The organism is Bradyrhizobium sp. WBOS07 (assembly GCF_024585165.1).
In the GTDB taxonomy this organism is placed as follows: domain Bacteria; phylum Pseudomonadota; class Alphaproteobacteria; order Rhizobiales; family Xanthobacteraceae; genus Bradyrhizobium; species Bradyrhizobium japonicum_B.
This window is the reverse complement of sequence record NZ_CP029008.1, coordinates 1,636,862-1,864,202: the sequence shown is the minus strand read 5'-3', so window position 1 is coordinate 1,864,202 and position 227,341 is coordinate 1,636,862. Positions and strand designations below refer to the sequence as shown.

Annotated in this window: 214 protein-coding genes, 1 tRNA gene and 4 pseudogenes (2 of these 219 cut by a window edge); 102 read left to right on the top strand and 117 right to left on the bottom strand. The window is 64.4% G+C overall.

The features are described from left to right. The 4 genes from DCM79_RS08710 to DCM79_RS08695 all read right to left on the bottom strand — a co-directional run. Window positions 1-123, bottom strand: the 5' end (the start) of a protein-coding gene (locus tag DCM79_RS08710; protein WP_006018718.1) for an AlpA family transcriptional regulator. It extends 159 nt beyond the left edge of the window; the window shows 123 of its 282 coding nt (coding positions 1-123); its start codon is at window positions 121-123; the stop codon falls past the left edge of the window. A gap of 134 nt (window positions 124-257) precedes the next feature. Next, window positions 258-698, bottom strand: coding sequence for a DUF2285 domain-containing protein (locus DCM79_RS08705; protein ID WP_024337242.1), 441 nt, complete (start codon window positions 696-698; stop codon window positions 258-260). 136 nt (window positions 699-834) lie between these two features. Further along, complete coding sequence (locus DCM79_RS08700; RefSeq protein ID WP_006018716.1) at window positions 835-1,029, bottom strand: transcriptional regulator domain-containing protein; 195 nt, start codon at window positions 1,027-1,029, stop codon at window positions 835-837. Between the two features lie 165 nt (window positions 1,030-1,194). Next, window positions 1,195-1,467, bottom strand: coding sequence for a hypothetical protein (locus DCM79_RS08695; RefSeq protein ID WP_006018715.1), 273 nt, complete (start codon window positions 1,465-1,467; stop codon window positions 1,195-1,197). A 146-nt stretch (window positions 1,468-1,613) separates the two neighbouring features. Between DCM79_RS08695 and DCM79_RS08690 the strand changes: the two genes are divergently transcribed. Next, a complete protein-coding gene (locus DCM79_RS08690; RefSeq protein WP_024337241.1) occupies window positions 1,614-1,862 on the top strand; it encodes a helix-turn-helix domain-containing protein in 249 nt (82 codons plus the stop codon). A gap of 101 nt (window positions 1,863-1,963) precedes the next feature. Here the strand turns inward: DCM79_RS08690 and DCM79_RS08685 are convergent, their stop codons facing one another. The 8 genes from DCM79_RS08685 to DCM79_RS08650 all read right to left on the bottom strand — a co-directional run bounded on the left by DCM79_RS08685 (window position 1,964) and on the right by DCM79_RS08650 (window position 13,456). Further along, the gene (locus DCM79_RS08685; RefSeq protein WP_006018714.1) at window positions 1,964-2,284 is read right to left on the bottom strand and encodes a DUF736 domain-containing protein; all 321 of its coding nucleotides are present in this window, start codon (window positions 2,282-2,284) and stop codon (window positions 1,964-1,966) included. 188 nt (window positions 2,285-2,472) lie between these two features. Beyond that, complete coding sequence (locus DCM79_RS08680) at window positions 2,473-2,769, bottom strand: hypothetical protein (RefSeq protein ID WP_080654815.1); 297 nt, start codon at window positions 2,767-2,769, stop codon at window positions 2,473-2,475. 92 nt (window positions 2,770-2,861) lie between these two features. After that, the gene (locus tag DCM79_RS08675) at window positions 2,862-3,311 is read right to left on the bottom strand and encodes a hypothetical protein (RefSeq protein WP_006018713.1); all 450 of its coding nucleotides are present in this window, start codon (window positions 3,309-3,311) and stop codon (window positions 2,862-2,864) included. A gap of 140 nt (window positions 3,312-3,451) precedes the next feature. Then, window positions 3,452-4,375, bottom strand: a complete 924-nt coding sequence (locus tag DCM79_RS08670) for a DUF2493 domain-containing protein (RefSeq protein WP_006018712.1) — start codon at window positions 4,373-4,375, stop codon at window positions 3,452-3,454. A 339-nt stretch (window positions 4,376-4,714) separates the two neighbouring features. After that, the gene (locus DCM79_RS08665) at window positions 4,715-5,776 is read right to left on the bottom strand and encodes a toprim domain-containing protein (RefSeq protein WP_006018711.1); all 1,062 of its coding nucleotides are present in this window, start codon (window positions 5,774-5,776) and stop codon (window positions 4,715-4,717) included. Continuing rightward, the gene (locus tag DCM79_RS08660) at window positions 5,776-10,095 is read right to left on the bottom strand and encodes a bifunctional class I SAM-dependent methyltransferase/DEAD/DEAH box helicase (protein ID WP_006018710.1); all 4,320 of its coding nucleotides are present in this window, start codon (window positions 10,093-10,095) and stop codon (window positions 5,776-5,778) included. Before DCM79_RS08660 ends, DCM79_RS08665 begins: the two co-directional genes overlap by 1 nt. Window positions 10,096-10,281: 186 nt before the next feature. Next, window positions 10,282-12,396: a ParB/RepB/Spo0J family partition protein gene (locus DCM79_RS08655; RefSeq protein ID WP_006018709.1), complete on the bottom strand. Its 2,115-nt coding sequence runs from the start codon at window positions 12,394-12,396 to the stop codon at window positions 10,282-10,284. Window positions 12,397-12,493: 97 nt separating this feature from the next. Continuing rightward, entirely contained in the window at window positions 12,494-13,456 is a 963-nt protein-coding gene (locus DCM79_RS08650) for an ArdC family protein (protein WP_024337240.1), read from the bottom strand. A gap of 571 nt (window positions 13,457-14,027) precedes the next feature. On the opposite strand from DCM79_RS08650, the gene DCM79_RS08645 reads away from it, so the two are divergent. After that, window positions 14,028-14,306, top strand: a complete 279-nt coding sequence (locus DCM79_RS08645) for a hypothetical protein (protein ID WP_006022624.1) — start codon at window positions 14,028-14,030, stop codon at window positions 14,304-14,306. Window positions 14,307-14,331: 25 nt separating this feature from the next. On the opposite strand, the gene DCM79_RS08640 is transcribed toward DCM79_RS08645, so the two are convergent. After that, window positions 14,332-14,520: a DUF3606 domain-containing protein gene (locus tag DCM79_RS08640; protein WP_006022625.1), complete on the bottom strand. Its 189-nt coding sequence runs from the start codon at window positions 14,518-14,520 to the stop codon at window positions 14,332-14,334. A gap of 104 nt (window positions 14,521-14,624) precedes the next feature. Between DCM79_RS08640 and ligD (DCM79_RS08635) the strand changes: the two genes are divergently transcribed. Both ligD (DCM79_RS08635) and DCM79_RS08630 read left to right on the top strand, forming a co-directional pair. Continuing rightward, entirely contained in the window at window positions 14,625-15,545 is a 921-nt protein-coding gene (gene ligD / locus DCM79_RS08635) for a non-homologous end-joining DNA ligase (RefSeq protein ID WP_006022626.1), read from the top strand. Window positions 15,546-15,898: 353 nt separating this feature from the next. Then, window positions 15,899-16,102, top strand: a complete 204-nt coding sequence (locus DCM79_RS08630; protein WP_006022628.1) for a hypothetical protein — start codon at window positions 15,899-15,901, stop codon at window positions 16,100-16,102. A 95-nt stretch (window positions 16,103-16,197) separates the two neighbouring features. Here the strand turns inward: DCM79_RS08630 and DCM79_RS08625 are convergent, their stop codons facing one another. Further along, a complete protein-coding gene (locus tag DCM79_RS08625; protein ID WP_006022629.1) occupies window positions 16,198-16,800 on the bottom strand; it encodes a hypothetical protein in 603 nt (200 codons plus the stop codon). Window positions 16,801-16,938: 138 nt separating this feature from the next. Between DCM79_RS08625 and ligD (DCM79_RS08620) the strand changes: the two genes are divergently transcribed. Continuing rightward, entirely contained in the window at window positions 16,939-17,886 is a 948-nt protein-coding gene (gene ligD / locus DCM79_RS08620; protein ID WP_006022630.1) for a non-homologous end-joining DNA ligase, read from the top strand. Between the two features lie 52 nt (window positions 17,887-17,938). On the opposite strand, the gene DCM79_RS08615 is transcribed toward ligD (DCM79_RS08620), so the two are convergent. The 3 genes from DCM79_RS08615 to DCM79_RS08605 form a co-directional block, all read right to left on the bottom strand. Next, window positions 17,939-18,403, bottom strand: coding sequence for a metallophosphoesterase family protein (locus tag DCM79_RS08615; protein WP_006022631.1), 465 nt, complete (start codon window positions 18,401-18,403; stop codon window positions 17,939-17,941). After that, window positions 18,400-18,906 (bottom strand): NUDIX domain-containing protein, encoded by a 507-nt coding sequence (locus DCM79_RS08610; RefSeq protein ID WP_028145790.1) that lies wholly within the window; start codon window positions 18,904-18,906, stop codon window positions 18,400-18,402. Before DCM79_RS08610 ends, DCM79_RS08615 begins: the two co-directional genes overlap by 4 nt. Window positions 18,907-19,190: 284 nt before the next feature. Then, the gene (locus DCM79_RS08605) at window positions 19,191-20,123 is read right to left on the bottom strand and encodes a Ku protein (protein ID WP_006022633.1); all 933 of its coding nucleotides are present in this window, start codon (window positions 20,121-20,123) and stop codon (window positions 19,191-19,193) included. Between the two features lie 145 nt (window positions 20,124-20,268). Between DCM79_RS08605 and DCM79_RS08600 the strand changes: the two genes are divergently transcribed. The 6 genes and pseudogenes from DCM79_RS08600 to DCM79_RS08575 all read left to right on the top strand — a co-directional run bounded on the left by DCM79_RS08600 (window position 20,269) and on the right by DCM79_RS08575 (window position 28,367). Continuing rightward, window positions 20,269-20,664, top strand: a complete 396-nt coding sequence (locus DCM79_RS08600; RefSeq protein ID WP_024337238.1) for a hypothetical protein — start codon at window positions 20,269-20,271, stop codon at window positions 20,662-20,664. Window positions 20,665-20,710: 46 nt separating this feature from the next. Then, window positions 20,711-21,160, top strand: coding sequence for a hypothetical protein (locus tag DCM79_RS08595; protein ID WP_006022635.1), 450 nt, complete (start codon window positions 20,711-20,713; stop codon window positions 21,158-21,160). Between the two features lie 3 nt (window positions 21,161-21,163). Further along, window positions 21,164-21,889, top strand: coding sequence for an SOS response-associated peptidase (locus tag DCM79_RS08590; RefSeq protein WP_006022636.1), 726 nt, complete (start codon window positions 21,164-21,166; stop codon window positions 21,887-21,889). Further along, window positions 21,886-22,953: pseudogene (gene dinB, locus DCM79_RS08585) on the top strand (DNA polymerase IV). The gene DCM79_RS08590 and the pseudogene dinB overlap by 4 nt, the downstream one beginning before the upstream one ends. A 234-nt stretch (window positions 22,954-23,187) precedes the next feature. Next, window positions 23,188-26,631, top strand: coding sequence for a DEAD/DEAH box helicase (locus DCM79_RS08580; RefSeq protein ID WP_006022639.1), 3,444 nt, complete (start codon window positions 23,188-23,190; stop codon window positions 26,629-26,631). After that, the gene (locus DCM79_RS08575) at window positions 26,628-28,367 is read left to right on the top strand and encodes a phospholipase D-like domain-containing protein (RefSeq protein ID WP_006022640.1); all 1,740 of its coding nucleotides are present in this window, start codon (window positions 26,628-26,630) and stop codon (window positions 28,365-28,367) included. The genes DCM79_RS08580 and DCM79_RS08575 overlap by 4 nt, the downstream gene beginning before the upstream one ends. Before the next feature lie 311 nt (window positions 28,368-28,678). Here the strand turns inward: DCM79_RS08575 and DCM79_RS08570 are convergent, their stop codons facing one another. From DCM79_RS08570 to DCM79_RS08530, 9 genes are all read right to left on the bottom strand, one after another. Next, window positions 28,679-31,993: an exodeoxyribonuclease V subunit beta gene (locus DCM79_RS08570; protein WP_006022641.1), complete on the bottom strand. Its 3,315-nt coding sequence runs from the start codon at window positions 31,991-31,993 to the stop codon at window positions 28,679-28,681. After that, window positions 31,990-34,446 (bottom strand): PD-(D/E)XK nuclease family protein, encoded by a 2,457-nt coding sequence (locus DCM79_RS08565; protein ID WP_244432725.1) that lies wholly within the window; start codon window positions 34,444-34,446, stop codon window positions 31,990-31,992. Before DCM79_RS08565 ends, DCM79_RS08570 begins: the two co-directional genes overlap by 4 nt. 194 nt (window positions 34,447-34,640) lie before the next feature. Further along, on the bottom strand, window positions 34,641-36,671 hold the full coding sequence (locus tag DCM79_RS08560; protein ID WP_006022643.1) for an ATP-binding protein: 2,031 nt from the start codon (window positions 36,669-36,671) through the stop codon (window positions 34,641-34,643). Next, the gene (locus tag DCM79_RS08555; RefSeq protein ID WP_006022644.1) at window positions 36,661-37,965 is read right to left on the bottom strand and encodes an SIR2 family protein; all 1,305 of its coding nucleotides are present in this window, start codon (window positions 37,963-37,965) and stop codon (window positions 36,661-36,663) included. Before DCM79_RS08555 ends, DCM79_RS08560 begins: the two co-directional genes overlap by 11 nt. Window positions 37,966-37,983: 18 nt before the next feature. Next, window positions 37,984-39,000 (bottom strand): nucleotidyl transferase AbiEii/AbiGii toxin family protein, encoded by a 1,017-nt coding sequence (locus tag DCM79_RS08550; RefSeq protein WP_006022645.1) that lies wholly within the window; start codon window positions 38,998-39,000, stop codon window positions 37,984-37,986. Then, complete coding sequence (locus DCM79_RS08545) at window positions 38,993-39,586, bottom strand: AbiEi antitoxin N-terminal domain-containing protein (RefSeq protein WP_006022646.1); 594 nt, start codon at window positions 39,584-39,586, stop codon at window positions 38,993-38,995. Before DCM79_RS08545 ends, DCM79_RS08550 begins: the two co-directional genes overlap by 8 nt. An 81-nt stretch (window positions 39,587-39,667) precedes the next feature. Further along, window positions 39,668-40,999 carry a hypothetical protein gene (locus DCM79_RS08540; protein WP_006022647.1) on the bottom strand — a complete coding sequence of 444 codons (1,332 nt, stop codon included), beginning with the start codon at window positions 40,997-40,999 and terminating at the stop codon, window positions 39,668-39,670. Beyond that, the gene (locus DCM79_RS08535) at window positions 40,999-42,111 is read right to left on the bottom strand and encodes a toll/interleukin-1 receptor domain-containing protein (RefSeq protein ID WP_006022648.1); all 1,113 of its coding nucleotides are present in this window, start codon (window positions 42,109-42,111) and stop codon (window positions 40,999-41,001) included. Before DCM79_RS08535 ends, DCM79_RS08540 begins: the two co-directional genes overlap by 1 nt. Then, a complete protein-coding gene (locus DCM79_RS08530; protein WP_006022649.1) occupies window positions 42,108-42,743 on the bottom strand; it encodes a hypothetical protein in 636 nt (211 codons plus the stop codon). Before DCM79_RS08530 ends, DCM79_RS08535 begins: the two co-directional genes overlap by 4 nt. Before the next feature lie 93 nt (window positions 42,744-42,836). On the opposite strand from DCM79_RS08530, the gene DCM79_RS08525 reads away from it, so the two are divergent. The 12 genes and pseudogenes from DCM79_RS08525 (at window position 42,837) to DCM79_RS08465 (ending at window position 54,420) form a co-directional block, all read left to right on the top strand. Then, window positions 42,837-43,391 carry a hypothetical protein gene (locus DCM79_RS08525; RefSeq protein ID WP_006022650.1) on the top strand — a complete coding sequence of 185 codons (555 nt, stop codon included), beginning with the start codon at window positions 42,837-42,839 and terminating at the stop codon, window positions 43,389-43,391. Between the two features lie 108 nt (window positions 43,392-43,499). After that, window positions 43,500-44,327, top strand: a complete 828-nt coding sequence (locus DCM79_RS08520) for a hypothetical protein (protein ID WP_249131581.1) — start codon at window positions 43,500-43,502, stop codon at window positions 44,325-44,327. A 51-nt stretch (window positions 44,328-44,378) separates the two neighbouring features. Next, complete coding sequence (locus tag DCM79_RS08515) at window positions 44,379-45,773, top strand: hypothetical protein (protein WP_006022652.1); 1,395 nt, start codon at window positions 44,379-44,381, stop codon at window positions 45,771-45,773. Window positions 45,774-45,822: 49 nt separating this feature from the next. Beyond that, window positions 45,823-46,503 (top strand): phage exclusion protein Lit family protein, encoded by a 681-nt coding sequence (locus DCM79_RS08510; RefSeq protein ID WP_158267765.1) that lies wholly within the window; start codon window positions 45,823-45,825, stop codon window positions 46,501-46,503. After that, entirely contained in the window at window positions 46,494-46,751 is a 258-nt protein-coding gene (locus DCM79_RS08505; RefSeq protein ID WP_006022654.1) for a hypothetical protein, read from the top strand. Before DCM79_RS08510 ends, DCM79_RS08505 begins: the two co-directional genes overlap by 10 nt. 18 nt (window positions 46,752-46,769) lie before the next feature. Continuing rightward, the gene (locus DCM79_RS08500) at window positions 46,770-47,273 is read left to right on the top strand and encodes a GIY-YIG nuclease family protein (protein WP_006022655.1); all 504 of its coding nucleotides are present in this window, start codon (window positions 46,770-46,772) and stop codon (window positions 47,271-47,273) included. A 316-nt stretch (window positions 47,274-47,589) separates the two neighbouring features. Further along, window positions 47,590-47,860, top strand: a pseudogene (locus tag DCM79_RS31835) (ArdC-like ssDNA-binding domain-containing protein). A gap of 56 nt (window positions 47,861-47,916) precedes the next feature. Next, complete coding sequence (locus DCM79_RS08485; RefSeq protein WP_006022656.1) at window positions 47,917-49,707, top strand: SIR2 family protein; 1,791 nt, start codon at window positions 47,917-47,919, stop codon at window positions 49,705-49,707. Between the two features lie 39 nt (window positions 49,708-49,746). Then, the gene (locus DCM79_RS08480; RefSeq protein WP_006022657.1) at window positions 49,747-51,612 is read left to right on the top strand and encodes a hypothetical protein; all 1,866 of its coding nucleotides are present in this window, start codon (window positions 49,747-49,749) and stop codon (window positions 51,610-51,612) included. 39 nt (window positions 51,613-51,651) lie between these two features. Next, entirely contained in the window at window positions 51,652-52,926 is a 1,275-nt protein-coding gene (locus DCM79_RS08475; protein ID WP_006022658.1) for a DUF4238 domain-containing protein, read from the top strand. A 253-nt stretch (window positions 52,927-53,179) separates the two neighbouring features. Next, complete coding sequence (locus DCM79_RS08470; protein ID WP_237863170.1) at window positions 53,180-53,545, top strand: hypothetical protein; 366 nt, start codon at window positions 53,180-53,182, stop codon at window positions 53,543-53,545. Window positions 53,546-53,586: 41 nt separating this feature from the next. Further along, window positions 53,587-54,420: a DUF2971 domain-containing protein gene (locus tag DCM79_RS08465; RefSeq protein WP_006022660.1), complete on the top strand. Its 834-nt coding sequence runs from the start codon at window positions 53,587-53,589 to the stop codon at window positions 54,418-54,420. Window positions 54,421-54,470: 50 nt separating this feature from the next. On the opposite strand, the gene DCM79_RS08460 is transcribed toward DCM79_RS08465, so the two are convergent. Together DCM79_RS08460 and DCM79_RS08455 are read right to left on the bottom strand one after the other, a co-directional pair. Next, a complete protein-coding gene (locus DCM79_RS08460) occupies window positions 54,471-55,073 on the bottom strand; it encodes a hypothetical protein (protein WP_006022661.1) in 603 nt (200 codons plus the stop codon). A gap of 1,254 nt (window positions 55,074-56,327) precedes the next feature. Next, window positions 56,328-56,705 carry a VOC family protein gene (locus DCM79_RS08455; protein ID WP_257179501.1) on the bottom strand — a complete coding sequence of 126 codons (378 nt, stop codon included), beginning with the start codon at window positions 56,703-56,705 and terminating at the stop codon, window positions 56,328-56,330. A 112-nt stretch (window positions 56,706-56,817) separates the two neighbouring features. Here DCM79_RS08455 and DCM79_RS08450 point away from each other — a divergent pair, with 112 nt between their 5' ends. From DCM79_RS08450 to DCM79_RS08435, 4 genes are all read left to right on the top strand, one after another. Then, window positions 56,818-57,684 carry an alpha/beta fold hydrolase gene (locus DCM79_RS08450; protein WP_257179500.1) on the top strand — a complete coding sequence of 289 codons (867 nt, stop codon included), beginning with the start codon at window positions 56,818-56,820 and terminating at the stop codon, window positions 57,682-57,684. A 163-nt stretch (window positions 57,685-57,847) separates the two neighbouring features. Continuing rightward, window positions 57,848-58,081, top strand: coding sequence for a hypothetical protein (locus DCM79_RS08445; RefSeq protein ID WP_257179499.1), 234 nt, complete (start codon window positions 57,848-57,850; stop codon window positions 58,079-58,081). 159 nt (window positions 58,082-58,240) lie between these two features. After that, on the top strand, window positions 58,241-58,924 hold the full coding sequence (locus tag DCM79_RS08440; protein ID WP_257179498.1) for a response regulator transcription factor: 684 nt from the start codon (window positions 58,241-58,243) through the stop codon (window positions 58,922-58,924). After that, window positions 58,921-60,870, top strand: coding sequence for a sensor histidine kinase (locus DCM79_RS08435; RefSeq protein ID WP_257179497.1), 1,950 nt, complete (start codon window positions 58,921-58,923; stop codon window positions 60,868-60,870). The genes DCM79_RS08440 and DCM79_RS08435 overlap by 4 nt, the downstream gene beginning before the upstream one ends. 130 nt (window positions 60,871-61,000) lie before the next feature. Here DCM79_RS08435 and DCM79_RS08430 read toward each other — a convergent pair whose 3' ends face one another. Then, window positions 61,001-61,291, bottom strand: coding sequence for a hypothetical protein (locus DCM79_RS08430; protein WP_028134086.1), 291 nt, complete (start codon window positions 61,289-61,291; stop codon window positions 61,001-61,003). A gap of 237 nt (window positions 61,292-61,528) precedes the next feature. Here DCM79_RS08430 and DCM79_RS08425 point away from each other — a divergent pair, with 237 nt between their 5' ends. Continuing rightward, window positions 61,529-61,753 (top strand): hypothetical protein, encoded by a 225-nt coding sequence (locus tag DCM79_RS08425; RefSeq protein WP_028134085.1) that lies wholly within the window; start codon window positions 61,529-61,531, stop codon window positions 61,751-61,753. Between the two features lie 246 nt (window positions 61,754-61,999). On the opposite strand, the gene DCM79_RS08420 is transcribed toward DCM79_RS08425, so the two are convergent. Further along, window positions 62,000-62,422 (bottom strand): GFA family protein, encoded by a 423-nt coding sequence (locus tag DCM79_RS08420; protein WP_257179496.1) that lies wholly within the window; start codon window positions 62,420-62,422, stop codon window positions 62,000-62,002. 212 nt (window positions 62,423-62,634) lie between these two features. Continuing rightward, on the bottom strand, window positions 62,635-63,423 hold the full coding sequence (gene mddA / locus DCM79_RS08415) for a methanethiol S-methyltransferase (RefSeq protein WP_257179495.1): 789 nt from the start codon (window positions 63,421-63,423) through the stop codon (window positions 62,635-62,637). 133 nt (window positions 63,424-63,556) lie between these two features. Here mddA and DCM79_RS08410 point away from each other — a divergent pair, with 133 nt between their 5' ends. Then, on the top strand, window positions 63,557-65,101 hold the full coding sequence (locus DCM79_RS08410; RefSeq protein ID WP_257179494.1) for a winged helix-turn-helix domain-containing tetratricopeptide repeat protein: 1,545 nt from the start codon (window positions 63,557-63,559) through the stop codon (window positions 65,099-65,101). A gap of 16 nt (window positions 65,102-65,117) precedes the next feature. On the opposite strand, the gene irr is transcribed toward DCM79_RS08410, so the two are convergent. Further along, window positions 65,118-65,603 (bottom strand): Fur family transcriptional regulator Irr, encoded by a 486-nt coding sequence (irr, locus tag DCM79_RS08405; protein ID WP_257179493.1) that lies wholly within the window; start codon window positions 65,601-65,603, stop codon window positions 65,118-65,120. Between the two features lie 179 nt (window positions 65,604-65,782). On the opposite strand from irr, the gene DCM79_RS08400 reads away from it, so the two are divergent. The 7 genes and pseudogenes from DCM79_RS08400 to DCM79_RS31785 all read left to right on the top strand — a co-directional run bounded on the left by DCM79_RS08400 (window position 65,783) and on the right by DCM79_RS31785 (window position 72,383). Further along, window positions 65,783-66,094 (top strand): hypothetical protein, encoded by a 312-nt coding sequence (locus DCM79_RS08400; RefSeq protein WP_257179492.1) that lies wholly within the window; start codon window positions 65,783-65,785, stop codon window positions 66,092-66,094. Window positions 66,095-66,376: 282 nt separating this feature from the next. Continuing rightward, a complete protein-coding gene (locus DCM79_RS08395) occupies window positions 66,377-67,927 on the top strand; it encodes an ABC transporter substrate-binding protein (protein ID WP_257179491.1) in 1,551 nt (516 codons plus the stop codon). Between the two features lie 279 nt (window positions 67,928-68,206). Beyond that, on the top strand, window positions 68,207-69,178 hold the full coding sequence (locus DCM79_RS08390) for an ABC transporter permease (protein ID WP_257179490.1): 972 nt from the start codon (window positions 68,207-68,209) through the stop codon (window positions 69,176-69,178). Further along, a complete protein-coding gene (locus DCM79_RS08385) occupies window positions 69,175-70,014 on the top strand; it encodes an ABC transporter permease (RefSeq protein ID WP_257179489.1) in 840 nt (279 codons plus the stop codon). Before DCM79_RS08390 ends, DCM79_RS08385 begins: the two co-directional genes overlap by 4 nt. 2 nt (window positions 70,015-70,016) lie before the next feature. Then, the gene (locus DCM79_RS08380) at window positions 70,017-71,636 is read left to right on the top strand and encodes an ABC transporter ATP-binding protein (protein ID WP_257180720.1); all 1,620 of its coding nucleotides are present in this window, start codon (window positions 70,017-70,019) and stop codon (window positions 71,634-71,636) included. Window positions 71,637-72,003: 367 nt separating this feature from the next. Beyond that, window positions 72,004-72,177 carry a hypothetical protein gene (locus tag DCM79_RS08375; protein WP_257179488.1) on the top strand — a complete coding sequence of 58 codons (174 nt, stop codon included), beginning with the start codon at window positions 72,004-72,006 and terminating at the stop codon, window positions 72,175-72,177. After that, window positions 72,174-72,383: pseudogene (locus DCM79_RS31785) on the top strand (hypothetical protein). The gene DCM79_RS08375 and the pseudogene DCM79_RS31785 overlap by 4 nt, the downstream one beginning before the upstream one ends. A gap of 24 nt (window positions 72,384-72,407) precedes the next feature. On the opposite strand, the gene DCM79_RS08370 reads toward DCM79_RS31785, so the two are convergent. After that, window positions 72,408-72,689, bottom strand: a complete 282-nt coding sequence (locus DCM79_RS08370) for a hypothetical protein (RefSeq protein WP_257179487.1) — start codon at window positions 72,687-72,689, stop codon at window positions 72,408-72,410. A gap of 182 nt (window positions 72,690-72,871) precedes the next feature. On the opposite strand from DCM79_RS08370, the gene DCM79_RS08365 reads away from it, so the two are divergent. The 4 genes from DCM79_RS08365 to DCM79_RS08350 all read left to right on the top strand — a co-directional run bounded on the left by DCM79_RS08365 (window position 72,872) and on the right by DCM79_RS08350 (window position 77,720). Next, window positions 72,872-73,192 (top strand): hypothetical protein, encoded by a 321-nt coding sequence (locus DCM79_RS08365; protein ID WP_028134074.1) that lies wholly within the window; start codon window positions 72,872-72,874, stop codon window positions 73,190-73,192. 225 nt (window positions 73,193-73,417) lie between these two features. Then, complete coding sequence (locus DCM79_RS08360) at window positions 73,418-74,143, top strand: outer membrane protein (RefSeq protein ID WP_257179486.1); 726 nt, start codon at window positions 73,418-73,420, stop codon at window positions 74,141-74,143. A gap of 167 nt (window positions 74,144-74,310) precedes the next feature. Continuing rightward, the gene (locus DCM79_RS08355; RefSeq protein ID WP_257179485.1) at window positions 74,311-76,464 is read left to right on the top strand and encodes a methyl-accepting chemotaxis protein; all 2,154 of its coding nucleotides are present in this window, start codon (window positions 74,311-74,313) and stop codon (window positions 76,462-76,464) included. 194 nt (window positions 76,465-76,658) lie between these two features. Continuing rightward, window positions 76,659-77,720 carry an MBL fold metallo-hydrolase gene (locus tag DCM79_RS08350; RefSeq protein WP_257179484.1) on the top strand — a complete coding sequence of 354 codons (1,062 nt, stop codon included), beginning with the start codon at window positions 76,659-76,661 and terminating at the stop codon, window positions 77,718-77,720. A gap of 111 nt (window positions 77,721-77,831) precedes the next feature. On the opposite strand, the gene aroQ is transcribed toward DCM79_RS08350, so the two are convergent. Beyond that, window positions 77,832-78,263 carry a type II 3-dehydroquinate dehydratase gene (gene aroQ / locus DCM79_RS08345; protein WP_257179483.1) on the bottom strand — a complete coding sequence of 144 codons (432 nt, stop codon included), beginning with the start codon at window positions 78,261-78,263 and terminating at the stop codon, window positions 77,832-77,834. 340 nt (window positions 78,264-78,603) lie between these two features. On the opposite strand from aroQ, the gene hemA reads away from it, so the two are divergent. Next, the gene (hemA, locus tag DCM79_RS08340) at window positions 78,604-79,833 is read left to right on the top strand and encodes a 5-aminolevulinate synthase (protein WP_257179482.1); all 1,230 of its coding nucleotides are present in this window, start codon (window positions 78,604-78,606) and stop codon (window positions 79,831-79,833) included. A gap of 342 nt (window positions 79,834-80,175) precedes the next feature. Next, the gene (locus DCM79_RS08335) at window positions 80,176-83,685 is read left to right on the top strand and encodes a hybrid sensor histidine kinase/response regulator (protein WP_257180719.1); all 3,510 of its coding nucleotides are present in this window, start codon (window positions 80,176-80,178) and stop codon (window positions 83,683-83,685) included. Window positions 83,686-84,783: 1,098 nt separating this feature from the next. Here DCM79_RS08335 and DCM79_RS08330 read toward each other — a convergent pair. From DCM79_RS08330 to DCM79_RS08320, 3 genes are all read right to left on the bottom strand, one after another. After that, entirely contained in the window at window positions 84,784-85,338 is a 555-nt protein-coding gene (locus DCM79_RS08330) for a cytochrome P460 family protein (RefSeq protein ID WP_257179481.1), read from the bottom strand. Window positions 85,339-85,410: 72 nt separating this feature from the next. Next, complete coding sequence (locus tag DCM79_RS08325; protein WP_257179480.1) at window positions 85,411-86,439, bottom strand: alpha/beta fold hydrolase; 1,029 nt, start codon at window positions 86,437-86,439, stop codon at window positions 85,411-85,413. Window positions 86,440-86,474: 35 nt separating this feature from the next. Then, window positions 86,475-86,891: an organic hydroperoxide resistance protein gene (locus DCM79_RS08320; protein ID WP_257179479.1), complete on the bottom strand. Its 417-nt coding sequence runs from the start codon at window positions 86,889-86,891 to the stop codon at window positions 86,475-86,477. 198 nt (window positions 86,892-87,089) lie between these two features. Between DCM79_RS08320 and DCM79_RS08315 the strand changes: the two genes are divergently transcribed. Then, complete coding sequence (locus tag DCM79_RS08315; protein ID WP_257179478.1) at window positions 87,090-89,930, top strand: winged helix-turn-helix domain-containing protein; 2,841 nt, start codon at window positions 87,090-87,092, stop codon at window positions 89,928-89,930. A gap of 7 nt (window positions 89,931-89,937) precedes the next feature. On the opposite strand, the gene DCM79_RS08310 is transcribed toward DCM79_RS08315, so the two are convergent. Continuing rightward, the gene (locus DCM79_RS08310; protein ID WP_257179477.1) at window positions 89,938-90,609 is read right to left on the bottom strand and encodes a response regulator transcription factor; all 672 of its coding nucleotides are present in this window, start codon (window positions 90,607-90,609) and stop codon (window positions 89,938-89,940) included. Window positions 90,610-90,952: 343 nt separating this feature from the next. On the opposite strand from DCM79_RS08310, the gene DCM79_RS08305 reads away from it, so the two are divergent. Beyond that, on the top strand, window positions 90,953-92,578 hold the full coding sequence (locus tag DCM79_RS08305; RefSeq protein WP_257179476.1) for an MFS transporter: 1,626 nt from the start codon (window positions 90,953-90,955) through the stop codon (window positions 92,576-92,578). Window positions 92,579-92,699: 121 nt separating this feature from the next. Here the strand turns inward: DCM79_RS08305 and DCM79_RS08300 are convergent, their stop codons facing one another. From DCM79_RS08300 to DCM79_RS08290, 3 genes are all read right to left on the bottom strand, one after another. Further along, on the bottom strand, window positions 92,700-93,173 hold the full coding sequence (locus DCM79_RS08300; protein ID WP_257179475.1) for a secondary thiamine-phosphate synthase enzyme YjbQ: 474 nt from the start codon (window positions 93,171-93,173) through the stop codon (window positions 92,700-92,702). 154 nt (window positions 93,174-93,327) lie between these two features. Then, entirely contained in the window at window positions 93,328-93,876 is a 549-nt protein-coding gene (locus tag DCM79_RS08295; RefSeq protein ID WP_373568111.1) for a hypothetical protein, read from the bottom strand. Then, the gene (locus tag DCM79_RS08290) at window positions 93,873-94,328 is read right to left on the bottom strand and encodes a hypothetical protein (protein ID WP_257180942.1); all 456 of its coding nucleotides are present in this window, start codon (window positions 94,326-94,328) and stop codon (window positions 93,873-93,875) included. The genes DCM79_RS08295 and DCM79_RS08290 overlap by 4 nt, the downstream gene beginning before the upstream one ends. On the opposite strand from DCM79_RS08290, the gene DCM79_RS08285 reads away from it, so the two are divergent. The 5 genes from DCM79_RS08285 to DCM79_RS08265 all read left to right on the top strand — a co-directional run bounded on the left by DCM79_RS08285 (window position 94,236) and on the right by DCM79_RS08265 (window position 96,873). Continuing rightward, entirely contained in the window at window positions 94,236-94,610 is a 375-nt protein-coding gene (locus DCM79_RS08285; protein WP_257179473.1) for an AtpZ/AtpI family protein, read from the top strand. The two genes, DCM79_RS08290 and DCM79_RS08285, sit on opposite strands and share 93 nt — an antisense overlap. A gap of 109 nt (window positions 94,611-94,719) precedes the next feature. Further along, window positions 94,720-95,469, top strand: a complete 750-nt coding sequence (locus DCM79_RS08280) for a F0F1 ATP synthase subunit A (protein WP_257179472.1) — start codon at window positions 94,720-94,722, stop codon at window positions 95,467-95,469. A 53-nt stretch (window positions 95,470-95,522) separates the two neighbouring features. Beyond that, window positions 95,523-95,753, top strand: a complete 231-nt coding sequence (locus tag DCM79_RS08275) for a F0F1 ATP synthase subunit C (protein WP_007599451.1) — start codon at window positions 95,523-95,525, stop codon at window positions 95,751-95,753. A 65-nt stretch (window positions 95,754-95,818) separates the two neighbouring features. Continuing rightward, entirely contained in the window at window positions 95,819-96,382 is a 564-nt protein-coding gene (locus tag DCM79_RS08270; RefSeq protein WP_257179471.1) for a F0F1 ATP synthase subunit B', read from the top strand. 5 nt (window positions 96,383-96,387) lie between these two features. Continuing rightward, on the top strand, window positions 96,388-96,873 hold the full coding sequence (locus DCM79_RS08265; protein WP_028134056.1) for an ATP F0F1 synthase subunit B: 486 nt from the start codon (window positions 96,388-96,390) through the stop codon (window positions 96,871-96,873). A gap of 209 nt (window positions 96,874-97,082) precedes the next feature. On the opposite strand, the gene DCM79_RS08260 is transcribed toward DCM79_RS08265, so the two are convergent. The 6 genes from DCM79_RS08260 to DCM79_RS08235 all read right to left on the bottom strand — a co-directional run bounded on the left by DCM79_RS08260 (window position 97,083) and on the right by DCM79_RS08235 (window position 102,447). Beyond that, window positions 97,083-97,727 (bottom strand): hypothetical protein, encoded by a 645-nt coding sequence (locus tag DCM79_RS08260; protein WP_257179470.1) that lies wholly within the window; start codon window positions 97,725-97,727, stop codon window positions 97,083-97,085. 122 nt (window positions 97,728-97,849) lie between these two features. Next, on the bottom strand, window positions 97,850-98,437 hold the full coding sequence (locus tag DCM79_RS08255) for a GNAT family N-acetyltransferase (RefSeq protein ID WP_011084002.1): 588 nt from the start codon (window positions 98,435-98,437) through the stop codon (window positions 97,850-97,852). Between the two features lie 37 nt (window positions 98,438-98,474). Then, the gene (locus tag DCM79_RS08250; protein WP_257179469.1) at window positions 98,475-99,764 is read right to left on the bottom strand and encodes a pitrilysin family protein; all 1,290 of its coding nucleotides are present in this window, start codon (window positions 99,762-99,764) and stop codon (window positions 98,475-98,477) included. Beyond that, window positions 99,761-101,179 (bottom strand): threonine synthase, encoded by a 1,419-nt coding sequence (gene thrC / locus DCM79_RS08245; RefSeq protein WP_257179468.1) that lies wholly within the window; start codon window positions 101,177-101,179, stop codon window positions 99,761-99,763. The genes DCM79_RS08250 and thrC overlap by 4 nt, the downstream gene beginning before the upstream one ends. A 237-nt stretch (window positions 101,180-101,416) precedes the next feature. Continuing rightward, window positions 101,417-101,662, bottom strand: a complete 246-nt coding sequence (locus DCM79_RS08240) for a hypothetical protein (RefSeq protein WP_257179467.1) — start codon at window positions 101,660-101,662, stop codon at window positions 101,417-101,419. Window positions 101,663-101,802: 140 nt separating this feature from the next. Next, window positions 101,803-102,447, bottom strand: a complete 645-nt coding sequence (locus DCM79_RS08235; RefSeq protein WP_257179466.1) for a response regulator transcription factor — start codon at window positions 102,445-102,447, stop codon at window positions 101,803-101,805. An 86-nt stretch (window positions 102,448-102,533) separates the two neighbouring features. Between DCM79_RS08235 and DCM79_RS08230 the strand changes: the two genes are divergently transcribed. Beyond that, window positions 102,534-103,874: a histidine kinase gene (locus tag DCM79_RS08230; RefSeq protein WP_257179465.1), complete on the top strand. Its 1,341-nt coding sequence runs from the start codon at window positions 102,534-102,536 to the stop codon at window positions 103,872-103,874. A gap of 58 nt (window positions 103,875-103,932) precedes the next feature. On the opposite strand, the gene DCM79_RS08225 is transcribed toward DCM79_RS08230, so the two are convergent. The 9 genes from DCM79_RS08225 to coxB form a co-directional block, all read right to left on the bottom strand. Beyond that, window positions 103,933-104,298 (bottom strand): nuclear transport factor 2 family protein, encoded by a 366-nt coding sequence (locus tag DCM79_RS08225; RefSeq protein WP_257179464.1) that lies wholly within the window; start codon window positions 104,296-104,298, stop codon window positions 103,933-103,935. A 112-nt stretch (window positions 104,299-104,410) separates the two neighbouring features. Beyond that, entirely contained in the window at window positions 104,411-105,163 is a 753-nt protein-coding gene (locus tag DCM79_RS08220; RefSeq protein ID WP_257179463.1) for an SURF1 family protein, read from the bottom strand. Then, window positions 105,160-105,561: a DUF983 domain-containing protein gene (locus DCM79_RS08215; protein WP_257179462.1), complete on the bottom strand. Its 402-nt coding sequence runs from the start codon at window positions 105,559-105,561 to the stop codon at window positions 105,160-105,162. The genes DCM79_RS08220 and DCM79_RS08215 overlap by 4 nt, the downstream gene beginning before the upstream one ends. A gap of 98 nt (window positions 105,562-105,659) precedes the next feature. Beyond that, window positions 105,660-106,553 carry a cytochrome c oxidase subunit 3 gene (locus DCM79_RS08210; RefSeq protein ID WP_028134047.1) on the bottom strand — a complete coding sequence of 298 codons (894 nt, stop codon included), beginning with the start codon at window positions 106,551-106,553 and terminating at the stop codon, window positions 105,660-105,662. 79 nt (window positions 106,554-106,632) lie between these two features. Then, window positions 106,633-107,298, bottom strand: a complete 666-nt coding sequence (locus tag DCM79_RS08205; protein ID WP_028134046.1) for a cytochrome c oxidase assembly protein — start codon at window positions 107,296-107,298, stop codon at window positions 106,633-106,635. A gap of 3 nt (window positions 107,299-107,301) precedes the next feature. Further along, window positions 107,302-107,478 (bottom strand): hypothetical protein, encoded by a 177-nt coding sequence (locus DCM79_RS08200; protein ID WP_063197888.1) that lies wholly within the window; start codon window positions 107,476-107,478, stop codon window positions 107,302-107,304. Then, entirely contained in the window at window positions 107,475-108,419 is a 945-nt protein-coding gene (locus DCM79_RS08195; protein ID WP_257179461.1) for a heme o synthase, read from the bottom strand. The genes DCM79_RS08200 and DCM79_RS08195 overlap by 4 nt, the downstream gene beginning before the upstream one ends. Before the next feature lie 60 nt (window positions 108,420-108,479). Continuing rightward, a complete protein-coding gene (ctaD, locus tag DCM79_RS08190) occupies window positions 108,480-110,099 on the bottom strand; it encodes a cytochrome c oxidase subunit I (protein ID WP_028134043.1) in 1,620 nt (539 codons plus the stop codon). An 87-nt stretch (window positions 110,100-110,186) separates the two neighbouring features. Further along, on the bottom strand, window positions 110,187-111,041 hold the full coding sequence (gene coxB, locus DCM79_RS08185; protein ID WP_257179460.1) for a cytochrome c oxidase subunit II: 855 nt from the start codon (window positions 111,039-111,041) through the stop codon (window positions 110,187-110,189). Between the two features lie 461 nt (window positions 111,042-111,502). Between coxB and DCM79_RS08180 the strand changes: the two genes are divergently transcribed. Beyond that, on the top strand, window positions 111,503-112,048 hold the full coding sequence (locus DCM79_RS08180; protein ID WP_257179459.1) for an invasion associated locus B family protein: 546 nt from the start codon (window positions 111,503-111,505) through the stop codon (window positions 112,046-112,048). Between the two features lie 12 nt (window positions 112,049-112,060). On the opposite strand, the gene DCM79_RS08175 is transcribed toward DCM79_RS08180, so the two are convergent. Both DCM79_RS08175 and DCM79_RS08170 read right to left on the bottom strand, forming a co-directional pair. Beyond that, on the bottom strand, window positions 112,061-112,393 hold the full coding sequence (locus DCM79_RS08175; protein WP_257179458.1) for a DUF5615 family PIN-like protein: 333 nt from the start codon (window positions 112,391-112,393) through the stop codon (window positions 112,061-112,063). After that, a complete protein-coding gene (locus DCM79_RS08170) occupies window positions 112,390-112,614 on the bottom strand; it encodes a DUF433 domain-containing protein (protein WP_200513696.1) in 225 nt (74 codons plus the stop codon). The genes DCM79_RS08175 and DCM79_RS08170 overlap by 4 nt, the downstream gene beginning before the upstream one ends. A 151-nt stretch (window positions 112,615-112,765) precedes the next feature. On the opposite strand from DCM79_RS08170, the gene tldD reads away from it, so the two are divergent. From tldD to DCM79_RS08155, 3 genes are read left to right on the top strand one after another with little or no spacing between them, the layout of a single operon-like run. Next, window positions 112,766-114,193, top strand: a complete 1,428-nt coding sequence (tldD, locus tag DCM79_RS08165) for a metalloprotease TldD (RefSeq protein WP_257179457.1) — start codon at window positions 112,766-112,768, stop codon at window positions 114,191-114,193. Continuing rightward, window positions 114,190-114,969 (top strand): signal peptidase I, encoded by a 780-nt coding sequence (gene lepB, locus DCM79_RS08160; RefSeq protein WP_257179456.1) that lies wholly within the window; start codon window positions 114,190-114,192, stop codon window positions 114,967-114,969. The genes tldD and lepB overlap by 4 nt, the downstream gene beginning before the upstream one ends. A gap of 16 nt (window positions 114,970-114,985) precedes the next feature. Continuing rightward, window positions 114,986-115,552, top strand: coding sequence for a nucleotidyltransferase family protein (locus tag DCM79_RS08155; protein ID WP_257179455.1), 567 nt, complete (start codon window positions 114,986-114,988; stop codon window positions 115,550-115,552). A 106-nt stretch (window positions 115,553-115,658) separates the two neighbouring features. Here the strand turns inward: DCM79_RS08155 and DCM79_RS08150 are convergent, their stop codons facing one another. The 3 genes from DCM79_RS08150 to DCM79_RS08140 all read right to left on the bottom strand — a co-directional run bounded on the left by DCM79_RS08150 (window position 115,659) and on the right by DCM79_RS08140 (window position 118,304). After that, window positions 115,659-116,225, bottom strand: a complete 567-nt coding sequence (locus DCM79_RS08150; protein ID WP_257179454.1) for a PAN domain-containing protein — start codon at window positions 116,223-116,225, stop codon at window positions 115,659-115,661. A 111-nt stretch (window positions 116,226-116,336) separates the two neighbouring features. After that, window positions 116,337-117,707, bottom strand: a complete 1,371-nt coding sequence (locus tag DCM79_RS08145) for a glutamate--cysteine ligase (RefSeq protein WP_257179453.1) — start codon at window positions 117,705-117,707, stop codon at window positions 116,337-116,339. A 99-nt stretch (window positions 117,708-117,806) separates the two neighbouring features. Then, complete coding sequence (locus DCM79_RS08140) at window positions 117,807-118,304, bottom strand: MarR family winged helix-turn-helix transcriptional regulator (protein ID WP_257179452.1); 498 nt, start codon at window positions 118,302-118,304, stop codon at window positions 117,807-117,809. 126 nt (window positions 118,305-118,430) lie between these two features. On the opposite strand from DCM79_RS08140, the gene gstA reads away from it, so the two are divergent. Beyond that, window positions 118,431-119,045: a glutathione transferase GstA gene (gene gstA / locus DCM79_RS08135; RefSeq protein WP_257179451.1), complete on the top strand. Its 615-nt coding sequence runs from the start codon at window positions 118,431-118,433 to the stop codon at window positions 119,043-119,045. Window positions 119,046-119,286: 241 nt separating this feature from the next. Then, window positions 119,287-119,595, top strand: a complete 309-nt coding sequence (locus DCM79_RS08130; RefSeq protein ID WP_257179450.1) for a hypothetical protein — start codon at window positions 119,287-119,289, stop codon at window positions 119,593-119,595. A 407-nt stretch (window positions 119,596-120,002) separates the two neighbouring features. Here DCM79_RS08130 and DCM79_RS08125 read toward each other — a convergent pair whose 3' ends face one another. The 4 genes from DCM79_RS08125 to DCM79_RS08110 all read right to left on the bottom strand — a co-directional run bounded on the left by DCM79_RS08125 (window position 120,003) and on the right by DCM79_RS08110 (window position 125,911). Beyond that, on the bottom strand, window positions 120,003-122,216 hold the full coding sequence (locus DCM79_RS08125; protein WP_257179449.1) for an FAD-dependent oxidoreductase: 2,214 nt from the start codon (window positions 122,214-122,216) through the stop codon (window positions 120,003-120,005). A gap of 140 nt (window positions 122,217-122,356) precedes the next feature. Further along, window positions 122,357-123,565, bottom strand: a complete 1,209-nt coding sequence (locus tag DCM79_RS08120) for an acetyl-CoA C-acetyltransferase (RefSeq protein WP_257179448.1) — start codon at window positions 123,563-123,565, stop codon at window positions 122,357-122,359. Window positions 123,566-123,620: 55 nt separating this feature from the next. Continuing rightward, window positions 123,621-125,411 (bottom strand): acyl-CoA dehydrogenase C-terminal domain-containing protein, encoded by a 1,791-nt coding sequence (locus DCM79_RS08115; RefSeq protein ID WP_028134030.1) that lies wholly within the window; start codon window positions 125,409-125,411, stop codon window positions 123,621-123,623. A 101-nt stretch (window positions 125,412-125,512) separates the two neighbouring features. Then, window positions 125,513-125,911: a nuclear transport factor 2 family protein gene (locus tag DCM79_RS08110; protein WP_257179447.1), complete on the bottom strand. Its 399-nt coding sequence runs from the start codon at window positions 125,909-125,911 to the stop codon at window positions 125,513-125,515. Window positions 125,912-126,110: 199 nt separating this feature from the next. Here DCM79_RS08110 and DCM79_RS08105 point away from each other — a divergent pair, with 199 nt between their 5' ends. Continuing rightward, window positions 126,111-126,701, top strand: a complete 591-nt coding sequence (locus tag DCM79_RS08105) for a PadR family transcriptional regulator (RefSeq protein WP_257179446.1) — start codon at window positions 126,111-126,113, stop codon at window positions 126,699-126,701. Window positions 126,702-127,066: 365 nt separating this feature from the next. After that, window positions 127,067-130,501: a tetratricopeptide repeat protein gene (locus DCM79_RS08100; protein ID WP_257179445.1), complete on the top strand. Its 3,435-nt coding sequence runs from the start codon at window positions 127,067-127,069 to the stop codon at window positions 130,499-130,501. On the opposite strand, the gene DCM79_RS08095 is transcribed toward DCM79_RS08100, so the two are convergent. From DCM79_RS08095 to DCM79_RS08070, 6 genes are all read right to left on the bottom strand, one after another. Next, complete coding sequence (locus DCM79_RS08095; protein ID WP_257179444.1) at window positions 130,395-131,819, bottom strand: Ig-like domain-containing protein; 1,425 nt, start codon at window positions 131,817-131,819, stop codon at window positions 130,395-130,397. The genes DCM79_RS08100 and DCM79_RS08095 overlap by 107 nt on opposite strands. 540 nt (window positions 131,820-132,359) lie before the next feature. Next, a tRNA-Arg gene (locus tag DCM79_RS08090) sits at window positions 132,360-132,436 on the bottom strand. A 106-nt stretch (window positions 132,437-132,542) separates the two neighbouring features. Next, the gene (locus DCM79_RS08085; protein ID WP_257179443.1) at window positions 132,543-133,499 is read right to left on the bottom strand and encodes a tripartite tricarboxylate transporter substrate-binding protein; all 957 of its coding nucleotides are present in this window, start codon (window positions 133,497-133,499) and stop codon (window positions 132,543-132,545) included. A gap of 124 nt (window positions 133,500-133,623) precedes the next feature. Beyond that, a complete protein-coding gene (locus DCM79_RS08080) occupies window positions 133,624-133,995 on the bottom strand; it encodes a dimethylsulfonioproprionate lyase family protein (protein WP_257179442.1) in 372 nt (123 codons plus the stop codon). Between the two features lie 27 nt (window positions 133,996-134,022). Continuing rightward, a complete protein-coding gene (locus DCM79_RS08075; protein WP_257179441.1) occupies window positions 134,023-134,661 on the bottom strand; it encodes an RraA family protein in 639 nt (212 codons plus the stop codon). A 19-nt stretch (window positions 134,662-134,680) separates the two neighbouring features. Beyond that, window positions 134,681-136,198 (bottom strand): AMP-binding protein, encoded by a 1,518-nt coding sequence (locus DCM79_RS08070; protein ID WP_257179440.1) that lies wholly within the window; start codon window positions 136,196-136,198, stop codon window positions 134,681-134,683. 244 nt (window positions 136,199-136,442) lie between these two features. Between DCM79_RS08070 and DCM79_RS08065 the strand changes: the two genes are divergently transcribed. After that, window positions 136,443-137,063 carry a hypothetical protein gene (locus tag DCM79_RS08065; RefSeq protein ID WP_257179439.1) on the top strand — a complete coding sequence of 207 codons (621 nt, stop codon included), beginning with the start codon at window positions 136,443-136,445 and terminating at the stop codon, window positions 137,061-137,063. Window positions 137,064-137,177: 114 nt separating this feature from the next. Here the strand turns inward: DCM79_RS08065 and DCM79_RS08060 are convergent, their stop codons facing one another. Together DCM79_RS08060 and DCM79_RS08055 are read right to left on the bottom strand one after the other, a co-directional pair. Beyond that, window positions 137,178-137,393 (bottom strand): hypothetical protein, encoded by a 216-nt coding sequence (locus DCM79_RS08060; RefSeq protein ID WP_257179438.1) that lies wholly within the window; start codon window positions 137,391-137,393, stop codon window positions 137,178-137,180. A gap of 17 nt (window positions 137,394-137,410) precedes the next feature. Further along, window positions 137,411-138,418, bottom strand: coding sequence for a 2-dehydropantoate 2-reductase (locus tag DCM79_RS08055; protein WP_257179437.1), 1,008 nt, complete (start codon window positions 138,416-138,418; stop codon window positions 137,411-137,413). Window positions 138,419-138,579: 161 nt separating this feature from the next. Between DCM79_RS08055 and DCM79_RS08050 the strand changes: the two genes are divergently transcribed. Both DCM79_RS08050 and DCM79_RS08045 read left to right on the top strand, forming a co-directional pair. Next, window positions 138,580-139,146 carry a YidB family protein gene (locus DCM79_RS08050; protein ID WP_257179436.1) on the top strand — a complete coding sequence of 189 codons (567 nt, stop codon included), beginning with the start codon at window positions 138,580-138,582 and terminating at the stop codon, window positions 139,144-139,146. 42 nt (window positions 139,147-139,188) lie between these two features. Next, on the top strand, window positions 139,189-139,461 hold the full coding sequence (locus DCM79_RS08045; protein WP_257179435.1) for a GlsB/YeaQ/YmgE family stress response membrane protein: 273 nt from the start codon (window positions 139,189-139,191) through the stop codon (window positions 139,459-139,461). Between the two features lie 191 nt (window positions 139,462-139,652). On the opposite strand, the gene DCM79_RS08040 is transcribed toward DCM79_RS08045, so the two are convergent. Beyond that, window positions 139,653-140,438: an SDR family NAD(P)-dependent oxidoreductase gene (locus DCM79_RS08040; RefSeq protein WP_257179434.1), complete on the bottom strand. Its 786-nt coding sequence runs from the start codon at window positions 140,436-140,438 to the stop codon at window positions 139,653-139,655. A 250-nt stretch (window positions 140,439-140,688) separates the two neighbouring features. On the opposite strand from DCM79_RS08040, the gene DCM79_RS08035 reads away from it, so the two are divergent. From DCM79_RS08035 to DCM79_RS08025, 3 genes are read left to right on the top strand one after another with little or no spacing between them, the layout of a single operon-like run. After that, entirely contained in the window at window positions 140,689-141,753 is a 1,065-nt protein-coding gene (locus DCM79_RS08035; protein ID WP_257179432.1) for an acyl-CoA dehydrogenase family protein, read from the top strand. Window positions 141,754-141,769: 16 nt separating this feature from the next. Then, window positions 141,770-142,930 carry an acyl-CoA dehydrogenase family protein gene (locus DCM79_RS08030; RefSeq protein ID WP_028138986.1) on the top strand — a complete coding sequence of 387 codons (1,161 nt, stop codon included), beginning with the start codon at window positions 141,770-141,772 and terminating at the stop codon, window positions 142,928-142,930. 39 nt (window positions 142,931-142,969) lie between these two features. Beyond that, window positions 142,970-143,782 carry an enoyl-CoA hydratase/isomerase family protein gene (locus DCM79_RS08025; protein ID WP_257179431.1) on the top strand — a complete coding sequence of 271 codons (813 nt, stop codon included), beginning with the start codon at window positions 142,970-142,972 and terminating at the stop codon, window positions 143,780-143,782. A 202-nt stretch (window positions 143,783-143,984) separates the two neighbouring features. Here the strand turns inward: DCM79_RS08025 and DCM79_RS08020 are convergent, their stop codons facing one another. The 3 genes from DCM79_RS08020 to DCM79_RS08010 all read right to left on the bottom strand — a co-directional run bounded on the left by DCM79_RS08020 (window position 143,985) and on the right by DCM79_RS08010 (window position 146,911). After that, the gene (locus DCM79_RS08020; RefSeq protein WP_257180718.1) at window positions 143,985-144,734 is read right to left on the bottom strand and encodes a hypothetical protein; all 750 of its coding nucleotides are present in this window, start codon (window positions 144,732-144,734) and stop codon (window positions 143,985-143,987) included. 2 nt (window positions 144,735-144,736) lie between these two features. Beyond that, entirely contained in the window at window positions 144,737-145,525 is a 789-nt protein-coding gene (locus DCM79_RS08015; RefSeq protein ID WP_126260972.1) for an enoyl-CoA hydratase, read from the bottom strand. A 180-nt stretch (window positions 145,526-145,705) separates the two neighbouring features. Next, window positions 145,706-146,911: an ABC transporter substrate-binding protein gene (locus DCM79_RS08010; protein WP_257179430.1), complete on the bottom strand. Its 1,206-nt coding sequence runs from the start codon at window positions 146,909-146,911 to the stop codon at window positions 145,706-145,708. Window positions 146,912-147,186: 275 nt separating this feature from the next. Here DCM79_RS08010 and DCM79_RS08005 point away from each other — a divergent pair, with 275 nt between their 5' ends. Then, a complete protein-coding gene (locus tag DCM79_RS08005) occupies window positions 147,187-148,038 on the top strand; it encodes a thermonuclease family protein (protein WP_257179429.1) in 852 nt (283 codons plus the stop codon). A gap of 134 nt (window positions 148,039-148,172) precedes the next feature. After that, the gene (locus DCM79_RS08000; RefSeq protein ID WP_257179427.1) at window positions 148,173-149,564 is read left to right on the top strand and encodes a M48 family metalloprotease; all 1,392 of its coding nucleotides are present in this window, start codon (window positions 148,173-148,175) and stop codon (window positions 149,562-149,564) included. Between the two features lie 137 nt (window positions 149,565-149,701). Here DCM79_RS08000 and DCM79_RS07995 read toward each other — a convergent pair whose 3' ends face one another. Further along, complete coding sequence (locus DCM79_RS07995) at window positions 149,702-151,030, bottom strand: MFS transporter (RefSeq protein ID WP_257179426.1); 1,329 nt, start codon at window positions 151,028-151,030, stop codon at window positions 149,702-149,704. Window positions 151,031-151,210: 180 nt separating this feature from the next. Between DCM79_RS07995 and cyoA the strand changes: the two genes are divergently transcribed. The 7 genes from cyoA to DCM79_RS07960 are packed head-to-tail and all read left to right on the top strand — an operon-like array spanning window position 151,211 to window position 158,159. After that, window positions 151,211-152,371: a ubiquinol oxidase subunit II gene (gene cyoA / locus DCM79_RS07990; protein ID WP_257179425.1), complete on the top strand. Its 1,161-nt coding sequence runs from the start codon at window positions 151,211-151,213 to the stop codon at window positions 152,369-152,371. Window positions 152,372-152,396: 25 nt separating this feature from the next. Beyond that, entirely contained in the window at window positions 152,397-154,394 is a 1,998-nt protein-coding gene (cyoB, locus tag DCM79_RS07985) for a cytochrome o ubiquinol oxidase subunit I (protein ID WP_257179423.1), read from the top strand. Further along, on the top strand, window positions 154,395-155,024 hold the full coding sequence (gene cyoC / locus DCM79_RS07980; RefSeq protein WP_257179422.1) for a cytochrome o ubiquinol oxidase subunit III: 630 nt from the start codon (window positions 154,395-154,397) through the stop codon (window positions 155,022-155,024). Next, the gene (gene cyoD / locus DCM79_RS07975; protein ID WP_257179421.1) at window positions 155,021-155,401 is read left to right on the top strand and encodes a cytochrome o ubiquinol oxidase subunit IV; all 381 of its coding nucleotides are present in this window, start codon (window positions 155,021-155,023) and stop codon (window positions 155,399-155,401) included. The genes cyoC and cyoD overlap by 4 nt, the downstream gene beginning before the upstream one ends. Continuing rightward, window positions 155,398-156,261: an SURF1 family protein gene (locus DCM79_RS07970; protein ID WP_373568122.1), complete on the top strand. Its 864-nt coding sequence runs from the start codon at window positions 155,398-155,400 to the stop codon at window positions 156,259-156,261. The genes cyoD and DCM79_RS07970 overlap by 4 nt, the downstream gene beginning before the upstream one ends. Beyond that, window positions 156,233-157,636 (top strand): ATP-binding protein, encoded by a 1,404-nt coding sequence (locus DCM79_RS07965; protein ID WP_257179419.1) that lies wholly within the window; start codon window positions 156,233-156,235, stop codon window positions 157,634-157,636. The genes DCM79_RS07970 and DCM79_RS07965 overlap by 29 nt, the downstream gene beginning before the upstream one ends. After that, window positions 157,626-158,159 carry a response regulator transcription factor gene (locus tag DCM79_RS07960; RefSeq protein ID WP_257179418.1) on the top strand — a complete coding sequence of 178 codons (534 nt, stop codon included), beginning with the start codon at window positions 157,626-157,628 and terminating at the stop codon, window positions 158,157-158,159. The genes DCM79_RS07965 and DCM79_RS07960 overlap by 11 nt, the downstream gene beginning before the upstream one ends. Before the next feature lie 217 nt (window positions 158,160-158,376). On the opposite strand, the gene DCM79_RS07955 is transcribed toward DCM79_RS07960, so the two are convergent. The 4 genes and pseudogenes from DCM79_RS07955 to DCM79_RS07940 all read right to left on the bottom strand — a co-directional run bounded on the left by DCM79_RS07955 (window position 158,377) and on the right by DCM79_RS07940 (window position 163,816). Beyond that, a complete protein-coding gene (locus DCM79_RS07955; protein WP_257179417.1) occupies window positions 158,377-159,204 on the bottom strand; it encodes a CarD family transcriptional regulator in 828 nt (275 codons plus the stop codon). A gap of 343 nt (window positions 159,205-159,547) precedes the next feature. Continuing rightward, window positions 159,548-159,886 (bottom strand): ferredoxin FdxA, encoded by a 339-nt coding sequence (gene fdxA / locus DCM79_RS07950; RefSeq protein ID WP_018643465.1) that lies wholly within the window; start codon window positions 159,884-159,886, stop codon window positions 159,548-159,550. Between the two features lie 132 nt (window positions 159,887-160,018). After that, a pseudogene (locus DCM79_RS07945) lies at window positions 160,019-160,282 on the bottom strand (RNA-binding S4 domain-containing protein); the annotation flags it as partial. A 72-nt stretch (window positions 160,283-160,354) separates the two neighbouring features. Continuing rightward, window positions 160,355-163,816, bottom strand: a complete 3,462-nt coding sequence (locus DCM79_RS07940) for a helicase-related protein (RefSeq protein ID WP_257179414.1) — start codon at window positions 163,814-163,816, stop codon at window positions 160,355-160,357. Between the two features lie 64 nt (window positions 163,817-163,880). On the opposite strand from DCM79_RS07940, the gene DCM79_RS07935 reads away from it, so the two are divergent. Then, the gene (locus DCM79_RS07935) at window positions 163,881-164,135 is read left to right on the top strand and encodes a hypothetical protein (RefSeq protein WP_257179412.1); all 255 of its coding nucleotides are present in this window, start codon (window positions 163,881-163,883) and stop codon (window positions 164,133-164,135) included. Between the two features lie 410 nt (window positions 164,136-164,545). Here DCM79_RS07935 and DCM79_RS07930 read toward each other — a convergent pair whose 3' ends face one another. The 4 genes from DCM79_RS07930 to DCM79_RS07915 all read right to left on the bottom strand — a co-directional run bounded on the left by DCM79_RS07930 (window position 164,546) and on the right by DCM79_RS07915 (window position 169,480). Next, window positions 164,546-165,409, bottom strand: coding sequence for a DUF3108 domain-containing protein (locus DCM79_RS07930; RefSeq protein WP_257179411.1), 864 nt, complete (start codon window positions 165,407-165,409; stop codon window positions 164,546-164,548). Between the two features lie 621 nt (window positions 165,410-166,030). Continuing rightward, a complete protein-coding gene (locus DCM79_RS07925) occupies window positions 166,031-167,050 on the bottom strand; it encodes an Hsp33 family molecular chaperone (protein WP_257179410.1) in 1,020 nt (339 codons plus the stop codon). 286 nt (window positions 167,051-167,336) lie between these two features. Beyond that, on the bottom strand, window positions 167,337-168,272 hold the full coding sequence (argF, locus tag DCM79_RS07920) for an ornithine carbamoyltransferase (protein WP_257179409.1): 936 nt from the start codon (window positions 168,270-168,272) through the stop codon (window positions 167,337-167,339). Next, entirely contained in the window at window positions 168,272-169,480 is a 1,209-nt protein-coding gene (locus DCM79_RS07915) for an aspartate aminotransferase family protein (protein ID WP_257179408.1), read from the bottom strand. Before DCM79_RS07915 ends, argF begins: the two co-directional genes overlap by 1 nt. Window positions 169,481-169,949: 469 nt before the next feature. Between DCM79_RS07915 and DCM79_RS07910 the strand changes: the two genes are divergently transcribed. Further along, complete coding sequence (locus DCM79_RS07910; RefSeq protein WP_257179407.1) at window positions 169,950-170,459, top strand: GcrA family cell cycle regulator; 510 nt, start codon at window positions 169,950-169,952, stop codon at window positions 170,457-170,459. A gap of 270 nt (window positions 170,460-170,729) precedes the next feature. On the opposite strand, the gene phoB is transcribed toward DCM79_RS07910, so the two are convergent. The 14 genes from phoB to DCM79_RS07840 all read right to left on the bottom strand — a co-directional run bounded on the left by phoB (window position 170,730) and on the right by DCM79_RS07840 (window position 182,992). Next, window positions 170,730-171,437, bottom strand: coding sequence for a phosphate regulon transcriptional regulator PhoB (gene phoB / locus DCM79_RS07905; protein ID WP_008143479.1), 708 nt, complete (start codon window positions 171,435-171,437; stop codon window positions 170,730-170,732). A gap of 23 nt (window positions 171,438-171,460) precedes the next feature. Beyond that, complete coding sequence (phoU, locus tag DCM79_RS07900) at window positions 171,461-172,177, bottom strand: phosphate signaling complex protein PhoU (RefSeq protein ID WP_028138971.1); 717 nt, start codon at window positions 172,175-172,177, stop codon at window positions 171,461-171,463. An 11-nt stretch (window positions 172,178-172,188) separates the two neighbouring features. Next, window positions 172,189-173,010: a phosphate ABC transporter ATP-binding protein PstB gene (pstB, locus tag DCM79_RS07895; protein WP_028138972.1), complete on the bottom strand. Its 822-nt coding sequence runs from the start codon at window positions 173,008-173,010 to the stop codon at window positions 172,189-172,191. Continuing rightward, window positions 173,007-173,852: a phosphate ABC transporter permease PstA gene (pstA, locus tag DCM79_RS07890; RefSeq protein WP_257179406.1), complete on the bottom strand. Its 846-nt coding sequence runs from the start codon at window positions 173,850-173,852 to the stop codon at window positions 173,007-173,009. The genes pstB and pstA overlap by 4 nt, the downstream gene beginning before the upstream one ends. Before the next feature lie 4 nt (window positions 173,853-173,856). Further along, window positions 173,857-174,846 (bottom strand): phosphate ABC transporter permease subunit PstC, encoded by a 990-nt coding sequence (gene pstC, locus DCM79_RS07885; protein WP_028138973.1) that lies wholly within the window; start codon window positions 174,844-174,846, stop codon window positions 173,857-173,859. Window positions 174,847-175,039: 193 nt separating this feature from the next. Further along, window positions 175,040-176,053: a phosphate ABC transporter substrate-binding protein PstS gene (gene pstS / locus DCM79_RS07880; protein WP_257179405.1), complete on the bottom strand. Its 1,014-nt coding sequence runs from the start codon at window positions 176,051-176,053 to the stop codon at window positions 175,040-175,042. Window positions 176,054-176,197: 144 nt separating this feature from the next. Next, window positions 176,198-177,496 (bottom strand): ATP-binding protein, encoded by a 1,299-nt coding sequence (locus DCM79_RS07875; protein WP_257179404.1) that lies wholly within the window; start codon window positions 177,494-177,496, stop codon window positions 176,198-176,200. 44 nt (window positions 177,497-177,540) lie between these two features. Next, window positions 177,541-178,596, bottom strand: coding sequence for a lysylphosphatidylglycerol synthase domain-containing protein (locus DCM79_RS07870; protein ID WP_257179403.1), 1,056 nt, complete (start codon window positions 178,594-178,596; stop codon window positions 177,541-177,543). A 421-nt stretch (window positions 178,597-179,017) separates the two neighbouring features. Continuing rightward, a complete protein-coding gene (locus tag DCM79_RS07865; protein ID WP_257179402.1) occupies window positions 179,018-179,449 on the bottom strand; it encodes a GNAT family N-acetyltransferase in 432 nt (143 codons plus the stop codon). 21 nt (window positions 179,450-179,470) lie between these two features. Beyond that, window positions 179,471-179,698 carry an Rdx family protein gene (locus DCM79_RS07860; RefSeq protein ID WP_257179401.1) on the bottom strand — a complete coding sequence of 76 codons (228 nt, stop codon included), beginning with the start codon at window positions 179,696-179,698 and terminating at the stop codon, window positions 179,471-179,473. 11 nt (window positions 179,699-179,709) lie between these two features. Continuing rightward, a complete protein-coding gene (locus tag DCM79_RS07855; RefSeq protein WP_257179400.1) occupies window positions 179,710-180,615 on the bottom strand; it encodes a haloalkane dehalogenase in 906 nt (301 codons plus the stop codon). Next, window positions 180,612-181,202 (bottom strand): TetR/AcrR family transcriptional regulator, encoded by a 591-nt coding sequence (locus tag DCM79_RS07850; RefSeq protein WP_257179399.1) that lies wholly within the window; start codon window positions 181,200-181,202, stop codon window positions 180,612-180,614. Before DCM79_RS07850 ends, DCM79_RS07855 begins: the two co-directional genes overlap by 4 nt. Window positions 181,203-181,298: 96 nt before the next feature. After that, window positions 181,299-181,595, bottom strand: coding sequence for a hypothetical protein (locus tag DCM79_RS07845; protein ID WP_257179398.1), 297 nt, complete (start codon window positions 181,593-181,595; stop codon window positions 181,299-181,301). 2 nt (window positions 181,596-181,597) lie between these two features. Then, a complete protein-coding gene (locus DCM79_RS07840) occupies window positions 181,598-182,992 on the bottom strand; it encodes an OmpA family protein (RefSeq protein ID WP_257179397.1) in 1,395 nt (464 codons plus the stop codon). 164 nt (window positions 182,993-183,156) lie between these two features. On the opposite strand from DCM79_RS07840, the gene DCM79_RS07835 reads away from it, so the two are divergent. Both DCM79_RS07835 and DCM79_RS07830 read left to right on the top strand, forming a co-directional pair. Further along, on the top strand, window positions 183,157-184,215 hold the full coding sequence (locus DCM79_RS07835) for a polysaccharide deacetylase family protein (RefSeq protein WP_257179396.1): 1,059 nt from the start codon (window positions 183,157-183,159) through the stop codon (window positions 184,213-184,215). A 253-nt stretch (window positions 184,216-184,468) separates the two neighbouring features. Continuing rightward, window positions 184,469-185,269, top strand: a complete 801-nt coding sequence (locus DCM79_RS07830) for an SDR family oxidoreductase (RefSeq protein WP_257179395.1) — start codon at window positions 184,469-184,471, stop codon at window positions 185,267-185,269. 194 nt (window positions 185,270-185,463) lie between these two features. Here DCM79_RS07830 and boxB read toward each other — a convergent pair whose 3' ends face one another. The 4 genes from boxB to DCM79_RS07810 all read right to left on the bottom strand — a co-directional run bounded on the left by boxB (window position 185,464) and on the right by DCM79_RS07810 (window position 191,365). Continuing rightward, entirely contained in the window at window positions 185,464-186,915 is a 1,452-nt protein-coding gene (gene boxB / locus DCM79_RS07825; protein WP_257179394.1) for a benzoyl-CoA 2,3-epoxidase subunit BoxB, read from the bottom strand. A 151-nt stretch (window positions 186,916-187,066) separates the two neighbouring features. After that, window positions 187,067-188,755 (bottom strand): 2,3-epoxybenzoyl-CoA dihydrolase, encoded by a 1,689-nt coding sequence (gene boxC, locus DCM79_RS07820; protein ID WP_257179393.1) that lies wholly within the window; start codon window positions 188,753-188,755, stop codon window positions 187,067-187,069. A 133-nt stretch (window positions 188,756-188,888) separates the two neighbouring features. After that, complete coding sequence (locus DCM79_RS07815) at window positions 188,889-189,707, bottom strand: alpha/beta fold hydrolase (RefSeq protein ID WP_257179392.1); 819 nt, start codon at window positions 189,705-189,707, stop codon at window positions 188,889-188,891. A 116-nt stretch (window positions 189,708-189,823) separates the two neighbouring features. Next, window positions 189,824-191,365 carry a benzoate-CoA ligase family protein gene (locus tag DCM79_RS07810; RefSeq protein WP_257179391.1) on the bottom strand — a complete coding sequence of 514 codons (1,542 nt, stop codon included), beginning with the start codon at window positions 191,363-191,365 and terminating at the stop codon, window positions 189,824-189,826. Between the two features lie 121 nt (window positions 191,366-191,486). Here DCM79_RS07810 and DCM79_RS07805 point away from each other — a divergent pair, with 121 nt between their 5' ends. The 6 genes from DCM79_RS07805 to DCM79_RS07780 all read left to right on the top strand — a co-directional run bounded on the left by DCM79_RS07805 (window position 191,487) and on the right by DCM79_RS07780 (window position 195,197). Beyond that, on the top strand, window positions 191,487-192,395 hold the full coding sequence (locus DCM79_RS07805) for a helix-turn-helix transcriptional regulator (protein ID WP_257179390.1): 909 nt from the start codon (window positions 191,487-191,489) through the stop codon (window positions 192,393-192,395). Between the two features lie 247 nt (window positions 192,396-192,642). Further along, window positions 192,643-193,038: a group II truncated hemoglobin gene (locus DCM79_RS07800; RefSeq protein WP_257179388.1), complete on the top strand. Its 396-nt coding sequence runs from the start codon at window positions 192,643-192,645 to the stop codon at window positions 193,036-193,038. A 94-nt stretch (window positions 193,039-193,132) separates the two neighbouring features. Then, window positions 193,133-193,813 (top strand): transglutaminase family protein, encoded by a 681-nt coding sequence (locus DCM79_RS07795; protein ID WP_257179387.1) that lies wholly within the window; start codon window positions 193,133-193,135, stop codon window positions 193,811-193,813. Window positions 193,814-193,817: 4 nt separating this feature from the next. Next, window positions 193,818-194,258 (top strand): hypothetical protein, encoded by a 441-nt coding sequence (locus DCM79_RS07790; RefSeq protein WP_257179385.1) that lies wholly within the window; start codon window positions 193,818-193,820, stop codon window positions 194,256-194,258. A gap of 6 nt (window positions 194,259-194,264) precedes the next feature. Then, window positions 194,265-194,645: an AraC family transcriptional regulator gene (locus DCM79_RS07785; RefSeq protein ID WP_257179384.1), complete on the top strand. Its 381-nt coding sequence runs from the start codon at window positions 194,265-194,267 to the stop codon at window positions 194,643-194,645. Window positions 194,646-194,762: 117 nt separating this feature from the next. Beyond that, window positions 194,763-195,197 carry a VOC family protein gene (locus tag DCM79_RS07780; RefSeq protein WP_257179383.1) on the top strand — a complete coding sequence of 145 codons (435 nt, stop codon included), beginning with the start codon at window positions 194,763-194,765 and terminating at the stop codon, window positions 195,195-195,197. Window positions 195,198-195,237: 40 nt separating this feature from the next. Here DCM79_RS07780 and DCM79_RS07775 read toward each other — a convergent pair whose 3' ends face one another. Next, window positions 195,238-196,023, bottom strand: coding sequence for an IclR family transcriptional regulator C-terminal domain-containing protein (locus DCM79_RS07775; protein ID WP_257179382.1), 786 nt, complete (start codon window positions 196,021-196,023; stop codon window positions 195,238-195,240). 112 nt (window positions 196,024-196,135) lie between these two features. Here DCM79_RS07775 and DCM79_RS07770 point away from each other — a divergent pair, with 112 nt between their 5' ends. After that, a complete protein-coding gene (locus DCM79_RS07770) occupies window positions 196,136-197,494 on the top strand; it encodes an aromatic ring-hydroxylating dioxygenase subunit alpha (RefSeq protein WP_257179381.1) in 1,359 nt (452 codons plus the stop codon). A 127-nt stretch (window positions 197,495-197,621) separates the two neighbouring features. Then, entirely contained in the window at window positions 197,622-199,058 is a 1,437-nt protein-coding gene (locus tag DCM79_RS07765; protein WP_257179380.1) for a glutamine synthetase family protein, read from the top strand. Between the two features lie 119 nt (window positions 199,059-199,177). Here the strand turns inward: DCM79_RS07765 and DCM79_RS07760 are convergent, their stop codons facing one another. From DCM79_RS07760 to DCM79_RS07730, 7 genes are all read right to left on the bottom strand, one after another. Continuing rightward, window positions 199,178-199,891 carry an ABC transporter ATP-binding protein gene (locus DCM79_RS07760; protein WP_257179379.1) on the bottom strand — a complete coding sequence of 238 codons (714 nt, stop codon included), beginning with the start codon at window positions 199,889-199,891 and terminating at the stop codon, window positions 199,178-199,180. Then, a complete protein-coding gene (locus DCM79_RS07755; RefSeq protein ID WP_257179378.1) occupies window positions 199,884-200,651 on the bottom strand; it encodes an ABC transporter ATP-binding protein in 768 nt (255 codons plus the stop codon). The genes DCM79_RS07760 and DCM79_RS07755 overlap by 8 nt, the downstream gene beginning before the upstream one ends. Then, the gene (locus tag DCM79_RS07750) at window positions 200,644-201,588 is read right to left on the bottom strand and encodes a branched-chain amino acid ABC transporter permease (RefSeq protein ID WP_028133932.1); all 945 of its coding nucleotides are present in this window, start codon (window positions 201,586-201,588) and stop codon (window positions 200,644-200,646) included. Before DCM79_RS07750 ends, DCM79_RS07755 begins: the two co-directional genes overlap by 8 nt. A 13-nt stretch (window positions 201,589-201,601) precedes the next feature. Next, window positions 201,602-202,519, bottom strand: coding sequence for a branched-chain amino acid ABC transporter permease (locus DCM79_RS07745; protein WP_028133931.1), 918 nt, complete (start codon window positions 202,517-202,519; stop codon window positions 201,602-201,604). A 519-nt stretch (window positions 202,520-203,038) separates the two neighbouring features. Next, window positions 203,039-203,257, bottom strand: a complete 219-nt coding sequence (locus DCM79_RS07740; protein WP_257179377.1) for a hypothetical protein — start codon at window positions 203,255-203,257, stop codon at window positions 203,039-203,041. Between the two features lies 1 nt (window position 203,258). Continuing rightward, entirely contained in the window at window positions 203,259-203,918 is a 660-nt protein-coding gene (locus DCM79_RS07735) for an acyl-homoserine-lactone synthase (protein WP_257179376.1), read from the bottom strand. A gap of 85 nt (window positions 203,919-204,003) precedes the next feature. Then, window positions 204,004-204,741, bottom strand: coding sequence for a LuxR family transcriptional regulator (locus tag DCM79_RS07730; protein WP_028133928.1), 738 nt, complete (start codon window positions 204,739-204,741; stop codon window positions 204,004-204,006). A gap of 168 nt (window positions 204,742-204,909) precedes the next feature. On the opposite strand from DCM79_RS07730, the gene DCM79_RS07725 reads away from it, so the two are divergent. The 13 genes from DCM79_RS07725 (at window position 204,910) to DCM79_RS07665 (ending at window position 217,930) form a co-directional block, all read left to right on the top strand. After that, window positions 204,910-205,086, top strand: a complete 177-nt coding sequence (locus tag DCM79_RS07725; protein ID WP_257179375.1) for a hypothetical protein — start codon at window positions 204,910-204,912, stop codon at window positions 205,084-205,086. Between the two features lie 275 nt (window positions 205,087-205,361). Further along, window positions 205,362-205,610, top strand: coding sequence for a hypothetical protein (locus DCM79_RS07720; RefSeq protein ID WP_257179374.1), 249 nt, complete (start codon window positions 205,362-205,364; stop codon window positions 205,608-205,610). A 132-nt stretch (window positions 205,611-205,742) separates the two neighbouring features. Continuing rightward, the gene (kaiC, locus tag DCM79_RS07715) at window positions 205,743-207,440 is read left to right on the top strand and encodes a circadian clock protein KaiC (RefSeq protein WP_257179373.1); all 1,698 of its coding nucleotides are present in this window, start codon (window positions 205,743-205,745) and stop codon (window positions 207,438-207,440) included. A gap of 2 nt (window positions 207,441-207,442) precedes the next feature. Next, window positions 207,443-207,730: a circadian clock KaiB family protein gene (locus tag DCM79_RS07710; RefSeq protein ID WP_257179372.1), complete on the top strand. Its 288-nt coding sequence runs from the start codon at window positions 207,443-207,445 to the stop codon at window positions 207,728-207,730. Beyond that, a complete protein-coding gene (locus DCM79_RS07705; protein ID WP_257180716.1) occupies window positions 207,730-209,214 on the top strand; it encodes a sensor histidine kinase in 1,485 nt (494 codons plus the stop codon). Before DCM79_RS07710 ends, DCM79_RS07705 begins: the two co-directional genes overlap by 1 nt. 69 nt (window positions 209,215-209,283) lie before the next feature. Then, the gene (locus DCM79_RS07700) at window positions 209,284-210,222 is read left to right on the top strand and encodes a LysR family transcriptional regulator (protein WP_257179370.1); all 939 of its coding nucleotides are present in this window, start codon (window positions 209,284-209,286) and stop codon (window positions 210,220-210,222) included. Between the two features lie 148 nt (window positions 210,223-210,370). Beyond that, window positions 210,371-211,246: a shikimate dehydrogenase gene (locus DCM79_RS07695; RefSeq protein WP_257179369.1), complete on the top strand. Its 876-nt coding sequence runs from the start codon at window positions 210,371-210,373 to the stop codon at window positions 211,244-211,246. A gap of 56 nt (window positions 211,247-211,302) precedes the next feature. Next, a complete protein-coding gene (locus DCM79_RS07690) occupies window positions 211,303-212,433 on the top strand; it encodes an ABC transporter substrate-binding protein (protein ID WP_257179368.1) in 1,131 nt (376 codons plus the stop codon). Window positions 212,434-212,701: 268 nt separating this feature from the next. Beyond that, window positions 212,702-213,577: a branched-chain amino acid ABC transporter permease gene (locus DCM79_RS07685; RefSeq protein WP_257179367.1), complete on the top strand. Its 876-nt coding sequence runs from the start codon at window positions 212,702-212,704 to the stop codon at window positions 213,575-213,577. Further along, window positions 213,574-214,572 (top strand): branched-chain amino acid ABC transporter permease, encoded by a 999-nt coding sequence (locus DCM79_RS07680; protein ID WP_257179366.1) that lies wholly within the window; start codon window positions 213,574-213,576, stop codon window positions 214,570-214,572. Before DCM79_RS07685 ends, DCM79_RS07680 begins: the two co-directional genes overlap by 4 nt. Further along, window positions 214,569-215,312, top strand: a complete 744-nt coding sequence (locus DCM79_RS07675) for an ABC transporter ATP-binding protein (protein ID WP_028133917.1) — start codon at window positions 214,569-214,571, stop codon at window positions 215,310-215,312. Before DCM79_RS07680 ends, DCM79_RS07675 begins: the two co-directional genes overlap by 4 nt. 12 nt (window positions 215,313-215,324) lie before the next feature. Continuing rightward, window positions 215,325-216,062 (top strand): ABC transporter ATP-binding protein, encoded by a 738-nt coding sequence (locus DCM79_RS07670; RefSeq protein ID WP_257179365.1) that lies wholly within the window; start codon window positions 215,325-215,327, stop codon window positions 216,060-216,062. Beyond that, on the top strand, window positions 216,059-217,930 hold the full coding sequence (locus DCM79_RS07665; RefSeq protein WP_257179364.1) for a bifunctional sugar phosphate isomerase/epimerase/4-hydroxyphenylpyruvate dioxygenase family protein: 1,872 nt from the start codon (window positions 216,059-216,061) through the stop codon (window positions 217,928-217,930). Before DCM79_RS07670 ends, DCM79_RS07665 begins: the two co-directional genes overlap by 4 nt. Window positions 217,931-218,104: 174 nt before the next feature. Here DCM79_RS07665 and DCM79_RS07660 read toward each other — a convergent pair whose 3' ends face one another. After that, window positions 218,105-219,277 carry an ABC transporter substrate-binding protein gene (locus DCM79_RS07660; protein WP_257179363.1) on the bottom strand — a complete coding sequence of 391 codons (1,173 nt, stop codon included), beginning with the start codon at window positions 219,275-219,277 and terminating at the stop codon, window positions 218,105-218,107. A gap of 218 nt (window positions 219,278-219,495) precedes the next feature. On the opposite strand from DCM79_RS07660, the gene DCM79_RS07655 reads away from it, so the two are divergent. The 3 genes from DCM79_RS07655 to DCM79_RS07645 all read left to right on the top strand — a co-directional run bounded on the left by DCM79_RS07655 (window position 219,496) and on the right by DCM79_RS07645 (window position 223,357). Then, complete coding sequence (locus tag DCM79_RS07655) at window positions 219,496-220,413, top strand: IS1595 family transposase (RefSeq protein ID WP_257179362.1); 918 nt, start codon at window positions 219,496-219,498, stop codon at window positions 220,411-220,413. After that, complete coding sequence (locus tag DCM79_RS07650) at window positions 220,406-220,645, top strand: hypothetical protein (RefSeq protein ID WP_257179361.1); 240 nt, start codon at window positions 220,406-220,408, stop codon at window positions 220,643-220,645. Before DCM79_RS07655 ends, DCM79_RS07650 begins: the two co-directional genes overlap by 8 nt. A gap of 1,449 nt (window positions 220,646-222,094) precedes the next feature. Further along, entirely contained in the window at window positions 222,095-223,357 is a 1,263-nt protein-coding gene (locus DCM79_RS07645; RefSeq protein ID WP_257179360.1) for an NAD(P)/FAD-dependent oxidoreductase, read from the top strand. 168 nt (window positions 223,358-223,525) lie between these two features. On the opposite strand, the gene DCM79_RS07640 is transcribed toward DCM79_RS07645, so the two are convergent. From DCM79_RS07640 to DCM79_RS07630, 3 genes are all read right to left on the bottom strand, one after another. After that, window positions 223,526-224,737, bottom strand: a complete 1,212-nt coding sequence (locus DCM79_RS07640; protein ID WP_257179359.1) for an ABC transporter substrate-binding protein — start codon at window positions 224,735-224,737, stop codon at window positions 223,526-223,528. A 75-nt stretch (window positions 224,738-224,812) separates the two neighbouring features. Beyond that, the gene (locus DCM79_RS07635) at window positions 224,813-225,136 is read right to left on the bottom strand and encodes a (2Fe-2S)-binding protein (protein ID WP_257179358.1); all 324 of its coding nucleotides are present in this window, start codon (window positions 225,134-225,136) and stop codon (window positions 224,813-224,815) included. An 11-nt stretch (window positions 225,137-225,147) separates the two neighbouring features. Continuing rightward, a complete protein-coding gene (locus DCM79_RS07630) occupies window positions 225,148-226,368 on the bottom strand; it encodes a cytochrome P450 (protein ID WP_257179357.1) in 1,221 nt (406 codons plus the stop codon). An 83-nt stretch (window positions 226,369-226,451) separates the two neighbouring features. Between DCM79_RS07630 and DCM79_RS07625 the strand changes: the two genes are divergently transcribed. Beyond that, window positions 226,452-226,958: a MarR family winged helix-turn-helix transcriptional regulator gene (locus DCM79_RS07625; RefSeq protein WP_257179356.1), complete on the top strand. Its 507-nt coding sequence runs from the start codon at window positions 226,452-226,454 to the stop codon at window positions 226,956-226,958. Window positions 226,959-227,340: 382 nt separating this feature from the next. Here DCM79_RS07625 and DCM79_RS07620 read toward each other — a convergent pair whose 3' ends face one another. Then, window position 227,341, bottom strand: partial view of a feruloyl-CoA synthase gene (locus DCM79_RS07620; RefSeq protein ID WP_257179355.1) — a 1-nt sliver only. Its footprint extends 1,853 nt past the window's final position; only 1 of the gene's 1,854 nt is visible here; its start codon lies beyond the right edge, outside the window; its stop codon straddles the right edge of the window (only 1 of its three bases is visible, at window position 227,341).

The window sequence follows — 227,341 nt, the reverse complement described above, 5'->3', positions numbered from 1 at the left end:
ATACGTCGGTCCAGTACCGTACGTGCGGTGCTTCTCGAGCGTGCGACCGGACAGGCCAAGATAGCGCGCGGCCTCAGGTGTACGCAGGAATCGCGGTGGTAGACCGGCCATCGGATCGGGCATTTGAGGACTCCAGGAGGACATCGCACTACGCCTGGCTAGGCCGGCGTGTGTGCGGTCATCATGGAGAAGCAAGATCTCGGAGGGGGATGCCGAATATGGAGGGGGCCGCTTTCGATACCCCCCAACCGGAAGGGCTATTCGTCCCTGCGCCCGGACCGCAGAAGTTTGCGGTAACCACCGCGCATCAACGCAAGGCCGCCTTGCACCAAGCGGATTGTTCGATTGCGCAGATCATGGGTCTTCCAGGCACGGTCGGGGATTCGCTTTTTGCCGAAGAGCGCTTCGGCGATAACGCGATAGCTTCCGCCGGCGCTGCGAGCATCAAGCGCACGGATCGCGGCGCTCAAGCGTTCGCGCCGCTGTTTAGATAGTTGGTGAAAGGCAGGACCTGGTGCGCGTCCATTCATCGCGCGCCACAGCCGGCGGGCTGCATACGCACGCGCGCCGAAATCGCCGTCAAATGGCAGTTCGGCTGCATATGACGCGCCAAGCACCGGTGGATCCTTGGACCAGACACGGTGATCCACTGCACCGATGCGCAGCACGGCGTGCCAGCCGTCGGCGGCGCGGCGCATCTGGCCTGCTGCAAGGTCAAGCAGCGGTTGAGGCGCTGAACTGCGATCGGCGGCCGAGGCAACCTTGACCGGAACGACCGCCGCTAGAACCTCAGGCGCCCAAAAGATCGTCTGCTCATCGAACGACCGCCGCGGGTCATGGGCGAAAGCAGAGGCCCCACCTCCTCCTGAATTCGTCAGTCACTTCGCCGTTCGGGCTGTTGGCAATCATCACCTCGTACTCACGCCGGTAACCGGCGTTGCGGCGGAGACATTCCCAGGCGATGTCGGTGATTTCGGCGTCTTGTAGGCTCTTGTAGGATTCCGGCGACCGCCAGTCGAATTCAGGCATTGCTTCCGCCCCATTGCACGCTGCTAACAACGATTGCGCCGCAATAGGTATGAACGAGGCGGTTGTAGGAAGCCCCTAGTTTGGCACCACGTGGTGCACCGGAATGACCACCGATCAGCAAAAGAAAATAGTTCTGCCTGCAAGTCGCCGGCCGGCGGTTTTCTTCTATTTTGAGCCGGTGCCGCGCAAGAGGCGTCCCTGCTCGGTCACCCATTTGGCGCGCGCGAGATGACTCTGATATGCGCTTCGCGCACGGTCCGGCTCCCGCACCGGATCGATATGCAGCACCACTCGAGCGACTTCCATCCAGTCAGCCCCTTGGCTTTCGGCCTGCAGAAGGCGCATGTAGGTCACGACATGCTGCTCATCGTAGGCAGTGAGAATTTGATCTGCAGGCGCAGCGTCGGCGACGCCTGGGTCGAGCGGCGGCTTCCTCATAAGACTCCACGCCTTAGTTTAGACAATTTCTAACACGCGGGCAGGAAGGAGCAGAAGCGCCAAAATTGTCGCGGAAGCCGTCCGGATCGCGTTTTGTCGAAAATACTCCGTGGTGAAATACTCTTCAAGGACATGCCCTCTCGCGTATGGATATACGCGAGATACTTGCAATCAATTTGCGGAAGCTCCGGCAGGCCCGTGGTTTGTCACAGGAGGAATTGGCTCATCGTGCTGAAATTGACCGCACTTATATCAGCGCACTCGAGCGAAGCGTTTATGCGGCGGGTATCGACGTTGTCGATCGGCTCGCTCGCAGCCTGGGTGTCGAGGCCGCCGACCTGCTCACTCGCCCGCCCACAAGCACCAAGAAAAGGACTCGGGGGCAGGCCGAGTGATTGAGCCGACCCGCTCGATCCGGCGGCCGGTTCGCGCTCACTGACGCCTGGAAGGATGGGAAGCCCCGCCCGGCAGACCGGACGGGGCTTGATGAAGTGGCCTACTCGCCGGTCTTGCGCGGCCGCGACCAGAGCAGGGTGTAGCCTTCACCGCCTTCGTCGTCGAACAGGTTCGCGTAGATCGGCGCGTTGAAGGAAGGATCGTCGAGCTTGAGCGAGAGGTAGTCGCGGCCTTCCTCGGAACGCTTCGACCAGGCTGCGCCGATCTCCGCCCGGCCCACATAGATGCGGTGGCTGGGGGCGTTGTCATTGGAGCGGTTGGTCTCGGCGACGATGCGGACGCCCTTGGCCTTCAGGCTCAGGGTGACGATCTCGCCCTGGAATTCGTTACCGACCTTCTTGAAAGAACCGATGTTAGCCATGTCACTTCTCCTGTTGTGTTTCGAGCCCGCGACCACCGCGGCCTCGATGGCGATCTAGGGCCGAGGACGATCGGCGACGCACCCGCTCGGGCCGGAGCGCAGCGGAGGACGTCGTTGTGGCGACTTTCTTGCCTCGCGAGGAATGGGCGAAGCCCAGGGGAAGAAAGTCGCATCAACGGCGTTGCGGCTCAGACGATCGAGGCGAAGCCGGTCTTCGGCCAGATCAAGCCATCAACGAGGCCACGTGCGTCCGCGTGCTGAACCACGATATCTGGAGAAGCGTGGCTATCTCGGTTTTGATGAACAAGAGGCGTGAACGATTCAGCGGGGAAAGAGAAACAATCTCCTGCAAAAGGCGGTATCGTCTCCCAAGAACGGATCGAGATAAGATCGTTCTGCCGCGGCTGCGTGGGCCAGACCGAATGTCGGCAGCTTGATCGATGAATTCCGAGCAGGACGAGATCTCCGCGCTCAAGTTCGATCATCCCGTTCACCGCGCCGATCTACGCGAAACGAAGCTATTCGACATGGCAGCGGTAAGCGATCGCCCCTGGGGCCATGCGGCCGTAAGAATTGGCTAGGACGGTTTCTCCACCACCACATCGGGCTCGAACGGGCGGGTCTTCGCCAAAACCACCAAGCGCGTCATCGCCGTGCCGCCAACGCAAACCGCGCCCAAGGAAGCGAAGACTTCACGCCAAGCCAGCGAGGGCACCCCGATATTGGACACGGCGAACACCACATGATAGCCGGCGACGGCGGCGGGAACAGCGAATGCTGTTGCGATCGCGATGCGCAAGGCCGAGGACCGAGTAACAGCAAAGGCGACCTGGCCGAGGACCAGCGTCAGCGCACCGCCGGCCGTCGCGATAAGCATGGCGCCAATGAGGCCGGCGTCGCTGTGAAACGTCATCATCCCGATAATGAGTGCGACAAAAAACGGCAGGGCATACACGGCAAGCGCAATGATCGCCCAGCAGAACAGACCGATGCCGAGTGTGTTGAGAACAAGCCCAATAGCGAGCATGGTGGTGGCTCCATGTGCATAGATCTACCAGTCGCGCCTTCCACCACCACCACGGCGCAACTCTGGATATGAGACTGAAACGAGGCGGAGTTGCGGCGGGAGCAATTTCGCCTCAAAGACTTCAGTTGAGCAGACGGCGCTCATGCGCCGCCGAACATCCAGACCGGGATGCCGAGCCGTTTCGCCTTGTCGGCGAGGTTGTCCTGGATGCCCGTGCCCGGGAAGTGCATGACGCCGATCGGCAGGAGTTCGAGCATGGCATCGTTGCGCTTGAACGGTGCTGCCTTGGCGTGCCTCGTCCAGTCGGGCTTGAAGGCGATCTGGGCCACTTTGCGGTTGCTCGCCCATTTCGAGGCGATCAGTTCGGCCCCCCTCGGGGAGCCGCCATGCAGCAGGACCATGTCGGGATGCTTGGCATGAACCTTGTCGAGACGATCCCAGATGAGGTGGTGGTCGTTGAAGTCGAGCCCTCCGGTGAGCGCGATCTTTGGCCCTGAGGGCAGCAGGATCTCGGTCTCGGCGCGGCGCTTGGCTGCGATGAAGTCGCGGGAGTCGATCATCGCCGCGGTCAGGGTGCGGTGGTTCACCAGCGATCCCGATCGGGGGCGCCATAATGTGCCGGTGTGAGTCTCGAAGCGTTCGATGGCTTGGTCACGGAAGAGCTCCAGGCAGTTGCGTCGCTCGATCAACGTGGTGCCTTCCGCCGTGATGCGTTCGAGTTCGACGGATCGAACTTCGGAACCGTCCTGCTCGCGCTGACTCTTCCGTTGCGCCTGTTCGTTGTCGTCGAGTTGGCGACCGATGCGGTCGACGGCTCGGTGGAACAGGTTGACGGTCGACCAGAGCAGATCGTCGAGGTCCGGCTCGAGCCGCGTGTCGCTCAACGTCGCGACCAGGGCATCGAAGATATCGACGACGGCACCGGTAATGATCCTGCCGTCGGGAAGCGGCCGTGGATCGGGCTGGTCGTCGAAGGGGCGGTAACCGAAGAGCTGCAATTCGGCAAGAACGTGTTCGGTCGGAGATGCGTCGTGCGGTGGTTCGATGTCATCGTGGTCGGTCATGGAGGCGATCCTTTGCCGGATCGGCCGCGACCATCGCGGCCTTCGTGGCGATCACTCAGACGGCAGGCGGAACGGGCCAGAACCCGGAGCAGAGCGGAGGGCCGAAGCGCAGCGGAGGATGGCGGAGGCCGGGCTATTTTGCTTCGCGATGCAAAGCGCGCTCGCCAGATGGCTAATGTGTCTTCTCGTCGCCGGCGCGCGGCGGAAAATAGCCGGACGCAGCCATTGCCGGTCCGAGCCGCTTGCCGTCCGATCGCCCTCTAGAAGGCCGTGGTCGCGTGCTCTCCCGGCAGTGGCCGCACCGCGACCGACCTGTCGATGCCCATCGAATTGCCGGGGCTATTCCGCGGTTGCCAACGACGAATGCAGCAAACGGACGACGTCCTCTGGTACGAGCTGAAGCCGCAACGATGCGCGGAGGGCTTCGAGGCCAAAGATGTGCAGATCTTCGTTGAAATCGCCCACCCGAGGCGACAGCGGAATCGCTTCAACGCCGGCCTCTACCGCGCGCTGCGTGAGAATCGCCTGTACGGTATCTCCGGCAGCATCGTCATCGCGGGCGATATAGAGCCGACGCAGGCCAGATGGCAGCATCATCGCTGCGAGATGATTAGCCGAAAGCGCGGCCGCCATGGGCAGGGCCGGCAGTGCGTAACGCAGTGACAGCATGGTCTCGATTCCCTCGCCGGCAGCGAGCACATCATCGACCACGCCGAAGCGAACGGCGTTGCCGAGCAGGTCACCCATGGCGCGTCGTGGTGTGTCGATCGGAGCCTTGCCGAGCCGCACGCGATCAAAACCGTGTGGATCTAGCCAGGTGCGGTGCACGCCGGTGATCCGTCCATCGAGGTCGGTGACACAGGCTATCATCGCCGGCCAGGTTTCGGTCGACGAATGCTCATCCGGTCGATAGTAGCAACGAGGATGGAAGCGCAAGCTGCCACCATGGTTGATGCAACTAATTCCGCGACGCTGCAAGTACGCCTCGGCTAATGTCCCTTCAATCGGGTTGGATATCGCAAAGAGCCGACGAGCGGCTTCCTGCGATCCGGCCGGCGCGACTGGACGAACGGGCCTCGGGAGTGATTGCTCCTCGGAACGAGGCAGCTTCAGAAAGCGCCTCGCCTCCTCGGCGACCTCGCGAAAGTCTCGCAAGGCCAGACTTTCGCGGATGATGTCGAGGAGATCACCATGTTCTCCGGTCGCGGCGTCGGTCCATTTCCCAGCGGGTCCCTTCGGTGATTCGTGCAGCCGCACGAACAACGAGCGGCCCGGCGTATTGTAGACGTCGCCGACCAGCCAGTACCGCCCCGCCCGCCTGCCATTAGAGAGATAGTGTCGGCACACCGCCTCAGCCTCGCACGAGAGGCGGCGTGCCAGTTCGGAAGCATCGCCGGCCATCACGCGGCCTCCCGCTCACTGACGCCCGTAACCGGATAGGTGTCGAGCACCCTGGACAGGACCTCGATGCCGCTCGCGTCCGTGGGTACGAACATGCGCAGCTTCCAGGAGATGATCTCCCCAAAGAGGCCGTAAGCACGGAGGCGATCGCGTATCGTGTCGTTGAATCCGGACAGCTCGATGCGATAGGCGCCCATCACCCGGACGCGGCGAAGTTGGAGTTCCTCCGCGAGGTCGAGGACGGTGCGTCCCTCCATCAGCGCGGCAAAGGCAGCGTCCGGCGTCAGCGCGGGCGCGTCCCTCGAAAGGACGTTTGCGACCCATGTGGCCGAAAACTTGCGTCCGATGATGCGTTCGCCCGCATCGGTCTGGAGCCGATAGACGCGGGTTGATTCGTTCGGCAGCCGCTTCCAGATAGGGAGCAGCAAGCCCGCCACAACGTGGATCGTGCTTTCCGTGAACTGGGGCACCTCGGCAAGCTCCGCCACCCAGGCCGCAGCGAAGCGCCCACGGTCCGCTTCGATCCAGTGGCTCTCCGCCATCATGCTCAAGGGGACCGTGTGCTGATCCATCGGCCGGATCAGACGGACGCGCCGCTCGATCTCGCCGTCATCGAGCATGACGCTCGCCGCGGGGACCTGCACGGCGGCTCGTCCCGAGCGCTCATTGACCAGCAGGACGGCCTGACGATCGGAAAGACGAGCAAGAGCGTCATCCAGACTCACCGGATGATTGCGCTGGCGCTGTGTGACAGTGAGCAGCCGGGTCTCGGCGCCGGTCCCCCGCTGGTCATAGATCGTCCGCCGGTCGGTGACGACAAGGCTCTCGGCACGGAGTGTTTCCAACCCGACGTCGTAGGTGCCGGATGCAACCGCGCCTTCGATCCGAGCGGTCAAGAGCTGCTCGAAGGCGGTGAACAGCACATTCTGGAGGTCGATGGTGAGCGCCAATAACCTGTTCAGAAAGGTCGTGATCGGCGGCAGGTCATTCCTGAGCCCATTGGCATCCATGAGCTTCAGACCGGTTGCATCCTCGAACCTCCCAAGCGAGCAACCGTCGACCTTGCCTCGCGCGAGCAGCGTGTAGAGCTGACGCAACGCATCACGTCCATACTGGCTTTCGAGATTGTCCTCGGGCCGGAACAGGCCCTGTCCTCCGGTCTGACGTTGGCCGCGCGTAATGGCTCCCAACGTATCGAGCCGGCGGGCAATGGTGCTGAGAAAGCGCTTCTCGGCCTTCACGTCTGTCGCAATCGGACGAAACAGCGGCGGCTGCGCCTGGTTGGTCCGGTTGGTGCGGCCAAGGCCTTGGATCGCGGCGTCGGCCTTCCAGCCGGGCTCGAGCAGGTAATGGACGCGCAACCGGCGATTCCGCGCCGACAGTTCGGCATGGTAACTCCGCCCCGTGCCGCCGGCGTCGGAGAACACGAGGATGCGCTTGACGTCATCCATGAAGGCCGAGGTCTCGGCGAGATTGGCCGAGCCTGCGCGGTTTTCGACCACCAGCCGGTCGCCCTTGCGGATGACGCGGCGCGAGCGGCCCGTCACCTCGGCGACCAGTTCGGTGCCGAAGCGCTGGATGACCTGATCCAGTGCCCCAGGTACCGGCGGCAGCGAGGCAAGCTTCTCGATGAGGCGGTCACGGCGTGCGACGGCTTCCCGGCTCTCGACCGGCTGGCCGTCGCGATAGACAGGCCGGGAGCAGAGGTTACCTTCCGAGTCGGTGAAGGGTTCGTAGAGCTGGACCGGGAAGGAGTGGGCGAGGTAGTCGAGGACATACTCGCGCGGGGTGATGTCGACCTGGACGTCGCCCCATTCTTCAGTTGGAATCTCCGCGAGCCGGCGCTCCATCAGCGCTTCGCCCGTCGACACGATCTGGATGACCGCGGCGTGCCCAGCCTCAAGATCGTTCTCGATCGCACGGATCAGTGACGGGGTCTTCATCGAGGTCAGGAGGTGACCGAAGAAGCGCTGCTTCGCGCTTTCGAAGGCGGAGCGTGCCGCAGATTTGGCCTGCCCGTTCAGCGTTCCCGTTGCGCCGGTGATGTTGGCGGCCCGCATCGCCGCGTCCAGGTTATTATGGATGACGCTGAACGCACCGGCATAGGCGTCGTAAATGCGGACCTGCTCCGGCGTCAGTTGGTGCTCAACAAGCTCGTACTCGACGCCCTCGTAAGAGAGCGAGCGGGCTGCGTAGAGGCCGAGCGCCTTGAGGTCGCGCGCCAGCACCTCCATGGCCGCGACCCCACCCTCCTCGATCGCTTCGACGAACTCGGCACGGGTGGCGAACGGAAAGTCGGCGCCGCCCCAAAGGCCGAGGCGTTGGGCATAAGCGAGATTGTGGACCGTGGTTGCGCCCGTCGCCGACACATAGACCACGCGGGCATTCGGCAGCGCGTGCTGGAGCCTCAAGCCCGCGCGCCCCTGCTGAGAGGCCGCTTGGTCACCACGCTCGCCCTTGCCCCCGATCGCATTCTGCATGGCGTGGCTCTCGTCGAAGACGATCACTCCGTCGAAGTCCGAGCCCAACCATTCGACGATCTGCCTGACGCGCGAAAGCTTCTCGCCACGCTCGTCGGTCCGTAGCGTGGCGTAGGTGGTAAATAGGACGCCTTCCGCAAGCCGGATCCGGGTGCCCTGGCGAAACCGGGACAAGGGCGTAACGAGCAGGCGCTCCATCCCGAGCGCGGACCAATCGCGCTGCGCGTCCTCGATCAGCTTGTCGGATTTGCTGACCCAGACGGCACGTCGGCGGCCCTTGAGCCAGTTGTCGAGCAGAATCCCGGCGACCTGCCGGCCCTTGCCCGCGCCGGTGCCATCGCCCAAGAACCAGCCGCGGCGAAAGCGGACGGCATTCTCTGCGTCATCGCGCGCGGCGGCGATAACATCAAAGGTCGCATCGACCGTCCAGGAGCCCACGAGAAACTCAGAATGCGCCTCGCCGGCATAGATGACGCTCTCAAGTTGGGCGTCCGACAGAACTCCATCTGCCACCAGACTCGAAGGCAGGTGCGGACGATAGGATGGTTTCGGTGACGCAACGGACGCCATCGCCGCGGACTGCACGAGCTTGGTCGGGTGTGCGCACGATCCGGGAATACGGATCGATTGCAATCCGTATTCCTCGTAAAGGGCATCGGTGAGCCGGGTGCCTTCCGGCGGCGACCATTCGACCGTTTCGTATGTAAGTTCGACGCCTTCTGGCGCGGCGTCTCTCGAAGAAGACGATGAGCGTGGTGCAACGGCGCCCAGCGATCGCGACATAGCCGGCCGCTCGATAGCGACGATCTCCGGTGATATGGCGACGGGCAGCCTTGGAGGCACATGCTGGTTCACCCAGTCGAGCAAGGTAGCGACGTCGGCCGCCATGCCTGGCGAAGCCGGAAAAGCCGTCGGATCGGCAGCGGGCAGCTTGTCGATCACAAGCAGCCGTGTGTCGATTTGTGTTCCGTGCTTCGCGTAGATGGCGCCGTCGATCGCCGCAGAAAACGCTACCTGCCCGCGTTCCTGGAGCCGCACAAAGGCTTCTCGCCATGCCGGGTTATCCGGTGCGAAGCTGGCGCCAGTGATGGCGACAAGGCGTCCACCGTCGCCAAGACGCGCGAGCGCTGAAGCGATGTGACGGAGAGCCGCATCCGTCATCCGTCGGTCTACGTTCGTCAATGCCGAGAACGGCGGGTTCATCAGAACGACGCTCGGCACGACACTCGCGTCGAGGTGGTCGTCGATCTGTGCAGCATCGAACCGCGAGACCTTAACGCCTGCGAAGAGATGATCGAGCAGCGCCGCGCGGGCCTCGGCCAACTCGTTCAAGACCAGAACGCCGCCGGCGAGCTCGGCAAAGACGGCGAGCAAACCGGTCCCAGCAGAAGGCTCAAGAACGCGATCGGCCGGCGTAATGCCAGCCGCGGCGCATGCGGCCAGCCCAAGCGGGATCGGCGTCGAGAATTGCTGAAGCGCCTGGCTGTCCTCGGAACGCCGCGTGTGGGTCGGCAGACAGCTAGCGATCTTCGTGAGCATCGGCAGCATTGCTGCCGTCGACCCAGCCTTGGCACGCATCGCGGGGCCGAACTTGCGAAGGAACAGAACGGCTGCCGCCTCGCAGACGTCATAGGCGGTCTTCCAATTCCAAACGCCGGCCGTGTCCGAGGCGCCAAAGGCAGACTCCATGGCGCTACGCAGAACAGCGGCATCGATGCGACGGCCGCGTTCGAGCTCGGTCAGGACCTGTCGCGCGGCCCTGACAGCGGCAGAGGTGAGATTTGCAGCGGCACGCATGGAGAGCGGCGTGGCGATGCCGCCGGCAAGAGATTCGGTCATGGCAGGAATTCTTTCGGAGAGCAGGAATGGGTCGAACCATCAGGCGCTCTCCTTTGCCCCCGACGGCTCAAACCCTTCCCGGCCCGACTCTCACTCTCCGCCGTTCCCAATAAGAATGGGGACCAGCGCTACACACCGGTCCCCAAGCAACCGCGGGACGGCCAAAGCCGCCCCGCTCTGTGATGATCACTCAGCCGCGTCGAGATGTTGCGGATCTTCGTCGGCGGCGGTCTCCTGATCCTCCTCGTCGGCGAGGAATTCGGGCAGCCGGCCCGCCTCGCTCTCCTGCTCTGACGCCGCATCGGGATCGAGGAGACGCAACGGCTCCGGCAACCAACCCGAGCCATCCAGAAGTCGTTCAGCCTCCTTGGCCATGTCGGCCTTCTTCAGATGGTCGATCAGTTGCGCCGACGACTCGCCCTTGGCCTGCCGCACGGCATCCAGAATACGCGGCTTGGTAACCCGGCCGAGATAGTTGTCGACGGTCGGTCGCCAGCCGGCCTGCACCATGTCGAGCCCGACCGCGCGCGCCAGCACATCGGCCTGGTCGAGACGCGTGCGAACGCCATGGGCGGAGACGCGACCCTGATTGTAGCGATTGGCTGGCTCATGGACGGCGTTGACCGCAAACGACGCACAGTGGGCGAACAGCGACGCCTGTGCACCACCATCGAGAGCCGTCAGCGCATCCCAGAGATCGTTCTCGCTCTTTGGCAACCGTGCCTTCCAGACCTCATGTCGCGCCTCGACTGCTTTGGCCGAGACGCTTTCCCTCAGCCCCGGAGCTTGGGCGGGAAAGTTCGGCGTGCGAAGGCTGATCTCAAGACAGCTCCCGGACGATGCGAACCGGTAAAAGGCCGTCAGCACGAAGTTATGCAGAACTGCCTGGAACGCGACCGCTGGATTTCCCGCCAACGCATCACGCAATGTCAGTGTACGATGCGCCGTCAACTCGATGATGAGACGATCCGGCAAAGGTTTGGTCGCGTCCTCATCATCCTCCTCGGCATCAGCAGCGCCGCCTGCGACCGCGATGACCGTGCGCTGGACGGAAGGGCCCACTTCAAGACCTTCGGTCGACGACGCATCGGCGCCCTGCCCGACATCAGGATCAGTTGCCGGCACCTCGTCCTCCGGCCGGACGTAACCCCGGTCCACGGCGAGGCGTCCTTCGGAGTCGATGCTGATGAAGACACCAGCTCGGGCGATCTCCGCCGGTTCGTAAAGCATCGGCCGGTCTTCGAATGCAGCCAGGGCCGACTCGATTTCGCCGAGACGCTGATCGACCTCGTCGGGCAACTCGTCGGCATCCCGGTAGTCGACTTCCAGCTTGGCTTGCTCGGCGTTCAGCGCATCGATGGTGGCCTGCTCCTCAGGCGAGAGATCGACGGGCTTGCCTTCGATTTGTCGTAGGCCTTGAGTGTGACCGTAGGGGAAATCTACGGCGACCGAGATCCACTTCCAGCCTTCGGCAGCAATCGTCTCAGCTTCGGCCTTGAGCTTCTCGGTTACGAGGCGGTCGAGCAAGACGACGTCCTGAAGCCAGCCGCCGTCGTCGTGCTCGAACAGATCCCGCAGAACGCCGCCACCCGCGCTCTGATAGGCATCGAGGCCCACAAATTGGGCCCGGGGATCGGAACCGCGCACGGTGTTCTCCGTGAGCAGCCGGCGGATCTGGTATGGCTCGTCATAACCGGAGCGGCTGACATTCTCCCAGACTTGCTCCTGGCGGGCGTGATCGGCCGTGACCGAGAACGCCATGAGCTGCTCGAGGGTCATGCCGTCTTCGGCATAGACCTCATGCAGCTTTGGCGAGACCGACGCCAGGCGCAGGCGCTGCTTGACGATTGCAGGGTTCACGAAATGACGCGCGGCAATGTCTTCCTCGCTCATGCCGAGATCGCGGAGTGTCTGGAAGGCCCTAAACTGATCAAGCGGATGCAGGCCGACCCGCTCATCGTTCTCCGCCACCGAATCGTCCTCGGCGATGCCCCCTTCACGCACAACGCACGGCACCGCCTGCGTCTTTGACATCCGCTTCTGTTTTACCAGGAGCTCGAGAGCGCGATAGCGCCTGCCGCCCGCTGGCACCTCGAACATGCCGGTCTCGTTGCCATCTGCATCGACGACGGCCCGGACACTCAGACCTTGCAGAAGCGTACGCTGCGCGATGCTCTCGGCTAGCTGCTCGATCGAGACACCGGCCTTGACGCGGCGAACGTTCGACTGGCCGAGCACGAGCTTGTTGAAGGGAATGTCCCGAGAAGGGGACAGCGTGATCTTTTGTACGGCTTTCGTCATTTTGGCTCTCCACGACGGGTGGCCGTGAGACTCTCTCTCGGCTTCCAACCCGTCGCGAACAGCCTCCCCTCCTCTCACTCTCGCGCGAGGCCAGGCATCACGCCGTCTCGTGATCGGCGACAGCCGAATCCAGCGATGCGGGCTCAATGGACCCGGGAACGAAACCGAGCAAATAGTCCGCGGCCTTGCTCGCCTGCGAGGCGGCCCGCACGATGGCGCGATTGTCTTCACGCAGGACTTCGAGCCAGGAGCCGATATAGTCGGCATGGCGCACGGTGGGGACGATCCCTAGCGACGCGCAGCTGAACGCGGAACTCAATTCGGCGACCAGCTCTTCGAAGGCATATTTCTTGGTACCGTAGGATCCGCTCTGGTCGCGATTGAGACGCGACGGGTGCCCAGTCGCATGACCGAGTTCATGCAAGGCCGTACGGTGCCAGTTGATGGGTTCGAAATAGGCCTGCGGCGGCGGGACCTGAACATAGTCTTCGGCTGTTGCATAGAATGCGCGATCTCCACCGATCCGAAATGGAATTCCGCTGGCCGTGATCAGGGCATCGACCGTCGGTTCGATGAGGCCGGCCGGCGGCGGCGGCGCAGCGGTGGCAATGTCGTCGGGCAGTTGCTCGCACTGATCGGTGTTGAAAACGGTAAATCGCTTGAGGAACGGGATCGCCTGCGCGTCTTCGCCGGTCTCGGCGGCGCGGCGCTTTTCATCATTCGGCACGAAACGATCCGCGTAGACGACGGTAGTCCCGCGCTCTCCCTTGCGAACGTGGCCGCCAAGAGAGAGTGCCTGGCGGAAAGTGAGCCAACTTTGACCGGTAAATCCGCGTTCGATCACGACTCCCCAGAGGATGAGGATGTTCACACCACTGTATTGCCGGTTGGTCGACGCATTTTTCGGCATGGCCAGCGGCGCTTTCGCCGCGGCAGTACCCCAGGGCTGAACCCAGGGGACGCGTCCGGCCTCAAGCTCGGCGATGATCTTGTCGGTGATTTCGTTGTAGAGGTTCGCCCGGTCCTGGCCGGCGCGCGCGCAAGCATTAGGGTTTGACATCGCGGGTCTCCGCGACGGGCACCGCGAGCCTCTCTCGCAGATTGTAACCCGTCACGGAAAACCAGCCTGCACTCTTACTCTCAGCTTCTTGCCTTAGGCCGCAGGCCTGATCCGGCGTGCGCCAGGGGCGCATCGCCCCAAGAGAAATGGCACCCGCAGGAGCGTGAGCATAGCGACGCCGAAGGCGGCACGCGGGACCGAGTGCAGCGACGAGACCGGTTAAAAGGGCACCCGGGAACGGGGCAGTGATAACGATCGCCGCAGGCGAGCCCCTTTTCCGAGTGCCCCCGGCGAGGAGCACCAAAGCTCTGGCGCGAGGGATCGAAGCCGCAGGCCGAGACGCGGCGCGGCTCGGTTCACGAGAGCCCGGTGCGGCCCTGGCCGCACGCGCACAACCACTAAAAGACTTGAGCGAAAGTGATGCTGGCAATCCTGCGAGAACAGCCTGGCAATTTCACAGTGGTCTCAGAACGGGCGAAAACCTTGTCCTCTGCTGACTGAGAATCCCAGCCTTGTGTTAGCAGCCGGAACAAACGGCGGACCACTAGATTCGTGTATTCGGAGTTATTCAATGCTGATGACCAGTGAGCGAAGGCCGGCGATACGGACACTGCAGGGTTGGGCGATCCACGTGCTCCAGGAAGCGGGCGCCATCCGCGAATGCGAAGAGCATGGTTGGATGCAGGACCGCGCCGATCCGCATGCACGAGAGCGAGCCTTCGATATTGCCCGTCGAGACCCGCCAGCAGACGTCTCCCGTCAAGCCGCGGAGGCCGCGCTTCACGACGTGCTCGACTCGATTGGCGATACCTGCCCAGAATGCCCCCCTGACGAGGAGGACCCGCGCTAAGCACCGACGCCGACCCGTCTGCTACTCAGCGGCCTAGCCGTTTCTCCACCCGCTTGCGCGCGTTGCCGACCTTTTTGACGGCCTTTTTCACCGCCGGCGCCGACTTTCCGGTCTTCTTCGCCTCGTACTGCACTTCGTAGTCCTGCCCGCCTGCCACCCGCGCCCGGTCCTGCTTTCGTCCGCGCGCCGTTTTGCTCTTCTTCGCTGCCGCCATCGGTGCCTCCTGTTGGGACATCGAAGCAACGCGACAGGGATTCGCAGGTTCCGGAACGATTCGAACTGTGCCAATTTGAATCGGCTGTAGCGTGGAGTTCTTCAGTGGCGTTTCAGCGTAACAAGCCGGCGGCTATCGGCGTCAAGGCGCCTTTCCCCGCCTTCATCGAACCGGCCCTGGCATCCTCGACAGAGAAAGTGCCGTCGGGAGAGCGCTGGATCCACGAAATCAAGTTCGACGGCTACCGTGTTCAGGTCCATCTGGCCAACGAGACGGCGAAGATCTCCACCCGGCGCGGCCACGATTGGACGCACCGCTTCAAGAAGGTCGCTCATGACGCCTGGCGGATCAAGGCGAACTCTGCGGTGGTGGACGGCGAGATCGTGGTGCCAGCTGCCGATGGCACGACCGACTTCTCGGTCCTGCAGAACGAGCTCAAGGGTAAGTCGAGGAGCATCGTGCTCGTGGCGTTCGATCTGCTCTATCTGAACGGCCGAGATATCCGGAAGCTACCGCTTTTTCAGCGCAAGGCCGAACTCAAGAAGATCCTGACCGGCACCGACATCCAGTTCAGCGAAAGCTTCGCGATAGACGGCCGCGAGATGTTTGCGCACGCCTGCAAGCTTGGCCTCGAAGGTGTCGTCTCGAAGGTCCGGGACGGCGCCTATCCGGCCGGACGCACGAATGACTGGGTCAAGAAGACCTGCGTGCAGCGTGAGACCCTGACTATTGCGGGTTTCGCGCTCGATGGAACGAAGTGGGACGGCATCTACGTCGGCCGGCGTAAGGGCGACGATCTAATATACGCCGGGAAGGTGGACCATGGATTCGACAAGGCATCAGCCGCCGACCTTCAGAAGCGTCTGAAGCCGCTGATCCGCAAGACGCAGCCTTATGCAAAGCGGATTGCGCACAAAGGAATCTGGGTCGAGCCCAAGCTGCTGGCCGAGATAGAGTACCGTGCAAAATCAGCGGAGGGAAAAGTCCGTCATCCCTTCTTCAGGGGGCTTCGGGAGGATCTGTAATGGATGCCTTTGACCGCTTCTGGGAGTGGGCGGAAAAGCCGCTCGATAGTCCGCTGACGATCCCTGCGGAGCTCCATCGAGCGGTTATGGAGCTGTCTCCGGAGGACAGGCGGGACCGCGCAAAGGTCAATGAGGCCGCAGGGCGGGCGGTTTCCGACCGATAGTTACCAGCGAGCGCCCAGTCTGAGCGCGCCCGCTCGAGACCCACCATTCAAGATTGACCTGCTTGAATTGGACAGTGTCCGAATTCGCGAAACGGAGTATGATCTGGTCATCACCGGCAAAGGCACTCTGCCCGCGGGCACCGGTGACTGAGAGACCAATCGCGCTCCCGCCTGCAGCAGGAGCCACCAATGTCTCATTATTCCGAACGTGTCATCCTTGCCCGTCACCATGTTGCCAAAGGACGTCAGATCGTCGAAAGGCAGCAACGGATGGTCCGCAAGGGTGGCGCAAACATCGCAGAAGCTCTGAAGCTCCTGGCTCTCTTTGAAGCAACGCAAAATATCTTCGAGGATGATCTGGAGCGCATCTTGCGGGAAGAGCGCAACTGCTAAGGCTCGCGACTTGGCAGTTTAGAGTCTGGCAATTTCCGGTCTCGGCGGCAAATCAGGCGTCAACGCTAAGACACGAGATGGTCGCACTTTGAGACCTAGCCTCGCGCGCGTCGTAACGCGACTTCCAACCGGGCCTTCTCCTTTTCCCAACGCGCTTCCTCGTCCCGCGCGCTTTCCTCAAGAACTTCGAGCTGTTGTTGAATGTCAGCGGCCTTTTCTTCGTGCTTGCGACGGGCCGCGTCCAAGGCACTTTGCGCCTTGTCGACGGCGTGCTGCCGTCGCTCACGCTCCTTCTGCCGGACGGCCTCCTCCTTGGCACGTTCGCGCTCCCGTTGCATCTGCTCCTTCTCTAAAGCAAGTGCAGCCTTCCGGTCGGCCGCATCGTCGTGGGCCCGCTTAGAAGGCTTCCGCGGTTGACGGCGGCCTGTCTTCTTTGAGCTGCCGCTGGCAAGGTCGGTAGGTAGCTCGGCATGCTCCCTGAATGGCCCGTTGGAGCCGACGGGTCTCTTCAGAACGATGCCCGGCGCAGCCATAGTCGCCTCGATGACGTCCGGATCGTCGCTTTCCTTCGCCGCGCCCTGGTGGAAGAGATTGCTGTCAGCGCCCCAGGCTTCGAGGGCCGCTTTCATGGAGGGAGCGGCGATCGCCAGATCGAAGAAGCCCAGCGAGGTCTGATAGGTCTTCAGTTTTCTGGCCATCGGTCTGATCCGCCCTCGTCGATCGTCAACGTCTCGCACGCCACCATGCCTGCGGAACACGACGCGGCCCCGAAGCGTTCCCCAATCCTTGAAGGACGTCCATGCATTTCGCAACGCGCTCTTAAGGATTGGCCTTGAATGAGCCGGATGTCGACCCTGCCCAAGCGCCTGCAGCCGATGCTTGCTACGCTTACCGAGGCGCCGTTCGACGACCCCAGCTGGGTTTTCGAGGACAAGTACGACGGCTTCCGGATGATCGCGGAAATCCGGCGGGGCAAAGTTGCGCTCTACAGCCGCAACGGCAAGATAATCAGCCGCAGCTATATTGAGGTCGCCAAAGCGCTGGAGGGCGTGAAGGGCGACGCCGTGATCGATGGTGAGCTTGTCGCGATCGGTAAGGATGGCGTCTCACATTTCCAGTTGCTTCAAAACGCGCTGCGCCATGAGGCGAAGCTGCTGTACTGCGCCTTCGATCTCATGTTTGAGAACGCAGCGGACTTGCGCAACCACCCCCTCCTCGAGCGGAAGAAGCGGTTGAAGGCAATACTGCCGCGCGACAAGTTGATCGCCTTCAGCCATCACCGCAAAGCGAACGGCATGAAATTCTTCGCCGAGGCCGAGCGGAAGGGTCTGGAAGGCGTCATGGCGAAGCGCGCCGACAGCGCGTATGCGTCCGGAAGCCGGACGGCGGATTGGCTGAAGATCAAGACAGCAAAGCGGCAGGAAGTGGTGATCGCGGGCTTCACGGCGCCGAGGCGTACAAGACCATACTTCGGCGCCCTGGTCCTCGCCGTGCGGGAAGACGACACATGGCGCTATATCGGACATGTTGGCACTGGCTTCAGCCACAAGGTCCTGGAAGACCTCCACGCCAAGCTCGTGAAGCTGACGATCCCGAAATCACCCTTCCCTGCCAAAGTGAAGGACGAGGCCGCCACGACCTGGGTCAAGCCCTCGTTGGTCGCCGAGGTCAAATTTGCGCAGTGGACGAGCAAGGGCGAACTGCGCCAGCCCGTCTACCTCGGGCTCAGGTCCGACAAGCGGGCGAAGGATGTCGTGCGTGAGCGAGAACGTCCGCGCAAGTAGCTTCCCTTCGGCGAAAGCCGGCAAAAAGGATTGATGCACTCTCCGCCGACACTCACTCGCCTCCAAGGTCGTGGATTTCCGGTCGCATGCCGTCAGGCGTGAGTTCGAGCGTCGCAAACGTGATCGGCAGCTTGAAACGCCGAGGTCCCGCGCTGCCGGGATTCAGGTAGAGAATGCCACCGACCGTGTCGATCTTCGGTACGTGGGAATGCCCGGAGACGATGACGTCGAAGCCGGCGCCGAGATCGGTCTTCAGCGTCTTCAGGTCGTGCAGAACGTAGATCGACTTACCTGCCAGACGGACGAGTTTCGTGTCGGGGTAGTCGCGAGCCCACTTGCCACTGTCCACGTTTCCACGAACGGCCGTGACGGGTGCGATCCGGCGAAGCGCGTCGACGATCTCGGGGCGTCCCATGTCGCCGGCATGAATGATGTGATCGACGCCCGTCAGGCCTCGCTCCGCCTCGGACCTCAACAGGCCGTGCGTGTCCGAAATGACTCCAATCCTGAACATCATTTCCCGACGCTCTCAGCCGAGATCGCCAAAAGACGATCGAGAAACTCTACCTGAGCGGACAGCATCTTGGTCCGCGCTAACTCGATATCAAACCATTCCGCGCGGTCGACTTCGGGAAAGCTCTGCCGTCGACCGCTTCGAGGCGGCCATTCGACATCGAAGGTATTGCTGGTCAGTGCTGCCGGATCAAAGTGTCCCTCGCCGCCGAATGCGATGACGCGCTTGCCTCCTCGCTGTCGGACCTCCCCCAGCGCCTGGAGTGGACCAATCGAAGCGCTCGGGCCGAGTTCTTCGGCAAATTCTCGTTGAGCAACGTTCTCCGGAACATCATTGGCATCGATTTCGCCCTTTGGAATGGACCAGGCGCCATCATCCTTCTCACGCCAGAACGGACCGCCGGGATGAACGAGCAGAACCTCGAGCCCCCGAGCTCCTCCCTTGCGGTATGCGAGAATGCCCGCGCTCAAGGTCGATCTCCTGGAAGTCTTTTTCACCGCAGCCATATGGCTCCTACTTTGCAGAGCAATCGAGAGCCGGCGAGCCGTCGTCCCGCCATACGGGACCGCGTTCGCCAAGCGCCTGCTTAGCTTCGTCCGCGGTCCTATGCACCGTTACTTCGGCCTCGCGCTCGGCCGCCTTCCTGGCGCACGCACCTACCCGCCGGGTCGCCATTAGACGGCGACGAGATGATCTCGCGTGACCTCGTTGAGACGGATTTGCCATTCGCCAGAGCCTGCCACGGACGACGAAGGAGTGCCGTCCGGCGTCACCGGATGCTTCACGACACCTAAGCCGACTTCCGCTGCGGCTTGGCCGCCGGCTTTTTCGCCGCGGCCTCCTTCGCCGGCTTCTTGCCTGCGATCGGCATCAGCATTTCCTTCTGCCCGGCCGCCGCCTTGCGCGGCTTTTTTCCTGATTTCTTGGGTGCCTCTGTCGCTGAGGCGCCCTCTCTTCCGATGCTCTTTCGCAGCGCGTCGATCAGGTCCACCACGTTCTCGCCGCGGGGACGCGCTTTCGCGGTGATGGGTTTGCCGGCGCGCTTCTGATTGATCAGTTCGATGAGGGCGGTTTCGTATTGGTCTTCGAACTTGTCCGGCTCGAAATGGCCCGCCTTCTGATTGACGATGTGCTTGGCGAGATCAAGCATGTCCTTGGTGACTTTGACATCCTGAATGTCGTCGAAATACTCATCAGCTGAACGGACTTCGTAAGGATAGCGCAGTAGCGTTCCCATCAGGCCCTTGTCCAACGGCTCCAGCGCGATGATGTGCTCGCGATTGGTCAGCACCACACGGCCGATCGCGACCTTGTTCATCTCGCGGATGGTTTCCCGAATAACGGCGAAAGCATCGTGCCCGACTTTACCGTCGGGACGCAGATAGTAGGGGCGAATGAGATATCGCGGATCGATCTCGCTGCGGTCGACGAACTCGTCGATTTCGATCGTTCGCGTTGATTCCAGTGCGACGTTCTCTAGCTCCTCCTTCGTCACCTCGATGAAGGTGTCCGTGTCGACCTTGTAGCCTTTGACGATGTCCTCGTTGTCGACCTCCTCGCCGGTATCGGCATCCACCTTAGCGTACTTGATCCGATGGCCGGTCTTTCGATTCAGCTGGTTGAACGAGACCTTTTCGGATTCCGACGTGGCCGGATAGAGCGCAACCGGACAGGTGACGAGGGAAAGACGCAGGAAGCCTTTCCAGTTGGCGCGGGGGGCCATCGCGGGGAACTCCATTACTGATGCCGGATTAAAGACGAACGACCGGGCTTGGTTCCGACATCGCGACCCGCCCCACAGCGGGATTTTTCTCATCGGCCTGCCTGGCCGGACTCGACATTTGTTCTTGTTATGTTCTAATTCGGGCATGACCGACCGACCCGCGAGCTGGCGCATGCCGACCCCGAAACAGATGGAAAAATTGGCCGCTGAAGCCGACCGCAGACGAGCGCCGCCCGCTGCGGGTCCAGATGCCCCCCTCCCGGCCGAATATTGGGAATCGGTCCTGAAAGACGCACGCGCCGGCACGACCGGGGCTCAGATGCGGCAGCGACGTCTTTCCGAGATTCAGCGTCACGTGCTGCGCGTCTCCTGCCGCCGCTGCGAGCGGACCGTGGAAATCCAGACCGCTGATGCCGTTCGACTGTATGGCGCCAACGCGCTCTGGAAGGACGTCGCGCAGCGGCTGCTCGACAATACCTGCCGGCAGCGCACCGGCAGGCATGAAGAAGACGGGTGCTGGCCAGCGTTCGAGACGCCGTAGCCGCTCTGGATTTGCCGATCCGATCTCTTTGCGCCTGGATGTCTGGATGGCCCCGAAGTATCACCCTACGCCCTTGTCGGGCGGCGATCGCAAGGCTCTGGCGAAAGAGCTCGGCAAGGCACGCGCGATGGCCAGCATGCTGGCGACCCAATCGGCGGAGATGCGGGCCAAAGGCGGGGCGATGATCCAGCAAGCCGACAGGCTGCTTTGCGAAAGCTGGAACGAGCGGATGTGGAGTGACGGCGAACCGATCGATCCGTCGCCGACCATCGATCAGGCCGTAAATGGAGGCTTCCCCTGGCTGGAGATCAGGTGCGCGCGCTGCAAGACGCCGAGCGATGTCGACCTGGCCGCGATGAAGCACCCGCCGACCACCTTCGTGCACGATCTCGCCAGCCGGCTGCGCTGTCGCAAATGTGCCAAGGCCGGCCGGCGTCCATCCGCGACTCTGCTACAGTTGACCTGGCAGCCGCGCCACCCTCGAGCCGAATCCTGACCGATGTGCAATCTTTATTCGATCACGACCAATCAAGCCGCGATCAACGCGCTGTTCCGCGTTGTCAACCGATACGTTGGAAATCTGGCGCCGATGCCGGGGGATTTTCCCGACTACAAGGCACCGATCGTGCGCAACGGAGTGGAGGGCCGCGAGCTCGCTACGGCGCGATGGGGAATGCCGTCGTCATCAAAGGCGCTGATGGACGCCACGAAGAAGCGAGCCGAGAAGCTGCAGGCCAAGGGCAAGGCAGTGGATTTCAAGGAATTGCTGCGAATGGAGCCGGACGGCGGCACGACCAACATCCGCAATGTGAAGAGCAAGCACTGGACGCGATGGCTGGGGACTGAAAATCGCTGCGTGGTGCCGTTCAACTCGTTCAGCGAGTTCAACAAGGCCGAGGGCGGTGATATCTGGTTCGCGCTCGATGAGACACGTCCCCTCGCCTGCTTCGCCGGTATCTGGACCAACTGGACGTCCGTCCGGAAGGTCAAGGAAGGCGAGACGACCAACGACCTCTACGCGTTCCTCACGACGGAGCCCAACGCCGAGGTCGGCGCCATCCACCCCAAGGCGATGCCGGTGATCCTGACAACGCCAGATGAAGTCGAGACCTGGATGACGGCCCCTGCGGACGAAGTACTGAAATTGCAAAGGCCGCTTCCGGACGGAAGCCTCCGGGTCGTCGCTCGCGGCGTCAAGGAAGACCCAATAGGGCCGACGACGTGACGGACGAGACCGACTACCAAACGGGGCCAGCACCGCATCAGCGCAAGATCATTCTGTCGATATAGACATCTTCTACGCATCAGTGGAGCAGCGGGACAATCCGGACTTGCGTGGCAAGCCAGTCGCTGTGGGCGGGATCGAAAGAGCGCGGTGTCGTAGCTGCAGCGAGCTATGAGGCGCGAAAGTTTGGAGTTAGGTCGGCATTGCCGTCAGTGACAGCCAAACGGCAATGCAAAGAGCTAATTTTCGTAAAGCCGCCGCGCTTCGAAGTCTACAAGGAGGTCTCTCGACACGTCCGGACAATCTTCGCGGAGCATTCTGACGTCATTGAGCCCCTGTCGTTAGATGAGGCCTACCTAGATGTCACCGAGAACATCCAAGGCCTCCCAATCGCGACAGAGATCGCGACCTTGATTAGAGTCAAGATCCTGAGCGAGACAGGCCTGACCGCGTCTGCCGGCATCTCTTACAATAAGTTCCTGGCAAAACTTGCGTCCGACCAACGGAAGCCCAACGGACAGTTCGTGATCACGCCAAAGATGAGGCCGAGCTTCGTTCAGGATCTCCCAGTCGGCAAATTCCATTGAATCGGACCGGCGACCAGTGCGAAGATGCATGGCCTTGGCATCTTCACCGGCATGAATATGCGCAATCAGTCGCTCGAGTTCATGAACGCCAATTTTGGGAAAGCTGGGGCGTATTATTACTGGATCTCGCGGGGGATTGACGAGCGTCCTGTCCGTGCCAACCGAATCCGAAGGTCCGTCGGCGCCGAAAGCACGTTTCGCGGGACTTGGCAGACCACGAAGCGCTGACCATCGAACTGCGCCCACTGGTCGACAAGGTCCGGCAACACTGCGAGGCGACGGGCGCGCGAGGCCAAACGGCGATCCTTTTCAGATTTCGAGCTGATCACTCGCAGCACGTCCGTACGCATGAACGACACCGCGGACGATCTCTCTAGCCTGGCTCTTGAACTATTAGCGCAACTTATGCCGCCAAAGAGGCCGATCCGGTTAATCGGTATCTCTGTTTCGGGGGTTTGTTGGGTCAGGGCTCGATGATGATCAATTGCCACTCATGCTGGCTTGATTTGGCGGGTCCAACCGCATCTCGTTGCTGCTTGCAATAGGTGCCATCCACTCCCCCAATTTACACAGAGCATGCTTGGGAAAACGCGCAAAATATCGCTTTGCAGTCGATAACTCTGACCCAAAGCATATACTGCGCTATCATATACGAATCACCGCATTTGTACTGTTTCAAGGATGGATTACGGCGCTATGGCGCGAGCTACCATGCAAGGCAAAGCGACGCTCGACGCACGATTCAAGTTTGCTGATACCGCGTTTTCGAGCGGCACCGAAGGTTGGAATTCTCAACTTCGTTTTGCCACCGGCATCGCCGACGGCGAGGACTATCTTCTTCGTCTGTTCAAGAAGACCGGAACCCCGCTGGACGAGGACCTGAAGCGGCTCATCACGCACGGCCTCAGGCGTGTCCGGCGTGTTCTGTCGTCACGCCGTGCGCGCCAGTTATTGGTCGAGGTTCTTGAGATCGTCGAGGACCAGGAAGAGATCGGTATCTTAATGGTTGATCCTGGCAGTCCGATCTGCGGGTCATTGCACAGGGTTCGAGCGCGAGAAGGCCGGCTGCTTACGACGACCGGCCGCAAGATGTTTTGGCGCAATATCTTGCGCGTAGCTGAAGGACTTGCACTTTGTCATGATGCGGGCATCGTGCACGGCGCTGTCAGCGAACATACGATCTTTTCGCATAGCGATGAAAAAGAGGATTTCCGACTCGGCGGCTACGAAGCGTGCGTACACATTGCCGACGGCGATGTGGGCGGCGCGGGACATCTGCTGCGGCCCTCCGGCACCGTCTCGTTTCGCCGGGACTGGAGTGATCTTGGGCAGGCAGCGTCGCGGATCCTCGGCCTGACCGAGGACGGCGGCGGTCCTTCCCTGCTGTCGATCGAGCGACGCATGCTTAATCGTCTTGCCGATCCGCCACGCTACCAGCTTTTCGACGGAAGTATCGTGCTAAACGAGATCGCCGAGGTCGTGGCCGATCTTGACCGGTCGGGGTCAAGCGGCGAAGGCGAGCTAATTCTCTACCCTTCCACCCAGGTTACCCAAAGCGACCTTGCATCGCTTACATCGGGCACCATCCCGGCTGACGATAGGGATGCGGTCCTCCGTTTTGTCGAAGAGGATCTCAGCGGACCAACGGTACGCACTGTTGTCGTAGATGAGGCCTTCGTGCGTATCGTCACCGACCTTGCCGCGTATGGCGTGAAAGTCATCGATGACTATGTCGGCATGATCGAGAACGCCAACAAGAGGCGGCCTGACGACTACATCTATGATGCCGTCGAGGTTCGCCACCGGATTCATCTTGCGCGAACTCGGAGAAGCGCCGAAGAGCGAGTACGCAGGCTTGGCCCTGGCGCCAAACCGTGGATTGACGCGAGTGTCACAACAGGAGTGAGCCGATCAGTCGAAGAGATTCCCACTTGGTACGCCCTCATTCTTCTCGAAGCCTTTACTTGGCTGCGGGAGCAATTCCGAATCTATCCCGTCGAAGTGCTTCACCCGCCGTCCGGCGGGGATTCAGATTTGGCCTGGATCGCCTCCCGCGAAGATCCCGACCGGGACATGCGACGCAAGCTGATGGGACTGCGCCCGGCATACGACGCCTTGGCGCGCGAATTGAAGTACGACGACGGCAAACCAAATTGGACTCTTTCACGCAGCGACGCGCTCGCCGGCGATCGGGAGCGATTTCCGGAACTCAGTTATGAGGGAACGGGCGGTGTCGTCGACGGCCGCCTACCGTTCACGTTCGCGACAAGCGAAGCTGTTGTACCGGGGCAGCTTCTTTTTCTTCGTCCTCGAAGAGATGGTGGATTTGAACGCGCAATTCGCCGCCGCCTTCAAAATATTGTGGCGGCCCGGACGAATATTGAACTCTTGAGAGCGATTGACGATCCGGCGCAGGTCGCGCTGGACGAAGTATTACGTGATATTGCGACCCCGAATGCGGTGCCGCCGGACGAGATGGACGGTTCGAAAAAGGTGGCATGGGACGCAATCGTATCAGGCAAGTCCATCAATGTCGTTGTTGGCCCTCCTGGCGTCGGCAAGACGTTCCTAATTTCGAATCTTGTCAAAAGCATTCTGGACAAAACACCGGACGCAAGGCTTCTAGTGTCGGCGCAAAACCACGAGACCTTGATTCAAATGGAGGACGAACTCAAGGCGACACTGGCGAGCGGCACGAAGATCGTCGTTCGTGTCGAGCGGACACGATCGACCGATGAAGTCAGCTCCTTGCGTGCGAGCTCCGTTGATCTTCTTAGGTCCGTTTCGACGGTCGACCACGCCGCTGAAAGCATGATGGTCAACCAACGCTATCAAATCAAGCAGGCGCTCCGGCCCGTTGATGCGTCGGAAGCGACGGTTGCGGAACGCGTATTTCGCGATACCGACAATCTGCTGCTGCGCTCTTCCGATGTCACGCTTGCCACGACATCGTCGCACATCATCGAGGAGATGATTGCCGATGGCGATCAATTCGACTGGGTCATCGTCGAAGAAGCGGCCCGCGCCAACGGTGCGGAACTGATCGGCGCGCTATTGCTGGGCAACAGAAGAATCATGGTTGGCGATCACAACCAACTCTCTCCATTCGATGCCGCCCAGCGGCAACAATTCTACGATCCCGAGCGCGCAGTTGATCTGCTGCGGGACGCGAAGGAGCGGCTTGAAACCATCTCCGATCTACCGCCGGAAGTTACTGAGGCGCTTGATACAGTTAAGTCGAGCGAACATCTGATGAGGGAGGCTCTCGCAACAGCGGCGCGTCTTGAAGAACCGTTTCGATCAATAGCTGAGCGCGAAATTGAGCGCGAAAAGGACACGGGGCGTCCGAGCACGATCGTCAACACGCTGCTGGAACAGAGCCGCATGCACCCCGCCATCGGCGATCTCGTCTCGAATACTTTTTATGACAGAAAGCTCGCTCCCTCCGACCGCGTCAAGCGTCGCACGCTAACGGTCACGTCCACGGTCGCGTACCTCACCTCTCCAATCGTTCTTCTCGATTTTCCGCCCCTCAGCATGTCAAAACGGCGACATTTCGAACACAAAGTGGAGCGATCATTCCGCAACGAGCTTGAGGCGCAGGCCTTGATAGCGGCCTTGAAAGGGTTGCGGCCGATAGTTGGCGCGGACGGCCGCCGACCGACCCTCGTGATCATCTCGCCCTACGCGGCGCAGGTGAGATGGTTCAAGCGCTTACTGCGCGGCCAAGTCAGGAAAGACAAGACCTTGTTCGGCTTCGCGAGCCCGCGCAGTAATGGTGAGTTCGTCTTTACCAGCGATAGCTTCCAAGGTGGCGAAGCCGATGTCGTGGCCGCCAGCCTTACGCGCAACAATGTCATGGTGGGATCGCGCGCGCTCGGATTCGTCAAAAGCCCACAGCGCATGAATGTGCTGCTCAGCCGCGCCAAGCAAAAGCTGATTCTTGCCACAAGCCAGCGCTTCATTCGCGAAGTGGTCGAAGGAATCGATCCGGATGCAAAAAAGGACGATCTTGAATTCCTACGAAAGATGCTGAAGGAGCTCGCGACCCTCGCCGGGACCGATTACGAGCTCGTCAGGAAGGATGCTCCTAGCATTAAGGTGAAAGGCGCATCCATCGTCGCGATCGACGAGAACGGGAGGCTTCCGGCGTGAAAATCTACCTTCCCGCTTGGCACTATCGCGCGCGCGCCATCGTTCAACGCACATGGGGATGGAGTCCAATCGAAGAAATGATCCTGCTCGCGCTCGATCGCACCCCAGAAACGATCGAAGAGGTGGCAACGTCGCTCGGGATTCCAAGCCAGGTCGCGGGCTCGACCATCGCGCGGTTGATGCAGTTCGGCCTGGTCGAGCTTCGCCTGGCTCCTGTCCCTCAATTGGCGACAAGCGGCGTCGGTCAAGACTTCATCCGGTTGGGTGGCGCCTTGCCGGAGCGAACTGAAGATCGGGAGATTCACATCAGTCTAGTGCTGGAGAAGGTCGGACACTCGGTCTTTCGCAACCGCGACGTCGAGACCGCTCCACTCTATCGGATGACCCATACAGATCACAAGGTCAACTTTCCTCCGGGCCCAGATGAGACCGATGACACAATGGCGGTCCGCGTAACGCAGCTCGTCGCCGGCATGCTCCGTCCCGGCGAATGGCTGCGCGGCGTTCAAACGATCAACTCCGTTCTCGAAAGAAAATATCTCGCGATCGAACTGAACGACGTCAAGAACGGATTGCTCCCTGAGGGGGCCAGCCAGGACTTGATCGGCGCTCTTCAAGCAACAATCAGGACTGGTATTCTGCCGGAAGCTAGCGATCCGCAGCCAAGCCGGTCAGTGACCGTCGATACGATGATTGGCACCGATCAATTGATCGTCGGCGGCGAACAGCATCTCGAATGCTTCGAACGCATCGTGGGTCAGGCCGAGGAAGACGTTTTCGTACTTTCGACTTTTGTGACGCCTCACGGCGAAAAATACACGGAGCAACATGAACGCATTCGAAAAGCTCTTGAACAGGCTGCGCAGCGTGGCGTGCGCTGCCACTTGTTCTACGGTACTGCGCTAGACACCGACAGAAAGAACGCGATCGCGATGCAGGAGCTCAATATGCGGCTCTCGTCGGTCCGTCGCGCGCGTGGCTTTGTGTTCACGCAGCGCGATTCTGTTCGAAGCCATGTGAAATGCCTTGCCGCGGATGACGGCCACGGCGGCGCTGTCGTCGTGCTCGGCTCCTCCAATTGGCTGTCGTCGCCCTTTTCTGCCTTGGAGGTGTCTGTCGAGCTGACAGAGAACCGCGCGGCCGCGGCGGGCCTGGATCTTTTGCGTTCTATCGTGTCACCTCTTTCAAGCGCCAGCCGTTCGATTGAGACGCTCCAATTCATAGCATCGGATTTAAGGCGCTCGCGGAGCGCCTTAACATCTAGCGCCGATGCTGGAGGGAGTATTCCAGTTCGGATGAGCATTCTCCAGGCTGACGATCATGAGCGATTGATTCGGAGGGTTGCTCACGAAGCCGAAGAGCGATTTGTCTGCTGTACCAACAAGGTCGGAGCTCCCATGGTGCCGGCGATCTTTAACCCCGCCGAAATCGCAGGACGCCGACTCGACGACGTCCGTGTTTACTACTCGCGCCAGACCGGGCCGATCAAACGGCGGCACGTCAAGGCCCACCGCGAACGGCTACATGGTGTAGTCGATCTGATCGCCGTGGAGGATCCGCAAGTCCATGCAAAGTTTCTTTTGTGGGACAGAGATCACGTCGTGGTGAGCACGATGAATTGGGGCTCTCAGTCGGGTTCACCGGATAATCCTCTCGACGAGATCGGCCTCCATTTGGAAGGGCCTGGCATAGCCGAGTTCCTCCTAATGAAGTTCGAGAGTCAACTCGACGATTAGTATCTGACACGTATTTTGGGCTGCGTCCAAATTGTCAACGCGCTGCGCGCCAATTGCGCTGAAATTGCTGAGTTCTTTGTTCAAGGTGGAAAGAGAACCTTTCGCCATCTATCATCAGGCGCAGCCAAAACGCCTGATAAATACAAAGCAGACCGAGCTCGCCGATTTTCCTACAGACTACGACGAAGATCGGTATGACCCCCAAAAATCTGCCGTCGTGAAAGCCACGCCGTCATAACGCAACCCGTTTGCAGTGCTTAGCCGGGTGGGCAGCCCCGATCGGGAGCGTCCAAAAGACCGCCTCACGAATTTTACCGTGGCGTTCTAGTCGTGACCCACCGAATGACGCCATCCGTCATGTAAACCACGGCGCCCCGAGGTGCTCCTGTGGCACGAAGATAGTCGCTCAGCTGAGCGGCATGATCGCGCCTATCCTGCTCGCTGGGCGCGACATCGCTCTTCCAATCCAGGACAACGGCAGGCTGACCATCTTGAACAGCGATGGCATCTATCCGCCCAGCCAGCGCAGTCGCCGCGGGTGAAGCCGAGAGCATCGCATAAATTGGCCACTCCGGAGCGAGGCTTGGCCTGAGTGCGGCGATTTCGGGCAGTGCAAGGGTGCGCGCGACGGTCACCGCTATTTCCTCTGGGTCCGGAAGCTTCGCTCCGTTGTCAGCATCAATTATAAGCTGCGTCATCAGCACTCGCGCACGTGCAGCGACGACCGGCATCTCCTCGGCCAGTTCGCCGGTAAGCATCTCCTCCATCAGCTTGTGGAGAATAAGGCCCCGCACGCGGCCGGCGCCGACCGGCAATTCGGTTTCTGGGGCTTCGCCAGGCTCCATCGCGATCGCCTCACCTCTTGGCGCTCGATCAGGATCGTGATCGCTTGGCCGCAGCCACTGGAGCGGCATCGCCGCGGCGGCGATCGCGGCACGCTCTGCCCCGAACAGCTCCGGCGTCTGCGTATTCGGAGGCGCGACGTCGGTCACGCGGGCGACCGGCGTCAAGTGCGACAGGACAAGCTGCGGCAAGTCCCGATGCGCAAGATCAACGATCCGTGCCCAGGACCGCTGCTCAGCCTGAGGCAATTCCGGAACGATCAGAAGTTCGCGGGCGCGCGTGCAGGCGACATACCAGAGGCGCTCCCGCTCGCGGGCCAAGCTATCGTCTTCAGACTCGAGTGCGCGAAGCAGTTCCGGCGGAACCACGTCGCCAATCAGCCAATGCAGTGTTTCGTCGTCGGCGCGGTAGACGAATGCCTCGCGCGAGCGCAGCAAGGTGCCGGTGTTGATCGGAATTACCACCGGCCATTCGAGACCCTTAGCGCTGTGGATCGTGATGATTTCGATCGCATCGCCTTCCGCATCAACTCGTCCCTCATTGTGGGGCACGCCGTCGCGCCATTCCCGGGCGAGATCCCGAACGAACTTCCTGAGGCCTCGCACACCGTAAGGCCGCGCACGTTCCAGGAACGCTTCGAGATTGGCGGCCGCGCGCGCACTACGATCACCCTCGCGCGCGGCGAGGGTTGCACGGACCGCGAGGCGTTCGATCGCTTCGGCCAAGAGCAGCGCAGGCGTGGTCGCCCGCACGCGTTTTCTGAGGTCTTGTAGGATCGCGAGCGTGCGACGTGCCAGAGGATGGGCGACATGATCGACATCGGTCAGCACCGAGAAGCGCTGGGGCGCTTCGGCGCGATCGAGATGCGGCGGAAGACCCACGGTGATGTCGAGTAGCTCCTCCTCAGTAAGCCCGACCAGTGGGCCACGCAGCAGCGCGCCGAAGGCCAATGTGTCGCCAGCGTCGGCGAGTACGCGAGCTAGCGCGAGCAGGTCCTGCACTTCTTGCCGGCGGAACAAACTCTTGCCGGCCTGCGAGGCGATCGGCAGCCCGCGCTGCTCGAGCGCGCGCTCATAACGCCAAAGCTCGGCGCCAGTTGGCGCAAGCAGGGCGATGCCGCCGGCAGTGAGCGGTACGATTGCGCCGTCCTCGTCGCGGATAGGGAGATTGCCGATAAGGCGGGTGCAGAGATCGGCAACGGCTTCGGCCTCCGCGTCGCGGATTTGAGCGGGCCGAGAATCAGGCGGCACATCCACTGTGATTCGCGCCGCGCAGGGCAGATCATGATCGGGGTCGCCGAGCGTCGACGTGAGCGGCACGTAACCGGGCTGGCCTTCTCCCGACAACGGGCGCGCGAAGCAGCGGTTGATGTGCCTAAGGATGTCGGGACGCGAACGAAAATTGGCGGTGACCTGAACGATATTTTCCGGCAATTGCCGCTCAACAGCGGCGCGCGCCTGCGAGTATGAGCCGATATCGGCGCCTCGGAAGCGATAGATTGCCTGCTTCGGGTCACCGACCATGAATAAAGCCCCGGCACGCAGCACGCTGTCCTGCCAGCGTCCGGCGCGATCCTTCCCCGCGATCCCGAAGAGGATCTCTGTCTGAACAGGGTCGGTGTCCTGAAATTCGTCGACGAAGATGTGGCGATAGCGTTCTCCAAGCGCGCGGCGCACGTCGTCATGCTGGCGCACCAGCGCACGCGCCTTCTCGAGCAAGTCGTCGAAGTCCAAGACTGCAGCGGCCCGTTTGAAGGCGGCGTAGTCATCGAGTACTTCGTCGAGCTCGGCCGCAAGCTGGGCGACAAGCGCGGTCGCGAACCGACCAAGAACGGTCCGGTAGCAGCGATTGACCCGCTCAAAGCATGCGGTCGCCTCTTCATTGAGGAGCGCGCCTCGCTCTTTGCCCGCGACACGCTCCCAAGCTGATTTCCGTCTCGGCGTGAGAAGATCGAAACTGTGTCGGCGCATGCACGCGAGCTGTGGCGGATGGGCGAGACGCCAGAGCGTGGCAAAATCCGGTGGAGGGTCGAAACTACCGGCGTAGAAGTTGGCGAGCGTCTCAAGCTCTCCGACCAATTCTAGGGTCTTGGGCTCGACCGGCTGCGACGAAATCCAGCGTCGGAAGTCCGCGACGGCGTCGACCAGGTCGATGTCGGGCCGACCGCCGAGCTCGGCGGGCAGAGCGCGTGCGCCGCGATATCTGAGACGGAAGCGTGCGAGTTCCTGAAGAGTATCGACGATGCGACGCGGATCATCGCGCGAGAGTGTCGCGATGGCATCGCCTGGCCGCTCGGGCGCATTCAATCGCCGTTTCAGCCACTGCTCGAAGACGGAATCGAAGGCCGCCGCCGCCTGAACGGCGTCAAGAATGCGCGCGCCCGGATCAATGTCGGCCTCAACCGCATAGCTGGAGATGATCGTCTGGCAAAATGCGTGAATGGTGGCGGTTGTCAGTTCGTCGAGCTTCGCCGCTGCACCGGAAAGTGCGCGTCGTTGGTCCACGTTTAGTCCGTTGGGCAGAGCAAGCCGCAAAGGTTGAGGCACACGTCCCGCAAGCAGCTCCTCGACATAGCGTTGCACGCGCGTCGCCAGCCCGCTCGCGGCAAGCTCTGTGAAAGTGATCGCGGCGATCGCGCCGGGCTCGGTGCCACGCGCGAGCAGCATGGTCAGGCGTCCGGCCATTAGCGCCGTTTTGCCGGTGCCGGCGGCGGCCTCGACGAGCAACGTGGCGTCGAGATCAGTCAGGATGCGAAGCCGTGCGGGATCGTCGGCGAGTGTCATCGGCAGCCCCACACTCGTGCAAACCCTCCGAAAGCGCGCATGAACGCGCCGTTCTTGAGCTGAAGATAGGCTGCTGGCGACGACGGCAGGGCTATGCGGAAGTCATTGTGCTCTTCCTGAGCGTCGGGGCCAGGCAGGGCATGGCCACCGCGCAGGAGGGTGATGGCCGCCGTGACATGCCCGCCGAGTTCGGCGATCGCCTGGTCGACGTCCGGTAGGCGATAGGGCCTCGGCTCTTTGTTGCCGAGAAAGACGAGGCGCGCGATCACGCGCGGATTGTCGGGGAGCAACTGACTGGCCGCGACCGAATAGATGACGCGCTGAAGCTCCGCACCGCGGCCAAGCACGATCTCCTCCGCTCGGCGCGGTTCTACGCCGGTCTTATAGTCCGACACGCGCACGCCGCGACGGTCGCCGGTGAGATCGAGCCGATCGATATTGCCTCGGATGCGCACCTGGGTACCGGGAATCGTAACAAGGGAATCGGGGCGCCAGGGTAGATCGTGTGCCATCGCACCATCGCCAGCTTGACTGAAAGCAAGCTCCGTCCAGCTTCGCGTACCGGGTTGGAACGTCTCGTCAAGCGTCAGTGCCTTGAGGGCGAGCTGAGCTGCGGCAGCGAGCGTGTGTTTCCAGAGCAACGCGGGCGGCGCCGATCGCTTGAGTGGCCAATGCGTGCGGACCGTCTCCGTCGAGGTCGCGAGCGCAGCTTCGATTTCCTCCCGGGACGCACGCGCATAGCCCGGCACAGGTTCGAGCGCATCAACCGTGCGCTTCAGCAACTCATGGACCAGCTCACCATAAGAGCGTGCGTCCAGCGTGAGGGGCTGATCGTCTTCTGGGACCGCGCGCCAGCCCAGCGCGTAGCGCCAGACGAAGGCGAGCGGATCGCGCAACATCAGCCGCAAGGAGGTGGCGGACTGGACATCACCGATTGCGCGGACGATTTGGGGATGGTCTGCGCGAACCTGGCCATCGTGGGCGGTGACGATCGGGCGCCGCCAGTTGCGCCAGCAGAGATTGGCTGCGGTGAGCGCCGGCGATGTCGCCGCTTCGTCCGGCCGTGCAAGAAGACGATCGGCCTCGCTGAATGCATGCTGCGGAATGCGCGCCCGCTTCAGGATCTGCAAAGATGCGCTCTGCGGGATCAGCGGGCTGGCGGACAACTGCCCACCTTGAGCGTTACGCCGGCTTCGCGAGAGAACGCAGCCGCGCGCCGCCTGACTGGTGATGACGGCAAAGGCGCGTCGATCTTGCTCGGCGACGGGATCAGGGTCAAGCACAGAGCGCGGCAGGATGTGGGCCGGTATCAGTGGGTCCTCGGCCGTGCGGCGCGGCCAAGAGCGCGATGTCATGCCGAGCAGGCGCACCCAGGGACGCGGCGCACCTGCAAGGTGGCTCGCCGGGCACCAGACAGCGCTCGCGCCTGGATCGCGTCCATCGGGCAGCCGCAAGTCCTCTAGTGAGAATTCGAGCCCTTCGGCCGGCGCGCGTCGAAGCGCCTCGGTCCAGAGCGCACGGGCCGCTGTGCCCAATAGCATCGCGCCGGCCTGCGCAGCCGCCTCGGGGCCACTCGCAAGCAGCCGCAGAATGGGCATCACGACCGGTCTTGGATCGCCTGCGTCGGCGCGGCGGCCGGTCGCCTCGTCAAGCGCGCGCTGCCACTGATCAATCTCGAACAGCGCCGCACCAGGCTGGAGGCCGAGCGACCAGTCCGCAGGCAAGTCGGCCAAGGCACGGCTTCGACCCGCGGCATGGCCGAACAGTCGCCGGAGGCGATCCTGGCCAAGCCCGTTGAGCAGGACGTCGGCAAGTGCGGCGCACGCTTGTCCCTCGCGCGATGCGAGGACCGGCACGCCGTGCGAGAAATGGAGTGGGAGATCCGCGTCCGCGACGAGAACCAGGAAGTGCTCGTCCCAGTCCTCGGTGGCCGTGGCACAGATCGCGATCTCATCGGGTCGCGCGCGGCCAGAGGCAATGAGTTCACGCATCCAACGTAGCGCTTCGACTGCTTCGGCGCGCGGGTTCGCGCAGGAAACTAAGGATATGTCCGCAGCCATCTCGCGGTCGCTGGTAATTAACTGGCCCGGAAACCAGTTCGCATCGGAGGTTCCAGGATTGCGCCAAGCGAGTGGGACCGTCTTCGCGAGCGTCGCAAGAAGCGGACGCCAGACCGATGCAATCTCACTGAGCTGATCGATATCGATTGACCCGAGCGCTGCAGCCGCATGGGCCGCGTGCGCAATTGCGGCATCGCGCAAGTCGCGCGGTGTCAGAACCCCTGCTGGGAGGTTGGCGCGAACGCGGCGCTCGACCTCCGCAAGCTCGGCAAGCCGAGCATTGTGGCTAGCGAGCCCCTCAAGATCGAGGTCGGCTTGCCAAACCTTTGCGAGCGTGCGGGCGATTGACCGTGTCGTGCCCGGAAGCTGACGGATACCTTCGAGCTCCGTCAAGCCGCCGGCGGCGAGTGCAGCGCGAATGGCTGGGTCGAGGTCCTGGGATCGCGCCGGTCGGTTAAAGCCTCCGGCGAGACGTGCAGCAAGCAGTGGAAGTGTGAAAATCTGCAGCCCAGAATCCGCTCGCTGTGCGGCAGCGATCCGCGCTGTACGGAATGCAAGCGGCCCTTCGACAACTATCGATCGTCGACTCATTTCCCCTCAGCCGCGACGCTATCATCGCCATGTTCGAAAGTTGCCGGCGTAATGCGAACCTGAGCCGCTCGCCCCTCCTCATGGAACCACAAATCTCTAATTCTCGCGTCATCGCTTGCAGGCAAAGGATTTGCGTCGCGCACGCGAAAGGTCGTGGGAAGGTTCACGGAGGTGCCGAAGACCAGCGCATGCTGCTTCGGAAGCGACGGGAGCCGCTTCAGGACCGCCTCGGAGATGAACGGGGTCATCTGCCGTATATGAGCAAGGTCGTCGGGATTCTGGATTCGATGGATGACGAAATTCGAGCACTGCGAAAGAATGGTCTTCGAGAGTTCACTGGGCCTCTGCGAAGCGGCGAGAATGAACAGCCCGTACTTTCGCCCTTCCTTGGCAATCCGCTCGTAAACTCTGCTGGCGTCTATGGCATAGCGGGATGGCTTCTCCGCGATGTATCGATGCGCTTCCTCAAGAAGCAGATGGATCGGAAACCGATTGCGTGGATCTGCTTGTCGGAGCAGCCGAAAGGCCATTCTAGCGAGCACTGACGCTACGAGCTCGACAACCTCATCCTCCACCGCATTCATGTCGATGATGACGATCTGGTTGCGTTTGACCCAACCCGCTCCGTCGCGTGCCAAACCGAGGAGCTGCTCAAGGAAGTTTTCGAGCGACGGCCCAGCTTGGCTTCCTTGAAGGTCGTAGCGCAGGAACGCATATTCAGGTCGCTCCTCGAGCGACTTAAAACGCGTCAGCATCTGCGAGCAGTAATCTCGGATCTGACGGTTACCGTGAGCCTCCTCGTATAGGATCGCCAGATCGAGCGCCTCTCCCAACGCGGAAAACTCAAAGGGAAGGTTGGCATATGCCGGGAATTTCAAACCTTCGATGATAAATCCGCCGCCATTGGCGTTTCCCAACAAATAGGTTGTTAAACCGGCAGGGTTGGCCATCTGGCCGAAGCCGATTTTGATGAATGGCGCGATCTTTTGATTGTTGATCTCCGGCGTGTTGAATCTTTGCAGCAGACCGACCATGCGATCGTGTTTTGACGGACTGCCTGTGTCGTCACGAAGAATTTGGCTCAGGCAGGTTGCCAGAATGTGGTTCTTGATCCCCTTCAGCTCCGCCGCGCTGCCCGCTGAGAACAATGTTGCCAGCCCGAGCGCCATGCGCAGTATCGGTAGTTGGGTGCGCTCGCTGGCCTGCAGAAGCAGCTCCCACTCTGACTGCTCCAGAAACCAATGGGGCAGACGAAAACGCTCCGTGCGTGCGGTGCCGTCCAGAATGACATGGTCCACGCCGATCTGCTTGCGCTTTGCGAGCGGCGACAGCGCCTTCGCATATTCTCCATTGACGTCGAATACGACGAACGTGGCACCGCGAGCATGGTGTTCTTCCGCCTTTTCGAACAAGGATTGGAGGACCGATGCGACCGTGCAGGACTTCCCGCTCCCTGTGTTTCCCAGGACGGCAGTGTGTCCGCCGAAGAAATCATCGATCCTGACCTTAACGTCGTAACCCTCGAATATGACGGACCGGCCGATCGTCAATGCGCGATAGCGGGTGGCATCAGGTGGCGTGGGTGGAACATTGTCGATCGGGGGTGTAGGCTCCGAAGGATGATCGGTTTCGAAGACTCGATCCAGTTCAGCGTCCAGCGCATACAGTGCGTCGCCGTAGAGTGACGGGAACACGGAGACGCCGAAGCGAAACCTTTCGCGCCGATCTTGAGGCAGCATCCCGACGGGAACGACATCGAGGTACTTCGCCGAAGAAGCCTTATCCAGCTCCCCTTCACTGCGACTAACATGACCAACGTCGCGCTCACGCAGGCCGACGACCTCGACAACCACGTACTCGGTTTGCACCGCGACCATCAGGAACGATCCGAGCCTGGCGACATAGTGAACGTCGTCGAATCCGACGACGGTGAAGTTGTCGGTGCCCGCATGCATCTCGATCACGAAACGGTCGGCCGCGACCGAGACCACCTTGCCGATTGCGCGCTTCCGATCGTCACGACTCATCGTCATCCTCCCCCTTCTGGGGAGCCGCGGCCTCCTTCTTCGGGGCCATCGCCTCGATCACCTTCCGAACGGCGTCATCAATGCGCTCGCTCGGGCGTTGCGGCATGAACTCTTCGATAATGGTGTCGAAGTAATGGGCTTTGCGTCCGGCGCTGCGTCCGGCACCCCCAATGATCCAAATTCGTGGATCATTTAGCGCGCGAAGCTTCGCAATCTCCCCGTCCAAATCTGGATCTACAAAGATCACGAGCCGGAACGTGGGAATCGTCAGGGCCTGATAGATGATATTGTTGATGTGCTCGTCGCCGAAGGCATACCCCATCGTAAATAGCACGCTCTGTTCGCGAACAATGCGTGACTGGAATTCCCGAAACAGATCGGCATAGGGAGACCCAAGGCTCGAATTCTGCTTGGCAGGCGTCGGATAGATCATCACCTTGCCCGGTTCTTTGGAGACGGCCGTTTCTCGGATCGGGAAAAGTCCGTGATCGTCCTCTGTCCAACTAATGGACCCATGAATCTTACACAGATAGACAAAGCCATCGACCGCAGACCACTTGCGGCTGGTGACATCGAGCTGTTCAGCGAGGGCGTACCGAAACGTCGCTGGATTGAACCGCCGTTCGACAACGCCGGAGAAGCCGTTCGTGTATGGCAGGCCGAGCCTATCCATTGCGGTCTCGTTGAAGAGATCGTAGTTCGTGGTGAACACCCAAGGACGCGGAAGAGATCGGTCGCGCAGCACAAGCTTGCGATAGAAGGATTCATAAAGGCCAACGACGGTATGGTCGCCATTCGCGAAGGCGCCGTTCGTGCATTTGGCCCAAAGAAATGTTTGAACCTTCTTGATGATCGATTCGACAGTCTTGAGTCTTGTGGCGGCATCACTCAGCGAACTGCGCACTAAGACGAAGCGCAGGCTGAAAAGAAGCTCCATCAGCCGCTCTAGGTTGCGCGCATACTCCGCGGCACCGAGGTCGATTCCAAACTGCTTCAACAGAGCATCACGTTCGTCGGCTGTCGGGAACGATTGATCCCCTTCCTTCGGTGCCGCCGTGAATTCCTTCGCGAGGGGCGCCATCGTTGGGATGCCGACCTCCTTGTCATTAGCCCACGACGAAGAACAGCCAGCTCCCAGGAGGAACGCCACATTTTTGGCATTCAGTGACTCAGCCAACGCCTTTCTGACAATATCCGCCCCATCAGGCCAATCATAATCAGCCTTCTCACCCTCGACGCCGCGAATAAACTTGAATGTGAGCTTCGATGGCTCCGTCTTGTCTGCATCCGCCACCGCATTCCCCCCAAATCTCTATTTCGCCGCCTCGTTTGCCCGGCGCGCGACATCTGCACTCCGCGCCATGAGGACCTCGAAGGTTTCAGCATCTTCCAACAGCAGACCGTCCTCGACCATGCGACCATAATCTTCTTCCAGCGCCTTCGCGGCATCACCGCCAGGCACGAGCTGCAAACCGCCATTCACGGCAGCCGCATAATCGATCGGACTTCGATCGGCCGCCCTCTCAACGAAGAACATGCCCTTGTGGCGCGCGACCGCGTTCGCCAGCTCCCTATCGGCGAAAGCCGCATCCGCCAGGCCGGCGTCATCCAGACGCGCTATGTCATGCCAGTGGCGTGCGAAGCGATCACCGCGCAGCCGCTGCTGGAGGCAGAAGACGTGGACAGCCGTCGCCTTCTCCCAGAAGGTCCGCTCGGCGTGCATCACGCGCGGCCGCGCTGTTGGGAACGTTACGCCTTCAACCAGGCCGGATGCATCGCATTTGATGTCGCGGAGGCTCGCCGGCTCGCCCGTTGATCGCGCCCCGAACTCCAGCATCACACTCGGTGCGACGTAGCCCGAGCCAGCGGTGGTCGCCTCGTAGTCGACAAACAGCTTCTCGCCTTCCACGCGGACGGCAGCCGCCAACGTCGCGGCAGCCAACGCGTCCGCGACGACCGGCTGCGCGGTGCCCGCCACCCAATCCGGCAAGCGCTTGCGCACCTCGCTCGACCAGCGCTTCTCCTCGCTACGTGTTTTCGGCAACGCCTCGCCGTTGCCGTCCACCAGGTCGGGCGCGATCGCCCGGATGTCGTAGGTCAGGTCGACGTCCTCGGAAAACCGCCGGATGACCCCATAGGCCTTCGACAGTGACGTGCCGCCCTTGAACACCAGATGCTCGCCGAGCGCCGACCCGTAGAGCGTGGCGAGCGCCCAAACCACCCACACATCCTTCTCGAGAAGGTGCGCCGGTCGTCCCGACTGATCGGCCGCGACGCTTAGCGCCTCGCGGCGGTCAGCGACCGGAAGGTGGAGAAAGGCGTCAGCCATGCGCCGCCTTTCCTACGCTGCGCGCGAGCCAGGTCGGAAGCTGCGGCGCTGCCGCGACCAGTTCGCTGAAAGTGGACGGCGAGAGCTTCCGCTTCAACGTTTTCAAGGCGGCTTCCGCTTTCTCCGGCCCAAGCCAGGCCAACGCCCGCACCGCCTCGCCAGCCGGCTTATGAGCCAGGGCGAGTTGCCAGCGCGGAGCATGACGAAGTTCGACAACCTGTTTGCCGAGATTCATCGTTCGGCTGCGGCCGGAGGTTAGATAGACCGACCGAACCGGCACCTGGGTCGTCAGGCCGAGAGTGTTGGCCGCCGCCGCCCCGCTCGGGACGATGACTTCGCCGCGCTGGTTGGCGAGCGCCTCGACCGCTTGCTGGACGGAGGGGGCCCTCGTTCCGAACCGGCTCGTGATGGGACGGAGATAGACGCCGCGACCGGCCCGGATCAGTTGGCCCCGCTCAGTCAGACGCGACAAAGCCTGATCCACCGCGGCGCGATTACCGAGGTGAAGCAAGCTCTTAGCCGCCACGGGCGTACCTTCCGGCAACCCTTCGGCATGCGCGAGAATCTGTTCGGTTAACCGTTGCATGGCCGTTCTCCTGTCAGAAATATACGCGGTTTTCTGACAGTTTTCAAGCCAGCGGACTTGCTGGGGAGCCGTCTATTTCGGCTAGATCAAGGGCGAACCCCTGTCGAGTAGACCATCCAGGAAATCCTCCCGCGAGCTGATCGGCCCCGCGAGCGTCGCAAGGATCAACGCCTCGACGATCTGGCGGGCCAACGACCGCGCCATCACCCGCTCTTTCGTCGAGATGGCGGTCATGGCTCGGCCGTGCAGGAATGCGCTTCGCACGTTGAAGAGCTGCTCATACTGATCGGCGAAGCGTCGATCGCCCAGCAGGCCGGCCACCCGTCCCCGAATTCTATTCGTGGCGCGCATCCCTTTGTGGCGGTCAGGCGCGATGCGAAAATTCTTCTGATAGTCCGCGCGCAAGCCGAGCGCCGCCTCGATCGTCGTGATGTGCGCAAGGAATTCATCCACGCCCTCGGCCAGGAACGCGCGGACGAGGAAGTGAGGGATCGGCGTCTCAAACAAAACCGATTGCTTCGCCTGCTCGACGGTCGTCCATCGGCTCTGGTCCCACACCGTCAGCTCGGTCTTTGCATCCTCTTCTAGGTGCAGCTCGACCGGGCGCTCTTCCTCGTATGTCCCGCCATAGCCATCGTCGTAGACCCGGTCCTCCCAGCTCAACGTGTCGGGGGACGGCGGCGAACTGGGACGAACGAAGATGTCGCTGTCGATCGTGTAGACCCATGGCACACGGAAGCCCCGCCAATCGACTTCCTGCATGGTCGACCAGCTCTCCCAGGGGGCCAGCAGGAGGAAGAACAGCGCTTCTTCCAAGGCAGTCGGGAACCGCCCTTGATGCGGTTCGACCCGCCCCAGATCTAGGCTCAGGTCCATGAACAGGACCGGGACCGCGCGTTCCTCCGGCTCCTGCTCGAGCACCACGACCTCCTCAACGATCAGCCAGTGGAATTCGGCGAAGCGCTCGGCATCGAAGTCCTGACGCGGATAAAGCCGCCTCAGCCGGCGCGCATCGATCACGCCGCGCAGCTCGTCGGCGCTCAACCGGCACACCCTGGCCGGACCGAATGCGTGCGGCGGCAGGTCGGCGGCAAGATCGAGCGGCGCAAGGTGAATGCGCCTGGCCCGGGTAGCGCGCAGCGCCGCGTCCAATCCCTTCGCCGCTTCCTCCACAGGCATGGCAAGATGGGCCGTGTCCTTCTGCAGGTGACATGGAAGGCCCAACGCCCGCAATGCCGTCGAGAGCGCGAAGTTCGGCCCCTTCTTGCCGGCGTTTGGGTAGTCGTCGCGGCAGATCTCACGCAGCCGCATGAAGGCCGGGTGCGCAAGAATATTGTCGGGCCCGGGCGGTCGTATGCGCCACAGGTCCGTCATCGCCATCAGCATCGCCATTCTCGGACCCGTCTCGCTCATCAGGAGATCCGGAGCCGCCGCAAAAGCTTGCCGAGGACCGCCTCGTACTCCTCGGGCTTGGAGAAATCGGCGTAGAGCTTGCCTTTCAAGAACTCTGGCAGCTCACATTCCTCGTAGAGCAGCGGCAGCACGACCACCTCGCCGCTCGCGATCTCGCGGTTCATCGCCACGTCGAGCTCCTTCTTCACCCAAGGAGCGCCGATCGACTTTTTCGACAGGACGACGGCGATGTAGCGGCTGAGCTTCATCCCCTCTTCGATCTTGGCGATCAGCGAGTCCCCGATGTCGATTTCGGCCTCGTCCAGCCACACATGCTCTACGCCATGAGCGAGCAGATCCTTGCGAAGCTGGCGCACGAAGGGTTTGTCGACGCCAGTATGGCTCAGGAAGATGCCGTGATACTTCTCATGCGCCGGATCGGCCTTCTCCAACGCGAGGCTGTCGCGAACGAGCTGGTTCTGGGCTTCCTGCGACGTCGGCGGCGTCAGCAGCCAGCCCGTCGGGGTGCCGAGCATCAGCTGACCGCCGAGGCTGTAGCCCTCCGGCGTCGCGGCGATCGACCCATAGCCTTCGCCGGGATCGGATAGGCACAGCGTCCAGCCGCCGGTCCGCGACAGAACCTCGAAATAGCGCGCGAAGGGGCTGTCGAGATCGACCGGCCCCATCCTGCGCCCCTTCTTAATGAGAAGCTCCGAACGCTTTACGAAACTCGCCACTTTCGGCGCCACATATCCAAGATGGGTTTCGCGATAGCCGAAGAAGTTCACCCGCTTCGGCTCGGACAGGCACCAAACGACCGTCGCGCCACCCGCAATCGCGGCCTCCATCTCCTTGCGTCGGTCCTCGCCATCGAAGGCGGAGTCGAGGTCGTAGCGGTCATTCTGCCCCTTCAGCTTGCCCAGCTCGTAAAGTTCGTTCGAAAACTCTCCGGCCTTACCGAACAGAAAATGCGTGTAGCTCTCCGGATTGATGATGATCGTGTCGTATTCGTAGAGCGGATAGGCCGCCCGCTCTCGATCGACATCGGGCTGGCAGAGCCCGAGATTTTCGATCTCCACGCCATCGATCTTGTCGCCGGTGTAAGTCAGCCCGACAGTCAGCACCCGTTTCACGTGTCGTTCCTTTCCGCCGCCTGCTTGGCCGCCTCTCTAGCTTTCACTTCCAAAACCTCGCCGCGGCTGCCGACGAGCGCGATCTCGATGCCGGCCAAGGCGCACCGCGGCGCGAGCCGCTCGGCCAGGCGCAAGGTGCCGTCCGTCAGCGGAACCACGGCCACCTGACGCCCCTGCGATGGCGTGGCCATCAGCAGGCCTACGGTCTCGCAAAGACCCCGGTAGAGCCGCGACAACTGGCCTGGATGCCGCGCGTTGATAATGCCGCCCTTGCATTCGGCCGAGATGACGTGGTCGCCGATATTCGCGACGACATCACCGAGCCCGGACTTCGGGTTGACGGTGATCGTCTGGCCCGCCGGATTTCGATAGACTCCGCCATAGGCGGTGCTACCGACGCCGGAGACCTTGGTGAACGCTCGCCGCCCCAGCCAGCCCGCGAAATCGAACTGCTTTCCGTGCTCGCCGTCGGGATGGACACGGACGTCCCGTGCGCCCTGCGTGCGGAGCAAGTGCATCGCGTAGGCGACCATCACCGCGCCCTCATACAGATGATGTTCGTGGGCGCCGTCCGATTTTCCGGCGCGGTTCGGCGGCGGCTCGAGCGCCGTCACGAGATCCTCGAAATCCAATCCAGCCTCCCCGCGATATCTGCGGACGCGCAGCGCGCACCATTGACAGGAGCTTATAACCGGCCATATTTGCCCGGTAAAGGAAGGCCTGTCATGTTTACCTATAGCCCCGAAAAATTTGCGTCGCTCTACGCCTCCGAACTTGGCCAGCGCATCTGGGCCTTTCTCACGCGGCCCGAAAACGTCGCCCGCCTGGAGACCGCGTCCGAACTCGGCAAGCCCGCGGTCGAAGGCATCGAGGAGCAGCTCCTGGCGGAATTCCGCGAGGAGGTCTTGGCCGACCGCGTGAAGCAGATGGTCGGCCATATGGTGCGGCAGATCCTGGAGCAGCGAGATTGGGTGCTCGACCAGACCGATGTGAAAGTTCAGTCGGTGCCCTTCAGCAAGGCGGCACGCTATCGCCGGCCTGACTGGTTCACCTTTCACGCCTTCCGCAACAGCAGTGATCCGCGCGACGTCGTTATCACCGATCGCCGGCAAAATCCGACGCTGCCGAACGGCGCGCGCTGGACCTTCTACGCTACCTTCGCCAGCCCGCTAAAAGCGGCGGTGGCGTTCGGCGTCAACGACATCAAGCAGCTTCGTCAGCAGGTCCATTCGCACGGCTTCCACCGTGTTCGCATCGAGCGGATGCTGCGCCGGGCATGAGACGAGCAGATGATGACTGATCTATTCGATGTCGACGGCGCCAATCTCGATCGCGGGTTTGAAAACCTGAAAGCCGCCGAGCTTCCGATCGAGCAGCAGCTTCACGCCATGCTGCAAGAGATGTGGGGGCGTTACGAGCCTTATGCCGACCCCGACTTTCGGCAGGGTTTCGCACGCGATGTCGATGGCCGATTTTGGGAGATGTATCTGGGCTGCACGCTGCTCGAGGCGGGCCGCACCCTGCTTCCCGTCGTCGAGCGCCAGCGCGAAGGCGGTCAGCCGGACCTCTGCGTCCTGGAAGATGGCCGCCGAATCTGGATCGAGGCCATTACCCCAGATGAAGGCGCACCGGGTCCTGACCAGATCGTGCGTCCGGTCCCCCTCAACGAGGGCGGCGGCCTCTTCGCCGCACCGATCCGTCAGGCGCAGTTGCGCACGTCCGGGGCGTTCTGGACCAAGGCGCAGAGGATCGCGCGCTATCTCGAACAGGGTGTGATCGGCCCGGAAGACACGAGGATCATCGCGATCAGTGCGAGCCGCTTCGGCGTCTATGTCGCCGACCAGCCGTTGCCGCTGATCATGACCACGTTATTTCCGATCGGAGATGCCTACATCACCATCGATCGCGAGACCGGCAACGTCGTTGACGAAGGATTTCACCCGGCCCCCTTCATCGACCGCGAACGCAATCCGATCCCGCGCACGGCGTTTCTCGACGAGCGTTTCGCTGACATCTCAGGTGTGATCTGGTCGCGCGTTGGCCTCGGCAACCTCTCGCGTCGAAGCCGCCCGCTGACCTATGTCCACAACCCCTTGGCGCAGGTTCCGCTGGCGACAAGCTGGGGCGTCTGGGATCGCGAGTTCGTCATCACGCCGCGCGGCGACGAGTGGGAGGCCAACGACATTCTGGCGCAAGCCGCAGCGGAGGCATCATGACGATGCGCCCGAGTGCCCGCGTCTGGCGCCTTCCGTTCCGTGAGGTTGATCATGGCCGTCGGCGATGAGCAGCGACTGATCACGCCGATCAGCCAGCGGCAGTTTGAGCTCTATGCGCTGTCGCTCGAACGTGGGCCCAATTTTGATCCCGCGCAGATCTTCGGGAGCTATCAAGCCGGACACGGCAGCGCGAGCGGCTGCATCCTCCTCGATCCGGAGCGCGGGACCTTCACCGCCCTGGCCTTGCGCAGGCGTGTCGATCATCGCTGGGTCCGCGTCGATGAAGGCGGCCCCTATCCCACTCCCGAAGCCGCGCTGGATCAGCTCACCATCAGCATGCGCGCTGGCGAGCCGCCCGAGCCATTGCCGCCGGGCGCACGGCGACGGCCGCTTCTGCTGAAGACCGGATCGCGAGGCACATCGCCGGAGTTCGACCTGCTGACGAGCACGATCAGCCATTTCCCGGCGCTGATGGCGGTCGGCGAATGCTACCTCGCGCTTCCCAATCCGGATGCCAATTTCGTCCCCGATCTGCAGACCAGCAATTTCGCGTCCCGCCTCTTCGAACTCTATCTTCTTGCCTGCTTCCGCGAGCAAGGCCTGATCGTCCGGCAGAAGCATGTCTCACCGGACTTCCTGATCGAGAACGATGGCGCCGCCTGCTGGATCGAAGCCGTGACCGCGAATTCCGAGACGCCCCGCTCCGGCGGGATCGGGGACTGGGTGCATGCTCCGGTCGATCGAAATGAACGCTTAACCGGCGCGCCAGCTGAGCGCTTCGCCAAGACGCTGCGCGGCAAGCTTCAGCGCAACTATCATGAGCTGGATCATGTAAAGGGGATACCCTTCGCTCTGGCGATCGCTGACTTCTATGAATCCGGCTCGATGGTTTGGAGCCGCGAGGCTTTGCCGACCTATCTCTACGGCCTGCGGGCAGATGTCGAAGGCGAAGGCGCCGGGCGACGTGCGATCGGCACGCCGATCAACAATCTTACGGGCAGGCACGGCATTCCGGCCGGGCTATTCCGCGATCCCGACTTCGCTCACCTCTCTGCCGTCATCTTCAGCAACGCGGCGACGCTCGCCAAATTCAACCGCATGGGCTTTCTCGCTGGATGGCGGCCGCCGGGCCTCACGATGACCCGCCGCGGCATTCTCTTCGACCGAACGCCGGGCGCGCTGGAGCCCATTGATTTCGATCTGTCGGTCGACAGCGCCGAATACCAAGCGCTCTGGCCTTGGGGCGAAGCCTGGTGTCAGGAACTGGAGGTCTTTCACAACCCACAGGCGACGCACCCCATTCCCTTCGATCTCATACCCGGCGCGACCCATTGGTTCGAGCGCGGCGGCGACGTCGAGTGCAACACCATGTGGGCGAACTCGGTCATTTCATCGATCACTCATCTGCGCATGGCCGGCGCGCAAGGCGAAAGCGAGCGGCCATGATCTGCCCGCCATGCATGCGTCGCCGTCCTCGCCCATCAAAGGAGCATCGTTGAACATGGAAACGGAACCATCCGACCGGACCATCGTCCTCCATCTCCTGCGCGGGGCTGTACCCGAGCGCGCCGACGAGATCAGCGGCCTATGGAGCCAGTATGGTCATGGTGTGGAAGTCGCGCCGAGCACCAAGGGCGTGACGATGAAGGCCGATGACAAGCGCATCCAGTTCGACACCAAGACGATCGACTTTTTCTGGCTGCTCGGCTTCAGCGCATGGCGTGCCATCGAGGTGTATTCGCCGGCCCTGCTGGTGGCGACATGGACCGGAATGCCGCTTGATCAGGCCCTCAAGATCGATGCCGAACGGGGGCAATACGAATTCGATTACAAGCAGCGCGTCAGCACCGCTCAATCGCTCATCGCGGCCGAACAGACCGCACAGATTTCCTGGCCTGCGGACATCCCCGAGCCGACCGCTGACCGCGACAGCTTGGGAGATGTCCAGCACAAGACGATGTTCGACCTCGTCGCGTTTGCCCTGGCCTTCGCGCTGCTGCACGAATTCCGGCACGTCATGTATTGCGCCGACAAGAGCGCACCGTCGACACTGCCCGAGGAGGAAATCGGCTGCGATAACTGGGCCCGCGAGTTCATGACCAGCGGCCTCGCCGCCTATGCGAAGGAGCATAGGACAACTACGCTCAAGTCCAGCAGAAGCGCGCGATGGGAATAGCGCTCGCCGCCGTGATCATCCATGCGATGACGCCGACCCACGCGCATTGGGGCAATCGGCAGTATCCACCGATCGCCGAGCGGCTGACGGCGATGATCGGAGGCTACAATCTGCCGCCCGGCTCGTCCTTCTGGCCCTTCACGGCCTGCCTTTTGATCACGCTGATGAGGCAGGAGGGCCGGCCGCTCGACATCATCGCGTACTCAAATCAGGAAATGGTCGAGGCCCTGCTCGACCGGCTCCGTTGACGCTGCGGGGAGCGCGACGTGCCGGTCTATTTCATTGGCGAAGATGAAAACGGATGCTCCCCGATCAAGATCGGCGTGGCGAAGAACATCGAGGCGCGCCAGCGCAACCTCCACACGGGGAATCCTTTGGAGCTGCGACTGCTCGGGTGGATCGAAGCGACCGACGCCTTCCAGCTTGAACGAGAGCTGCACAAGCATTTTGGATCGACCCATGTGCGTGGAGAATGGTTCGACATCGAGCCGGGTGACATCCTGGCCATTCTCAAGCGCGCCGGCCGCGCTGGATTTGTCGCCAAGAACGCCGATGCTTTCCAGATCGTCGGTTATGATCGCGACGCCATTCCCGAATACCTCGGCGTGTGGGAATGGGCCGATCTGGAAATCGACGAATGCTGCCCGTTCTGCGGATGTCTATGCGGCATGCATTTTCAGGAAGCCTCGCAGATGTACTATTGCATCCGATGCGACACGCTGACCGACTTTTCCGAGCTCGATCCGCGTGAGTATCCGCCGGACGAGTGATGTCCTGAAAGGCGGAAAGATGCCAATCCTGAGAAGCTGAAACCCGGCTTTGCGCTTCTGAGGGGAACGCCATCCCCTGCGGCCGGCCTTCGTCTCAGCCGCCCCCTTTTGCGGGGAGCCCCCGCAACGCCCCCTTCAGAGTGAGAGTGCGGACCGGCTTCGCCGTGACGGGTTGAGGGCTGAAAGAGGGGCCCCGGCGCCGGTCGCGGAGATCGGTGATGTCCAGAAAGACCTGACAAGCTCGGGCTGGCCAGGACCGGGCGAGCTATACGATGAACTTACCGACAATATCATCGCAGAACTTGAGGCCGGGCGCGTGCCTGGGTCCAACCTTGGAGGACGGCGGCTGCGAAGGCGCCACTTGCCAAACGCCGCGACCGGGCGGAATTATTCCGGGATCAACGTGCTGATCCTTTGGAGCGCCGCGGCACGGCTTTTCGGGCCAGAGCGGGCCCACCTTCCGCCAGGCGCTCGCGCTCGGCGGCAATGTCCGCAACGGCGAGCGCGGCACGTCCGTCGTGTACGCCGACCGATTCGTACCCGACGACGAGAAGCGGCGCGCCCGAGCAGGCGCGAGCGGCGATTGATTGCTGCGCAATCTTGCTATGCTCGGACCCTTCCCTCCTAGTGATTCGCGCCTGCCATGAGCATTTTATCAAGCGATCCGATTACTCAGCTCGCATTCTCGATGTTCGAGAGCAAGGGTGTCTATGCTTTGCTTCTCGGCTCTGGTCTCTCTCGTGCAGCCGGGATTCCAACTGGATGGGAAATCACTTTGGACCTAGTTCGACGAGTCGCGCTCGCGCAAGGCGTCAAGAATCAGTCCGATTGGGCGACGTGGTATCGCAAAACGTATGGTGCGGAACCCGATTATTCAGCGATTCTAGCAGGACTGGCGGCCTCGCCTGCCGAACGGCGATCCATCTTACATTCGTACATCGAGCCTGACGAAGACGATCGTGCAGAGGGTAAGAAACTTCCGACAGCCGCGCACCATGCAATCGCGGGCCTGGTTCGCGACGGGTATGTCCGAGTGATACTAACGACCAATTTCGATCGGCTATTAGAAAATGCACTGCGAGAAGTTGGCGTTGAGCCAACTGTCGTCACCTCCGTCGACAGCTTGTCAGGAGCCGAGCCGCTCACACATAGCCCGTGCTACGTGCTGAAGCTTCATGGTGACTACAAGGATGCACGCATCCTGAATACCGACGAAGAGTTAGGCGTGTATCCGCCGCAATACGATGCGCTGCTCGACCGCATTTTGGATGAGCACGGTCTTATAGTTTGCGGTTGGTCAGGCGAGTGGGATGACGCGCTACGGGCAGCATTGTTGCGCGCTCCTAACAGGCGTTACCCTACTTTCTGGAGCATACGGGGGAAAGTTGGGAGCGGCGCAGAGCCCATCATCAGTCAGCGTAAGGCTGTGACCATTCCGGTTGCCGACGCCGATAGCTTTTTTCTGAAGTTGGCCGAGCTGGTGAAAACACTCGCCGAGACTCGGAAGCAGAGTCCGCTGACGATTGATATCCTCGTCGGCTCTATCAAGCGGTACGTTGCGAGGCCGGAATTTCGCATTCGACTCGATGAAGTCATCACACAGGAAGTTAACAAGCTTTTCGACCGCCTCGACGCGAAGGAGCTCTCTCCGCAGGGTGTGTGGTCCGTTGAGGAATTCCGCCGACGCCTTAAACTCTATGAGGCCACTACCGAGCCGCTCGCGAAAGCCTTTGGTGTTCTCGGACGATGGGGGGATGACGCCGAGCTTGCACTCATTGCCGATACGATCCGCGGCGTCGTTGCCAGGGCGAACAAGGTGGGCAGCGGCCTGAATATATGGCTTGATCTAAGGACGTATCCGGCCGTTCTGCTCATGACTGCATATGGGCTCGGACTTGCGAGAGCAGAGCGTTGGAAGACCTTGCATGACCTGTTTTCTCTCTCGATGCCTAGGGACGAGCGGGACCCAAAACGTCTCGTGAATTCGCTCTTCCTGTGGGACTGGAGGGGGTCAGACGACAATCTCTGGAATAACGTTGAAGGTTTCACGACAGGCAACAACCGCCGAAAAACACCACTCAGCGACCATCTATTCGACGTATCCTTCGAGTGGGGCACGGCGTTTTTGGGCGTCCCCACAGACAATGCTCTGCTGTTCGATCGTTTTGAGGCGCTGGGGGCGTTGGTCCACCTTGAAGAGAACAGTGAAAGGGCACTGAAGGATCAACTGGAGAACGGCGACAGGAAGGCTAGGATGTCTGTCGGTCGCATCGGCTGGCGAAGCGAGGGGCGACGCTCAATAGAACACGAGCTGAAATCAACTCCTACCAGGCAACAACTGCTTAAAGCAGGGTTCGCATTGGGCAGTGAAGCATACCTCGATCTATTCTTGGAAAACCTATCACGGGTAGCACGATGGATGGAGTGGCGCTGACACTCCACCTGGCGATACCGGCCAGGGAGCAGCCGGACGATGTCTATACGCCTGAGAGAACTGTTTGCCTGTACGGAGCAAGGCGGCGCTTTCGTCGCCGAATCTGCCGATGGTCGACTCCTGCATATTGGCGAGGTGCCCTCCGGGCTCGCCTGCAACTGCGTCTGTCCCGGCTGCGGAAGGCGGATGGTTGCGAAAAAGGGAGATGTGCAGGCCCACCATTTTGCGCACAATGCTCAGCAAGATGGCCGGTCATGCGCGTCCGCCGGCGAGACGGCCCTGCATAAGTTTGCGAAACTCATTTTGGATGAGCGCCTGGAAATTACTTTGCCAGCGCAGGTCGTGGAGGAGCAGAAGGATCGCGAAGTTGTTGTCCGGGCGGCGAAGCGTACTTTCGATCGAGCGATCCTAGAAACCAAAGATGGGCAGATCGTTCCCGACGTCGTGCTGCTCTTACGCGATCGCAGGCTCATCGTAGAATTCAAGGTCACTCATCCGTGCGACTCAATAAAAATCGCCCGGATCCAAGCGATGGATGTCGGCGCAATCGAGATCGACCTCTCCCAGTACCGCGACCACAAGCTCAGCGAGATCGGAGACCGGATACTTTACGACGCGCCGCGAACATGGCTGCACAATCCGCGGGAACGTGAAGCGCGCGCACGCCTCGAAGTGAGAGCGCTACAGCGAGCAGAGGAGAGGCGGACGCAAATCGAAAATTACCGCGGCTCCTATCGCCATCGTTCACCGTCAGAATCCCCGGGAAGCGGGGCATGCGAATCTTCGGCCCGGAAAAACGGCCTCGCCGACCTCATCAATCTGCCGGTATATGGGGCTGGTTGCTTCACAGTGGCCGTTGCGGAATGGCAAGCGGCTATTCTGGAAGCATTGCTCGCTCCAACGAAAACGCCTTTCCGAACTCGAAATGGGCTCGCGGCACTCCGAAGCAGACGATGGCTCGACTCATCGTTTGCTGACATTTCGGACGAAATCGTATGTGGGGTGCGAGCGGCCGGGATTCCGTTCAACTCCCCCTTCCAGGCCGTCGAAGCATATCTAACGCAACTCGAGCGCCTTGGCTTCGTTCATTCGGATCCGACTGAGATTTGGCGGCCCTCACATACGCTACAGGCACGGATCGATAAGGCGCGCGAGCTCCGCGCGCGACCGGTCAAGCGTACGCGCGAGCTCCGTCAATTAGTTGAGGAGCTGATTGCCACTCTTCCAGCGGATGAGACCGCTGCTTTCGTATTTGAACAATGGTGGAGTTCAATGCTCCCGGAACGCGGCCATTCACCTCGTGATGCGATCGACTTCGATGAAACGAAGTGGCGATCGCTCACGAACGACCTGGATAATATCGCGACGCAAATCCGGTTCTCGCCGCGAGAACGCTTAGACCTTTTTGGGCTTCCCTACCACGGCGCCCTGGCGCGCGCACTTGAGCGCAAGCATGCAGAAGAAGCCGAACGTCAACGCGCCAATCAAGCGAAAATCGAGGCAGATAAAGCTGCCCGCGTCGCCGATCTGCAGCATCGCGCGCTTCGACAGATCGGGAGAGAAGCGGAACTCTGGCTCGTGACGACAAACTCTAACACTGGGGGACGCCCTCCCATCGAGGTCGCTTTGGATAGCGAAGCTGGTCACGAGGATGCGGTCCGCGCGCTCCATTACCGAGCAAGAGAGATTGAGGTTCAGCATCGAGCAAGCGAGCGGAAGGCAAAAGCCGTGGCGGAGCTCGCCGCGCTCGCCCAATCCCGGTATTACGACGACGAGCGAGCTAATTTATGGATGCGAGGCAGGAGGCGGGAATTAGGTGGTAAATCGCCGGAGGAGTTCACGGTTGATGATGCTACCCGGCAGCGGTGTAGTGAGCTGCTACCTACGAAACGTTCGCGTCGATAGGAACTCGGATGTTCTGTGTCAATACACCGCATAGAGACAATGAACCGGCCTTCTAAAAAGCACCACTTCGTACCACAGGCGCAGCTTCGAAATTTCTCTGCGGACGCGGAGCGCCGTTTTCTCTATGTGCTCGACAAACAAACGGATCGATCATTCCGAACTTCGATCCTCAACGCTGGCTCAGAGAACGACTTCAACACCATCAGTCTCGGCGCCAGCAAGTGGAACTTCGAAGATCTGTTCCAGGAAGTCGACACCCGGTCGGCTTTGCTTATTGCGGAGATCCTCTCGCGCAAATCGCTAGCCTGGCTATCCGAGGATGATCGGCTTGCTTTGGCCGACTTGTTCGCCACCCAGATGCTTCGCACGCATTTCAGTCGAACCACGCGGGCGCACCTCGCTGATCGTCTTCGGGAGATCACACGGCAGCTCGGCTACGATCCGGATCAGAATCCGACCATGGCGACGCCCCCCGATGCAGCACTGCGCCTCGGCGCAGTACGGACATTCCTTGATCGCAGCGAGCAGGTCGTCGCGCTTCTGCGCCTGTATCCCGCCTTATACCGAGCAAACGGGGACCATCGGTTCATAATCTCTGATCATCCCACCGCAGTGATGAATGCTTTTCCCTATGGGGAACTCGGACTTACTTCGCACGGCATACTAGTCGTCCTGCCGATCTCACCAGAGATTATGATTGCCTTGCACTGCCCGACAATTGTGAAGCGCTATGAGTTCGCTGAACAAGCGAGTCTCGAGGCAGATCAAAAGGAGCGAGTGTTCCGATACAGAGACGGCCTCAGGTCCGGCAATCCGATCGATATTGATGAAGATGCGGTCCTGTTCCTCAATCATCAGCAAACGGTTCATAGTGCGCGGTACCTCTACGCGGCCACCGACACATTCGATCGCGCGCGTGAAGCGTTGGAACAGCAACCTCACCTTCGGTCCGTCACGACACACCTTACGTTCGGCGAAATGGGACGGCCGTCTAAACGACATTCAGAGATGCAATCGGGAATACACCTCGTAGTACGCGGTCCTGCCGATCACGGGATCCTCACAATCGAGGAAATCGATCCTTCCGGAGAAGGGATCACCGCTCGGACCGGCCAGATCACATTGTTAGCCCAAATGGCATCGGATCAGGGCATGCTCCGTGTCGAACTCTACGTCGATGGACGCCCCATGCGCACCTTGGGCGCTGCCATGGTGGAGCCTCTTGGAAACACAGCCGATGGCTGGTTCCGCGTAGTTCACCGCGATGCCAGTTTGAGAGAGTTAGGCAAGCGTCTCGATCGCAACCGCTTGTAGCCTTCCATTTCCGGCGAGCAGGTCCCCGATATCAAACTTCGAGCAGTTGGCAGCACAGGCCTGTTCCACAGCATGCAGCGCAACCTCTCACGTCAAAAGCACTAGGTGACAATACAAGCGTCCGCGAGCCGCGCTTCCTCGTCCATCCGATTTGCACGCTACAGCACTCTGGACTTGGGGGCGGCATCAGGGGACCCTTTGTTTGGCATCGTAGACAATTTAGATCGATGCATGGCAATTGGGTTACGCGTAGATGGCGCCGAAACGGGTCAGCAGGAATCTCGTCAGCCACCACAACGGTAGGTCTTCTGGCGAGCCCGCACCGACAGCGTCGCGCCATGGATATGCGCATCTCACTCAGCGCGGTTTTGATCTTATCGGGGGATCATCGAAGCGCTTGCAGGGACTCATGGTTGAGAGTGATAACAACAAGCGGCGCCGGCTCGTCGAGTTCAAGGATGGTTGCCGCTATGGCAAATTTGGAAGAACTAAAGCTTATGAGCTGATCGCCCACGAGAGGATCAGGGCCTACAAGATGGGGGGCAAGACCATGATTGATCTCAACAGCATAGATGAATATCATGCTTCGCTGCCGAGGGTCGAAACGAGAGCAAGCTAGGCCGCCGATCTGCGCAGCCGCTAAGTCCTCACACTGCTGCCATGACCGAAAACACCGATAATGCTCCGTTCGACCCCGCGCTGGGGGCCATCGAACCGCACGCCGGAACGCTGACCGCACCGCCGGACGGGCAACAGCTTTACAAAATCATGACGATTGAGAACCTGCTCCGGTCGGTGAGCGGCGGATACCTCTATTTCAACCGGGTCGATAGCTACAAGGACTTCCGGAATGCCGACGGGCATGACGGTGAGCAGTTGCAACAAGATCGCGCCGCCAATGAGGCCGCCAAGTTCGAAAGGGCACCCGATTTCTCTGGGGCGGACTATTATGACCGCTGCCGAAACCGGACCTATGCGTGCTGCTTCTCGCTGGAGAACTCCGACTACATCTGGCACGAGTACGGGAACGGCAGCGCACATGGTAAAGTCGGCATCGCTTTCGATTTCGCGAAGCTGCGTGCCGTCATCAATGAGATCATGAGCGTCAGGAATGGACTGCTGTACCGGGGAAACGCCTGCAAGCAGATATTCTCCGTAAACTACGGAATCGTCGATTATTTGTCGTGGGAAGAGGTGCGGGAAAATATCGATCGGATGCCCAATCCGATCCGCTACACCTACGTCAAGGACAAGAGCTATGCTGATGAGCGCGAGTTGCGTATTTCGCTTTCGGCGATTGGCATGGGACATTTTGTCTTGGCCGATGGCACGAAAATGGAATTTGCCCCCGGACTCGAACTCGGCTTTGATTATCGAAAGGCCATGACAGATGGCACGATCACGGAGGTTTTTCCCGGCCCCGGCTGCGACCTCGATTTCCTCCGCGATGAACTCGGCAAGCTCGGCATCAAAGCGGTAGACGGCGCGGCCTAAAGGCTAGGCAGATAATCCAGCGGCACTTCGCCGCCGCTGTGCGTCCCAATCTATAGGTCTTGTTCGGGCGCCGGCTTCTTTAAACCGCGCGGCTCCAGTAATTCGGCGGGGGTTTCTTGCAGGCCACAGAATGCGCTTATCCGGTGATTACCGTCGAGGATGCTCAAGCCATCGGGAAGCCTTATCGCAACTAGCGGCTTTTCGAAGACGCCATTCTTCATCAGGTAATCGGCCCCCCTCTTGAATCGCCTCCCGGTCTCCTCATCAATGGTGCCGCTTGCTTTCTCCATCAATATCTGCGCCACAATGACCTTCGTACCCTGGCAGAGATTTGCAAAGCCACAGTCAGTCGTTTCGCGCTTCCAGCTAACCTCTCGCCACCATGAAAGGGGCCTGTATCCAAGGATGGCTGCCCATGCGTGATTGCCGAGCGGCTCCGGCGGCGGCCAACCCGTATCGCCAGCGCTGCGGTTTGCGAGGTAGAACAGCCACAGTTCAATGACTGCATCGGGCCAATGCGGAAGATAGCGCTTTATATCGGCTAGAGATACCTCCGGCGGTCGCCACTTCTTCTTCAGAATCTCGGCGAGTTCTATAGCTTCGAGCAGCGTTAAGCTCCACAATTCCTCGACGAGCTTCGGCACATCAGCCATGGCATGATCCTGCGGTCATGATTTCATTACCACTATCACGCAAACGCCAAACGGAGGCGCACGGCGGCTTTCTGCTTTCCGGTTGCCGACGTGCCCTCATCGTTAAGCAGGGTCGAGGCGATCGAGCGGAAGCCGCGGGCGTAGTGGTCGCTGCCGGCGCTTTCAGTGTTGGTCTGGCCAGGCGCAACCGACTCGCCCCGAAGTCGTTCAACACGAGGTACGTATCTCGCTCGGCATCGTGGGGCAAAGTGTAAAGACTACGCATGACAAGGCGCTCCCTTGACCTCGCGATATCAAGTTTGGGCGATCCTATCGGGATTCGAGTCGGAGCCGGGTTCGATTCCGGTCGTGGCGCTTGTGGAGACCAGAACGGCATGGGGCGCGCCTGCTGCCGGGGAGCCTGCTGGCTTATTTTTTGCCAGCGAGTACCGCGCGTCTCAGCTTGCTGGTATTTCTGCTGGTATCGGCAGCAATCCGTGACTAAAATCGCCATAAATTCGGATAGTTAAGGAAATAGGTGACTGCCGGCCAGGGGCACCACGCTTCGCCCTTCGGGCTTCGCGTGGCGCGGCCACGCACAGCCGAAAACGGACGCGTGTGCGGCGGAGCCTCTTGGCGACGACGGACTGTGTTCGCCAGACTCAAACAGCAAGACATGCCTCCACGCTCTCGCGGCGCCTGACGCCCGAGCTTTGGGCTTCTCTCGACGCCCCTTGGTTGGAAAGGGCGCAGGGAAGGCCGGGCGCCGGCTGGCACCCACGGTCCGCTGTGCGCAGATTGCGCGAAGACAGATGCACAGCGGCATACAGGGCAGCCCGGACATCCCGGCCTTTCCCTGCGCAATGGTTTGACGGCTTATGGCGCGCTCTCCCCGGGGAGCGTTGCACTATTGCCCCCGTCGCCTTGCGGACGAGCAGTGCGCGTGCCCGGTCGGGCCGCCTCACCACCGCAAGCCTTGACGCACAGACCCCGGGCGTCAGGACCACACGCTTTTGCCGTACGCTGGACCGCACCGGTCGTGTGCGCGCCGCTCAACCGCTCACGGGTCAAACCCGCCCTGCGACTGCCGGCGCGCGATGCGCCCAACGTCCACCGCGACCCGGCCCGCGTATCGTGACGATCGCGAAACGCCCCTTTGCCTTGGGCCGGGATGTCAAACGACTACGACATTTCCGAATTTCTGTCAATCGGAAATTCGAGCTGGGGCGGAATGGCTTCAGCCAGACGCGATAGCCGCGGGTTGCCCCGTCACGCCTATCTTGCCGAATAGGTCACGGCCTCGATCTTGTGACCGTCTGGATCACGGACGAACGCGCCGTAGTAATTGAGGTCGTAGTTCGGCCGCAGCCCCGGAGGTCCATCGTCGCTGCCACCGTGTTTCAATGCCACTGCGTAGAAACGATCGACCATCGCGCGGTCCTCGGCGGCAAAGGCGATGTGACTGCCGTTGCCCACGGTCGCAGGTCGTCCGTCGATCGGAACCTGAACGCTGAAGTGAAACGTGCCGCTTCCGTAGCCCAGTCCACCCTCATCCTCAGCCATCGGCATGATGCCGACGATGGGCAACACGGCATCGTAGAAGCGCTTCGCACGCTGAACATCATTCGTCCCGACCGAGACATGATGGATCACAACGACCTCCCTTTCCGATGTTGCCCCGTAACGGCAAGCTTCCAGCCGTTGTTCCCTCCAGGCCCCGGGAACCCCGCCGAAGACGTCGCTTTATCTACGAAGGAAGCAGGATATGGACACACGCGTCAGGCATTGCAGGGTTCAGATCGGACCCGTGGACACATTCTACCGCGAAGCAGGACGGGAAGGCGCGCCCGTCGTCCTCCTGCCGCACGGCTATCCCTGTTCATCCTACGAATTCCGCAATCTGATGCCGCGGCTGGCCGACAAATGGCGGCTGATTGCGCCGGACTATCCCGGGTTCGGTTATAGCGGGACACCCGAGGACTTCGATTACAGCTTCGATGGCTATGCCGCGTGGCTCGACCGGTTCGTGACCCATCTGAAGATCGAGCGCTTCGTGATCTACCTGCATGATTTCGGCTCGCCGATCGGGGCCAGGCTGGCGATCATGCGGCCTGGGCGGGTTGTGGCTCAGGTCATCCAGAACGGTGACATACCTTACGAAGATGCGCTTGGCGCGAAATACGCCGACATCGAGAAGACCTGGACATTGCCCGACCGGGGGATGCGTGCGGCGATGAGGCAGGCTGTCACCGAAGAGAATTTCCGCGACGAGTTCCTGAATGATGTGCGCGCGGATCTGGCTCGCCTCATCGCGCCGGACCTTTGGCAATTGCACTGGTCGCTGATGACCGAGCGGCGGAAGGACGCCGCCGCAGACGTTCTGTTTGGCCTCAAGGCCAACCGCCAATGGTTTCCCGAGCACCGCCGATATCTTCAGCAGCACAGGCCGCCGACGTTGATCCTGTGGGGGCCGCAAGACCATTACATGCCAGAGGAGTCGGCACGAGCCTATCTCCGCGACCTGCCCGATGCCGAACTGCAACTCCTGGACGGCGGCCACTGGCTGCTCGAAACCAACCTCGATGAGGTTGTCTCGCTCATGCGCCCATTTCTCGAACGGTTGAAGGCCTGACGAGCATAGTCACATGGCGGAGCGCCGCTCCGGCAATGAGGGCGATTGCGTCCCCGGCGCCGGCTGGCTCCCCCCAAGTCACCCGGGCTTCGCCAAGTTATTCCCTATGCCAGGATATTCCCTATATCGTGCGGCATGATGGGTGATGCAGCGGATAGCTTCGATGGCCAGGAGACGCACGACGGATACGGACGCCGACGATCTGCCGCGCTATCTGGTCTGGGTCCGGGGTCTCGAGGGCCCTGAGCCGCAGAAATGGATGGCGATGGATTTCGGTGTCGGCGACTGGAAGCGACCGCTGGTGCTGGCGTATCTGGAATTGCCGGACGAAGAGCGGTCCCTTTCTCTGTCGGTCTTGGCGCGGCGCTATCCGCCGCCGCGTGTCGACCTGCCGTGAAAGCATCGGCGGCTCGGCGGCCGTCCATCATCCGCAATGTCCCCCGACAGGTGGCAGTCCAATGACTTCCCGCCCCCATGATTATGGGTGTCACGGCATCCCCGCTGCGGCTAAACTTGCCCTTGCGCCGCGGGGGACACGCGGGCGGGACCTTAGATCATGACCGAACAGGGCGAGACGGGTGACGTCATCACCATCCTCCTCGTCGAGGACGACGCGCCGACCTGCTGGCGGCTTCAGGATGCGCTGGTCAAGGCCGGCTACGAGGTGCGCAGCGCCGGCACGCTCGGCGAAGCCCGGTCTGCGCTTGCCGGCGGCGCGCCGCGCGTGCTGCTGACCGATCTGCGGCTGCCCGACGGCCACGGCATCGAGCTGATCCGCGAGATGAGGCAGCGCTTCCCCGACACCGAGATCATGGTGATCTCGGCCCTCGGCGACGAGGAAAGCGTGATCTCCGCGATCACGGTCGGCGCCACCGGCTACCTGCTCAAGGACGCCTTCCCCACCGACATCGCCACCACGGTGCGCGACCTCGTCGCCGGCCATTCGCCGATCTCGGCCTCGATCGCCCGCTTCATCGTGCGCAGGACGCAAGGCGCGGCGCAAAGCTCGGCGGAGCCGCCGCCCGGCCCCGTGCTCAACACCGCGAGGCTGACACCGCGCGAGATCGACATCCTCTGGGGCATCGCCAAGGGCTTCAGCTATGCCGAGATCGCGAGCCATCTCGGCCTCTCCAAGCAGACCGTGCCAGGTCATATCAAGAACATCTATCGCAAGCTCGAGGTGCACACCCGCAGCGAGGCGGTGTTCGAGGCGGTGCAGCAGGGCCTGATCAAGCTGTGAGTGAGATCGCGGCCAAAGCACCGGCGAAAGTACCTACGAAGGCAGCCGGCAAAGCCGCGCAGCGCCGGCTGCTGGCCTCGCGCTTCGTGCCCTATCTGCTGCTGCAGGCCCTGATCGTGATCGTCACCATCCTCGGGCTTCGGCAATTGCAGCCGAGCGATCCCGAAGGCTTCGCGTTGAGCGATTTTTCGGCGCGGGAGGACGGCCAGATCCGCCCCGTGACGCTGCCGCATTTCACGTCGTCGCGCTATTCCCTGGCCGACCCGCCGTTCTACACCGGCGCCTTCACGTTCCCCAGCGGCGAAGCGGCCGCGGGCTGGTCGGTCTACCTGCCGCGCTTCAGCAACGCGGTGGAGGTCGCCGTCAACGGCGTCGTCGTGCTCGACTCCCGGCGCGACGCCAATGCCAACCGGCCCGACCGCAACACGCCGCAGATCGCGGCCATTCCCGCTTCGCTGCTGCGCGAGGGCGGCAACGAGATCACGATACGGCTGTACGTATGGGGACCGCTCAAGGGCTTTCTCGACACCGTCTATGTCGGCCCGGACGTCGCCCTGCGCCCGGCCTATGAGACGCGCACGCTGCTGTTCGTCACGCTGCCGGTGGTGTTCTCGGCCTGGCAGGCGATCCTGGCCGTCATCCTCGCGATCATGTGGCTGATGCGGCGTCATGAGCCGGTCTACGGCGTGCTGGCCGCGGCGATGGTGCTCGGCGTGGTGCAGGCGTTCGCGCCGCCGCCGGTGCCGCCGGCCGCCACCTCGCGGCTTGCCGCCGTGCTGCTGGCCTCCGCACCGATCGAGAGCGCGCTGATCGTGGTGTTCGCGGTGCTGTTCTTCGGCTGGCGCTGGCCGCGCTACGGCACGCTGCTGTTCGTGCCCGGCATCCTCGTGTTCGTGGTCGGGCTGATCGGGGGCCCGCCGCTGCCGCGCATCCTTTTCCTGGTGCTCGGCATTCCGACCGTCGGGCTTTGCCTGGTCCTGATGGCTTGCATCACGGCCACGGCGGTGGTGCGGCGGCAGGACGCGGCGAGCTTCACGATCGGATGCGCCGTGACCATCGTGCTGACCTGCTGGATCCAGGACATGCTCACGGTGGTCGAGATCGCGACCAACGATCGCATCTTCGTCTCGCGCCTGTCCTATTCGGCGATGCTGGTCGCGATCGGCGCCGGGCTGACCTGGCGCTTCGCCCGCGCCTTGAACCAGGTCGACAGCTTTGCCGGCCAGCTCGTGACGCGCGTGCGGGAGGCCGAGGAACGGCTGAAGGCGAGCTTTGCCCGCGAGGAGGAGCGCGCCCGCGCCGCCGCGCTCGCCAACGAGCGCACGCGCCTGATGCGCGACCTGCATGACGGCCTCGGCGGCCAGCTCGTCAGCATCGTCGCGCTTTCCGAGCGCGGCCATGAGGGCGCGATGATCACCGACGCGGCCCGGGCCGCCTTGAAGGATCTGCGTCTCGTCATCGATTCCATGGACGACATCGGCGGCGACCTGATGCTCGCCCTCGGCTCCTGGCGCGAGCGCACGACGGCGCAATTGCGGCCGCACGACATCACGCTCGACTGGCGCGTGGCGACGCCGCAAGGCGTGCCGCTGCATCCGGAACTGCGGCCATGGCACGTCATCCAGATCGTGCGCATCCTCGACGAGGCCGTGACCAATGCGGTCAAGCACGCCCAGGCCCGCCGCATCGCGGTCACCATCGACACGTTCGACGCCGGCCAGGGCCCGTATGGCGTGATCAGCGTGACCGACGACGGCCGCGGCTTCGCGCCGGCCGGCAACAGCGAGGCCGCTCGCAACGGCCAGACCGCGCGCGGCTTGCGCAACATGAAAAGCCGCGCCGCACGCTGCGGTGCCGTGCTCGATCTGAGCTCGGATTCGTCCGGCACGCGTGTGCGGCTGCAATTGCCGCAACGCTTTCCCGACAGCGACATGGCTACGGGCTGAAAGGCCCCCTCCCCGAACGTGTGGGGCGCACGGAGAGAGGGGACGGGCCGGGAAGCTGCCTGCGGAGGACGGGGGTGTTCGTCCGCAGGCTCCGTTGGCCCGAAGCAATGCAATCAACTCAATGGAAATATCAGCGCCGGCCGACGCGGTTGACCGGGCCGCCGCGATTCATCGGCGTTCCCGCGCGCACGCCGACACCGGGCGCGCCGACGCCGGGCGTTGCGACCGCCGCGGCGGCGACCGGCGCTCCCGGCGCCACCACCACTGCCGCCGTCGGCCGCACCACGCAGCCCTTGGGCACGCCGACCGTCTTGCAATAGACCACCGCCTGCGCCGGGCTCGTGCCCAGCGACACCATCGCCGCGCCCGCGAGCGCCATGACCGTCAGCCCCGCGCTCAGCGCTCCAGCTCTCTTCGACATTCTTAGCTCTCCTGCTTCCCCTTGGCGTCCCGATGCAATCACCGGGTTTCGCAGCCTAGGTATAGCCTGAATGACAAAAGAGGGCGCCCGAATACATGCCATGAAGATGGGGGTACCGCAGCCGGGCGGGTTGGCCGGTGCCATGAACATGGCATGGACCGGCGGCCGGCCTTTGCGGAATGGTCCGGCCCGATTGATCCCGGTCGGGACCAACGAGGATTCCAAAAGAGGTGCCTTATGAAGATTTCGGTTCTTGCCGCGCTGCTGCTCGCTGCCGCCGTCCTGCCCGCTGCCGCGCAATCCGGTCCGTCGGTCCAGGAGCAGATGGCCTGCCGCGGCGACGCCAGCAAATTCTGCGCCGAACATATCGGCAAGCCGCCGCAGATGAACGCCTGCCTGCGCGACAACAAGTCGAAGCTCTCGGATTCCTGCCGCAAGGTCGTTGAATCGCGCGGCGGCTAGTCCGTTCGCGTTCTGCCTTGAGGAATAAGAGGGCGGCGCGCTGCCGCCCTCTTCAGTCCGTGCCCAAGCCGCTTTGGAGAGGCCTGAGCGCACGCCTCCTCCTTCGAGACGGCGCTGACGCGCCTCCTCAGGATGAGGCTGATCTGTGCTCGCGCTCGTTGAAGCTGCTGCCGCGCACTCCGTCCTCATCCTGAGGAGACCGCGAAGCGGTCGTCTCGAAGGATGGCCGCAAGCGCAGCCCCGCTGCTACTCCTGCATCATCTCGCCGCTGCCGCCGAACTCGGTCGGAAAATCCTTCAGCTTGGGCAGGCCGTCGCGCATCGGCAGCACGGTCTCGGCATAGTTGACGTGAACGCCGGGCGCGAAGGCGAGCGTCGGGATGGTGGCGCTGAAGACGTCGACCAGGCCGAGCGGCGGGTGATTGGTCATGAGATGACCGCCGCACTTCCGGCAATATTTGCGCTGGCTGAGCGGCGTCTTGACGAAGGTCTCGACATTGCCGGCGCCTTCGGTGACACGCACGGCCTCGGGCTTCCACAGGCTGAAGGCGTTGACCGGACCGCCCGACCACGACCGGCAGGAGCGGCAATGGCAATAGCCCATCGCCTCCGGTGCGCCCGTGACCTCGATCGTCACCGCGCCACAGAAGCAGTTTCCGACATGTTTCATTGCATCGTCTCCGTTGATGAAGCGAAGGATCCCCTCCCCGCTCCTCGTCCACGATATGTCGGGACAGATGGAATGCGGGGAGGAGCTGTCGGGGTGAAGGGGACATCACCCCGGGGCGACGTTGAGGGGCAGACGCGTGAGATGCTCGCGGGCCCCACCGGGCGCGGCCACGCGTCCTCCGTTCGGCGGACGCGCGCGGTGCCGCACCGAGGCTAGAGCGATCGGCGCCAGGGAATAAGCATCGAGACCCGCTGCTTGTAGTCCCGGTACTCGTCACCGAAGAGAGCGACGAGGTCGTGCTCCTCCAGCGCGATGCCGACGAAGATGTAGAGCGTGGTGACGGCGGCGAACAGCAGATGGCCCGCGGTCATGGTCGGCGCCGCCCAGAACGCGACGATGAAACCGAGATAGATCGGATGGCGGACGAAATTGTAGAGCAGCGGCGTCTTGAAGCGCGGCGGCGCCATCTCCTTCCCGATCAGATGGTTGGTCACCTGATGCAGTCCGAACAATTCGAAATGATTGATCAGGTAGGTGCTGGTGAACACCAGGATCCAGCCCGAAAAGGACAGCGTGACCAGTGTCACGGCGAGATCCTGGTTCTCGACGTTCCATATGATTGCAGGCAACGGACGCCACTGCCAGAACAGGAGGAGCAATGACAGGCTCGCGAACAGCACATAGGTCGAGCGCTCGACCGGCTTCGGGACGAACTGCGTCCACCACGCCTTGAACTGCTTGCGCGCCATCACGCTGTGCTGAACCGCGAACAGCGACATCAAGAGCAGATTGATGAGAACCGCCTCGACGGGCGGCGTGTCGGTTCCGGTGTCGATGGTCTTGGGGACCATCACCCCCATGACGAAGCCGATGGCGTAGAGAATGGTGACGAAGAAGACGAGATAGGCCGCAATTCCGTACAAAAAGGCGGCGAGCTTGAAAATGCGTGTGCCCATAACTTCCGGGCCCATGGAATGAATTTGATGATCAAGTTGGGTCATGAAACGCTCCGTTGTGCCGAGACATCGACACTGTTTGGTCTTGGCACCATGGCGGATCGGACGCCCCAAGACTTTCGCGGGCGGTTGATTTTCGCCTGAGACGACTTTGATTTTTGCTTGAGACGACGAAACCGTGCGATTCTGCTTTGAAAACAACGTGCTCGACGGCACCCTGCGGGAACTCACCCGCGGCGGGGTGCCCGTGCCGTTGCAGCCGCAAGTGTTCGATCTCTTGCTCTATCTCGTCGCGCAACGCGGGCGTGTGGTCAGCAAGGATGACCTGATCAGCCAGATCTGGGCCGATCGGATCATCTCGGATTCCGCGCTGAACAGCCGGATCAACGCCGCGCGCAAGGCGATCAGGGACGATGGCGCGACCCAGCGGCTGATCAAGACCATTCCGCGCAAGGGCTTTCGTTTCGTCGGCGAGGTCCGGGAAGAAGCCGCAGCGATCGTGCCGGCCGAAGCCGGCCCCACTCTCCCGCGCGTGGCGGATCGCCCGGCGGTCGCGGTACTTGCCTTCGAGAACATGAGCGGCGATCCCGCACAGGATTATTTCGGCGACGGCATCAGCGAGGACATCCTCACGGCGCTGTCGAAGCAGCGCTGGTTCATGGTGATCGCCCGCAACTCATCCTTCACCTACAAGGGACGTGCAGTCCATATCGGGCAGATCGCGGAGGAGCTCGGCGTCCGCTACGTCGTCGAAGGCAGCGTGCGCAAGTCGAACAACCGGGTCCGCATCACCGCGCAACTCAACGACGCCATTTCGGGCGGCCATCTGTGGGCCGAGCGCTATGACCGCCAGCTCGGCGACGTCTTCGCCGTCCAGGACGAGATCACCAACGCGATCGCGGCGGCGATCGAGCCGCAGATTCACGCGGCGGAGAGTTTTCGCGCCCACAGCAAGACACCGGCGAGCCTGGACGCATGGGATCTCCTGATGCGGGCGCTGTCGCATTATTGGCGCGTGACCCCGCGCGATCACGAGACCGCACGAACGCTGCTCGAACGCGCGATCGGGATAGATCCGAGCTACGGCCGGGCGCTGTCGCTGCTGGCGGCCAACCACATGTTCGGCGCGCATCTCGGCTGGAGCGAGCTCGCTACGGTGGCGCCGGTGGCGGAAGCCGCCGCGCTGGCCGCGGTCCGCTGCGATCATGAGGATGCCTGGGCGCATGTCGCGCTCGGCAGCGTCTGCTTCTCGACACGCAGGCTCGCGGACGCGCTGTCCGAGTTCGAGCAGGCGCTCGCGCTCAACCCGAACTTCTCCCTGGCGCAGGGTTATTACGCGCTGGCGCTGTCCTATGCCGGACGGCCGAAGGATTCGTTCGATGCCGCGCAGCGTGCGATCCGGCTGTCGCCCCGCGATCCCTCGCTGGCGATCTATCACGGCATCGCCGGCTATGCGCGCTTCACCGAACGCCGATATGACGAGGCCATCGCGCTCGCGCGCGAGGCGATCCGCCATCGCGGCGATCTCACCGGCGCCTACCGCGTGCTCGCGGTCTCGGCCGGCATGACCGGCGACGACATGCTGGCGGAGACGGCGCTGGGCGAGCTCCGCCGCGCCCAGCCGGGCATCTCGCTGCACTGGATCGCGACGCAGCTGCCGTGGGCCAACGACGCCGATTGCGCGCACTATCTGGAAGGCTTCCGGCGCGCCGGATTGCGCTGAGGCGCGCGCGGCGGCGCTAGGTTCGCTTGCGGCGCAGATGGACGATGACGTCGAGCCGCGCGATCTCGTGGCCGGGAAGCGCCTCGGGGATCTTGGTGAAGGCGAGGCCGTCGGCAACGTCGACCAGCACGTCCTCGCCTTCGAGGTAGAAGTGCGGATGCACCGAGGTATCGGTGTCGAAGAACGACTTGATGCCGTCGGCCGCGATCCGGCGCAGCAGGCCGGCCTCGGTGAACTGGTTCAACGTGTTGTAGACGGTCGCGAGCGACAGATAGGCGTTCGCCGCCATCGCTTCTTCATAGAGGCTCTCGGCGGTGACGTGACGGTGGCCGTTCAGGAACAGCAACTGGCCGAGCGCGAGACGCTGGCGCGTCGGGCGCAGGCCGGCATTGCCGAGCAGCTGCAGGCAGCGTTGCACGCCCGGATCCGGCGGTAGCTCGCGGCTGGCGACATCAGGTCCGTCATCGTCAAGCGCCGGGATAGGGGTGGCCTGGATGTCCATCGATCGTCTCACGGCTCAAGGGAGCAGGACAGGCAGTGCCGCCTTCCGCCAGTTGCTATTGGATCGCAAAGGCGCCGGCCCGACTTTGATCCAGGTCAAATTCGCAAGCCGCCCCTGACCTATCGCAAGGCGGCCCGGTCTATTCCCGGCCAGGATCGACCGGTATCAACGAGGTTCGCATGTCCAGACCGATTCCCGACAAGGCCGAGGTCGCGCTCGAATATCCCGACAAGTTCTATGTCGGCACGTTCGAGCATTCGTCGCGGTTCGAGGCGCGGCTCGACGGCAGCGGCGTTGCGCTGACGCTGCAACATCCGGGCGCCGCCGACGAGCGCAAATCGGTCCACCTGCACATCAATTTCGGCCTGCTCGCCGGCATCCTGCGCGAGCTCGCGGGCAGCGTCGCCGGTATCCCCAAGGACGATATCGCGCATCGCGAGCAGCTCGCAGAGGCGCTCGACGAATTGCGACGGGCGCTCAGCGCATCATGACGGTCTGACGCTTTTGGTCGCAGGCGCAAGCTTGTGCACCGGCTCCGCCAACTCTCGCCATGACCGAAGCCTGCTGATTGCTCCGTGCGCGAAGGCCTGCGGGGAAAACCGGACGCGCTGTACATTTTTTGTGCTGATGCTGTCGAGACTTTCATCTTGCGGCGCCGAACGAGACTGTGTGAGCCTCGATATCGGATGGGGACTGGGACGGACTGGTCGTAGCTTTGCGCGCGAGCACGTTGCGAAGCGCTTTCGGCTGGCCTCGCTTGAGAAAGTTACGACATGCCGAAACGAGTGTTGCTTGGTCTTCTCCTGGCTTGCGGCTTTACGGCCCCTGCAATGGCGCAAGAGCCGAAAACGGGGGGCGTGATCAATGCCGTGATCCAGCCCGAGCCGCCCGGCCTGATGCTGGCACTGGTGCAGAACGGCCCGACCCAGATGGTGTCGGGCAACATCTTCGAGGGGCTATTGCGCTACAGCCCCAAGCTCGAACCGCAGCCGGAGCTCGCCGAGAGCTGGAGCGTCAGCGAGGACGCCAAGACCTACACCTTCAAGCTCAGGAAGGGCGTGACCTGGCACGACGGCAAGCCCTTCACCGCCGCGGACGTCTTGTTCTCGATCGAGATGCTGAAGCAGACGCATGCGCGCGCCCGCACCAATCTGGCGCAGGTCGACAAGGTCGAGGCACCCGATGCCCACACGGTGGTGTTCACGCTGAAGCAGCCGTTCGGCCCGTTCCTCGGCATCTTCGAGGTCGGCTCGATGCCGATGGTGCCGAAGCATCTCTATGAAGGCACCGACTTCAAGACCAATCCCTACAACAACGCGCCCATCGGCACCGGCCCCTTCATGTTCAGGGAGTGGCAGAAGGGATCGTTCATCCGCCTGGTCAAGAACCCGAACTATTACGAGAAGGGCAAGCCCTATCTCGACGAGATCTACTGGCAGATCATTCCCGACGCCGCGGCGCGCTCGGTGGCGTATGAGACCGGCAAGGTCGACGTGCTGCCCGGCGGCTCGGTCGAGAATTTCGACGTGCCGCGGCTGTCCAAGCTGAAGGACACCTGCGTCACCGGCGCCGGCTGGGAGTTCTTCTCGCCGCTGGCCTGGCTGTGGCTCAACAACCGGCAGGGTCCGCTCGCCGACAAGCGGGTGCGGCAGGCCGTCATGTATGCGATCGACCGCGATTTCGCCAAGGACGTGATCTGGAACGGGCTCGGCAAGGTCGCGACCGGCCCCTCCGCTTCGACCATCAAATATTACACCGACGACGTGAAGAAATATCCGTACGATCCGGCCAAGGCCAAGGCGCTGCTGAAGGAGGCCGGCTACAAGGGCGAGAAGATCCGCCTGCTGCCGCTCGCCTATGGCGAGACCTGGCAGCGCTGGGGTGAAGCCGTGAAGCAGAACCTCATGGACGTCGGCATCAACATCGAGACCATCGCCACCGACGTTGCCGGCGGCAACCAGAAGATCGGCGACTGGGACTACGACATCGCCTTCACCTATCTCTATCAGTACGGCGATCCCGCACTCGGGGTCGGCCGCAACTACATCTCCAGCAACATCGCCAAGGGTCAGGTCTTTAACAACGTCGAGGGCTATTCCAACCCGGAGATCGACAAGCTGTTCGCCGAGGGCGCGGTCGCGACGCCGGATTCCAAGCGCAAGGAGATCTACGAGAAGGCGCAGAAGATCCTGGTCGAGGACGTGCCGGTGGCCTGGATGCTCGAGCTGCAATTCCCGACCATCACGCGCTGCAAGGTCAAGAACCTGATCACGACGGGGATCGGGGTCAATGACGGCTTCAAGGACGCATGGCTCGACAAGTGAGCCCTGCTCCTTTCACCTCTCCCCGCATGCGGCAGGGCAATCGCAAATGGATTTCCCGAGGACGGCGGGCTTGCTCCGCCTCTCCCGCTTGCGGGAGAGGCCGACACGCTCGCAGAGCGTGGCGGGTGAGGGTTTTCTCCACTCGGGGATACTCTCCGCAGTTCTCAGCAATCCCAATGCGGAGACGGCCCCCACCCCAGCCCTCCCCCGCAAGAGCGGGGCGAGGGGGCGCACCGTCGACGTGGCTTCAGCTCACGCTCCAAGATATGACCGTCTAAAATGCTCTCCTTCATCTCCCAGCGCATCCTCAAGGGCGTGATCGTCCTGCTCGCGATCGTCGTCCTCAATTTTTTCCTGATCCGGCTCGCGCCCGGCGACCCCGCGATCGTGATGGCGGGCGAGGCCGGCGCCAGCGATCAGGTCTTCGTCAAGCAGCTCCGGGAAAAGTTCGGCCTCGACAAGCCGCTGCCCGAGCAGCTCTTCATCTACGTCAAGGGCGTGGTCAGCCTCGACCTCGGCTTCTCCTTCCGCCAGCAGGCGCCGGTGGCAAAGCTGATCGGCGAGCGGCTGCCGGCGACGCTGCTGCTGACGCTGACCGCGTTTGCGATCTCGCTGATGCTCGGCATCCTCTTCGGCACCTTCGCCGCGCGCTTCGCCGGAACCTTCCTCGACACCGCCATCACGGTCTTTGCGCTGGTCTTCTACGCCATGCCGATCTTCTGGGTGGCGCTGATGGGCATCCTGCTGTTCTCGGTCACCATGGATTGGCTGCCGAGCTTCGGTTACGAGACGGTCGGCGCCAACCTCACCGGCTTTTCCCACGCGGTCGACGTCGCAAAGCACCTGATCATGCCGGCGATGACGCTCGGCCTGTTCTTCATGGCGACCTACACCCGCATGACGCGCGCCTCGATGCTGGAGGTGAAGCGGCTCGACTTCGTCAAGACCGCGCGCGCGAAAGGCCTTGGCGATGCCGTGATCCAGCGCCGCCACGTGCTGCGCAACGCGCTGCTGCCGGTCGTCACGCTCGCCGGCGTGCATTCCGGCACGCTGATCGGCGGCGCCGTCATCACCGAGACCGTGTTCGCCTGGCCCGGCATCGGGCGGCTGATGTACGACGCCCTGCTCCAGCGCGACTACAATCTGCTGCTCGGCGTCTTCGTGATCTGCTCCGCCATGGTGCTGATCTTCAACCTCATCACCGACCTCGTCTATCGCCTGGTCGATCCGCGCATTGAATTCGCCTCATGAGACAGTTCTGGAAATCGATGTTCAAGAGCCCGAGCGGCGTCATCGGTCTGATCATCCTCCTGCTCGCGATCTCGATCGCATTGTTCGGACCGATGCTGTTTCCGAACTCGCCCTGGCGCATGGTGCAGCGGCCGTTTCTGCCGCCCTTCACGCTCGGCGCCGTGCCGCTCGGCACCGACGCGCTCGGCCGCGACGTCTTTGCCGGCATGATCTTCGGCGCGCGGGTCTCGCTGCTGGTCGGCCTCGTCTCGACACTGGTCGCGCTGGTCGTCGGCATTCCCATCGGCGCGATGGCCGGCTATTTCGGCGGCAGGGTCGACGACGCCCTGATGCGCTTCACCGAGTTCTTCCAGACCATCCCGAGCTTCGCGCTCGCGATCGTGCTGGTCGCGATCCTGCAGCCCTCGATCTATTCGATTGTCGCCTCGATCGCGGTCGTGAGCTGGCCGCCGGTCGCCCGCCTGGTGCGCGGCGAGGTGCTGTCGCTGCGCACGCGCGAATATGTCCAGGCCGCGATCGTGACGGGTCAGAGCAACAGCTGGATCATCCTGCGCGAGATCCTGCCCAATGCGCTGTCGCCGGTCATCGTGCTGGCCTCGCTGATGGTGGCGACCGCGATCCTCTTGGAATCCTCGCTGTCGTTCCTCGGCCTCGGCGATCCCAATCTGATCTCCTGGGGCTACATGGTCGGCGCCGGCCGCACCGTGATCCGCCAGGCCTGGTGGATCACCGTGTTTCCCGGCATCGCCATCCTGATCTCCGTGCTCGGGCTGAACCTGATCGGCGAAGGCCTCAACGACGCGCTCAATCCGCGCCTCTCGCGCGAGGGACGCTGATGATGATCGCCCCGCCCGCCGTCTCCATCAGGAACCTCAAGATCGCGCTGCCGAAGGGTGCCGAGCGGCCCTTCGCGGTCGACGGCGTCTCGCTGGACCTGCACGCCGGCAAGATCGTCTGCGTCGTCGGCGAGTCCGGCTCCGGCAAGTCGATGTGCGCGCATGCGCTGATGGGCCTGTTGCCCGATACGGTGTCCGTCGCCGCCGGCGAGATCCAGTTCGAAGGCCGCGACCTGCTCAAGCTCGATGACGCCGGCTGGCGCGACCTGCGCGGCCGGCGGCTGGCGATGATCTTTCAGGAGCCGATGACCGCACTCAATCCCTTGATGCGGATCGGCGACCAGATGGCGGAGATGTTCGAGGCGCACGGCCTGCTGACGCCAAGGGAGCGGCGCGCCAAGGCGCTGTCGCTGGCGCGCGAGGTCGGCCTCCCCGATCCTGCGCGCATCGTGCGCGCCTATCCGCACCAGCTCTCCGGAGGCCAGCGCCAGCGCGCCATGATCGCGATGGCGCTGGCGCTCGAGCCCGCGGTGCTGGTTGCGGACGAGCCGACGACCGCGCTCGACGTCACCACGCAGGCGCAGATCCTCAAGCTGATCCGCAACCTCCAGCGCAGCCGCAACATGGCCGTGATGTTTATCACGCACGATTTCGGCGTGGTCGCCGACATCGCCGACCAGGTCGTGGTGCTCCGCCATGGCAAGGTGGTGGAGGAAGGTCCGGCCTCTGCCGTCTTCAACGTGCCGCAGCACGACTACACCAAGGCGCTGCTCGCCGCCGTCCCCTCGATCGATCCGCCGGCACGCAAGCCCCTCGATGGTCAGGCCAGGGCGGTCGAGGTGATCGGTCTGGACAAGACCTACGTGACATCAGGCGGCTGGTTTCGCGAGGACCGCCGCGTCGATGCCGCGCGCGCGGTCAATTTCAGCATCCTCAAGGGCGAGACGCTCGGCCTCGTCGGCGAATCCGGCTCCGGGAAATCATCGGTGGCGCGCCTCGTGATGCGGCTGATCGAGGCCGACCGCGGCACGGTTCGGATGGGCGACACCGATCTCACCTCCCTCTCCGGCAAGGCGCTGCGCGCCGAGCGCCATCGCATCCAGATGATCTTCCAGGATCCGTTCGCCTCGCTCAATCCGCGCCGCAAGATCGGCCACATCATCGCTGCCGGACCGATCGCGGCCGGCATCGATGCGAAGATCGCCTTCGATCGTGCTCGCGATCTGCTCAAGATGGTCGGTCTCGATGCCGGCGCGCTCGAACGCTATCCGCACGAATTCTCCGGCGGCCAGCGCCAGCGTATCGGCATTGCGCGCGCGCTGGCGCTCGAGCCGGAGATCATCGTCGCCGATGAAGCCGTCTCCGCGCTCGACGTCTCCGTGCAGGCGCAGGTCTTGAAGCTGCTCGAAGACCTCAAGGCGCGCCTCGGTCTCTCCATGCTGTTCATCACCCACGATCTGCGCGTCGCCGCCCAGATCTGCGACCGCATCGCGGTGATGCAGCGCGGCGCCATCGTCGAGCTGAAGCCCACGGCACAGCTGTTCGCCGCGCCGGAGCATGCCTATACGCGCGAGCTGCTGGCTGCGGTGCCCGGACGGAAGGAGCCTGCGCCGGCGGCGTGAACCGTGACTGCATCGGATCACCAAACCTCGCGTTGGTTCCAAAAACTTGCATGCGCGAAGGTGAAACATATTCAAGTCAACGGCATTTGCTTTCCGGAATGATCCTTGCTGATGAAGGCAAGGAGCAAAGCTGACACCGGCATTCGCGCGCTGGCTCGAAGAGCATTGCAAGCGAATACAAGGTGGTGAGCGGCTTCTCGACCCGCGCATGAACGGCGCTGGAGGTATCGAGATGCCCGGGTGCGCTCACACGTATTTTATTCCGTCGTGATCAGCCGTGCCGCTTCAAAGGCGAAGCCGGCACCATAGATCCCAATGGAATGATTTTCGTCATCTGATGACGGATGCCAATTGATACGGAGCCAACATGGGCGAGGTTATTCAATTTGTCTCGAAGTCCGAGCGTGAGCGCATGCGCCTCATCCAGGAGGCGCGCGCCATCTACGACAGCATCTTCCCTTCGGCCGATCCGGCCGGCGAAGGTCAGGATAAGGTGTCGCCTGGCCGGGCGTTCGTCGGCGACGGGAGCACCCGATCGTGATCAAGATCATCGCGGTGCTTTGCAGTCTCGCTTCTCCGAACAATTGCTACGAGCAAACCGTCACCACCTCGGATTTTGCCGAGGTCTCGGTGTAGTCCTGCCTGATGGGCGCGCCGCAGCTCGCCGACTGGATGAACCAGCATCCGACCGAGCGGCTGGCAGCATGGCGCTGCGTGATCGGGCAACAGGTTCGCCGCGGAATCTAACTGTTCAAGCTGATCGGCATCGCTCTATCGAGTGGTGTTGCTCCAGGTCGGAACGGAATTGGTCACCCCGACCGACGGCCAATTGTAGGATCCGATCGACGGCGCCGTGACGGTGCCGACCGACGCTCCGGACGAGCCGTACGCTTTCGGCTGCGCGGCCGGCGACGCGCCGCCGCCGTAGTTCGGGGCCACCACGCCGGCACTGTAAGGCCTGCTCGCGCGCTGCTTCTTCGCCTCGGCCGCGACCGGCGCGAGCAAAAGTCCGGCCCCGATGACGGCGGCAATGGCGAATTTGAAGCCCATCATGGCTGATCTCTCCGAAGCTTGCGCCCTTGCCGCCATGTGTCCATTCAGCGGACGATATCCAGGGCCGCCCCGTTCATAACTCCGTGCGCGGGGGAAGGTGCCGGGAGCGGACGGTCCGCCTTCGGATGGACCCGAATCAGCGTTAGTGCATTGGCCTCACCGAGTTCGCGGATTGAGGCGACATGACCGGCCCTGAACTGAAGCAACTCCGCGCCGACCTCTCCGACGCCCTCGAGCGGAAGCTCACCGCGCTCGACATGGCAAAGCTCTGCGGATTGCCTGAGAAAGGTGGTGCCGACACCATCCGGCGTTGGGAGGTGAGCGGCCCGACGCCCTCGGCGACCAAGGTGCTGCGCGTGCTCGCCATGGCGAGCGAGCGCTATCCGATCCTGGAGAAGTTCGACATCTTCGATCGCCATGACGTGCGCGAGGAGGACCGACCGGCAAAGCGCGCGGCGTTCCGCCAGCAGATGCGGGACGAGGCGCGCCGGCGGCTCGGTTAACGAAGTGCGCGTGGAGGTTACCGAGACGCTGCGGCGTTAAACCTTCCTTCAGCATTTCTTAAGCCCGCATTAAGCACGAAAATCATTTGCAGCCCAATAGGTTGGGTTGGGTCTCGCTGTGCCATGCATGTGACAGCATTTTCATCAAAAGCGAGCTATCTGCAGAACCAACGCCGGCGCGGACAGCGCGCCTGCCGGGGACATTGAGTGCTGGAGTTCAAGACGATGAAGAAGATTCTGTTTGCGACCGTTGCGCTGCTCGCGATGGGCGCGGCTGCGCCGGCCGTCGGTGCCGATCTCGGCAACCGCAACTATTACAAGTCGCCCGCGCCGGCCTATGCCGCGCCGATCTACAACTGGACCGGTTTCTACATCGGTGGCCATATCGGCGGCGCGTTCTCCAGCGACAACAATTTCAGCGGCCTCTCCACCGGCAACAACGGCAATGGCCGTTTCCTCGGCGGCGTGCAGGTCGGTGCGGACTGGCAGTTCCACCCGAACGTCGTGGTCGGCGTCGAGGGCCAGTATTCCTGGCTCTCCGGCAGCGTCGGCGCCGTGTTTCCGGGCGGCATCGCCTACACCAACGACCAGCGCGGTCTCGGCTCGATCACCGGCCGCATCGGCTACACCTGGGGTCCCGGCCTCGTCTACGTGAAGGGCGGCTACGCCTATTCGGACAACAACGAGAGGGTGACCGTCGGCGGCGTGCCGGCCGCCTTCGTCATCACGGGCGATCACCGCAACGGCTACACCGTCGGTGCCGGCCTCGAATACATGTTCGCCCCGAACTGGTCGGCCAAGGCCGAGTACCAGTATTACAATTTCGGCGACGCGAGCTTCACCGCGGGTCCGCTCGTCGGCACCGGCAGCTTCACCACCGACGACCACACCATCAAGGCGGGCGTCAACTACCGCTTCAACTGGGCAGGCCCGGCGGCCGCGCGCTACTGATCGGTTACCGCAACTTTACCAGGACGAAGGGCCGGCGACGTCGCCGGCCCTTCTTTTTTCGCCCTGCGGAACAGACGCAACCGTTTGCGGATATTGCGATTTTTTTAACCCGGCCGTGCCGATACTGCCGGCCACAAAGAGAAGCAAGAACGCTGGGGGAATTTTCGATGGCGATCCGTCTGGGCCTTGGCCCTTTGCTTGGTCGATTCAAGCCGCGATTCAAGATGCCGGCATGGGGCGTGCGCGGCAGCCTGTTTGCGGCGTTCGCGGTGATCGCAGGCATGGGCCTCGTGATCGCAGCCGGCGCCGGGCTGGCGCTGCAGAATCTCGGCGGACGCATGACCGAGCTGAGCGGACGGGACATTCCGCGCCTGACCGCCAGCCTGCAATTGTCGGCGCTGAGCGCGAGCCTTGCGGCGCAGGGACCGGCCCTGCTCGCGGCGCAAAGCGAGGAAGCCCTCAACGAGCGCACCAAGAAGCTCAAGGAATTGCAGGAGCAGACGCAGCAGAAGCTCACCGAGATCATTCAGCTCGGCGGCGACAAATCGGTCGTCTCCGGACTCAGCGAGACGATGAAGAGCATCAACGAGGCGGCGCAGAGCCTGGCCAAGGCCGCCCGCGAGCGGCTGGATATCGCCGCCCTCCATGACAAGCAATATGACGCGCTGCGCAGCGCGCAGGGCGCCTTCGTCGGCGCGGCCAGCCCGGCGATGCTCGACGCGCAGACCCGAGTCAACGCCATTCTCGGCTCGGCCGACCTGTCCGCCACCGATGCAAGCGAGGCCGCGCAGACCGTCGGCCAGCTCGGCAACGTCGTCGCCAGCGGCAACCTCGCGGCCGCCGACATGAGCGCGGCGCTGTCGGCCAACAGCAGCGACAAGCTCGACGACATCCAGAAGGAATTCAAGACGGCGCAGGGCCGCCTGCGCTCCAATCTCGATCTGCTGCCGGACAACCAGGGCAACAAGATGCTGCGCGAGACGGCGGAGAAGCTGCTCGCGCTCGGCACCGGCAAGACCGGCGTGTTCAATCTGCGCGAGAAGGAGCTTGATTCCATCGACTACGGCCAGACCATCCTGGACGAGACCCGCAAGCTCAATGTCGGCCTCGGCATCAGCGTGCAGCAGCTCGTCGACGGCGTGCAGAAGGAGACCAACGCCTCGACCTCCCAGGCGCAGCAGGAGACCTCGCTCGCGACCTCCGTGATGCTGGCGCTCGGGGCCGCGATGCTGGTCGGCTCGGCGCTGTTCGTCTGGCTCTATGTCGGCCGCAACATCCTGCGCCGGATCACCGGCCTGCAGCGCGCCATGCAGCTGCTCTCGGCCGGCGATCTCGACACCGAGATCGCGCGCGCCAAGCACAAGGACGAGATCGGCGCGATGAACGACACGTTGACCGTGTTCCGCGACAGCATGATCGAAGCCCGGGCGCTCGCCGGCGAGCAGGACAAGGACCGCATCGCCAAGGCCGAGCGGGCCGCGCGCATGGAGGCGAAGATCGCCGAATTCGAGAACACGGTGCGCACCGCGCTCGACAACCTGGCGCAATCGGCCAATTCGATGCAGTCGACCGCGCAGAGCATGTCGACCACCGCCGACCAGTCCAACGCGCTGGTCAACGCGGTCGCCTCCGCCGCCGAGGAGACCTCCGTCAACGTGCAGACCGTCTCGTCGGGCACCGAGCAGCTGTCGTCCTCGATCGAGGAAATCAGCAAGCAGGTCGTGACCTCGGCCGCGATCGCCAAGAAGGCCGTTGACGAAGCCGGCGCGACCGATGCCACGGTGCAGAGCCTCGCCGACAGCGCGAGCCGCATCAGCGTCGTGGTCGATTTGATCCAGACCATCGCCTCGCAGACCAATCTGCTCGCGCTCAACGCCACCATCGAGGCGGCGCGTGCCGGCGAGGCCGGCCGCGGCTTCGCCGTGGTCGCCTCCGAGGTGAAGAGCCTGGCGAGCCAGACCGCCAAGGCGACGGAGGAGATCCGCACCCAGATCGCCAGCATGCAGGACATCACGACCTCGGCGGTCGGCGCCATTCAGGGCATCGGCCGGATCATCGGCGAGATCAACGACGTGACCACGACGATCGCGGCCGCGGTCGAGGAGCAGGGCGCCGCCACCCGCGAGATCGCGCGCAACATCCAGCATGCGGCCGGCGGCACCAGCGAGGTCTCCAGCAACATCGTCGGCGTCTCCACCGCCTCCGCCGAAGCCGGCGCCGCCGCGAGCGAAGTGCTGGGCGCCTCCGACGCGCTACGCCGCGAAGCCGACCTGCTGCGCGGAGAGATCGACGCGTTCCTCAACAACATGCGGGCGGCGTAGGACGCCGCGGCATCGGTACTGCGCTCCCCTCTCCCGCCTGCGGGAGAGGGTCGGCGTGAGGGTGCCTGGTTGAGGGAGCCGGCGTCTCGCGGTCCCACATCACGGAAAAAGCCTCCGGTATGACCGCCATGCGAAGGCCCCGTCCGGTCCTTTTTCGGCTGGCGCGGCGCGCGCGCCGGGTTTAAGCGGGTAGCATGACCGCGAAAACCGACACCGCGCCGTCCTCGGCCGAGGCGCTGCGCTATCCCTGGGATCAGCATCCCGGCCACGACGAGATCGTCGAAGTCAGGCCCGGCGTGTTGTGGGCCCGGCTGAAGCTGCCGTTCCGCCTCAACCACGTGAACATCTACCTGCTCGCCGACGGCGACGGCTATGCGATGGTCGATACCGGCTTCGGCAACGAGGAGACGATCGAGGCCTGGACCAAGCTGTTCGACGGACCGCTCAAGGGCGTCACCGTCACGCGCCTGATCGTCACCCACTCCCATCCCGACCACGTCGGCCTCGCCGGCTGGGTGGTGGAGCGGTTCAACTGCCCGCTGGTGATGTCGCAGGTCGAGTATCTGCAATCGGTCTATCACCAGAACCGCGGCACCGCGGAGCGGCAGGAAGCGCAGCGGCTGTTCTTCCGCCGCCACGGCATGGACGAGTCGCTGACCGAGAAGCTGCTGGGCCGCGGCCAGGATTATCTCAAGCGCGTCTCGGTGCTGCCGCCCTCCTACCGCCGCATCTCCCATGGCGACGACGTCGTCATCGGCACGCGCCGCTTCAAGGTGATCACCGGCGGCGGCCATGCGCTCGACCAGGTCATGCTGTATTGCGCCGACGACAAGCTGTTCCTCTCGGCTGACCAGGTGCTGAGCAGGATCTCGCCCAATGTCAGCGTCTGGGCGGTCGAGCCCGACCAGAACTCGCTCGGCGAATATCTCGCCTCGCTCGCCAGCCTCACCACGACGCTGCCCTATGACGTGCTGGTGCTGCCCGGCCACGGCGTGCCGTTCTACGGATTGAAGACCCGCATCAAGCAGCTCGCCGACCACCACGAGGAGCGCTGTCGCCTGATCGCGGAGGCCTGCCGCGAGGTGCCGCAGACCTCGCGCGCCCTGGTGCCCGTGGTGTTCAACAAGCATGTGCTCGACGAGCACCAGATGGGCTTTGCCGCCGGCGAGCTGGTCGCCCACGTCAACTACATGATCGTCGAGGGCCGGCTGACCGCCGAGACGAAGGACGGCGTGCTGCAGTTTCGGACGACGTAGACGTTATCGTCATGGCCGGGCTTGTCCCGGCCATCCACGTTCTTCCACGCGAGAGAACGAGGTCGTGGATGCCCGGGACAAGCCCGGGTATGGCGAGTCTGTGGAACCATCTCACTTCATGTTCGCGATCGCGTGCAGCGCCGCGATGTAGCCGAACGGGCCCAGGCCGCAGATCACGCCGGTCGCCACGAACGAGATCCTGGAGTGGCGGTGATATTCGTCGCGGGCGTGGATGTTGGAGATGTGGACTTCCAGCACCGGGCCCTCGAACGTCTTGATCGCGTCCATGATGGCGACCGAGGTGAATGAGAAGCCGGCTGGGTTGATGACGATGGCGTCGGCATCCTGCCGCGACGACTGGATCAGGTCGACGAGGACGCCTTCATGGTTGGACTGGTGGAAGGTAAGCTCGAGGCCGAGCTTGGCTGCGGCGTCCGTGCAGCTCGCGTTGATCTCCGCGAGCGTCGTCGTGCCATAGATATGCGGCTCGCGGATGCCGAGCATATTGAGGTTGGGACCGTTGAGGATCATGACACGTTTCATCGGGCGTCCTTTCGCATGAGCTTGGCGAGCACCGCTCCGCGCCCGGACGAAAACAAGACGGCGGGATCGGCGCGACCAGCTCGGCCATCATGGACGCAGGGCGCCCCATGGACAAAATGTCCAAGCCGGCTGCGGCGGTCTGCGGCTGTCGCAGGGGCCGCCATCCGCGGCGGCGGAACGCGTTAGGCGTTTGATCCACATCAACTATCGCCTGCGAGACGCCGCTATCAATATACCCGCGCGCCTCGCACCAAATGTGTGCTGGCGCATAGACATTGGAGCTGGAAAAGCTCTAAAAATGGGTGGCCGCCTTGGCCGGGTTCCGTTGCAGGTTTTGCCGATGGATTACAAGCAGTTCTTCGATTCCGCCCTCGATCGTCTCCACGCCGAGCGACGCTACCGCGTGTTCGCAGACCTCGAGCGCACCGCCGGCCGATTCCCGCACGCGGTCTGGCACTCGCCCAAGGGCAAGCGCGACGTCGTGATCTGGTGCTCCAACGATTATCTCGGCATGGGCCAGCACCCGAAGGTGGTCGGCGCCATGGTCGAAACCGCAACGCGCGTCGGCACCGGGGCCGGCGGCACCCGCAACATCGCCGGCACGCATCATCCGCTGGTCCAGCTCGAGGCCGAGCTCGCCGATCTCCACGGCAAGGAAGCCGCGCTGCTGTTCACCTCGGGCTATGTCTCGAACCAGACCGGCATTCCGACCATCGCAAAGCTCATTCCGAACTGTCTCATTCTGTCGGACGAGCTCAACCACAATTCGATGATCGAGGGCATCCGCCAGTCGGGCTGCGAGCGGGTCGTGTTCCGCCACAACGACGTGGCGCATCTCGAGGAGCTGCTGAAAGCGGCCGACCCGAACCGTCCGAAGCTGATCATCTGCGAAAGCCTCTATTCCATGGACGGCGACGTCGCTCCGCTCGCCAAGATCTGCGATCTCGCCGAGAAGTACGGCGCGATGACCTATGTCGACGAGGTCCACGCGGTCGGCATGTACGGCCCGCGCGGCGGCGGCATCGCCGAGCGTGACGGCGTCATGCACCGCATCGACGTGCTCGAAGGCACCCTCGCCAAGGCGTTCGGCTGCCTCGGCGGCTACATCGCCGCCAACGGCCAGATCATCGATGCCGTGCGCTCCTATGCGCCGGGCTTCATCTTCACCACCGCGCTGCCGCCTGCGATCTGCTCGGCGGCGACCGCCGCGATCAAGCACCTGAAGGCCTCGAACTGGGAGCGCGAGCGCCACCAGGACCGCGCCGCCCGCGTCAAGGCGATCCTCAACGCCGCCGGCCTGCCCGTGATGTCGAGCGACACCCATATCGTGCCGCTGTTCGTCGGGGATCCCGAGAAGTGCAAGCAGGCATCCGATCTCCTGCTCCAGGAGCATGGCATCTACATCCAGCCGATCAACTACCCGACGGTCGCCAAGGGCAGTGAGCGGCTGCGCATCACGCCCTCGCCCTATCATGACGACGGCCTGATCGATCAGCTCGCCGAAGCTCTGCTGCAGGTGTGGGACCGCCTCGGCCTGCCGCTGCGCGCCAAGTCGCTGGCGGCGGAGTAGGTCTTTCTTACCCTCCCCTGGAGGGGTCCGGGACGAGCGTAGCTCGCCCGTGGGTCGCTACGCCTGCAGCGAAGCGGAATGCGTAGCGGGGTGGGGTGACGGTGTCTCCACATCCAATACTGCCCGAGTGGATAGATCACCCCACCCCGCTCGCGCTACGCGCGATCGACCCTCCCCCTCCAGGGGAGGGTAAGTCCCAGCATCCGCATTCCCACCTTAACGAAACCCCCGATTCCGGCTGCTGCCCGGCATTTCGCTGTCGCTTCGCCCCGTCCAACGCGCTAGATTTGCAGGGAAAATGAGCGCGGGCGCCGCCGGTGCCCAGGGAGACGCGTGCTCGCCATGCTGCACGATTGGGGCGTGATCGCCGCCGCCTTCGGCTATATCGGCTTTCTGTTCCTGGTGGCGAGCCATGGCGACCGCCGCTCGCCGGCCGGGCGCGGTCGTGCCCCCGGGCTGATCTATCCGCTGTCGCTGGCGATCTATTGCACGTCCTGGACCTTCTTCGGCTCGGTCGGCTTCGCCACCCGCACCTCGACGGACTTCCTCGCCATCTATGTCGGCCCGATCCTGATGATCGGGCTCGGGGCCGGCGTCCTGCGCCGCGTGATCCAGCTGGCGAAGGCCCACAACATCACCTCGATCGCCGACTTCATCGGGGCTCGCTACGGCAAGAGCCAGGCGGTAGCGGCGACCGTCGCCGGAATCGCGATCATCGGCTCGGTGCCCTACATCGCGCTTCAGCTCAAGGCGGTCGCCTCCTCGCTGGAGACGATCCTGAGCGAGGACCAAGCCTTCTCCCACATCCCGCTGATTGGCGACGTCGCGCTGATGGTGACGCTGGCGATGGCGGCCTTCGCCGTGCTGTTCGGCACCCGGCAGACCGACGCCACCGAGCACCAGCACGGCCTGATGCTGGCGGTCGCGACCGAATCCATCATCAAGCTGGTCGCCTTCCTCGCCGCCGGCATCTTCGTCACCTTCTGGATGTTCTCGCCGCAGGAGCTGATCGAGCGTGCCATGAAGACGCCGGAGGCGGTGCGCGCGATCAACTACTCGCCCTCGATCGGCAACTTCCTCACCATGACGCTGCTGTCGCTGTGCGCGATCATGCTGCTGCCGCGCCAGTTCCACGTCAGCGTGGTCGAGAACTCCTCCGACGCCGAGGTCGGCCGCGCGCGCTGGCTGTTCCCGCTCTACCTCGTCGCCATCAATCTGTTCGTGATCCCGATCGCGCTTGCCGGCCTCGTCACCTTCCCGTTCGGCGCGGCCGAACCCGACATGTACGTGCTGGCGTTGCCGATGGAAGCCGGCGCGGATCTGCTCAGCGTCGTCGTGTTCGTCGGCGGCCTGTCCGCGGCCACCGCGATGGTGATCGTGGAATGCGTCGCGCTCTCCATCATGGTCTCGAACGACCTCGTGGTGCCCCTGGTGCTGCAGCGGCGGCCCGAGGGGCGCACCGGCGGCGCCGATTTCAGCAACTTCCTGCTGCGCTCGCGGCGGCTCGCGATCTTCGCCATCATGGTGATGGCCTATTTCTACTATCGCGCGCTCGGCAGCACCCAGCTCGCCGCCATCGGCCTGCTCTCCTTTGCCGCCATCGCACAGCTTGCTCCGAGCTTCTTCGGCGGATTGTTGTGGCGGCGCGCCACCGCGCGCGGCGCGATCGGCGGCATGCTGGTCGGCTTCGCGGTGTGGCTCTACACGCTGTTCATGCCGAGCTTCATGGACTCCTCGACCACGGGGATCCTGCTGCTCCAGCACGGCCCGTTCGGCATCGAGGCGCTGCGGCCGCAGGCGCTGTTCGGCGCCGACCTGCCGCCCCTGATGCACGGCGTCATCTGGTCGCTGTCGCTCAACATCCTGACCTATGTGCTGCTGTCGCTGGCGCGAAGGCCCTCGTCCATCGAGCTGCTGCAGGCCGACCTGTTCGTGCCCGATACGCTTGCGCCGATCTCCCCCAGCTTCCGCCGCTGGCGCACCACGGTCACCGTGCAGGACATCCAGACCACGGTGGCGCAATATCTCGGACCCGACCGTGCGCGGCACTCCTTCGAGGCCTTCTCCGCGCAGCGCAATCTGCGGCTCGAGCCGGGAGCTCCCGCCGATTTCGAGCTGTTGCAGCACGCCGAGCACCTGATCGCCTCCTCGATCGGAGCTGCCTCCTCCCGCCTCGTGATGTCGCTGCTGCTGCGCAAGCGCACCGTCTCGGCCAAAGCCGCGCTCAAGCTGCTCGACGATTCGCACGCGGCGCTGCATTTCAACCGCGAGATCCTGCAGACCGCGCTGAACCACGTGCGCCAGGGCATCGCGGTGTTCGATGCCGACCTGCAGCTGATCTGCTCCAACCGGCAGTTCGGCGATCTCCTCAATGTCCCCCCGCACATCGTCCAGTTCGGCACGCCGCTGCGCGAGATCCTGGAATTCATGGACGCGAGCGATCCGGACCGTCAGGCCAACAGCGAGGCGATGATCGAGCAGCGGCTCGCGGCCTACACCACCGACAGCGAGCCGTATCTCGAACGCCTGCCGGAACGCCACATGGTGATCGAGGTGCTCACCAACCGCATGCCGGGCGGCGGCTTCGTCATCACCTTCACCGACGTCACGCCGAGCTTCGAGGCGGCCGAAGCGCTGGAGCGCGCCAACGCCACGCTGGAGAAGCGCGTGCGCGACCGCACCGAGGAGCTGACGCGGCTGAATTCCGAGCTCGCTTTGGCCAAGAGCGCGGCGGAAGACGCCAGCATCTCCAAGACCCGCTTCCTCGCCGCCGCCAGCCACGACATCCTCCAGCCGCTGAACGCGGCCCGGCTCTATGTCACCAGCCTGGTCGAGCGCCAGCACAACGGCGAGGAGACGCGGCTGGTCGAGAACATCGACGAATCGCTGCAGGCTATCGAGGAGATCCTCGGCGCGCTGCTGGACATCTCCCGGCTGGACGCCGGCGCGATGACGACCTCGATCTCGAGCTTCAAGATGGCCGATCTGATGCGCTCGCTGGAGATCGAGTTCGCGCCGATCGCGCGGGCCAAGGGCCTCGAGCTCGTCTTCGTGCCCTGCTCGCTGCCGGTCGAATCGGATCGGCTCCTGCTGCGCCGCCTGCTGCAGAACCTGATCTCGAATGCCATCAAATACACCCCGCGCGGCCGCGTGCTGGTCGGCTGTCGCCGCCAGGGCACTTCGCTCAGGATCTGTGTCTACGACACCGGCGTCGGCATCCCGCCGGTCAAGCGCGGCGAGATCTTCAAGGAATTCCATCGCCTGGAGCAGGGGGCGCGGATCGCGCGCGGCCTCGGCCTCGGACTCTCGATCGTCGAACGGCTGGCGCGGGTGCTCAAGCACGGCATCGCCATCGACGGGACTGCAAGCGGCGGCTCGGTGTTCTCCGTGACGGTGCCGACGGCGAAGGCGATCACCCACACCGCCGCCGTGACCAGTGCGACGCCGCTGGCGCACACGCCGATCTCGGGCGCGCTGATCGTCTGCATCGAGAACGACGCGGCGATCCTCGACGGCATGCGGACGCTGCTGAAGGCGTGGGACGCCGAGGTGATCGCGGTCGCCGATCCCGAAGGCGCGATCGCGGCGATCGAAGCGGCTGGACGGCGCGTCACCGGCCTCTTAGTCGACTACCATCTCGATCGCGGCAACGGCATCGCCGCGATCCGCGAGATCCGCCGCCGTTTCGGCGACGGCATCCCCGCGATCCTGATCACCGCCGACCGCAGCCCCGCCGTGCAGGTCGCCGCACGCGACGAGAAGGTCGCCGTGCTCAACAAGCCGGTCAAGCCGGCCTCGCTCCGCGCCCTGCTCGGCCAGTGGCGCACGCAGCAGATGGTGGCGGCGGAGTGAGGCGCGCAATTGCGAGCGCCCGCCACGTGAACACTCCGTATCCCGGACAAGCCGGAACGCGCCAGCGTTGCGGCGCCGAGCCGGGACCCAGAGCGGCACGGCACTGCGCGGCGAGATGGGCCCCGGCTCTGCAGCGCACCGCACCGGACGATGCTTCGCATCGCCGGGGGACGCTGCGCTGTGTCCGGGCACGAGAGCTGAGATGAACAGCTCTCTCCGCGCCATTTGGCGCGTCAGAAATCCCACCGCGGTGCCGTAGGGTGGGCAAAGGCGCACTTGCGCCGTGCCCACGATCTCTCTCCATGAGCAACAAGGCGTGGGCACGCTGCGCTTTGCCCACCCTACGAGATCGCGGTTGTGGCAGGCAGCTCGAGTCGCAGACTGAAACCGGCATTCCCACGTGCAGACACGCCTTCGCGTTCTCGCGGCGCAATTCGCCCGAGTTTTGCGCTCGCGTCACGCCCTCTTGGAGAAAGGGCGCAGGGAAGGCCGGGTGCTGACCGGCACCCGCGGTCCGCTGCGCGAAATGCACACGCAGGAAGAACCGCACAGCAGCATACAGGTGTGGCCAATCACTCGGCCTTCCCTGCGCGATGGTCGGACGGCTTATGCCGTGCTCTCCCGGGAGCCGAACTTTCCCTCTGGCCTCCCTCGCCTCACGGAAGTCGCCGATATGGCACCGGTTGGCGCCATGTCGCCTCCGCAAGGCTTGACCGTAGCAACGACGGCCAGGACCACACGGTTTTGCCGTACGCACACAGCGCCGTTCGTACAACGCGGCTTGCGAGAGAGCTCACGGGGATCGGCTCAATCCATCACCCCGCCCTGCGTCTCGCATCCGCGACGGCGCCAATGCGTCCACCGCAGCCTGATCCGCGGCTCGTGACGACGTACGACCGCCCCTCTTCGCAGGATCAGAGTGGCCGACACCTACGACAAATCCGAATTTCGGTCAAACAGAATCTTTTGTCTCGGCCGGTTGACCCAGCTGTTGCTGTTTTGCCCGCCGGACCACGCTAGAGGTTGGGTGGCTTGGGCGGTGTAGCGCCGAAACGTGCGCGCTGCGGATGGCGGAATATTTGCCGGCCGAGGTCCGTTTCAGGGCGCCAGCCGCGTGAAGACGTAGTCGCGGCTCCTCGCGCGGGCTTCGTGACAGCCCCAGCAGGCGCGGTGCTGGGCCTCGTCGACCGGCTTGCCGTTGACGAAGCGGCCAAAGCCCCAGCCGCCGGTTGCGGCATATTTCTTGGAATCCTTGACCATCACCTGGACCGTGGTGGCGGCGCCGGGAATCGTCGCTGATGCAAACTCGGGCGATTGCTTCCGCTTCCAGGCGCGCTTGACCAGGATGGTGCCGTCGGGGAATGGAAGCTTGCCGGCCTGATAGGCGTCGATTGCGGTCTGGTTGCCGACAACGGCGCGAAGCTCGTCGAGCGGCGCGGCCTCTTGGGCCGGTGCGATGAGTTCCCATTGCTTGTAACCCGACGGAATGGTGACGCCGAAGATCGGCGAGGCCTCGACCGTGCCAGGTCCCTCGGCAAGAGCGATCGAGACCAGATATGGCACGCAAGTCAGGAGAACGACCAGAAGCAGCACAGCCAGCGTGATCGCCGCGGCATAGGATCTCTTGTTCTTTTCGGATTCGATCGGCGTCATGAGATTTCTTCAGGCTGGGAGGACGACACATCCCCGGTCCAGCCACGCTGGACCGAGGCATCGCATGAATGATCAGGCGCCGTCGGCGTCGATGACGGCCTTGGCAAAGGCTTGCGGCGCTTCCTGCGGCAGATTGTGACCGATGCCGCCGGTGATCAGCCGAAACTCGTACCGGCCTGAAAACTTCTTGGCATAGGCGCTGGGGTCAGGATGCGGCGCGCCATTGGCGTCGCCTTCCATCGTGATCGTCGGCACATCGATGACGGGAGCCACCGCCAGCTTCTTTTCGAGCTGCTCATATCTCGCTTCGCCCTGGGCGAGCCCGAGCCGCCAGCGGTAATTATGGATCGTGATCGCGACATGATCCTTGTTGTCCAGCGCCGCGGCGCTGCGGGCGAAGGTGGCGTCGTCGAACGTCCATTGCGGCGAGGCGAGCTTCCAGATCAGCTTGGCGAAATCGTGCGTGTACTTCTCGTATCCGGCGCGGCCGCGCTCGGTCGCGAAATAGTACTGATACCACCATTGCAGCTCCGCCTGCGGCGGCAACGGCATGTTGCCGGCGGCCTGGCTGGAGATCAGGTAACCGCTGACCGACACCAGCGCGCGGCAACGCTCCGGCCACAGCGCGGCGATGATGTCGGCGGTGCGTGCGCCCCAGTCGAAGCCGGCGATAACAGCCTTCTTGATATCGAGCTTGTCCATCAACGCGATGATGTCGGAGGCCATTGCAGCGGGCTCGCCGTTGCGCGGCGTCTCACCGGACAGGAAGTGCGTCGAGCCGTAACCGCGCAGATAGGGGATGATCACGCGATAGCCCGCTTTTGCCAGGATCGGCGCGACGTCGACGAAGGCGTGAATGTCGTAGGGCCAGCCATGCAGCAGGATCGCCACGGGACCATTCGAAGGACCAGCCTCGGCATACCCGACATTGAGGACGCCGGCGTCGATCTGCTTGATGGCGCCGAAGGACGCCTTCGATCCGAATGATCGCGGCGCTTCCGTCTCCGCGCGCACGAGGTCGATCGCGCCGAGGCCGGCGGCGATGGTTCCTGCGGCGATGCCGAAGAAGTTGCGGCGCTGATGGTCGATCATCTGCTTCATGATGTTGTTACCTTGTGGTGATGGGTGCTGGTGCGTCAGATCAGCGCGACCGTGACGTCGATGTTGCCGCGAACGGCCTTGGAGTAGGGACAGGTCTGATGCGCATCATCGACGATGCCACGCGCGATCTCAGGGTCGAGACCTGGCAGGCTGACATTGAGCCGTGCCCGGAGCGAATAGGCGCCGTCGTCGAGCACGAGATCGATCTCCGCATCGACAGCGCATTTCCTGGGAAGCTCGATCTTGCGCTTGCGGGCCGCGATCTCCATCGCGCCTTCGAAGCAGGCCGACCAGCCGGCGGCGAACAGTTGCTCGGGATTGGTGCCGATGCCTGCGCCGCCCGGCGGCGACAGCTTGACGTCAAGCCGGCCATCGGAGCTGCGCGACATGCCGCCGTGCCGCCCGCCGCTGGTGTGGGTCCTGGCCGTGTAGAGTGTCTGCGCCTGCGTCATGAAGCTCTCCTTGCCGTCACGCCACCGACTAGCAGTGGCCGCGACGGCACACCCGTTTGGACTTGTGAGAAATTGTGAGGTCGCATCTTGCCGGCGTCAGAAGGCCTGCATCCGCGGTCTGTTGGCGATGCAGGGACGGCCTTGCCCGATCGCGCTCATCTGGCTATCGGGTCCTGTCGAAAGGACCAGGATTTCGCCATGACCGAGCCGGCCGGAACCGCGACCGGAACATTGTCGTTCGGGCCATTCTCCGTGACGCCGCATGAAAGGCTGGTGATGCGCGACGGCGTCGCGTTGCCGCTCGGCGCGAAGGCCTTCGACACGCTGATGGCGCTGATGTCGCGCCCGAACCAGGTCGTCAGCAAATGGGACCTGATGACGTTGGTGTGGCCCGGCCTCACGGTCGAGGAGGCCAATCTGCGCTTTCACGTCGCAGCGCTTCGCAAGGCGCTCGGCGACGGCAAGGATGGCGCCCGCTACATCACGACGCTCTCCGGCCGCGGCTATTGCTTCGTGGCGCCGATCTCGCGCACAAATATCGCGCAGGCGCCGCGCCCCGCAGCGAGGCTGGAATTGCCGCCCGTGAAGCTGCCGAACCGCTTGCAGCGGATGGTCGGGCGCGAGGATGCGATCGCCGCGGTCTCCGACAAGCTCGTCGCCTCGCGCTTCGTCACGATTGCCGGCCCCGGCGGCGTCGGCAAGACGGCGGTCGCCGTAGCGATCGCGCACGATCTGCTCGAAACGTTCTCCGATGCCGCGCACTTTGTCGATCTGGGCGCGCTGAGCGATCCCGATCTCGTGATCACCTCGATCCTGCTGATGCTTGGTCTGCCGGCCGAGACCGAGGACCCCCTGCCCGCGCTGCTCGCGCATGTCAGGGACAAGCGGATGCTGCTGATCCTCGACAATTGCGAGCACGTCATCGCCACGGCCGCACCGCTGGCTGCGGAGATCTTCCACGCGGCGCCGCAGGTCCATATCCTCGCCACCAGCCGCGAAGCCCTGCGCGTCGAGGGCGAGCAGGTCTATCGGTTGGCCCCACTCGCCGTTCCGCCCGACAATTCCGGACTGACGGCCGCCGCAGCGCAGACCTATCCCGCACTTCAATTGTTCCTCGAACGTGCCACGGCCGGCGGCGCGCAAATCACGCTCGACGACGCAAATGCCGAGATCATCGCGCGGATCTGCCGCAAGCTCGACGGCATGGCGCTGGCGATCGAGCTCGCCGCCGGCCGGGTCGAAGCCTACGGCCTGGAGCAGACGGCCGCGCTGCTGGACGAGCGCCTCAATCTGCTCTGGCAAGGCCAGCGGACGGCGCCACCCCGGCAGAAGACATTGCAGGCCACGCTCCACTGGAGCTACGGATTGCTGTCGGATCTCGAACGCCTCGTGCTGCGCAGGCTTGCGGTCTTCGCCGGGCATTTCACCATCGACGCAGCGCTCGAGGTCGTGCCGGACCAGCGCGTCGATCATGCCCGTCTGTTCGACGCCATCGACGGTCTCGTTGCCAAATCGATGGTCGCGCCGCGACCGATCGGCGCCATGATGCGCTACCGTCTGCTCGACACGACGCGCGCTTACCTGCTCGAGATCGAACCTGATGACGCGGCGCTCGCTGCCCGCCACGCGACTTACTACCGGCGATGGCTGGAACAGGCCGGCATGACATGGGCCACGGTGCCGAGCCCGGACGAACGCGCGGCTCACTTCTCGGCACTTCACAACGTGCGCGCCGCGCTCGACTGGTGCTTCGGCGCGAACGGCGATCCCGGCATCGGCATTGCGCTCGCCGCCGCCGCGGCGCCGATCTTCCTGGCGATGTCCTTGCTGATCGAATGCCGGCGCTGGTCGGAACGCGCGCTGCTGGCGTTGGCGCCCTCCGCGCGCGGCAGCAGCGAAGAAATGCACATCCAGGCCGCCCTCGGGCTGACCTTGATGTTCACGCGCGGCGGCAGCGAAGCGGCGCGCGGCGCGTTGAGCCGGAGCCTTGCGATCGCCGAAGCGCATGGCGACGACATCAACCGGCTCCAGCTGCTCGGCCGCATGCATATCTTTCACGAGCGGATGGGCGAGTTCGACGCCGCGCTCGGTTACGCGCGAGAGAGCCTCGCGGTCGCGAGATCGCTGGGCGACCCCGCCTCGGTCGCCCTCGCCCATTCGCTCCTCGGCGTCTCGCTGCATCTGGCCGGCGAGCATCGCAGCGCGCGCGAGATGCTGGAGATCGCCTGGGAAGGACCCGGCACGGAACGGATCAGCACCGTCTACGGCTTCGATCATCGTAACCGGGCCGGCATCACGCTGGCCCGCGAGCTCTGGTTACAGGGCCGGCCCGCAGATGCGCGGCAACTGGCGCAGCAGACGGTCGCCGAGGCCGCGCAGATGGATCACCCGATCACGCTCTGTATCGCGCTGATCTGGGCGGTTTCGATCGACCTCTGGAGCGGAGACCTCGACGGCGCGGACGAGAACATCGACCGTTTCATCGCGCATGCCAATTCGCGCTCGATGGGCCCCTATCTCGCGGTCGGCCGGGGCGTCAAGGGCGAGCTCGCGATCCGGCGCGGCGACGCCGCCGGTGGCGTCGAGACCATCAGGACCTGCCTGCGCGAGCTGCACGATGCCGGCTACGAGCTGCTCACCACGACCTTCAACATCGCGCTGGTGCAGGGCTTGCTGGCGCTCGGGCAGATCGAGCAGAGCGCAGAGCTGATCGACGATGCGATCCGCCTCGTCGCGCGGAGCGGCGATCACCTCTATATGCCCGAGCTGCTGCGCATGAGGGCCAGCGTCTTGGCGGAGAAGCCGGAGCCGCGGATCGAGGACGCAGAGGCCAGCCTCATGCAATCGCTCGAACTCAGCCGCGCCAAAGGCGCGAAAGCCTGGGAGCTGCGAGCGGCAATCGATCTCGCCGGGCTCTTCGACGAACGCGGCCAGCACGAGCAAGCGAAGCGATTGCTGCGATCATCCCTCGACGGCTTTGCCGAAGGCTCCGAGACGGCGGACATCAGGGCTGCCGATGCGCTCCTGAAGAGGCTGTAGCAGGGGGTCAGCCCGTCGGCGTGCCCTGCCTCCACTGGCCGCCGGCGATCTTGGCGGCCGCGATCACGGCCTGGGTGCGGCTCTCGACGCCGAGCTTTTGCAGGATGGCCGAGACATGCGCCTTGATGGTGGCCTCGGAGACCCCGAGCTCATAGGCGATCTGCTTGTTGAGGAGACCCTCCGACAGCATCATGAGGACCCGGACCTGCTGCGGCGTCAGCGTCACCAGCCGGTCGCGCAGGCGCGTCATGTCGGGATCGCCAGCTGCGGACAGGTCGGTATCGGCCGGAACCCAGACGTCGCCTTCCATCACCTTGAGGATGGCGTCACGCAACGTCTCGACGCCGAAGCGCTTCGGAATGAAGCCGGACGCGCCGAAATCGAGCGAGCGGCGGATCGTGGCGCTGTCGTCGGAGGCCGAGACGATCACCACCGGAATCGCCGGATATTGTGCGCGCAGATAGATCAGGCCGGAAAAGCCGGAGATCCCGGGCATCGAGAGGTCGAGCAGGATCAGGTCGACGTCCGAGGACTGTTCCAGGAGCTTGGTCAGATCCTCGAACGATCCGGCTTCGTCGATTTGGGCCGAGGTCAGGACGCCGGCCACCGCCTGTCGCAGCGCGTCGCGGAACAGCGGATGGTCATCGGCGATGACGAGATGGGTCGATGGAGCGTTCATCGTTCTCTTGCTGTCGTTCGCAGGCCGGCGAACCGATCCCGGGGTGCGGCAATTCTTCCCCGAGCGGCCGTGGCATGCAAGTGCACATTATCCCTTTGCCGCAAAGGGGTTAATCCCGGAGCCCCCCTAACATCGCGCACCGGCGCCCGATACCGCGCATCAGCTGCGCGTCAGTGCGCAAGGCCGAAAGTCGTATTGGGGCGGGTTTCACGCCGATGTTACCTTATGGCCAAGACCTGGGTCGATCCGGCACGTCCGGACGTCCGGGGCGCGAGGGAAACGCATTTTTGGGGAGCGATCCAACATGACGACAGTGGCTGTGTCTGAAACACGCGCGGGAGGTATGACGAAGGACGAACGCTTCGTCATTCTCGCCTCCTCGCTCGGTACCGTCTTCGAATGGTACGACTTCTATCTCTACGGTTCGCTGGCCGGCATCATCGGCGCGCAGTTCTTCTCGGCCTATCCGCCGGCAACCCGCGATATCTTCGCGCTGCTGGCGTTTGCCGCGGGCTTCCTGGTCCGTCCGTTCGGCGCCATCGTGTTCGGCCGTGTCGGCGACATCGTCGGCCGCAAATACACCTTCCTCGTCACCATCCTGATCATGGGTCTGTCGACCTTCATCGTCGGCCTGCTGCCCAACGCGGCCACCATCGGCATCGCGGCTCCGATCATCCTGATCGTGCTGCGCCTCGCCCAGGGCCTGGCGCTCGGCGGTGAGTATGGCGGTGCGGCCACCTACGTCGCGGAACATGCGCCGAACGGCAAGCGCGGCTTCTACACCTCCTTCATCCAGACCACTGCAACTCTCGGCCTTTTCCTGTCGCTGCTGGTGATTCTGTTCACCCGCACCGCGCTCGGTGAGGCCGATTTCGCAGCGTGGGGCTGGCGCATTCCGTTCCTGGTCTCGGTGCTGCTGCTCGGCATCTCGGTCTGGATCCGGCTTCGCCTCAACGAATCACCGGTCTTCCAGAAGATGAAGGAAGAGGGAAAGAGCTCGAAGGCGCCGCTGACCGAAGCCTTCGGCAACTGGCAGAACGGCAAGCTCGTGCTGCTCGCGCTGCTCGGCGGCGTGATGGGCCAGGGCGTGGTCTGGTACACCGGCCAGTTCTACGCGCTGTTCTTCCTGCAATCGATCCTGAAGGTCGACGGCTACACCGCCAACCTGCTGATCGCCTGGTCGCTGCTGCTGGGCACCGGCTTCTTCATCGTGTTCGGCGCGCTCTCGGACAAGATCGGCCGCAAGCCGATCATCCTCGGCGGCTGCCTGATCGCGGCGCTGACCTTCTTCCCGATCTTCAAGATGATCACGTCCAACGCCAACCCGGCGCTGGAGAAGGCCATCGAGACGGTCAAGGTCGAAGTGGTGGCCGATCCCGCCGGCTGCGGCGATCTGTTCAATCCGGTCGGCACCCGCGTCTTCAGCGCGCCTTGCGACACCGCGCGCGCCTACCTGTCGCAATCGTCCGTCAGGTACACGACGGCGCCGGGTCCGGCCGGCTCGGGCGTGAAGGTCGTGGTCAACGGCAAGGACGTGCCCTACACCAACGCCAAGGACAGCAACCCGGCGGTTCTCGCCGCGGTGCAGGCGGCCGGCTATCCCAAGGCGGGTGACGCGGCCATCGTGAAGATGTCGCATCCGTTCGACATCTTCCGTCCGCAGGTGGCGGCGATCGTCGGCCTGCTCTTCATCCTGGTGCTGTTCGTCACCATGGTGTACGGCCCGATCGCGGCGATGCTGGTCGAACTGTTCCCGACCCGCATCCGCTACACCTCGATGTCGCTGCCCTACCACATTGGTAACGGCTGGTTCGGCGGCTTGTTGCCGGCGACCGCCTTCGCCATCGTGGCCTCGACCGGCGACATCTATGCCGGCCTCTGGTACCCGATCATCTTCGCCTCGATTACCGTCGTGATCGGCTTCCTCTTCCTGCCCGAGACCAAGGACGTCGACATCAAGGGCACCTGATCGAAAGCACCGATCTCAACCAGCACCAACCGGCCGCGGTCTCCGCGGCCGGTTTTGTTTTATGTCAGCTTTTGCTTTGTTTCTCGGCGCGAGCCGGCGGCCACCTGGCTCGAAAAACGCTCTACTGATTGCAGCCGACGAATTGCAGCACCACCTCGCGGCGGTGCGGGCGCTTGCGATGCTCTATCAGATAGATCGCCTGCCAGGTGCCGAGTGCGAGCCTGCCGTTCAGAACCGGGACCTGAAGCGAGGTCCCGGTCAACATCGTCTTGACGTGGGCCGGCATGTCGTCCGGTCCTTCGGTGTCGTGGGTCCAGCCGGCATTCTCCGGCGCGAGCCGGGACAGCGCCGTGGCGAGGTCGACGAGCACGGAAGGGTCGGCGTTCTCCTGGATCGTCAGCGAGGCCGAGGTATGGCGGATGAACAGCGTCAGGGCACCGTCGCGGGCGCCAACCTCGTCGATGAATCTTGCAGCTTCGCTGGTGAGATCGGTGAAGCCATGGCCCGATGTCTGCACCGTCAGCAGGGAGGATGAGATGGTGGTGACTTGCACCGTCGACGGCGCCGAGCGTGTGACGGATTTGGTGGATATCATGAAAGGTCCCTCAACTCGGAAAGCTGTCGTAGGGTAGGCAAAGCGAAGCGTGCCCACGTCTTTCCTCATCGTCGTATAGATTTCGTGGGCACGGCGCTTTGCGGCCTTTGCCCACCCTACGAGAGCTCAACGTGTCGAGGGCTTCAACGGGTCCTCAAATCCTCCCCGACACGTCCCTCTGCACGCGGTTGGCCATGTCGATCAGCCGCCGCCAGGCCTTTTCCAGAAACGACATCACGCGATCGACGTCCTGGTCGCTCGGCAGCGGAATCTCGATCTTGCGCTCGCCCTCGGCGCTCTCGGGTTCGGCGTTCCTGGGCTCGGCTTTCTTCAGCGGATCGGATTTCGGCAACGCCTCGTCGACCTTGCCCGACACCGTCGGCCCCGCCGCAAGCTGCCCCTTCAGCTTCTCGACCTCGGCCTGGAGCCTGCCGATCTCGGCGTCGAGCGCGGTCCGTTCGTCGGGCACCGCATAGCAGGCCCAGCCGGCGCCGTTCTTGGTGCAGGTCGAGACCGTGCCGGTGCGGGTGTCGAGCCGGAGCACGCCCTCAGGGATGGGCGTCATGCTGTAGCGACCGTTTTCGCCGTCGGGCGCAGATGGCGCAGCCATCAGACCCCCGCCGATCGCGATCGCCGCGGCGAACGCTGCCGCTGCAAGCCAGGATCCTGGGAAGGATGTTGTGGATGACATCACTGGTCTCATCGCGCTCTCCGCCACGACGCATGGGTGGCAATCCGATAAATTCTACACCCCGGCAAAGCGATCCGCCGCCCAAAATGCACACCGACATCAACGATCCCTGCGGCGTCTTCGATCCCGACAGCGCGTCGAAAGCGTGGCCGCAGCCGCCGATCCTGCGGCACGCTGCTGCGGTGCGGCGTCACGCTGTGTGCAGCGCTGCCGTTCGCGCCGATATTGTCAAATAAATCAGCTACATAACCGAAAGCGACGCAATCGTGACTTGGCTTGACTTGATTATAGGCCATCAGTATGGTCCGCGCGGCTTTTGAGGGTGGCGGGCGTAATTTCCATTCAGCCGCGGCGTTTCGGGTCTTTGTTGCATGACACAGGGCACGGGACACGGTGGGAATGGAGATCGCGATAGATCGTCCGAGGAAGCTGCGCTTTCCGAACGGCTCGGAAGTCTTGATCACAGGTTGTCCGAATTTCGCGACCGCCGGACCAAGACCGAGCAACCCGCAGGTGAAGGTGGAGACGGAGCGGCCAGAGCCTCGGCGATGGCGCTTGGTTTCCGACTATCCTCGGAGTTGATCGCCGGCGTCGCTGTCGGAGGGGGGATTGGCTGGGGCTTCGACCGCTTGCTGTCGACCTCGCCTTTCGGGTTTATCGTGTTCCTGTTGCTGGGCTTCGTCGCCGGCGTGGTGAATGTGGTGAGAACGGCAGGCGCGGGTCAGAACAGGCGCGGTGGATCTTAGCCGATCCGCACCAGCAGAGTGATCGTGCCGGTCTTGCCGGCACGGGCCGGCCCGGCCGGCAGACCGAGACCCGCCGGCATTGCCCGGCAGACCAAGAGATGCCGCGCTGATGAAAATCGATCCGATCCACCAGTTCAACATCGAGCCTCTCTTCACGCTGGGCCATATCGGCAATCACACGATCGCCTTCACCAATTCGTCGCTCTATATGCTGGTGGCGGTGGCCATCATCTCGATCCTGATGCTCGCCAGCGGCACCCAGCTGGTTCCCGGGCGCCTGCAGTCGATCGCCGAGATCTCCTACGAATTCGTCGCCTCGACCATCCGTTCGACGGCCGGCACGGAAGGCATGAAGTTCTTCCCGCTGATCTTCTCGCTGTTCATGTTCATCTGCGTCTCGAACCTGGTCGGCATCATCCCCTACACCTTCACGGTGTCGAGCCATCTGATCGTCACCGCAGCGCTGGCGCTGCTGGTGTTCTTCACGGTCCTGATCTACGGCCTCTACAAGAACGGCCTGAAGTTCTTCAAGATTTTCGTTCCCCACGGCGTCCCCATCTACATCCTGCCGCTGGTCATGTTCATCGAGATCCTGTCGTTCTTCCTGCGGCCGGTCTCCCACAGCGTCCGTCTCTTCGCCAACATGCTGGCCGGCCACATCGCGCTGAAGGTCTTCGCGGGCTTCGTCGCCATGCTCGGCTTCTCGCTTGGGGCGCTGGGCTGGGTCGGCGGCGTGCTGCCGCTCGCTCTCACGGTCGCGCTGACGTCGCTGGAGCTGCTGGTCGCGTTCCTGCAGGCCTACGTGTTCGCGATCCTGACCTGCATCTACCTCAACGACGCCATTCATCCGGGACACTGAACGGTCCGGGGAATTTCCACCCACCACCCAATCTTTCTTCCAAGGAGTCTAAAATGGATCCGGCAGCAGCAAAACTTATCGGCGCGGGCATCGCGTGCATCGGCATGGGCGGTGCGGGCGTCGGCGTGGGCGTGATCTTCGGCAACTACCTCGCCGCAGCCGTCCGCAACCCGTCGGCCGCTCAGGGCCAGTTCGGCAACCTGATCTTCGGCTTCGCCGTGACCGAAGCGCTCGGCATCTTCTCGCTGCTGATCGCGCTGTTGCTGCTGTTCGTTCCGCTCTGAGGACGACGTTTTTCGCGCCGTTCCAGTCCCTGGGACGGCGCGTGTGACAGCAACAGGAGAACTCCATGGCTGAGAGTCATGGCGGCGCAAAAGGTCCGGCGGGCGCTCATACCGAGGCTGACGGTGGTCACCACGGTGGCGGCTTTCCGCCGTTCGAGAGCAGCAGCTTCGCTTCACAGCTGGTGTCGCTCGCGATCTTCTTCGTCCTGCTTTACGTGATCGTGTCCAAGCTCGCTCTGCCACGCATCGGCGGTGCGATCGAGGCGCGTCAGAACAAGATCGAGGGTGACCTCGCCGAGGCGCAGAAGCTGAAGGATCAGTCCGAGGCGGCGCTGAAGGCCTACGAAAGCGAGCTCGCTGCGGCGCGCGCGCGGGCGCAGGCGATCGGCAACGAATCCCGCGACCAGGCCAATGCGCAGGCCGAGGCCGAGCGCAAGGCGCTGGAACAGCAATTGGCGGCCAAGCTTGCCGGGGCGGAGAAGACCATCGCCTCGACCCGCGCCACCGCCATGAGCAACGTCCGCGGCATCGCGGCCGATGCGGCCGGCCAGATCGTGCAGCAGCTGACCGGCGTCGTTCCCGACGCTGCCTCGGTCAATGCCGCGGTCGATGCGTCCCTGAAAGGTTAGTCGAGATGGTCTTCGAACCTGAATTTTGGGTCGCCGTCGCCTTCGTGATCCTGATGGTCGTGTTCGGCTATCTCGGGGTCTTCAAGACGGCGATGACCGCGCTCGATCATCGTGCCGCCCGCATCAAGGCCGAGCTCGACGACGCCCAGCGCCTCAAGCAGGAAGCCGCCAAGGTGCTTGCCGACTACAAGGCGCGCACCGCCTCGGCCGAACGCGAAGCCGCCGAGATCATCGCCAACGCCAGAAGCGAAGCCGAGCGCATCGCGACTGATGCCAAGGCGAAGATGGAAGACTTCGTGGCACGCCGGACCAAGACCGCGGAGAGCAAGATCGCGCTCGCCGAGGCCCAGGCGCTGGCCGATGTCCGCGCCGCAGCGGCGGAAGCCGCCGTCCAGGCCGCCTCGACGATCCTGTCGCAGTCGGTCAAGGGCCAGGTCGCCGACGATCTGCTCGCCAAGGGCATCAGCGAAGTCCGGCAGAAGCTGAACTGAGGGTCCTGCCTTCACCAATCAGAAAGCCGGCGCGATGAGCGCCGGCTTTTTTGTTTGGCGACACATCATCCACAAATGCGGCGTCATCACCCGCGAAGGCGGGTGATCCAGTATTCCAGAGGCAGTGGTGATTGAAGCGAGAAGCCGCGGCGTACTGGATTGCCCGCCTTCGCGGGCAATGACGGCTGAGATTGCCGCAACATCTTGCCCTATTTCTTCTTCCGCCCCTTCGGCTCGGGCGCGAGCGCCTGCGGGTCGAAGCCGACATAGAAAATGTAGTTGTCGGCGACCGCGGGGGCCGGCATCGGATAGGTCATATCCTCGATCACGAAGGTAAAGGGCACGCTGCCGCCCGGGGTCATGTCGACCGTGGTCCGGTAGGCCTTCGAGGCGATCACCTTCTCGCCGACGCCGCCCTGCACGACCGCGAAGCGCAGCGGCACCTCGACGGAGGCAGGCGCACCGGCGGGACCGGCGATGACGCGGCCCTGGATGCCGATCCGGGCCGTGATGCCGGCGCTGCTGCGGGCACATTCGCGCGCCATCTTGGTGATCGAGGCCTGGAAGCGAATGTCGTTGCCGACGGCCGGCTTGCCCGGGACGCCAACCGCGTAGGTCGAGGCTCCCGCGCGCACCGTCACCTGGGGGCAATCGAGCTCGTCTTCGGCCGGCTGGCCGGGCGCAGGCTTCGGCTCGGCCGGCTCGTCGGACTTGCCGCCGAACAGGCTCTTGAAGCGGTCGGTCAGAGACTGGGCCTTCACCGGCGGGACAGAGGCGAGCACTACCGACAATGCCAGCGCGATTCCCCCTCCCAGCCGCAACGCATTCCGCGATGACCGAAGCTGCTGCACCATCAACGCCTATACTCCAATGACAATTGTCCGGCCGATCGCGGTCCGGGGCATGCGGTTATATCGCCAAAATCGGCGAACCCAAGGCAGCAAAAAGGGGGACTTGGCCGCATGAATCGGGCCGCTCAGCCGCGGAAATCCTCGTGCAGGAGGCCGAACAGCAAATGATCCTGCCAGACCCCGTTGATGCAGAGATAGCGGCGGGCGAGCCCCTCGCGTGAGAAGCCGCACTTTTCCAGCACCCGGATCGACGGCGCATTGGTGGGGATGCAGGCGGCCTCGACCCGGTGCAGGTTGAGCTCGCCGAACAAGGTCGGCAGCAGCACCCGCAGCGCGGCCGTCATGTAGCCGCGATGGGCATGAGGCTGCCCCACCCAATAGCCGATGGTGCCGGCCTGCACGATGCCGCGGCGGACATTGGCCAGCGTGATGCCGCCGACCATGGCGCCGTCGAGCTCGCGGAAGATCAGAAAAGGATAGGAACGGTCCGCGGCGATGTCCTCGGAATAGCGGCGCAGACGGCGGCGGAAGCCCGAGCGGGTGAGATCGTCCGACGGCCAGATCGGCTCCCAGGGCGTCAGGTAGTCGCGGCTGGACTCGCGCAGATGAGCCCATTGCAGGAAGTCCGACATCTGCGGTGCGCGCAACAACAGCCCGTTGCCGCGCGGTGCGAGGGCGGCGGGTCCACTGGACGGCAGGCGAAAGAGGGCCATGGTGATGCTTCCGGGGGCGGGCGCCCTTGGGCGGCTCCTAGTGCAGCCGGGCCTTGGCGCGCGCCCGGGTCAATCCTTCCGCAAAAGCCACCGCCGTGTCCAGACCCCTGCCACTGCCCAATGCGACAACGGCAGGCCGGCTCCGCGACAACAGCGCGCGCGCCGCGTCCCGGGTCGATTCGACGCTGACGGCGTCGATCCGCCCGACCAGCTCCTCGACCGTCTGCGGCCGGCCATAGGCGAGGACGTGCCGGGCGAGCTGCTCGGCGCGGGAGGAGCAGCTCTCCAGCGCCATCAGCAGACCCGCCTTCATCTGCGCCTTGGCCCGCGCGATCTCGGCCTCGGTCAGGGTCTCCACCGAATCATTCATGATGTCGACCACGACCTCCATCATCTCCGGCGCATCGGCCGGATCGGTGCCGGTGTAGAGGCCGAAGAACCCGGTATCGGTATAGGGCGCATGGAACGAATAGATGGAGTAGCAGAGGCCGCGCTTCTCGCGCACCTCCTGGAACAGGCGCGAGGACATTCCGCCGCCGAGGACGTTGGTGAAGACCTGGAGGGAGAACAGCGACGGATCGTTCTGCGGCACGCCTTCCAGCGCCAGCGTCAGATGCGCCTGCTCCAGCTCGCGATGCACCACCTTGGCGCCGCCCTTGCCGAACTGGGCGGTCTGCGGCTTCGGGCCCGGCGCCGCCTCGAAACTGGCAAAGCGCTTCTCGGCCTCGGCGACCACCTGAGCGTGATCGACCGCGCCGGCCGCCGCCACCACCATGTCGGGCCCGCGATAATGCGTCGAGAGGTAGCCGCGCAGCATGTCGCGGTTGAAGCTGCGCAGCGTCTTGGCCGTGCCGAGCAGCGAGCGGCCCATCGGCTGGTCGGGGTAGCAGAGCTCGTTCAGATGCTCGAACACGACGTCGTCGGGCGTATCCTGCGCGGCTCCGATCTCCTGCACGATAACGTTCTTCTCGCGTTCCAGCTCGTCGGGCTCGAAGGCCGGATTGGCGAGGATGTCGGCGAGCACGTCGAGCGCGAGCGGCACGTCGGCCTTCAGCACCCGCGCGTAATAGGACGTGGTCTCGGTCGAGGTGCCGGCATTGAGGTCGCCGCCGACCGCCTCGATCTCCTCGACGATCTCGCGCGAGGAGCGCTTCGTGGTGCCCTTGAACGCCATGTGCTCGAGCAGATGGGAAATGCCGTGCTCGTTCGGCTTCTCGTCACGGCCGCCGACGCCGGCCCAGACGCCGAGCGCCGCGGTCTCGAGCTGGGGCATCTTGTCGGTGACGACGGTCAGGCCGGACGCAAGCTTGGAAATCTCGACGCTCATCCGGCAACTCCCTGCTTTGCAGCGCGGCTGACCGCCAGCACGAACCGCTCGACCTCGGCCTGATCGTTCTTCATCACCTTCATGTGTTCGGATTTGGTCATCAAACCGTCGAGCCAGGCCGGCAGTTGCGGCCGCTGGCCGCAGGCCGCTTCGACGGCGTCGGGGAATTTGGCCGGATGGGCGGTGGAGAGCACGATGCTCGGCACCCGCGTGTCCGTGGTGTCGCGGTCGGCGACCGCGAGCGCCACCGCCGTGTGGGGATCGACCAGCTCGCCTGCCTCGCGCCAGCCGGCGCGGATGGCGGCCGCGGTCTCGGTCTCGTCGGCGCGCCCGGCGTCGAACTCCTCGCGGATGGCGGCCAGCGTCGCATCGGGCAACACGAAACGCCCGGACTGCTTCAGCGACTCCATCAGGCGGCGCACGCCCGCCGCATCGCGCCGGCCGGCCTCGAACAGCAGCCGTTCGAAATTCGACGAGATCTGGATATCCATCGACGGCGACGCCGTCGCGTGCACCTCGCGCACCTCGTAGATTCCCGTCTTCAGCGTGCGCGCCAGGATGTCGTTGACGTTGGCGGCGATGCGCAGGGTCCGCACCGGCAATCCCATGCGCTTGGCGACGTAGCCGGCAAAGATATCGCCGAAATTGCCCGTCGGCACCACGAAATCCACCGCGCGCGCAGGCGCACCGACGGCAACGGCCGAGGTGAAATAATAGACCACCTGGGCGACGATGCGCGCCCAGTTGATGGAATTGACGCCGGAGAGCGAGGTCGCATCGCGGAAGCGATGGTTGTTGAACATCCCCTTCACGAGCGCCTGGCAATCGTCGAAATTGCCCTCGATGGCGAGTGCGTGGACGTTGGCCGCGCCCGTCGTCGTCATCATCCGCCGCTGCACCTCGGAGATGCGGCCGTGCGGAAACAGCACGATCAGGTCCACGTTCTCGAGGCCGGCGAAAGCCTCCACAGCGGCGCCGCCGGTATCGCCTGACGTCGCGACCACGATGGTGGTGCGCTGGCCGCGTTTGGCGAGCACATGGTCCATCAGCCGCGAGATGAGCTGCATCGCCACGTCCTTGAAGGCGAGCGTCGGACCGTGGAACAGCTCCAGCACGAACTGGTGCGGCGACATCTGCCGCAGCGGCACCACCGCCGGGTGGCGGAAGGTCGCGTAGGCCTCGTTCGCCATGCGGCCGAGCTCGGCGTCGGTGATCTCGCCGCCGGTGAAGGGACTGATCACGTCGACCGCAACCTCCCAATAGGGACGGCCGAAGAAGCCGGCGATAGTCTCGGTGGACAGCTGCGGCCAGATGGTCGGCACATACAGGCCGCCGTCGCGCGCTAGCCCGGTCAGCATCACGTCGCAGAAGCCGAGTTCGGGGGCTTCGCCCCGGGTCGAGATATAACGAGTCAAACTGCCCTCCAAAGGCCGGGCGGCCTGAGCCGCCCGTTAAGCCTTTGATTTTATGAAATTACTTGTTTGCGGCCAGAGGCTTTGCGCCACCATAAAGTGTTTTGTGGCATCAGGAAACCGCTTCCCGCCTCGACCCGGTCCAACGAAAAAGGGGCTGCGGTCGTGCCGCAACCCCTCTCTTGGAAGGTCTGTCGTTGATGTGTGCAGACCGGTTTGCCTATCGGGGTCACCGACCCGTCAAAACTGTTCGCGCAACCTTTCGTCGCCTGTCACGAAACCGTCAAGAGGCAAAACGGCGAGGGGCGAAAATGTTCCTATTTTTCCCGAGAAGGATCCGGCCCTTGGCGCCCGCAGCCAAGCGGCAGCGCGGCGCGTATTGCCGCTATTTCCTGAACTCTTGTATTTCCCGAACTCTTTGAGGTGCCGGGAACGAATGCCGTCTCCCCCCATTGGAATCGGCGGATAGGTGTCGGCGGTGTCCATGCATTGCCCGGCTGCACGCTGACACCGATCCGTTCCGCCGAACCGGCTGCGTCCTGGAGCGGCCGGTTCGGTGCGGGCCGCCAGTGCCCGGGCCGCCAGTGCCCGGGGCCGTCAGTGCCCAGGCCGTCAGCATCCGGACGTCAACTCATGCCGATTTCCACTGCGATCCTGATCAGGTCGGAATGGTTCTTGGCCCCCAGCTTCTGCTTGAGCAGGGAGGTGGTGTTGGCGACCGTCTTGTAGGAGATGCCGAGTGCCTCCGCGACTTCCACGATCTTGTCGCCGCGTCCGAGCAGGCGGAGAATCTCGAGCTCCCGCGGCGTCATCTGCGAGGCCGGGTTGGCCTTGATCGCCGCCCCCGAAAACGTCACGGCTTCCGCCAGTTGCGGTGAGATGAAATTGTCGCCCGCGACCACCTTGCGCACCGCTTTCAGCAGGATCCTGGGATCGTCGCCCTTGGAAACATAGCCTTGCGCGCCAAGCTCGACGGCCCGCACCACGAAGGCCGGATCGTCATTCATGCTGAACATGATGATCTTGGCGTCGGGATCGTCCTTGCGGATTCGCCGCATCAGCTCGAAGCCGGAGACATCGGGCAGGCTGATGTCGATCACCGCGACGTCCGGCCGCTTGCTGACATAGGCGCGATGGCCGGATTTGGCGTCCGTCGCCTCCTCGATGCGGATCGAATGGTCGGAAGCGAACAGGGTCCGGCAACCCGACAGCACCACGGGATGGTCGTCGACAATCAGGACCCGGGTCCCCGGCTTGGCAGTCTCTTGCATCGCGCGCTCTCTTGTTTCTGGATTCATAGACCGGCGGGAACAAATGGAAAGAGCAAATTCCGCCGATGCGCGTTAGAATTGACCTAATGTGGCAACGACTCTCGTTCAGAACGCAACTGTTTCTTCCGCTCGGCGCGAGTTTTCTGGCGGCGCTGATCCTGGGCGGCGTCCTGCTCCAGATATTCGCGACCAGCCAGCTCGCCGACGAGCACGAGCCCGCTCGACGTTCCATCCGAACCATCGCGGCCGCCCTCAACGACACATTGCGGGCCTCGGACAATCCGCAGAAGACGCTTGACGCCTTTGTCCGTTCCTTGGCCGGGTCCTCGGACATCCATTTCCGTTCCGTGGAAGGCGGTCTTGCGGCCTCGCCAAAGGACGCCGTGCGAGATCTGCAGGGGGTGCCGCGATGGTTTGTCGAGCTGCTCATGGTGCCGGAGACGGACGCTGCGGCTCCGGTGCTGATCGACGGCAGACGTATCGGCGATATCGTGTTCTTACCGGACCTGTCAGCCGACCTGTTCGAGAAGTGGATCGGCTTCCTGGCGCTGACCAGCCTCGTCGCCGTGCTGATGCTGCTCACGGGGATCATCGCCTACATCTTCGCGGGATCGGCGCTGCGACCGCTGCAGCATCTCGGCGAAGGCCTGACGCGGATGCGGCGCGGCGATTACGCAAAGCCGATCCCGGTCGGAGGGCCGCCGGAGATTCGGCGGAGCTGTACGGAAGCCAATGCGCTGGCTGCAACGCTTGCGCAATTGAGCCAGGACAATCGCGATCTGATGCATCGCCTGGTATCGCTCCAGGACGACGAGCGGCGCGATCTCGCCCGCGAGCTGCACGACGAGCTCGGGCCGCTGCTGTTCAGCATCCGCGCGGGCACGATCGCGCTGGTGGAGGCCGCGCCGTCGGCGGGAAATCTCGGCAACCCGGCCCAGCAAGTGCTGCAATCGGTCGAGGCACTCCAGCAGACCAACCGCCGCATCCTCGATCGGCTGCGGCCGCTCTACATCGAGGAGCTGGGCCTTGCGACCAGCGTGCAGACGCTGCTCCGGAATTTTCGCAAGCAGGCCCCCCACATCACCCTGACGGACACGATCGATCCGGAGCTCAACGTGATCGACGGAGCGCTGGCCCGGACCATCTATCGGGTGATCCAGGAGGCGCTGACCAACGTGCTGCGCCACGCCAAGGCCGGCGCCGCCCATGTCCAGGCGACCATCGCCGGCGAGAGTCTGATCATCGAGATCTCGGACGACGGTGGCGGTTTCCCCGCCGACAATGTCTTCGGCCGCGGCCTGACCGGCATGCACGAGCGCGTGCGCGCGCTCAGCGGATCGCTGTCATTGCTGCGGGTGGACGAGCGAACCTATGTGCGCTGCCGCCTTCCGGCCGAACCGACACGCGAGGCACCGGTCAACAGCTAACGCATGATCCTGACAAGTGCGCAGCGGTCTTCCGAAAAGATCATGCTCAACAATGGACCTAGCACGCGCAGCCGTGATGCGCGTGCTGCCGCGCCGGCTCGCACAGCGTGCTGTGGATCTTGCCTTCCGGACTGAAGCGAAACGAGGCGCGAATGCGCAGCGCGCCGGCGACGGAATATTCGAGGTCGACGCCATGCGGCATCGGGTGGATCTCCTCCAGGCCGAAACCCGCCAGCGAGAACGCGCTGAGCCGCGGCTGCCAATAGGCCTCGAGCTCGCTCCGGCCGCGGTAACACCGCGCGCCGTTGCACGTGCATTCGACCTGGGCGTCGTCGGCATAGAGGTCGAGCAAGGTCGTGAGGTCGCCGCTCCGGCAGGCGTCCACCCAGTCGACGACAATTCCCATCTGATCGAAATCGCTCACACCGCAATCCTGCCTGCCGCGAAAAACACCGGCGACTTAGGACCACACTCGTGAATGTGCGCTGAATAATAAACCCCGGGCGATACCGGGTTCCGGCGCGGAGCCGCCCGGCTCAGCCCTGTCGCCGGCCTCTGGCCCACACGGCGAAGGCGATCAGCACGGCGCCCGCGAGCAGGAACCAGGTGACGGCGTATTGCAGGTGGTCGTCCTTCAGATGCACGGCGAGCGGGCCCGGACGCGGAATGCCGTTCTCGGGCACCGGTTGCTCGAGATCGACGTAGAACGGCGCCACCGCGCCCCAGCCGAGCGCGCTGGCGATGGCCGGATGATCGCGCACGAACCACAGCCGCTTGTCGCGGTTCTCCGCGGGCGTCAGCCAGCCGGATGCCTCGGGAAAGCGCAGATAACCGGTGAGCACGACCGGCTGCCCGGTCACGAGCTTCTTCACCGCGCGATCCTCGACGCCGCGGTCCTGCATCGTGTTCTCGACGAAGCCCGCATCGATCACGACCGTCTCGCCGCTCGGAAGCCGCGCCGGCAGGAAGGCCCAGGTGCCGGGGCCGGAGGCGTCCTTGCGCACCGCCGAGCCTGACGAATAGACCATCGCATCCGGCAGAGCCGCGTAGGTCGCGGTGAAGCTGACGCGGCGAAACTCGTCGCGTGCGGGATTCAGCTTGGCCCAAAGCGCGGGCGGCGGCAGCGGGACCGGCGCTGTGGCCAGGCGCTCGGTGAGGGCCGCGACCAGCTCGTGCTTGGCGGTCCGTCGCTGCAACTGCCAGACCCCGAGTGCGACGAAGACGGCCGTCAGGAACAGCGTGAACAGCGCGAAGCCGGCCACGCGAGGCTTGCGCGCAGGCTGGTTCATTTCGCGCGGTCGACCAACCGGCCCGGCGCCGCCTTGTGGTGGAATTGCAGCGCGATCAGCAGCGACTTCATCGCACGCAGCGGCAGCAGCGTGGTGGCGAGGATCAGCGGCAACCACAGCACCGCATGCAGCCAGTACGGCGGCTGGTATTTGACCTCGACGATGAGCGCTGCAGCAACGACGATCCCGCCGGCCAGCATGATGATGAAGATCGCCGGACCGTCGCCGGTGTCGATGAAGGCGTAGTCGAGGCCGCAGTGGTCGCAGGCGGGCGCGAGCGTCAGGAAGCCTGCATAGAGCTTGCCCTGGCCGCAGCGCGGACATCGGCAGGCAAGCCCGCGCAGCGCGCTCTGCAGGACGGTGGTTTCGGGCTCGGGTTTGCCGGCGGCGTCATTCATGATGGCGGACCCTATCACAGTTTTCGCCGAAACTTTCCGGCGGTCCAAAAGCGAAAGGGCGGCCCTGCGGCCGCCCTTTCTGGTTGATTCCTCGCGGCTCAGTGCGCGCCGGCCATGGTCGCGGCGCCGCGTCCCCAGACGTAGATGCACAGGAACAGAAATAGCCAGACCACGTCGACGAAGTGCCAGTACCAGGCGGCGAACTCGAAGCCGAGGTGCTGCTTCGGCGTGAAGTGGCCGGCATAGGCGCGGAACAGGCAGACCAGCAGGAAGATGGTGCCGACCAGAACATGGAAGCCGTGGAAGCCGGTCGCCATGAAGAAGGTCGCACCATAGACGTTGCCGGCGAAGGAGAACGCCGCGTGGCTGTACTCATAGGCCTGCACGCAGGTGAAGAGCGCGCCGAGCACGACGGTGAGGATCAGGCCGTACTTGAGGCCCTGGCGGTCGTTCTCGAGCAGCGCGTGGTGCGCCCAGGTCACCGTGGTGCCCGAGGTCAGCAGGATCAGCGTATTCAGGAGCGGCAGATGCCAGGGGTCGAAGGTTTCGATGCCCTTCGGCGGCCAGGTGCCGGGGACTGCGCAGGCGCCGGGCTGGGTGCCGAGGCCGCAGCCGAACACCGCGTCGCGGGTGGCGTGGACGGCGTCGGCCGGGAACAGCGCCGCGTTGAAATAGGCCCAGAACCAGGCGACGAAGAACATCACCTCCGAGGCGATGAACAGGATCATGCCGTAGCGGTGATGCAATTGCACGACGCGGGTGTGGTCGCCCTTGTACTGGGCTTCCTTCATCACGTCGGTCCACCAGCTCGCCATGGTGTAGAGCACGCCCACGGTGCCGACCCCGAACACGATCGGCGCGGCCGAGAACATGTGGTGCATCCAGGCGACCGCGCCGACCGCCATGATGAAAGCGGAAAGCGAGCCGACGAACGGCCAGGGAGAGGGATCGACCAGGTGATAGTCGTGATGCTTGGTGTGCGCCGTTGCCATTTGCGGTCTCTCTCCTCAATCCCGTGCCTGTCAGGCACTTATCCCCTTGCTTCCGATCCCCGCGGCACGAGCCCGGCGGTCAGAGATTTCCCTTGCGCTTGTCGCCTTCGCCCGATGCCAGCGGCTTCACCACGGGATCCTTCACCGGATAGAAGGTGTAGGACAGCGTGATGGTGCTCAGCGCGTCGTTCTCGTGATCGTCGGCGATTGACGGATCGACGTAGAACACCACCGGCATTTCCCGCTTCTCGCCCGGCGCCATGGTCTGCTCGGTGAAGCAGAAGCAGTTGATCTTCTGGAAATAGGAGCCGACCGTCAGCGGAGCGACGTTGTAGGCGGCCTGCGCGGCCGTGGTGCGCGCGGCCTGGTTGGTCACGGTATAGAAGACGGTCGTGACCTCGCCGATATTGACCTCGATCTCGTTCTGCTCCGGCTCGAACTTCCAGGGCAGGCCGGGCGCGACGTTGGAATCGAAGCGCACCGAGATCTTCCGCGCGATCGGCCCTGTGGCCGGCGCGGAGGTCGCGACCTGGGTCGTGCCGTTGAACCCGGTGGCGCGGCAGAACCAATTGTAGAACGGCACCGCCGCGTAGGAAGCGCCGACCATCAGCGCGACCACGCCGCCGCAGATCGAAGCAACCACCGCATCGCGTCCAAGCCCGCGGCGCTTGGTCAGCTTAAGATCGGCCGGCTTGCGATCGCCCGGCTTGGCGCTGTCCTGCGATATGGTCGGCTCCTGATTCATCGTCTACATCGGCCGCACGAGAACTGCCGGTCCCTTGACCATGGTGACGGCGAAGAACAGCACCACGAGCACGCCGAGCGCGAGTGCGATCGCGATCGAGCGCTGACGACGGCTCTTCTTCTGCGCCTCGGTGAGGACGATTCCGTCTGTCTCGGGTTTGTCGGCCATCGCTGTGATCATGCGCCCCCAACCATCGGAGCCAGCGCCCGGACCACGACCTCGACCAGCAGGGTCGCGAACAGTGCGAACAGATAGAGGATCGAGAAGGCAAACAGCTTGCGGGTCGCGCGCAGCGACTGGGCGCGCTCGCGGCGCAGATAGACGTTAATCGCGAGCACCAGCATGCCGGCCCCAAGGATCAGCGAAACGATGCCGTAGACGGCGTCGAAATAGCCGAGCGCCCAGGGTGCGGCGGCGACCGCGATCAGCACGATTGTGTAGAGCAGGATCTGGAGCCGCGTCGCATCGGGACCGGCAACGTTGGGCAACATCGGAATGCCGGCGCGCGCGTAGTCGTCGGAGCGGAACAGCGCCAGCGCCCAGAAATGCGGGGGGGTCCAGAAGAAGATGATGGCGAACAGCAGCAGCGGCTCGACGTCGACTGTGCCCGTGACGGCGGCCCAGGCCACCACCGGCGGCAGCGCGCCGGCGGCGCCGCCGATCACGATGTTCTGCGCGGTCCAGCGTTTCAGGCCCATCGTGTAGATCACGACGTAGAAGAAGATGGTGAAGGCGAGCAGGCTGCCCGCGATCCAGTTGACGAGGATGCCGAGCGTCATCACCGAGAAGAAGGACAGCGTCAGGCCGAATGCCATCGCCTCGGGGCGGGTGATGCGGCCGCGCGGGATCGGCCGGTTCGCCGTGCGCGACATCTTGGAGTCGATATCGCCCTCGAGCGCCATGTTGAGCGCGCCGGAGGCGCCGGCGCCGACGGCGATGCAGAGCAGCGAAGTGAACGCGAGCACGGGGTGGAAGTGTCCCGGCGCCATCGCCATCCCGACCAGCGCGGTGAAGATCACCAGCGACATCACCCGCGGCTTCAGCAGCGCGATGTAGTCGCCGACCTCCGCCTCGGAGATGCGCGGATTGATGTCGATGGCGTTCTGGTCGAGGACGGACACGAATTCAACTCGCTTCGTTGGAAGAGCCGCGGCGCCCGTCACGGGCGCCGCGGTGATCGCTTACTGCACGCGGGGCAGCACTTCGAACTGATGGAAGGGCGGCGGCGAGGGCAGCGTCCATTCCAGCGTGGTCGCGCCCGCACCCCACGGATTGTCGCCCGCCGGCACCTTCTTCATGAAGGCATCCACCACGCAGTACAGGAAGATCAGCACGCCGAAGCCGGAGATGTACGAGCCGAGCGACGAGACCAGGTTCCAGCCCGCGAACGCATCGGGATAGTCGACATAGCGGCGCGGCATGCCGGACAGGCCGAGGAAGTGCTGCGGGAAGAACACCAGGTTGACGCCGATGAAGGTGACCCAGAAGTGCGCCTTCGCGAGCCCTTCATTGTACATGTAGCCCGACATCTTCGGGAACCAGTAGTACCAGCCGGCGAAGATCGCGAACACCGCGCCGAGCGACAGCACGTAGTGGAAGTGCGCGACGACGTAGTAGGTCTCCTGCAGCACGCGGTCGACACCCGCGTTCGCCAACACGACGCCGGTGACGCCGCCGATCGTGAACAGGAAGATGAAGCCGACCGCCCAGATCATCGGAGCGCGGAATTCGATCGAGCCGCCCCACATCGTGGCGATCCACGAGAAGATCTTCACGCCGGTCGGAACCGCGATGACCATCGTCGCGGCGACGAAATAGGCCTGCGTCGCCGAGGACATGCCGACCGTGTACATGTGGTGCGCCCACACCACGAAGCCGATGCCGCCGATCGCGACCATGGCGTAGGCCATGCCGAGATAGCCGAACACGGGCTTGCGCGAGAAGGTCGAAACGATCTGGCTGATCATGCCGAAGCCGGGCAGGATCAGGATGTACACCTCGGGGTGGCCGAAGAACCAGAACAGATGCTGGAACAGCACCGGATCGCCGCCGCCGTCGGGCGCGAAGAAGGTCGTGCCGAAATTGCGGTCGGTGAGCAGCATGGTGATCGCGCCGGCGAGCACCGGCAGCGACAGCAGCAGCAGGAACACCGTCACCAGGATCGACCACACGAACAGCGGCATCTTGTGCAGGGTCATGCCCGGCGCACGCATGTTGAAGATCGTGGTGATGAAGTTGATGGCGCCGAGGATCGACGAGGCACCTGCCAGATGCAGCGACAGGATCGCGAAGTCGACGGCCGGGCCCGGATGGCCGGAGCTCGACAGCGGCACATACATGGTCCAGCCGGCGCCGACGCCGTTGGCACCCGGCTCGCCCTCGACGAAGGTCGACATCAGGAGCAGGGCGAAGGAGGCCGGCAGCAGCCAGAACGAGATGTTGTTCATGCGCGGGAACGCCATGTCCGGCGCGCCGATCATCAGCGGAACGAACCAGTTGCCGAAGCCGCCGATCATCGCGGGCATGACCATGAAGAAGATCATGATCAGGCCGTGCGAGGTCACGAACACGTTATAGGTGTGGGTCTCGTGGAAGACCTGCACGCCCGGATACATCAGCTCGGCACGGATCGCGATCGACATCGCGAGGCCAATGATGCCTGCGATGACCGCGAAGACCAGGTACATCGTGCCGATGTCCTTGTGGTTGGTCGAATAGACGTAGCGGCGCCATCCGGTCGGATGGGCGTGCTCGTCATGTCCGTGGGCGTGATCGCCGTGTGCCGCTGCGCTCGTTGCCATGTTCAAATCCTGCCTTGCGTCCCATTCGGACCTCCAGGAGGTCCCGCCCTTCTATCGCTTTCAGTGCCTCAAGCCGTCATCCGACGCTTACTGCGTCGGACCGGCCGCGGAGGCGTAGGTGCTGGCGCCGCCGCTCGCATATTTCTTCTTCGCCGCCTCGACCCAGGAGGCGAATTCCTGGTCGCTCACCACGCGCACGGCGATCGGCATGAAAGCGTGGTCCTTGCCGCACAATTCCGAGCACTGGCCGTAATACATGCCGGTCTTGGGAGCCTTGAACCAGGTCTCGTTCAGGCGGCCCGGAATGGCGTCGATCTTGACGCCGAAAGCCGGCACCGCGAAGGCATGGATGACGTCGGCGCCGGTGGTCTGGACGCGAATCACCTTGTTGACCGGCACCACCATCTCGTTGTCGACGCCGAGCAGACGGGGCTGCTTGTCCTGCGCCATCAGCGAGTCGAACTCGAACTTGCCGTTATCGGGATAGGCATAGGACCAGTACCACTGCTTGCCGGTCGCCTTGATGGTCAGATCCGCTTTCGGAATGTCGAGCTCCAGGAACAGCAGCCGGAACGACGGCACCGAGATGCCGACCAGGATCAGCACCGGAACGAGCGTCCAGGCCACCTCGATCAGCGTGTTGTGGGTGGTCCGCGACGGCACCGGATTGGCCCGCGCGTTGAACTTGACGACCACGACCACGAGCAGCGCCAGAACGAACAGCGTGATCAGCGTGATCAGCACGAACAGGAAGTTGTGGAACCAGACGATGTTGTCCATCACCGGAGAACCGGACTGCTGAAGCGTCCACTCCCACGGAGCCGGCTGCCCGACCTCGGCGAATGCCGCGCCGCCCGTCGCCAGCGTGACACCAGCCGCCACCACGGCGATGGTGGCCAATTCCAGCAGATGCTGGCCCACCCGACCCATCGACATCCTCATGCCGTTCGCGCTCCCCTTACGAAATCACCCCAAGTGCGCTCCCCTGCGTCCGGGCAACGCTTATTCGATCCGCCCGCCTGACAAACCGCCGCGCAAGAATACCTCTAAGAGGAATTCGGGCCAGATCGCTAGAACGCCGAAATCTAGCCTCTCAAACCATAATTCTTGATCTATCGCAATGCAGTCTTGCGCCTGATCTGCCAGCCATCACCCGCAGGATAATTCCTAGTAACATCGGACAAAAATACCGTTGGCCGGGATGCTGCCGCTTGACAGCGGAATTGCCCGCGTTAGGCACTGGCAGATGGCCGCGCAGGAACCTGATTCGTGCGGGCGGCGGCGGTGCGAGGCGGCGCGGAATTTGCTTGGCAATCGCCTTCAAGACGCCGTCATTCCCGTATCAGTCCGCCAGATGAGTCCGCCAAGCGCGAGCGAGGAAGGCGAGCGGAGGGACCGACCCGATGGGGTTTTCGATATCGATGGCAAGGCCGGCGACCAGGCAGCTTGACCGCCTCCCGATGCTGGCCACCCTGCTGGCTGCGCTCCTCCTTTTGGCGCTTCCCGACCTTGCCCATGCGCAGGGCGCGGTGCGCTCTGTCCATGGCGACTGGCAGATTCGCTGCGACACGCCGCCCGGCGCCCAGACCGAGCAATGCGCGCTGATCCAGAGCGTGGTGGCGGAAGACCGCTCCAATGCCGGCCTGACCGTGATCGTGCTGAAGACCGCCGACCAGAAAAGCCGCCTGATGCGCGTGGTAGCGCCGCTGGGTGTGCTGCTGCCCTCCGGCCTCGGCCTCAAGCTCGACAACCAGGACGTCGGCCGAGCCGGGTTCGTCCGCTGCCTTCCCAATGGCTGCGTCGCCGAGGTCGTCATGGACGACAAGCTGCTCGGCCAGCTCCGCACCGCCAAGACCGCCACCTTCATCATCTTCGAGACACCGGAAGAAGGCATCGGCTTCCCGCTCAGCCTGAACGGCCTCGGCGAGGGCTATGACAAGCTGCCGTAGGGCTAAGGCAGCTTAGTAAATCTCAAGGCATGCCGCGCCGTCATCGCCCTCGAAGGCGTGAATCGTCTCTGCGTGGCGGCGAAGAAGGTCCGCAATCACCACAGTCATTTGGTTGCCCGTCCGGAGCCAGATCACCTTGGGCGGAGAGCCCAGGAGAGCGGCCAGTTCGGCAAAATCGGCGTCCTGAGTCACGATCGCAAAGCCATTTGCCTTCGCGAACTCCCAGAGTGCACGGTCCGCGACCTCCGATAGCCCGTGAGACCGAACGTGACTGGATTGAGGAAACAGGTCGGCAACGATCTGGCAAAGCTTGAAGCTGAGATTCTGATCGAACAGCAGCCTCATATCGGCGCAGTCACCAATCGCCTCTCGCGGTCGGCGGCATAAGCCAGGCAGGCGCGGATATCGTCCTCGGTCAATTCAGGGAAGTCATCGAGGATCTGGGCATGGGACTGACCGGCAGCCAGCCAGCCGAGCACATCCGCCACGGCGATCCGCATGTGGCGGATGCATGGTCGCCCCCCACGCTTGCCGGGCTCGATCGAAATGATATCTCGGTAGTCCATAGCCATAGGTTAGCATTGATCCGCGCTGAATGCAGCATCGGCGCGGCATCCCGCCCCATCCTATCGTTTCCGTAATGTGACGCCCCGCCCCCTCGCGGAAGCGGTCCGAAACCATTATCTTGACTCACATCTTCCGCTAATGGATGGACGCATGACCAATCCTGCCACGACCTCCCTGCTCGACCGCGCCAATCTCGACCGCGACCAGGTCCGCCACGAGCTCGCGCGCGGGCTTTCCGGCGCCGACGACGGTGAGCTGTTCCTGGAGTACAGCCAGACCGAAGCGCTGATGTTCGACAATGGGCGGCTGAAGCAGGCGACCTACGACACCTCGCAAGGTTTTGGCCTGCGCGCGGTCAAGGATGATGCGGTCGGCTACGCCCACTCCTCCGACGTCTCGCTGCCGGCGCTGATGCGCGCTGCGGACGCGGTTGCGGCCGTGCGCGGCGGCTATTCCGGCAGTTTTGCCGCGCCGCCTCCGCACACCAATGTCCGGCTCTATGGCGACGACAATCCGCTCGACGCCCCCGGCTTCGAGACCAAGGTCAAGCTGCTCGCCGAAATCGACGCTTACCTGCGCGACAAGGATCCCAGGGTGCGGCAGGTCAGCGTCAGCCTCGGCGCGACCTGGCAGGTGGTCGAGATCCTGCGGCCGGACGGCGAGAGCTATCGCGACATCCGTCCGCTCGTCCGCGTCAACGTCTCCGTCGTGGCCGGCCAAGGCGACCGCCAGGAGAGCGGCAGCAAGGGTTATGGCGGCCGTGCCGGCTATGCCGAATTCATCGAGACGAGGTCCTGGCGCGACGCCGCCGACGGCGCGCTGCGCGAGGCGCTGGTCAATCTGGAATCGATTCCCGCCCCCGCCGGCGAGATGGACGTCGTGCTCGGGGCCGGCTGGCCCGGCGTGATGCTGCATGAAGCGGTCGGTCATGGCCTGGAAGGCGATTTCAACCGCAAGAAGACCTCTGCATTCGCCGGCCTGATGGGCCAGCAGGTCGCGGCCAAGGGCGTCACCGTGGTCGACGACGGCACCATCGCCTCGCGCCGCGGCTCGCTGTCGATCGACGACGAGGGCACGCCGACCAATCGCACCGTCCTGATCGAGGACGGCATCCTGGTCGGCTACATGCAGGACCGTCAGAACGCGCGGCTGATGAACATGAAGCCGACCGGCAACGGCCGCCGCCAGGGCTATGCCCATGTGCCGATGCCGCGCATGACCAATACCTACATGCTCGCGGGCGACCGCGATCCGGCCGAGATCCTCGCCTCGGTGAAGAACGGCGTCTTCGCCGCGAATTTCGGCGGCGGCCAGGTCGACATCACCTCGGGCAAGTACGTGTTCCAGTGCACCGAGGCCTACAAGATCGAGAACGGCAAGATCGGCGCGCCGCTGAAGGGCGCTATGCTGATCGGCAACGGGCCGACCGACCTGCATCGCATCCGCATGATCGGCAACGATCTCGCGCTCGATACCGGCATCGGCACCTGCGGCAAGAACGGCCAGGGCGTGCCCGTCGGCGTCGGCCAGCCGTCGCTGCTGATGGAGCGCATTACCGTGGGTGGAACCGGCGCATGAGCGTTGAAGAGAAGGTCACTGTCACTCCCAAGCGGAAAAGCAGCGGCTGGGCCGGACAGATCGCGCAGCTCGCCGGCATCGTCGCCGCGGTCTTCATCGCCAAGGGCGCGCTCGCCGAGCCGTTCTATGTGCCGTCGGGCTCGATGGAGCCGACGCTGCTGATCGGCGATGCACTGCTCGCCTCGAAATTCCCCTATGGCTACGGCAGCTCGTCGCTGCCGATCCAGATCAGCCTGCCCGAGACCGGCCGCGTGTTCGCCGAAACACCGAAGCTCGGCGACGTCGTCGTGTTCCGCTGGCCCGGCGATCGCTCGCAGGCCTGGGTCAAGCGCGTCGTGGGTCTTCCCGGCGATCGCATCCAGATGCGGCAGGGCCAGCTCTTCATCAACGACCGCCCCGCCGAGCTCAAGCCCGACGGTGTCGGCGCTGCCGAGGACGACAATGGCGGCAACGAGCCCGCCTACCGTTATGTCGAGACGCTGCCGAACGGCGTCTCACATCTGATCTTCAAGATGCGCGACAACGGCCCGCTCGACAACACACCGGAAGTGACGGTGCCGGCCGGTCACCTCTTCGTGCTCGGCGACAACCGCGACAATTCCTCCGACAGCCGCGTGTCGCTGCGCTCCGGCGGCGTCGGCCTGTTGCCGATCGACAATCTGATCGGCCGTGCGGATGCCGTGCTCGGCTCCTGGGATCTCGGCATGCGAAGCCAGCCGGTGTGGACCTGGCTGTCCGGCTTCCGGCTGGCGCGGTTCTTCACCGCCGTGCATTGATCCTCCTCGTCTCACGATGAACCGTGACGAATTCCTCGCACTCGCGCTGAGGAATCCCGTCAACGTCGCGATCATCGATGAACTCGATCGCCTCGCCCTTCCCGATGCCTGGTTGGTCTCGGGATGCCTGGTGCAGACTGTATGGAACGTGCTCACCGGCCGCGCGGTCGATTATGGCATCGCCGATTACGACGTGTTCTATTTTGATCCCGACACCTCGTGGGAGGCGGAGGACGCGGTCATCCGCGAGCTGGACGCGCGGCTGACGCAGCTCGGCGTCAAGGTCGAGACCCGCAACCAGGCCCGTGTGCATCTGTGGTACCCGGCCAAGCACGGCCTGCCCTATCCGCCCCTGACGCGCGCATCCGATGGCATCGACCGCTTCCTGACGCAGAACACGCAGATCGGCGTGAGACGCGGACGAGATAGCTACGAGGTCTACGCGCCGCACGGCTTTGACGACGTTGCGGCCCTGATCGCGCGGCCAAATCCAGGACCGAATTTCTCCGCGGCGAACTACGCGATGAAAGCCGCGCGATGGAAGGCGCTGTGGCCGGAGCTCACGGTGATCGCGCCGGCGTGAGATCTCGTAGGGTGGGCAAAGCGAAGCGTGCCCACGCGTCTATCGCCGCATCTGAAAGATCGTGGGCACGGCGCTTCGCGCCTTTGTCCACCCTACGACACCTCCCCTACCGCACCACGCCCGACGTGAAGCCCGCCTTGCGGCGCGGCGGCTTGATTTCCTTTTTCAGGAAGCAGCGCGCCTCGCGTCCGGTGTAGCCGGGGCGGGCATAGGTGAAGGCACGGCATTTGTTGTCGGCGGTGCACGCGGCCTTGCAGACCTCGACGCTCTCGCCGTTCTTCAGGTCGAAATTGCGCAGATCGCCGCCGGGGCGGTCGATCGACGTCTCCACGCCCTCGATCCTCGGCTCGATCACGCCGGCGCCGCGCACGCCGGAAATACAGCAGCTCTCCGGCACGCGCGCCGGCACGGTGTTCTTCAGCCAGCACACCGCAGAGCCGCCCTCGACGTCGGGATAGCTGAAACTCCACGAGCGGCAGCGGCGGTCGCGCTCGCACAGCAGCGCACAATCCTCCGGGTCGCCGGACGCAACCGGTGTGCTGAAATAGTCGCCGCCGGGGCGGTCGAACGCGGTCTGGGCGTGCGCCGGCACGCTCGCGAAAGCGAGCGTCAGCAGCGCGGCGCATGCCACGACCTTTGCCATAACGGCGCCGGACAGGCGGCCCTTCCCCATCGGAACAGCTTTCGAGTTATTGACGACGCTCAGGTTTTTCGGCCGGTCATTTGATCGCCGCAAACCTGTATGGGCGATGAACGGCTGAAAGCGCGGTCGTTGGTCTATGGTCTAGAAAGCGTATTCCGCGTAGGCGGGTTCCACCGAACCCTTCCAGGGACCGTTGAACTTGTCCAACATTTCCTCGGCCGGCGTCCGGCCGGAATCGATGATGCGGTCGAGCGGTTCCAGATGCCGCGTTTCGTCGCGGCCGAGCTGGTCGACCCGGGCCCGCCGGCGCAGGCCGGCATGCGCCAATACGAGGCATTCCTTGGCGATCTCGAACAGGTAGCGATCCTTGATCCGGGCCTTGAAGCCCATCCGCGGCACGTCGTCGCGCAGGGCCTGACGCTCGGGCGCGGTCCAGTGCTTGACGATCTCCCAGGCCGCATCGAGCGCGACGTCGTCATAGAGCAGCCCGACCCAGAACGCCGGCAGCGCCGGCAACCGGCCCCACGGACCGCCGTCGGAGCCGCGCATCTCGAGATAACGCTTGAGCCGCACTTCCGGGAAGATCGTCGAGAGATGATTGGCCCAGTCCGACAGTGTCGGACGCTCGCCGGGAAGGTTGTTGTTGCGGCCGTCGAAGAAGGCGCGGAACGAGGAGCCCGACACGTCGATGTAGTCCTCGTCGCGCTTGACGAAATACATGGGGACGTCGAGCGCGTAGTCGACGTAGCGCTCGAAGCCCATGCCGTCCTCGAACGCCCACGGCATCATGCCCGAACGGGCATTGTCGGTGTCGCGCCAGATCTCGGAGCGGAAGGAGAGGAAGCCGTTCGGCTTGCCTTCGGTGAACGGCGAATTGGCGAACAGCGCGGTTGCGACCGGCTGCAGCGCGAGCGACACGCGCAGCTTCTTGACCATGTCGGCTTCGGAGGAGAAGTCGAGATTGGTCTGCACCGTGCAGGTCCGGTACATCATGTCGAGGCCGTATTGGCCGACCTTCGGCATGTAATTGGTCATGATCTTGTAGCGGCCCTTGGGCATCATCGGGATCTCGGCGCGCGACCAGGACGGCGTCATGCCGAGGCCGAGAAAGCCGATGCCGAGCGGCGTTGCGATCTCGCGCACCTGCGCAAGATGCGCCATCAGCTCGCTCTGGGTCTGGTGCACGTTCTCGACCGGGGCGCCGGAGAGCTCGAACTGCCCGCCGGGCTCGAGCGAGATCGCTCCGCCGCCGGTGACGTCGTAGAGGCCGATGATGTTGCCCTTCTCCATGATCGGCTCCCAGCCGAGCAGGAGCTTCATGCCCTCGAGCAACGCACCGATGCCTCGCGCGCCTTCGTAAGGCACCGGACGGTGGCCTTCGAGCGTGAACGGCGTCTTCTCGTGCTCGGTGCCCATGCGGAATTCGGACGGGTCCTTGCAGCCGGCCTCGAACCACGCGACGAGCTCGTCGCGCGATTGCAGCGGCGTCATATCGATCTGGTCTCGCGCCATATCAAACTCTAATCAAAGGCGCTTCGGTCGAATGCGCGCGGGTGACGGGGATGGTCCGCGAACCCACCGGGCGCACGGACGAGCTGGTGTGCCGTGCGGTCATCGCGACGGCGCGTTTTCGTTGGCGTTGGCGACGGGCGGCAGTTTCATCTCGCCGCAGGAGCAGCCCAGGCGGTCGAGCAGATCGCTGAGCCTGACGGCATCGGCATCGGACAGCTTCGAACCGACATATTTCTCGATCGCGGCCGAATAGGCGCCCCACATCCGCTTCTGCAGCTCGCGGCCGGCTTCCGTGATCTCGATGAACTGGCCGCGCTTGTCGATCTTGCATTCGCGCCGCGAGGCGAGGCCCTCGTCGACCAGGCGGTCGATCAGGCGCGAGGTGGAATATTGCGGAATCAGCATCTGCCGTTCGAGCTCCACCGGCCGCAGCTCGCCCGACGGCGCCCGCGACAATTCGAGCAGCGCATCATACCAGGCCAGCGGCGGGAAACCGGCTCGCTTCAAGTCCTGCTCGACGCAATCGAGCACACGGCTCTGCACCCGCATCAGGCGGATCCAGGCAGCAGTCGCCTCGGTCGATGGTTTGCGTTTCATGGTCCCGCTCAAGCTCGTCGCTCGTCTCTTACCTCATTTGATGCAGCTGCATCAATCTTGACTATTTCAAGCAGTTGCATGTAATCGCTCTTTCGGCCGAACCAAGCTTCGAGAGGAGGAAATTCCATGAAACTGTACTATTCGCCCGGTGCCTGCTCGCTGTCCCCCCACATCGCGCTTCTGGAAGCCGGCCTCCCCTATGAGCTGGTCAAGGTGGATATCCGCGCCAAGAAGCTCGAAAATGGTGAGGATTATCTGAAGCTGAATCCCAAGGGCCAGGTCCCTGCGCTGGGCCTCGACAGCGGCGAGATCGTGACCGAAGGCCCGGTGATTGTCCAGATGATCGCCGATCAGGCCTCAAGCAAGGCGCTGGCGCCGGCCCGCGACAGTTCCGAGCGCTACAAGCTGCTTGAATGGCTCAACTTCCTCACCTCCGAGGTGCACAAGAGCTTCGGCCCGCTGTTCGCACCGGCTCTGAACGACGAGGCCAAGGCCTTCTTCAAAGACCGCGTCATGGGCAAGCTGAAATATATCGACAGCCAGCTCGCCGGCCGCGACTACCTCATGGGCAAGCAGTTCACGGTGGCCGACGGCTATCTCTTCACGATGCTGACCTGGGCGGACCGGATGAAGTTCGACTTCTCGGCGATGCCGAACCTTGCCGCCTACAAGACCCGCGTCGCGGCGCGGCCGCAGGTGCAGGAAGCACTGAAGAAGGAGGGGCTTGCCCAGGCGAAGTAAGGCGAGACCTGACAGACGGGATGATGGAAGAGCCGGATCGATGATCCGGCTCTTTCTGCTTGAACGGATGCGCAAGCCCGGATGTTCGAGAGGCCCGGGACATCAATTTTACGAGCATTGTCGGAGTTAACAATAATTCCGCGTGATGTGCGCGGTGGAGGTCAGCATTGTTGTGACAGCGATCCAGGTGGCTCAATTTCAGCCCTGTAGGCGATACGGACCTGCGAACCGGGAAGCTCTCGTGACAACCATATTCCTGCTCTTGCTCGCGAGCATGATCGCTGGATTATCGACGGGGCTCTTCTTCCGAGTCTGGACTCTCTTGTTGGTTTCGCCGGCGACCGCGCTCCTTGCTGCAACCGTGCTTCAGACCTCGGGCTTCGGATTCTGGACCGGAATCCCAATCGTCGTCGGCTGCCTGATTATCGGCCAGGTCGCCTATCTGGCGGCCTCGCTCTACGTGCACAGAGGCGAGCTGTCAGTGCAGGACGACATCGACGGCGACCCAGGCAAGCACGGCCAGCGCGACATCGACGACGAGAACGAGTAGAGCCAGGCCGGCCCACGACGGAATTTTCCGGCGCAGTCTGAAGAGCCTGCGGCGGGGCCGCGGCCACCCCATCAGAGACAGCGGGGCGTATCTTGCGGCAACGCCGGCTGCGCCGAGTTGAGACACCGTCGAGGTCATTACGGGACACTTTCAATGCTGATGGTCATCCGTTGGATCCGTCAGCAAAAGCGGTGCCACCGCGAAGCGAGCCGGCCTCGCCGACGACGCCGGATCAGGCCGCGCGCTCTTCTCCATGCGGCGATCGAAAGTAAAAAGGCCGGATCGATGATCCGGCCTTTCTTCTTCTGGGTAGCCCGGATGGAGCGCAAGCGTAATCCGGGGGCTCTCGCGACTTGAAAAACTGCTCCCGGATTTCGCTTGCGCTCCATCCGGGCTACAAGCGCGCCTTAAGCCGCGGCCTTCTTCGGCGCGAAGCGGCCGTAGAAGGTTTCGCCCTTCGCCGCCATCTCCTCGAGCAGCTTCGGCGGCGTGAACCGCGAGCCGTACTTCGCCTCGAGCTTGCGGCAGAGCTCGACGAACTTCTTCGTGCCCATGAAGTCGATGTAGGACAGCGTGCCGCCGGTGAACGGCGCGAAGCCGAAGCCGAGGATCGAGCCGACATCCGCCTCGCGCGGATCGGTGATGACGTGATCCTCGACGGTGCGCGCGGCTTCCACCGCCTGCACCACCAGGAAGCGCTGCTTCAGTTCCTCGACGTCGAGCGTGTCGGGGTCGAGCTGCTTCGGCTGCAAGGCCGAGAGGCCCGGCCACAGGCTCTTCTGGCCCTTGCCCTTCTCGGGATAGTCGTAGAAGCCCTTGCTGTTCTTGCGCCCGAGGCGGCCCTGCTTCTCGACCATCTCCACCATCAGCTTCTTCTGATCGGGATTGATGGCGTTAGGGCCGAGATCGGCCTCGGTCGCCTTCATGATCTTCAGGCCGAGGTCGAGCGCGACTTCATCCGACAGCGAGAGCGGGCCGACCGGCATGCCGGCCATCTTGGCGCAGTTCTCGATCATCGCCGGCGGCACGCCTTCGAGGAACATCTCGTTGCCTTCGGCGACGTAGCGGCCGACGCAGCGGTTGGCGAAGAAGCCTCTGGAGTCGTTGACCACGATCGGCGTCTTGCCGATCTGCCGGACGTAGTCGAGCGCGGCTGCGATCGCGAGATCACCGGTGTTCTTGCCCTTGATGATCTCGACCAGCATCATCTTCTCGACCGGCGAGAAGAAGTGGATGCCGACGAACTTGCCCTGGTCCTTGAAGCTCTCGGCCAGCGAGGTGATCGGCAGCGTCGAGGTGTTCGAGGCGAAGATCACGTCGGGCTTCAGATATTGCTGCGCCTTGGCGAAGGTCTCGGCCTTGACCTTGCGGTCCTCGAACACGGCCTCGATGACGAGGTCAACGTCCTTCAGAGCGGCATAGTCGGCGGTCGGCGTGATGCGCGCGAGCAGCGCTTCGGCATCCGCAGGCTTGGCGCGGCCCTTCTTGATCTGCTCCTCGATCACCTTCTGGGCATGCGCCTTGCCCTTGTCGGCGCTCTCCTGGTCGCGGTCGATCAGGACGACGTCGAGGCCGGCACGGGCCGAGACGTAGCCGACGCTGGCGCCCATGAAGCCGGCGCCGATCACGGCGATTTTCTTCACCTTGGTCGGCGGAACGTCTTTCGGACGGCGCGCACCCTTGTTGAGCTCCTGCATCGACAGGAACAGGCTGCGGATCATCGCGGCCGCTTCCTTCGAGCGCAGCACCGAGGTGAAGTAGCGCGACTCGACGCGAAGCGCGGCGTCGATCGGCAGCTGCAGGCCCTCATAGACGCAGCTCATGATCGCGCGCGCGGCGGGATAATTGTCGTAGGTCTCGCGGCGATAGATCGCGTTGCCGGCGGGGAACATCATCATGCCGGCCTTGGAGAACACCGGACCGCCGGGCAGCTTGAAGCCCTTCTCGTCCCAGGGCGCGACGGCCTTGCCGCCGCCCTTGATCCAGTCCTTGGCGGCCTTGATGAGATCGGCGGCCGGAACGATGGCGTGGATCAGGTTCAGCGCCTTGGCCTTGTCGACCGTGACAGGATCGCCCTTGAGCAGGATCGTCATCGCGTCCTGCGGCGGCACCAGGCGCGGCACGCGCTGCGTGCCGCCGGCGCCGGGGAACAGGCCGACCTTGACCTCGGGCAGGCCGAGACGGGTCTTGGGATTCTCCGCGGCGACGCGGTAATGGCAGCACAGCGTGATCTCGAAGCCGCCGCCGAGCGCGAGGCCGTTGATCGCGGCCGCCCACGGCTTGCCCGAGGTCTCGATCGAACGCAAAACCTGCGAGAAGCGGCGGCTCTGGTCGAACAGCATCTGGTTCGCCGCGGTCTCGCCCTGATCCTTGAAGACCTTCGCGTAGGCCTGGTTCATGCCTTCGAGCATCGAGAGGTCTGCGCCGGCGCAGAACGCTTCTTTCGCCGAGGTGATGACGACGCCCTTGACCGCGGCATCCGCCGTGGTCGCCTTGACGATGGCGTCGAGCTCGTTGGTCGAGGTCTCGTCGAGCACGTTCATGGAACGGCCCGGGATATCCCAGGTGACGAGCGCGATGCCGTCTGCGTCGGTCTCGACCTTGAAATTCTTGTACGACATGTTGGTTGCTCCTCGGTGCCGCAGCCGATCCCAGGCGCGGCGGTTGACGGGGTCTCGTAGGGTGGGTTAGCGAAGCGTAACCCACCAACTTTGTTGACGTGGCACGGTGGGTTACGCCTTCGGCTAACCCACCTACGGACCTACACCCGCTCGATGATGGTCGCGGTGCCCATGCCGCCGCCGATGCACAGCGTCACCAAGGCGGTGGACTTGTTGGTGCGCTCGAGCTCGTCGAGCACGGTGCCGAGGATCATCGCGCCGGTCGCCCCCAACGGATGGCCGAGCGCGATGGCACCGCCATTGACGTTGATCTTGGCGGGGTCGATGTCGAAAGCCTGGATGTAGCGCAGCACCACAGAGGCAAAGGCCTCGTTCAGCTCGAACAGGTCGATGTCCGACGTCTTCATGCCGGAGCGCGCGAACAGCTTCTCGGTGACGTCGACCGGACCGGTCAGCATCATGGCCGGCTCAGAGCCGATATTGGCGAAGGCGCGAATCTTCGCACGCGGCTTCAGCCCATACTTGCTGCCGGCTTCCTTGCTGCCGAGCAGTACGGCACCGGCGCCGTCGACGATGCCGGAGGAATTGCCGGCATGGTGCACGTAATTGACGCGCTCGATCTCGGGATGCGACTGAATTGCGACGCCGTCGAAGCCGCCCATCTGCGCCATCATCGTGAACGAGGGCTGCAGCTGCGCCAGCGACTGCATCGTCGTCGAGGGTCGCATGTGCTCGTCCTTGGCGAGAATGGTGAGACCGTTGATGTCCTTCACCGGCACCACGGACTTATTGAAGCGGCCCTCGTCCCAGGCCTTGGCCGCGCGCTGCTGGCTCTGCACGGCGTAGGCGTCGACGTCGTCACGCGAGAAGCCGTATTTGGTTGCGATCAGATCGGCCGAGACGCCCTGCGGCATGAAATAGGCTGGCACCGCCATCGACGGATCCATCGGCCAGGCGCCGCCGGAGGCGCCGATGCCGACGCGGCTCATGGATTCGGCGCCGCCGCCGATCACCAGCTCGTGCTGGCCGCTCATCACCTGCGCGGCGGCGAAGTTCACCGCATCGAGGCCGGAGGCGCAGAAACGGCTGATCTGCACGCCGGGCACGGCTTCGCCGAGACCGGCCTTCAGCGCGGCGAAACGCGCGATGTCGGATCCGGCTTCACCGACCGGGTCGACCACGCCGAGGATGACGTCGTCGACGGAATCTTCCGGAAGGTTGTTGCGGTCCTTCAGCGCCTTCAGCGGCACTGTGGCGAGTGCGAGCGCCGTGACTTCGTGCAGCGCGCCGTCCGCCTTGCCGCGGCCGCGCGGGGTGCGAACGTGGTCGTAAATGAATGCCTCAGGCATGACGCCCTCCTGGTGTGATGTTCGATGCGATTGGGAGCGGGCAGCGGAAGCAGGCTCAGAACGCTTCCGCCGGCAATTCCATGATGGTGGCGCAGCCGGCCTGGATGCGCGCGAGATTGGCCGCGGTCTCCGGCAGCATCCGCTCCATGAAGAAACGGCCGGTGACCAGCTTGGTCGAGAGATAGGGCGTCGCCCCGCTCTCGGCAATCTTGGCGTTCGTCACCTTGGCCATCTTCGCCCACATGTAGCCGAGCGCGACGAAGCCGAAGAGGTGCAGGTAATCGGTTGCGGCGGCTCCCGCATTGTCCGGTTTCGCCATCGCGTTCTGCATCAGCCAGGTCGTGGCTTGCTGGAGATGGCCGAGCGAGGTCGAGAGCGGGGTGATGAAGGGCTTCAGCGCCTCGTCGCCGCCGTTCTCCTTGGCGAAGGCCATGACCTCGCCGAAGAACGCCATGATGGCGCGGCCGCCGTCGCGCGGCAGCTTGCGGCCGACGAGGTCGAGCGCCTGGATGCCGTTGGCGCCCTCATAGATCATGGCGATGCGCGCGTCGCGCACGAACTGCTCCATGCCCTGCTCGGCGATGTAGCCGTGGCCGCCATACATCTGCTGCGCCTGCACCGCGTTGGCAAAGCCGTAATCGGTCAGGAAGCCCTTCAGCACCGGCGTCATCAGGCCCATGTGATCGTCCGCGGCCTGCCGGTCCTTGGGGTCTTCGGAGCGGTGGGCGACGTCGCTCTTCAGCGCGGTCCACATCACGAAGGCGCGCGCAGCCTCGTTGAAGGCGCGGATCGAGAGCAGCGTGCGGCGCACGTCGGGATGCACGATGATCGGGTCGGCCGGCTTGTCCGGCGCCTTGGCGCCGGTGAGCGAACGGCCCTGGATGCGCTCGCGGGCATAGGCGACCGCGTTCTGATAGGCCACCTCGGACTGCGCGAGACCCTGCACGGCGACGCCGAGGCGAGCCTCGTTCATCATCACGAACATGCCCTGCATGCCCTTGTTCTCTTCGCCGATCAGCCAGCCAGTGGCGTTGTCGTAGTTCATCACGCAGGTCGAATTGCCGTGGATGCCCATCTTGTGCTCGAGCGAGCCGCAGACGACGCCGTTGCGCGCACCCACCGAGCCGTCGGCATTGACCAGGAATTTCGGCACCACGAACAGCGAGACGCCCTTGATGCCGGCGGGCGCGCCCTCGATGCGAGCGAGCACGAGGTGGATGATGTTCTCGGCGAGGTCATGCTCGCCAGCGGAGATGAAGATCTTGGTGCCCGTGATCTTGAAGCTGCCATCGGCCTGCCGTACCGCCTTGGTGCGGAGCATGCCGAGGTCGGTGCCGCAATGCGGCTCGGTCAGGTTCATGGTGCCGGTCCATTCGCCCGCCACCATCTTCGGAACGTAGGTCTGCTTCTGCTCGGGCGAGCCGTGAACGATCAGCGCCGCGGTCGCGCCCATGGTGAGGCCGCCATACATCGAGAACGCCATGTTGGCGGAGATCTGGAATTCGTTGACGGCCTGCGAGAGCGTCACCGGCAGGCCCTGGCCGCCATATTCGGTCGGCGCCGACAGGCCGAGCCAGCCGCCCTCGGCGACCTGCTTGTACGCCTCCTTGAAGCCCTTCGGCGTGGTGACGCTGCCGTCATCGGCACGCTTGCAGCCTTCGAGATCGCCGACGCGGTTCAGCGGTTGCAATACCTCTTCGGCGAGCTTGGCGGCTTCGCCGAGGATGGCTTCGCGCACATCGCTCGAGGCGTCGGAGAAGCCGGCGAGATTGTCGTAGCGGTCGATCTGGAAGACGTCGTTGAGCAGGAAGTTCACGTCTTCGACGGGGGCTTTGTAGATCGGCATGGGGTTCTCCCGGCAATGGCCTTAGAAAGCGGTGATGTCAGTGATTCCTGCGAGGCAGCCTGGCCCGCGAGCTTAGCGGGTTCCGCAACCTCAGGGCAGGGTCATGATTGGGCGGCCAGCTGCTCCGCCATCAGGCGGTGCAGCATGTTGATCGCCTTGAGCGGACGCACCATCACCTTGAAATGGGTGATGCGTCCGTCGCTGTCGAAAGTGATGATGTCGACGCCGTTGATCTCGATGCCGTTGATCTCGATGCCGTCGATGACATTCCTGAATTCGAGCACGGCACCATTGTCGCTGCGCCATTCGCCGACATAGGTGAAGCCCGGGCCGCCGAGCACCTTCTCGGCACTGGAGAGGTATTTGAAGGTGATGTCGCGGCCGCGCTGCGGCGAGTGCACGACCGGGCTTTCGAACACGGCGTCGGGATGCAGCAGGTCCCAGAGCGCGGCGCGGTCATGGGACTTCATGTAGGCGTACCAGGAATCGAGGCCGGTCATTCGCAGCTGCCTCCCTAAAGGCCTGGACAAAATGTGCGAAAACAACCCCATGCACAGTAGCGTGGCGATTGATTTCGCTGGGTTTTTCGGATCGGATCTTGCGCCCGGCCCGATGTGTCCCGATATGCACATTGACGCATATGCGCCAATGCGCATAAAGTCAAGCATGATGGTCGAGGTTGAAACAAGGAGGCCGGCCATGGCGCTGGGCGACGCGATCCTCGCATGCCTGACGGAACGCCCGATGACAGGCTACGAGCTCGCCAAGACGTTCGATTCCTCGATCGGCTTCTTCTGGAAGGCCGACCATCAGCAGATCTACCGCGAGCTCTCCAAGCTGCGCGACCGCGGCCACATCCAGGGCCGCGAGGTCGTGCAATCGGGCAAGCCCAACAAGCTGGTTTATACGCTCACTCCGGAGGGGCGAACAGCGCTGCGGCACTGGGCCGCGCGGCCAAGCACGCCGGCCTCGACCAAGGACGACCTCCTGGTCCGCCTCCACGCCCTCGACAGCATCGACATCGAGCCGCTGCGCACCGACCTGATGGCGCGCCTGGAGCACCACCGCGACCGCCACGCCAATTACGAGCGCATCCTGAAGAAGCGCTTTCCCGACGGCACCGCCGAGGGCCGGCTCGACCTCGGCAATCTGCTGCTGCTCCGCCTCGGCGCCCGGCACGAGCAGATGGTCGCCGACTTCTGCGAGGAGGCGCTCGATGCGCTGTCGGCGATGAGCGGCAAGGCCACGGTGGTGCCGCTGGAGGAAGGCAAGCGCGAGGGGAAGGGCTGAGGCGCTGGCGCTAATCGAGGCCCTCGCCACACCGACGGTGTCATGCCCCGCGAAGGCGGGGCATCCAGTACCCCGAGCGGCGCGGCTGGAATCGAGCCGCCGCGGTGTACTGGATCGCCCGCCTTCGCGGGCGATGACGGCGAAGCGTGAGGCAACGACAGGTCGCAAAGGATACTGCTGCCCGGTTCCCCCGCCCAACTTTAAGACACCCGCGCCACGTTCCTTAACTCGTTATTTACCGTAACGGACAAAAGTCGGTTTTCGAGGCAGACGACCCGCGCCAAATTCGATTGTGTTTGCAACTGGCACGCGTGGGAAGGCTGGAGGCGTCGGGTGGGGCGCCGGAGTCGGAACCGGACAGAGTCATGAATTCGCGCGTATCGTGGAGTGTGGACGGCATCGATCCATCCGTCAGGGAGCGGGCCGAAGCTGCTGCGCGTCGCGCGGGCATGTCGCTGAACGATTGGCTGAACTCCACGCTCGGCGACACCGCGCCGCCGAACTTTCGCGGCCCATACGACCAGCGTCCGCAAGCCCCACAAGCCTCCCACATTCCGAGCCAGGAGAGCCGCGAAGTCGCCGACATCCACCAGCGGCTCGACGCGATCACCCAGCAGATCGAACGGATTTCAAAGCCGGCACCGCGTCAGGATTCGTCACGACCGGACGTCACGCGCGAGCAGGGCGTCGCACGCCAGCTCAACGACGCGATCTCGCGGCTCGATGCGCGGCTGTCGCAGATCTCCCGCCCGCAGCAGCCTCAGGCGCCGCGCCCGGCACCTGCGCCCTCGCCCGTCGAGACGCGCCAGCGCCAGGCCGATGCGGTCGAGCGCGCGGCAGCGCAGGTCTATCGCAACGCCCCACCCTTGAGCCCCGCCTCGTTCGACGTCGCCGTCGCCGAGATCACCGCGCGCCAGAGCGAGCTCGACGGTTTTGCGCCGCGGCAGATGCCGCCGCGCGCCGCGCCGTCGATTGCGCCTTCGGCTGCTCCTTATGCGCCCCCGATGGCGCCGGCCGCGCCTGCCTATGCGCCGCCGCCACCAGCGCCGGGGCCGGACTTCTCCTCGCTCGAGCGCCATCTGCTCAAGATCACGAGCCAGATCGAAGCGCTGCAGCGCCCCGACACTACCGAGCAGGCGATCAACGCTTTCCGCAGCGAGCTCGCCGAGATCCGGACCGCCATCACCGAGGCGATGCCGCGGCGCGCGATCGAATCGATCGAGAACGAGATCCGCTCGCTGCATCGGCGCATCGACGAGACGCGGTCCAACGGCACCGACGGCCAGGTGCTGTCGGGCATCGAGCATGCGCTGTCCGACATCAAGCAGGTGCTGCGCACGCTGACGCCGGCCGAGCAGCTCACCGGCTATGACGAGGCGATCCGCAATCTCGGCGCCAAGCTCGATCTGATCCTGCGCGCCAATGACGATCCCTCGACGGTGCACCAGCTCGAGAGCGCGATCGCGGCGCTGCGCGGCATCGTCTCCAACGTCGCCTCCAACGAAGCGCTGGCCCGCCTGTCCGAAGACGTGCAGCTGCTGTCCTCCAAGGTCGACCAGGTCACCCGCGCCTCCGGCCAGGGCGACAGCTTCGCAGTGCTGGAGCAGCGCATCGCCGCGCTCACCGCGGCGCTGGAAACCCGCGAGCGGCCGCAGCCGTCCGAAAGCACCGAGCATCTGGAAGCCGCGATCCGGGCGTTGTCGGACCGTTTCGACCGCATGCAGGTCGGCAACGATTCCGCCTCGACCTTCGCGCATCTGGAGCAGCGCGTCTCCTACCTGCTGGAGCGGATCGAAGCCGCCTCCGACCCGCGCAACGGCAATCTGAGCCGCGTCGAGGACGGGCTGCACGACATCCTCCGGCACCTGGAGCGGCAGCAGGCGACTTATTCCGCGCTGGCCGAGAGCCGCAATGCGGCCCCCGTCGATTCCGGAATGGTCGATCTGGTCAAGCGCGAGCTGTCCGACATCCGCTTCAGCCAGGCCGAGACCAACCGGAGCACCCAGGACTCGCTCGACGCCGTCCACAGCGCGCTCGGCCATGTCGTCGATCGCCTGTCCATGATCGAGGGCGACCTGCGCGCAGTGCGTACGGCGCCGCCGGCCGCTGCGCCGCAGCCGATGGCTGCTCCCATAGCTGCTCACATGGCCGCTCCCATGCCTGCTGCCATGGAGCCCCCGCCTGTCGCGCGCGAGCCGCGGCCGCAAGCGCAGCAGCCGAAATACGATCCCAAGCCCGAGCTGCCGAATCCCGCCGCGATGCAGGGCGCGCAGGCCGCCTTCGCCGCCGCGCCGCGTGAATTCCATGCCGCTGCTCCCGCCGCGCCGCCGCCGGTGCCGCCGGTTCCGCCGCGTGCGATCAGCGAGATCCTGGAGCCGCATACGGCGCCCGCCCGCGCCGCGCTCGCACCGGAATTGCCGCCGGATCATCCGCTCGAGCCGGGGACACGGCCAGGTGGACGCGCCGCCACGCCGTCGGAGCGCATCGCCGCCTCCGAGAGCGCGATCAGTGGCATTCCTGCCGCTGCGAAAGAGCCGGTCTCGTCGTCGAGCTTCATCGCGGCCGCCCGCCGCGCGGCCCAGGCCGCCGCCGCGCAGCCGGAGAAGCCGGCGCGCGGTGCCAAAGCCGGCGCCGATCGCGGCAAGGACAAGGGCAAGGACGGCAGCTCGACCATCAGCTCGAAGATCCGCTCGCTGCTGGTCGGCGCGAGCGTGGTTGTGATCGTGCTCGGCACCTTCAAGATGGCGATGAACCTGCTCGAGGGCAGCCCGCCGCCGGCGCCGCAGGCCATGGACAACACCTCCAGCCAGCCCGCGCCGCAGGCCCCGTCGCCACCGCCGGCGATCGAGAACAAGCCCGCGACGCCCGAGCAGGTCACGCCATCGATGACCTCGCCGACGCCGATCGGCCGGCAATCCCAGAACAATTCCGCGCCGGCGCCCGCTACCAATCCCGGCAACTCGGCCTCGGTCGAAATTCCGGCGGCGCCCGCCGCAGCGGTGCCGCCGCCGGCAAGCAGCGACATCACCGGCGCGCTGTCGGGCACGAGCCGCGCCAAGCTCGGCGTCATCCAGGTGCCGCCGAGCGAGAAGCTGCCCGACGGCATCGGCGGCCCCGCCTTGCGCAGCGCCGCGATGAAGGGCGATCCGACCGCGGCCTACGAGGTCGGCATGCGCTTTGCCGAAGGCAAGGGCGTTGCCACCAACTACGACGAAGCCGCCAAATGGTACGACCGCGCGGCACAGGCCGGCGTCGTGCCCGCGACCTTCCGCCTCGGCACGCTCTACGAGAAGGGCTTGGGCGTGAAGAAGGACGCCGACATCGCCCGCCGCTACTACACCCAGGCCGCCGAGCGCGGCAACGCCAAGGCGATGCACAATCTCGCGGTGCTCGATGCCGATGGCGGCGGACGCGGGGCCAATTACAAGAGCGCGGCGCAGTGGTTCCGGAAAGCGGCCGATCGCGGCGTCGCCGACAGCCAGTTCAACCTCGGCATCCTCTATGCCCGCGGCATCGGCGTCGAACAGAACCTCGCCGAGTCCTACAAATGGTTCAGCCTTGCGGCCGCGCAGGGCGATGCCGACGCCGCCGGCAAGCGCGACGACGTCGCCAAGCGGCTCGATCCGCAATCGCTCGCCGCCGCCAAGCTCGCGATCCAGACTTTTGCGGCCGAGCCGCAGCCGGACGATGCCGTCAATGTTCCGGCCCCGAACGGCGGCTGGGACAGCGCGCCGCAGGCGAGCGCCAAGCCGGCGCCGAAGCCGGTCGCGGCCAAGCGGTCGGCATCGGCCGCGCATTAAAGACCAATAGCTTTAGGCAGACAGAACAAGCCACGGGCTCGGTGCACCTCTCCCGCTTGCGGGCGGGGCTATCGCATATGGTGCGCAACGCCGTCGCGGCATCGGCAGTAGGCTCCCTCCCCCGCAAGCGGGAGAGGGAGCCTACTGCGATCGTGCTGTTCGCTTCAGCGGTCCCCGACAGAACGACCTGGTTGGCAGAGTTGACAGTGTCGCTCGCGATCGTCGGTGCAGCTGGCGCCTTGGTGTCGACAATGACCGCCACCGCAGCCGATGCCGCGCTGGTTTGACCCGACGAGTTGGTCGCGGTCGCCGTCAGCGTGTGCTTAGCATCGGTCAAGACCTTGGTGATATAGTCCCAGGTTCCGGTCGAGGTCGCGGTCGCCGTACCGATTTGCGTCGAACCGTCATAGACTTTCACGATGCTGCCAGCCGCGGCGGTGCCGTGCAGAGTGATCTGATTGGCGTCAGTGATGCCGTCGCCAGTCTTGCCCGTATCGGGCGACCAGGATGCGATGGCCGGCGCTGCCGGGACTTCGGGCGTTGAGGGGGGCGTCGTCGGAGACGACGTCTGCCATCCCGTGCCGAGTTCGTCGTTGTTCGTCAGGACGGGCGTGTTGTCCCTGAAGTAATAGTAACCCCACTTGCCCTGCCCGAGCTCGTTGTTGGTGAACAAGACGCCGGAAATCTTGTCGGTGCTGCTGAAGCTGCCATCGGAGTAAAGGGTATAGCCGCCCCCCGCAAGATAGTTGCCGTCCACCTGAATGTTGGAAACCGGACCGAAGTCATTATTGATCATCACGGCCGAGACGTAGCTGTTCTCGTTGATGACCGTGTTGTGCCGAATGACGACGTCTGAAACGCCGCCGTCGATCTCAATGCCATCGTAGTGCGGACCGCCCAAGGACGTGCCGAGACGCACATCCGGCGCATTCATATCATGGATATAATTGTCTTGGACGAGGCTCGAACCGGTGACGATAATACCGTTCTCCACGTCATGGATGTCGTTGCGCAGGAATGTGCCGGACCCGACGATGCCGTTCGCGCCATCTGGGCTACTTCCAACGTTTAAAATCTCGCTGTCCTTGACGACAGTTCCTGTAATGCCATCCTTGATCCAGATTCCTGTCCAATCGCTGGACGTGATGCGAGTATTCTGAATCGTGACGTTATCGGCCAGGACCGTAATGGTGCCTTTGACATCGAGAGCGTCGATTACGGCACCTGGTTGAGTGATAGTTACGTCGCCCGATGGAGTCAGGATAACGCCATCAGGAAGACCGGTGCTATTCGCGTCTGGAAATCCAGCAATTGCCATGTTTGTTCATCCCCTGAGCAATGCAGCGCAGACTGAGTTTCATGCGCATACTGATCGATACGTCGCGGCTCAGTCCAACTTGAGTTGGTCCTTTGCCGCCCCATCAGCCGCGTGTTCGAATTCGCACGCGCCTTTTTTGGGACGATTCATTGACCCGAGCATGGAGTTTTTTAATCTCGCAGCCGCAATTCCTGCCGCCGCCCAAATTAATATTATCGCCGAACTGAAAACTAATGATCAGGATTAAATTCTCGATCGAGCGCGTTATTTAAATGAGCGGCGACCTGCTGTGATGTCTGTCCATACTAATATTTGTTGCGACCTCACGTCGCCGGCCCTCGCTTCGCCAATCATCAGCGGCGTACTGCGCGCACCAGTCGGGGCCACCGCCCGGGGGGCGTTAGCCACACGGCCATGACGTCGCGGGCCCGACTCAATTGCAGCCGCGACCGCATGCCTGCAATTGCGTCGCCCATCCGCTGCCGGCAGAGCGAATCCGCTTCATTCTGATAGCTAATGGCTGGCAGGGACTAGAAAGAATGGCGATCCCGGGAAGACTCGAACTTCCGACCTACGGTTTAGGAAACCGTCGCTCTATCCGGCTGAGCTACGGGACCGCGGAACCCGCCGCACGGACGGGTTGCCTGGGTGTACATATCAAAGCGGCGGCGGGATCGGAAGCCCTCTGCCCGGACCAATGCGCAAGGACCGCGGCCCGGCCAGCTACGCCCTGATATTGTTGTCCTTCACCACCTTGCCCCAAGTGGCGACCTGCTTGTCGAAGAAGGTCTTGAAGGCGGCGCCGTCCTGGAGCAGCAGCGTCATGTGCTGCGTCTCCTTCAGCTGGGTGGCGGTCGCAGGCTGGCTCAGGGTCTCCTTGGACGCGGTCGCGAAGGCTGCGACGACGTCGGGCGGCGTGCCTGCGGGCGCGAAGATGCCCCACCAGGCCAGCGTCTCGAAATCGGGAAAGCCCGCCTCGATCGCGGTCTGAGTGTCAGGCAGGGCCGCCAGCCGCTCGCGGCCGAGCTGCAGGATCGGCCGCAGCATGTTGGTGCCGAGCTGGGCGGCGACCAGCGCCGCCGATCCCGCGATGAGATCGACATGACCGCCGAGCACGTCGTTCATCGCCGGCCCGCCGCCGCGATAGGGCACGTGGGTTATCTCGACCCCGGCCTTGCTGCCGAGCACCGTCATGGCGAGATGGCCGAGCGTGCCGATGCCGACCGAGGCGTATTTTACCGCGCCCGGCGTTGCCTTGCAGGCGGCCACGACGTCGGCAAAGCTCTTGTAGGGGCGGTCGGCGCCGGCCGCGATCACGTAGGGCGCGGTGCCGATCAGCAGCACCGGCATCAGCTCGCGCTCGACATCCAGCGGCGGCTTGTCGAGGATCGACGGGATCACCGCATGGGAATCGAACGTGACCAGGAAGGTCGAGCCGTCCGCCGGGCTCTTGGCGACCTGCGCCGCGCCGAGCGCCCCGGCAGCGCCCGACTTGTTCTCCACCACGACGATGCGATTGAGCTTGGTTTGCAGGCTGCTCTGCAGCAGCCGCGCCATCGCGTCGGTCGAGCCGCCCGGCGGGAACGGCACGACCAGCGTGATCTTGCTCCCTTGCGCCATCGCCGGCGTCATTGCGAGAATGGCCGGCGCGGCCAGGAGCGTGCGTCGTGTGATCGTCATGGTCCCCTCCCTTTGATTTCAGCGCCCGGCTTTTTTGCTCTTGACGCTGAAGCGTGATCCGGAAAAGCGTGCAACGGTTTTCCGACAAGATCATGCTCAAAACTAGCTTAAAGCGGGAAGCGCTTCAGCTCGTGCCGAAGCCCGACCCCGCTTTCTTGTATTCTGGCCGAGGCGGACTGAAAATGTCCAGCACCCGGGCCCCATCCGGGCCGGCGCGCATGGTGTGCGGCACGTTGCCAGGCGAGCGCCAGAAATCGCCCTTTTTCACCGGAATTTCCTCATCGCCCTGGACGCGGATGGCGGAGCCGTCCAGCAGCACGCCCCATTGCTCCTCGGGATGATGGTGCAGCGTGCCTTGCGCATGCGGCGCCAGCGTCACCACCGACAGCATCGCCTGCTCGCCGGAGAAGATGCGCGTGGTCACGCCGGCGGCGAGCTCGCGGAAGAGGCCGTCGCTGGGATCGTCGATGTTGTGGAATTCGTCCTTCTGGCTCACGCCATTCTCTCCTTCATGCTCGTTCGATCAGGACTTGCCGTAAGAGCCCTTGTAGTGGCCCTCGCGGATCGCCTTCAGGGTCTCCTCCTCGCGCGCGACCTGGGTCCGCACGGCTTGCAGCAGCGCCGCGGCCCCCGCGGCGGGAAACGACACCACGCCGTCCTCGTCGCCGACCACGATGTCGCCGGGCGCAATCACGCTGCCGCCGATCGACACGGGCACGTTGATCTCGCCCGGCCCGCTCTTGTAGGGACCACGATGGATCACGGCGCGGGCGTAGCAGGGAAAGTCATCGGCCGCGAACGCGGCGACGTCGCGAATGGCGCCGTCGATCACATAGCCTTCGGACTTTCGCCATTGCGCGATGTTCTTCATGATCTCGCCGACCAGCGCCCGCGTCTCGTCGCCGCCGCCATCGACCACGATGACGTCGCCGGGACCGACCAGCTCGAGCGCACGATGGATGGCGAGATTGTCGCCCGGACGGGTGCGCACGGTGAAGGCCGTGCCCACCAGCTTAGCCCCGCGATGATAGGGTTTCAGCCCGACCGCGCCCGGCAGCCGGGCCAGATTGTCTGAAATCACCGAGGTCGGCGCGTCCCGAAAACCCTCGATGATCTCGGCCGGCGGCTTCGGCACGCTGTTGGCGGCGATGGTGATCGTCATATCCCTTGGTCCTTCCTTCTTATTCGGCGGGCGCCCGCGTCTTCATCGGCCAAATCCGGAAAGCACGCCCTTCCTTCATCCACGCCGCGCGCTCGTCGCGCAACAATGTTCTGCGAACCTTGCCCGAATCATCGCGCGGCGGGACGCTGACAAACTCGAAGCTCTCGGGATGCTTGTAGCGGCTGAGCCGGTCCTTGAGAAAGTCCGCCATGCCGTCGGCGATGGCCTGGCCATTCGCATCGCCCTCCGGCTCGATGATGGCATGCACGCGCTGGCCCAATTCCGGATCGGGCAGTCCGACCACGACGCAGGAGCGCACGCCGGGAGCCTCGGAGACGGCGGCCTCGACCTCGGCCGGATAGATGTTGGCACCGCCGCGCAGCACCATGTCGGCGAGGCGATCACCGAGATAGAGATAGCCGTCCGCATCCAGCCGGCCGATGTCGCCGAGCGATTCCCAGCCGTCGGCACGACGCTTCGGCTCGGCGCCGAGATAGTGATAGGTCGCATCCTTACCGTCATTGTTGAGGAAATAGATCTCCCCGGTCTCGCCTGGCGCGACGTCGTTGCCGTCCTCGCCGATGATGCGCAGCTTCGCCATGTCGCCGATCTTGCCGACCGAGCCCTTGTGCGTCAGCCATTCCGCGCCGGAGATGATGCAGGCGCCCTGCCGCTCGGTGCCGCCATAGAGCTCCCAGATCCGCTCGGGTCCGAGCCAGCCGATCCAGTTCTCCTTCAGCCACGGCGGCATCGGCGCGGCCATGTGGAAGACGGTCTGCAGGCTCGACAGGTCGTAAGCGTTGCGCACGTGTTCTGGCAGCGCCCAGATCCGATGCATCATGGTCGGCACGAAATTGACCCATTGCACGCGCTCGCGCTCGATCTGCCGCAGCGTCTCCTCGGCGTCGAACCTGGCAAGACCGGTGAGCTTGCCGCCGGTGAACAGCGCGTAGTGCGACACGATGAACGGCGCGTTGTGATAGAGCGGGCCGGGATTGAGCAGCGAGACTCCGAAGGGGATGTTGAGCGGCGGCGGCGCGACCGTGTCGGTCACCGCCGGATGATGATCGAGGATCACTTTTGGCCGCCCGGTCGAGCCGCCCGAGGTCATCGCCTTCCAGTAGCGCGCCACCGGGGGATTGAGCGGCTCGTCCGAAAATCCCTCCGGCACGAAATCCCCCGGCAAACGGTTCGGCGCGTTCCAGTCGGCTTCGCCGCCGACCACCAGCGCTGGCTTGAGGATGTCGAGCACCGCGGCCGCTTCGCCGCGCGGCAGCCGCCACGATAGCGAGGTCGGCGTTGCCCCGCACTTCCACACCGCGAACGAGGTCTCGAAGAACGCATTGCCGTTCGGCAAGCCGATCGCAACGAAATCGCCGGGCTTGACGCCCTTGGCCGCGAACGCCCGCGCGCGCCGGTTGGCGCCGCGCTCGAGTTCGTCCCATGTCAGCGTGTCCTGCCCATGACGGACGGCGATCGTGCCATGTGGCTTGCGTTCAGCGTACCAGCGCGGCACGTCGGACAGGGGCAGCAGCATCGGGCGTTTCCATTTCGCGTTCTTGGTTCGTGTTATTTGGCGTCGCCTCGGGTGAGGCGCCCGCAAGGCGAAGTGTAGCAGCCGGCCGGCGCGGCGCTGTGACTCCTGCGCCACGTCAAGCACAAAATGTCAGCATCGCAGCCATGAAATTCCCGAGTTCCACGGGTGACAAGCCGGCGATAAAGAGGCAAAAATCCGACTCGACTCAGTTTGGGTTGAGTTTTGCAAGGAATGCTCTCGTAGAATGTCGTCCGTGATCGCATTGCGTCGTGCGGCGCTGTTTCCCGTAGCCATAGCAGGATTTTTTCTGCTGACGCTGCCGCATGCCCAGGCACAATGGTGGAAGCGCGCGCCAGTCGATTTCGAGGAATGCGCCGACGCCGCCGAGAAGGCTGCGACCAAGGCCGAGAAGACATCCGCGCTCGCCGATTGCAACGCCAAGTTCGCCGGGCGCCGCAAGCCCGGCGGCGGCTATTCCTATTACGACTTCCTGCAGGATCGCACCTTCGACATCGCCGGCCCCAATCCGACGCCGGAGGAACAGAAGAAGATCGACGAAGCCTACACCGCCTATCTCGCCAGGGAGCGCCGCAACAACGAAGCGGCGCAAGCGACCGCACGTCAGCAGCGCGAGCAGCAGGAGCAACAGGCCCGGCAGATCCAGCAGGTCGCATTGAGAACCGAGGTCGCCCGCGTGCCGGTGCCGGTCGAGCGGCCGAAGGTGCAGCAGACCGTCGGCCAGCGCAAGGGCGCGCCCTGCGCCAAGGGCTCCTTCTCCTGCGAATGGCCGCGGCTGTCGGAAAGCTTGAACGACCTGAAGAAGCTGTTCAGCCCGACCCCGAGCAAGCCTGCGAAGAAGAGCTGAAGCCGCAGACTTGTAGGGTGGGCAAAGGCGCGCAGCGCCGTGCCCACCATTGATTCATGATCGAGAGAGTTGGTGGGCACGCTTCGCTTTGCCCACCCTACGACAGGGTCGCACTTAGTTCGTGCGTTTCTTCTTGCGCTGCTTTGGTTTGGTCATCGGTGCATCCGCAGGCGCCACCGTCGTCGGCGAACTGCCCAACTGCGATCTGCTTTCCTGCAACCGCCTGTCATAGCCGGGAGAGTTCTGGACTGTTGGTGGCCGTGCATGGACGAGCGTCGCGGCGCCGCAGAACGTCGCCAGCGCCAGTCCCATCATCCAGTAACGCTTCATCGCACCTCTCCTCGTGCTCAAGTCCCGCCGCGGATCTGCTGCGGCGTCAGGCGCGGCGGTCCGTTGCCGGCCGCCTCGGCCTCCCTGATCAGCGCAACAATACGGCGCATCAGCGGCACCTCGACATGGTTTTGCTCGGCGAGCGCGATCACGGCGCCCTGGAGATAGTCGATCTCGGTCTTGCGGCCCTGTTTCAGGTCCTGCCACATCGAGGAGCGCGCCTCGGGATCTATCTTCATGGTCCGCCCCAGGATCGCGCTGAAGATCGCATCCGGCAGCCGCAGCAAGGTCGGAGACCAGCTCATCGGGATCGGCGTCGAAGACACCGGCGCGATGCCGGCGGCCTTCAGCGCGGCAAGTCCTTCCGCCATCTGGTCGGCGAACAGCCTGCGCCAGTCGCGGTTGGCCAATTGCGCGGCGAGCGGCATGTCGGAGAGCGCGCTGAGCGCGTTGTTCAGATTGATGATCAGCTTGCCCCATTGCACGCCGGTGATGTCAGCGCTTGCGCGCACGGCGAGGCCAGGCACCGTGAGCGCAGCGGCCGTGTTCGCGGCGTCCTCGCCGATATGGATGTCGCCTGAGGTCGAGCGGTGGAAACGGCCCTCGCCCATCGCGATCACGTTGAAGGGCACCATCCCGGCGAGCACGCGGCGGCCGCCGAGACGCTCGCGCAGCACCGCGACATTGCCGATACCGTTCTGGAGCGAGACGATGACGGCATCCTCGGGCGCATGCTGCGCGATCTGATCCGCGACGGCGGCCGTATCGGCGCTCTTCACCGTGACCAGCACGATGCCGGCATTGTGGAAGATCGCAGGATTCTCCGACAGCGCGAGCTGGCCTGCATTGAGCTTTTTCTCGGAGCCGTCGAAATCGGTCAGAAGCAGGCCGAACCGCTCGATCTCGGTTTTCACCCGCGGCCGCACCAAGAGAGCGACACGGCGGCCGCCGGCCGCCAGCATGCCGCCGACGAAACAGCCGATGGCGCCGGCGCCAGCCACCACGATCGGTCGATCCGCAACCACTGAGCCTGCTCCCTCAACGTCCTGCCCTCGATAGCAGAGGCGGGGCCAGCAACCAATCGCGTCGCCGCCGACTTGTAACGGTCATGACGGCCCCATATGTTTTCGCCCCGGGGGCAGTCAGCGGCGCGCGCTCGCCGAACGAGACGCCAAAGGAGAGCACCATGGGTCTACTCGACGTCCTCAACGGCATGCAGAACGGCCCGCGCGGCCCCTCTACGCCGAGCACCGAGAAATCCTCCGGCGGCATGTCGCCGATGACCATGGCGCTGCTCGGCCTGCTCGCCTGGAAGGCATTCAAGCATTTCACCGGCAACCAGTCCGGCTCAGCACCCCAACCGTCGCCGGCGCCCGCGCCTCCGCCGGTGAACGCAGGCCGGGGCGGCAGTCTGAGCGACATGCTCAAGGGCGGCCTCGGCGGCTTGGTCGCCGGCGGCGCGGCCGGCAGCATCCTGAGCGGCGGGCTTGGCGATCTCCTCAACCAGCTGCAGCAGGGCGGTCACGGCGACGCCGCCAATTCCTGGGTCGGAAAGGGCGAGAACAAACCGATCGCGCCAGGCGATCTCGCCAGCGCGCTCGGCGCCGACCAGATCGACAGCCTATCCGCCCAAAGCGGCCTGCCGCGCGAGGAGCTGCTCAACGGCCTCAGCCAATATCTGCCGCAGGTGATCGATCATCTGACGCCGGATGGACGGCTGCCGACCGAGGACGAGCTCTCGGGCAGGATTTAATCAGACCTCGATCGACACGCTTTTGGGAAGGGGAGCACATTCATGAGCATGGGCGGCCTGTTGTGGATCATCGTTGTCGGCTTCATTGCCGGCCTCATCGCGCGCTGGCTGGCGCCGGGGCCGAACAATCCGAGCGGCTTCATCCTCACCACCATCCTCGGCATCGCCGGCGCGTTTCTGGCGACCTGGATCGGCCAGGCCATCGGCCATTACAGCCCCGACCAGGGTGCCGGCTTCATCATGGCCACGATCGGCGCGGTGGTGGTGCTGTTCATCTGGAATCGGCTGGTGGCAAGCGGCGTCATCAAGGGGTGACGCGCCGTCGGTTTGCGGGACGTCCTATCAACAAATTCGGTGTCGTCCCGGGGCGCGAAGCGAGCCCGTGACCCATAACCACAGGGAGTGGCTTGGCGATGACTCGGAGTGACCCGACTCGCGCCAGTCTCCTCCCTGTGGTTGTGGATCCCCGCCTTCGCGGGGATGACAGCGGCGTTTGAAGCGCCGTCTCACGTCACCAAATGCATCCCCGCGTCCATGCGCACGACCTCGCCGGTCATGTTGCTGGACGCCGGCATCGCCAGGAAGCAGACCAGCTGCGCGATGTCCTCGGCGCTCGAAGCGACCTTCAGCGGCACCTTCGCCACCACGCTGTCGCGCACCTGCTTGGCGCCGGCCTCGCCGCGGCCCTTGGTGAACCAGGGCGTGTCGATATAGCCGGGGCACACCGTGTTGACGCGGATCAGCGGCGCCAGCGCGCGCGACAGCGACAGCGTCATGGTATTGAGCGCGCCCTTGCTGGCGGCATAGGCGATCGACGAGCCGACGCCGCTGATGCCGGCCACCGAGGACACGTTGACCACGGCGGAGGGCCGCCCCGAGGCTTTGGCGCCGGCCTCGAGCAGGCCGCGCGCGGCGCGCACCATCTGGAACGGGCCGATGGTGTTGACGCCATAGACCCGCTGGAAATCCTCAGCCGACAATCCGTCGAGATCGGCGTGAGCGACATGCTTGGTGGTGCCGGCATTGTTGACGAGGATGTCGAGCCGGCCCCAGCCGCTGGCGGCCGCGACGATCTTGCGGCAATCCTCATCCTTCGAAACGTCGCCCTGCGCGACCAGCACCTCCGCCGCGCCGGCCTTGCGGCAGACGTCCGCGGTAGCCTCGGCCTCCTTCTGGCTCGACGAATAGTTGATGACGAGCCGCGCCCCGCTGCGCGCGAGAATCTCGGCCGTCGCCGCGCCGAGCCCGGAAGCAGACCCCGTCACGATTGCGCACAGATTGTCCTTGGCCATCCTGATTTCCTTCCCCGTGGCTCTGATCGTTCGCGCCTTGTTTAGCGAGTTTGCGGCGCCCTGCAAATCGAGCAAACTCCGCTAAGCGGAATTAGCTTCCCCTCGATCCTTGCGCCCATGCCCGCGCCGCAGGTTGACCTGCGATCAACGCTTGTCAGGGCCATGGCTTTTTCGGATCATCGGGCGCAAGAAGACCTGCGCGCCCGCTCAGCCTGGCGGGAGGCGCCAACGGCAAAACACGGGGAACGCTGTGGCGGAGAGTGACAACATCGTCGTCGAGACCGCGGAGAAGATCTTCGCCGATCTCGCCGATCCGCAAACTATCAACAACGACAAGAAGGGTGCATGGCAGGCGCCGCTATGGCAGGCGCTGAGCGAGGTCGGCCTGCCATTGTCCTGGGTGCCCGATGAGCTCGGCGGCTCCGGCGCGAGCCTCGCCGACGGTTTTGCGCTGTTGAACGCCGCCGGCCGTTTCGCCGTCGCGGTTCCCCTGGCCGAGACCATGCTGGCGGGCTGGCTGCTGGCGCAGGCGAAGATCGCTTCCCCCGAGGGCGAGATGACGGTGCTGCCGGCTTCACCGAAGGACCGCATCAGCCTCGATGCCGACGGTTCGCTCTCCGGCCGCGCCCGCGGCGTGCCTTTTGCGAAGGCGGCGAAGCATTTCGCGGTGCTGGCGCATGGCAAGGATGGGGTCGCGATCGCGCTGGTCGACGCCAGCAAGGCGCGCATCGAATCCGGCCTCAATGTCGGCTACGACCACAGCGACACCGTGACGCTCGACAAGGTCCAGCCCGTCACGCTCAAGCCCGCGCCGAAGGGCGTTGACCAGACCCATCTGATGCTGATGGGCGGCGTTGCGCGCAGCCTGCAGATCGCGGGCGCACTGGAATCGATGCTCGACATCTCCGTGCGCTATTCCAACGAGCGTGTCGCCTTCGAGAAGAAGATCTCGAAATTCCAAGCCGTGCAGCACAATCTCGCGCGCCTCGCCGGCGAATCCGCCGCGGCGCTTGCGGCGGCGACGTCCGCGGCCGACGCCATCGCGAATGCCAAGGTCTTCGACGACGAGGTCTATCTCGAAGCGGCCTCCGCAAAGATCCGCTGCGCGGAAGCCGCGGAAAAGGGCGGCGCCATCGCGCATCAGGTGCATGGCGCGATCGGCTTCACCATCGAGCACATCCTGCACCGCTATTCGCTGCGGGCGCTGGCCTGGCGCGACGATTTCGGCTCGGAGAGCCATTGGGCCGTCGAGCTCGGCAAGCTGGTGGCAAACCGCGGCGCCGACGAATTGTGGCCGCTGGTGGCCTCGCGCTGATCAGGGAGAGAAACACATGACCGCTGCGCTTCGTTTCGATCCGATCCGCCTGCCCGAAAAGTGCGAGCAATTGCGCAAGGAAGTCCGCGCTTTCCTCGCCGAGGAGATCGCTGCCGGCACCTTCGACCCGCACAAGCCCAACCGCGAGGACACCGACGCGCCTGAATTCTCCCGCCGGGTCGGCGCCAAGGGCTGGCTCGGCATGACCTGGCCGAAGAAATATGGCGGCCAGGAACGCTCCTTCCTCGAACGTTACGTCGTGACCGAGGAGATGCGCGTCGCCAACGCGCCGACGCGGCGCTTCTTCGTCGCCGACCGCCAGAGCGGACCGGTGCTGCTGAAATATGCGCCCGAGCACATCAAGATGGAGATCCTGCCGCGGATCTGCCGCGGCGAGGTCTGCTTTGCCATCGGCATGAGCGAGCCGAATTCCGGCTCCGACCTGTTCGCGGCGAAGACCCGCGCGACCAAGACCGACGGCGGCTATCTCATCAACGGCACCAAGATCTGGACCTCCTCGGCGCACATCGCCGATTACATGATCGCGATCTTCCGGACCTCGCCGCCGACCAAAGAAAACCGCCGCCACGGCCTGACCCAGTTCCTGGTCAAGATGAAGCAGCCGGGCATCAAGGTGAACCCGATCGGCCAGATCACCGGGCAGTACGAGTTCAACGAGGTCGTCTTCACCGATCACTTCATCCCTGACGACCACGTGCTCGGCGAGGTCGACGGTGCCTGGAAGCAGGCGACGAGCGAGCTCGCCTATGAGCGTTCGGGCCCCGAGCGTTTCCTCGAAACCTATTATGTGCTGACCGAGCTGGTGCGCGCGGTCGGCCCCAATCCGGACACGCGCAGCGCCGAAGGCATCGGCCGCCTGGTCGCGCAGCTCCACACCATGCGGCGGATGTCGGTCTCGGTGGCCGGCATGCTCGAGGCCGGCAAGGAGCCGGTGGTCGAGGCGTCCATCGTCAAGGACATCGGCACGGTCTGGGAGCAGCAGCTGCCGCACCGCGTGCGCGATCTCGCCGCCTTCGTCGAGGAGACCGCGACCAACCGCGAGACGCTGGAGCGGCAACTCGACTTCGCCATCAAGACCGCACCGAAACTCACCATCCAGGGCGGCACCACCGAGGTGCTGCGCGGCATCATCGCCCGCGGACTGGGCTTGCGCTAGTCGCGCGGACTTGGTTCGCGCTAACCAATCGAGGACATCATGAGCACGTTTACAGACATCGGCGTCGAGAAGGTCGGGCATGTCGGCACCATCGAGATCCGCCGCCCGCCGCTCAACTTCTTCGACATTTCTCTGATCAACCAGATCGCGGACGCGCTCGACGAATTCGACCGCGACATCGAGATCCGCAGTTCCGTTCTCTCGGCGCAGGGCAAGGCGTTCTGCGCCGGCGCCAATTTCGGCGATCCGGCGCGGCAGGCGCAGGAGGCGCGCGAGGCCGAGAAGAAGGGCGATCCGGCCGACAGTCTCGGCCCGATCAACCATCTTTACATCCAGGCCGTGCGCATCTTCCGCGCCAAGAAGCCGATCGTCGCCGCCGTGCAGGGCGCCGCTATCGGCGGCGGCCTCGGCCTCGCGGTCTCCGCCGATTTCCGCGTCACCTGCCCCGAGGCGCGCTTCTCTGCGAATTTCACCAAGCTCGGCTTTCATCCCGGCTTCGGTCTGACCGTGACGCTGCCCGAGCTGATCGGCAAGAACAACGCCGAGCTGATGTTCTACACCAGCCGCCGCGTCACCGGCGAAGAGGCCTACAAATGGGGCCTCGCCAACGAGCTGGTGCCGCAGGACCAGGTCAAGGCAGCCGCGATGAAGCTCGCCGGCGAGATCGCCGAATGCTCCCCGCTCGGCCTGCTCTCCACCCGGGCCACGATGCGCAACGGGCTCGCCGACCGCGTCATGGCGGCGACCAACCACGAGCTCGCCGAACAGACCCGCCTGCGCGCGACGGAAGACTTCAAGGAAGGCGTGAAAGCCACGGAAGAGCGACGCGCGGCGAATTTTAGGGGAAGGTGATCGCGGCACGATTTCGCCGTATCACCATGACATCGCCGCAACCTCCCCTGTCATCCCCGCGAAGGCGGGGATCCATAACCACAGGGAGAAGTTTGACGAAGTCTCGGAGTTATCATCCCGCGTCATAACCTCGCCCTGTGGCTATGGGTCCCGGATCTGCGCTTCGCTTGTCCGGGACGACAGCGGTACTTGCGGCAAGAGCTCAAGCCGCTAGCCGAAACGTCACGCCGCCGAGCAAGAACTCATTTCCCGCCACCGCATGCCCCTTCGCGCGCGCCGCATGCAGCACGCGCGACGCGTCAGTTACCCGAAACTCCAGCGCGCTCATGATCTCGCTGGCGCCCTTCACGAAGCGGAAGGTGGCGTTGGGCAGCTTCAACGCGGTGCCATCGGCCGCAATTCCGATGATCTTGCCCCAATGCTCCGCGAGCCCCTGTGGATCGGGACTCTGCATCTCCACGGCGGTCAGCGCCTGCGTCACGTCCTTGCGGATGAAATTCTGCCAGTCCGGTCCTGCCGGCGGATACGCGCCCAAGATATCGTCGCTGCCTTCGGTCTGATTGAACTCGATGAAGGCGGCGCGGCAATCGCGGGGGTGGAGCTGCACGCCGTGATAGGGCGCGTGGTCGATGACGTTGGCGGTGCGCACGCCCATCGCGTTCGCATGGCGTCCGCGCTCGTCGGGATCGTTGCAGCAGAAGATCGCCATATAGCCGCCGCGACCGCCGGTTTTCTCGATGAAGCGACCGGCCGTGGTGCCGTCCTTGAACGGCGCGACCACCTCCAGCAGGATCGTGTCGACCGGGAGCAGTGCATTCTCCAGGCCGTACTTCGCCACGTTGCCGTCGCGGTAGCAGACGGAAAGGCCCATGATCTCCGCGATGTCGGAGACGACAGGCGCGAGTTGCGACGCGACGAGGCAGATCTGCCGTAGCCGCATATAGGGCGCCATGGTCATGCGCCCTTGAAGGTCGGCTTGCGCTTCTCGACGAAGGCCTTGGCGGCCTCCTTGTGGTCCTCGGTGTCGCCACAGCGGGTGTGATGGATCGCCTCGCCGTCGAAGCAATCCTCCAGCGCCAGATGCTCGGCATTGTTGATGTTGCGCTTGATGAAGCCGAGCGCGATCGACGGCCCTTGCGCCAGCGACAGCGCGAGCTCGTGGGCGGCGGCGTCGATCTCGGCGTCGGGCACCACCTTGGTCACCATGCCGATCGCGTGGGCTTCCCTCGCGGTCAGCACCGGCGACATCAGATAGAGCTCGCGTGCCCGCGCGCTGCCGAGCAGCTGGGTGAGGAAATAGGTGCCGCCGTAGTCGCCGGAGAAGCCGACCTTGGCGAAGGCGGTGGTGATCTTGCAGGATTCCGACGCGATGCGCAGGTCGCAGGACAGCGCCATCGACAGGCCGGCGCCGGCCGCGGCGCCATCGAGCTGCGCCACCACGGGCTTGGGCATCTGGTGCAGGATGCGCGAGACCTCCATGCCGCGACGCAGGTTCGCAAGCTTCTGCTCGAACGGCAGCGGCGCGCGGCCCGCCGCCATCGACTTGACGTCGCCGCCGACGCAGAACGAGCCGCCGGCGCCCTTGAACAGCACGGCGCGCACCTCGGGATCATCAGCCGCGCGGCGCGCCGCCTCGACCAGCCCGACCACCATCTCCGGATTGAGCGCGTTCTTCCGCTCCGGCCGATTCATCGTGATGGTGAGCAGCCCGCCTTCGAGCTTCTGCAGGACCATGTCGTTCATGGGTGTTGGCCTCTTGTTCGATGCCTCGATTTACTCGGTCATTCCGGGGCGCGCCCCTTGGCGCGAACCCGGAATCCATTCCTCAACCGTCACTGCCGCCCGATGGATCCCGGGTTCGCTTCGCGCCCCGGGATGACCACCTGTTGTTGGGCACGATCGTCGTCAGGACGACTCACGCCGTCACTTCTTCACCAGCGGACAGCGCGACTGCTCCAGCGGCTGGAACGCCTCGTTGCCGGGCACGGTGGCGAGCAGCTTGTAATCGTCCCAGCGGCCCTTCGACTCCGACGGCTTCTTCACCTCGAACAGGTACATGTCGTGGATCATGCGGCCGTCCTCGCGGATCTTGCCGTTCTTGGCGAAGAAGTCGTTGATCGGCGTCTCCTTCATCACCTTCATCACGGCCGCAGCATCGGTCGTGCCGGCCGCCTTCACCGCCTTCAGGTAATGCGTGACGGAGGAGTAGACGCCGGCCTGCGCCGAGGTCGGCGGCCGCTTCACGCGCTCCTGGAAGCGCTTGGAGAAGGCGCGGGTCTCGTCGTTCATGTCCCAGTAGAACGCTTCCGCCAGCAGCAGCCCCTGCGCGGTCTCGAGGCCGATCGAGTCGATGTCGGTGACGAAGACGAGCAGCGGCGAGACCTTCTGGCCGCCCTTCATGATCCCGAACTCGGCCGCCTGCTTGATGGCGTTGACGGTGTCGCCGCCGGCATTGGCGAGCCCGATCACCTTGGCCTTGGAGGCCTGCGCCTGCAGCAGGAAGGACGAGAAATCCGAGGTGTTGAGCGGATGGCGCACGCTGCCCAGCACCTTGCCGCCGGTCTTGGTCACGACGGCACTGGTGTCCTTCTCCAGATCCTGGCCGAAGGCGTAGTCGGCCGTGAGGAAGTACCAGCTGTCGAGGCCCGTCTTCACCGCCGCAAGGCCGGTCACATTGGCTTGGCCGTAGGTGTCGAACACGTAATGGATGGTGTAGGGACCGCAGGCCTCGTTGGTGAGACGGATCGAGCCCGGGCCGTTGAACATGATGATCTTGTTGCGCGCCTTTGCGATCTCGCCGGCCGCTAGCGCGGTCGCGGAGGCCGCGACGTCGTAGATCATCTCGACGCCCTGGTTGTCGAGCATGTCGCGGGCGATATTGCCGGAGAGATCGGCCTTGTTCTGATGGTCGGCCGCGAGCACCTGGATCTTGCGCCCCAGCACTTCGCCGCCGAAGTCCTCCACCGCCATCTTGGCCGCGGTCTCGCTGCCGGCGCCGGTGATGTCGGCATAGAGGCTCGACATGTCCAGGATGCCGCCGATCTTGAGAGGCGGCTTGTCCTGGGCCTGCGCGGCGCTCGCATTGAGGGCAAATGCAGCGGCAAAAATGCCCGACAAAATAGTCTTCATGGAAAACGATCTCCCTTATCGCGCCGTGCTCTGATGGCGGCTTGGTTATTGCTCTTGGTTGGTTCTGACTGTCGCTATTGCCGCAATCATGCCGCATGCGCAACAGCGCAGCAAGCGCGAGCGATGATGAAGATGAATGATCATTGCGAGCTTTCCGCAAAGCGGAATGGTGAGATGCGGAAGAGCGCCTCCGCCGTCATTGCGAGGAGCTCTTGCGACGAAGCAATCCAGAAGCCCTCCGCGGAAAGACTCCGGCTTGCTTCGCTGCGCTCGCAATGACGGAGTGCGTAGAAGCCCCTTCGCGACCCACCTCGCCTGAGTTATGGTCGGCGCGCAACGCAACCTCTCCGGGTCACGTGACGCAACTGCTTCATCTCAGCGTCGTCTTTCTTCTCATCGCGGGTCATACCGCGTCTGCTGCGCCGTGCCAGTTCGAGTCCCAGGGCGAGGGCCGCGTCGCCGCCATCGTCGATGCGCGTAGCTTCCGTCTCGACGACGGCCGCGAGATCCGTCTCGTGGGGATCGAGCCCATGGCGACGACCAAGCAGGCGCTGGTGTCGCTGCTCGCCGGCGGCGACGTCAGGCTCCGCGGCAGCGACGACACGCCGGACCGCTATGGCCGTCAGGGCGCGCTGGTCTTCATCGGCGAAAGCGACAATCCGGTGCAGGCCATGCTGCTGGCCCAGGGCGAGGCCATGGTCTCGGCCGAGATCACGGACAGCGACTGCGCGGCCGCCCTGATGGCGTCGGAAGCAGCGGCACGGCGCCAAAAAAAGGGCAGTTGGGCTGACCCGTCGGCCATAAAAAACGCGGAAAGTCCGGACGATATTTTGGCAGGGATCGGGCGCTTTGTGGTGGTCGAGGGCAAAGTCCTGTCTGTCCGGCAAGCTGGGGCAACGACCTACCTCAACTTCGGACGAAACTGGACACGAGGCTTTGCGGCGACTATCTCCAAACGCACGCTGCCGGCGTTTGAAAGCGCGAGGATTCCCCTTAAGTCCTTGGAGAACAAGCGTATTCGAGTTCGGGGCTGGGTCGAGGGAAATACGGGGCCGCGCATCGACATACGCCTCGTAGGACAGGTCGAGTTGCTCGGCGCAAACGAGCCGACAGGGGTAAGGCCTTAGAGCAGGCCGGACACGGGTTAAGCGACGTGAATGGGGTGCTAGAACGGCACGGACGAGGTGATGGCCGCCGCCTGCGGGCTGCGTCGGCTGCGCTTGGCCTTGTCCTGAGCACAGCGCTGGCGGGTTGCGGCGATATGGGCCGGTTCCAGGCTGCCGCGACCCCTCCGGCCGTCGCGATGCCCAAGCCCAAGCCGGCCGTCGCGCAGACCCCCGCCACCGAGAAGGAGCACGAGCGCATCCTGGGGAGCTATGGCGGAACCTATGACGATCCCAGGCTCGAAGCACTCGTCAGCAAGACCGTCGACCGGCTGGTGGCGGCGTCCGACCGTCCCGACCAGGGCTACAAGGTCACCATCCTCAATTCCGGCGCGGTGAACGCCTTCGCGCTGCCGAACGGCCAGCTCTATGTCACGCGCGGGCTGCTGGCGCTGGCGAGCGACACCTCGGAGCTGTCTTCCGTGCTCAGCCACGAGATGGCGCATGTGCTGTCCAAGCACGCGGCGATGCGCGAGGACCAGGCGCGCCAGGCCGCGATCGTCACCCGCGTCGTCACCGACATGAGCAACGATCCCGATCTCACCGCGCTGGCGCTGGCCAAGACCAAGCTCACCATGGCCAGCTTCTCGCGCAAGCAGGAGCTCGAGGCGGATGGCATCGGCGTCGGCATCTCCGCCAAGGCGCATTTCGATCCCTACGGTGCGGCGCGCTTCCTCTCGGCGATGGAGCGCAATGCCGAGCTGAAGGCCGGCAAGTCTTCGCTCGATCCGCGCGCGCAGGATTTCACCTCGTCGCACCCGGCAACCCCGGAGCGCGTGCAGAACGCGCAGAACATCGCGCGGCAATACACTGCGCCCGAAGGCGCCGAGCGCGACCGCGAGAGCTATCTCGCCGCGATCGACAACCTCGTCTACGGCGAGGACCCCAGCGAAGGGTTCGTCCGCGGCCGCCGCTTCCTGCATCCGAAGCTCGGCTTCACCTTCCAGGCGCCGGAGAATTTCACGCTCGACAACACCGCCCAAGCCGTGATCGGCGTGCGCGAGGGCGGCGCACAGGCGATGCGGTTCGACGTGGTGCGCGTGCCGGCCGAGCAGTCGCTCGGCGACTATCTGAACTCCGGCTGGATGGAGGGCGTCGAGAAGGCGTCCACCGAGGACCTCACCATCAACGGCTTCCCGGCCGCATCCGCCACCGCCAAGGGCGACCAGTGGCAGTTCAAGGTCTACGCGCTGCGCTTCGGCAGCGACGTCTATCGCTTCATCTTCGCGGCAAGGCAGAAATCGACCGAGAGCGAGCGCAACGCGCGGGAGACCGTCCAGTCGTTCCGCCGCCTGACGCTCGAGGAGATCCAGGCCGCTCGCCCGCTCCGCATCAAGGTCATCACGGTGCAGCCCGGCGATACCGTGGAATCGCTGTCCCACCGCATGTCCGGCGTCGATCATCCCGCCGAGCGCTTCCGCGTGCTCAACGGCCTCGATCGCACCGCGCAAGTGAAAGTGCGCGACCGCGTGAAGATCGTGGCGGATTGACGCAACGGCCGGTGCCGTAGGTTGGGCAAAGCGAAGCGTGCCCACCAACTCTTTCAATCATAATCAAATGGTGGGCACGGCGCTTACGCGCCTTTGCCCACCCTACGAGACCTTGCGATGCGGCTACTGCGTAAGCCTCAACGCCCCGCGTCCATATCGCCGGCCTCGCGCTGGCCGCTGAGCCACAGTGCCAGCAGGGTCCAGAACGCGCCGGAGAGCAGATACGCCCCCGAAGCGATGACGCCGAGATTGGTGGCGAGCAGCAACGCGACCAGCGGCGCGAAGCCGGCGCCGAACAGCCAGGCCATGTCCGAGGTCAACGCCGAGGCGGTGTAGCGATAGGCCTGCTTGAAGTTCGAGGCGATCGCACCGGAGGACTGGCCGAAGGACAGGCCGAGCAGGATGAAGCCGATCACCATGTAGATGGTCTCGCCGAACGCGCCGGCATCGAGCAATTGCGGGGCAAAGCCGCTATAGATCGCGATCGCGATCGCCGATCCCATCAAGAGCGACTTGCGCCCGACGCGGTCGGCGATGATGCCGGAGGCCACGATCGCGCCGACGCCGAACACGGCGGCGACGATCTCGATGATCAGGAAGCGCACCGGGCTCTCGTGCGTGAACAGGAACACCCAGGACAGCGGAAACACCGTAACCATGTGAAACAGCGCGAAACTCGCGAGCGGCGCGAACGCGCCGAGCATGATGGTCTGGCCTTCGCGCGCGACCGTCTCGGAGATGCGCGCCGGCTGCAATTCGCGGGTCTCGAACAGCGTGGCATATTCCTCCGTCGTCACCATGCGCAGGCGCGCGAACAGCGCCACCACGTTGATGGCAAAGGCAACGAAGAACGGATAGCGCCAGCCCCAGTCGAAGAAATCGTCGGCCGACAGATTGCCGGCGAAATAGGCGAACAGCGCGCTCGCCACGATCAGCCCGAGCGGAGCGCCGAGCTGCGGCACCATCGCGTACCAGCCGCGCTTGGAGGGCGGCGCATTCAGCGCCAGCAGCGAGGCCATTCCGTCCCAGGCGCCGCCCCAGGCGAGGCCCTGAGCGATGCGCGCCAGTGCCAGCAGCCAGATCGCGGCGACGCCGATCTCGTGATAGCCGGGCAGGAACGCCAGCGCGACGGTCGCGGTGCCGAGCAGGAACAGCGCCGAGATCAGCTTGGCCGTCTTGCCGTAGGCACGGTCGACCGTCATGAAGATGACGGTGCCGATCGGACGCGCCATGAAGGCCAGCGCGAAGATCATGAAGGAATAGAGGGTGCCGGTCAGCTCGCTCGCGAACGGGAAGACCAGGCGCGGGAATACGATCACCGAGGCGATCGCGAAGACGAAGAAGTCGAAGAATTCCGAGGTGCGGCCGATGATGACGCCAATGGCGATCTCACCGGGGCTGGCCTGGTCGTGGCCATGCTCGCCCGTGTGGAGGTCTGCCATTGCGGGGGTCTGTGCCGTCGCCATGCGTGCGCCCTTAACGTCCTGAAAACCAAAGCCGACCGCCCGGCGGGCGCCGGGCAATCTGGCCCTGTCTGACCCAACCTCCCGCACTGCAACATTGGACAAATTGTCCAATGTCCGGATTGTTGCGCCGCAGCTACCCGTTGCTCCCGCAAAAGAAACTCATTCTCAAAGGCTCGGCCCGTGTCTCGTCTCAAGATCCTGGCGCTACTACCTCTGGCTGCTGCGCTCACCGGCTGCGACTACGTCGTGCTGGCCCCAGCCGGCGATATCGCAGCCCAACAGCGCGACCTCGTCGTCATCTCCACCGTCCTGATGCTCCTGATCGTCCTCCCGGTGATGGCGCTGACCGTGCTGTTCGCCTGGCGCTATCGCCAGTCCAACACCGCGGCCCGCTACGAGCCGGACTGGGATCACTCGACCGCCCTCGAGCTCGTGATCTGGTCGGCGCCGCTCTTGATCATCGTTTGCCTGGGGGCGCTGACCTGGATGGGCACGCATCTGCTCGACCCCTATCGCACGCTCGGCCGCATCCATGCCGACCGCGCCGTGGATCAGGCCAAGGCTCCACTCGAGGTCGACGTCGTCGCGCTCGACTGGAAATGGCTGTTCATCTACCCGGACTACGGCATCGCCACCGTCAACGAGCTCGCAGCTCCGGTCGATCGCCCGATCACCTTCCGCATCACGGCGTCCTCGGTGATGAACTCGTTCTACATCCCCGCGCTGGCCGGCCAGATCTACGCGATGCCGGGCATGGAGACCAAGCTGCATGCGGTGGTGAACCACGCCGGCACGTATAAGGGCTTCTCGGCCAACTACAGCGGCGCCGGCTTCTCCGGCATGCACTTCAACTTCCGGGGCCTCGACGACAAGGGCTTTGACGCCTGGATCGCGCAGGCCAAATCCGCCGGCGGCGCGCTCGGCCGCGCCGAATATCTCCAGCTCGAGAAGCCCAGCCAGAATGAGCCGGTGCGGCGCTGGGGCACCGTCGATGCCGATCTCTACCGCCTGATCCTCAACATGTGCGTCGAGACCGGCAAGATGTGCCAGAGCGAAATGATGGCGATCGACGCCAAGGGCGGCGCCGGCCATCAGGGCCTCAACAACACCCTGCCGCTGGCCTACGACAAATACGCCCGCCGCGGCACCGCGCTTGGGCCCGAGCCGAGCTTCGTCGCCGGCACCTGCACGCCGGATGCGCCGCAGGGCAGGACCACCGCGTCCATCACGGCTCCCGTCGACACCGCGCCGCTGCTCGGCGCCGGCCTGAAGCGGCCCTCGTTCACGCCGCTGAAGTCCTCGTCCTTCTTCCTCGGACAGCGTCCGAAGTCCGACTCCTGAAGTCAGATTCCTAAAGAGAATTCGCATGTCTCCTGATCTTCCCAAGCTCATCTTCGGCCGGCTCGGCTTCGAATCGCTGCCGCTGCACGAGCCGATCGTCGTCGGCACCTTCGTCGTGGTCGCGCTCGGCGGCGCCGCATTGCTCGGCGCCCTCACCTATTTCCGCCTCTGGGGCTATCTCTGGCGCGAATGGTTCACCACCGTGGACCACAAGCGCATCGGCATCATGTACATGATCCTCGGCATCGTGATGCTGCTGCGCGGCTTTGCCGACGCGCTGATGATGCGCGGCCAGCAGATGCTCGCCTTCGGCGGCTCCGAGGGCTATCTCAACGCCCATCACTACGACCAGGTCTTCACCGCTCACGGCGTCATCATGATCTTCTTCGTGGCGATGCCGCTGGTCACGGGCCTGATGAACTACGTCGTGCCGCTGCAGATCGGCGCGCGCGACGTGTCGTTTCCGTTCCTGAACAATTTCAGCTTCTGGATGACCGTCGGCGGCGCGGTGCTGGTGATGGCCTCGCTGTTCATCGGCGAGTTCGCCCGCACCGGCTGGCTGGCCTATCCGCCGCTGTCGAACATCGGCTACAGTCCCGATGTCGGCGTCGACTATTACATCTGGGCGCTTCAGGTCGCCGGCGTCGGAACGACGCTGTCCGGCATCAACCTGATCTGCACCATCGTCAAGCTGCGCTGCCCCGGCATGACCATGATGAAGATGCCGGTGTTCACCTGGACCTCGCTCTGCACCAACGTCCTGATCGTCGCCTCCTTCCCGGTCCTGACCGTCGTGCTCGCGCTGCTGTCGCTCGATCGCTACGTCGGCACCAACTTCTTCACCAACGATTTCGGCGGCAGCCCGATGATGTACGTGAACCTGATCTGGATCTGGGGCCACCCCGAGGTCTACATCCTGGTTCTTCCGGCGTTCGGCATCTTCTCCGAGGTCACCTCGACCTTCTCCGGCAAGCGGCTGTTCGGCTACACCTCGATGGTCTACGCCACGGTCGTCATCACCATCCTGTCGTACCTGGTGTGGCTGCACCACTTCTTCACGATGGGTTCGGGCGCCAGCGTCAACTCGTTCTTCGGCATCACCACGATGATCATCTCGATCCCGACGGGCGCGAAGATGTTCAACTGGCTGTTCACGATGTATCGCGGCCGCATCCGGTACGAGCTGCCGATGATGTGGACCATCGCCTTCATGCTGACCTTCGTGATCGGCGGCATGACCGGCGTGCTGCTGGCGGTGCCGCCGGCCGACTTCGTGCTGCACAACAGCCTGTTCCTGATCGCGCACTTCCACAACGTGATCATCGGCGGCGTGGTGTTCGGCGCGTTCGCCGGCATCTCCTACTGGTTCCCGAAGGCGTTCGGCTTCAGGCTCGATCCGTTCTGGGGCAAGCTGTCGTTCTGGTTCTGGGTCACCGGCTTCTACCTCGCCTTCATGCCGCTCTACGTGCTCGGCCTGATGGGCGTGACCCGCCGCCTGCGCGTGTTCGACGATCCCAGCTTGCAGATCTGGTTCGTCATCGCCGCGATCGGCGCCGGCCTCGTCCTGCTCGGCATCATGTGCATGCTGATGCAGTTCGCGGTCAGCTTCCTCAGGCGCGAGCAGCTCAAGGACGTCACGGGCGACCCCTGGGATGCCCGCACGCTGGAATGGGCGACCTCCTCGCCGCCGCCGGACTACAATTTCGCCTTCACCCCTGTCGTTCACGACAACGACGCCTGGTGGGACATGAAGCGCCGCGGCTACCAGCGCCCCCTCACCGGCTTCAGGCCGATCCACATGCCCAGCAGCACCGGCACCGGCATCGTCCTCGCCGGGCTCGCCACCGCGATGGGCTTTGCTCTGGTCTGGTACATGTGGTGGTTGGCGGCGCTGAGCTTCATCGCGATGCTCGCCGTCGGGATCGGCCACACCTTCAACTATCACCGCGACTTCGACATCCCGGCTGAAGACGTCATCCGGACCGAGGACGCGCGCACCAAACTGCTCGCCGGAGCCAAGTAAATGACTGTCGCCGTTCATCCCTCGCAGACCGGCGAGCCGGTCTTCTACCTCGCCGACGAGCATCCGCATCCGGAGGGCTGGAGCACCTCGCTCGGCTTCTGGATCTACCTGATGAGCGACTGCCTCATCTTCGCGATCCTGTTCGCCACCTTCGGCGTGCTCGGCGGCAATTACGCCGCCGGCCCAGCGCCAAAGGACCTGTTCGACCTGAACCTGGTCGCGGTGAACACCTCGATGCTGCTGCTGTCGTCGATCACCTACGGCTTTGCGATGCTGACGATGCAGCAGAACAAGGTCGCGCAGACGCAAGTCTGGCTGGCGATCACCGGCCTGTTCGGGGCCGCGTTCATCGGCATCGAGCTCTTCGAATTCGCCCACATGATCCACGAGGGTGCAACGCCGCAGCGCAGCGCCTTCCTGTCCGCGTTCTTCACCCTGGTCGGCACCCACGGCCTGCACGTCTCCTGCGGCCTGATCTGGCTGGTGACCTTGATGGTGCAGGTCGGCAAGTTCGGCCTGATCGAGGCCAACCGCCGCCGCCTGATGTGCCTGTCGATGTTCTGGCACTTCCTCGACGTGGTCTGGATCGGCGTCTTCACCTTCGTCTATCTCCTGGGAGTTCTGCGATGAGCACCAACAATCATGCCGCGCACGCCGACGATCATCACCACGAAGGCGGCCACGCTCACGGCACGTTCTCGAGCTACATGCTCGGTTTCGTGCTCTCGGTCGTGCTGACCGCGATCCCGTTCTGGCTGGTGATGAGCGGCGCGCTGCCGAGCAAGCAGGTCACGGCGCTGGTCATCATGGCCTTCGCGGTCGTGCAGATCGTCGTGCACATGATCTACTTCCTGCACATGAGCACGGCGTCCGAGAACGGCTGGACCATGATGGCGCTGATCTTCACCGTCGTCATGGTGGTGATCGCGTTGTCGGGTTCGCTGTGGGTGATGAGCCACCTCAACAGCAACATGATGCCGATGCACCAGATGAGCGGAATGAAGTGAGCGAGGCCGGGACCGTGACGGACAGGGAAGGTGCGCCGCGCGGCAAGGCTGCGCGTGCTCCTTCCCTGTGGCTCACGGTCCTTTCGCTTGTTGCCTTCGTCGTTCTCATCGCGCTCGGAATCTGGCAGATCGAGCGCCGCGCCTGGAAGCTGGCCCTGATCGACCGCGTCGAGCAGCGCGTCCATGCCCCAGCCCAGCCACTCCCCGCGCCCGCATCATGGCCTGCGGTTTCCGCCGCCACCGACGAATACAGGCACGTCCGCCTCACCGGCCGCTTCCTGCATGACCGTGAGACACTGGTCCAGGCCGTCACCGAGGAAGGCCCGGGCTATTGGGTGCTGACGCCGCTTCTGCGCGAGGACGGCACGCAGGTCCTGATCAATCGCGGCTTCGTGCCGTCGCAGCGGCGTGAGGCATCGACGCGCCGGGACGGCAACCCGGACGGCCAGGTCGAGATCACCGGCCTGCTCCGCATCACCGAGCCCAAAGGCGGGTTCCTCCGAGACAACGTGCCCCAGCACAACCGCTGGTATTCGCGGGATGTCGCCGCGATCGCGACGGCCCGCGGCCTGCACGACGTCGCACCTTTCTTCGTCGATGCCGACGCCCGATCACAATCCGCTGGCGGTCCCGTCGGCGGATTGACCGTGGTGCGCTTTCCCAATAACCACCTGATCTATGCGCTGACCTGGTTTGCCCTGGCCTTCATGTTGGCCGGCAGGCTTGCCGTCACATTCGGCGGCGGGCTGTTCCGCCGCAACAGAGCCCTGAATGGCTTCGTCCACCAACCGGCCGGCGGCGCAGATGCCGCCGCGCGCAGGACGGGATCAGATGCTGGAACGATCGTCGAACAGACCTGACGACGGGAAGACGCTTCCCCACACACTTGCTCATGACGGCCTGGCCGTCACGCTGCAATCGCCGGCGGACGCGCGCAGCGAGTTGATCGGCCCCACTCCGGCCAGCGACGAGACCAACCGCAAGAACATGACGCTGCTGATCCAGCTGCGCTGGACCGCGGTGGTCGGCCAGATCGTGACCATCGGCGCCGTGCATTTCGGCCTCGGCATCCCCCTGCCATTGGAGCGGATGGGCGCGGTGATCGGCGCGCTGGTGCTGCTCAACGTCTCCAGCCTGATCTGGGTGCGCCATCGCGCCGCGATCACCAACAACGAGCTGCTGGTCGCCCTGATGCTGGACGTGGCCGCGCTGACCGCGCAGCTCTATCTCAGTGGCGGCGCCACCAACCCCTTCACCTCGCTGTTCCTGCTCCAGGTGACGCTGGGCGCGGTGCTGCTCGATGCCCGTTCGACCTGGTCGCTGGTCGCGCTGACCTGCGCGAGCTTTGTCTGGCTGACCCTGGCCTACCGGCCGCTGGATTTGCCGCCCAATCCACTGAGCGAGACCTACACCCTCACCGTCCTCGGCATGCTGGTCGGCTTCGTGCTCAACGCCGTGCTGCTGGTCGTGTTCGTCACCCGCATCAATCGAAACCTGCGCGAGCGCGACGCGCATCTGGCGGCGTTGCGCCAGCATGCCGCCGAGCAGGACCACATCGTGCGCATGGGCCTGCTCGCCTCCGGCGCGGCGCATGAGCTCGGCACCCCGCTCGCCTCGCTCTCGGTCATCCTCAGCGATTGGCGCCGCATGCCGGATCTTGCCGCCGACCAGGAGCTCGCCGAGGACCTCGCGGAGATGGAGACATCGCTGCAGCGCTGCAAGTCGATCGTGACAGGCATTCTGGTCTCGGCCGGCGAAGCGCGCGGCGAAGGCTCGTCGCCGACCACGGTGACGGCGTTCGTCACCGCCCTGGTCGACGAATGGCGCGACGCGCGCTCGGCCCGGACGCTCTACTTCGTCAATACGTTCGGCGCGGACGTTGCCATCGTCTCCGACATCGCCTTGAAGCAGGTGATCTTCAACGTGCTCGATAACGCCTATGAGGTCTCGCGCGACTGGGTCGAGCTCGTGGCCGAGCGCGAGGGCGACAACCTCGTGCTGTCGATCTCCGACCGCGGCCCCGGCTTTGCGCCGGAAATGCTGGCGCAGCTCGGCAAGCCCTACCATTCCAGCAAGGGCCGCGCCGGCGGCGGGCTCGGCCTGTTCCTGGTGGTGAACGTGGTGCGCAAGCTGGGCGGCACCGTCATTGCGGAAAATCACAGGAAGCGCGGCGCCACGGTACGCCTGACGCTGCCGCTGGCAACGCTGGCGATCGGAGGGAATTTTGACGCCTGACCGTTCACTCATCGTCGTCGAGGACGATGCCGGCTTCGCGCGAACGCTGAAGCGCTCGTTCGAGCGCCGCGGCTACGACGTCGTGCTGGCCGCCTCGATCGAGGAGGTGCGCCAGGTGCTGGAGCAGCGCTCCTTCGGTCATGCCGTGGTCGACCTCAAGCTTGGCGGAGCCTCGGGCCTTGCCTGCGTCGAGCTGCTGCACGCACACGACCCCGACACGCTGATCGTGGTGCTCACGGGCTTTGCCAGCATCTCGACTGCCGTGGAGGCGATCAAGCTGGGCGCCTGCCACTATCTCGCAAAGCCGTCGAACACGGACGACATCGAAGCCGCCTTCACCAAGGCCGCGGGAAACGCCGAGGTCGCACTCGACGCACGGCCGACCTCGATCAAGACGCTGGAATGGGAACGTATCCACCAGACCCTGATCGAGACCGATTTCAACATCTCGGAAGCGGCCCGGCGGCTCGGCATGCACCGGCGCACGCTGGCACGGAAGCTCGAGAAGCGGCCGGTCAAATAGTGAAGGCGTAGGGTGGGTTAGCTCAGCGGAGGCGCAAAGCGCATCTGCTGGGCGTAACCCACCACTTCTCTCGATGCGGATGCAAAAGCTGGTGGGTTACGCCGCGCGATTGCGCTTTGCGCAATTACGCGGCTAACCCACCCTACAAACTGCATTCCAAACAAAAAGCCCGGCCGAACGGCCGGGCTTTTGATCTCTTGCGATCGACGCGAGGCGCTTACGCGGCCTCGTCGGCGACGGTGGTGTCGTCGCCATCGCTATCGTCGGCCTCACCCTCAGCATCGGCTTCGCCCTCGGCGGCTTCCGCCTTGGCGTTGCGGCGCGGGCTCTTGGCGAGCTGGGCCTCGATCTCCTTGACCGCTTCGGTCTCGGTCGAGTGCTGCACCACGGCGATCTCGCGGGACAGGCGATCGAGCGCCGCTTCATACAGCTGGCGTTCGGAATAGGACTGCTCCGGCTGCGATTCCGAGCGATAGAGGTCGCGCACGACCTCCGCGATCGCGACGATGTCGCCCGAATTGATCTTCGCTTCGTATTCCTGGGCGCGGCGCGACCACATGGTACGCTTGACCCGGGCGCGGCCCTTGAGCGTCTCGAGCGCCTTCTTCACCAGCGTCGGCTCGGACAGCTTGCGCATGCCGACATTGGCGACCTTGGCAGTCGGCACGCGTAGCGTCATCTTGTCCTTGATGAAGTTGATGACGAACAGCTCGAGCTTCGCGCCGGCGATCTCCTGCTCCTCAATGGCCAGGATCTGGCCGACGCCGTGAGCGGGATAGACGACGAATTCGTTGGCCTTGAAGCCCTGGCGCTGGGTCACGACCTTCTTTTCCTCGACCTTCGGCGCAGCAGCGGGCTTCGCGGCCGGCTTGGCAGCGACGGGAGCCTTGGCAGGAGCAGCAGCAACGGGAGCCTTCGGCGCGGCGGGCTTGGCAGCGGGAGCCTTGGCGGCAACGGGCTTGGCAGCAGGCTTTGCAGTCACAGACTTGGCAGCAGGCTTGGCAGCGGTCGCTTTCGCGGCCGGTTTGGCAGTCTTGTTAGGCATTGCGCTTCTTTTGTTCTTCGAGGACTTTGCAGCCGGCGCCTTCGTCGCGGTCCGACCCTTGGATGCGCTACGGCTGGCCGCGGCGACTTTTTTGGCCTCCTTATGGGAAGCCCTCGCTGAAGTACTCTTTTTACGCGTTTTCTGTGACACAGCCTGCGCGCGGAAACTGCCACGCCCCTGTTCGACATTGGTTTCACGGGAACCCAGAGGGGCCAAGGGGGCTGACGGGGTTCGGCTTAATGTGCCCAATATAGCACATTTCCCGCAAAAATCAATGATTTAGGGGTCTTCAGGGCTGGTTTTCGGCGGCAACGCCGCTATTAGGGTTAAGTTTGGGCCCGATTTAGTCGCCGGAGCCGGGGTTCGGAGAAAAATATTTCTCGAACTTGCCTTCCATGCCGTCGAATTCCTTGGCGTCGGCAGGTGATTCTTTCTTCTGGGTGATGTTCGGCCAGCTCTTGGCGTAGTCGGCGTTGACCTGGAGCCACTTTTCCAAGCCCGGTTCCGTATCCGGCTTGATGGCGTCGGCGGGGCACTCCGGCTCGCACACGCCGCAATCGATGCACTCGTCGGGATGGATGACGAGCATGTTGTCACCCTCGTAGAAGCAGTCGACCGGGCAGACCTCGACGCAGTCGGTGTACTTGCACTTGATGCAGTTTTCAGTGACGACGTAAGTCATCCAACGCTCCGAAAAGCTCTTTTAGAAGTCGCGGCTTGCCTAGCGCGGATGGCCGGGCGCCGCAAGGTCGGGAAAGCCCGATCATGACGGCTTTGCGTGTTTGATCGACCAAGAAATGAATGCGATGCGCAATTAATTGCGCATCCCGAGCTCTTCGTAGAGCACGCGGGCCGCGGCAGCATCGCCGCGGCGCTCGCTAAAGCTTGTCACTTTCAACACGCGCACCGTGCGGTCGAGCGCGATGGTGAGCACGTCGCCGACCTTGACCGCGTGCCCCGGCGAGGTCTCGCGGGTGCCGTTGATGCGGACATGGCCGCTGACCACGAGCTCGGCCGCGGAGGTGCGCGCCTTCACCACCCGCGCGTGCCACAGCCATTTGTCGAGGCGCTGCCGCTCGGTCGTGGCTTTACTCCCTTGGACGCGTTTTCTTCACGCGAACCGCTCCGCACTTCGCTTGAAAACGCTATGTCATTCCTTGCGGCCGGACAGCTGCTCTTTCAGCGCGGCGAGCTTGGCGAACGGCGAGTTCGGATCGGCGGGCCGGTCCCGCTCGCGCGGATTGGCGCTCGAGGCGTAGGGGCGCAGCGACGGACCACCCTGGCGATCGCGCCCCTTGTCGCGGTCGCGACCACGATTGTCGCGGCCCTTGTCGCGATCGCCGCCGAACTTGCCCTTGTCGCGATCACGCCCCTTGTTGTCGCGATCCTTGTTGTCACGATCCCTACCCTCGAAGCGGCGCTGCTTGTCGTCGCGCCCCTCGGGACGCGGCGCGCCTTCGCCGCCACCTTCGCGCGGCTTGCGGAAGTCTCTGCCGCCGTCCTTGCGATGGCCGCCGTGGCGATGGCGTTCATTGCGCTTCTCGCCGCCGACGGCTTCGCCGGGCGCAGCGCTCGCAGCGCCGGCCTCGCCACCGGCCTGCGCACGCTGGTTGTTGTGATGACGCTGGTGGCGGTGGCGCTCGTGGCGCGGCTTGCGGTCCTCGTGACGGCCGCCGGGACGCCAGACCTCGACCAGCTCGGGCTCGGCGGGCGCAGCCGCGGCCTCAGGCGCGGCAGCGTCGGGCGATGCAGCGGCTTCCGTTGCGGCGGTCTCGGCCGCAGCCGCATCGAGGCCGGCGGCCTCCGGAGACACTGTGGGCTCTTCCGCCGGCGGCGCGATGCCGGGGGCGTCTTCGGGCGTCACGGGCGCCTCGGCGGAGGCTTCCGGCGCGGGCGCGGCGTCGTGAGCCTGCTCGTCCTGCGGCTCGATGCCGGGAGCATCTTCGACGGTGACGGCTTCAGCGGCAACGTCGGTGGATGCGGCCGGCGCCTCGGGCAGGCCGGCAACGGCCTCCGCCGCGGTCTCGGTCGAGGTCTCGGCGCTGCCTTCAACCGGCGGCGTGTCTGCCGCGACCGTTTCAGTCACGACCTGCTCGGCCACGACGGGCTCAGCAACGACGGGCTTGGGCGGCAGCGGCGGACGCTTCTCCATGCGATAGCCGAGCGCGCGCAGCACCGACGCAAAATCCTCGCCGGCGGAGCCGGTGAGCGAGGTCATCGCCTGCGTCACGACGAAGCTGCGGCCGTCGAAGGCGCCGGCGGGCTTCTCGCCGGATGCGTTCTCGCGCCAGGCCAGCGCCGGGCGGATCAGATCGGCCAGTCGCTCCAGAATGTCGACGCGCACGGCGCGTTCGCCGGCCTGCTTGTAGCCGAGCACGCGATAGGCATCGCGCGGCAGCGCCTTGTCGACCGGGAACGAGGTGCGCCCCGAGGAGGCCAGATGCTGCGCGCCCGACAGCGAGGACAGATCGACATTGTCCTGCTTCAGCGCCCACAGCAGCGCCGCGAGCGCGCGCGCGGCGGGCTTGAGCAGGCCGGGGAAATAGATGTGATAGGCGCCGAAACGGACGCCGTATTTGCGCAACACCGCGCGCGAGGACTGGTCGAGATCCTTCAGCTCGTTGGCGATCTTGGGACGCTCGAGCACGCCGAGGGCCTCGACGAGCTGAAAGGCGATGCCGCGGGCGATGCCGGTGACGTCCTCGGCCTTGGAGAGCTCGAACATCGGCCCGAGCAGCTTCTCGATATGGGTCTTGAGCCAGAGCTCGATCCGCGCCTGCACCTTGTCGCGGGGGGCGCCGGTCAGGCGCTCGTCGGAGATGATGCGGATGCGCGGATGCAGCGCGTCCTCTGCGGCAGACAGCCGCGCCACGGCATCGCCGGTCCAGCGGATGATGCCTTCCGAGGTCAGCACGAACTGGTCGTCCGGCGCGTTGCCGAGCCGTTCGGCGCGCATGTTGATCTCGCCGGCGAGCACCGCTTGCGCTGCAGCCTGCAAGGCTTTCGCATCGGAGCCTGCTTCCGCAGCGTCCGGTGCAAAGGTGAAGCCGTCGAGGCGGCCGATGACATGGCCTTCGACGATGACTTCGCCGGTCTTGCCGATTTCAGTATTCAAGCTCGTGTTCTCCCGCAGGCGGCGCATCAATACACTGGTCCGGCGATCAACGAAACGCTCAGTCAAGCGTTCATGGAGCGCATCCGATAATTTATTTTCGACTTCCCGCGTGATTCCCTGCCAGCGCTCGGGGTCTTTCAGCCAGTCCGGGCGGTTGGCGACGAAGGTCCAGGTGCGGATCTGCGCGATCCGGGCCGACAGCGTGTCGATATCGCCGTCGATGCGGTCGGCCTGGGTGACCTGGGCTTCATACCAGGCATCGGGGATGCAGCCCTTCCGCATCAAAAAGCCGTACAGCGTCGTCACCAGCTCGGCATGGGCGGCCGGCGACAGTTTGCGGTAGTCGGGGACCTGGCAGGCCTCCCACAGCCGTTCCACCGCGACCTTGCCATGTGCGATATCGCGCACCTCGCCGTCGCGGGCGGCGTGGTCGAGCACGCGCATGTCCTCGGCAACAGGCGCGCGCGTCAGCGCCTCGTGGCCGGGCGCGAGGTTGAGCGACACCTGCAGCGCGCCGAGCGAGGAGAAATCCAGCTTCGAATTGCGCCATTGCAGCATCTTCACGGCATCGAAGGTGTGGTTCTGCAGCGCGTTGACGAGCTCGGGCTCGAACGGCGCGCAGCGGCCGGTGGTGCCGAAGGTGCCGTTGCGGGTGGCGCGGCCGGCGCGGCCTGCGATCTGCGCGAATTCGGACGGCGTCAGCCGGCGGAACTGATAGCCGTCGAACTTGCGGTCGGAGGCGAAGGCGACGTGGTCGACATCGAGATTGAGGCCCATGCCGACGGCGTCGGTGGCGACGAGATAATCGACGTCGCCGTTCTGGAACATCTCGACCTGCGCGTTGCGCGTGCGCGGCGACAGCGAGCCCAAAACAACAGCAGCGCCGCCGTGCTGGCGGCGGATCAGTTCGGCGATGGCGTAGACTTCATCGGCCGAGAACGCGACGATGGCGGTGCGGCGCGGCTGGCGCGTGATCTTGCGGTCGCCGGCGAATTCCAGCTGCGACAGCCGGGGCCGCGTGATCATGGACACGCCGGGCAGCAGGCGCTCGATGATCGGGCGCATGGTGGCCGCGCCCAGGAGCAGCGTCTCGTCGCGGCCGCGGCGGTTGAGGATGCGATCGGTGAAGACGTGGCCGCGTTCGAGATCGGATGCGATCTGCACCTCGTCGACGGCGAGGAAGGAGAGATCGAGGTCGCGCGGCATCGCCTCGACCGTCGAGACCCAATAGCGCGGATTCCTGGGCTTGATCTTCTCCTCGCCGGTGACGAGCGCGACCGCCTCGCTGCCGACCCTCGCGGCGATCTTGTTGTAGACCTCGCGCGCGAGCAGGCGCAGCGGCAGGCCGATCATGCCCGAGGGATGCGCGAGCATCCGCTCGATGGCGAGATGGGTCTTGCCGGTGTTGGTCGGTCCGAGCACCGCGGTGACGCCAGCGCCGGGCACGCGATCGGACGCCGTGCGCTCGGAAGCAAAGGGGGAGGAGGAAAAAGCCATGTCTGAGGGATTAGGTAGTGGCGATTTGGGCGAATGTCAGTGCTGGATTGGGGCGGGGAGGTGCATGGCGCCGAATGCGGGTACCGCTGTCATCGCCCGGCTCGACCGGGCGATCCAGTACGCCGCGGCGGTCGTGACAAAGCCGAAGGGCCTCGGCGTACTGGATGCCCCGGTCAAGCCGGGGCATGACAGCGGAGGGTGGGGAAGCATCGCCGAAAATCCCGCGCAACTGTCTCACTTTGCGACGCTTTTCCTGTCCGTCTTAAGCTTCGGAACGACTCTAGAACGAATCGCGGCCGAATCGCTGACTCCAGATTGAGTCCCGTTCCGTTCACGCAAGATGTCGCGCCAGTCCTATCGGCGACGACTAGATGGAGTTTTCGCTCCTCGGACAAGTGACGTTTCGAGGGCGGAAAGCCTTAAGTTGGGGACGGCGGGGAGTCGAATCAGAATCGGGGAGGAGTCAAATGGATTCCCGGCGGCGACCGGCCCAACTGATTTTTGCGAAAACAACCCCATGCACAGTAGAACGGCCATTGAATTTGCTTGCTTTTTCTCGCCTCTCCTCCCCGGTCATGCTGGGGCGCGACGCAGTCGCGAGCTATGGTGCGCAATCGCGCACCTGAGAGTCCATCGGACCGCAGAGACGGTCGCGCGATGGATTCCGGGCTCGCGCCAAGAGGCGCGCCCCGGAATGACGGCGGAGAGGAACGCTGCGGCCAGCAGGCTTTACTGCGTCTTCGCCACGCGCGGCGGCTGGGCGGTGGTGACGAAGCTGGTGGCTTCCAGCATGGCCGGGCCAAGCGGCGTCGGCACTTTCAGCCAGAACGGCACCAGGACGCGGGTGCCCGCCACCGGCGCGAAGGCGATCTCGATGTTGCGCTGGGTGGCGAGGTACTTGATCACGGGGCGGTCGGGGATGTAGCCGGCGACCGGCACGAAATAGAGCGAGCAGACCACGACCGGGCCGCGATAGCCCTTTTCCGCCTTCACGGTCTCCATGCGCTTGAAATCGAGCTTGAGGTCGTAGCGCATGCGGCCGTCGAACACCGGGGCCGAGCTGTGGCAGGCCTCCGGCGAGACCGGGTCGCCATTGCCGGGCACGCGCAGCAGCGAGGCCGTCATCGGGTCCCAGACGCCGCGGCGATGGGCGTCGGTGACGACGATGCGGTCGGGGTCGACCGGCGGCTCGGGGAGGATGGAAAAATCCTTCACATTGCCCTTGTCGAGCGTGATGCGGATCTCTTCGGTCTTCTTCTGCGTCGTCGTGGAGGCCTGGTAGCCGGTCGCAACCAGCGCGCCATTGACGATGCGGCCCTGCGCGGCGCCGGTGCCGGAGCCGCCGGTGAACGACTTCAGCAGGCCCGTGGTGCCGCCGGCCGCGGCGGCCGAATAGACGTCGTCCTGGATGTCGATGTTCCAGCCGCCCTTGCCGACGGGAATGCCTGCCAGCGAGGCCTCATATTGCGCCTCGAGCTTGCCCTGCGCCGCCGCCGGCATCGCGCCCCACAGCACGCCCAGGCCGCAAAACGCCGCCAGCCAGCCGGCCAGGCGCGGCCGCAGGGAGCGCGATGTGGGCGCAGACAAGGGCATTATGAGCACGAAACAATCCAATCGGGCCGCGATGCGCTGTTACTTAAGCCAGAAACCGCGACAAGCAATGTGTCCGGGCCTGTCGAACCGGGAACTCCACCGGACTCTTCCAGCGCGAATACGCCCTTTATATGATGGTAAGGCGCGACAAACATTGCCGTTTTGGTGATGGGAAGGCAGCCGCGGGCTCCCTTACCTCTCCCGCTTGCGGGAGAGGTCGCGCCGCAGGCGGGGGTGAGGGCTTTCTCCTCTAGGGGACACTCACGTCTGCCCCCCCAGAGGAGACACCCTCTCCCCACGGTTCAGGCTCACAGGGACTACCCGCCCTGCCCGTCCCATCTCGTGCCGACGCTGCCGCGTCCACCGCAAGCCCGGCTCGCGATCAAGACGACCTCGAGATCGCCCCTCCTGGATGAGCCGGGATGGGCGACACATACGCCAAAACCGAATTTCGGTAAAGTGGAATATTTTTGCGCGATGGGATTGACAGCGGGCGACACACCAGGTGCCGTAGGGTGGGCAAAGGCGCGGAGCGCCGTGCCCACGATCTAGCTACATGAACCGAGACAGACCGTGGGCACGCTTCGCTTTGCCCACCCTACGAGAGCTACGAGAGTTCGCTCACGCGTCTTCCACGCCGGCCTCGTGCGGGGTGAATTGATAGACCGAAGAGCAAAACTCGCAGGTCACGACCACCTTGTCGTCCTTGACCATCGCGGCGCGGTCGTCGGGCGAGAAGCTCTTGAGCATCGCGGCAACCGCATCGCGCGAGCAGGAGCACTGCGCCTTAAGAACCAGCGGATTGAACACGCGCACGCCGCGCTCGTGGAACAGGCGGAACAGCAGCCGCTCGCCGGAGAGCTCGGGATCGATCAGCTCGACGTCCTCGACTGTCTCGATCAGCGAACGTGCCTCGACCCAGGCATCGTCCTCGGTGACGGCATGCACCTCGACGCCGTCAGGGGCATCGCCGGGATGCAAGTCCGCCTGCCGCGCGCGCTCCGGCGCCTTCGGCAGAAACTGCATCAGCATGCCGCCGGCGCGCCAGCGATGCTTGCCGCCGTCGCTGGAGCGCCACTCCTCGCCGACCGCGAGACGCACCTTGGTCGGGATCTGCTCGGAGCGCAGGAAATATTCGTGGGCGGCGTCTTCCAGGCTGCCGCCGTCGAGCGCGACCAGGCCCTGGTAGCGGCTCATGTCGGGGCCCTGGTCGATGGTCATGGCGAGATGACCGCGGCCGAGCAGCGCGCCGGGGCGCATGCCGGATTCCTGGGCCTCGCCGAGACGCGCGGCATCGAAGCGGGCATAGGCGCGCAGGCGATCCGGCGCCTGGTAGTCCACCACCAGGAACGACACCGGACCGTCGGTCTGGGCCTGGAGGATGAAGCGCCCTTCGAATTTCAGCGCGCTGCCGAGCAGCGTCGTCAGCACGATGGCCTCGCCGAGCAGCTTGCCGACGGGCGCGGGATAATCGTGCTTGGTCAGGATGTCGTCGAGCGCCGGGCCAAGCCGCACCAGGCGCCCGCGCACGTCGAGCGCGTCGACCTCGTAGGGCAGCACGGCGTCATCGATCGGAACTGCGGATGGCGCGCGAACCGGGCCTTTGGACCCGGTCTTCATGTCAGGAGATTGGGAGATCATGGCGCTGTATCTGGGGTCGGAGGGTGGAAAATGGAAGGGGCGCGTTCCCGATGCGATGAGGGTGCACAACGCTACAGCAAACTCGGTGTCGTCCCGGGGCGCGCAAGGCGCGAACCCGGGACCCATAACCACAGGATCACGTCATCCTGCGAGGTGGCAACTCCGAGTCCTCGCCAAACCACGGCCTGTGGTTATGGGTCCCGGATCGGCGCGCCGCTGTGCGGCGCTTGTCCGGGACGACAGTGGTGGATGCGGCGGCCACCGCAGCCACTGCTTTTCGCCCGGGCTACTTCACCGCGTCGAAGCACCAGGCCAAGATGCCCTTCTGCGCGTGCAGGCGGTTTTCGGCCTCGTCGAACACGACCGATTGCGGGCCGTCGATCACTTCATCGGTGACCTCCTCGCCGCGATGGGCGGGCAGGCAATGCATGAACAGCGCGTCTCGCTTGGCGAGCGACATCAGCTTGCCGTTGACCTGGTAGGGCTTGAGCACGTTGTGGCGATGCTCGCCTTCCTTGTCGCCCATCGACACCCAGGTGTCGGTGACGACGCAATCGGCGCCGCGCACGGCGGCTTCCGGATCGGTGCCGAGCACGATCGGCGCGCCGGTCGCCTTGATCCAGTCGCGCATCGCCTTTTTCGGCGCGAGCTCCGGAGGGGTTGCGACGTTGAGCTGGAATTTGAAGCGCTCGGCGGCGTGGGCCCAGGACGCCAGCACGTTGTTGTCGTCACCGGTCCAGGCCACCGTCTTGCCCTCGATCGGGCCGCGATGCTCCTCGTAGGTCATGAGGTCGGCCATCACCTGGCAGGGATGCGAGCGCCGCGTCAGGCCGTTGATGACGGGTACGGTGGCGTTGGCCGCAAGCTCCAGCAACGCATCGTGATTGAGGATGCGGATCATGATGGCGTCGACATAGCGCGACAGCACGCGCGCGGTGTCGGCGATGGTCTCGCCGCGGCCGAGCTGCATCTCGGCGCCGGTGAGCATGATCGCCTCGCCGCCGAGCTGGCGCATGCCGACGTCGAACGACACCCGGGTCCGCGTCGAGGGACGCTCGAAGATCATCGCCAGCGTCTTGCCTTCGAGCGGCCGTACCGGCTGATGCGCCTTCTGCTTCGCCTTCATCGCGCTCGACGCGGCGAGCATGCGCTTGAGCTCCGACAAGGGCAGCTCGTTGATGTCGAGGAAGTGCTTCGGCGTCTTGGTCGGGGACTTGCTCATCAGCTTGCCGCCCGCTTGCTCTGGCCGGCCGACAAGGCGGTGCAGGCGCGCTCCAGCCGCCCGACGCTGTCCTCGATCTCGGCTTCGGTGACGATCAAGGGCGGCAGGAAGCGCACGACATTGTCGCCGGCCCCGACGGTCAGCAGCTTTTCGTCGCGCAAGGCGGCGACCAGGTCGCCCGAGGGCACGACGGCCTTGATGCCGATCAGGAGGCCCTCGCCGCGCACCTCGCCGACGATATCGGGGTGACGGTCGATCACCGAGGCGAGCTTCTGCTTGAGCAGCAGCGACATCTTCTGCACGTGGTCGAAGAAGCCGGGCTTGAGCATGACGTCGAGCACGGCGTTGGCCGCGGAGATCGCCAGCGGATTGCCGCCGAAGGTCGAGCCGTGCGAGCCGGGCCCCATGCCGGCGGCCGCGTCCGCGGTCGCCAGCACGGCGCCGATCGGGAAGCCGCCGCCGAGCGCCTTCGCCAGCGACATCACGTCAGGCGTAACGCCGGTGCGCCGATATGCGAACAGATCGCCGGCACGGCCCATGCCGGTCTGCACCTCGTCGAAGGCGAGCAGCAGGCCCTTCTCGTCGCAAAGCTGGCGCAGTGCCTTGAGGAACGCCGGTGGTGCCGAACGCACGCCGCCCTCGCCCTGGATCGGCTCGATCAGGATACCGGCGGTGTCAGGCCCGATCGCCTTCTTGACGGCGTCGAGGTCGCCATGCGGCACCTGATCGAAGCCGTCCATCGGCGGACCGAACCCTTCGAGATATTTTGCCGATCCCGTCGCAGCGAGCGTCGCCAGCGTGCGGCCGTGGAAGGCGCCTTCGAAGGTGATGATGCGGTAGCGCTCCGGGTGCCCCTTGGAGAAGTGATGATGGCGCACCAGCTTGATCACGCCCTCCAGCGCCTCGGCGCCGGAATTGCAGAAGAACACCAGGTCGGCAAAACTCTCGTGGCACAGGCGCGCGGCGAGCTTCTCGCCGTCCGGGCTCTGGAACAGGTTCGACATGTGCCACAGCTTCGTCGCCTGCTCCTGCAACGCCTTGATCAGATGCGGGTGGCAATGGCCCAGCGCATTGACGGCGACGCCCGAGGTGAAATCGAGATAGCGATCGCCATTGGTCGCGATCAGCCAGCAGCCTTCGCCGCGCTCGAAACCGAGGTTGGCCCTGGCGAAAACGGGAAGCAAATGCGGGGCTGCGCTGTTAGTCATGACGGCCACATGATGTTGCGGACGGTGTGAGGCGTGCATTGCGCAACGCACCATCCACCGGCCCGGAAAACGAAACGTGCCGCCTTTTAAGGGCGGCACGCGCGACTATCTTAGGCCTGGTGAAACGGGTGTCAATGCCGCCCGAAAGCCCCAGGAAACGGTGATGAAACGGTGATTCCGTAGTCTTGCGGTCGCGATTTTGCGGGTTTTTCACCACGGAACATGTGGAAGCGAGTCGGCGGACTCTTGCGCGCGAGTCACGCCATATTGTAGCGTTTGGCTTGTCAGATACGACATCTCGTGCGGCAGTTCTGATCCCAAGAGTCCTCATGTACCGGCGTAAACGTTCGGGCGTCAGTTGCGCGCCCGGCGAGCCCTAAGGGATTCGAGCGGCACGGGTTTTTCGAGGCTTAGGCATTCGCCGCATGGACCGCCAGGATGGCAGCCGCGCGGCGAGGGAAAGGGTGCAATGACGGTTTTGACCTGGTCCGACGATCGCGTCGAGCAGCTGAAAAAGCTCTGGGAGGCCGGATTGTCGGCCAGCCAGATCGCAGCAGAGCTCGGCAATGTGACCCGCAATGCCGTGATCGGCAAAGTGCACAGGCTCGGCCTGTCCGGCCGCGCCAAGAGCCCTTCGTCGGCCGCGCCCCGGCCGCGCAAGGCGCGTCCCGCCCAGCACATGATGCGGGTGACGCGCCCCATCGCGCGCGGCAACACTGCGCTGGCGCAGGCCTTCGAGGTCGAGGTCGAGGCCGAACCGGTCACCTACGACAACGTGGTGCCGATGAGCCAGCGGCTGTCGCTGCTCGAATTGAACGAGGCGACCTGCCACTGGCCGGTGGGCGATCCCTCGAGCCCGGATTTCTTCTTCTGCGGCGGCAAGGCCCTGTCCGGCCTGCCCTATTGCGCCCAGCACTCGCGCGTGGCGTATCAGCCGGCGGCGGATCGGCGCCGCGCGGCCCCGAAGCCCACGCGCTGAGCTGCGCGGAATTAACTGACTGCAAAGACGGCAGCCGTCACGCGACGGCGCCTCAACCAACTCGGTGTCATCCCCGCGAACGCGGGGATCCAAAACCACAGGGCGTAATTGTTGCGCGAGATGGTGGCTTCGAGTCTTCGTCAAACCACGCCCTGTGGCTATCGCGACGAGCGCAAGCGCTCGCGCGGATGTCCCGGGCTCGCGCTGCGCGCGCCCCGGGACGACGACAGCTGAGATTGGCCACAGCTGCAGCAAACACCTCACCCGCCCTTACGTCTGCTCCGCCTTGGCGAAACGGTCGTCCAGCGCGTAGCCGGCGCCGCGGACGGTGCGGATCGGGTCCTGCTCGCGGCCGAGATTGAGCAGCTTGCGCAGGCGGCCGATATGGACGTCGACGGTGCGCTCGTCGATGTAGATGTCGCGGCCCCAGACGCTGTCGAGCAGCTGCTCGCGCGAGAACACGCGGCCGGGATGCTCCAGGAAAAACTCCAGCAGGCGATATTCGGTCGGGCCGAGATCGATCGGGCGGCCGGAGCGCGCGACGCGGCGCTTGTCGCGATCGAGCTCGATGTCGCCATAGGCCAGCACGGTGGCGAGCCGCTCGGGACTGGCGCGCCTGAGCAGGCCCTTCACGCGCGCGAGCAGCTCCGGCACCGAGAACGGCTTGACGATGTAGTCGTCGGCGCCGGTCGCAAGGCCCCGCACCCGCTCGCTCTCCTCGCCGCGCGCGGTGAGCATGATGATCGGCAGCTGCTTGGTCTCGGGCCGGGTGCGCAGGCGCCGGCACAGCTCGATGCCGGAGAGGCCCGGCAGCATCCAGTCGAGCACGATCAAATCGGGAATGTGTTCCTTGAGGCGGGTGTCGGCGTCGTCGCCGCGCATCACCGTCTCGACGTCATAGCCGTCGCCTTCGAGGTTGTAACGCAGAAGCTCGGTAAGAGCTTCCTCGTCCTCAACCACCATAATGCGTGCGCCCATGTTGTCGTCGCTCCTTGAGGTCTTCAGGTATTCGGGATCGTCGTGGCGAAATTGGTCATGTCGCCCTTCGGCCGCTTGTCGGTGATCGCCTGGCCCTCGATCATGTAGAACACGGTCTCGGCGATGTTGGTGGCGTGGTCGCCGATGCGCTCGATGTTCTTGGCGCAGAACATCAGATGGATGCAGAACGAGATGTTGCGCGGATCCTCCATCATGTAGGTCAGGAGCTCGCGGAACAGCGAGGTGCAGATCGCGTCGACCTCCTCGTCGCCCTTCCACACCGCCATCGCCGCCGGCAGATCGTGCGCGGCATAGGCGTCGAGCACGCTCTTGACCTGCTGCTGCACCAGGTCGGTCATGTGCTCGAGGCCGCGGAACAGCTTGAGCGGATGGAAGTCGGTCTCCAGCGCGGCGACGCGCTTGCCCATGTTCTTGGCGAGGTCGCCGATGCGCTCGAGGTCGGTCGCGACGCGCATGGCGCCGACGATCTCGCGCAGGTCCACCGCCATCGGCTGGCGGCGGGCGATGGTGAGCACGGCGCGCTCCTCGATGCGCTTCTGCAGCGCGTCGAGATCGGCGTCGATGGCGACGACGCGCTGGCCGAGCGCGACGTCGCGGCGGATCAGCGCATCGACGGAATCGACGATCATGCGCTCGGCGATGCCGCCCATCTCGGCGACCAGACGCGTGAGCTCCTGGAGGTCGGTGTCGAAGGCCTTTGCGGTATGTTCGGTACCCATGTTGCGTCTCCTCAGCCGAACCGGCCGGTGATGTAGTCCTGCGTCCGCCGGTCGGTCGGCGACGTGAAGATCTTGCTGGTGTCGTCGAACTCGATCAGCTCGCCGAGATACATGAAGGCGGTCTTGTCGGAGACGCGCGCCGCCTGCTGCATGTTGTGGGTGACGATCGCGATCGTGTAGTTCTCGGACAATTCCTGGATCAGCTCCTCGACCTTGGCGGTCGAGATCGGGTCGAGCGCCGAGCACGGCTCGTCGAACAGGATCACCTCGGGCCGCACCGCGACGGTGCGGGCGATACAGAGGCGCTGCTGCTGGCCGCCGGAGAGCGACAGGCCGGAGGCGTTGAGCTTGTCCTTGACCTCGTTCCACAGCGCGCCGCCGCGCAGCGCCTTCTCGACGCGGTCGTCCATCTCGGACTTGGAGATCTTCTCGTAGAGGCGGATGCCGAAGGCGATGTTCTCGTAGATCGTCATCGGGAACGGGGTCGGCTTCTGGAACACCATGCCGACCCGGGCGCGCAGCAGGTTGAGGTCGAGCTTGGGGTCGAGAATGTTGGTGTGGTCGAGCAGCAGCTGGCCGGTGGCGCGCTGGCCCGGATAGAGGTCGTACATCCGGTTGAAGATGCGAAGCAGGGTCGACTTGCCGCAACCGGACGGGCCGATGAAGGCCGTGACACGGTTGGTGCCGAGCGCCAGATTGATGTTCTTCAGCGCGTGGTGCTCACCGTAGTAGAAGTTGAGGTTGCGCGCGGTGACCTTGGCAGGCGCCTCGGGCAGCGGCTGCGAGCCGGGGTGAACGGTCGGCGCGCTGACGGAAACAGACATTTCACTCATTTTGCAGTCCTCTCGGCACCAAGGATGCGGGCGCCAATGTTCAGGGCAAGCACGGTCAGGGTGATCAGCAGCGCGCCGCTCCAGGCGAGCTGCTTCCAATAGGCGTAGGGGCTCTGCACGAAGTTGTTGATGGTGACCGGCAGGTTCGCCATCGTCTTGTCGAGGCCGAGGCTGAAGAACTGGTTGGACAGCGCGGTGAACAGCAGCGGGGCGGTCTCGCCGGCGACGCGCGCCGTGGCGAGCAGCACGCCGGTGATGAGGCCCGAGCGCGCGGCGCGATAGGCGATGCGCTTGATCACCAGCGAGCGCGGCAGACCCAGCGCGCTGGCGGCTTCGCGCAGCGGGTTCGGCACCAGCAGCAGCATGTCCTCCGTGGTGCGCACCACGACCGGGATCACGATCACGGCGAGCGCCAGCGCACCCGCGATCGCAGAGAAGCCCCGCATCGGCACCACCACCGCGCCGTAGATGAACAGGCCGATGATGATCGAGGGCGCCGAGAGCAGGATGTCGTTGATGAAGCGGATCACCGAGGTCAGCTTGTCGTTGCGGCCGTACTCGGCGAGATAGGTGCCGGCGAACAGGCCGAGCGGCGCGCCGATGCCGACGCCGATCACGGTCATGATGATCGAGCCGACGATGGCGTTGCGCAGGCCGCCCTCGGTCGAGCCCGGCGGCGGCGTGTCCGCGGTGAAGATCTGCACGTTGAGGCCGCTGACGCCGTTGTAGAGCAGCGTGACCAGGATCAGCGCGAGCCAGGTGACGCCGAAGGCGGCGGCGGCGATGCAGAGGCCGCGGATGATGACGTCCCAGCGGCGGCGGCGTGCATAGATCGGGTTCATGGCTTCACTTTCCGGCCTTGGTTTCCAGGCGCATCAGCATCAGCCGCGCGGCCGCGAGCACGAAGAACGTCAGCACGAACAGCAGCAGGCCGAGCAGGATCAGGCCGGACTGGTGCAGGCCGTCGCTCTCGGCGAACTCGGACGCGATCGCCGCCGAGATCGTCGTGCCCGGCGCGAAGATCGACGAAGAGATGCGGAACGAATTGCCGATGATGAAGGTCACCGCCATGGTCTCGCCGAGCGCACGGCCCAGCGCCAGCATGACGCCGCCGATGATGCCGACGCGGGTGTAGGGGATCACCACGCTGCGGACGACCTCCCAGGTGGTGCAGCCGACGCCGTAGGCGGCTTCCTTCAGGACCGGCGGCACCGTCTTGAACACGTCGACCGAGATCGAGGTGATGAAGGGCAGCACCATGATGGCGAGGATCAGCGCGGCGTTGAACAGGCTGAGATAGGACGGTGGACCTGCGAAGATCGCGCCCAGCACCGGGACGCCGTCGAACACCCTGATCATGAACGGCTGGAAGGTGTTGGCCAGGAACGGGCCCAGCACGAAGAAGCCCCACATGCCGTAGATGATCGACGGGATGCCGGCGAGCAGCTCGATCGCCATGCCGATCGGGCGGCGCAACCATTGCGGACAGAGCTCGGTGAGGAAGATCGCAATGCCGAGACCGACCGGAATGGCGATCAGCATCGCGATGAAGGACGTGACGAGCGTGCCGTACATCGGCCCGAGCGCGCCGAGCACGGGCGGATCGGCCGACGGCGCCCAGCGCTGCGTCCACAGGAAGGAGAGGCCGTATTCCTTGATCGCCGGGAACGCGCCAATGACCAGCGACATGATGATGCCGCCGAGAATGAGCAGCACCGAGATCGCGGAGAGCCGCGTGATCCAGTAGAAGGTGACGTCGCCGAGCTTGAACGCGCCCAAGGCCTTGGCACGGTCATACGGTCCGGCGTCGTCGATTACATCGCTCTGAACGGCCATCTCTGCCACGCCGATCCCCTGTACCCGTTTTATACACTTGTTTTTGGTGCCGTGCCCCGGATGCGGTGCAGCGCGAAGCGGTGCGCCGCTGATCCGGGGCTTGGCGTTTTTTGGGTCCCGGCTCTGCGGAGCGGCACACTGGACGATGCTTCGCATCCCCAGGGCCGCACCGCGTCAGGGACACGGAGAGAGCTCAGCTCTTGATCTCGGCAGCCCAGGTCTTCTCGATCTGCTTGACGACCGTGTCGGGCATCGGGATGTAGTCGAGCTCCTCCGCCATCTTGTCGCCCTTCTCGAACGCCCACTTGAAGAACTTGATGGCTTCCTGGGACGCCGCCTTGTCGGTCGCATCCTTGTGCATCAGGATGAAGGTCGCGCCGGTAATCGGCCACGATGCTTCGCCGGGCTGGTCGGTCAGGATCACATAGTAGTTCTTGGAGCCGGCCCAGTCGGCGTTGGCGGCGGCAGCCTGGAAGGCCGCAACGGTCGGCTGCACGGCCTTGCCGGCCTTGTTGATCAAGGCGCCGTAGGTCAGCTTGTTCTGCTTGGCATAGGCATACTCGACATAGCCGATCGAGTTCTTGGTCTGGCTGACATTGCCCGCGACGCCTTCATTGCCCTTGGCGCCAACACCCGTCGGCCACTCGACCGCAGTACCGGCACCGACCTTGCTCTTCCACTCGGCATTGGTCTTCGTCAGGAAATCGGTCCAGATGAACGTGGTGCCGGAGCCGTCGGACCGACGCACGACGGTGATGGCGTCCGAGGGCAGCTTCACGTTGGGATTGAGCTTGGCGATCGCCGGGTCATTCCAGGTCTTGACCTTGCCGAGATAGATGTCGCCCAGCAACTCGCCGGAAAACACCAGCTCGCCCGACTTGATGCCTTCGAGATTGACGACCGGCACCAAGGCACCCATCGCCTGCGGCCACTGGATCATTCCGTCCTTTTCGAGCTGCTCAGCCTTGAGGGGCATGTCGCTCGCGCCGAAGGTCACGGTCTTGGCCTGGATCTGCTTGATGCCGCCGCCCGAACCGATCGACTGGTAGTTCAGACCGTTGCCGGTCTCCTTCTTGTAGGCGTCGGCCCACTTGGAATAGAGCGGGAACGGGAACGTCGCGCCGGCGCCGGTGATGTCGGCCGCAAAGGCTGCGGTCGCCGATGCGGCGACCAAGCCGGCAGCGACCATCGTCTTGAGGAAATTCATGCTGGTCTCCATTGGGGGGAGCGAAGCGCCATCCGCGCCCGATCGCGCTCCCCACGCCGCCCATGTAGGAGCGGTCGGCTGTGCTTTTACGAAGGTTTCGTGACAGCTGGATGACACCTACAAGCAATTGATATTGCTTGTATTTCAGGCCGTCGCGGGAGTCTTGATCTGGGGAAAACAGGCGGTGAAAGTGGCGCCCTGCCTGGGCACGCTTTCGATCAGGAGCCGGCCGCGATGGCGGTTAAGAATATGTTTCACCAGCGATAATCCGAGCCCGGTGCCGCCCTGCGAACGGCTGTCGCCGACGTCCACGCGGTAGAACCGCTCGGTCAGCCGCGGCAAGTGCTCGGGCGCGATGCCGGGGCCGAAATCGCGGACCATGATCCGGATTTCCTGAGTTCCGTCAGTGGCCGCGCCCGAGGTCAGCGACACGATGACACGTCCGCCGGAGGCGCCGTATTTGAGGGCGTTCTCGATCAGATTCTCGAACAGGCGGAGCAGCTCCTCGCGGTCGCCGGCGATCATCACCGGGCTGTCCGGCAAATGGATCCCGACCTCGACCTGGCGCTCGCGCGCCAGCGGCTCGAGCCCGTCGGCGACCTGTCGGATGATCGGCAGGAGATCGACCAGGGTGTCGGGCCGGACATGGGCAGACAGTTCGACCCGCGACAGCGACAGCAGATCGTCGATCAGGCGCGCCATGCGAGTGGCCTGGTTATGCATGATGCCGAGGAAGCGCTCGCGCGCCTTGGGATCGTCCTTGGCCTGGCCCTGCAGCGTGTCGATGAAGCCCGAGAGCGCGGCCAGCGGCGTGCGCAGCTCGTGGCTGGCATTGGCGACGAAGTCGGCCCGCATCTCCTCGACCCGGCGCAGCGGCGTCTGGTCGTGGAAGGTCATCAGCATGCATTTGTCGGCGCCACCGAAGCTGGTCGGCACCGGCACCGGCGTGATCATGAGCTCCATCCAGCGATCGACCGGGACATGATCGAGATAGGTCGCGCGCCGCGGCTCGGTGGTCGCGATCGCCTCGCGCAGCGCCGTGATGATCTCGGGCGAGCGCAGCGCGAACTGGGCGAGCTCGTTCCTGCGCAGCGCCGGCGCGAGCTGGGCGGCGGCGGCATTGAGGTGGATGACGCGGCCGGCGCGGTCGAGCAGCACCGCCGGATCCGGCATGCCGGAGACCACCGCGGCCACCGCCGCGCTCTCGACCGGGTTGATGCGACCGACGTCGTCGCGCGAAGCGGCGGGATCATGCAGGCGCCACGGGATCAGCGCCGCGGCGGCGATGCAGAGGAACACCGCAATGGCGTGCAGCGCCGACAATTCGCCGAGCGAGACCACGACGGACAGCGCCAGCGCCGCAGCGATCAGGATGATCGTCGAGTGCCGCAGCCGGTCGGACCAGGGCTGGGCGGAGGGAGAAGATGGGGCGTCGATCGCCATCGGGGCGGACTTCTCCTCGGAGCTTGTCTCAAAGCTTGGCGCCGTCAGGCGCCGCTGTCGCTACGCTCTCTCACATAAGCGGCTTCGCGCGCCGGGCCGGGATCGAGCTTGAGCGCCGCCTGCTGCAGGCGCTTCGATCGTGCGCCGATGATAACCTCACGAAACGTCAGCAAGATTACAGAGATGACGAACGGGGACAGATAATAGAGCACCCGGAACAGCAGCATGCCGCCGAGCAGCTCCTCGCGGTCCATCTGCCAGAGGCCGACCAGCATGGCGGCGTCGAACACACCGAGCCCGCCGGGCGAATGGCTGGCGAAGCCGAGCAGCGTTGCCGACACGAAAATCACCGCGACCACGACGAAGCCGACATTGGGCTCGTCAGGGACCAGCACGTACATCGCCAGCGCGCAGAAGCCGAGATCGATGATGCCGATCGCGATCTGGAGGAGCGTCAGCGGGCCGCCCGGCAGCACCACGGTCCAGGGCCCGCGGCCGACCACGCGCGGCTGGGTCCAGACCCAGACCACGTAACCGACCAGGCCTGCGATGAGCATCAGCGCCAGCGTCCGGTTCAGCCACGGCGGCAGCTGGTCGATCGAGGCGGCGGCCTCGGGGTGATAGGCGATGCCGAGGCCGAGCACGGCGGCATTGCCGAGCCAGAAGGTCAGGCCGGCGAGGAAGCAGATCTTGGCGACGTCGATCGCATTCAGCCCATAGGCCGAATAGATGCGATAGCGCACCGCGCCGCCGGTGAAGACCGAGGCGCCGACATTGTGGCCGATCGAATAGGAGGTGAAGGCGGCGAGCGCGTTGATGCGGTAGGGCACATGGTCGCGGCCGATCGCGCGCACGGCGAACAGGTCGTAGAAGGTCAGGGTGAAATAGCCTGCGGCAACGAACAGCGCCGCCATCGCAATCTGGGTCGGCTCGGTGCTCTTGATCGCCTCGAGGACCTCGTTGAAGTCGATGCCGCGCAGCATGTGGTAGAGCACATAGCAAGCGATGCCGATGACCGCGACGCTGATCACAACGCCAAGCTTATGCAGGACTTGCTTCTCGCGCAGAAACGACGTCGCCCTGCGTATGGCTTCCAGCATCTAGACCTCGAACAACGCTTCAGCGGCCAGAACGGCCGGCGGACAGGCGGACGGCACACAGGCACGCGACGACCCCTCGCCGCCGGCTCCGGCATCGCGCATGCCCCCTGCCCCTCCACTAGCGCGTTTTGGGGCGGAGAGGAATTCGCCAATTCGAACAAAAACACGTGCCTTCAATATTTTAGGCAGGGTCCTGGCTCCTGATGCAGGGTTTGGCGCCTCTAGCGGCAAGGCTTGACGCGAATCTCCCTGGCGATCCTGCGCAGAGGCCATGAAGTTTTGATGATTTCGGCCGCACAATGTTCCGTCACGCCTTAGGCTGACGTCAATCTATGGACGGCGCGCGGCTGTTGAAAGAGGGCGGCTCCGGACCGCGTTGACGGTCTGCCGATGCGCCGGAAGGTCGCGGGGCCGTCCCCCCTCAAGGGGCGGTCAGATAGCCGCGGCGATAGGCGCCGGCCTGATCGTCGAAGATCGCCATGGCGGTCGTCATCCGCCTGAAACCCAGGCGCTCGTAAAAGCCTTCCTTGCCGGGCACGGCATAGAGGATGATCTTGCGATGGCCGCGGCAACGCACAAGCAGACGTTCGATAATGCCGCGGCCAAGACCCTGCCCCTGGCGGTCCGGGTGGACGGCGATATCGCAGAGATAGGCGCAGTCGCGGCCGTCGGCCAGCACGCGTCCCGCTCCGACGATGCGGCCGTCCTCGATGGCGAAGGCGCTAAACATGCTGTTGCCGAATACCAGCGCAAGATCGGCCGGCGCCTTGTTGCCGAGCGGGGCGATCCGATAGAGCTCGGATAGCTCACCCCAGTCGATGCCGGCGAGATCGTCGGCCCAGACCATGGACATCGCGAAAAAACCTCCTGAGGCTCAGCCCCGCGCGGCACTGACGGCAGCGACGATGTCGTCGCCGTCAGGAAAATAGCCTTTGCTGCGGCTGGCGACGATGCGGTCGCCGAGCCTGACCTGGAAGACGCCGCCCTTGCCGGGGACGAGGTCGGCGTCCAGCCCCAGCTGCCGGCGCAGCGCCGCGGCCGCCTCCTTGGCGCGCTTCTCATAGCCGCACGGGCGGCAATAGATGATGGTCACGTCCGACATCCCGTCCTCCGTCAGGCCGCTAGCTGTGGAAGCACTGCCTCGATGCCGGCAATCCAACCGGCCACCGAACGACCGATCGCGTCGGGATGATCCTCCTGCAGGTAGTGCCGGCCGGGCCCGAGGCGGACGAGCGCGCAGTGCCGCAGCGAGGCCGCGAACGCCTCGGCAAATGCGGGAGCGACCACCGCGCCCGGCTCGCCTGCGAACAGCAGCTTCGGATAGGAGGACGCCTTCAGCGAAGCATGAGCCGCTTGCAGCGCCTGATAGACGTCGGCGGGCTCGCCCGCGATCGGCAGCTCACGCGGGAATGCCAGGACCGGACCGCGGCTCTCCGGCGTCGGAAAGGGCGCGCGGTAAGGCGCCATCTCGTCTTCGCTCAGAGTGCGCATGATGCCGCCGGGCAGCACGCGTTCGACGAAGGCGTTCGCCTCCAGGATCATGGCCTCGCCCTCGCCCGGCGTCCTGAATTTGCGGAAGGTCTCGCGCGCTGCTTCGACCTGGTGGAAATCCTGCCAGGTCGGCATCGGCCGGATGAACTCCATGAAGGCAAGGCCGCGCACGAAGTCCGGCCGGCGCGCAGCGAGATGAAATGCGAGCGCGGTCCCCCAATCCTGCGCGACGAGATAGGCGGAGGAAATGCCGAGCTGCTCGATCAGCGCGTCGAGATAACGCACATGGTCGACGAAGCGGTAGGCGATGTCGGGTTTGCCGGACCGGCCGAAGCCGATGAGATCGGGCGCAATGCAATGCGCCACCGGCGCCACCAACGGCAGGATGTTTCGCCAGATGTGCGACGAGGTCGGATTGCCGTGCAGGAAGAGCGCGACCGGCGCGTCCTGGGCGCCCGTCTCGCGATAGGCCATGGTGCTTCCCAGCACGGACGCGTTGCGAATCTGAATCTCGGCTTGCTGGCTCATGTCGGCTCCTTGAAGACGGTCTTGAATGCGATGGTCTTGAAACGCTCGAGCGCCTGGGGCGTGCGGTCGACCTTCATGCGCAGGATCGCGCCCTGCCAGGACGCGAGCAGGAAGTCGGCAAGCTCCTCGGGCTCGAATTCGGAATCGATCTCGCCGCTTGTCTGCGCCTCGCGGATGCAGGCGGCGAAGGGCATGCGCCACTCGGCGAAGATCTCGGCAAGGCGGGCGCGCAGCATCTCGCTGCTGCCGGCCGCCTCAAGGCTGAGATCGCCGATCAGGCAGCCGCGGCCGTAGCCGTCGGCTTCGAGCCGTCCGGTAATGATATCGAGATAGCGTTTGAGCCGGGCTCGCGGGGTCAGCGAGCCGTCTTCAAGGGCCTCCGCGACCAATCCCTTCGTGATCTCGAAATAGCGATCGAGCACCTCCGCGGCGAACACTTCCTTGGAGCGGAAATGATTGGTGAAGGACCCCTGTGGCGCGCCCGCCGCGGCGGTGACATCGCGCACGCTGGTGCCGTGATAGCCGGTCCGGAACATGACCTTGAGGCCGGCATCGAGGATGGCGTCTTTGAGGGAAGGTTTGGGCATGGAGGATATAATACGTACGTACGTATTAATGTCAAGCGCTGACATTTCCCGGCTCTTGATGACCGGTGACGAGACAAAGGGGCCGGTGACGGAGCCTCAGCCGGTCCGCATGCTGCGCGCGACCACGCGGTCGCGCAGCCAGGCGCCGATGGTGCAGCCGACGAGGTAGCAGGCGAACATGATCAGGCCGAGGTCGAGCCAGTAGCCGAAGCGGCCGGGGACCACATGGGCGAACGAGGCCGCGACCAGGGCGGCGACGAGCGCGGCGAGCCAGCGCGCGGTCACCTTCGAGGTGCCGTTGCCGCGCTGGACCACCGAGATCCAGCCCATGCAGAAGCCCAGCAGCAGCGAGCCGATCAGCCAACCCAGATGGAACGAGACGAGATAGGGCATCGTCACCTCACCAGAAATTCGATGCGGCGGTTCTTCGCCTTGCCGTCGTCGGTGTCGTTGCCGGCGACCGGCTGCGTGCTGCCATGGCCGACCGCTGTGAAGCGGCTCGCGGGCAGGCCGGCCTTGACCAGATAGTCGATCACCGCCTGGGCGCGCTTCTCGGAGAGGGCCCGGTTGAAGCCATCCTCGCCGTCGGCATCGGTATGCCCGGCAACCTCGATATTCACGGCTGGGCAACGCAGCGCCGTCTCGATCAGGTGATCGAGGATGGCGACGGAATCCGGATCGATGTCGGCACGCTTGGGCGTGAAGCGGATCTTGCCCTTGGCCAGCAGGTCGGTGAACAATTGCTGGCACACGGTGCCGTCGACCGGCCCTGCCGCGGGCTTCACGGTGATCTCCGGCTTGTACTGCCAGTGCTTGGGGAAGTCCTTGCCGAGGCCAGCGCGGATGTCGTTGGCGGCCCCCTCGTAGAGCGCATCGCCCGACAGCTTCACCTCGCGGTCCGACACGACGAGCGTGCCGGTCGACAGCCGCGAGAGGGCGCCGAGCGCGGCGACCACGGCCGTGTTGAAGGAGCCGGGGGCGCCGATGCTGGCCTTGAGATTGTCGACCACCTTCTCGGTGAAGAACTTTCGCGCGGCGCTGGTGGCGATCGCCGCATGCACGTTGTTGTCGGGGACGTAGCCGGTCAGCGTCACGGTCGCCGCGACCGGATCCTTGTAGGCCTGGAAGATGTAGGGCGGCGCCTTGACGTCGTTGGCGGCGACGGAGAAGCCCTCGGGCAGGTTCTTCAGCGCAGCCGCGATCGCCTCGCGGCCGCCGAGCTCGCGCGCCATGCCCGACAGATTGACCTTGGTATCCGTGATCGTGATCTTGCCGTCCTTCAGCTTGCCGATCTGGTCGAGCAGCAGCATCGCGGCGGCTTCGAACCGGGGCGGCGCACCGCGCGCCAGCCCCATCTGGTCGGCCACCTCGGCGCCGCCGACCTCCTTGCGGGCCGCCTCGGTCAGCCGGCCCTTGATCGACGGCAGCGGCGCGGAGCCCGACAGCGTCACCCGCACCACGTCGCGCTCGGCGTTCCAGACGAACGGCTGGGCCTCGGGAACGAGCCGGGTCCGGTCGTCGACCAGGCGCACGCCCGGGACGGTCTCGACCGCCGTCACGGCGTCGCGGCGCCCCTCCTCGGAGAAGGCGTCCGCGACCAGGCTGACGTCGCGGCCGTCGACCGCGATCCGGGTCTTGTCCAGAACGGTCCCCTTCAGCGCGGCCGAGCTGCGGGCCGACAGGTCGGCCTCCACCGGTAAGGTGTTATTCCAGGCCGCAAATCCCCACATGACGGCCAGTGGAATCAGCCCCAGCCACCATTTGCTGGCCCACCTGAAAAGCTTCTGCATTCGACGACCCGAACTCTGGAACCGGAGACAAAACAAACCCTTGGCAGGCTGTCAAACCGGAAATGGCGCCCTTCCGAAGGCACGGGTCGGACAATCGGAATAACTTTTTCTTCAAGGGTTCTTCCGTAAGTTGAGGACGGAATACCAGAGTCCGCCGACGGGTCATGAAACAACTACGTAACAACGTCATCCGCGCCGGGCTGGGAGCACTTTATTTCAGCGGGGCGCACCATCTGCTGCGCCCGCTTTTGTCGGGCGTCGGCGCCATTTTCATGCTGCACCACGTGCGGCCGGCCCGCGAGGCCGCGTTCCAGCCGAACCGGCATCTCGAGGTCACCCCCGAATTCCTGCGCGCCACGCTGTGCCATTTGCGCTCGATCGACGTCGACATCGTCACCATGGACGAGCTGCATGAGCGGCTGGTGCAGGGCCGCTTCGACCGCCGCTTCGCCGCCTTCACCTTCGACGACGGCTATCGCGACAATCTGGACCATGCGCTGCCTGTGCTGCGCGAATTTGACGCGCCGCTGACGGTCTATGTCGCGAGCGATTTTGCCGAAGGCACCGGACGGCTGTGGTGGACGGCGCTGGAGGCCGTGATCGCCAAGGCCGAGCAGATCGACATCAAGATCGGCCATTCCGCGCTGCGGCTCGATGCGACGACGCCCGCGGCCAAGCAGGCCGCGTTCGACCGCCTGCACGATTGGCTGCGCGCGCTGCCGGGCGAGCATGATCTGGCGCGGGAGATCGAGGCGCTCTGCGCGGCGTACGACGTCGACATGGCTGCGCTGTGCCGCAGCCTCTGCCTGTCCTGGCCCGAGCTGAAGAGATTTGCCGCCGATCCGCTGGTCACGATCGGCGCGCATAGCGTCAGCCATTGCAACCTCGCCAAGCTGGCGGAAGACATCGCCGCAGAGGAGCTGGCCGTGAGCCGCGCGCGGATCGAGCAGGCGCTGGAGCGTCCCGTGCTGCATCTCGCCTATCCCTATGGCGACCGCGGGGCCGCAGGCGTGCGCGAGTTCGGCATGGCTGCGACGGCCGGCTTCAAGACCGCGGTGACGACGCGGCCCGGCATGCTGTTTGCCGAAAATGCCGGCCAGATGACGGCGCTGCCGCGCGTCTCGCTCAACGGCAATTACCAGGACGCGCGAATCCTGCCGGTGCTGACCTCGGGCGCCGCGACCGCGATGTGGAACGGTTTCCGCCGGATCGCGGCGGCATAGCTGCCGCTCCGCTCTCCGCTGTCGTCCCTGCGCACGCAGGGATCCATACCGCGGAATTTTTTCGATCGTGATCGGTGGGCGCACCAAACGACGAGTCTTCGTCAAACTACTCCCTGGGGTTATGGGTCCCCGCGTGCGCGGGGACGACACTGAATTTGTAGGACTGATGTCGCGTCACACTCGCATATCATCAGCCCCTTCCTTGACTCCCCTTGCCGCCCCGCCCAAAACAGCGCCAACCAAGGGAGGCCTCATGTTCAACGACCTGTTCTCGCTCAAAGGCCGCGTCGCGCTGGTGACCGGCGGCTCGCGCGGCATCGGCAAGATGATCGCGGCGGGGTTTCTCGGCGCCGGCGCCGCCAAGGTCTACGTCACCGCGCGCAAGGCCGGGCCGTGCGAGGCGACCGCCAAGGAGCTCACCGCGCAATATGACGGCGAGTGCATCGCACTGCCGATCGACATCTCTACCGTCGAAGGCTGCGACCGGCTGGCTTCCGAGATCATCAAGCTGGAGCCGAAGCTCGACATCCTCGTCAACAATGCCGGCGCGGCCTGGGGCGCGGAGTTCGACGAATTTCCCGAAAGCGGCTGGGACAAGGTGATGGACCTCAACGTCAAGTCGCTGTTCTTCCTGACCAAGGCCCTGGCGAAACCGTTGCGCGCGGCCGCAAGCGCCGAACGTCCGGCCAAGGTGATCAACATCGCCTCGGTCGACGGCATCTTCGTCAACCCGGGCGAGACCTATTCCTATGCCGCCAGCAAGGCCGCGGTGATCCACCTGACGCGGCGCATGGCCACCAAGCTGATCAAGGACAACATCAACGTCACCGCGATCGCGCCGGGCGCCTTCAAGTCCGACATGAACCGGGCCGCGCGCGACCACGGCGACGAGGTCGCCCAGCGCATTCCGGCGCGGCGGATCGGAAGCGACGAGGACATGGCGGGTGTGGCGATCTATCTCGCCTCGCGCGCGGGCGATTACGTCGTCGGCAACACCATCGCGGTCGACGGCGGCGTGGTGTACGCGAATGCGGGGCTGGAGATCGCGGGGTAGGCGCGAGCTGCTGCAAGGTCGCGCGCCATTTGCGACGCGTGAGGTCTGCTCCCTCGCCCCGCTCTTGCGGGGAGAGGGTTGGGGTGAGGGGCCTCTCTCCCCACGGGAGATAGTCGCCGCACCTGTACCCCCTCACCCGGATCACATCTGCGATGTGATCCGACCTCTCCCGCAAGCGGGGAGAGGTAAGAAAGCTACGACTCGATCTTCACGTATTCGAAATCGCCGGGCTTGTTGTCGATGCCGACCTTCGGCGGCGAGATCCAGGAGGCGTACTTGCCGGTCTCGGTGACGGGCTGCATCAGCGAGGTGATGAAGTCGCCGTCGCTGCCCGAGGGCAGCCACTCGTCCTTACGCCGGGCCCAGGTGGCATCGTCGATCAGGATGCCGTCGGGCGTGGCGTGCACGTCCTTGAACTCGCCGATGTGGCGGTGGAAGGCGACGTTGGGAAGCGTCAGCTTGAAGTCGTAGCCCGCGGTCGAGATCACCTTGTTCCAGCGCAGCATGCCCTTGACGCAGTCCTGGCTGTAATCGTCGCGCAGGCGCATGTTGAGCGCGGTCAGCGCCGGTTCGTCGACCAGCTTGATCTCGCCGTTGATGAACTTCAGCACCGGATAGGTAGCGTTCTTGAGCTGGTGGTCGTCCTCGATCTGGGTCTCGTGATAGCGGCCCTTGATGCCGGCGTTGAAGGCGTTCGCCGCGTTGGTCGAGACCTCCGAGCCGAACAGGTCGAGCGACAGCGTGTAGTGCAGGTTCAGCTTCTTCTGGATGGTCGGCAGGTCGATCACCCCGAGCGCGCGCACCTTGGCGATGTCGGTGGGATCGGTGATGCCGGCCGCGCGCATCGCATCGCAGGTGCGCTGCACAACGCGGGTGATGCCGGTCTCGCCGACGAACATGTGGTGCGCTTCCTCGGTCAGCATGAAGCGGCAGGTGCGCGACAGCGGATCGAAGCCGGACTGCGCGAGGCTGTGCAGCTGCATCTTGCCGTCGCGATCGGTGAAATAGGTGAACATGAAGAAGGACAGCCAGTCCGGCGTCGCCTCGTTGAAGGCACCGAGCATGCGCGGCGCATCGGCATCGCCGGAGCGGCGGCGCAAGAGGTCGTCGGCCTCCTCGCGGCCGTCGCGGCCGAAATATTTCTGCAGCAAGTAGACCATGGCCCAGAGGTGACGGCCTTCCTCGACATTGACCTGGAACAGGTTGCGCATGTCGTAGAGCGAGGGCGCGGTCTTGCCGAGATGGCGCTGCTGCTCGACCGAGGCCGGCTCGGTGTCGCCCTGGATCACGATCAGGCGGCGCAGCATGGCGCGATGCTCGCCCGGGACTTCCTGCCAGGCCGGCTCGCCGTAGTGCTCACCGAACGGCACGACGCGATTCTCTTCCTGCGGGGCAAGGAGGATGCCCCAGCGATATTCGGGCATGCGGACGTAATCGAACTTGGCCCAGCCGCGCGGATCAACGGAATAGGCGGTGCGCAAGTACACCAGCGATTCCTGGAAGCCTTCCGGCCCCATGTCGCTCCACCAGTCCATGTAGCCGGGATGCCAGCCCTCCAGCGCTTTCAGCACCTGGCGGTCTTCGGCGAGATTGACGTTGTTCGGAATCTTGGTCGAGTAGTCGACGTTCATGATGTTCATGTTCATGGCCGTGCTCTCCTTGTTCGGTCTCCTGTCCCGGCCGCTGCGCAGCGCGAAGCGGTGCGCTGCTGAGCCGGGACCCATTGTCTCGTCGCTCTGGGTCCCGGTTCTGCGCAGCGGCACTTCGTGCCGCAGCGCGCCCGGGACACGAACGTCGCTATACCCGTGTCATATCGAATTTCGGCTTCTGGCCGCTGCCGTAGCGGCGCAGCGCGCCTTCCTCGCCGACCGCGTTGGGGCGCTGGAAGATCCAGTTCTGCCACGCCGTGAGGCGGGAGAAGATCTTCGATTCCATCGTCTCGGGGCCGACGAAGCGCAGGCTCGCCTCCATGCCGGTGAGACTGTCGGGCGAGAAGCTGGCGCGCTCCTCCAGGAACACACGGACCTCGTCGTCCCAATCGATGTCGTCGAGCGCGAAGGTGACGAGGCCGAGCTCCTCGGCCTGCTCGGCGTCGAGGCTGGTGCCGAGCGTCGCTTCGGCGCGCTCCACATCGGAGGGATCGGCTTGGAAGCGCGATTGCAGCCGGGTCAGGCCGTGGCTCATCGGATACGGGCCGAAATTCATGGCGGACAGCTCGATCGACGGCGGCGGGCGATTGTCGCCCTGGCGCGTGCCGATCAGCATGTAGGAGCGGTCGGCGGCGAACACGAGCTCGGCCAGCGTGCCGGCAAAGCAGGAGCCGGGCTCGACCAGCGTCACCAGCGTGCGCGAGGTGACGTCGATGCGCTTGAGCACGCGCTTCCAATAATGCCTGATCTCGTTGACCAGCCAGTGCGCCTTGTTGGCTTCGAGGAAAGCATCGCAAGCGAGCACATGGGCGCGGTCGCCATGGCTCTTGAACACCAGCATGGCGATCTCGAGCTCGTTGATGCGCAAATGCAGGATGGCGTCGTCGAGCTCGCGCGCGACTTGCAACGGCCAGAACACGGCGCCCTGCGCCATCATTCCGTCGATGTCGGCGGGCGGCGCGACCTCCGGCGCCTTGATCGAGATGGTCGCGATGCGCGCCGCGCGATCGATGTCGACGGTGACGAAGCCGTAGCGAATGCTGTTTTGGTCGATCACGCGATTGAGCCGCGTCAGCGCGATGCCCTTGCCGCTGCCTTTGCGCATCGAAGCGGCCGCGAACTCCTTGGCGCGCTCCGCAATCTTGGCCTCGAGCTTGGAGTTCGGCGCGATCTCGTCGACGAGGCGCCATTGCACGGCGCGCTTACCCTTCACGCCTTCCTCGATGGTGCAGAAGAAATCGGCGTGGTCGCGGCGCACCTTGCGCTTGTCGACGACGCGGGTGAGGCCGCCAGTACCCGGCAGCACCGCGAGCAGCGGCACTTCGGGCAGCGCCACGGCGGAGGAGCCGTCGTCGGCCAGGATGATGTGGTCGGTCGCGAGCGCCAGCTCATAGCCGCCGCCGGCGGCCGAGCCATTCACCACGGTGATGAAGCGCTGGCCGGAATTCTCCGAGGAATCTTCCATGCCGTTGCGGGTCTCGTTGGTGAACTTGCAGAAATTCACCTTGTGGGCATGGGTGGAGCCCGCCAGCATGCGGATGTTGGCGCCGGCGCAGAACACGCGGTTCTTGGCCGAGCGCATCACCACGACCTTCACTTCCGGATGCTCGAAGCGCAGACGCTGGACCGCATCGGCCAGTTCGATGTCGACGCCGAGATCGTAGGAGTTGAGCTTGAGCAGGTAGCCCTCGAACAGGCCGCCATTCTCGTCGACGTCCATGGTCAGCGTCGCGACGTCGCCCTCGACCACGAGCTTCCAGTGCTTGTAGCGGGACGGTTCGGTCTGGAAATCGATGAATGTCGCGCCGCCTGCGAGGCGCCGATCTTCCCCGGCCATGGGTCATCCCTGAGCTTGATTATGCATTTTCGCCGTAGCGTTAGATGCACAATAGTGCATATTTTTGAACGCGTCTAGCCCCTAACGGGGCTTACATGCATTTTGTTTCATGCGCAGCCGTTCTTTGCTGCCGTCACGCGGCGCGCCCTTGCAGGCCCTGGTCATCGCGCAGCGCCGCTCGTGCGAATTGCTCGACCGCTTCGAGCGTCGCCGCCGGGGCCTCGCGATGCGGGGAATGTCCTGCGCTTGGGATGACGGTCAGATCGACCGGGCAGTAGCACTCTTCCCGTGCGATCTCGGCCTGACGCAGGGTGCCGTATTGGTCGTCCGCGCCCTGCACGACCATGATGGGGACGCGGATATAGGCCAGGTAGTCCGAGATGTCCCAGTCGCGGAACTTCGGATCGAGCCAGGCGCCGTTCCAGCCGTAGAAGGCGTTGTCGACGTCCTTGTGCCAGCGCGCCAGTTTCGCCTTCAGGTCCGTGGTCTCGAACGTCGTCTTGATCGCGGCGATGGATTTGATCGAGATGTCCTCGACGATGAAATGCGGCGCGATCAGCACGAGACCGTTCAGGCGATGATCCTGATGCGCCCCGACATAGATGGTCGCGATCGAGGCGCCGTCGGAATGGCCGAGCAGAAGGCCGCGCTTGAAGCCGATCATGTCGAGCAGCTTCGGCAGCACGTCCAGCGCCTCGCGCTGCATGTAGTCGAGCGGCCGCGGCAGCGCCACGGGACTGGACTGGCCATAGCCCGCGCGCGAGTAGGCGAAGATGCCGGCGCCGGTGGCCTGCTGCAGCTTCTCCGGGAAGTCGCCCCAGAGCCCGACCGAGCCGAGGCCTTCATGCAGCATGACGATGGTCGGCGCATCGGCAGATTGCGGCGCGAGCCATTTGTATTCGAGGCTGGCGCTGCCGATGTCGAGGAAGCCGGTGGGGGTGAGGTTGGTCATTTCTGCGCTCTTCTCTCTCCGTCGTCATGCCCGTGCTTGACCCGGGCATCCACGCCTCTCCCAACACGCGGATGCACGTGGATGGCCGGGACAGGCCCGGCCATGACGACTCATTGCTAGTTCGCGCCCTCGCGCAGCTTGAACCGCTGGATCTTTCCCGTCGCGGTCTTCGGCAGCGACTCCACCACGTCGATCCAGCGCGGATATTTCCACGGGCCGATCTTGTGCTTGACGTGCTCCTTGAGCGTCTCCTGCAAATCCGTGGTCTTTGCACCCGGGCGCAGCACCACGAAGGCCTTCGGTTTCAAGAGGCCTTCCGGATCGGCTTCCGGTATCACGGCGGCCTCCAGCACGGCGGGATGCGTGATCAGCGCGCTCTCGACCTCGAACGGCGAGACCCAGATGCCGGAGACCTTGAACATGTCGTCGGCGCGGCCGCAGAAGGTGTAGCGGCCATCGCTATCGCGGACATATTTGTCGCCGGTGCGGGTCCAGGGTCCCTCGAAGGTGCGGCGGCTCTTGTGGCGCTGATTCCAGTAGCCCTCGCCGGCCGAGGGCGCATCGACCAGGAGCTCGCCGACCTCGCCGTCAGCGACGTCCTGCCCGGCTTCGTTGACGAGCCGCACCGCATAGCCCGGCACCGGCTTGCCGGAGGAGCCGTATTTGATGTCGCCGGGCGCGTTCGACAGGAAGATGTGCAACAGCTCGGTCGAGCCGACGCCGTCGAGGATGTCGACGCCGAAGCGCGCCTTCCAGTTGTTGCCGACCGATTCCGGCAGCGCCTCGCCGGCCGAGGTGCAGATGCGCAGGGCCTTGCCGCCGCGCTCGGCCTTCATGGTCTCGTCGTTGAGCATCGCCGCGAACAAGGTCGGCACGCCGTAGAAGATCGAGGGGTTGTAGCGGTTCATCAGGTCGAACATGCGCGCCGGCGTCGGCCGCTCGCTGTTGAGGATGACGCTGGCGCCGACCGACATCGGGAAGGTCAGCGCATTGCCGAGGCCATAGGCGAAGAACAGCTTCGCGGCGGACAGGCACACGTCGCTCTCGCGGATGCCGAGCACCTGCCTGGCGTAGGTGTCGGCGGTGGCCTGCAGATTGGAATGAATATGGCGCACGCCCTTGGGCATGCCGGTCGAGCCCGACGAGTAGAGCCAGAACGCCGGCTCGTCCGGATGCGTCGCGGCGGTGGTAAACTGGTCGCTCTCGCCGGCGATTTCTTCCGCGAGTTGCTTGTGGCCGTTCTGCTTGGCGCCGGAGACCACGACATGCTCGAGATCCGGCATGCGGCCGACGACGTCCTTGATGACGGAATAGAGCGCCTCGGACACGAACAGCACGCGCGCCCGGCAGTCGGCGAGGATGTAGGCGTACTGGTCCGCCGTCAGCAGCGTGTTGAGCGGCACCGGCACGATGCCGGCGCGGATCGCGCCCAGGAAGACGATCGGAAAATCGACCGTATCCAGCATGATCATCGCGACGCGCTCCTCACGGCGGACGCCGAGCCGGCGCAGCATGTTGGCGGCACGCCGGGTCTGTTGCTGGAGCTCGCCGTAGGTGAGCCGCGAGACCGTGTCGTCGAAGGCCAGCTTGTTGCCGCGGCCTTCGGCGACGTTACGGTCGAGCAGCCAGGTCACCGCGTTATAGGATCCCTCGCTCACGGACATCTCCCCCGAATTTAGAATTATAATTCATAGAAAGACACCGCGTCGGCTTGCTGTCAATGCCAGCAGGCACTATGTTTCATTAAAACGCGCCGCAGGCCCCCTGTAAAGAAGGCTCATGAGCGAAAGTCCCGACGCCGAATCCCGCTTCCTCGAACAGCTCGGCCAGCGCGTGCGCACCATGCGCGCACTGCGCGGCATGTCGCGCAAGGTGCTCGCCAAGGTATCGGGGATCTCGGAGCGCTACATCGCCCAGCTCGAAAGCGGCAAGGGCAATGTCTCCATCGTGCTGCTGCGCCGCGTCTCGGACGCGATGGGCGCGCATCTCGAGGACCTGCTTCCCTCGGCCGAGCCGACACCGGACTGGCAGATGTTTCGCGATCTCCTGCGCAAGGCGACGCCGGCACAGATCGCGCAAGCCAAGGATCTGCTCGCCGGGGGCAGTGCCACCGCGCCGCGGCGCGCGCCGTTCTGCGGCATCGCGCTGATCGGCCTGCGCGGCGCCGGCAAGTCCACGCTCGGGCGGATGCTGGCGAAGAAGATCGGCTGGAGCTTCGTCGAGCTCAACAAGGAGGTCGAGCAGCAGAACGGGCTCTCGGTCGCCGAGATCATCGCGCTGTACGGCCAGGAGGGCTTTCGCCGCATGGAGCAGGCGGCGCTGCAGCAGCTGCTGGCGCGCAACGAGCTGATGGTGCTGGCGACCGGCGGCGGCATCGTCTCGGAGCCGCTGACCTTCGACCAGATCCTGACCTCGTTCTACACGATCTGGCTCAAGGCCGAGCCCGAGGAGCACATGGCCCGCGTCCGTCGCCAGGGCGATCTGCGCCCGATGGCGGACGACCGCTCCGCCATGGCGGAGCTGCGCAACATCCTGCTCAGTCGCGAACCGCTGTATTCGCGCGCGACCGCGGTGGTGGATACCGCGGGGCTGTCGGTCGATGCGGCCGCGGCCCGGCTGATCGATGCGGTGCGCCCGGTGCTGCAGAACGAAGCCCGCAGCTTCGGCCTGCGCAGCGTGGCGCTGTAGGGCGAGCTGTATCCAATTGCTCCGTTGTCGTCCCGGACAAGCGTAAGCGCAGGTCCGGGACCCATACCCCCAGGGAGAAGTTGTTGCGCGAGCTGGCAACCACGAGTCTTCGCAAAACAACTCCCTGTGGTTATGGGTCCCGGATCTGCGCGCGCTTGGGGCGCGCTTGTCCGGGACGACAGCGAGGGCTTTGCGCGACCTCCGGCAACACCATATCAACGCCCAGCAGCAAGCCTTGGAACAACCAATGACCGCCACCGACGTCACCACCTCCATGTTCGAGCGGATCGGCGGCAGCGCTGCGATCGAGGCCCTGGTCGACCGCTTCTACGATCGCATGGAGACGCTGCCGGAGGCGAAGGTGATCCGCGCCATGCATGCCGACGACCTCGGCCTGATCAGGGACGTGTTGAAGCGCTATCTCACCGAATGGACCGGCGGACCGCGCCTCTATACCCCCGAGAAGGGTCATCCGCGGCTGCGCCAGCGCCATTTCGGCTTCGCCATTGGAGATGCCGAGCGCGACGCCTGGATGCTCTGCATGCGCGGCGCGATGGAGGAGACGATCACCGATGCCGCCGCGCGGCAGGAGCTCGACAAGGCGCTGTCCGGTCTCGCCGACTGGATGCGCAACCGGCAGTGAAGGGGCGGCAGCGCCTCGGCGCAAGTCGAACGCGCACCATGCACCCGTATCGTGTGAATTGAGTTCCGCGGCGATCGCCTGCTAAGCTCCAGGCATGACCGACATCCTCCCTGATACGATCCGCCGCCTCTACACCGATCCCGGCGAGTATATCGACAGCGATCATCCCACCGTGCAGCAATTCGCGACCGACGCCGTGCGCGCGGATGCTGGTACCCGCGAGAAGGCGAGCGTGCTCTACAAGGCGGTGCGCGACGGCATCCGCTACAATCCCTATGTCAGCATGCGCGTCGCAGAGACCTTTCGCGCCTCGAGCGTGCTCGCCGCGGGGCAAGGCTATTGCGTCGGCAAGGCCGCGCTCTATGCCGCCGCCTGCCGCGTCCACGGCATCCCCGCACGGGTCGGCTTTGCCGACGTGAAGAACCATCTCACCACCGAGAAGCTGCGCGCGAGCATGGGCACCGACATCTTCACCTGGCACGGCTTCACCGAGGTGCACGTCGATGGCGCCTGGCGCAAGGCGACGCCGACCTTCAACGACACGCTGTGCGCCAAGGTCGGCGTGGCGCCGCTCGATTTCGACGGCCACACCGACGCGCTGCTGCATCCCTTCGACGGCGCGGGCCGCGCCTACATGCAATACGTCAACGACCGCGGCAGCTATCACGACGTCCCGGCAAAATTCCTGATGCGCGAGATGGCGCGGGATTACGCCAACATGCAGGGCGAGGACCTGTCGGGCCGCGACATGGAGCGCGAAGCGGAGGGGCGGTAGCGCGATGGATGCAGGTCCCGATGTCATCCGTCGATCTGCCTCGCCACGCCTCGCGCGACTGGTCTCCAGCATCTCGTTCTACCGCGAACACGGCCTCGGCCTGGCCGCCTTCCGGCATGCCGCGCCGCTTGCGCTGCCTCTGCTGGTGAATTTGGGAACGCCCTTCCGTATTGCGCTCGGTCACCAGCCGGAGACTGCCGACGCGCGACCGAGTTTCGCGGCGGGACTCTTTCCCGGGCCGGTCCTGATCGAATCCGACGGCCATGCCGAATGCGTCCAGGTCGATTTCACGCCGCTCGGAGCGTATCGCTTCTTCGGGGGAGCGGTGCCCGATCTGACCGCGCGCATGGTCGGCCTGGACGACATATTGGGACGGGATGCCGAGCACCTCCGCGCCAGAGTGGCCGAGGCGGCCGGCTGGCAGCGGCGGTTCGAGATCGTGTAGCACTTCGTGCTTCGCCGCGCCGTGCACGAGCCCTCGCCGGCGGTGGCCTTCGCGCTGGAGACGCTCTGGCAACGCGCAGGGGCGGTCAGGATCGCCGACATCGCCTCCGACATCGGCTGGAGCCGCAAGCATCTCACGCGCCGCTTCCACAACGAGATCGGCGTTCCGCCGAAGACACTGGCCCAGATGCTGCGCTTTCATCGGGCCTGCGCGCTGGCCCGGATGGACGGCACAGGCGGCTGGGCTGCAATTGCCGCGGACGCAGGCTATGCGGACCAGGCGCACCTTGCCCGGGATTTCCGGATCTTCAGCGGCGAGACGCCGACAGCATGGGCCACGCGGCTCGATGGCGTCGATCCGCGCCTGATGCGGGACGGCGGGGGCTAGCACCTCGACAGCGCCGGACACGGGCAGGTCCCATTTATTCAAGCCGGCCGCTTTGATCCGGACTAGCGTCGGCGTCGCAACACGCTTGCCAGGACCTGCACGAACTTGGAGAATGTCATGAACCAGCCGAACGGCCACGAAGCACCGCGCCTCTACCACACCATGCGCTGCAAGGATGCGGAGGCGATGATCGCCTGGCTGAAGAACGTTCTCGGCTTCACTGAACGCGTGGTGTACCGCAAGGAGGGCACGGTCGTTCACGCCGAGCTGGCGTTCGGATCGTCGATCCTCATGCTGGGCGCGCATCGCGACGACGCCTACGCCAAGCAGGTTGGCAGCATCGGCGGCCGGCGGACGGATGCCGTCTACCTGGCCGTTGATGATCCCGACGCGCTCTATGAGAAGGTGAAAGCCGCAGGCGCGCCAATCGAGATGGAGCCCTGCACGACCGATTATGGCAGCCGTGATTTCGCCGCGCGCGATCCGGAGGGCGGGCTCTGGAGCTTTGGCACCTATTGGCCCAAGGTCGGTGAACAGCCGCTACCGGGATAGCCAAAGTTTCGACCGCAGCCGCAGGCGCGCCGAGACGCAGCTACAAGAGTTGCGAGCGGACGGAGTCCGCTCCCTCCCGGAGCAGCGGCAAGAATCTTTCGATCAATTCCTGCGCCGGCACGCGGTCAACATGGGCGCCCATGTTGATGGCGGCGACGATGACGCCGTCGTAACGGCGGACGGGGACGGAGATCGAGCGGAAATGCGGCTCGGCCTCGCGATCGACCAGGGAGTAGCCTTGGGCGCGGTCGGCGGCGATGCGCGCAAGCAGCGCCTTGGAATCTGTCACCGTCTGCGGCGTCAGCGCCTCGCACGCCATCGCCTTCAGGCGCTCAGCGAGATGCGCGTCGTCGAGCTGGCCCAGCATGGCGCGGCCGACCGAGGTGCAGAAGGCAGGCAGGCGATAGCCGATCTCCAATCCGCCCGAGAAAACCCGCGCCGGGCTGCCCCTCGCAATGAAGACGACGTCGTCACCATCGAGCACCGCGAGCGAGGAGATCTCGTTCGCCGCGGTCGCGACTCGATCGAGCATGGGCTGAAGCACGGCGACGAGCTGGTTGGAGCGCAGGTAGGACGCCGCCAGCGTCAGCACATGCGGGGTCAGCGAGAACAGCTTGCCATCGCCCGAGACATAGCCGCCGCGCTGGAGCGTGAACAGCATGCGCCGGGTTGTGGCGCGCGGCAGGTCGGCGGCGCGGGCGAGATCGCTCAGCGTCATCGGACCTGCATTCGTGCCGAAACATTGCAGCAGGCGCAGGCCGCGATCGAGCGCCTCGACGAAATCCGTCGCGCGCTCCTCGCTCTCGCTCCGCTTCAGCTTGGGCATAGTGATGGGACAATCCTGCAAAATAGTGCTTGCTGCCTTTGCAAGGCATGTCATAATTCGCCCATTCGTTCAATAGGCGAACAATCGCCACTCCACTGAGGATGCGACTGCCATGATGAGCCAGGAGCAGAACGACCTGATCACCCGCACCGGGCCGAAGGATCCGTGCGGCAGACTGATGCGGAGCTATTGGCAGCCAGCGGCGCTGGTGGACGAGCTCGAGGGCGCTCGCCCGATCCGCTCGGTCAAGCTGCTCGGCGAGAACCTGGTGCTGTTCCGTAACGAGACCGGACGCTACGGCCTGATGGATCGGCACTGCGCCCATCGGGGCGCCGATCTCGCCTTCGGCCGGCTCGAGCATGGCGGCCTGCGCTGCGCCTTCCACGGCTGGCTGTTCGACGCGAGCGGCCAGTGCATCGAGACGCCGGCCGAGCCGAAGGATTCGAAGCTCTGCCAGAACATCCGGCAGCGCTCCTATCCCGTGGTGGAGAAGAGCGGCATTCTCTGGGCCTATCTCGGCGAGGGCGAGCCGCCGGCCTTCCCGGAGATCGACTGTTTCGTCGCGCCCGGCACGCACACCTTTGCATTCAAGGGCCACATGGCCTGCAACTGGCTGCAGGCGCTGGAGGTCGGCATCGATCCCGCGCACGCCTCCTATCTGCATCGCTTCTTCGAGGACGAGGACACCTCCACGGCCTACGGCAAGCAATTCCGCGGCGCCTCCGCCGGGTCGGACCTGCCGATGACGAAGATTCTGCGCGAGTACGACCGCCCGATCATCAATGTCGAGCACACCGAATACGGCCTGCGCCTGATCGCGCTGCGCGAGATCGACGCGGAGCGCACCCATGTGCGCGTCACCAACCAGCTGTTCCCGCACGGCTTCGTCATCCCCATGAGCACGGAGATGACGATCACGCAATGGCACGTGCCGGTCGACGACGAGAACTGCTACTGGTACGCGATCTTCACCAGCTATTCGAACCCGGTCGACAAGCAGAAGATGCGCGACCAGCGGCTCGAGCTCTATGAATTGCCGGATTACAAGTCGCGCAAGAACAGTGCCAACGATTACGGCTTCGATCCGCACGAGCAGCAGACCGCGACCTACACCGGCATGGGCACCGACATCAACGTCCACGACCAATGGGCGGTGGAATCGATGGGCGCGATCCAGGACCGCACCAAGGAGCATCTCGGTTCGAGCGACAAGGCGATCGTGCAGTACCGCCGCCTGCTGCGGCAGGAGATCGAAAAGGTCAGGGGCGGCGAGAAGCCGATGCTGTTTCTGGACGAGGCCAATGCGCGCAGCATCCAGGGACCGGCGACCATGGACGGCATCGGCCCGACCCGGGGCTGGGAGACCTACTGGATGGAAGTCGACGTCAAGCGCCGCCGCGGCGCGCCCTGGACCGCGCCGGTGCCGAAGGAGATCGCGGACAACGTGCACAAGCTGACGGCGGCGGAGTGACGTTCGTGTCCCGCTGCCGTAGGGTGGGCAAAGGCGCAAAGCGCCGTGCCCACCATTTCTCCATGAATGATACAGATCGTGGGCACGCTTCGCTTTGCCCACCCTACGCAGTTGAGGGGGTGGTGAAGTGACTTTCGTCGCGCGTCACGCGCTGTGGTCGGATGAGCAGAGGGACGCCGCGGCGCGCATGCGCCGCATCGTCGAGGAGAGGAATCTCGAGGTCATCCGCCTCGCCTTCCCCGACCAGCACGGCATCCTGCGCGGCAAGACCATCATTGCCTCGGAGGCGATCGCCTCGCTGGAGAGCGGCTGCTCCATCACCACCACCATGCTCGCCAAGGACACCTCGCACCGCACGGTGTTTCCGGTGTTCACCGCGGGCGGCGGCTTCGGCATGAAGGAGATGGAGGGCGCGGCCGACGTGCTGATGGTCGCCGATCCCACCACGTTCCGCGTCTTGCCGTGGGCGCCGGCCACCGGCTGGGTGCTGTGCGACCTCTATTTTGGCGACGGCCGCCCCGTCCCGTTCGCGACGCGCGGACTCTACAAGCGCGTGCTCGATGAACTCGGCACGCGTGGCCACGATTTCGTTGCCGGCCTCGAGGTCGAATTCCACATCTTCAGGCTCGACGATGCGCATATGCGCGCCGAGGATGCCGGTCAGCCCGGCACGCCGCCATCGGTGAGCCTGCTCAGCCAGGGCTATCAATATCTCACCGAGCAGCGCTTCGATCAGATGGAGCCGGTGCTGGAGATTCTCCGGCGCGACATCGTCGCGCTCGGGCTGCCCTTGCGCTCTGTCGAGGTCGAGTTCGGACCGAGCCAGTGCGAATTCACCTTCGCGCCGCGCAAGGGGCTGGAGCCTGCCGACAACATGGTGCTGTTCCGCAGCGCCGTGAAGCAGATCGCGCACCGCCACGGCTACCACGCCACCTTCATGTGCCGGCCGAAGCTGCCGAACGTGTTCGCCAGCGGCTGGCACCTGCACCAGTCGATCGTCTCGCGCGCGAGCGGCGAGAACCTGTTCATGACGAAAGACGGCAGCGAGCCGCTCAGCGCGTTCGGCAAGGCCTACCTCGCCGGCCTGCTCGATCATGCCCGCGCCTCGACATTGTTCACCACGCCGACCATCAACGGCTACAAGCGCTACCGCTCCTATTCGCTGGCACCCGACCGCGCGATCTGGGGCCGCGACAACAGGGGCGTGATGATCCGCGTGCTCGGCGGCGCCGGCGATGCCGCAACGCGCCTGGAGAACCGCATCGGCGAGCCGGCAGCGAACCCCTATCTCTACATGGCTTCGCAGATCCTCTCAGGCCTCGACGGCGTCGACCGCAAGCTCGATCCCGGCCCCTCCGCCGACACGCCCTACGAGACCAAGGCGCCGCTGCTGCCGAAGAGCTTGCGCGATGCGGTCTCGGCGCTGAAGGACGATCCGTTCTTCCGCGAGAAGCTCGGGGCCGAGTTCGTGGATTATTACACCCACATCAAGAACGCCGAGATCGACCGCTTCCTGTCCGAGGTGACCGATTGGGAGCACCGCGAATATTTCGAGGTGTTTTGAGGGCGCCGTCCATCCGCCGTCATTGCGAGGAGCGAAGCGACGAAGCAATCCAGAATCCCTCCGCGGAAAGACTCTGGATTGCTTCGCTGCGCTCGCAATGACGGGGAGAGAGCGCGGGCTCAAATCCCCAAATACTTATGCTGCAGGTCCGGCGCCGCCAGCAGCTCGTCGGAGGTGCCGCTCCATACCGTCTTGCCGCGCTCGATGATGTAATGGCGGTCGCAGATGCGGGCGAGATGGTCGACGTTCTTGTCGACGACCAGGATCGACTGCCCCCGGCTCTTGAGCAGCGACAGGCAGTGCCAGATCTCTTCGCGGATCAGCGGTGCTAGGCCCTCGGTCGCTTCGTCCAGGATGAGCAGCTTCGGATTGGTCATCAGCGCGCGACCGATCGCGAGCATCTGCTGCTCGCCGCCGGAGAGCTGATTGCCCATATTGCCCGCACGTTCGGCAAGGCGCGGAAACAGCACGTAGATCGCCGCCAGCGTCCAGGGATTGGAGCTATTGAAGCGATCGGCGGCGGCCGCCACCAGGTTTTCGCGCACGGTGAGGTTCGGAAAGATCTGGCGGCCCTCGGGCACGAGCCCGACGCCGAGTTTCGCGATCCGGTACGACGGCAGCAGCCTGACCTCGGCGCCCGCAAAACGAATGCTGCCGGCACGCGCCGGCGTCAGGCCCATGATGGAGCGGATGGTCGTGGTCTTGCCCATGCCGTTGCGGCCCATCAGCGAGACCATCTCGCCCGGCTTGATCGACAGCGACAGGCCGAACAGCACCTGGGAGAGGCCGTAGCAGGTCTCGATGCCGTCGACGTCGAGCAGCGCGTCAGCCATGATGCGTCACCACGTGCTGATCACCGAGATAGGCGCGTTTGACGTCTTCGTTGGCCCGGATCGCGGCCGGATCGCCTGAGGCGATGACGCGGCCATAGACCAGCACCGAGATGCGGTCGGCCAGCGCGAACACCGCCGGCATGTCGTGCTCGACCAGCACGATCGAGACCTCTTTCCGCAGCTCCTGGAGCAGCTTCACCATGTTCTGGGATTCGGTGGCGCCGAGGCCGGCCATCGGCTCGTCGAGCAGCAGCAATTTCGGCTTGCTGGCGAGCGCGACCGCAAGCTCGATCTGGCGTCGCTCGCCATGGCTGAGCTTCGAGACCAGAACATCGGCGCGATGGACGAGGCCGACGCGATCGAGCGCGGCACGTGCGGCATCGCGCAGGCCTTTCTCCTTGCGCGCATCGGCGAAGAAGCGGAACGAGGTGCCGGCATGCGCCTGCGCCGCCAGCGCGACGTTGTCCGCGGCGGTGAAATCGAGCAGCAGCGAGGTGATCTGGAACGAACGCGCCAGGCCCAGCGCACAGCGCCGATAGGCCGGCAAGTATGTGATGTCGCGCCCCGCCAGCGAGACGCTGCCGGAATGCGGCGCGAGATGTCCCGTGAGCTGGCTGATCAGCGTGGTCTTGCCGGCGCCGTTCGGGCCGATGATGGCGTGCAGCTCGCCGCTGGCGACGTCGAGCGAGACGTTGTCCGTCGCGATGATGCCGCCGAAGCGGCGCACCAGCTTTTCGACGCGAAGCAGGGGCTCAGCCACGGCCAGCCCTCCCGAGCGCGCCCATGATGCCGCCGCGGCCGAACAGCACGATCAAGAGCAGCAGCGGGCCCATGATCAGCGCCCAATATTCGGTGATCTGCGACAGCAGCTCCTCGAGCAGCAGAAACACCACCGCGCCCATGACCGGGCCGAACAGCGTGCCCATGCCGCCGAGGATCACCATCACCATGAGGTCGCCGGAGCGGGTCCAGTACATCACGGCCGGGCTGACGAAATCGGTGTTGTTGGCGAGCAGCGCGCCGGCAAGGCCGCACATGGTGCCCGAGATGACGAAGCAGACGAGCTGGTAGCGCTTGGCGGGAAAGCCGATCGCCTGCATGCGCTGCTCGTTGGAGCGCAGGCCCTGCACGACGAGGCCGAAGCGCGAATTGACGATGCGCCAGATCAGGAAGACGACGCCGAGCAGGCAGGCGAGGCAGAGATAATAGAACTGCGTGCGGTTGCTCAGGTTGATAAGCCCGGAGAAGTCGCTGCGGTTGTAGACGGTGAGGCCGTCATCGCCGCCGTAGCGCGCAAGGCCCGAGGCGACGTAATAGGCCATCTGGGCGAAGGCGAGCGTGATCATGATGAAATAGACGCCGCGGGTGCGCAAGCTGAGCGCGCCGATCACCAGCGCATAAATTGCGGAAGCCGCCAGCGCGACCGGGAACTGGATGAAGCCGGACCCGACGCCTTCCTGCGCCAGCATGCCCACCGCATAGCCGCCGATGCCGAGATAGGCGGCATGACCAAAGCTCATCATGCCGCCGAAGCCCATGATGAGGTTGAGGCTCGCCGCCGCCAGCGCCAGGATGATGATGCGGGTGAACAGCGTCAGGATGAAGATGTTGCCGGACAGATGCGAGTAGAGCGGCAGCAGCACGAGGCCCGCCAGCATCAGGGCCGTGACGGCCTTGCTCACAGTCAAACCCTTCATCGACGCAAGCTCTTCATCGGCGATTGGCCGGAAACAGCCCCTCCGGCCGCACCACCAGCACGATCGCCATCAACAGGTAGATCAGCATGGAGGACAGCGCGGGCGCAGCGGTGGAGGCGGCGGCGCCGCTCAGCACCTGCCGGAGCAGGTTGGGCAGGAAGGCGCGGCCGAGCGTGTCGATCATGCCGACGAAGATCGCGGCCAGGAACGCGCCGCGGATCGAGCCGATGCCGCCGATCACGATGATGACGAAGGCCAGGATCAGGATGTTCTCGCCCATGCCGATCTGCACGGTGAGGATCGGCGCCTGCATCAGCCCGGCGAGGCCCGCGAGCGCGGCCCCGAGCCCGAACACCAGCGTGTAGAGCAGCTTGATGTTGATGCCGAGCGCGCCGATCATCTCGCGGTTGGAGGCGCCGGCACGGATCAGCATGCCGATGCGGGTCCGCATCACGCCGAGATAGAGCAGCAGCGCGACCAGCAGCGCCACGATGATGATGGCGAGGCGATAGGCCGGATAGTGAATGCCGGGCAGGATCGGCACCGGCACGGTAAGCCAGGCCGGCAGCGGCAGCGCGAGGCCGGCCGGGCCCCAGATTAGCCGCACGGCCTCGTTGAAGAACAGGATCAGGCCGAAGGTCGCGAGCACGTGGTCGAGATGGTCGCGGCCATAGAGATGCCGCAGCGCGCTCACCTCCAGCACGATGCCGAGCACCAGCGTGGCGCCCAGCGCCATCAGCGCGCCAGCTAAGAAGCTGCCGGTCCAGGCCGCAAAGGTGGCGGCGAAATAGGCGCCCATCATGTAGAGCGAGCCGTGCGCGAGGTTGACGAGATCCATGATCCCGAACACCAGCGTCAGGCCGGCGGCGAGCAGGAACAGCAGCAGGCCGAACTGCAATCCGTTCAAGAACTGTTCGACGACGAGCAGCATCAAGTCTCTTTCAGGCGCACGCAGCTTCGCGCCGATGTTCGAACAATGTCGCCATCAGTGAAAGAGCTCCCCCTGCCTCTTCAAGGCCGAAAAATGGGTAATGGCAGTATCGTTCCGAGGCAAGAGCGATTCGACACCTGACATGCACTTTGTTGCATGCGCCTGCATGCGGGCAAATTGACCTTGCAAGAAGGCTGCCGCGCCAGGCTGGGGCAACCTGCCGCACCCAGACGATCAACCCCGCCATAGCGCGTTGTCGCTGGGCAATTGCCTGCGGCAAGGATCTCGCCCTGGCCATCCTTCGAGACGCCCGCCGTTGGCGGGCCCTCAGGATGAGGACCGGATGCGCGGCGCTGATTTCAACGAGCACCGTTGCTGCCTAGCCTCATCCCGAGGAGACCGCGAAGCGGTCGTCTCGAAGGACGAGGCGCGCGCTCAGGTCGCGCAAGAGACCAAATGCGATCACCCTCCCCCGTCGCCGGAGGAAGGTGTTGCAATCTTTCGGATCCCGGGATGCGTCTAGTGCGACGTCATCTGCTGGGGCAGATCGTCCGGTTCGGCGAGCACGCTGTTGGCCGTGGAGGCCTCCAGCGCCGCCATCCGGAACAGATAGGCGAGCGTCGTCAATCCAGTGTCTTCCGCCATTTGCGCCAGCTCGAGCGCCATGTCGGACATGTAGCCGAGAGCCTCGTCCCTGCTCTGCGCCATGATCTGGCTGTCCCGCATCATGTTCGACATCTCAGGCGCTCTTTCGTTGCGCGGCAGCGGCGCCGCGGAAGTTGGCTCTGGCGATACAGTCGATCCGCGGACCTTCCTGCTGGACCACGCTCGTCATACCGATGCGGTCACGCACGACGTCGAGCGACTCCTGACGAATCTCGATCGTTGCCGCCATGGTCCAAGAATTCTCCACCAGGGCCGGCAATCCCAGCGGCGTGACCACGAAACCGATGTCGTGAAACCGCGGCAGCCACCAGGTTTCCATGACCAGACAAAGCCGCTCGATGCCCTGCGCCAGGCAAAACTCCTGCGCCGCTGCCATCAATTGCAGATTGAACAGGCCGTCGCGGCGCTCGCGCGAGACGAAGAAGCGCGACCATTCCCAGACCAACGGGTCCGACGGACAACCGCGGACCGAGGCGAGATGCGGGAACACCTCGCTCATCATCGTCGGCCTGGTGGTCGGATACAGCCGGGAGCCGCCGAGCACCCGGCGATGTTCCAGCGCCAGCAGGTAGATCGCGTCGTCATTGTCGTAGCTGTCGATCTCGCGGCCGTCAGGCTTGCGCAGCGCCTCCCATTTCCGCTCCTCGACGAATATCTCGTGGCGGACCCGGAAATGCTGTTCGAGGACGTCTTCGTAGAGGTGCCGATTGACGGCCGAAATCACATGAATCATGAACTCCCCCATGGCTCGCAATACGGGGAGCCTCAGCGAAAACGGCTGAGCCGACTATTGGGAAATTTCCCAGTAGGCGAACGTTTCAGAGATTGATGATTCTGTGGCGGATCGCGATCGCGACCGCATGCGTGCGGTTGACGGCACCGAGCTTGCGCGCGGCAGTTGCAAGATGCTCTTCCGCGGTGCGCTGCGTGATGTGCAGGATCTCGCCGATCTCCCAGGCGGACTTGCCTTGCGAAGCCCAGGCGAGCACCTCGCGCTCGCGCGGCGTCAGGCGCATCGACGGATGCGGCGTCGGATCGAGCAGACGGCGGATGTGATCGAAGCCGTACATCCCGATCAGGTGCAGCGCCGGCTTGCTGCGCGCATTGAGATCGAGGTGGACGCCGGCGAGCGAGACGCCGGCCTCGTAGCCGGTCAAGCCGTGGATCGGCACGACGAAGCCGCGCGACATGCGGAAGTCGGCAGCGCGCCGCATCACCTCCACCGCGCCGGGCTCCAGCTCCGGATCGTACGGCGCTTCGGACCACTCGAACGGGTTCACGGTCTGCCGGCACTTGCGGATCACGGGATCGACGCGGTCGTAGCTCTTTTGGGTATAGAGGCTGAACCACTCCGCCGGCCATTTCTTGGCGAGCACCATCTGGGAAAAGCGCTGCTCGGGATTCGGCAGGCCCGTCACGATGATATGTTCGAAACCGTACCGGCCGAACGCGGCTGCAAGCGCGTCCATGGCGTCCGGAACCTTGGTGTAGGTTCCAAGCCCTTCGATGAAGTCGAGCGCCTCGCGGCCATAATCAACGCCATCAACGGCGGACATCGGTGCGTTTCCTGACCTTCGCCCTCGCCTATAGCACGTATTCCGGGGGCGCCTCAAATTCGCTGCGACCGTAGTTTCCCGGTCCTCATCCAACCTGAAGATTTAAACTACTTGTGGCAGAATAGGCGGCACCATACACCTCAACGTATCCGAAGCGGGAAAACCACGATGGAAGACGAGGACATCGCCCTCAACAGCGTGCTCGGCCTGGAGTTGAATCGGGTGTTTTTCGCCGTCCGCGACACGGCAAACAAGCAGAAGATCATCGAGTTCGCGCGCGCAGTGCTGGAGAGCGAGCGCGCGGAGCTGGCCGACAGCGTCTCGCCCGAGGGCCCGGCGAGCTGAGCTGCGCCGCGCGATGAAGTCAGCGCGAGCCACGTCCTATGCCGCGCCGATCCGCACGCATATAGTTAATCGATTTCAACGAAGACCGTCAGCGTTTGACCCTCGGGCACGCCGCCGCTGGACGAAAGGAAGCGCGGCCCTGCCTGCCCTCAACCAGCCGATCTATTTCTGAGGTCGATGAGCGCGCGACGGGCGACGGACGTCAATTCATCCAGAGCTGTCGTACCGGAGCGGGCCGCTTCAAGCAGCGTTGCGGCAACGAGCTTCCTACTCTCATGATCGCCGCCATGCCTGACGTGACTGAACGCCGCGTCAAGCGCCGCATCCAGGATGGTTTGCATGCGGCCTTCGAATTCATTCATTCTGTCAATGACCTTGCCGCAGCTCCTGCCCTCGGCCTTATGCGCCGGCGCGGCAAAGCCGTATGTGCACAAGTGAACGCAGGCGCGATTGAGGGCGGGCCCTATGAGGCGCTCGGACGATGCCGGCGCTGGCCGCATACCGCCAAGCACCGCGCAATCTGATGATGGAAATAGGGCGAGCCAACCCATATCCGCACGGTTTGTTCCTGAGGCGAGCGACAAAATTGCGGTTTCTCCCCTCTAGGCGGCCCGCCATTCTTTGCTTAGAAAAATCCCTGGAACCGGGACAGGGGCATGACTGAAGGCATCACGAAATCTGCAACCGGCATCGAAGGCTTCGACGACCTGACGCTTGGAGGCCTTCCGACCGGACGGCCGACGCTGGTCTGCGGCTCGGCCGGCTGCGGCAAGACATTGTTCGCATCGACATTCCTCTTCAACGGTGCGCGGCTCTACGACGAGCCCGGCGTCTTCGTGACCTTCGAGGAGCGCCCCGTCGACATCGTCGCCAACGTGGAGTCGCTCGGGTTCGACCTGCAGGGGCTGATCGACCAGTCGAAGATCCACATCGAGCACATCGCCATCGATCCGTCAGAAGTCGCCGAGATCGGCGACTATGATCTCGAGGCCTTGTTCCTGCGGCTGGAGTTCGCGGTCGACCAGATCGGCGCCAAGCGCATCGTCCTCGACACGATCGAGAGCTTGTTCTCGGCGTTCTCCAACCCGGCGATCTTGCGCGCCGAGATCCGGCGCTTGTTCGACTGGCTCAAGCAGAAGGGCCTGACGGCGGTCATCACGGGCGAACGCGGCGACGGCAGCCTCACCCGGCAAGGCCTCGAGGAATACGTCTCCGATTGCGTGATCCTGCTCGATCACCGGGTCGACAACCAGATCTCGACGCGGCGCCTGCGCATCGTGAAGTATCGCGGCACCGCGCACGGCACCAACGAATATCCGTTCCTGATCGACGAGGACGGCTTCTCGGTGCTGCCGGTCTCCTCGCTCGGCCTCGGTCACAAAGTGTTCGACGAGCGCATCTCCACCGGCGTGCCCGATCTCGACGCCATGCTGACCGGCGGTGGCTTCTACCGTGGCAGCAGCATCCTGCTCACCGGCGTCGCCGGCTCCGGGAAGAGCTCCCTCGCCTGCATGATGGCGGACGCCGCCTGCAAGCGCGGCGAGCGCGCCCTCTACCTCTCCTTCGAGGAGTCCGAGGCGCAGACTGTCCGCAACATGAAGTCGATCGGCACCGATCTGGACAAGTGGCTGAAGCGTGGGCAGCTGCGCTACATCGCCGCGCGCCCGACCTTCTATTCGCTCGAGATGCACCTCGCGATCATGTTGCGGGAGATCGGCAGGTTCAAGCCGCAGCTGGTCGTGCTCGATCCGATCTCCGCCTTCACCGGCTCGGCCGACATCGCTGAGGTGCAGGCGATGTTGCTGCGCATCGTCGACTATCTCAAATCCAACGGCATTACCGCCGTTTTTACCCATCTGGCGAGTGTCCAACAGGCGGAAACCGACGCTGGCCTGTCATCCTTGATGGATGGCTGGATCCTCCTTCTCAACCGTGAGGCCAACGGCGAATTCAACCGCGAGCTCTATCTCTTGAAGGCGCGCGGCATCTCGCATTCCAACCAGGTCCGCGAATTCGTCATGTCGGACAGCGGCATCCACCTGCTCGAGCCCTATCTCGGCGAGGGTGGCGCACTGACCGGTTCGGCCCGACGCAACGAAGAAGCGCGGGCGCGCCGAGCCGAGACCGAGCGGCAGGCCGAGGTCAGCCGCGTGCAGGATCAAGTTACACAACGGCGGCGCCGCGCGCTTGCCCAGATCGAAGCTCTCAACGCGGACATCGAGGCCGACGAGGCCGAGCTGAAGCGACTGATCCGCACCGAGGAAATCTATCAACAACAGAGCCGGGAAGACACCGCAGCGCTGGCGCGCGGACGGGGATTGGACCGCTCGACCGGCAAGAAGAAGCAGGACTAACCATGGCCGAAGTCAACAAGGAGCCCGTCAAGCTCGTCCTCTACGTCGCCGGCGAGACGCCGAAATCGCTCGCCGCGATCCGCAATCTGGAAAAGATCTGCTCCGAGCACCTGGCCGGCAAGTACAGGGTCGAGGTCGTCGATCTCAAGAAGCAACCGCAACTCGCCCGGGAGCATGGCATCGTCGCCATTCCGACTCTGGTGAAAGAGCTTCCGGTCCCCATTCGCAAGATCATCGGGGACCTTTCCGACACCCAGAAGGTTCTCGTTCATCTGTCGGTCGAGGAATGATGGCGGTGGTGTCGCTCGCATCCGCGTTGACCCGGGAAGAGCTCGAAGCTCGGCTTTATGAGGCCGAGGAGACGCTCCGGGCCATACGTGAGGGCGAGATCGACGCCGTCGTCATCAAGGGCGGCGCCACCGAGCAGGTCTTCACGCTCGAAGGCGACGGCCAGTCCTACCGCACCTTCATGGAAGCCATGGATATCGGTGCCGCGGCCTTCGATGCCGACGGCCAAATGCTCTACGCCAATCAGGCCTTGCACAAGCTGCTCGATCGGCCGGCGGGCGCTTTGTCGGGCCAGGAATTGCTCGGCATTCTCGATGCCGTCAATCAAACCACGTTCCGTCGCCTGCTGACACAGGCGCTGAAGGATCGCCAATCCTCTGAGATTCACGTTCGCGTGGGCGACAGCGAGCGCAGCTTCCTTCTCACGGGAGCCCCGATCGATTTCGGCTTCGGGAAAGGCGTTGCGATCACCTTCACGGACATCAGCGAGCGCGAGCAGATCGCGGCCGCCAAGGAATCGGAGCGGCTGGCGCGGTCGGTGCTCGCATCCGCCAACGAGGCCGTCATCGTCTGCGACCGCTCCGGGACGGTGACGCATATCAATGCGGCGGCCGAGCGGATCTGCGCCCAGGATCCCATTGGAAAGCCGTTCGAGGACGCGATCGAGCTGACGTTCGCCGATGCCTCCGAGTTGATGTCGGGGGCTGACATTGTCGCAATGGCCGCGAGCGGCACGCCCGTGCAGGGGCTCGAAGCCGCGGTGAAGACATCGGCGGCCGACGTCACCGACGTCATGATCAGCGCAGCACCGCTCGTCGTATCCGGCGACCGGACCCAGGGCTGCGTGGTGACGCTGATCAACCTGTCGCAACGCAAGGCCGCCGAGCGCCGGCAGGCCCTCCTGATGGGCGAGCTCGACCACCGCGTCAAGAATACGCTGGCGATGGTACTGGCGATCTCCGCGCGCACCGCATCCCACGAACGCACGATCGAGGACTTCCAGAAATCGTTCTCCGGCCGCATCCAGGCGCTGGCGGCCACCCACACGTTGCTGTCCAATGCGTCCTGGGAAAACCTGCAGATCAAAGATGTGCTTCGTGTCGAGCTTGCGCCCTATGCGACGCTCTCCAGCGGACGCATCACGATGGAGGGATTGGAAGTCTCCGTCGACTCCAAGACGGCCGTCTCGCTCGGGCTCGTCTTCCACGAACTGACGACCAACGCGGTGAAATACGGCGCGCTGTCGACCCGATCCGGCAAGCTGTCGGTTCGGCGGATCGGCCTGCTCGACGACGGCGCGCTGCAGATCGAGTGGGAGGAGCGCGATGGCCCGCTGGTGACACCACCGACGACGTCAGGCTTCGGGCAGACCTTGATCTCGCGCAGCCTGGGCAGCGGTCCGAACGGCGGCACCAAGCTCGAATACCGTCCGAGCGGCGTGGTTTGCCAGATCCTGATTCCGAAATACGGCCATTTCCATACTTGAGTAAAGCCGCTGGATGACGGCGCCGGTTCCGTGACATGATCCCGCAGAACGTTTCGGGACAGCCGGAAGATGATGACACTGCGCCAGGTCGAAGTGATCCGCGCCGTGATGGTGACGGGCACCATCGGCGGCGCGGCGAAGCTGCTCAACGTCTCGGCGCCGGGAATCAGCCGCCTCGTCAAATACACCGAGCGCTCGCTCGGCATCCGCTTCTTCCAGCGCCAGAACGGGCGCTACTTCCCGACGCCGGAAGCCGAGAACATCTTCGAGCAGATCAACGGCGTCTACAAGAAGGTCGACGATCTCTCCGAGATCATCTCCAAGATCGGCCGTGGCGGGTTGTCCGAGCTGCGGATCGGCTCGGTGCCCAGCATCTCCCAGGTGATGGTGCCCCGCGCGATCGAGCGCGTCCGGCGCCGCTATCCCGATCTCGGCATCGACATCAACATCCTCAAGCTCGAGGAGGCCATCGACTATCTGATGCTGGGGCGCGGCGAGTGCGTCGCGATGAGCTACCGGCTGGAGCATTCCGCGCTCGACTTCATGCCGCTCGCCTCGGGCGAATTGTATTGCATCGTGCCGCCCGGTCACGAGCTCGCCGGCCGCAAGCAGGTCTCGGCCGCCGAGATCACCCGCTATCCGCTGATCGGTATCGATCCCAACGATCCCTACGGCCGGATCATGGCCGAGATCTTCGCGCGCAACCGGCTCGACTACAACATCACCATCCGCGCGCGCTTCGGCACCACGGTCTGCGCGCTGGTGAAGGCGGGGCTCGGTATCGCCATCATCGACCAATTCACCGTGGCTCATGGCGGCTATCCCGGGATCGAGCTCTTGAAGATCGCCGAGCCGTCGCGGTTCGACACCTATATCGCGGTCAAGCGCGGCGCGCCACTGTCGCTCCATGCCGAGGCCTTCATCGCGGCGCTGCGCGCCGAGATGCGCGCAGTCGAGCCGTCCCGCGGCAACGCCAAGGCCGCTTCGGCGCGGGCACGGAAGAAATAACAACATGATGTTAGGTTTGCCGGATAAAAGGGTAATTGTGTTAGCCTAAGGACAGGCTATCGTCGGCGATCGGGAAGCCCCTTGGAATTGCGCGGGTTTCCCCGCTAATGACCGGGACCGAACCTTCCTTTGAGACGATAGCGAACACATGTCCACGCGCGGATACGCCAGCAAGAAGCTCCTCACCGGCCTGATCGGTGCGCCGATCGCGCATTCCGCATCCCCTGCCATGCATGAACGTGCCGCCGAGGCGCTCGGCCTGCGCGGCCATTATCAGCTCATCGAGATTGCCGGCGCCGATGCGGCCGGGATGCGCATGATGCTCGAGGGCGTCCGACGGCTCGGCTTTGCCGGCGTCAATGTCACCTATCCCTACAAGGAAGCGGTGGTGCCGCTGCTGGACGCGCTGGCACCGGGCGCAGCCAGCATGGGCGCCGTCAACACCGTCGTCGTCAGGGATGGCCGCCTGACGGGCCACAACACCGACACCACGGGTTTCGCGCGGGCGGTGAGGCCGCTGCTGGCGCCCTCCGGCAACGCCGTCGCCGTGATTGGCGCCGGCGGCGTCGGCAAGGCGATCGCGTTTGCGCTGGCGAGCCTGAACGTTGCCGACATCCGCATTTTCGACAGCGCGCCGGCGCGCGCCGAGAAACTGGCAACCTTGCTCGCCCCGCGCGGCGGCGCCCGCGCTGCCGCCAGCGTCGAGGAGGCGCTCGATGGCGCGACCGGTCTCGTCAACGGCACGCCCGTCGGCATGCTGCCGAACCGCGACACGCCAGTGCCGGTGGGCCTGCTCAAGGCCGACCTTTGGGTCGCCGACGCCGTCTATTCGCCGCTGATCACGCCGCTGCTGGCCGCAGCGCGAGAGAAAGGCGCCCGGATCATGACCGGCCGCGATCTCGCGATCTACCAGGCCGCCGACGCCTTCGAACTGTTCACAGGCCTTGCCCCATCCACCGAGATCATGGGAGAGGCTTTCGACGCCGTGATGGCTGCGCGCAGCGCCGCCTATCAGGCAGCTTGAGGCGAAGCGGCCGGATACAAGGCCGCTTGCAACATTTGAAACGGGAGGAGAGGACGATGAAATCAACGCTAGTGGTGGGCGCATTGCTCACGGTCATGACCGCAACGGGCGCCTTTGCCCAGGCGATCAAGCTCGCCGACGTCGCCGAGCTCTCCGGCGGCGGCGCCACCGTCGGCACCAACTGGAAGAACGGCATCGACCTCGCGATCGAGGAAATCAACGCCAAGGGCGGCGTGCTCGGCCGCAAGCTGGAGGTGACCCACGCCGACTCGCAGTCCAACCCGGGCGTGGCGCGCGCCCAGGTCCAGAAGGCGCTCGATGCCGAGCCCTATGTGCTGCTCGGGCCCGGCTATTCCGGCTCGGTGAAGGTCACGGCCCCCCTCGCCGCCGAAGCTGGCATCGCGCAGATCATGGGCGGCGAGGCCGCCGAGCTGACGCAGGGTGGCAACAAATTCCTGTTCCGCACCTCGTTCGGCCAGCAATCCTCGATGCCGAAGGTCGCCAAGTACATCCACGACGAGATGAAGGCGAAGACGGTCGCGGTGGTCTGGGTCAACAACGATTTCGGCCGCGGCGGACGCGACGTCGTGATCAAGGAGCTCGACCGGCTCGGCTCCAAGGTCGTTGCCGACCTCTCGACCGAAGCGGGCCAGGCCGATTTCGCCGCCGACGTCGGCAAGATCAAGGCTGCCAATCCCGATGCCGTGTTCGTCTACCTCAACGAGGAAGAGAGCGCGCGCATCCTGAAGGAGCTGAAGCGCCAGGGCGTCACCGCACCGCTGATGGGCGAGACCACGCTGATCGGCCAGAAGGTGATCGAGCTCGCCGGCGATGCCGCCAACGGCGCCCGCGGCCATGTCGGCCTCACCACGGACGCGCCGGTCGACCTGGTCAAGCAATTCCGGGAGAAGTTCTCCAAGAAGTACAATTATGTCCCCGACCACAACGGCCTGAAGGGTTATCTCGCCGTCTACATGGTGAAAGCCACCACCGAGAAGATGGGCAAGGTCGACTCCAAGAAATTTGCCGACACGCTGCACGGCCTCACCATCAAGGCCGCGGACGAGCCGGGCATCCTGATGGACGTCACCTTCAGCGACACCGGCGACATCGACCGCCAGAGCTTTCTGGTCGAGGTGGTCGAGGGCAAGCAGGTGGTGAAGCAGGTGCTGCCGAAGGTGAAGTGAGATCTCTCGCCTCTCGTAGAGAGCCGCAGGGCAGTCGCATACCGTAGTGACTTCCCTGCGGCCATCCTTCGAGAAGCCCGCCGTTGGCGGGCCCTCAGGATGAGGACCGGATGCTCGGCACCAGCTTCAACGAGCGACGATGGTGCTTAGCCTCATCCTGAGGAGACCGCGAAGCGGTCACTCGAAGGACGAGGCGCGCGTCCGGTCGCGCGAAATGTCATATGCGATGGCCCTGCCGCGTGCGAGGCCAGGGAAGATAGAGAGGAAAATGTCCAACCTATTCGATCTTCTGGTCGCGGGGCTCGCCACCGGCGCGATCTACGCGCTGGTCGCGGTCGGCTTCACGCTGCTTTGGCAGACCTCCCAGACCATCAATTTCGCGCAAGGCGAGTTCGTGATGCTGCCGGCGTTCCTGATGCTGGCGGCGATGCATGCCGGCGCGCCGTTCTGGCTCGCGATCATGCTCGGCATCCTGCTGTCGATGATCCTGCTCGGGCTCGGCTTCAAGCTGCTGCTGGTCGACCCGATGATGCGCCACGGCGTCTTGCCGCTGGCGATCGCGACCATGGCGCTCGCGATCGGCATCAAGGAAGCCGTGAAGCAATTCTACAGCGCCGAGGCCTCGCCGTTCCCCTCGGTCGTGCCGACCGGTGACATCTCCATCCTCGGCCATGCGGTGTCGCTGCAAAGCATCGGCGTGCTCGTCGTCGCCATCCTCGCGGTGGTCGGCCTGACCACGCTGCTCAACCGCACCTCGCTCGGTCACCAGATGCAGGCGGCGGCGCAGAACCCGACGGTGGCGCGCATCATCGGCGTGCCCGTCGAGCGGATGATCCTGCTGACCTTCCTGATCAACGCCTTCCTGGTCGCGCTGGCTTCGCTCCTGATCACGCCGATCTACCTCGCAAAATTCTCCTCCGGCGAGGTGCTGGGCCAGGCCGCCTTCATCGCCGCGATCGTCGGCGGCTTCAACCAGGTGCGCGGCGCCATCGCCGGCGGCCTCCTGATCGGCGTGCTCGACAATCTCGCCGCCGCCTATGTCTCGACCCAATATCGCGCCGCCGTGCCGATGCTCTTCCTGATCGCGGTCATCCTGTTCCGGCCGCAAGGATTGCTCGGCCGCGCCGAGGAGCGCACGGTATGAGCAGCTTCGGCAAATCCCTGAAGATCGCGCTCGGCCTCGCCGTCATCGCCGGCCTGATCGTCATCCCCATGAACTTCAACCGCTACGGCCTGTTCATCCTCAGCCAATGGGCGGTGATGAGCATCGCCGCCATGGGCCTCAACCTCACGCTCGGTTATGCCGGCCAGGTCTCGCTGGCGCAGGGCGCGTTCGTCGGCATCGGGGCCTATGCGTCGGCGATCATGACGACGCATGGCTGGCCGCTGCCGGCGGCGATCCTGGTCGCGATCCTGCTCAGCTTCGCGATCGGCTGGGTGCTCGGCTATCCCGCGCTGCGCGTCCAGCACCATTATCTCGCCTTCGTCACGCTGGCCTTCTCCACCCTCGCCTTCCTGGTGTTCCGCAACGAGAGCTGGCTCACCGGCGGCATCTACGGCATCTCCAACATCCCGCGGCCGCATCTTATCGGCCTCGCGACCAACAAGCCCCTGCCCTTCTACTACGTCTGCCTCGGCTCGCTCGCGATCGTGTCGCTCGCGGTGTGGTGGCTGATCCGCTCGCCCTGGGGCCGCGCCTTCATGGCGCTACGCGAAAATCCCATGCGCGCGCAATCGCTCGGCATCGACACGCGGCGCTACACACTGATGGCGTTCGCGATCGGCTCGGCGCTGGGCGGCGTCGCCGGCGCGCTCTATGCGCCGCTGACGCAATATATCGATCCGGTGCCGTTCAACCTGTCGCTCTCGCTCGACCTCCTGATGATGGTGATCGTCGGCGGCGCCGGGTTCTATTTCGGCCCGTTCCTCGGCGCGATGATCGCGGTGCTGCTGCCGGAATGGCTGCGCTTCACCGAGGGCTATTATCTGATGCTGTACGCGGTCGCGGTGATGCTGCTGCTGATCTGGTCGCCGACCGGCATTCTTGGGATCCTCGATCGCTATCTCGCCCAACGTCGCACCAAGGCGGCGTCCGCACTGCGCGCCGTCGCAAAGTCCCGCCTGGAGACGGCGCAATGAGTGCGGTATTGGAAGTCTCGGAGATCAAGAAGAATTTCGGCGGCATCAGCGCTGTCGACGGCGTTTCCTTCGACGTGCGCGAGGGGGAGATCCTCGGCCTGATCGGCCCGAACGGCTGCGGCAAGTCGACCTTGTTCAACTGCATTCTCGGCCAGCTCACGCCCTCCGGCGGCGAGGTCAAGCTCGACGGCAAGGTCGTCACCGGTCTGCGCCCCGCCGAGCTCAACAAGCTCGGCGTCAGCCGCACCTTTCAGCTGCTGCAGGTCTTCCCGAAGCTCTCGGTGCGCGAGAACCTGATCCTCGCCGGACAGGAGCACCAGGGCAGCATGGCCTCGCGCCTGGTCGGCCGCTCCGATGCCGGGCTGACCGAGGCCGCCAATCAGATGATCGGCTTCTTCAAGCTCGATCATCTCGCCGACGAGCCGGCCGGCGGCCTGTCCTACGGCCAGCAGAAGCTGCTCGACGCCGCCATGGCCTTCATGGGCGGACCGCGCCTCGTGCTGCTCGACGAGCCCGCCGGCGGCGTCAACCCGTCGATGCTGGCGGATCTCAAGGATCGCCTGATCGCGATCAACCGCGAGAAGAACGCCACCTTCGTCGTGATCGAGCACAACATGGAGTTCGTGATGTCGCTGTGCTCGCGCGTGATGGTGATGGCGGAAGGCAAGGTGCTGGCGATGGGACGTCCCGACGAGGTCCGCAAGAACCCCGCCGTGATCGAAGCCTATCTCGGACATTAGGGAGCGCGAGCCATGAGCGACCCGATCCTCTCGGTTCACAATCTCGTCGGCGGCTACGGCAAGATGACGATTCTGAACGGCACCACGTTCTCGGTGCCGCCGGCGACCATCACCACGATCATCGGCCCCAATGGCGCCGGCAAATCCACCGTGTTCAAGGCGATCTTCGGCCTGCTCAAGCTGCGCGAGGGCAAGATCAGCTTTGCCGGCCGCGACGTCACCAATCTGAGCCAGCGCGCGCTGCTCAATGCCGGCATCTGCTACGTGCCGCAGGGCCGCAACATCTTCCCCGAGCTGTCGGTGCGCCACAATATCGAGCTCGGCGGCGTCGCGGCCGGGAAGGGTCTCGACCTGCCGAAGCGAATCGAGGCGGCGCTCGACCTGTTTCCGGCGCTGCGGCGGAAATCGACGCAGCAGGCTTCCACCCTGTCCGGCGGCGAGCAGAAGCAGCTCGAGATCGCCCGCTCGTTGCTGCTCGAACCGAGGCTGATGCTGATCGACGAGCCCTCGATCGGCCTGTCGCCGCTGATGGTGCAGCAGACCTTCGACATCCTCAAGAGCTTGCGCGAGCGCGGCGTCACCATCCTGATGATCGAGCAGAACGCGCGGTCGGCGCTGGAAATCTCGGACATCGGCATCGTGCTCGAGCTGGGCCAGACCCGCATGGTCGACGACGCCAGGCGCATCCTGAACGATCCGCGCATCGACCAGCTCTTCCTCGGCGGCGCGATGGAGGAGAGTGCGGCATGAACAGACGCTCGATCGCCACGGTCTCGCTCTCCGGCACGCTCGACGAGAAGCTTCGCGCCATCGCGGCCGCCGGCTTCGACGCGGTCGAGATCTTCGAGAACGATCTGTTATCGTTCGGCGCAAGCCCGCGCGACATCGCAAAGCTCTGCCGCGATCTCAACCTGAATGTCTGCGCGCTCCAGCCGTTCCGCGATTTCGAGGGCATGCCCGAGCCGCAGCGGTCGCGCAATTTTGCCCGCGCCGAGCGGAAGTTCGATTTGATGCAGGAGCTCGGCACCGACCTCCTGCTGATCTGCTCCAACGTCTCGCCCGCCTCGCTCGGCGGCATCGACCGCGCCGCCGACGATTTTCGCGAGCTGGGCGAACGCGCAGCCAGGCGTTCCTTGCGGGTCGGCTACGAGGCGCTGGCCTGGGGCCGCCATGTCAGCGACTATCGCGACGCCTGGGAGATCGTGCGGCGCGCCGACCATGCCGCGATCGGCCTCGTCCTTGACAGCTTTCACGCGCTGGCACCGGGATTTCCCACCCGCGCGATCGCCTCGATCCCCGGCGACAAGATCTTCATGGTGCAGCTTGCGGACGCGCCGAAGCTCGAGCTCGACATCCTGTCGTGGAGCCGGCACTTCCGCTCCTTCCCCGGCCAGGGCGATCTGCCGGTCGTTGAATTCATGACCGCGGTCGCCGCGACCGGCTATGCCGGGCCGCTGTCGCTGGAGATTTTCAACGACCAGTTCCGCGCCGGCTCGGCCGCGCAGACCGCGCTCGACGGCCTGCGCTCGCTGATCCTGCTGGAAGACCAGCTGGCGCCGGATTGGCCGAAATTCGCTGCCGAGCCGCTGGCGCCGAAGGCGAAGAACCGGGGCACCGGGTTCATCGAATTTGCCGTCAACGAGACCAAGGCCGGCGATCTCGCCCGCCTGTTTTCGCAGCTCGGCTTCCGCAAGACAGGCCAGCATCGCAGCAAGGCGGTGGAGCGCTGGTCGCAGGGCAAGGTCGAGCTCGTCATCAACAGCGAGACCGACGGCTTTGCGCATTCCCACTACGTCACGCACGGCCCTGGCGTCTGCGCCATCGCGCTCGACGTCGACAATGCCGGCCTCGCGATGCAACGTGCCGAGATGCTGAAGGCGCGCACCTTCTATCAGCCGGTCGGACCGGGCGAGCTGGAGATTCCCGCGATCCACGGCGTCGGCGGCAGCCTGCTCTATTTCCTGGATCAGGCCGGCAAGAACTGGGACACCGATTTCGAGCCTGTCCCGAGCGATGCGCACGCAGACGCGCTGCTCGCCGTCGACCACATCGCGCAGTCGATGCCCTATGATGAGATGCTGTCCTGGCTGCTGTTCTACACCGGCATCCTCGATCTCGAGCGATTGCCGCAGATGGAGATCGCCGATCCCAGGGGCCTCGTGCAAAGCCAGGCCATCGTCAACGCCGACCGGAGCCTGCGCGTCGTGCTCAACGGCTCCTCCGCCAACCGCACGCTGCCGGCGCGCTTCATCTCGGAATTTTTCGGCTCAGGCGTGCAGCACGTCGCGTTCTCGTGCCGGGACATCTTTGCGGCGGTCGCGGAGATGCGCAGGCGCGGCGCCGATTTTCTCGACATCCCCGCCAATTACTACGACGACATCGAAGCCAAATACGACCTCGCGCCCGAGCTGATGGCGCAGCTGCGCGCCAACCACATCCTCTACGACCGTGAGGGCGACGGCGAGTTCTTCCAGGTGTACACCCACATCTTCGACGAGCGCTTCTTCTTCGAGATCGTCGAGCGGCGGAATTACCAGGGATTTGGCGCAGCGAACGCCGGCATCAGGCTGGCGGCGCAGGGGCGCGAGGTGCGCCCTGCGAGCATGCCGCGGGTGTGACGGTCTTTCCCTCTCCCCTTGTGGGAGAGGGTGGCTCGCCGCGCAGCGGCGAGACGGGTGAGGGGTATCTCTCCTCACGGACGATCCCGCGAGTGGAGAGAACCCCTCATCCGGCGCTTCGCGCCACCTTCTCCCACAAGGGGAGAAGGGACTACGTCGCTTGTCGCTACACCCTCACTTCATCTTGCACTTGTCGTGGAAGCGATCCTGGTCGTTCTCAACGATGGTCGCCACCGTCTTCAGCGCGAGCTGGCCTTCGGCGTCCTTGACCACGTCCTGCAGATAGAAGCTCTGCACCGGGATATGGTTGTTGCCGTACTTGAACGCGCCGCGCACCGACTTGAAATTGGCCTTCTCCATTTCGGCCTTCATCGCGTCCTTCTTGCTGGTGTCGCCCTTCACCGCGACCACCGCGCTGTTGATGAGCTGGGCGGCGTCGTAGGATTGCGCGCCGTAATAGGTCGGGCGCAGGCCGGTGTACTTCTTGCGGTAGTCGGCGACGAAGCGCTTGTTCTGCTCGTTCGGCAGGTCGTTGACCCATTCCTGCGCGCCGGGAACGCCGAGCGCGTTCTCCTTCTGCAGCGGCAGCGACAACTCGTCGATGGTGAAGGCGGTGTAGAGCGGCATCGTGCTCTTGAGCCCGGCTTGCGCGTATTGATTGAGGAACTGCACGCCGGCCGCGCCCGGATAGAACACGAAGATCGACTCGGCGCCCGAGGCGCGCGCCTTGGAGAGCTCGGCGGAGAAATCGAGCTGGCTCGGCCAGACCGTGTATTCCTCGCCCTTGATCTCGCCCTTGAACGTGCTCTTCAGGCCTGCGAGCATGTCCTTGCCGGCGGCGTAGTTCGGGCCGATCAGGAACACGCTCTTGACGCCCTTCTGGTTCATGTAGAGACCCATCGCCTGCGGCGTCTGGTCATTCTGCCAGGAGGTCGAGAACACGTAAGGCGAGCACAGCTCGCCCGCGAGCTGCGACGGACCGGCATTGGCCGAGATCAGGAAGGTCTGGGAATCGACGGCCGTCTTCAGCGAGGCCAGCAGCACGTTCGACCAGATATAGCCGACGATGAAATCGACCTTGTCCGACTGCACCAGCTTCTCGGTCTTCTGCTTGCCGACATCGGGCTTCTGGCCGTCGTCCTCGTAGATCACCTCGACCGGCTTGCCGTCCATCTTGCGGCCCAGATGATCCAGCGCGAGCTCGAAGGAGTTGCGCATGTCGTTGCCGATCACGGCGGTCGGACCGCTGAAGGTCGAGACGAAACCGATCTTGATGGTGTCGCCGGCGAAAGCCGGGCTCGCCAGCACTAGCGCCGCTGCGCCCGCCAGCCAGAATGCCGTCCTCATAATCACTCCCCTCCTTATGATTGAGCCCGCAAGCGGGGTGATCGCCGCCCCGGGCCTTCTCTATTGAACGCAAAATCTGTCGCGCCGCCAATGGCTCAGCGCCCGCCCCTGCACCATATTTCGCCCCGATCGCGGATGGCAAGAAATATAATGGGACCTATATACGTGTTGACACAAGCTCAGAGCTTGATACTCTTGGCCTTACCGGAGGATAGGCCATGTTGACGCAGTTTAAGACTTTGACCGATCTGATGATTGCGTTTCAGGACCCCCAGACCGCAGTCGATCATTTCAAGGCAATCCGGTGGCCGAATGGCCCGGTTTGCCCATACTGCCACAGCGCCGACGCATACACCCTGAGCCGCAAGAACATGCACCGCTGTGCCAAGTGCCGCCGGAACTTCTCTGTCACGGTCGGGACGATCTTTCAGGACACCAAGCTTCCGCTGCGCATTTGGTTCGGCGCGATCTGGCTGATTACGAACCACCCTAAGGGGATCGCCTCGACCACGCTGGCGAAGGACTTGGGCATCACGCAGAAGTCGGCTTGGTTCGTCCTGCATCGCCTGCGGCACGCTGCCCGAACTCGTTCGTTCAACCGGCCGATGACCGGCGAGGTGGAGGTCGACGAGACCTACGTTGGAGGCAAGGCGATCAACCGGCACAAGCGCCGAAGCGGCACGCAGGGCGGTCCAAAGGACAAGACGCCCGTAATTGGCGCTGTCGAGCGTGAGGGCGAAGTCGTCGCCAAGGTGCTGCCGGTTGCCAATAAGGCGACCATGCATGAGTTCGTCAAAGAGACGGTGGCACCGGAAGCCAAGATGCTGGCTACCGATGCACATCCCGTCTACCAGCGCCTAGAGGGCTATCCCTCGCATCAGATCGTCAACCATCAGGCGGGCGAGTACAAGAAAGGCGAGGCGCACACCAATTCGATTGAGTCGGTTTGGGCTCTGCTCAAGCGCCAGATCGTCGGCACCCATCATTGGGTCAGTGCGAAGCACCTGCAACAGTACGTGCAGGAAATGACTTGGCGGCTGAATCGGCGTAGCATGACGCCAGCCGACCGCATGAATGCATTGTTCGAATGCGTCGCGGGGCCGTTGCCGTACAAGGTTCTGATCGCTGATGAGTAAGAAGATTAAGAGCACTCCGCCAGAGCCGCCCCTTGGTCTCGATATGCCTTTTGATGAGGCATTAAAGCGCTTCATCGGCACTGATCCGAGAGAGGTTGAGGCTGGCGTTGCGAGGGCCAAAAAGAAAAAGCCGCCGGGCAGGAAGAAAGTCCAGCCCGACGGCGAAGCTTCTCAAGAAAACGTAGTTTCCTTACGCCAAAGGCGGATTAGGAAACGGAATTATGGTCGCTGATCTGCGACCGCGCGGCCACGCTCGCCAGTGGCCGCGCACCGTCTGAATCCTTCCATTTCTTATCCGATTGTAGGTCTCTACCCAAACTCGTTCCTTCGGGATTGAGTGAGGGCTCTGAGGCGACTTTCGCATGATGAAGTCCTTTCTCGCATGCGATTGTTGAAGATGACGCAGACGCGCACGCGCGATGGCACGGCCGGTCGGTAGGGACCGGCCGTGCTGTCGCGGCCTCGAACTGAGATTGAGGGCTTCAGGACGCCGCGTTTTTGCGGCTCCTACACCCGGGTATGAAAAAAGCCCGGCTGTAAGGCCGGGCTTCCAATTAAAGGAGCGGAGAGAGCGTCAACCGCGAAAAGCTCTCGAATTATGGGGATCGGCATCGCCGCCCATGGGCGTCTATTCTCCTAATACGGAGGGAAAGGTTCTAGAAATTGCAGGATCAGCGCCGTCACCAGGCTCCCCCTCAAGCCGTGCCTGAGTGGTAAAAGCCGAAGGTCAATTGCAGATCGGAATCGCGAAGGCTGAGTTTGGGCGTCAATCCTTTGAGGTACGAACCGACCTCAACGATTTGGCCGTTCTGCCATCGCAAGTGCGATCTGACGTAGATGTCCTTCGGCGCTTTCCCATGCTTCATCATGGGTCTGCCTCCGCTTTGTTGGGCGGTGAACAACCGTCCTCGCTTGGGAACGCACAAGCGGCGATAGGACAAAGGGAGTTGCCGGTGACGGAGCTGAACTTTCACCTCCTGACGGGGTTTGGACCCGTTCGAGGACAATTCTTCTAAAGGGACAATGCTCCGCTTTCGGGCGGATGCATCATCCTAGTGAGCAAGCCAAGCTTGCCGCCGAATAGTTCAAAACCGCTGTGTTGTGCTTGTTGCCCGGCACCCCACGAGCTGATCGTCCTGTTCGGTCTAGGGCATGGACGCCAAAGCGTGGACGCCCCTACACCTTTGGTTACTCAAGACGCAATGCGACCTGCGCGAACAGACCGTTTTCTGCTCCGTCCGCCAAGTTCGTTCCACGTGCGGAAAACCGCCAGTACTAGAAGTGACTTCGCGGGCCTGTCCCGCGCATCGGTTTAGTCAACGTAAACACTCCAGATGGCCGGAGGGATGGCTACAAAGGTGGCTTCGGTCACCTGCGCAAAGCTTCGCCTTACGCGTGGCACCCGCGTGATCTGACCGTGACGGCCTAAGATGGCCACGGCGAATCGATCTTTTGCAAGACTGTGCCGTAACTTAGGCTCATGTCAACACGTATATAGGTCCCAATATAATTCTCCTCAACTCGGCCGAGGCCGGCTTCAGGGGCGGTCCGGAGCTCTGGCGCTGTTTTGCGCCGGATCGATACACCCCGCCTATGCCGCGATTGATGGCCTCTATTGGACCGCGACGCCCGATCCGCACTTAAATGAGGACGAAGCAGCAACGAGATTCGAGAGCGTATCATGGCCGCACATCCCCATCGCGTCGTCATCGTCGGCGCCGGCTTCGGCGGGCTGGAGGCGACCTACCGGCTCGCGGGCGCGGGCGTCGAGATCACGCTGATCGATCGCCGCAACCATCATCTGTTTCAGCCACTGCTCTACCAGGTCGCGACCGCCTCGCTCGCGACCAGCGAGATCGCCTGGCCGATCCGCCATCTCATGCGCGACCGGCCCGAAGTGACGACGCTGTTTGCGACCGTCAGCGGTATCGATACGGCACGACGTTGCGTGCTGATCGACGACGGCAGCGAGGTGCCCTACGACACGCTGGTGCTGGCGACCGGCGCGCGGCACGCCTATTTCGGCCACGACGAATGGGAGCAATGGGCGCCCGGGCTGAAGACGCTGGAGGATGCGACCACCTTGCGCCGTCACATCCTGGTGGCGTTCGAGCGCGCCGAACGCGAGACCGATCCAGCGAAGCGCGCGGCGCGCCTGACCTTCGTCATTGTCGGCGCCGGCCCGACCGGCGTCGAGCTCGCCGGCACCATCGCCGAAATGGCGCGCCATACGCTGCCCGGCGATTTCCGCAACATCGACACGACGACAGCGCGGGTGGTGTTGATCGAGGCGGGGCCGCGTGTGCTCGCCGGCTTCGCCGACGACCTCTCGGCCTATGCGCAGGCGTCGCTGGAGAGGATCGGCGTCGAGGTCGTGCTGGGACAGGCCGTCACCGAGATCAACCGCGAGGGCGTCGTGTTCGGCGGCAAGCTGCTCGAAGCCAAGACCAGGATCTGGGCCGCCGGCGTGCGCGCCTCGCCCGCCGCCGAATGGCTGGGGGCGCCTCACGATCGCGCCGGACGCGTGCTGGTCGAGGCCGACCTCACCATATCAGGCCATCCCGAGATCTTCGCGATCGGCGACACCGTCAGCGTCAATGCCTGGGACGGCAAGCCGGTGCCGGGCATCGCGCCGGCGGCCAAGCAGCAGGGCCGTCACGTCGCCGAGACCATCAAGGCCCGCCTGCGCGGCGCTGCGGCCGGCCCGTTCCGCTACAAGCACGCTGGCAGCCTGGCTCAGATCGGCAAGCGGGTCGCCGTCATCGATTTCGGCCGCTTCAAGCTGCGCGGCGCGATCGCGTGGTGGATCTGGGGCATCGCCCACATCTACTTCCTGATCGGCCTCCGCCACCGGCTCAGCGTCGCCTTGAGCTGGCTCTGGATCTACGCGCGAGACCAGCGCGCGGCGCGGCTGATCACGCAGGGATCGAGCAAGGTGGTGTAGGCTTACATCCTTCTCCCCTTGTGGGAGAAGGTGGCGCGAAGCGCCGGATGAGGGGTTCTCTCAACTCTCGCGATTGTTCGTGAGGAGAGAGACCCCTCACCCGGCTTCGCTTCGCGAAGCCACCCTCTCCCACAAGGGGAGAGGGTGCAGTTGCGCGTTTGGCTATAGCTACTTCACCAGCTCGCACCCGCCCTCCGCCAGCGGGCGGAAGGCCTGCTCGGCGGGAATTGTCGAGACCAGCTTGTAATAGTCGTACGGATATTTCGACTCCTCCGGCTTCTTCACCTCGAACAGGTACATCGGGTGCACGACGCGGCCGTCCTGGCGGATCGTGGTGTCGCCGAACAATTTGTCCTTGCCCTTGAATTTCTTCATCTGGGGCACGGCATCCTTGGCGTTGTCGCTGCCGGTCGCCGCGACGGCGTTGAGATAAGCCAGCGTCGAGGCATAGACGCCGGCCTGATTGCCGCTCGGCATCTTGCCGTTCATGCCGGGCCGCGCGGCGAAGCGCTTGGCGAACGCGCGGGTGTCGTCGTTCATGTCCCAATAGAAGGCTTCCATGAGCTGCAAGCCCTGCGCGACCTTGATGCCCATGCCGTGAATGTCGTTGATGAAGAGCAGGAAGGCGACGAGCTTCTGGTCGTTCTGCTGGATGCCGAACTCGGCAGCCTGCTTCACGGCGTTGATGGTGTCGCCGCCGGCATTGGCCAGGCCGATCACCTTTGCCTTCGAGCTCTGCGCCTGCAACAGGAAGGAGGCGAAGTCGGAGGTGCCGAGCGGATGCTTGGAGGAGCCCAGCACCTTGCCGCCGTGACCCTCGATGTATTTCTGCGCCTCGGCCTCGATGCCCTTGCCGAGGGCGTAATCAACCGTGAGGAAGTACCAGTCCTTGCCGCCGCGCGACATCATGGCGGCCGCCGTGGTGTTGCCGGTGGCCCAGGTGTCGTTGACCCATTGGATGGTGTTGGGCGAGCAGGCCTTGCCGGTGAGATCGGAGCTTGCGGTCGACGACGCCAGGAACGTCACCCGGCTGTCGCGCAGCAGCGTGTTGATGGAAAGACCGACCGCCGAGTTCGGCACGTCGACGATGGCATCGACGCCTTCGACATCGAGCCATTTGCGCGCAATGGCGTTGCCGACGTCGGCCTTGTTCTGGTGGTCGGCATAGACGATCTCGACCTTGATGTTCTTAGCCCCGCCATTGAAATCCTCCGCCGCCATGCGCGCGGCTTCCACCGAGCCCATGCCGTTGGTGTCCTGGAAGATGCCGGAGATGTCGTTGAGCACGCCGATCCGCACGACATTGTCCGAGATCTCGGCGCTTGCCGCGCCGGCGACCAGGCTCGCGGCCAGCGCGAACGTCCACTTCAGATGTTTCATGGTTCCCTTCCCTGTTGATGCGTTGCCGCGCCGGTCGTTGCCGGGAGCGGTCGAAAGATCAGTTGGCCTTGCAGGTCACACCTGCCGTTCCGGCAGCCTCACGATGAGCCCGTCGAGCTCCGGCGTGATCGTGATCTGGCAGGACAGCCGGCTGTTCGGCCGCCGCTCGCTCGCGGTGCCGTCGAGCAGCGCGTCCTCGTCGTCGGCCATCCCAGGCAGGCGCGCGAGCCAGCCTTCATCGACATAGACGTGACAGGTCGCGCACATGGCGTTGCCGCCGCATTCGGCCAGAATGCCGTCGAGGCCGTGACGGGTCGCCGCCTGCATGGCGCTCTCTTCACCTGAGGTCTCGACGCGCTCGGACCTGCCGTCGGCATGGATGAAAGTGATGGCGGGCATGAAGCTCCTCGTCAGGCCGGGGTGATGGTCACAGGCAGGCTGTCGAGCCCGCGCAGCGTGTTGTTGAAGCGGCGTTTCGGCTCGCCCGTGATCTCGATTGTCGCGACGCGGCGCGCCAGCGCGGTCAGCATCACCTCGCCTTCGAGGCGGGCGACGAGCTGGCCGACGCACATGTGGATGCCCGAGCCGAAGCCGACATGGCCGGAGGTGCGGCGGGTGATGTCGTAGTTGTCGGGCCGGTCCCAGCGCCTGGGATCGCGATTGGCGGCGGCGAGGAACATCAGCACCTTCTCGCCCTCGCCGATCGTGGCGCCCGAGAGCTCGACCTCGCGCGTGGTGGTGCGGAAGAAGGTCTGCACCGGACTTTCGAACCGCACCGCCTCCTCGAAGGCATTGCGCGCCAGCGTCGGATCATCACGCAGGCGCTGCCACTGGTCGGGAAAGCGCGCGAGGCAATAGACGGCGGCCCCGATGCCGTTGACCGTGGTGTCGAGGCCGGCCGACAGCAGCGAGCGCACCAGCAGCGGCGCCTCGGTGGCCGTGATCTCGCCATGGTCGACCCGGGCATGAATGCAGGCCCCGAAGCCGCCGGGCGCAAGGTTGTCGCGCTGGCATTGCTCGGCGACATAAGCCTGGTGCGGCGCAGAGCGCGCGATCGCCTGCTGGCGCAGCTCGTTCGGCGGGCCGAACGCGTTGAACACGACGCTGGCGTAGGGAATCAGATGCTCGCGCCCTTCCGGCTTCAGGCCCAGCGCATCCGGAAAGATCGAGAGCGGATAGGCCTCGGCGAGATCGGCGATCGCGTCGAAACTGCGCTTCTCCAGCAGCGCGTCCACCCGCTGCTCCGCCGCGGCGGCGAAACGGTCGCGCACCTGCTTCATCGCGGTCGGCGACAGCACTTTCGACAGCACGGCGCGGGTGCGGGTGTGCGCGGGCGGGTCGGCCTCGAGGATCAGGCTCGGCGGCCGCCACGGCGTCTCCTTCTTGAAGTCGGACAGGCCGACACCGCGGCTGGAGCAGAAGGTCGCGGGATCGTTCAGCACCGCATGGACCTCGGCATAGCGCGCCACGCCATAGACGTTCCATTTGTCGAGATAGACCACCGGCCCCGCCTCCCGCAGCCGCTGATGGGCGGGATAAGGGTCGGCGAAAAACGTCATGTCGAACGGATCGACGTCGAGGTGCGGGACGGAAGCAGGGCCCGTCGAGACCGGGGTACCGGATGCGGTCATGGAAGACCTCCCTCATTTTGATCTTGTGAAAGGGCGGCGCATGCCATTAGGTCTTTGGGCCCACCGCGAGTCAGAATCCCGACATGCCCGCGCCTTCGACCAGATCCCGGCAAAAGCCTGCGCCCAATGATGCGGGGCCGACGCTCGATCTCGACCGCTACGTCCCCGCGTTCATCACCTTCATCGCCAACAAGCTCTCGAACAGCGCGACCGCGTTCTATCAGCGTGAGTTCGGCGTCAACGTCACGGAATGGCGGATCATGTCGCTGCTGGCGATCGAGCCCGGCATTCCGGCCTCGCGCATCTGCCACGTCATCGGCTTCGACAAGGGGCCGGTGAGCCGGACGCTGGCCGGCCTCGAGAAGCGCGGCCTGGTCTCGATCCGCACCGACCCGAATGACGGCCGCACCCATTCGATCGCGCTGACGGCAAAGGGCCGCGCCACGCATGACAAGGTGATCGTGGCGGCGCTCGAGCGCGAACGGCGGCTGTTGTCGTGCCTGAGCAAGGACGAGCGCGAGGTGCTGATCAATCTGCTCCGCCGGCTGCACGACAATCTCGGCGCGGTCACCGGCGGCATCGAGCCCTGACGGGTCGCGCTTCAGGCGCCACCTTCCGTCACGTCCAGGCATGCGCCGGCGCTTGCCGGCGGCACCGTTCGGGCCGAGCATTGTTTCCTCCAGGATCAGACGCGGCAGTTTCCCTGCCGTCATCGCTGCCTGGAATGGTTCGCATGAATTAGTTGCCTAAGCAACAAAATAATCGGAAATATATTGCGGCAGGGTGCTGACCCGTTTCGAGAGCGTCCGCTTCACATTCCGATCGTCATTCCGGGGCGCGCGTAGCGCGAGCCCGGAATCCATCGTGCAGCCATCCGTGCGGGAAAATGGATTCCGGGTTCGCGCCGCAGGCGCGCCCCGGAATGACAGCGAGATGAGCTACGCGCCCCTCCTACGCTGCTCTTTCATCGGCT

Coding starts and splice junctions, on each gene's coding strand:
- DCM79_RS08295 (WP_373568111.1), bottom strand. CDS start 93,876: ATGAGACCAGTGATGTCATCCACAACATCCTTCCCAGGATCCTGGCTT.
- DCM79_RS07705 (WP_257180716.1), top strand. CDS start 207,730: ATGGCGGTGGTGTCGCTCGCATCCGCGTTGACCCGGGAAGAGCTCGAA.
- ligD (WP_006022630.1), top strand. CDS start 16,939: ATGAGCCGGATGTCGACCCTGCCCAAGCGCCTGCAGCCGATGCTTGCT.
- DCM79_RS08615 (WP_006022631.1), bottom strand. CDS start 18,403: ATGATGTTCAGGATTGGAGTCATTTCGGACACGCACGGCCTGTTGAGG.
- mddA (WP_257179495.1), bottom strand. CDS start 63,423: ATGACCCAACTTGATCATCAAATTCATTCCATGGGCCCGGAAGTTATG.
- DCM79_RS07735 (WP_257179376.1), bottom strand. CDS start 203,918: ATGATTCATGTGATTTCGGCCGTCAATCGGCACCTCTACGAAGACGTC.
- DCM79_RS07830 (WP_257179395.1), top strand. CDS start 184,469: ATGTTCAACGACCTGTTCTCGCTCAAAGGCCGCGTCGCGCTGGTGACC.
- DCM79_RS08385 (WP_257179489.1), top strand. CDS start 69,175: ATGAGACAGTTCTGGAAATCGATGTTCAAGAGCCCGAGCGGCGTCATC.
- DCM79_RS08640 (WP_006022625.1), bottom strand. CDS start 14,520: ATGGCGGCAGCGAAGAAGAGCAAAACGGCGCGCGGACGAAAGCAGGAC.
- DCM79_RS08275 (WP_007599451.1), top strand. CDS start 95,523: ATGGATCCGGCAGCAGCAAAACTTATCGGCGCGGGCATCGCGTGCATC.
- DCM79_RS08110 (WP_257179447.1), bottom strand. CDS start 125,911: ATGACCGGCCTCGATTCCTGGTACGCCTACATGAAGTCCCATGACCGC.
- DCM79_RS07860 (WP_257179401.1), bottom strand. CDS start 179,698: ATGTCGGACGTGACCATCATCTATTGCCGCCCGTGCGGCTATGAGAAG.
- pstB (WP_028138972.1), bottom strand. CDS start 173,010: ATGAGTGAAATGTCTGTTTCCGTCAGCGCGCCGACCGTTCACCCCGGC.
- irr (WP_257179493.1), bottom strand. CDS start 65,603: ATGGACATCCAGGCCACCCCTATCCCGGCGCTTGACGATGACGGACCT.
- DCM79_RS08020 (WP_257180718.1), bottom strand. CDS start 144,734: ATGGCGCCCTATATGCGGCTACGGCAGATCTGCCTCGTCGCGTCGCAA.
- DCM79_RS08000 (WP_257179427.1), top strand. CDS start 148,173: ATGGGCCGGTTCCAGGCTGCCGCGACCCCTCCGGCCGTCGCGATGCCC.
- DCM79_RS08025 (WP_257179431.1), top strand. CDS start 142,970: ATGAGCACGTTTACAGACATCGGCGTCGAGAAGGTCGGGCATGTCGGC.
- DCM79_RS07850 (WP_257179399.1), bottom strand. CDS start 181,202: ATGCCCAAACCTTCCCTCAAAGACGCCATCCTCGATGCCGGCCTCAAG.
- DCM79_RS08365 (WP_028134074.1), top strand. CDS start 72,872: ATGACCGGCCCTGAACTGAAGCAACTCCGCGCCGACCTCTCCGACGCC.
- pstC (WP_028138973.1), bottom strand. CDS start 174,846: ATGGCCGTTCAGAGCGATGTAATCGACGACGCCGGACCGTATGACCGT.
- DCM79_RS08010 (WP_257179430.1), bottom strand. CDS start 146,911: ATGAAGACTATTTTGTCGGGCATTTTTGCCGCTGCATTTGCCCTCAAT.
- DCM79_RS07855 (WP_257179400.1), bottom strand. CDS start 180,615: ATGAGCCAGCAAGCCGAGATTCAGATTCGCAACGCGTCCGTGCTGGGA.
- DCM79_RS08270 (WP_257179471.1), top strand. CDS start 95,819: ATGGCTGAGAGTCATGGCGGCGCAAAAGGTCCGGCGGGCGCTCATACC.
- DCM79_RS08040 (WP_257179434.1), bottom strand. CDS start 140,438: ATGGCCAAGGACAATCTGTGCGCAATCGTGACGGGGTCTGCTTCCGGG.
- DCM79_RS08675 (WP_006018713.1), bottom strand. CDS start 3,311: ATGCTCGCTATTGGGCTTGTTCTCAACACACTCGGCATCGGTCTGTTC.
- DCM79_RS08545 (WP_006022646.1), bottom strand. CDS start 39,586: ATGCAACGGTTAACCGAACAGATTCTCGCGCATGCCGAAGGGTTGCCG.
- DCM79_RS07930 (WP_257179411.1), bottom strand. CDS start 165,409: ATGCCCTTGTCTGCGCCCACATCGCGCTCCCTGCGGCCGCGCCTGGCC.
- DCM79_RS08420 (WP_257179496.1), bottom strand. CDS start 62,422: ATGAAACATGTCGGAAACTGCTTCTGTGGCGCGGTGACGATCGAGGTC.
- DCM79_RS08300 (WP_257179475.1), bottom strand. CDS start 93,173: ATGATATCCACCAAATCCGTCACACGCTCGGCGCCGTCGACGGTGCAA.
- DCM79_RS07645 (WP_257179360.1), top strand. CDS start 222,095: ATGGCCGCACATCCCCATCGCGTCGTCATCGTCGGCGCCGGCTTCGGC.
- DCM79_RS08120 (WP_257179448.1), bottom strand. CDS start 123,565: ATGCCTGAGGCATTCATTTACGACCACGTTCGCACCCCGCGCGGCCGC.
- DCM79_RS08175 (WP_257179458.1), bottom strand. CDS start 112,393: ATGAGGCTGCTGTTCGATCAGAATCTCAGCTTCAAGCTTTGCCAGATC.
- DCM79_RS07875 (WP_257179404.1), bottom strand. CDS start 177,496: ATGGCGATCGACGCCCCATCTTCTCCCTCCGCCCAGCCCTGGTCCGAC.
- DCM79_RS08390 (WP_257179490.1), top strand. CDS start 68,207: ATGCTCTCCTTCATCTCCCAGCGCATCCTCAAGGGCGTGATCGTCCTG.
- DCM79_RS08200 (WP_063197888.1), bottom strand. CDS start 107,478: ATGATCACAGCGATGGCCGACAAACCCGAGACAGACGGAATCGTCCTC.
- pstS (WP_257179405.1), bottom strand. CDS start 176,053: ATGAATTTCCTCAAGACGATGGTCGCTGCCGGCTTGGTCGCCGCATCG.
- DCM79_RS07790 (WP_257179385.1), top strand. CDS start 193,818: ATGGATGCAGGTCCCGATGTCATCCGTCGATCTGCCTCGCCACGCCTC.
- DCM79_RS08600 (WP_024337238.1), top strand. CDS start 20,269: ATGACCGACCGACCCGCGAGCTGGCGCATGCCGACCCCGAAACAGATG.
- DCM79_RS08140 (WP_257179452.1), bottom strand. CDS start 118,304: ATGAAACGCAAACCATCGACCGAGGCGACTGCTGCCTGGATCCGCCTG.
- DCM79_RS08625 (WP_006022629.1), bottom strand. CDS start 16,800: ATGGCCAGAAAACTGAAGACCTATCAGACCTCGCTGGGCTTCTTCGAT.
- DCM79_RS08220 (WP_257179463.1), bottom strand. CDS start 105,163: ATGAACCAGCCTGCGCGCAAGCCTCGCGTGGCCGGCTTCGCGCTGTTC.
- DCM79_RS08605 (WP_006022633.1), bottom strand. CDS start 20,123: ATGGCCCCCCGCGCCAACTGGAAAGGCTTCCTGCGTCTTTCCCTCGTC.
- DCM79_RS08660 (WP_006018710.1), bottom strand. CDS start 10,095: ATGACCGAATCTCTTGCCGGCGGCATCGCCACGCCGCTCTCCATGCGT.
- DCM79_RS08045 (WP_257179435.1), top strand. CDS start 139,189: ATGAGCATGGGCGGCCTGTTGTGGATCATCGTTGTCGGCTTCATTGCC.
- DCM79_RS08560 (WP_006022643.1), bottom strand. CDS start 36,671: ATGAGTCGTGACGATCGGAAGCGCGCAATCGGCAAGGTGGTCTCGGTC.
- DCM79_RS08685 (WP_006018714.1), bottom strand. CDS start 2,284: ATGGCTAACATCGGTTCTTTCAAGAAGGTCGGTAACGAATTCCAGGGC.
- hemA (WP_257179482.1), top strand. CDS start 78,604: ATGGATTACAAGCAGTTCTTCGATTCCGCCCTCGATCGTCTCCACGCC.
- DCM79_RS07770 (WP_257179381.1), top strand. CDS start 196,136: ATGATGAGCCAGGAGCAGAACGACCTGATCACCCGCACCGGGCCGAAG.
- DCM79_RS08030 (WP_028138986.1), top strand. CDS start 141,770: ATGACCGCTGCGCTTCGTTTCGATCCGATCCGCCTGCCCGAAAAGTGC.
- DCM79_RS08525 (WP_006022650.1), top strand. CDS start 42,837: ATGTTTACCTATAGCCCCGAAAAATTTGCGTCGCTCTACGCCTCCGAA.
- DCM79_RS08170 (WP_200513696.1), bottom strand. CDS start 112,614: ATGGACTACCGAGATATCATTTCGATCGAGCCCGGCAAGCGTGGGGGG.
- DCM79_RS08695 (WP_006018715.1), bottom strand. CDS start 1,467: ATGAGGAAGCCGCCGCTCGACCCAGGCGTCGCCGACGCTGCGCCTGCA.
- DCM79_RS08050 (WP_257179436.1), top strand. CDS start 138,580: ATGGGTCTACTCGACGTCCTCAACGGCATGCAGAACGGCCCGCGCGGC.
- DCM79_RS07870 (WP_257179403.1), bottom strand. CDS start 178,596: ATGCTGGAAGCCATACGCAGGGCGACGTCGTTTCTGCGCGAGAAGCAA.
- DCM79_RS07910 (WP_257179407.1), top strand. CDS start 169,950: ATGACGGTTTTGACCTGGTCCGACGATCGCGTCGAGCAGCTGAAAAAG.
- DCM79_RS08610 (WP_028145790.1), bottom strand. CDS start 18,906: ATGGCTGCGGTGAAAAAGACTTCCAGGAGATCGACCTTGAGCGCGGGC.
- DCM79_RS08060 (WP_257179438.1), bottom strand. CDS start 137,393: ATGAAGCGTTACTGGATGATGGGACTGGCGCTGGCGACGTTCTGCGGC.
- DCM79_RS08505 (WP_006022654.1), top strand. CDS start 46,494: ATGGGAATAGCGCTCGCCGCCGTGATCATCCATGCGATGACGCCGACC.
- DCM79_RS08645 (WP_006022624.1), top strand. CDS start 14,028: ATGCTGATGACCAGTGAGCGAAGGCCGGCGATACGGACACTGCAGGGT.
- DCM79_RS08095 (WP_257179444.1), bottom strand. CDS start 131,819: ATGGCAATTGCTGGATTTCCAGACGCGAATAGCACCGGTCTTCCTGAT.
- DCM79_RS08445 (WP_257179499.1), top strand. CDS start 57,848: ATGGCCAGGAGACGCACGACGGATACGGACGCCGACGATCTGCCGCGC.
- DCM79_RS08570 (WP_006022641.1), bottom strand. CDS start 31,993: ATGACACTCGCCGACGATCCCGCACGGCTTCGCATCCTGACTGATCTC.
- DCM79_RS08150 (WP_257179454.1), bottom strand. CDS start 116,225: ATGGGGAAGGGCCGCCTGTCCGGCGCCGTTATGGCAAAGGTCGTGGCA.
- kaiC (WP_257179373.1), top strand. CDS start 205,743: ATGACTGAAGGCATCACGAAATCTGCAACCGGCATCGAAGGCTTCGAC.
- aroQ (WP_257179483.1), bottom strand. CDS start 78,263: ATGAAACGTGTCATGATCCTCAACGGTCCCAACCTCAATATGCTCGGC.
- DCM79_RS08480 (WP_006022657.1), top strand. CDS start 49,747: ATGTCTATACGCCTGAGAGAACTGTTTGCCTGTACGGAGCAAGGCGGC.
- DCM79_RS07640 (WP_257179359.1), bottom strand. CDS start 224,737: ATGAAACATCTGAAGTGGACGTTCGCGCTGGCCGCGAGCCTGGTCGCC.
- boxB (WP_257179394.1), bottom strand. CDS start 186,915: ATGAACATGAACATCATGAACGTCGACTACTCGACCAAGATTCCGAAC.
- DCM79_RS08075 (WP_257179441.1), bottom strand. CDS start 134,661: ATGACGATCACCATCGCCGCCAACAGCGTGCCGAAGCCGCCGGCCGAG.
- boxC (WP_257179393.1), bottom strand. CDS start 188,755: ATGGCCGGGGAAGATCGGCGCCTCGCAGGCGGCGCGACATTCATCGAT.
- DCM79_RS08650 (WP_024337240.1), bottom strand. CDS start 13,456: ATGTCAAACCCTAATGCTTGCGCGCGCGCCGGCCAGGACCGGGCGAAC.
- DCM79_RS07805 (WP_257179390.1), top strand. CDS start 191,487: ATGAGCGAAAGTCCCGACGCCGAATCCCGCTTCCTCGAACAGCTCGGC.
- gstA (WP_257179451.1), top strand. CDS start 118,431: ATGAAACTGTACTATTCGCCCGGTGCCTGCTCGCTGTCCCCCCACATC.
- DCM79_RS07670 (WP_257179365.1), top strand. CDS start 215,325: ATGAGCGACCCGATCCTCTCGGTTCACAATCTCGTCGGCGGCTACGGC.
- DCM79_RS08085 (WP_257179443.1), bottom strand. CDS start 133,499: ATGACGATCACACGACGCACGCTCCTGGCCGCGCCGGCCATTCTCGCA.
- DCM79_RS08320 (WP_257179479.1), bottom strand. CDS start 86,891: ATGACGCAGGCGCAGACACTCTACACGGCCAGGACCCACACCAGCGGC.
- DCM79_RS07680 (WP_257179366.1), top strand. CDS start 213,574: ATGAGCAGCTTCGGCAAATCCCTGAAGATCGCGCTCGGCCTCGCCGTC.
- DCM79_RS08125 (WP_257179449.1), bottom strand. CDS start 122,216: ATGTCGTACAAGAATTTCAAGGTCGAGACCGACGCAGACGGCATCGCG.
- DCM79_RS08655 (WP_006018709.1), bottom strand. CDS start 12,396: ATGACGAAAGCCGTACAAAAGATCACGCTGTCCCCTTCTCGGGACATT.
- DCM79_RS07625 (WP_257179356.1), top strand. CDS start 226,452: ATGCCCGCGCCTTCGACCAGATCCCGGCAAAAGCCTGCGCCCAATGAT.
- DCM79_RS07955 (WP_257179417.1), bottom strand. CDS start 159,204: ATGCCTAACAAGACTGCCAAACCGGCCGCGAAAGCGACCGCTGCCAAG.
- DCM79_RS08485 (WP_006022656.1), top strand. CDS start 47,917: ATGAGCATTTTATCAAGCGATCCGATTACTCAGCTCGCATTCTCGATG.
- DCM79_RS08520 (WP_249131581.1), top strand. CDS start 43,500: ATGCTGCAAGAGATGTGGGGGCGTTACGAGCCTTATGCCGACCCCGAC.
- DCM79_RS08145 (WP_257179453.1), bottom strand. CDS start 117,707: ATGGCGCGAGACCAGATCGATATGACGCCGCTGCAATCGCGCGACGAG.
- DCM79_RS08105 (WP_257179446.1), top strand. CDS start 126,111: ATGGCGCTGGGCGACGCGATCCTCGCATGCCTGACGGAACGCCCGATG.
- DCM79_RS07725 (WP_257179375.1), top strand. CDS start 204,910: ATGGAAGACGAGGACATCGCCCTCAACAGCGTGCTCGGCCTGGAGTTG.
- DCM79_RS07940 (WP_257179414.1), bottom strand. CDS start 163,816: ATGGCTTTTTCCTCCTCCCCCTTTGCTTCCGAGCGCACGGCGTCCGAT.
- DCM79_RS07690 (WP_257179368.1), top strand. CDS start 211,303: ATGAAATCAACGCTAGTGGTGGGCGCATTGCTCACGGTCATGACCGCA.
- DCM79_RS07745 (WP_028133931.1), bottom strand. CDS start 202,519: ATGCTGCTCGTCGTCGAACAGTTCTTGAACGGATTGCAGTTCGGCCTG.
- DCM79_RS08440 (WP_257179498.1), top strand. CDS start 58,241: ATGACCGAACAGGGCGAGACGGGTGACGTCATCACCATCCTCCTCGTC.
- DCM79_RS08475 (WP_006022658.1), top strand. CDS start 51,652: ATGAACCGGCCTTCTAAAAAGCACCACTTCGTACCACAGGCGCAGCTT.
- DCM79_RS08395 (WP_257179491.1), top strand. CDS start 66,377: ATGCCGAAACGAGTGTTGCTTGGTCTTCTCCTGGCTTGCGGCTTTACG.
- DCM79_RS08330 (WP_257179481.1), bottom strand. CDS start 85,338: ATGACGCCGATCGAATCCGAAAAGAACAAGAGATCCTATGCCGCGGCG.
- DCM79_RS07845 (WP_257179398.1), bottom strand. CDS start 181,595: ATGCCCTATCTCGTCTCGTTCCATCTGGGTTGGCTGATCGGCTCGCTG.
- DCM79_RS07635 (WP_257179358.1), bottom strand. CDS start 225,136: ATGCCCGCCATCACTTTCATCCATGCCGACGGCAGGTCCGAGCGCGTC.
- DCM79_RS08255 (WP_011084002.1), bottom strand. CDS start 98,437: ATGGCCCTCTTTCGCCTGCCGTCCAGTGGACCCGCCGCCCTCGCACCG.
- phoB (WP_008143479.1), bottom strand. CDS start 171,437: ATGGGCGCACGCATTATGGTGGTTGAGGACGAGGAAGCTCTTACCGAG.
- DCM79_RS08285 (WP_257179473.1), top strand. CDS start 94,236: ATGACACAGGGCACGGGACACGGTGGGAATGGAGATCGCGATAGATCG.
- DCM79_RS07740 (WP_257179377.1), bottom strand. CDS start 203,257: ATGTCGAACATGATGCGGGACAGCCAGATCATGGCGCAGAGCAGGGAC.
- cyoC (WP_257179422.1), top strand. CDS start 154,395: ATGACTGTCGCCGTTCATCCCTCGCAGACCGGCGAGCCGGTCTTCTAC.
- DCM79_RS08250 (WP_257179469.1), bottom strand. CDS start 99,764: ATGAGCGTCGAGATTTCCAAGCTTGCGTCCGGCCTGACCGTCGTCACC.
- DCM79_RS07730 (WP_028133928.1), bottom strand. CDS start 204,741: ATGTCCGCCGTTGATGGCGTTGATTATGGCCGCGAGGCGCTCGACTTC.
- DCM79_RS08670 (WP_006018712.1), bottom strand. CDS start 4,375: ATGACCGACCACGATGACATCGAACCACCGCACGACGCATCTCCGACC.
- DCM79_RS07695 (WP_257179369.1), top strand. CDS start 210,371: ATGTCCACGCGCGGATACGCCAGCAAGAAGCTCCTCACCGGCCTGATC.
- DCM79_RS07795 (WP_257179387.1), top strand. CDS start 193,133: ATGACCGACATCCTCCCTGATACGATCCGCCGCCTCTACACCGATCCC.
- DCM79_RS08630 (WP_006022628.1), top strand. CDS start 15,899: ATGTCTCATTATTCCGAACGTGTCATCCTTGCCCGTCACCATGTTGCC.
- DCM79_RS08155 (WP_257179455.1), top strand. CDS start 114,986: ATGAACCGTGACGAATTCCTCGCACTCGCGCTGAGGAATCCCGTCAAC.
- DCM79_RS07675 (WP_028133917.1), top strand. CDS start 214,569: ATGAGTGCGGTATTGGAAGTCTCGGAGATCAAGAAGAATTTCGGCGGC.
- DCM79_RS08450 (WP_257179500.1), top strand. CDS start 56,818: ATGGACACACGCGTCAGGCATTGCAGGGTTCAGATCGGACCCGTGGAC.
- coxB (WP_257179460.1), bottom strand. CDS start 111,041: ATGAGGATGTCGATGGGTCGGGTGGGCCAGCATCTGCTGGAATTGGCC.
- DCM79_RS07815 (WP_257179392.1), bottom strand. CDS start 189,707: ATGACCAACCTCACCCCCACCGGCTTCCTCGACATCGGCAGCGCCAGC.
- DCM79_RS08310 (WP_257179477.1), bottom strand. CDS start 90,609: ATGAACGCTCCATCGACCCATCTCGTCATCGCCGATGACCATCCGCTG.
- DCM79_RS07780 (WP_257179383.1), top strand. CDS start 194,763: ATGAACCAGCCGAACGGCCACGAAGCACCGCGCCTCTACCACACCATG.
- ctaD (WP_028134043.1), bottom strand. CDS start 110,099: ATGGCAACGAGCGCAGCGGCACACGGCGATCACGCCCACGGACATGAC.
- DCM79_RS08205 (WP_028134046.1), bottom strand. CDS start 107,298: ATGAATCAGGAGCCGACCATATCGCAGGACAGCGCCAAGCCGGGCGAT.
- DCM79_RS08335 (WP_257180719.1), top strand. CDS start 80,176: ATGCTGCACGATTGGGGCGTGATCGCCGCCGCCTTCGGCTATATCGGC.
- fdxA (WP_018643465.1), bottom strand. CDS start 159,886: ATGACTTACGTCGTCACTGAAAACTGCATCAAGTGCAAGTACACCGAC.
- DCM79_RS08690 (WP_024337241.1), top strand. CDS start 1,614: ATGGATATACGCGAGATACTTGCAATCAATTTGCGGAAGCTCCGGCAG.
- DCM79_RS08115 (WP_028134030.1), bottom strand. CDS start 125,411: ATGCCGATCTACAAAGCCCCCGTCGAAGACGTGAACTTCCTGCTCAAC.
- DCM79_RS08305 (WP_257179476.1), top strand. CDS start 90,953: ATGACGAAGGACGAACGCTTCGTCATTCTCGCCTCCTCGCTCGGTACC.
- DCM79_RS07720 (WP_257179374.1), top strand. CDS start 205,362: ATGATCGCCGCCATGCCTGACGTGACTGAACGCCGCGTCAAGCGCCGC.
- DCM79_RS08215 (WP_257179462.1), bottom strand. CDS start 105,561: ATGAATGACGCCGCCGGCAAACCCGAGCCCGAAACCACCGTCCTGCAG.
- DCM79_RS08680 (WP_080654815.1), bottom strand. CDS start 2,769: ATGATCGAACTTGAGCGCGGAGATCTCGTCCTGCTCGGAATTCATCGA.
- DCM79_RS08590 (WP_006022636.1), top strand. CDS start 21,164: ATGTGCAATCTTTATTCGATCACGACCAATCAAGCCGCGATCAACGCG.
- DCM79_RS08380 (WP_257180720.1), top strand. CDS start 70,017: ATGATCGCCCCGCCCGCCGTCTCCATCAGGAACCTCAAGATCGCGCTG.
- DCM79_RS08315 (WP_257179478.1), top strand. CDS start 87,090: ATGACCGAGCCGGCCGGAACCGCGACCGGAACATTGTCGTTCGGGCCA.
- argF (WP_257179409.1), bottom strand. CDS start 168,272: ATGAGCAAGTCCCCGACCAAGACGCCGAAGCACTTCCTCGACATCAAC.
- DCM79_RS07995 (WP_257179426.1), bottom strand. CDS start 151,030: ATGGCGACGGCACAGACCCCCGCAATGGCAGACCTCCACACGGGCGAG.
- DCM79_RS07630 (WP_257179357.1), bottom strand. CDS start 226,368: ATGACCGCATCCGGTACCCCGGTCTCGACGGGCCCTGCTTCCGTCCCG.
- DCM79_RS08705 (WP_024337242.1), bottom strand. CDS start 698: ATGCGCCGCGCCGCCGACGGCTGGCACGCCGTGCTGCGCATCGGTGCA.
- DCM79_RS08375 (WP_257179488.1), top strand. CDS start 72,004: ATGGGCGAGGTTATTCAATTTGTCTCGAAGTCCGAGCGTGAGCGCATG.
- DCM79_RS08325 (WP_257179480.1), bottom strand. CDS start 86,439: ATGAAGCAGATGATCGACCATCAGCGCCGCAACTTCTTCGGCATCGCC.
- DCM79_RS08235 (WP_257179466.1), bottom strand. CDS start 102,447: ATGCAAGAGACTGCCAAGCCGGGGACCCGGGTCCTGATTGTCGACGAC.
- DCM79_RS08260 (WP_257179470.1), bottom strand. CDS start 97,727: ATGGTGCAGCAGCTTCGGTCATCGCGGAATGCGTTGCGGCTGGGAGGG.
- DCM79_RS08065 (WP_257179439.1), top strand. CDS start 136,443: ATGTCGTCCGTGATCGCATTGCGTCGTGCGGCGCTGTTTCCCGTAGCC.
- DCM79_RS07965 (WP_257179419.1), top strand. CDS start 156,233: ATGCTGGAACGATCGTCGAACAGACCTGACGACGGGAAGACGCTTCCC.
- DCM79_RS07655 (WP_257179362.1), top strand. CDS start 219,496: ATGTTGACGCAGTTTAAGACTTTGACCGATCTGATGATTGCGTTTCAG.
- DCM79_RS08400 (WP_257179492.1), top strand. CDS start 65,783: ATGTCCAGACCGATTCCCGACAAGGCCGAGGTCGCGCTCGAATATCCC.
- DCM79_RS08470 (WP_237863170.1), top strand. CDS start 53,180: ATGGCGCCGAAACGGGTCAGCAGGAATCTCGTCAGCCACCACAACGGT.
- DCM79_RS07760 (WP_257179379.1), bottom strand. CDS start 199,891: ATGGCTGACGCGCTGCTCGACGTCGACGGCATCGAGACCTGCTACGGC.
- pstA (WP_257179406.1), bottom strand. CDS start 173,852: ATGAACCCGATCTATGCACGCCGCCGCCGCTGGGACGTCATCATCCGC.
- DCM79_RS08700 (WP_006018716.1), bottom strand. CDS start 1,029: ATGCCTGAATTCGACTGGCGGTCGCCGGAATCCTACAAGAGCCTACAA.
- DCM79_RS08210 (WP_028134047.1), bottom strand. CDS start 106,553: ATGGCAACGGCGCACACCAAGCATCACGACTATCACCTGGTCGATCCC.
- DCM79_RS08665 (WP_006018711.1), bottom strand. CDS start 5,776: ATGGCCGGCGATGCTTCCGAACTGGCACGCCGCCTCTCGTGCGAGGCT.
- cyoD (WP_257179421.1), top strand. CDS start 155,021: ATGAGCACCAACAATCATGCCGCGCACGCCGACGATCATCACCACGAA.
- DCM79_RS07700 (WP_257179370.1), top strand. CDS start 209,284: ATGATGACACTGCGCCAGGTCGAAGTGATCCGCGCCGTGATGGTGACG.
- DCM79_RS08465 (WP_006022660.1), top strand. CDS start 53,587: ATGACCGAAAACACCGATAATGCTCCGTTCGACCCCGCGCTGGGGGCC.
- DCM79_RS08540 (WP_006022647.1), bottom strand. CDS start 40,999: ATGAGCGAGACGGGTCCGAGAATGGCGATGCTGATGGCGATGACGGAC.
- DCM79_RS08015 (WP_126260972.1), bottom strand. CDS start 145,525: ATGAACGACATGGTCCTGCAGAAGCTCGAAGGCGGGCTGCTCACCATC.
- DCM79_RS07865 (WP_257179402.1), bottom strand. CDS start 179,449: ATGTCCATGGTCTGGGCCGACGATCTCGCCGGCATCGACTGGGGTGAG.
- DCM79_RS08430 (WP_028134086.1), bottom strand. CDS start 61,291: ATGTCGAAGAGAGCTGGAGCGCTGAGCGCGGGGCTGACGGTCATGGCG.
- DCM79_RS07775 (WP_257179382.1), bottom strand. CDS start 196,023: ATGCCCAAGCTGAAGCGGAGCGAGAGCGAGGAGCGCGCGACGGATTTC.
- DCM79_RS08360 (WP_257179486.1), top strand. CDS start 73,418: ATGAAGAAGATTCTGTTTGCGACCGTTGCGCTGCTCGCGATGGGCGCG.
- lepB (WP_257179456.1), top strand. CDS start 114,190: ATGAGCGTTGAAGAGAAGGTCACTGTCACTCCCAAGCGGAAAAGCAGC.
- DCM79_RS07685 (WP_257179367.1), top strand. CDS start 212,702: ATGTCCAACCTATTCGATCTTCTGGTCGCGGGGCTCGCCACCGGCGCG.
- phoU (WP_028138971.1), bottom strand. CDS start 172,177: ATGGGTACCGAACATACCGCAAAGGCCTTCGACACCGACCTCCAGGAG.
- DCM79_RS08355 (WP_257179485.1), top strand. CDS start 74,311: ATGGCGATCCGTCTGGGCCTTGGCCCTTTGCTTGGTCGATTCAAGCCG.
- DCM79_RS07800 (WP_257179388.1), top strand. CDS start 192,643: ATGACCGCCACCGACGTCACCACCTCCATGTTCGAGCGGATCGGCGGC.
- DCM79_RS08350 (WP_257179484.1), top strand. CDS start 76,659: ATGACCGCGAAAACCGACACCGCGCCGTCCTCGGCCGAGGCGCTGCGC.
- DCM79_RS08460 (WP_006022661.1), bottom strand. CDS start 55,073: ATGGCTGATGTGCCGAAGCTCGTCGAGGAATTGTGGAGCTTAACGCTG.
- DCM79_RS08580 (WP_006022639.1), top strand. CDS start 23,188: ATGCAAGGCAAAGCGACGCTCGACGCACGATTCAAGTTTGCTGATACC.
- DCM79_RS08370 (WP_257179487.1), bottom strand. CDS start 72,689: ATGATGGGCTTCAAATTCGCCATTGCCGCCGTCATCGGGGCCGGACTT.
- cyoB (WP_257179423.1), top strand. CDS start 152,397: ATGTCTCCTGATCTTCCCAAGCTCATCTTCGGCCGGCTCGGCTTCGAA.
- DCM79_RS08005 (WP_257179429.1), top strand. CDS start 147,187: ATGACGGAGTGCGTAGAAGCCCCTTCGCGACCCACCTCGCCTGAGTTA.
- tldD (WP_257179457.1), top strand. CDS start 112,766: ATGACCAATCCTGCCACGACCTCCCTGCTCGACCGCGCCAATCTCGAC.
- DCM79_RS08515 (WP_006022652.1), top strand. CDS start 44,379: ATGGCCGTCGGCGATGAGCAGCGACTGATCACGCCGATCAGCCAGCGG.
- DCM79_RS07915 (WP_257179408.1), bottom strand. CDS start 169,480: ATGACTAACAGCGCAGCCCCGCATTTGCTTCCCGTTTTCGCCAGGGCC.
- DCM79_RS07835 (WP_257179396.1), top strand. CDS start 183,157: ATGAAACAACTACGTAACAACGTCATCCGCGCCGGGCTGGGAGCACTT.
- DCM79_RS07665 (WP_257179364.1), top strand. CDS start 216,059: ATGAACAGACGCTCGATCGCCACGGTCTCGCTCTCCGGCACGCTCGAC.
- DCM79_RS07935 (WP_257179412.1), top strand. CDS start 163,881: ATGGCGCCGAATGCGGGTACCGCTGTCATCGCCCGGCTCGACCGGGCG.
- DCM79_RS08180 (WP_257179459.1), top strand. CDS start 111,503: ATGGGGTTTTCGATATCGATGGCAAGGCCGGCGACCAGGCAGCTTGAC.
- DCM79_RS08230 (WP_257179465.1), top strand. CDS start 102,534: ATGTGGCAACGACTCTCGTTCAGAACGCAACTGTTTCTTCCGCTCGGC.
- DCM79_RS08265 (WP_028134056.1), top strand. CDS start 96,388: ATGGTCTTCGAACCTGAATTTTGGGTCGCCGTCGCCTTCGTGATCCTG.
- DCM79_RS08595 (WP_006022635.1), top strand. CDS start 20,711: ATGGCCCCGAAGTATCACCCTACGCCCTTGTCGGGCGGCGATCGCAAG.
- DCM79_RS07750 (WP_028133932.1), bottom strand. CDS start 201,588: ATGAAGGGTTTGACTGTGAGCAAGGCCGTCACGGCCCTGATGCTGGCG.
- DCM79_RS08425 (WP_028134085.1), top strand. CDS start 61,529: ATGAAGATTTCGGTTCTTGCCGCGCTGCTGCTCGCTGCCGCCGTCCTG.
- DCM79_RS07840 (WP_257179397.1), bottom strand. CDS start 182,992: ATGCAGAAGCTTTTCAGGTGGGCCAGCAAATGGTGGCTGGGGCTGATT.
- DCM79_RS08070 (WP_257179440.1), bottom strand. CDS start 136,198: ATGCTGCTGCCCCTGTCCGACGTGCCGCGCTGGTACGCTGAACGCAAG.
- DCM79_RS07710 (WP_257179372.1), top strand. CDS start 207,443: ATGGCCGAAGTCAACAAGGAGCCCGTCAAGCTCGTCCTCTACGTCGCC.
- DCM79_RS08280 (WP_257179472.1), top strand. CDS start 94,720: ATGAAAATCGATCCGATCCACCAGTTCAACATCGAGCCTCTCTTCACG.
- DCM79_RS07925 (WP_257179410.1), bottom strand. CDS start 167,050: ATGATCTCCCAATCTCCTGACATGAAGACCGGGTCCAAAGGCCCGGTT.
- DCM79_RS07650 (WP_257179361.1), top strand. CDS start 220,406: ATGAGTAAGAAGATTAAGAGCACTCCGCCAGAGCCGCCCCTTGGTCTC.
- DCM79_RS08100 (WP_257179445.1), top strand. CDS start 127,067: ATGAATTCGCGCGTATCGTGGAGTGTGGACGGCATCGATCCATCCGTC.
- DCM79_RS08550 (WP_006022645.1), bottom strand. CDS start 39,000: ATGGCTGACGCCTTTCTCCACCTTCCGGTCGCTGACCGCCGCGAGGCG.
- DCM79_RS08240 (WP_257179467.1), bottom strand. CDS start 101,662: ATGGACACCGCCGACACCTATCCGCCGATTCCAATGGGGGGAGACGGC.
- DCM79_RS07660 (WP_257179363.1), bottom strand. CDS start 219,277: ATGAGGACGGCATTCTGGCTGGCGGGCGCAGCGGCGCTAGTGCTGGCG.